This window comes from Stenotrophomonas sp. STEN225, assembly GCF_056756445.1.
In genome coordinates this window covers 57672-233278 of the sequence record NZ_JBRRBV010000006.1, presented here as the reverse complement: position 1 = coordinate 233278, position 175607 = coordinate 57672, and the positions used below count along the sequence as shown (strand labels likewise).

Sequence of the window (175607 nt, the reverse complement as noted above, 5' to 3'; positions counted from 1 at the left end):
CAGCTGGGTGACGGTGGCATTGGCATCGTCACGCATCCGTGCGAACACGCCGTTGAACTGCCCGTCCATGCGCGCGGTGAGGTCCCCGGCAGCGATCGACTGCAGCAGCTGCGAGAGCTGGCCGAGATTGCTGTCGGCGATTTCCATCATGGTGTTCAGGTGATCGATCATCACCTTGAAGTCGTGCTGGAAGCGCTGTGCGTCGCCGCGCTGGCTGAAGTCGCCCGCGGCGGCTGCGGCCGCGAGCTGCTGGATCTGCGTATTGATCGCCAGCAGGCTGGACTTGGCCGCATCCATCGACTCATGCAGGATGGCGCGGCTGCCGGGCAGGCGGCGCGCGTCCGGTGCGAGATTGCCGACGGCATACTGGTTGAGTACGTCGATCGCATCGCGGATCGCGTCCAGGTGCTCGAAAATGACCGTATTGATGCCGCTGGCGAGCTGGCCGTAGACACCCGGGAAGTCTTCCGGGATGCGATGGCTGATATCCGGTCCGGCATGCATCTGCGCCATCAGCTGTGTCTGCTCGGAGAAGCGGCGCAGCATTGCGGTCATTTCCGCGGTGGCGGACAGCATCTGGCCGGCCTCGTCGTTGCTGGTGGCGCGGGTGCTGACGCTCAAGTCACCGCGGGCGACTGCCTGGATGGCCTGCACGGCCTTGCCGAGCGGACCGGTCACGGCCCGCGAGATGACCGTGGCCAGGGCTGCGGCCAGCAACGACAGCAGTACGATGCAGCCGATGATGGCGATCATGCTGGCGCGATGGGTGGCGTTGGCATCGGCGATCCGCGCGTCCATCAGGCCGGCGATGTGGGCACCCAGTGCCTTCAGGGCGTCGAACAGTTCACGCCGTGCCGGGCGCGACTGCTCGTCGGAAATCTGCTGCGCCATGATGCCGTCGCCGGCGGCCACTGCGTCACGCATGGCCTTGTTGGCGGCGAAGTAGCGATCCACCTGCGCCGAGGCAGCGCGATACAGTTCGCGTTCCTTGTCCTGGGCCGGCAAGGCGGCATAGGCCGCCAGTTCATCGCGTACGGCTTTGGCGGTGGTGTCCATGCGCTTGTTGTAGTCGGCCACCTTGTCCGGTTGGTCCAGCATGGTCAGCTGGGCCAGCTCGTAGGTACGGAATTCACCAAGCTGCGAGCGGGCTTCGCCCAGATGCTGCACCGACGGAATATCGTTGCTGGCCATCGCCCCCAGCTGGTCGTTGGCCTGGCTCAGGCGCAACAGTGCGAACGCACCCAGCAGCAGGGTCATCAGGGTGGTGAGGGTGAACCCCACGGCCAGCTTGCGGGCGATGGGCAGATCGTGGAACCACTTCATGCAGGTGCTCCATGTGGGCAGAGTGGCGGGCGTGCGTGCCGGCCGGGGAGTGCAGCGTGAACCGGAGCCGATGCGAGTCCGGTCACGACTGTCACTGCGAGATAGCGGCGCACGGCCGGCGGACTTTATGGATGGGCGTCACATCCGGATGCGTAGGGACGGCGGCGCGGAAGCGTTGCAGGGGCCGTGTTCCGGCCTGCATGCGGGTGGTTTCCTGTGGCGCCGTGGGCCGACGGAGTTCACGAAATGGAGCGGGAGGCGCACACTCGCCTTGCTACCGGGCTGCACACAAACGAAAGCCGCCGCCCGTGTGGGGCGGCGGCCCTGGATCACCTGCGCTCGGACTCAGGCGGCCTGCGGCACGCGCAGCGAGCGCACCAGCCCACCGATGTCGACGATCAGTGCAACGCGGCCATCGCCGAGGATGGTGGCGCCGGACACGCCGCCGATACGCCGGTAGTTGTTCTCGATGTTCTTGACCACGACCTGCTGCTGACCGACCAGTTCGTCCACTTCCAGTGCGATCTTCTGCCCGTCGCCTTCCACCACCACCACCAGCGATTCGCTGCCGGGCATGCGGGCGCCGTACCCGTAGTACTCGCTGAGGGACAGGATCGGCAGGTACTCGCCACGCACGCGCAGCACGCGCCCTTCGCCGGCCATGCTGCGGATGTCCTCCGGCTGCGGCTGCAGGGCTTCCAGCACATAGGCCAGCGGCAGGATCAACGTCTCGCCCGCCACCGCCACGGTCATGCCGTCGAGGATGGCCAGGGTCAGCGGCAGCCGGATCAGGGTACGCGTTCCAGTGCCCAGGCTGCTTTCGATCTGTACTTCACCGCCCAGTGCCTGGATGTTGCGACGGACGACGTCCATGCCCACGCCGCGCCCGGAGAGATCGGTGACGGCGTCGGCGGTGGAGAAGCCCGGTTGGAAGATCAGGTCCCAGACCTGCGAGTCGGTGGGATTGTCGGGCACGCTCAGGCCGCGTTCGGCCGCCTTGGCGAGGATCCTGGCGCGATCCAGGCCGCGTCCGTCGTCGCTGACTTCGATGACGATGTGGCCTCCCTGGTGCGACGCCGCCAGGGTGATGGTGCCGGTCTCGTCCTTGCCTGCGCCCTTGCGCACGTCCGGCATTTCCAGCCCGTGGTCGATGGAGTTGCGGACCAGGTGGACGAGCGGATCGGCGATCTTCTCGATCAGGCCCTTGTCCAGTTCGGTGCCTTCACCGATGGTGCGCAGGCGGACCTGCTTGCCGAGGCGGGTGGAGAGGTCGCGGACCAGGCGCGGGAAGCGGCGGAACACGGCGTCGACCGGCAGCATGCGCACGCCGATGACGGCTTCCTGCAGGTCGCGGGTGTTGCGTTCGAGCTGATCCAGGCCGGCGAACAGGCTCTCGGCAAGCACCGGATCCAGCGCATGCGAGACCTGCTTGAGCATGGCCTGGGTGATGACCAGTTCACCGACCAGATTGATCAGCGCGTCCACCTTGTCGACACTGACGCGGATCGAGGTTTCCGCATCCTGGCTGGTGCCAGGGGTGCCACTGGCGGCAGGGGCGGCGGCAACGGGGGGTACTGCAGCAACGGGCGTGGAAGGGGCGTTGGCTGTTGTATCGGGGGCGCGGGTGGCCAGGCTTGGCGGCGCGGCCGGACGGATGTCCAGTTCGCAGTCGTCCAGCACCCACGCAAAGGTGTCTTCGATCTTGCTGCGCGGCACCTTGCCGACCAGGCCGAGGTCCCACGCAAGATGGGCTTCGAGAGGGTCAAGCTGGGCGAAGCCGGGCAGGCGTTCGAGCCGCGCAGCGACCTGCAGCGAGCCGAGATGTTCCAGTTCGCGGATGATGCGCAGCGGGTCATTGCCGCTCATGAACAGTGAGGGCGCGGGGGTGAAGCCGATCTGCCAGGCTTCGGGCGTATCGTCCACCGGTGCTGCGGCGGCAGCCGCGGCCGGGGCGCTGGCTGCCGGCTGGCCGGACAGCACTGCCTCCAGCCGCGCCTTCACCGCGGCGACGGCCGCCGGATCGGCCGCCTGGCCGTGCTCGGCCTCGCGCAGCAGGGCGCGCAGCACATCCACGGACGACAGCATCGCATCGACCGCGTGGCCTTCCAGCGCGCGCTTGCCGGCGCGCAGTTCGTCCAGCAGCGTTTCCAGTACGTGGGTGAGCGCGGCGATGGCATCGAAGCCGAACGTACCGGCACCGCCCTTGATGGAGTGGGCGGCGCGGAATACCGAGTTGATGATCTCCGCGTCCTGCTGCCCCGACTCCAGGGCCAGCAGGCCGGCCTCCATCGCGTCGAGGCCTTCGCGGCTCTCTTCGAAGAAGGTGGCGTGGAAGCGTTGCAGGTCCATGCTCATGCAGTGGTGATCCGGAAGCGAAGAAGGGGAGCGGTGCGGGGCTATCAGCCCAGCACTTTCTGCACGGTGGCGACCAGCTGTTCCGGGTTGAACGGCTTGACCAGCCAGCCGGTGGCGCCGGCGGCCTTGCCTTCGGACTTCTTGTCGGCGGCGGACTCGGTGGTCAGCATCAGCAGCGGCGTGAACTTGTAGTCCGGCAGCTGGCGCAGCTCGCGGATCAGCGCAATGCCGTCCATGTTCGGCATGTTGACGTCGGTGACCACCGCGTTGAAGCGCTGTCCCTTCGCGCGGCCGAGCGCGACCGCGCCGTCTTCAGCTTCTTCGACGGCAAAACCGGCCGAGGTGAGGGCGAAGGACACCATCTGGCGCATCGACGCCGAATCGTCCACCACCAAGATACGTGCGCTCATGCAGCGTTCTCCACAGATTTCAGGTTGTCATGGGGTACGTCCAGGCCCAGGGCCTGGGTGACGCCCAGCAGGCGCGCGGCGTCACGGAAGGTTGCAGTGCAACCGTGGAAGCCGGTGTCCAGGCCCGCCTCGCGGCGTGCCTGCACGAATGCACACAGCACCTGCACGGCGGCGGTGTGGACGCGGCCGACCTGGCTTGCATCCAGGGTCAGCTCGCCAACCTGCGCTACCAGCGGGGCGAGGCGGTTCTTGAGCTCGGTGCTGGTCTCGATGCCGAGATCCTCACCCAGTTCGACAGTGCTCATCGTTGCTCCGGACAAACGGTTCCGTCATCCATATCGGCACCCGCCAGGGGTTCTTTAGGGGGCGGTGAGGCCCTGCGTGCCCGTTCCGACGGGCCCGGGCAACGCGTGGCCCCCGCCTCAGTTGAGCAGGCGGGTGGCGTCGAGCAGGATCATCGGCCGTTGGCTGACGCGGGCCACACCACGGAAGAGGTCGTTGGAGATCTGGCAGATGCGGGCGGTATCCGGTGGCTCGATCTGCGAATCAGTGAGATTGGCGACGTCTTCCACGGCCGAGACGCGCAGGCCGATGGTCTCGCCGTCTTCCTCCAGCACCACGATGCGGGTCTGTGCGTCGTCCTCGGCCGCCGCTGCGCCCAGGTGCAGCCCAAGGTCCATCACGGGCACCACCTGGCCGCGCAGGTTCATGATCCCCAGCATCGCCGGCGCAGTGCCGCGCAGCGGCAGCAGGGGTACCGGCAGTACCACCTCCTGCACTTTCAGCAGTTCCAGTGCATAGGCCTGGCTGCCACAGCGCATCCGCAGCCAGCGCGAGGTGCGCTCGTTCGCGCGGCGGTGCTGCGGATGCGGGCTGTTGGCGGGCCGATGGGCCTGCGCCTGCAGTTCCTGCCAGCTGGCAGGGCGGCTGGCGGCGGGTGCTTCGAGGGCGACACGCGGCGGTGCAGCCGCTACCGGCGGCGCAGCGGCGGGTGCCGGGGGCACGATCCGCGCGGGCGCCACCGGATCCACCCCTTCGCCGCTGGCGGCGGCCTCGAAGGCAGCCTGCAGCGCGGGGCTGTCGGTGTGGGCCAGCAACGGGCTTTCCGCGCCGTCGGTCTCGTAGATCACCTCATCGGGCAGATCGTCCCAGGTCGGCTGGCGTTCGGCAGCGGCCGGTGCAGCGGACTGGCTGGCGGCCTCGAAGGCGGCCGCCAGAGCGGCGTCATCCATGGGCACCACGTCGCTGCTGCCGGTTTCGTAGATGACCTCTGCCGGCAGGTCGTCCCAGGTCGGCTCGCGTTCGGCGATCGCCGCCGGAAGCACCGTGTTGCCTGCATCGGGGCTGGCCGCCACCGGGGCGATCGCTTCGCCCAGCAGCTCGTCCAGATAGTCGTCCAGCACACCGGTGGTGTTCATGCGGCCTGCTCCAGCGCGCGCGCATCCTCGCCAAGGATCCAGTTCAGCGCGCGACGGTAGGCCGCGAGCCCGCGGCCGGGATAGTCCTCGCCGACGCTCGGCAGGGTCAGGCCGGCCGCGTTGCTGACCCGCGTGTCGATCGGAATCGCATCCTCCCAGACGCGTGCGCCGTGACGGTCCTGCATGCTGCGCAGTGATTCGTTGCCGGTGCGGGTGCGGCGGTCGAACAGGGTGGGCAGGATCGAGATCGGCAGCGGGCGCCGGCGCGAGCGCTCGACCATCTCACCGGTGCGCACCATGCCGTCCAGCCCGTGCAGTGCCAGCGGCTCGGCCTGCGTCGGAATGATCAGGCGGTCCGCTGCCGCGAGCGCATTGATCATCAGCAGGCCGAGTGTGGGCGCGCAGTCCAGCAGGATGTAGTCGTGCTGGCCCTGGTGCCGTGCCAGCGCGTTCTGCAGCGCCAGGCCAAGGCCCGGCTGGTTGGCGCTGCGGCGCTCCAGCGTGGCCAGTGCCGGCTGTGCACAGACGTAGTCCAGGCCGCTGACGCTGCTGGTGTGGCAAAGGCTGGACAGCTCGGCCGGAGGTGCGCCGAACAGCTCAAGTACGCCGGTCGGTGGCGGGTCCACCGGCACGCCGAAGGCGCGGCTGAGCGAGGCGTGGGGATCAAGATCGATCAGCAGCACGCGATGGCCCTGCGTGGCCAGGTTGCGACCGAGGGCCAGGGTGGTCGTCGTCTTGCCGACTCCGCCCTTCTGGTTGGCGACTGCCCAGATGCGCATGGGTTTACTCCTTCATTGCCGGGGGAGCGGCGGCGCCGACACGGCTGCCAGCCGGCACCGGTGGCAACTGCACCGGTGCGATGGGGGACGGGGAGGGCACTGTGGCGGGTGTTGCCGCAGGCCCGGCGGACGGGTCGGCCGCGCCGTTGGCGGCGTTCAGGCGCTGGCCCAGCGGGTCGACCGAGTGCGAGGTGTCGGCCAGGATGATGACCATCACCCTCCGGTTGCGGTTGCGACCCTGCGCACTGTCGTTGTCCTCGCGCGGGCGGAACTGGCCGTAGCCGACCATGGCCAGACGCGAAGGCTGCAGGCCCTGGTCGGCGAACAGGTGGACCACGCTGGCGGCCCGCGCGGCCGACAGTTCCCAATTGGAGGGGAAGGTGGCGGTGGCGATCGGCACATTGTCGGTGTGGCCTTCCACCCGCACGCTGTTGGGTACGTCGCGCAGCACACCGGCCAGGCTGGACAGCGTCCCGCGCGCGTGCACGTCCAGCGCCGCCGAGCCGGTCGGGAACAGGATGTCGCTGTTGATCTCCACTTCGATCCACAGCTCGGTGCGGCGCACGCTGATCATGCCGCGCTCGATCAGCGGCGACAGCGCGGCGGTCAACCGGTCGGCGATGCTGCTGAGCTGGCGCTCGGCACGGGCGATCTGCTGCTGGTCGTGCACCGAGACCGGCATGCGCATCTGCGAGGCCATGGCCGGCAGCAGGGTAGGGTCGTGCGAGGGTGCCGGTGCGGACGGGCCGATCTTGGTGCCGGACTTGATCACCGAAGGACTGTCCCAGCCGCCCCCCTGCACCTGCTTGTTGCCGACCTGCACCGGATTGATGGTGCGCGGCGCGCCACCAAAGGCATCGGTGAGCGCATCGGCCATGATCCGGTACTTGCCTTCGTTGATCGAGGAGATCGCATACATCACCACGAAGAAGGCCAGCAGCAGCGTCATCAGATCGGCATAGGGGATCGCCCATGCTTCATGGTTGGCGTGCTCTTCGTGGTGTCTGCGGCGGGCCATGTCAGTGCAGGAAGCCGGACAGGTTGGTTTCGATGTTCCGCGGGTTCTCGCCCTGCGCGATCGAGATCAGGCCTTCGATGACCATCTCGCGGTCGCGGCTGTTGTGGGCGATCACTCCCTTCAGCTTGGCGGCGATCGGCAGGAACAGCAGGTTGGCCGACGCGATGCCGTAGATGGTGGCGGTGAAGGCGGCGGCGATGCCATGCCCCAGCTTGCTGGGGTCGGCCAGGTTCTTCATGACGGCGATCAGGCCCAGCACCGCACCGATGATGCCCAGCGTCGGCGCATAGATGCCCATGCCCTCGAAGACCTTGGCAGCGGCCTGGTCACGGTGTTCCTGGCTGCCCAGCTCGATCTCCAGCATGTGCCGGATCGATTCGGGCTCGACGCCGTCGACCAGCAGCTGCAGGCCTTTGCGCAGGAACGGATCCTGCTGCGCTTCCACCTGCGCTTCCAGGCCCAGCAGGCCCTGGCGGCGGGCGATGTTGCTCCACTCGACGATCTGCTGGATCAGCTCGCGACGATCGCTGTGCGGCGGGCGCACGACCCAGCGCACGATCCGGAAGGCATGCCTGAATACGGCGGGTGCGGTGTGCAGCAGGATCGCGGCGATGGTGCCGACGATGACGATCACGAACGCCGCAGGCGACCACAGGGACGCCAGTCCGGCGCCCTTGAGGATGCTGCCGCCGACCAGCGAGGCCAGGGCGAGAAAGAGTCCGATGAGGCTGAGTCTATCCATGGGTCCGGTATCGGCGTGTGTGAATGGGACTTGAGACACCGGTCGATCGCGTACAGACGGTAGTCACAGTTTCTGGTTCGCCGGGCATGGCCCGGCGCTATCGCGCGAGGCCGTTTCCGGTAGCGCCGGGCCATGCCCGGCGAGCGTCATCGCAGGCCATCCACGTCGAGGATGAGGGCCATCCGGCCATCACCGATCAGCGTCGCACCGGCGTAGCCGCGCAGGCCGCGCAGGGCCTTCGGCAATGGCTTGATGACCACTTCCTCGCGCCCACGGACCTGGTCCACGACCAGGCCGAAGCGCGCCTCGCCGGCCTGCAGCACCACGATGGTGAGCAGCGCCGAGGCGGCGGGCGTCACATCCAGCCACTGGCGCAGATCGACCAGCGGCAGGGTGTGCGAGCGACGATCCAGCACCGCCCGGCCATCGAACCAGCCCAGCGAGGTGCGCGGTGCATGCAGCACTTCCATCACGCGCGCCAGCGGCAGCGCATAGACGTCCTCGCCGGCCTGCACCAGCAGGGTTGGCAGGATCGCCAGGGTCAGCGGCACGCGGATCAGGAAGCGGCTGCCCCGGCCCAGTTCCGACTGGATCTGGATCTGCCCACTGAGCTCGCGGATGCGCGACTGCACCACATCCATGCCGACGCCGCGGCCGGAGATGTCGGTCACCTGCTGCTTGGTGGAGAAGCCGGGCAGGAACACCAGGTGCAGACATTCCTCGCTGCTCAGCCGGGCCGCCGCCTCCGGGTCGATCAAGCCCTTTTCGCGTGCTTTCGCGCGCAGTTTTTCCGGATCGATGCCGGCGCCATCGTCCTGCACCTCGATGCTGACGTAGTCGCCTTCCTGCTGGGCCGACAGACGCACGTGGCCCATGCGTGGCTTGCCCTGTGCTTCGCGCAGATCGGGCATCTCCACACCATGGTCGATGGCGTTGCGGACCAGGTGCACCAGCGGGTCGGCCAGGGCCTCGACCAGGTTGCGGTCAAGCTCGGTTTCGGCGCCGACCAGCTCCAGGTCCACTTCCTTCTTCAGCGAGCGGGCGACATCGCGGGCGACCTTGGGGAAGCGCGAGAACACCTTGCCGACCGGTTGCATGCGCGTGCGCATCACTGCCGACTGCAGGCGCGCGGTGGCGATGTCCAGGGTCGACACGGCGCGGTCCAGTTCCTCGTCGCGCAGGCGCGCACGCAGGGTCTTGAGCCGGTTGCGCGACAGCACCAGCTCGCCGATCAGGTTGACGATCGCATCCAGCCGCTTGGTATCCACGCGCACGGTGTGCTCGGCCTCGGCCACCGGTTTGTTGGCGGGGGGCTTGGCCGCGGCGGCCGCCGGGCGCGGTGCGGGCAGTGCAGGCGCCGCCGCCGGGGCAGCCACGGGTTTCGCGCCGGGGGCGGCGCCGCCGTGCAGCTGGTCCAGCAGGGCTTCGAACTCATCCTCGCTGATCAGGCCATCGTCGGCGTTGGCCGGCGTCGCCACTGCGGTGGGGGCGTTGCTGCCGTGCAGCTGATCGAGCAGGGCCTCGAACTCGTCGTCGGTGATCAGGTCGCCGGCGGCGGGCGCGGCCGCTGCGGGCGCGGCGGCGGCCGGCGCAGCAGTGCCGTGCACGTCGAACTGGGCGATCAGGTCCGGCGGGGCATAGCCGGGTTCGTTGCCGGAAGACACGGCATCCAGCATCGATTGCAGGTAGTCCAGGGATTGCTGTGCGGCATCGAAGTGATGCGGCTGCAGCACCGCCTGGCCAGCGCGGGCGGCGCCCAGTGCCTCTTCGGCGGCATGGCACAGCTCGACCATGGCGGTGATGCCGAGGAAGCCGGCGCCGCCCTTGAGCGTGTGATAGCCACGGAACACGGCGTTGAGCTGGTCGGCGTCCTGCGGCGCCTGTTCCAGCGACACCAGCTGTTCGCCGAGGCGATCCAGGATCTCCTGTGCCTCGATGATGAAATCGGCGGTGATGTCGTCGGATACCGCGCTCATGCTTACAGTCCCAGGTCCGACAACAGGTCGTCGGCGTCGTTCTGAGAGACCGCGTGGCGGTCCAGTCCCTTCAGTGCCGGTCCGGCCAGCGCCGGATCGGTGCGATGCTGCTCCGGTGGCAGGCCCAGCGCGCCAAAGCCTTCGTGCACGCGGCGGACGATGCCGACCACGCGACGGATGATCTGTCCGGTCAGGTCCTGATAGCTCTGGGTCAGGGCAATCTCGGTCAGGTTGTGGCGGATGCGTTCCAGCTGCGCATCCTGCCCCGGCTGCAGGCCTTCGGCGCGCAGCTGTTCGGTGAGGCTGCGGCACTCTTCGGCCAGGTCCAGGGTGCGGTGCGTGGCCTGTTCGGTCATCGCCACCACATGGTCCAGGCGCGCGCAGGCGTCGTCCAGCTCGCCCGCCTCGCTGGGGACGGTCGGCAGTTCGCCCAGGGCCTGGCCCAGTTCGCGGGCCAGCCGTGACAGGCCGCTCATCATCGGCTGCGTGCGTGCGGCCACCAGGGCGTCGATGCGCTGGCGCCAGGCGCTCTCGTCGCCGGATTCGAGCGCGTCGAGGGCTTCCTGCAGGCGCAGGGCGAGGGCGTTCTTGTCGACCGTGGCGTCCATCAGGCGCTGGCCGCCAGGCGTTCGAAGATCTTGCCCAGTTTCTCTTCCAGCGTCTGCGCGGTGAACGGCTTGATGATGTAGCCGTTCACGCCGCTCTGCGCCGCTTCGATGATCTGCTCGCGCTTGGCCTCGGCGGTGACCATCAGGACCGGCAGGGTCTTGAGCTTGGCATCGGCGCGGATCGCCTTGAGCAGCTCGATGCCGGTCATCACCGGCATGTTCCAGTCGGTGACCACGAAGTCGAACGGCTGGCTCTGCAGCATCGACAGTGCGGCATGCCCGTCCTCGGCTTCGGCGGTGTTGGTGAAGCCCAGATCGCCCAGCAGATTCTTGACGATGCGACGCATGGTCGAGAAGTCGTCGACGATCAGGATGCGCATGTTCTTGTTCAAAGCGGAGTTCCTTTGTTGTTCAGTCGCCCGCGGTGGCCGTGGCCGCCGCAGGCATGTTCATTCTTCAAGCCCGGCATCCGCGGCCTCGAAGATCTTCAGCCGGCCGCGCAGGCGCAGCACGGCCTGGCCGTGGATCTGGCAGACGCGCGATTCGCTCACGCCGAGCACCGCGCCGATCTCCTTCAGGTTCAGCTCCTGCTCGTAGTACAGCGAGAGCACCAGCTGTTCGCGTTCGGGCAGATGGCCGATGGCCTTGCCCAGTTCGCGGCCGAATTCGCCACGTTCCAGGACCTGCTGCGGTGTCGGTCCGCCCTGGGCGACGGTGTCCAGTTCGCCCTGGTCTTCGATGCGCGATTCCAGGCTCAGCACCTGGCCGCGCGAGGCGTCCTCCATCAGCCGCAGGTATTCGGGCAGTGGCATGTCCATGGCCGCCGCCACCTCGGTGGCACTGGCTGCACGGCCCGTGGTCTGCTCCAGGCGGCGGATGGTGGCGGCCGCATCGCGGGCGCGCCGATGCACCGAGCGCGGTACCCAGTCGCCACGGCGGATCTCGTCGATCATCGAGCCGCGGATGCGGATCGAGGCATAGGTCTCGAACGAGGCACCCTGGTCGGCGTCGTAGCTGCGCGAGGCTTCGATCAGGCCCATCATGCCGGCCTGGATCAGGTCGTCCACTTCGACGCTGGCCGGCAGGCGTGCGGCCAGGTGATGGGCGATGCGCCGCACCAGGTCCGAGTGCTGGGCGATGACCTCGGTCGCCGCCGAGCGCTGGACTTCCCTGTACTGGGCCGCGCCTTTCATGCTGCCACCCCGCGTTGCTTGAGGATGCGCTCGAGGAAGAATTCAACGCCACCGCGTGGCTCGGTGGGGGCCTGCCAGCGGGCGGTGCGACGGGCGATCTCGGTGATCGCCAGCGCCGCCGGGCTGGATGGATAGGCCTTCACCACCGGCTGCTGGCGCTGCACCGACAGGCGCAGCCAGTCATCCTGCGGCACGCAGCCCAGGTAGTTCAGCGAGACATCGGCAAGGAACTTCTCGCAGACCCGGGTCAGCTTTTCATACAGCACGCGGCCCTCGTTGGGGTCGCGCACCATGTTGGCCACCACCTGGATGCGGTCCACGCCGCGCTCGCGCGACAGCACCTTGATCAGTGCGTAGGCGTCTGTGATCGAGGCCGGTTCGTCGCAGACCACGACAACCGTGTCCTGTGCGGCCTGGCAGAAGGTCAGCACGCCGTCGGTGATGCCGGCGGCGGTGTCCACCACCATGATGTCCAGCTCGCGTTCCAGTTCGGAGAACACGTTCACCAGGCCGATGTGCTCGGCCGGGGCCAGCTCGGCCATGTGCCGCCGACCGGACGCGGCCGGCACCACCAGCACACCGTTCGGACCTTCGACGATCACGTCTTCCAGCGAGCAGCGGCCGGCGACCAGATCCGCCAGGGTGTGGGTGGGATTCAGCCCCAGGATCACGTCGATGTTGGCCAGGCCCAGGTCGGCGTCGAGCAGCAGCGTGCGCTTGCCCATGCCGGCCAGCGCCACGGCCAGGTTGGCCGAGACGTTGGTCTTGCCGACGCCGCCCTTGCCGCCGGTCACGGCGATGGTGCGCACAGGGCCGAGCGGCTCGCTTCGGGTGGCCGACAGCGGGAAGGTCTTGGTCAGCTTGGCGTACTCACGCGACGGCATGGTTCAACTCCGGGTTGCAGGGCATATCGGCCGCTCGGCGCAAATCTTCAAGGCGAAGTACAAGATTGGCCGCGCTGGCCCGGTGCAGGTCGTCCGGAACGTCCTGGCCATCGGTCACCCAGGTGATCGGCAGCGCGTGGTCCACCGCCACTGACAGGGCGTTGCCGAAGCGGCCGGTCTCATCCAGCTTGCTCAGCACCAGGCCCTGCAGGTTGGCCGCGCCGAAGCGGCGCACCACCTCGTCCATGTCGCCAAAGCTGGTATTGGCCGGCAGCACCAGCAGAGTGCGGACCTGGCGGGCGGCACGCAGCCACTGCAGCTGCGCGGCCAGGGCGCGGTCACGCGGGCCCAGGCCGGCGGTATCGATCAGCACCAGCTTGTAGTCCTTCAGCCGCTCCAGCAGCTGGTCCAGGTCGGTACCGCTGTTGGCTTCATGCACCGCGATGCCGAGCTGGCGGCCATAGCCGTACAGCTGCTCGCGGGCACCGATGCGCAGCGTGTCGGTGGTGACCAGGGCCACATCGCGCGGCGCGTGCTTCTCGGCGAAGCGCGAGGCGAGCTTGGCGATGGTGGTGGTCTTGCCGGCCCCGGTTGGACCGACCAGAGCGATCACGCCGCCTTCTTCCAGCGGATCGACCGGCGCGATCGGCAGCCTGCGCGAGATCAGGCCCAGCATCAGCCCGCGGCCCCGGTGGGCTTCGGTATCCAGCGGTATCTGCATGGCCACATCGCGGGCCAGCCCGGCATCGAATCCGTACTCGTCCATCAGGTCCAGGGCGGTCGCCCGCACCGGGCAGCCGCGCAGGCGCTCGTCGGTGAAGCGGTTCATCTCGCGCTCGATGACCTGGCGCATGCCGGCCACTTCGTGGCGCAGCTGGCGGATCTCGGCATCGTCCTGTGCAACCACCGTCAGTACCGGCGCCGGGGCAAGGAGCGGCGCCGGCGCCGGCGCGGTCTCCGCTTCAGCGGCAGCGGCAGGGGCTGGCGTGGTCTCGGCAACGTCCTGCGCGTACGGCGGCTCGGGGTGCACGGACTCGGCCTGCGCAGTGGCCGCAGTGGTGATCGGCAGCGGCGGCGGCAGCACTGCCGGCGCGGGGGATTCGTGATGCTCGTCCTGCGGCGGGTCGATCAGGAAACGGGCGCGGTTGGCGGGCGCCGGTGCGGGAGCCACGACGGCGCTCGCGAACGGCGCGAAGATCTGCTCCGGCAGTGCCGGATCGTTGACGGTGGCACGCGCCAGGGTGGCAGCGAAGCCGGAACTGCCGCGGGTGGGCACGATCTCGTCCGCACTGTCCAGGGTGCGGCCGGTGGCACCGACGGCCGCGCGGGCGAGGGCGGCCACGGCCGATGTGGTGGCCGTCACCGGCTGCTGGGCAGGTGTCGCGGAGCGGCGACGGGTGACCGCGGCGATCACTGCATCCGCGGCGGTGCGCGGTTTCGGCGGCGGCGGAGCTACGTCGCGCCGCGAGGCTTCCAGCGCGCGTTGCACCGCGCTCTCGTCATAGTTGGCTGCGGCGACGATCTCGACGCCTTCCTCGATCCGGCGGTTGGACAGGATCACAGCGTCGGGACCATGTTCCTTGCGCACCAGGTTCATGGCCGAGCGCATGTCGGCGGCGACGAATCGTTTGATTTTCATGCTGTGGTCACGGGACGGGGACGGCGGGGTGGTGGTGGGAGAACGCGGGTGGTCGGTGGTCTGCACGGAACGGGTTCCCCTTGGCATCTGTCTGTTGCGGTGGTTCGAAGGTGGTGTCTGTTTTCTGACGCATCGGTGGGCGGCGTCAGCTGATCGTTCCGACCAGCTTCAGGCGCTTGTCCTCCGGCACTTCGCTGTACGCCAGTACCGACAGCGACGGAACGCTGTGACGGACCAGGCGTGCCAACGCGGCACGTACCGGGCCGGGAACCAGCACGACCGCGGGCTCGTTGCGGGCTTCCTGCTTGCTGACACATTCGGCCAGACTCTGATGCAGTCGCTCGGCAAGCCCGGGTTCCAGCGCGGCGCCGTTGCCCTGCGTGGACTCCTGCAAGACACGTTCCAATTGCGGGTTGAGGGTGAACACCGGCAGCTCCGCCGACATTCCGGCGATCTCCTGCACGATGAAGCGGCCGAGCGCGGTGCGCACTGCGGCGGTGAGCGTGGCCGGGTCCTGGCTGGACGGCGCGTGCTCCACCAGTGCTTCGGCGATCTTGCGCAGCTGGCGGATCGGAATGCGTTCCACCAGCAGGTTCTGCAGCACCCGCACCACGGCCGACAACGGCAGCGCCTTGGGCGTCAGATCTTCGACGAGCTTGGGTGCGCTCTTGGCGAGGTTGGCCAGCAGGTGCTGCACCTCTTCGTGGCCCAGCAGCTCCGGCGCATGCTCGCGGATCAGGTGGGAAAGATGGGTGGCGACCACGGTGGCCGGGTCGACCACGGTGTAGCCCATGGTTTCGGCCTGGGCGCGCTGGTGCGGCTGGATCCAGGTAGCGTCCAGGCCGAAGGCGGGATCCTTGCCGGCGATGCCGTCCAGCGGGCCGAGCGCACTGCCGGGGTCCAGCGCCAGTTCGCGGTCGGGATGGATCTCGGCGGTTGCCACCGGCACGCCATGCACCAGCACGCGGTAGCCGTTGGCCGGCAGTTCCAGGTTGTCGCGGATGTGCACGGATGGAATCAGGAATCCCACGTCCTGGGTCAGCTTGCGCCGCACACCCTTGATGCGTGCCATGAGTTCGCCGCCCTGATTGCTGTCCACCAGCGGAATCAGCCGGTAACCGACCTCCAGCCCCAGCGGGTCGACCGGGCGCAGTTCGTCCCAGCTCAGTTCCGCGGTGGGGGCCGGCGCCGCCGGTCGGCCCAGCGCACTGACCGCGCCGGGGTCGCTGCCGGCAGCGTCGCTCGGGGCCGGGGCCTGTCCCTTCCGGTACAGCTTCCAGGCGATGAAGCCGAGAATGGAGGCAAGCGTCAGGAAAGCGACGTTGGGCATGCCGGGCACCAGGCCGACCAGGCCGATGATGCCGGCCGTGATGGCCAGGGCACGGTACTGGCCGAACACCTGGCCGGTCATCGCCTGTGCCATGTCCTGCGAGCGCGAGGCACGGGTGACCAGCATCGCCACTGCGCTGGAAACCAGCAGGGCCGGCAGCTGCGCCACCAGACCGTCACCGATGGACAGCAGGGTGTAGGTCGCAGCGGCATCGCCGAACGGCATGCCATGCTGCAGCACGCCCACGGCGAGGCCACCGAGCATGTTGATGAACAGGATCAGGATGCCGGCAATCGCATCACCCCGGATGAACTTGCTGGCGCCGTCCATCGCGCCATAGAAGTCGGCTTCCTCGCGGACCTCCTCGCGGCGCAGCTTGGCTTCTTCGCGCGTCAGCAGGCCGGCGTTGAGATCGGCATCGATGGCCATCTGCTTGCCGGGCATGGCGTCGAGGATGAAGCGCGCGGTCACTTCCGAGACACGGCCGGCGCCCTTGGTGATGACCACGAAGTTGATGATGGTCAGGATGGCGAACACCACGATGCCGACCGCATAGTTGCCGCCGATCACGAATTCACCGAACGCGGCGATGACCTTGCCGGCCGCGTCGTGGCCGTTCTGGCCATTGAGCAGAATGACGCGGGTGGAGGCCACGTTCAGCGCCAGCCGCAGCATGGTGGTGACCAGCAGCACGATCGGGAAGATGGTGAAATCCAGCGGGCGCTTCACGTACACCACCGCCAGCAGCACCATCAGCGAGATGGCGATGTTGAAGGTGAACAGCGCATCGAGCACGGGCGCCGCCAGCGGCACCACCACCATCGCCAGCAGCGCCAGCACGATCAGCGGTGCGCCGAGGCCTTGGCGGATCATCTCCAGCAGCCGGCGGGTGTTGAATCCGGACGAGGCCTGCGCGCTCATGCCCGGCCTCCCTTGCCGAATTCATCCACCTCGATGTGCGGGGCGCCCGGCATCGGGCCGGTGCGCCAGGCGCGCAGCTGGTAGACGTAGGACAGGACCTGGGCCACGGCCGAATACAGTCTCACGGGGATTTCCTTTCCGAGTTGGCCTTCCCGATACAAGGCGCGTGCCAAAGGCGGGGCGGAGACGATGGCGACCTTGTTGCCATCGGCGACTTCACGGATGCGCAGGGCGGTCTCGTCCACGCCCAGCGCCACCACGGTGGGCGCGTTCATGGCGCCGCCCTCGTACTTCAGGGCCACGGCGTAGTGGGTCGGGTTGACCACCACCACGTCCGCGGTGGGCACCGCTTCCATCATCCGGCGGTTGGCCATCTGCTGCTGGAGCTGGCGGATGCGGCCCTTCACCTCCGGGCTGCCTTCGCTTTCCTTCATTTCCCGCCGCAGTTCCTCGCGGGTCATCTTCAGCTTGCGCATCCAGTTCCAGCGCTGGTACGGCGCGTCGATCGCCGCCAGCACCAGCATTGCCCCGGCGGTGGCCAGCAGCAGTCGCAGGGTGAAGCCCAGGCCATCGGTGATGGCGGTTTCCAGTGGGTGGTGGATCAACCCGCGCAGGGTGTCGAAGCCGCTCCACACCACCAGTCCGGCGGCGACGCCCACGAACGCCACGCGCAGCAGTGACTTGGTGAATTCAGCGATGGCTTCCGGCCCGTACAGACGTTTGAGGCCGGCCAGCGGGTTCAGCCGATTGATGTCGGGCATCATCGCTTTGGCCGACCAGCGCAATCCGCCCATCACCAGCGGGGCGACGAAGCTGGCCAGCAGGCAGACCAGCACCAGCGGGGTGATCACCAGCATGAACTGCAGCAGCAGGTCGCCAAAGTGGCCGAACAGTTCCTTCGGGTTCTGCCGCAGCCCCTGCTCGGGACTCAACGCCTGTTTCATCCATTGCGTGGCACCACGGCCGATCGAGCCGCCCATGGCCATCACCGCCAGCACGCCGCCACCGAACACCGCGGCGGTCCCCAGTTCGCGGGAACGCGGCAGGTTGCCCTGTTCCCGGGCCTCGCGCAGGCGTTTTTCGGTGGGTTGTTCGGTCTTTTCGCCGGCGGATTCGTTCTCGGACATCACGGGCACTGCGGCAGGGGATGCCGGGCTGCCTGCAAGAACTGTTCCGCGGCGCGTGGTTCACCGCCGGGGCAACGCCCGACGCTAGCCGGGCAGGGCCGGCCGCAGCGGGATGCTCAGCGTGCTGTCGCTGTGCCAGTCCACCTGCAGGGGCTCACCGGCATCGGCGGCTGACTCGTCGCTGACATCGCGTCCGGTGCCGTGGTTCACCTGGTGCATGGCGTCCTTGAGCACGTCCACCTTCACCAGCAGTCGGCTGCCCGCGCCCACACGGCGGGCGACCATGCGGGTGCGATCGAAGGGCAGGTCGGTCCATCGCCCCGGCACCAGCAGCTGCCGCGCGGTCGGGTCGCGTACGTGGCTGGCCCGGCCGACGTAGTAGGACAGCTGCATCCGGCGCCCATCGGGCAGCAGCTCGTACAGGGTGACCGTGAAGTCCATGTCGCGCTTGTTGATGCGGACCTTCAGATCGCCCGAGAAGCGTCCGATCAGGTCCATCGGTGCTGGGAAGGGCTCGGAGAGGAAGGTCAGTGCCGTGTCCGGCTCGTCCCCGGCGGCCACGATCGGGAACGGATAGTAGCCATGCCGGACCTCCGTGCGGTCAGCGAGGTCCACCGTCTGCCGCAGCGTTCCCGGCGTTGGCCGCTGTTCCTGCAACGGGTGATGGTCGCCCTCAGCGGATGCCGACAGGTAGTACGTGCGATGGCCGCCCGCAGCGGCATCAAGGGTGGCTGCATGCCCCCAGGTGTTGCTGCCCATCAGCTGGAAGTTGACCTGGTCGGCCAGAAGCGCCGGGCGCGGGGCACCGCGAAGTACGTGGTCCAGCCACTGGAAGGTCAGCGCAGGCGTATCGAACTGCGCGACCGGGTCCACCGTGTAGCCGCGCAGCTGCATCGGCTTGCTGGCGGCCTGCGCACCGCCGTGGTCATACGGCCCGATCAGCAGGACATGATCGGCGTCCGGCCGGTAGCGCATGTGATCGGTGAAGTACTGCAACGCGGAAATCTGGCCGTCGTCGTAGTAGCCGGTAATGGTCAGCACCGGAATGCGGATGTCCCTGAAGTCTTCGGCGTACGGCACCATGGCCTGCCAGTAACCATCATAGGCCGGGTGGGCGAGCCAGCGCTGCAGCCAGGGATTGGGGGTGCCATCGATCTGGTCGATCTGCCGGTACGGCCGGCCGGAGGCATACCAGCGGCCGGGCAGCTGTGACCACCGGTCCTGCTGCCCGTAGGTGTCGGTATCCAGCATCGGGCCATTGGCCACGTAGAAGGCCCAGCCGTAGTTGGCGCTGAGGAATACGTTGTTCTCCATCGGCAGGCCCTGGCCCGGAATGGCAGCCACGTAGGGCACGATGGTCTTCAGTGCCGGATGGTGATGGCGCGCTGCCGCCCATGCGGTGAATCCTTCATAGCTGCCGCCATACATGGCGACCCGACCGTCGCTCCAGGGCTGGCGGCTGACCCAGTCGATCGCGGCATTGGCGTCCACCCCGTCGTGTTCGTAGGGGGCGATGGTGCCGGTACCCTGACCTTTTCCGCGTGCGTCGACCACGATGCCGGCGTAGCCGTGGGCTGCGGCCAGCAGCATCTTCAGACGGTTCTTGGGCGGGTCGGTGTAGATGGTGAACAGCATGGCCGTCGGCAGCGGCGCGGACGCGCTGCGGGGCCGTGCCAGCTGTGCGGACAGCACCACCCCTTCGGCCACGGGGATACGCACTCCGCTGTCGATCACGAAGCGGCGTTGCTGTTCTGCGTCAAGCAGTGCAGGGGCGAGTGCCGCAGCCAGGGTCTGCGCGCGCAACACAGCCTGCAGGCGCACCAGCTCCAGCGCGGCTGACTGCGGCACGGTGGCGGCATCGGCCTGTGCCGCAAGCGCCTGCGTCAGCTGCGCCTGTACCGCAGCGGGAGGCAAGGCAAGCGCTGCATCGGCCTGCACGGCGGCAACATCATCCAGGCCAGCAAAGGCCGAATGGAAGGCGCGCGAATACGCTTCCGCATCCCGCGCGCCAGTGCTTGCCAGCAGCATCGGCATCCAGCGCTGGGCCGCCGCGCCATCGCCGGCAGCGGCCAGCGTCGCGCGCAGCTTCTCGATCATGGCGCGTGCCTCGGCGTAGCGACCCGTGGCCAGCAGCGCATGGCAGCGCTGTGCATCGGTCAGCGTTGCCGACTGCAACAGCTCCGTACCCAGCGCCTGCAGTGCCGTATCCACCTGTGCTGGCGGCGCATCGCGGGGCAGCGACCACCGCAGATCGCTGGCGGCCACGCGGGTGCAGGTGAGCGCCAGCAGCAGGCCAGCAAGAAGAGCGCGTAAGGTCACGGGGTGTTCCTTGCAATGGCGGGCGCGTGGCCATCATACGGTGGGTGGCCGCCCGCCGCGGAGAGTCCGACGTTACCCCGGCGGGGCCGGTGGGGGCGGGGTCTGCGCCAGCTCCACCCGTGGCCGCGGCAGGTCGTGCAGTTGCATGAAACGGCCCGCATCGACCGGGCGGCCGAGCAGGTAGCCCTGCAGGTAATCGCACCCCAGCCGCTCAAGGTAGGCACGCTGGGCAGCCGTTTCCACGCCCTCGGCAACAATGTCCATGTCCAGTGCATGGCCCAGCGCCACGATCGCCGATACGATCACCACGTCCTCCGCGCTGTGTTCGAGATCGCGCACGAAGGCGTGGTCGATCTTGATCTCGGTGGCCGGCAGGCGCTTGAGGTACAGCAGACTGGAGTAGCCGGTGCCGAAATCGTCGATGGAGATGCCGACCCCCAGCACCGACAACGCCTGCAGCAGCCGCAAACTGGTGTCGGTGTCGCGCATCACGGTGCTTTCGGTGATCTCCAGCACCAGGTTGCGCGGCGTGATGCGATGCCGCTCGATCACGTCGCGCACATCGCGCAGCAGGTGCGGCGAGCTGAACTGGACCGGCGACAGGTTGACCGATATCGACCAGCCCTCGTGGCCGGCGTCGTGCCAGTGCCGCAGTTGCAGGCACGCCTGGTCCAGCGCCCAGCGGCCGATCTCGTTGATCGCGCCGCTGCGCTCGGCCAGGCGGATGAAGCGATCCGGTGGAATCAGGCCCTGTTCCGGATGACGCCAGCGGATCAGCGCCTCGGCGCCGGCGACCTTCTGGGTGGCCACGCGGATCTTCGGCTGGTAGTGCAGGAACAGCTGTTCGCTGCCGATCGCCCTGCGCAGGTCGGCCAGCAGGCGGAACTGCTGTTCGGCGCTGTCGTTCATCCAATCCGCAAACAGGACAAAGGAGTTTCGGCCGGATTCCTTGGCCTGGTACATCGCAGCGTCGGCGAAGGCCATCAGCTGGCGTTCGCTGGCGGCGTGGTCGGGGCAGATGGCGATGCCGATGCTGGCAGTCACCTGCAGTTCGTTGTCGGGCAGCAGCGGGCCGCCTCCCACCGCCTGCAGGATGCGCCGGGCCAGGGTCGGCAGGTCCTCGTCATGGTCGATGCGCACCACCAGCACGAACTCGTCGCCGCCGAGCCGCGCCAGCAGGTCGTTCGGCCGCAGCAGCTGGCGGGTGCGCTCGGCGACGGCCACCAGCAGGGCATCGCCGGCCTGGTGGCCATAGGCATCGTTGACCTGCTTGAAGCCATCCAGGTCCATGAACATCACCGCGAAGCGGCTGCCGCCCTGTTCGGCTTCGGCCAGTGACTGCACGATGCGCCGTTGCAGCAGCAGCCTGTTCGGAAGGCGGGTCAAGGGGTCGTGCAGCGCGGCCTGGGTCAATTCCTCCTGCGCATCCGTCAGCGAGGTGCTCAGCATCGCGTTGCGAAGGCGCAGCAGCTGCGCTTCCACCCGCTGGTCCAGCCAGGACACCACCAGCACCACCGCCAGGATCGCGACGGTCAGCACCACCACCAGCATCGCCAGCCAGGTGCTCTGCAGGCCATCGCCCACTGCAGCGCCGCAGATGCTGCCCTGTGGAAAGCGTGCGGCGGCCATGCCGGTGTAGTGCATGCCCACGATGGCCAGACCGAGCAGGCCGGCGGCGGCCAGCCGGTCACCGACCCGGGTGCGCTGCGCGCGCAGGCGGAAGGCGACGTAGAGGGCGGTCCAGGATGCAGCGACCGCAACCAGCAGCGACAGCAGCAGCCAGCCCGTGTGGTAGTCGATGCCGGGTTGCATGCGCATCGCGGCCATGCCGACGTAATGCATGCCGGCGATGCCGGTGCCCATCAGCAAGGCGCCCCCTGCCAGGCGGGGATGTGGCAGGGTGGGCAGCGAGACCAGCCAGAGCGCGAACACCGACGAGGCGATGGCCAGGGCGAGCGACAGCAGGGTGATCGGCAGGTCGTAGCCCAGCGGAATGGGCAGGTCGAAGGCCAGCATGCCGATGAAGTGCATCGACCAGATTCCCAGGCCCATCGCGAAGCCGCCACCGAGCCGCCACCACCAGGTCGCGCCCCTGCCGGGTGCCGTGACCGTGCGTCCGGCCATCGCCAATGCCGTGTAGGAAGCCATCACGGCCACCAACAGCGAGACTGCCACCAGCCATGCGTTGTACGTGCCTACCAGCATTCGTCAGTCTCCCGGACCTGCCTGTCGACGGAAACTACGGTGGGGCATGCATGTGGCAGGCAGCCAGAAGCGGCCGCCAGGTGCGGCATCCCCCCGGTTGCCGCGCATTCACTCTAACGCGCGTCCCCGGGGGGACGGCAAGCAGCAAAGCGTGATGGAAGCGTCAGTGTGTGACCGCGTCCGCAGCCTGGAACGCCGCATCGAACAGTCGTTGCACCGGCGGCCCCATTTCGCCGGCCAGCAGGACCAGCAGGAACAGGCCCAGCAGCAGCGACACCGGCAGCCCGAGCTGGATCGGATTGAGCGCAGGTGCCGCACGGGCGAGCACGCCGAACGCCAGGTTCACCGCCAGCATCGCCACCGTCAACGGAATGGCCAGTGTCAACGCACCGCGCAGCACGGTCAGCAGGAACGTCGGGGCGATGCTGAAGAACGCGTGCGGATCGGGCAGCGGCGCACCGATCGGCAGTGCCCGGTAGCTGTCCACGACCAGCGAGATCAGCGCGAGGTGGCCGTTCGCGGTGAAGAACAGCAGGCCGAACAACAGGTAGAACCACTGCCCGATCACGCCGGAGGTGCCGCCGCGCAGGGGGTCGCTCATCTGCGCGAACGCCAGGCCGGTGCCCTGTGCCACCAGTTCGCCGGCCATCGCGCCAGCTTCGAACACCAGCCGCAGCAGGAAGCCGATGGCCACGCCGATGGCCAGCTCACGGGCGATGGTCAGCACGGTGGCCGCATCGAAGCCGGTCCACTCCGGCACGGGCGGCAGCAGCGGGGCGAGCGCGATGGCGAGGGTACCGGCCAGTACCACGCGGATCCGCGCCGGCACCGCACGGGTGCCGACCATGGGCATGGCCATGGCTACCGCGCCGATGCGCAGCATCGTCCACAGCACGGTGCCGATCATGCCGAAGGCCTGCAGGCCGTCGGCAGCCATCTGGGTGGCGGCATCCATCGCGGTGCGCGTCCTAGCCGATCAGGTGCGGAATGCGCTGGAACAGCAGCGTGGTGTATTCGACCAGATGGCCGATCAGCAGGCTGCCCAGGGCGAACAGCACGGCGGTCAACGCTGCCGCCTTGGCGACGAAGGCGATGGTGGGCTCATTGAGCTGGGTCGCGGCCTGCACGACACCGACCACCACACCTACCACCAGTACGGTCAGCAGCAGCGGGCCAGCCACCCACAGTACGGCAATCAGGCCGCCACGCAGTTCGGTCAGGGCAAGTTCGGGAGACATCGTCTTTCCATCGGTAGCGCCGGGTCCTGCCCGGCGGTGGTCAATGCGGCCGCCGGCAATGGCAGGCGGCCCCTGCAATCACGCCGGTCCGGGTCACGCCGGATTGAAGCTGGCCGCCAGCGTTCCCACCGTCAGCACCCAGCCGTCGACGAGCACGAACAGCAGGATCTTGAACGGTGCCGAGACCAGCATCGGCGACAGCATCATCATGCCCATCGACATCAGCACGCTGGCCACGACCAGATCGATGATCACGAACGGGATGAAGATCAGGAAACCGATCTCGAAGGCGGTCTTCAGTTCGCTGGTCACGAACGAGGCGACCAGGACCGGGAACGGGATCGCATCCGGGCTGGCGTAGGTGCCGTGCCCGGCGATGCCGGCGAAGGTCATCAGGTCGGTCTCGCGGATCTGCGCCAGCATGAAGCCGCGCAGCGGCTGGGTGGTCAGTGTCCACGCGGTCTGGAAGTCGATCTGGCCGTTGAGGTAGGGCGCCATTCCGCTGCTCCACGCCTTGTCCCAGGTCGGCATCATCACCATCGCGGTGAGGAACAGGGCCAGGCCCAGCAGCACCTGGTTGGACGGGGTCTGGCCGGTGCCCAGTGCCTGCCGCAGCAGGCCCAGCACGATGATGATGCGGGTGAACGAGGTCAGCACCAGCAGCATCGACGGGATCAGGGTGATCGCCGTCATCAGCAGCAGTGTCTGCAGCGGCAGGCTGACCGGCTGGCCACCGATCCTGCCCACGTTGACATCCGGCAGTGGCGTGGTCGGAGCAGCGCCCGGCGCGGCAAAGGCGAGCGCGGGCAGCAGGCACAGGGCAATCAGCAGCAGCCACGCGATCAGGGTAGCTGGACGGGTACGGATGACACGCATGTCAGGGGTCCTTGCGCAGCCGCTGCTGCAGCAGCTGGGCGAAATTCGGCAGGTTCTTCAGGTCCGGCACGCGCACCGGCGCGGGCGGCGGCAGCGGTTCGGAAAGGGTGTGCAGGGCGTTGATGCTGCCGGCGGTGACGCCCAGCAGCAGTTGTTGGCCGTTGACCTCCACCACCACGACGCGTTCCTTGGCGCCGACGCTGAGGCTGGCCACCAGCTTCATGCCGTCGGCCGGGCGGAAGCCGCTGCCGGGCAGGCGCTTGAGCAGCCAGCCCAGGCCGACCACCAGGGCCAGCACGGCCAGCAGCGCCAGCACCGCGCCGAACAGGCCCGGTGCCGAGGCCGCGTGCTGGCCGACCGGGGCGGCGGCCTTGCCGACGCCCAGCAGGGTGGATGCCAGCAGGCTCAACGCAGTCTCCGGATGCGTTCGCTCGGGCTGACCACATCGGTCAGGCGCACGCCGAAGCGGTCATTGATCACCACGACCTCGCCATGTGCGATCAGGGTGCCGTTGACGAATACGTCGAGCGATTCACCGGCGCCACGCTCCAGCTCCACCACCGAACCCTGGTTGAGCTGCAGCAGGTTGCGGATCGGCAGGCGGGCGCGGCCGACTTCCAGCGACAGGGTCACCGGCACGTCGAGGATCACGTCCAGATTCAGATCGACCCCGGAGGCCTCGTCGGCGTGCAGGGTGCCGAACTGGGCCGGAGTCGGTTCGAGGGCGTCGGTATCGTTCATTGCGGGTCTTCCTGGATGACGGGTACGCGCGGGCGGGTGCCCGGCGGATGGGTAGCAGTGATCTTCACGGCATTCATGCCGTTGGCGATGCCGAATTCGCCGGTGAACACCGGGATGTTCTCCACGCACAGCGGCACCTGCGGGCTCAGCTCGATCGGCAGGATGTCGCCGACCTTCAACCGGGTCAGGTCACGCAGGGTCATGCGCTTGCTGGCCAGCACGCTGGACAGGGTCACTTCGGCGATGTTGAGCTGCTCGCGCAGGGTCTGGCCCCAGCTTTCGTCGCGGTCATTGCGATCGCTCTGGATGCCGGCATCGAGCAGCTCCCGGATCGGTTCGAGCATCGAGTACGGCAGGGTGACGTGGATGTCGCCGCCGCCGCCGTCGAGCTCGACATGCAGGCGGCACACCACCACGTATTCGCGCGGGGTCACGATGTTGGCGAAGTGCGGGTTGATCTCCGAGTTGATGTACTCGAACTCCACGTCCATCACCGGTGCCCACGCTTCGCGCAGGTCGGCGAAGGTCTGCTTCAGCAGCAGATGGATCACCCGCATCTCGGTGGCGGTGAACTCGCGGCCTTCGATCCGGGTGGGGTAGCGCCCGTCGCCGCCGAAGAAGTTGTCGACGATGGCGAACACCAGGGTCGGCTCGAACACGATCAGGCCGGTGCCGCGCAGTGGCTTGAAACGGATCAGGTTCAGGTTGGTCGGCACATACAGCGAATGCATGTAGTCGTTGAACTTGATCAGCTCGATGCCGCGCACCGACAGTTCGGCCGAGCGCCGGATCAGGTTGAACAGGCCGATGCGCCACAGGCGCGCAAAGCGCTCGTGGACCATTTCCAGCGTCGGCATACGGCCGCGGATGATGCGGTCCTGGCTGGCGAAGTCGTATGAACGGGCTTCGCCGGAGGGCGGCTCCGGGTCGGTCTCGACCGCGCCGCTGTCCACGCCGTGGAGCAGGGCATCGATCTCGTCCTGGGACAGCAGATCATTCATCGGTGGGCCCTTACTGGGTCACGAAGCTGGTGAACAGCAGATCGTCGGCACCATTGCTGCCGGTCTCGGCCTTGAGCACCTTCTGCACCTCGGCCAGCGAATCGGCCTGCAGCTTCTTCTTGCCGGCGATATCGGCGATCTGTGCCGGCTCGACCTGCGAGAACAGCATCAGCAGTCGTGCACGCAGGGCCGGGGCGTGGGTCTTGATCGCCTCCAGCGCGGCCGGATCACGGGTCATCAGCTGCACTTCCAGCTGCAGGTAGCGCGGGCCGTCGATGGGACCATTGAGGTTGACCACGAACGCGGGCTCCAGCGCGAAGTACTGCGCCGGTGCCGGCGTGGCGTTCTTCTTCTTCGGCGCCTGGCTGGTCTTTTCTTCCTGCGTGGACTGGGTGAAGAACCACACGCCGCCACCGGCGGCAGCGGCAGCCAGTACGGCCACCAGCGCGGTGATCAGGATCGGACTGCGCGGCGTGCGGGCCTTGTCCTTTTCGACGTTCTTCTTGGTTTTGTCAGCGGCTGCGGCCACGAGGTGAAGCTCCTGAGGGTTGCTTCACCGGGATATGCAAGGGGTGTGCCGATGCACCGGGAGCAGGGTGCGACGGAAATCCGTCGGCAGGGCCTGCGTCGGTCGCGCACGTCAGGCGTAGGCGTCCAGCAGGCCACGCTGGCGGATCAACGGGGTGGCCGGCAGGCTGGCATCACCCCGCGTCGGTTCTCCGTCACCCCGACCTGCCTCCTGCCCGGCCTGGCCGGCAGGTGCGCCACCGCCGCCCGGCTGATGGCCGACATCGGCGTGGGCCAGCTGGAAGCCTTGTTCGCCCAGCAGTTCTCGCAGGCGTGGCAGGCTGCTTTCCAGCGCCTGGCGGACATCCACGTGCGGGCTGCTGAAACTGGCGTGGACCTTGTCACCGTTGAGCTGCAGGCGTACGTCCACCGGCCCCAGATCGTCCGGGCTCAGTCGGATGTGGGCGTGACCGATCTTCTGGTCGGCCAGCCAGCCCAGGCGGGCGCCGATGGCCTGGTCGAAACCGTCGTCGCCAAGCACCGGCTTCGGCGTCGGTTCACCGTTGAAGACCGCGTTGCTGGACAGCGCCGCCTTAAGATCCTGCAGTGCGGCGGGCAGGGGCGCCTGCAGGGGCGCAGGCGGGGCACGATCACCCTGCAACGCGCTGTCGGTGTCAGCGCTGCGCTCCAGCGCGGCGTCGCCCATCGGCAGAGCGGGCAGGGGCAGTGCGCCGTCTTCGCCATCGACGCCCGGGGCGGGTGACTGCACCACGGCGGCAGGCGACGCGGCAACCGGCGATGGGGGGGCGGTGGTCGCCGCCAGGGCCGGAGGCGCTGTGCCCGTTGCGGACGGTGGGACGCTGGCCGCAGGGTCGGCGGGCAGTGGGGTGGCCAGCACCAGCCCGGCCAGTCCAAATGGCGGCCAGGGCGCTTCGTCGGTTTCCGTCGTCGCGTCCTGGTCGGTCGCAGCCTTGCCGGCCGGTGGCGCAGCGGCCTCGCCCGTAGCCTGCTCGCTGGCGGGGGGCCGCACGCTGGCGGCGTCATCGCTGCCGGTGGCCGCAACGCCGGTCGGCGCGGGGCTGTCCGCGGGCGGGACGGGCGCACCGCCCTGCAGCAGCTGACCGAAGTCCTTGCCGCCTTCGCTGCGTGCCGTGCGCGACGGGCTGCTGCCCACGCCGGGCGGAGTGGCCGTCGTGCTGCTGCCGGAAAGCGCGGCGGGCGTCACGAACGGACTCCGGTGTCTGCGCCGTCCTGGTCCTCGGCCTGCGCCAGGCGGGAGCGGCGCGCGCCGATGTCATCCATCTCGCGCTGGTCACGGCGGTCTGTCACCACCTTTTCCTGTGCGCGATAGCTGGCGGCCAGCTGCTCCAGCACCGCCTTGTCGCGGCTGGCCAAGATCAGGCGCGCGCGTTCGGCTTCGACCTTCTCGCGGTTGCCGTCGACGGTGCGCTGCTGTTGCTCCACCGCACTGTCGAGGCGGTCAAGGAACGCACGCCGGTTCAACAGCTGGGCGGGACTGGTCGCGGCCATCTGTGCGTTGGCGTACTCCTCGGCATAACGTCGCAGTTCGTCCAGACGCGACAGGTGAGTGTCGAGAAGGCGCTGGCGCTCGGCCAGGTCGCGGGCGACCGCATCTTCATGTTCCTGTGCCCGCCTCAGCAGAGGGTCGATACGCTTGGACTGGTTCATCGCTTACACCTCGTTTTCCACCAGGCGCTGCAGCGCCGCCTGGCTGTGCGGGAGATCCGCGGCCTTGGCCACGTCCTGTCCCAGGAATTCCATGATTTCCGGCCAGCGTTCCAGGGCTTCGTCGGTGGCTGCGTCGTTGCCGCGCTGGTAGGCGCCGATGGCGATCAGGTCGCGGTTGGCCGAGTAGGCCGACACCAGCCGCTTGAGCTTGCGGATGCGCAGGCGCCACGGTTCGTCGGCGATTTCCGTGACCACGCGGCTGACGGACGATTCCACGTCGATGGCCGGATACAGGCCGCTGTCCGCGACCCGGCGCGACAGCAGGATGTGGCCGTCGAGGATCGCGCGTGCGGCGTCTGCGATCGGATCCTGCGGATCGTCGCCTTCGGTCAGTACGGTGTAGAACGCGGTGATGGAGCCGCGCCCCTTGGCGCCGTTGCCGGCGCGTTCGACCAGCGCGGGCAGCTTGGCGAACACCGACGGCGGGTAGCCGCGCGTGGTCGGCGGTTCGCCCACCGACAGGCCGATCTCGCGCTGTGCCTGCGCGAAGCGGGTCAGCGAGTCCATCAGCAGCAGGACGTTCAGGCCCTGGTCGCGGAACCATTCGGCAATGGCGGTTGCACGGTAGGCGCCATGCAGGCGCGCCAGCGGTGGCCGGTCGGCCGGGCTGGCGACCACCACCGCGCGGCGCAGGCCTTCCTCGCCCAGCGTGGTTTCGACGAAATCGCGCACTTCGCGGCCGCGTTCGCCGATCAGCCCGACCACGATGACGTCGGCAGCGGTGTAGCGGGTCATCATGCCCAGCAGTGTCGATTTGCCGACGCCGGAGCCGGCGAACAGGCCGACACGCTGGCCACGGCCGATCGGCAGCAGTGCGTTGATGGCGCGCACGCCCACATCCAGTGGCTGGGTGATCGGCTCGCGCGCGAGTGGATTGATCGACACACCGGCCATGCCGACGTGGCCTTCGGCACGGATCGGGCCCTTGCCGTCCAGCGGCACGCCATCGCTGTCGATCACCCGGCCGAGCAGGCCTTCGCCCACTTCCACGCCGCCGCGCCGTGCCGATGGCACGACCCGCGCGTTGGGCAACAGGCCATGCAGTTCGGCGCTGGGCATCAGGTAGGTGCGCTCACCGGCGAAGCCGACCACTTCGGCATCCACCCAGCCACCGTCGACCACTTCGACCTTGCAGCTGGCCCCCAGCGGTGCTTCGCAGCCGACCGCTTCCAGGGTCAGCCCGACCGCGCGGCGCAGCACGCCTTCGCGGATCAGGCCACGGCCGTGTGCGGTGTCCACGCGCAGCCCGTCCAGGCGACGGGCCAAGCGCAGATTGCGGGCCAGGGCCCAGTCTGCCGCAGGTGGCGGCAGTGGCGTTTCGGCCGTCATGCGTTCGCTCCGGTCTGGCGGATCACTGCGTCCAGCGCGCCACGCAGGCGGGCTTCGAGAGTGCCGTCGATGCGCACGGCCTCGGCATGCACGCGCAGGTCGCCGCGGCTGAGGCTGGTGTCGGCAACCAGCCGCTGCTGCGGTGGCAGGGTAAGCAAGGGGGCGAGGGCAGCGATGTCGTCCGGGTGCAGGCGCACTTCCACTTCGCGCGTGCTGCCGCCGACCGCATCGATGGCTTCGCCGACCAGCTGTGCCAGCAGCGCCGGTTCGGCCTCGTAGGCGCGACCGACCAGGGCACCGGCGATGCGGACCGCCAGCTCTCCCAGCGCACCGACCACCTCGTTCTCCAGGCGGACCAGCGGGCGGCTGAAGTTGTCCAGGATGCCCTCGATCTGCGCGGCAAGCCGGCGCACCTCGGCCTGGCCCTGGCCATAGCCCTCCGCATGGCCGTGCTGGAAGCCTTCCTTCTCGGCACTGTCCTGGATGGCCTGTATCTCTTCCAGGGTCGGCAACTGCAGCGGCGGTTCCGGCTCGTGCTCCGGGTCCGGCCCGGCATGCCCGGACGCGTCCTCCTGTTCCAGCACGGGTTCCGGCTGGGCCAGCAGGTCAGGGGCGAGCCAGCGCACGACGGTGCTCACAGCATGGCCTCCGCGCTGCCGCCGATGGTGATGGTGCCTTCATCGGCCATGCGCTTGACGATGGCCAGGATCTCGCGCTGCGCGCCTTCCACGTCGGACAGACGCACCGGCCCACGGGCCTCCATGTCCTCCAGCAGGATCTCGGCGGCACGCTGGGACATGTTGCGGGTGATCTTGTCGCGGACCTTGATGTCGGCGCCGCGCAGGGCCAGTCCCAGCCGCTCGCCGCTGACTTCGCGCAGCACCAGCTGCATCTCGCGGTCGTCCAGATCCACCAGGTCGTCGAACACGAACATCAGGTCCTGGATGCGGCCACTCAACGGCGCGTCGATGCGTGCGATCTCGCCCAGGATCGCCTGGTCCTGGCCGCTGTCCATGAAGTTGAGGATGTTGGCCGCGCACTGCACGCCGCCGATGTTGGATGACTTCAGGTTCTGGTTGCCGGCGAACTGGCGCTCCATGATCTCGTTGAGTTCATTGAGTGCGTTCGGCGGAATGCCATCGAGGGTGGCGATGCGCAGCAGCACGTCCACGCGGGTGCGGTCGGGCAGCAGTTTCAGCGCATCGGCGGCCTGGTCGGTTTCCAGGTGGGCCATGACGATGGCGATGATCTGCGGATGCTCGTTGCGGACCAGGTCGGCGACCGCACGCGGATCCATCCACTTCAGCGCATCCAGGCCGGTGGTGTTGCGGCCCAGCAGGATGCGATCGATCAGGTTGCCGGCCTTCTCGCTGCCCAGTGCCTGCACCAGCATGTTGCGGATGTAGTCGTCCGACCCCACGCCCAGCGAGGTCTTGGAGCCCAGCTCCTGGCCGAACTGGTCCATCACCCGTTCCACCTGTTCGCGGGTGATGTCGGACATGGTGGCCATCGCGATGCCGATCTTCTGGACTTCCTTGGGTTCCATGTGGCGCAGCACCTCGGCCGCGTCCAGTTCACCCAGCGACAGCAGCAGCACGGCGGCGCGCTGCACTCCGGTCAACGGTACCTCAGTCATTGGCCACCCAACCCTTGACCACCTGGGCCACGCGCTTGGAGTCGGTCTTCACGGCTTCACGGGCCATCCGCAGTCGTTCCTCGTAGGAGTCCACCGGCAGGGCCAGTGCCTCCGGTCCACCCAGGCCAGCGCGCTCGGCACCCAGGGCCGGCAGCGGGCTGCCATCGTCATCGACCAGCTGTACGTCAGCGGTATGCGGTTCCAGTGCCAGCGGGTCGTGCTTCTTCGCCTGGCCGGTGATGGCACGCAGCGCCGGACGCAGTACGCCGAACAGCAGCGCCAGCACCACAATGGCCCCCAGCAGCATGCGGCCGGCATCGTGCACCCACGGCAGCTCCCACCAGGCCGGGCCTTCCACCGGTGTGGTCTCGCGCACGAACGGGGCATTCATCACCGAGACCGTATCGCCCCGCTCGGCGCTGAAGCCGACGGCCTGCTTGACCAGCGCCTCGACGCGGGTCAGTTCGGCAGCCGACAGCGGCTGCGGGGTAAGTGCACCATTGGCGCCGGGGCGCGGCACGTTGTCCACCAGCACCGCCACCGACACGCGCTTGATGCGGCCGGCCGGCTGGCGGGTGTGCTGCAGCGTGCGGTCCAGCTCGTAGTTGCGCGTGGCGTTCTTGCTGCTTTCGCTCGGCGTCGGCGCGGTCTGTGGCGGCGCAGCCTGGCCCGGAGGCGTGTTGCTGGTTGCGCCAGGCACACCCTGCGGTCCGGGCGTGCTGGTGGTGTTCTCGCTCATCTGTTCGCTGCGCAGCTTGGCCGGCTCGCCGTTGTACAGCTCGCGCGCTTCCTCGGTGACCGAGAAGTCCATGTCCACGCTGACTTCCGGATTGACGCGGCCCGGGCCGGTCATCGGTTCCAGCAACTCGCGGATGCGCTGGTTGAAGGAGGTCTCCTGCCGGCGGACCTGCTCGAACTGGGCGGCGTTGACCGCCGCTTCGCTGTTCGGGTCGCTGATGCTGAGCATGCGCCCGCTCTGGTCGACTACGGTCACCCGTTCCGGCGACAGGTCCGGAATGCTGGCGGCGACCATGTGCACGATCGCATCCACCTGGCTGCGTTCCAGCTGCTGGCCACCGCGCAGTTCCAGGGTTACCGAAGCACTGGCGACGTCGCGCTGGCGGGTGAAGGCGCTGGGCTTGGGGATGGCCAGGTGTACGCGTGAATCACGCACCGGTCGCAGCGTGTTGATGGTGCGCGACAGTTCGGTCTCCAGCGCGTGCTGGTAGCGCGCGCTTTCCACGAACTGGCTGACACCAAAGCCCGGGTCGCGCTCCATCAGCTCGAAACCCAGCTTGCCGCTGTCGGTCAGGCCGGAGCCGGCCAGCTTCAGGCGGGCGTCATGCAGGTTCTTCTCCGGCACGGTGATGCCACCGGTTGCCGGGTCCAGGGCAAACGGGATCTGCGCTGCACGCAGCAGGTCGGTCGCTTCAGCGGTGGCCTTCTGGTCCAGGCCGGTATACAGCGGAACCATGCCGGGCTTCTGCGACCAGAAGAACACGAACAGGCCCGCCGCCACCGCCACTGCGATCATCGCCATCAGCCCCAGCCGACGGGTGATCTGCAGGCTCTGCAGGCGGTCGAACCATTGCCCCGCCTTCTCGGCGTTCAGGCTGTCCTTGGAAAGCGTCAGTGCCATGCGTCAAGTTCCTTACAGCGGCATGTTCATCACGTCCTGGTAGGCCTGGACGAGACGGTTGCGGACTTCCACGGTGGCGCGGAAGGCGATCTGGGATTGCTGCGAGGCGACCATCACCTTGGCCAGGTCGGCGCCGGGTTCGCCCATCTCGAACGCCTTGGCCAGCGCGCCGGACGTCTGCTGCGCATTGTTGACGCCGGCAATCGCACCGCGCAGGGTCTCGGTGAAGCTGGCCGGCTGCACCTGCGGCGCATCCAGCACCGCACCAGGAAGGGCATTGCTGCGCGGCGCTTCAGCCAGCGGATTGAGCACCGGCTGTCCCATCTGGGACTGGTAGGTGCGGATCTGCGAAAGGATCGAAGTGACGGAGTGGGACATCTGCAACGGTTCCAGGAACAGGGATGGGGAATCTGCAGGGATCACTGCAAGTGCCGTGCCGGAACGCCTGAGTGGTTCAGAAACGTGACGGAAGTTTGCGTTCGGCGGAGGACGGGCGAGCTGGCGTGCCGATACGCTGTCGTCATCTGCCGGTGTCAGTGAACCGGCGTCGGTTTTTTGGCCTTGCCGGCGGCCGCCGGATACACGAACGCCCGGGCAAGCCCAGGCGTCCGTGCCCCCTTCATGCTGGCGATCACGCTCAGCTGGCCAGTTCGGCCTGCTCGCGTTCGATGCCGTACTTGCGCAGTTTTTCCACCAGGGTGGTGCGGCGCAGGCCCAGCAGCTGCGCGGCGTGGGCGACCACCCCCTGCGTCCGCTCCAGCGCTTCATTGATCAGGCCCAGCTCGATGCTGGCCATGTGGTTGCGCAGGTCCAGGCCGTCGTCGGGCAGGGCCGTGGCAGCCGCAGCGCGGTTGACCGCGATGCCGTGCTCCAGCGACGGCTGGCCGCCGCTGCCGGGGGTGTGGAAGGAGAAGCTGCGCAGGTCCAATCGCTCTTCGCTGGGTGCTGCCGGTACCGCGGCCGGGGTGCTGACGGGGGCCAGCAGGGCGTCGCCCCGGTAGCGCGCGGGAAGGTCCTGCACGCGGACCGAACCACCCGGATGCAGCACCGCCAGGCGTTCGACCAGATTGGTCAGCTCGCGTACGTTGCCTGGCCATTCGTAGCCCGCCAGCGCCTGCAGGGCTTCGGCAGTGAAACGGACTTCGCCGCGGCCGGTGCGCGCCAGCTGCGCGGCAATGGTTGCCACCAGTGCCGGCAGATCCTCGCGCCGTTCGCGCAGGGCCGGCACGTCGATCGGGAACACATTGAGGCGGTAGAACAGGTCTTCGCGGAACTTGCCGTCGGCGATCCGGCTCTCCAGATCGCGGTGGGTCGCTGCGATCACCCGCACGTTGCAGCGGATGGTCTGGTTGCCGCCGACACGCTCGAAGCTGCGCTCCTGCAGCACGCGCAGCAGCTTGACCTGCATCGGCAGGCTCATGTCGCCGATCTCATCCAGCAGCAGGGTGCCGCCCTCCGCCATTTCGAAGCGGCCCTTGCGCGCGGTCAGCGCGCCGGTGAAGGCACCCTTCTCGTGGCCGAACAGTTCGCTCTCGAGCAGGTCGGCTGGAATGGCGCCACAGTTGATCGCCACGAATGGCCCGTCGCGGCGCGGCGAGCGCTGGTGGATGGCGCGCGAGACCACTTCCTTGCCGGTGCCCGACTCGCCCAGCACCAGTACGGTGGTGTCGAATGCCGCGACCTGGTCGATCATCGTGCGCAGCGCGCTCACAGCGGCACCATTGCCGGTAGGTCCCTGCTCCTGCACGGCGCCCGCCTGGTGCTCGGCATCCAGGCGCTTGAGGCTGGCACGGCGCAGCAGGGCTTCCATCTGCGCATGGCGCAGCGGCGTCTCCAGCGGCCAGATGTTGGCTTCATGCAGGCCGTGGCGGTGGGCGAAGGCACTGGCCTCGCCATCGGCCAGCAGCACCGGCGGCGGCAGGCTGCTGCCACCCAGCCATGCGTAGAGGGCGGTGCTGGCGGCGCTGTCGTCGAGGCTGCCGACGATCACCGCCATCCAGTCGCTCTGGCGCTGCCGCCCCAGGTCGAAGTCTGCCGCGTCGGAAACCCAGCGCGGATTGAAGTCCATAAATTCCAGCAGGGCAACGGTGCGTTCGGCACGCACGGCGTCGTTGTCCAGCACCAGGATGCGCGACTCGCTCACGATCGATCCTCCCTGAGGCCTTCCAGGATCGGCATCACTTCCTGGATGTAGGACAGCTTGCTGACGAAATTGTCGGCGCCGGCGCGCAGTGCATGCTCGCGGTGCTCGGCGTCATCGAAGTGGCTGGCGATGACGATGTACGGGGCGTCATCCTGCGACTTGATCAGGCGTGTCGCCTGCAGGCCGCCCATTTCCGGCATTGCCAGGTCCATCAGCACCACCTGCGGGCGCAGGGTCTCCGAGCGCTCGATCGCTTCCAGGCCGTTGCCGGCACTGCCGACGATCTGCAGCCAGTCGATCTTGCGGAAATGGCGCATCGCTGCGTTGATGAAACCTTCGTGGTCGTCGACCAGCAGGACCGTGAGCGTGTTCATGTCCAACATCCTTTTCAGCCCACCCGGGCCAGCTGCGGTTGCCTGGCGCTGAGCCGGCGCCGTTCGCGGGCCGGGGCGATATCCAGTTGTTCTCGGTATTTTGCGACGGTTCGGCGGGCAATGTTCACCCCCTGGCGCGAAAGCAGGGCGGCGATGGCCTCATCGGCCAGCGGCCGACCGGCCGGCTCGGCATCGATCAGGCGGCGCACCATGGCCTTCACCGCTTGGCCGGAGACGCTGGCGCCTTCCAGGCGCACCGCGAAGAAGTGCTTCAGCTCGAAGGTGCCACGCGGGGTCTGCAGGTACTTGCCGGTGGTGATGCGCGAGACGGTGGACTCGTGCATGCCGATCTCCTCGGCCACTTCCTTCAGGGTCAGCGGCGCCATCGCTTCCTCGCCCCGGACCAGGAACGCAGCCTGGCGCTCGACGATCACCCGCGCGGTACGCAGCAGGGTGTCATAGCGCATCGACAGGCCACGGCTGAACCAGCGCGCTTCCTGCAGCATCTCGCGCAGCGCCGGTGCAGCCTCGTTGCTGTCGGCCAGCGCCTGTTCGTACTGCGTGTTGATCGATACGCGGCGGCTGGTCGCCGGATTCAGGGCCACTTTCCACTGGCCGTCGGCGTGCCAGGCGACCACGTCCGGTACCACCACGGCATTACGTTCCGGCAGCAGGTTGTCACCCGGGCGGGGTTGCAGCGAGAGGATCAGTCGCACTGCTTCGCGCACGTCACCGATCTCGGCGTCATGCAGGCGGGCGAGGGCGGGGTAGTCGTGCGCGGCCAGCGGCTCGAGCGCGCCCGCAAGGATGCGGGTGGCCAGATGCCGCGCGGGAACCACGCCGTCCAGGCTGCGCAGCTGGGCCTGCAGGCTTTCGCGAAGGTCCCGCGCGGCCATGCCGGCGGGCTCGCCATGCAGCAGGCGCTGGCGGACCGCCTCGACACCATCGGCGGCGATGTCGAACTGGGCGCTGGCCAGCAGTTGCAGCTGTGCCAGCGGTGCCTGCAGATAGCCGGCGTCATCGCAATGCTCGAGCCAGAAGGCGGCGACCGCCAGCTCGCGGTCGTCCAGGTCCAGTGCCAGCCGCTGCAGCACGCGCAGCTGCGGATCACTCGATTCGCCCGCCGCGATGCGTGCCATCCGGTCGTCGTCGCCGTCCTGCCAGCTGGCGCCGGCAACGTCCCACATCGAGGACTCCGGCAGCTCGTCGAACGCCGCGGTTTCCAGCGTGGTGGCGCCGGCGTCGCCGGGTTCGGGTGCAGGTGCTTCGGCATCCTCGATCTCCAGCATCGGGTTGGAGTCGAGCAGGCGCTGGATTTCCTGTTCCAGATGCAGCCCGTCCAGCTGCAGCAGCCGGATCGACTGCAGCAGCTGCGGGGTGAGGTGAAGTTGTTGGCCCAGCTGGGGCGAGAGTGCAGCCTTCATCGTGGTTCCCCGGCGCCGCTCCCCGACGCCTTGTGGAACGCATCTTGCTTCTGATCCGGCAGGTGCGGAATCAGGGGGTTCCTGAGGTGGTTGGTGAATTACCCGACAGCGTGTAGGGATTTTCCCGACATCGGCGCGGGATGTTGACGTTTCCCGGTCGCAAGCCATTGATTTCCTGTTGCGCACGCGGTCGGGGCGTCGTGCCGGCGTGTACGGGATTCCGTCAGTGCCTGTGGGGGTGACGGGAATCCGTCATCCGGGTGACGCGGTCACTCCAGCTCGTGCTGGTGGCGGGCGGCGAGCAGCAGCAGGTCGTTGGCGCGGCGGCACCCCAGCGACTCCATCATGCGCGCGCGGTGGGTTTCCACGGTCTTGACGCTGATGCCGAGATCGGCGGCGATTTCCTTGTTGCTTTCGCCTTTGCCGATGCGGCGCAGGATCTCGCGCTGGCGGGGTGACAGCGCGGCGATGCCGGTGGGCTTCTCGCGGCCCAGCATGGGCGCCAGCATCTTCGCCGAGATCTGCGGGCTCAGGAACACCTGGCCTGCGTGTGCAGCGCGCAGCGCCAGTTCCAGTTCCTGCGGAGCGGCATCCTTGACCACGAAGCCGACGGCACCGCGATCCAGTGCGTCGCGCACGTGGGCGGCATCATCGTGCATGGTCATCATCACCACCCGGGTGCCGGGTGCGCGCATGCGGATGTCGCTGAGTGCTTCCAGGCCGGTGCGTCCGGGCAGGGACAGATCCATCAGCACCACGTCCGGCGCGTGCTGCAGGGCCAGTTGCAGCGCCTGCTCGGCGTTGCTGGCCTCGGCCACGAGCTGCACGTCGGCAAACCCCTGCAGCAGCCGCGCCAGGCCGGCGCGGACCAGGGTGTGATCGTCGACGATGAGAACTCGCACAGGCACGCTGGAGGTCCGGGAGGGGAGTCCACCTTAACTTAGCTGAACGGGCGAGCCAAGCGTCGTCCGTTGCGGGCGGGCGTGCCAGGGTTCAGCGCGCGCGCCTTGCTTCGGCCACCTGACGTCTGTGCAGGCGGAACAGATGCCGCTCCATGGCCATTTCCAGCCCGTCGCCGAGGCGATGGAAACGCAGCCAGAGATAGTGGCCTCCGCTGCCATCGGCGGCCTCGGCAACCACTTCCACCGGCAGATCGATATGGTCGGGCAGCCAGTCGCTGGGCTGCACACGGACCACGCCGGCCTGGCCCGGCGCCGCGCCACTGCGGGGCCCAAGCTGCAGGCGGATGCCGCGCCGCGACCAGCGCACCGGGCGCAGGGTCAATGCCGGGCCCTGCTGGCGCACGAGTCGGCCCAGCAGCACCATGGCCAGATCCAGCTTGGCTTCCAGCCGCTGCAGCGGAAGGCTGGCCTCGCTGCGCTCCTCGTGTTCATCGACACGGCTGTCTTCGACCAGCGCCAGGCTGCGCAGCAGGCCTTCGGCGCTGCTGGTACGTCCCGCCGCGTTGCCGGCCTGGAACTCGACCGGCAGCGCCAGTTCGCAGCTGAGCGTCTCGTCGAACAGCTCGCTTTCGGCCGGGTGATGCAGCGACGTGGTCGGCAGGAGGGTCATGCCAGCGATTCTGCCTGCAGGTAGGCGTGCGCGGCGCGAAGGGAGCGCCGTCCATCGTGCAGCTGCACGGCCACCGCGTCGCGGCGATGGCGCAGCAGGGTGAGCAGGCTCTGCTGGCGTTCGAACAGCGCGGTCAGGGGCGCATGGTCGGCGGCCGCCAGCGGTTGGCTCAACAGCGCGTGCAGCTTGCTGTCATGGCCTTCGAGCAGGCTGTCGGCGGTGTCGAAGGCATCTTCACCCAGCGCCTTCTCGAAAGCATCCAGCTGCGCATGCAGTGCCTGCAGGCTCATGGTGCCACCGCTGCCGTACGGCGCTGCTCGTGCGGAATTGCGTTCCAGGCGCTGTCGATCTCGCCCAGCAGCTGCAGCGATTCGTCCAGGGCGGCGCGGTCGTTGTGCAGGTTGGCCTCGGTCAGGCGCTGCAGCACGTAGTCGTAGAGGGACGAAAGATTGCCGGCAATCTCGCCGCCGGCCTCATGGTCCAGCGAGCCGTTGAGGTGGCCGACGATGGCGCAGACCTCGCCGATCGCCTTGCCCTTGCCGGCATGGTCGCCGCGCTCGAGGCTGGCCAGCGCGCGCCGCACGCGCTCCAGCGCGCCCGCCAGCAACAGGGCCACCAGCTTGTGCGGATCGGCATCGGTGACCGCACTGGTCACACCCACCTGGCGGTACTGCTCGGCGTACTGACGGCTGGAACCGTACATTCGTGATTCTCCTTGCGCTGGGTGCTGCAGCAGGATCGTGACGATCACTGCCGGCAGTACCGCGATGATTGCTGTTGCGTCCGTTATCGGTGCGTTCGGCACCAAACTTGAGTGCCGCGCGCGTCGTCCGTCAACCGTTCAACTGCGCCAGCTGCTGCTGCAGCGCCGAACTGCTCTGCTGCAGCTTGCCCATCAGGCTGTCCAGTGCGAGGAACTGCTTCTTGTACCGTGCCTCCACGCCGACCATGCGGGTATCCAGGTCCTTGCGGCGCTTGTCGATGCTGTCCAGGGTGTTGTTCAGGCCCTTGGTGCGGGCAACGAACGCACCCTCCTTGCCGACCGTCGTGCTCACGTAGCCGTCGACCAGCGAGTACAGCTGGCCCGCACCGCCGGCATCGCCGGTGATCGCCTGGCGGATCTTCTCCGGCTGGCTGGCAAGCGCGGCAGCGAACTTGGTGGTATCAAGCACCAAGCTGCCATCGGCATTGGGGTAGCCACGGGTCTGCAGGCCGATGGCTTTGGCGTCCAGGCCATCGCCGGACAGCGACTTGAGCACGCCCGACATCACCGAGCGCAGCTGGCTGGCGGCGCCGCGCATCTGCGCATCGCCGGTGAGGGCCGCCGCTTCCTTGGTCTTGGCGTCGTACTTGGTTTCGGTGTTGATGGCGGCGATGGCCGCGTTGTACGCGGTCACGAAATCCTGCATCACCTTGGTCGCCGCGGCCGTGTCGGTGCTGATCGTGACCGTGCTCTGTCCTTCCTTCTTCAGGTTCAGGGTCAGGCCCGGCACGGCGTCGGCCACGGTGTTGCTGGCGCTCACCACTTCAACGCCGTCGATGGTCAGTTTGGCATCGGCGGCCGCGGTGTTCTGCTTCAGGCTGCCGACCAGCGCTCCCAACTTCGGGTCGCTGCCGGCGTATTCGAGCTTGATCGCGTTTGCCGCGCCGGTCTTTTCCTGTGCGATCGACAGGTACTGGTTGTCGCCGGAGCTGATCAGGGTGGCCTGCACGCCTTCCTTGCGGCCGGCGGCGTCGATCTTGTTGCGGATCGTGGTCAGCGTGTCGCCTTCCTCGACCTCCACGTTCATGGTCTTGGCCTTGTCGCCGACGCCGACGGTCAACGTCAAGGTTCCGGCGGCGAACGTATCGGTCTTGGGCACGGAGGTGTCGGCGATCAGCTTGTGTGCGGTCGCCAGCGACTTGACGTCGATGATGTGCGTGCCATTGGACGCTGCCGCCTTGGTGGTGCCGACGTCATACAGCGCCACGCTGGCCGTCAGGATCTCGTCGGTACCGCCGCTGCCGCCCTTGCTGGCGGTGACCGTGCGGGTGTCGAAGGCCGTGGTGGCCTTCAGTGCAGTGAGTGCGGTCTTCAGCTTGTCGAAGGCCGCGGTGACGGTGCCGATCGACGACAGCTGCATCTTGGTCTTGGACTGCTGCAGGTTCAGCGCATTGTCGGCGGGCTTGCGGTCGGCCGCGACCAGCTGGCTGACGATGCTGGAGATGTCCAGGCCCGAGCCGATGCCACCGTATCCAAAGTCTGCCACGTCGTTTCTCCTGGTAATCCGGGCGCCGCGCTGCGGCCGCCCGTCGTCAACGAAAATAGCGGCCTGCGCCGCTGGGTCTTGAGGACTTCGTTGATGCATGCGCCGTGCCAGTGCCGGACGGCAGGTTTGGCATGCAGGTTGCAGGAGTGACGGGGCAGGGTGCGGTCGGGACGACGCAGGCTGCCGGGAGTCTGCAAAAAACCCTCCCCCAAAGCAGGGGAGGGATCAGGCTACTGACAATCGGGGGGAGACGAAGCCGCCCGGTGCGTACAGTCAAAGGTACAGCGCTGAAACAGAGGTCCGCAGGGGCGGGCGATGCCAAGCCGGTTCGGGAAGCGTCCCGGGCCGGGCATGGCCCGCGCCTGCGTGCGCCGTGGCTGTCGGGTTGCCGCTGCCGCCGGTTCGACCGGCGGCAGCGGTACCTTCTTGCCGTGGATCAGCGCAGCAGGCTGAGCACGCCCTGCGGTACCTGGTTGGCCTGGGCCAGCATGGCCGTACCGGCCTGCTGCAGGATCTGGGTACGGGTCAGTTCAGCGGTTTCCTTGGCGAAGTCGGTGTCCTTGATGCGGCTGCGCGAGGCGGACAGGTTCTCCGTCGAGGTCTGCAGGTTGGCGACCACCGAGGTGAAGCGGTTCTGGATCGCACCCAGGTCGGCGCGGGTGTTGTTGATCGAACCCAGTGCCTTGTCGACCACTTCCAGCGCCTGCTGGGCGCCGAGCACGGTGCTCACGTCCAGCTTCTGCACGCTGGCAGCGGTAGCGGTGCCCGCAGTGTAGGCGGCTGCAGCAGCGTTCGCGCTCCAGGTACCCGCGGCAGCGTCGAAATTGCTGCGCTCCAGTGCGATATCGGCAGCGACGACGTCCTTGCCTTCCTTCACCGAGCTCAGCTTCATCGTGCCGTCGCTGTTCGCTTCGGCATAGATGCCGGCTTCACCGATCTTGGCATTGATGGCGGTGGCCACGGCCTTGGCGGCCTCTTCGGCGGTGGCGCCGGCCTTGATCTCGACGGTGCCGATATCCACGTCCATCACCTTGCCGGTGATGCGTGCGCCATCGGTGCTTGCGGCCAGAATGGCCGTGCCGCCGGTGGCGAAGGTCGCGGTGCCCAGCGATTCGGTCTTGGCGTCCACCACCTTGTCGATGGCAATGGCCTGGCCGGCGTTGGCACCGACCTGGAACAGCTGGCTGGAGAACGAGCCGTCCAGCAGCTTGGTGCCGTTGAACTCGGACTGCTTGGCGACGCGGTCGATTTCGCTGACCAGCTGGGTCACTTCTGCCTGCAGCGCCTTGCGGTCGCTGGCCGAGTTGGTGGCGTTGGACGACTGCACCGACAGCTCACGGATGCGCTGCAGGTTGTTGCCGATCTCGGTCAGCGAACCTTCGGCGACCTGGGCCAGCGAGATGCCGTCGTTGGCATTGCGGATGGCGACGTCGGTGCCGCGGATCTGGGTGCCGAAGCGCTCGGAGATCGCCAGGCCGGCGGCGTCGTCCTTGGCGCTGTTGATGCGCGAGCCCGAGGACAGGCGCTGGATGGTGGTGGCCAGCGAGGCGCCGCTGGTGCTCAGATTGCGCTGAGCATTCAGCGACATCGTATTGGTGTTGATGACTTGTGCCATGGTGCATTTCCTTTGGCGGAGGTGGTACGTGGTTCAGGGTCCGGGCGCCGGCCTGGCCGGCGCCCGGGAGTCGATCACGGTGCGGATCAGCGCAGCAGGCTGAGCACGCCCTGCGGTACCTGGTTGGCCTGGGCCAGCATGGCCGTACCGGCCTGCTGCAGGATCTGGGTACGGGTCAGTTCAGCGGTTTCCTTGGCGAAGTCGGTGTCCTTGATGCGGCTGCGCGAGGCGGACAGGTTCTCCGTCGAGGTCTGCAGGTTGGCGACCACCGAGGTGAAGCGGTTCTGGATCGCACCCAGGTCGGCGCGGGTGTTGTTGATCGAACCCAGTGCCTTGTCGACCACTTCCAGCGCCTGCTGGGCACCCTTCACGGTGCTGATGTCGACGTCCTTCAGCAGCTTGCCCGGTGATGCGCCGGTGCTGGCGGTGGCGGCGGCGCTGTCGAAGCCGGTGACGCCGGCGCTGGTGCCCGCAGTGGCCGACATGGCGACGAACTTGCCGTCCTTGTCGACGCTTTCCTTCACCGAGGTCAGGTTGATCTGGCCGGCGGTGGTGCCGTCGAGTTCGGCGTAGACGCCGGTCTCACCGATCTTGGCGTTGATCGCGGTCACGGTCGCCGCGGCCAGGGCAGCCTGGTCCTTGGCGGCGTCGCCGGTGGAGGTGATCTTGACGTCGGCGATCTTGATCGCCGAGGTCAGGCCGCCGCCACCGATGGTCAGGCCGGAATAGGTGATTTCCTTGCCCGCATCGGCTGCGACGCTATCGCCTTCGTCGATGGCGATGGTGTTGGCGTCGAAGACGGCATTGCCCAGCGCGTCGGCCTTGGCATCGACCACCTTGTCGATGGCGATGGCCTGGCCGGCGTTGGCACCGACCTGGAACAGCTGGCTGGAGAACGAGCCGTCCAGCAGCTTGGTGCCGTTGAACTCGGACTGCTTGGCGACGCGGTCGATTTCGCTGACCAGCTGGGTCACTTCGGCCTGCAGCGCCTTGCGGTCACTGGCCGAGTTGGTGGCATTGGCGGCCTGCACCGACAGCTCGCGGACGCGCTGCAGGTTGTTGCCGATCTCGGTCAACGAGCCTTCGGCGACCTGGGCCAGCGAGATGCCGTCGTTGGCATTGCGGATGGCCACATCGGTGCCGCGGATCTGGGTGCCGAAGCGCTCGGAGATCGCCAGGCCAGCGGCGTCGTCCTTGGCGCTGTTGATGCGCGAACCGGAGGACAGGCGCTGGATGGTGGTGGCCAGCGAGCTGCCGCTGGTGCTCAGGTTACGCTGAGCATTCAACGACATCGTGTTGGTGTTGATGACTTGTGCCATGAGGAGAGGTCCTTGAGCGGTTGCACGTGAGTTGGGTCAGACGCCCCCGACGTGCCCCGGGAGCGGCTCATGTCAGCGCTGCAACAGGCTGAGCACGTTCTGCGGCACCTGGTTGGCCTGGGCCAGCATGGCCGTACCGGCCTGCTGCAGGATCTGGGTGCGGGTCAGTTCGGCGGTTTCCTTGGCGAAGTCGGTATCGCGGATGCGGCTGCGCGAGGCCGACAGGTTTTCGGAAGAGGTCTGCAGGTTGGCGACCACCGAGGTGAAGCGGTTCTGGATCGCGCCCAGGTCGGCGCGGACGCTGTTGACCGATTCCAGGGCCTTGTCGACGATCTCCAGGGCCTGCTGGGCGCCGGCGACGGTATCGATCTGGATGTCGGCGACGTGGGCGGCAGCAGTGCCGGCGGCGGGGGCGTTCAGATCGGTTGCAGTGGCGGTCGGCCCCATCTTCACGGTCACACCGGCCACGGTGTTGTCGGCCTTGACCGAGGTCAGGGTGACTTCGCCCGCGGTGGTGGACTGCGCGGCATGCAGGCCGGTTTCGCCGATCTTGCCGTTCAGGGCAGCAGCCAGCGCCTTGGTGGCGTTGTCCTGGTTGACCTTGCGCACCGCAGCGATCTCGGCCGCGGTGGCCGGCGCGCCTGGCGGGGTGGTGTAGTCGAACGTGACGTCGCCGATGCTGACGTCGCCCACCGTGATGTTGGCCAGCGTGCCGGCGGCGGCATCGACGGCTGCGTCATCCAGGGTGGCGCTGCCAGCGTTGACGAAGGTCGTCGCGCCCAGCGAGTTGGCCTTGGCATCGACCACGCTGTTGATGGCGATGGCCTGGCCGGCGTTGGCGCCAACCTGGAACAGCTGGCTGGTGAAGCTGCCATCGAGCAGCTTGGTGCCGTTGAAGTCGCTCTGCTTGGCGACGCGGTCGATTTCGCTGACCAGCTGGGTCACTTCGGCCTGCAGCGCCTTGCGGTCGCTGCTGGAGTTGGTGGCATTGGAGGCCTGCACGGCCAGTTCGCGGATGCGCTGCAGGTTGTTGCCGACTTCGCTCAGCGAACCTTCGGCGACCTGGGCCAGCGAGATGCCGTCGTTGGCGTTGCGGATGGCCACGTCCAGGCCGCGGATCTGGGTGCTGAAACGCTCCGAGATCGCCAGGCCGGCGGCGTCGTCCTTCGCGCTGTTGATGCGCAGGCCGGACGAGAGGCGCTGGATGGTGGTGGCCAGCGAGTTGCCGCTGGTGCTCAGGTTGCGCTGAGCGTTGAGCGACATCGTATTGGTGTTGATTACCTGTGCCATGGGGTCGTCTCCTCTTATTTGGAACCCGTAGGTGAATGGAACGAAGCGCCGCCTGTTTTTTGTTTGGCTGTGTGCTTCGCCGTTGCCAAATGAATAACGGCGCTTTGTCAACAACCTTTAGGCGTGAATTCCGATGAACCGGGAAAAGCCCGCGGGACGCTGTTCTTCCGGGGTTTCACCGGCCTGGAAGGGGGGCGGGCAGGGGGCGGGCGCCGCTGGCGGCGCCGGGTGGGGCGGACCTGGGCGCGCGGATCGTCAATGAACGCGCGCGGCGCACCCGCGGGCGAGGCAGCAGCAACGCGCTGCGGAAACGAAAAAGGCCGCGATGCAGGGCATCGCGGCCTTCATGGGCGTGTGCGGGAAACGGATCAGCCGATCTTGTTGAACAGCGACATCGACTGCATCTGCGAGAAGATCGTCTGTGCAGCCTGCAGCGCGGTGCTCTGCAACTGGTACTGGCTCAGGGCATCGGCGTAGTCCAGGTCGCGCATCTGTGACAGGGTGGTCTTCAACGTCACACTGTTGGCTTCGCGCATGTCCGCTGCATTGTCCAGCGCCTTGAGCTGCGATCCGCCGGCAGCACGCGAATCGATCATCCGCTCGGACGCGCGGCCTACGTCGCGCAATGCACTCTGCAGCTGGTTCTGCTGCGCCGCCAGCTGTGCGGTGCTGCCGGTATCGGCGTCGAGTGCGGCGATCAGCTTGTCCATCGTCGCGAAGATGTCGCGGCTGCCGGCCGGCTGCACGTTGAAGGTATCGCCGGGCTCGGCAGCGCCGGTGATCTGCAGGCGCACGCCGTTCACTTCCAGTTCGTCGCCGGGCTTCAGGGAGCCGGTACTGGTCACGTTGCCCGTTGCGTCCAGCACCTCGTACTGGTCGCTGGCGGTGAAGCGCACGCTGAAGGCCTGGCCGTTCCAGCTGTCGCTGCCGTCGCGGGTGATGTTGGTCAGCACGCCCTTGCCGGTGTTGCCTGCGGCGGCGCTGCCGTCGACGAAGCCATCGCCGGTTGGAATGCGCATGAAGATCTCGCTGCCGGGCAGGGCGTCGAGCACGTAGGTGTCCGGCCCCACTTCCACCTGGCGCTGGGTCTGGTCGCCGCGATAGACCACCTTGCCGTCGATCTTGGCGAACGGCGGATCGCCGTCATGGGTGCCACCGAATACATAGCGGCCGGTACCATCGCTGCTGTTGGCCAGCGACAGCAGGCCGTCGCGGATCTGGTTCAGCTCGGTGATCAGGGTCTTCTTGTCCGCGGCGCTCAGCGCCGGATTGCTGGCCTGCAGCGTCAGATCGCTGACGCGGCCCATCAGATCGTTGACCTGGGCCAGTGTGTTCTCCTGCACGCCGAGCCGGTTCTGCACGTTGCCGGCGTTGAGGCCCATGCGCTCGAGTGCCGCCAGGCTGCGGTCCAGGCCCACGGCGGTGCCCGCGGCCACGGGATCGTCCTTGGCGCTGACGATCTTGCTGCCGGTGGCGATCTGCTGCTCCAGGTGATTGAGCTTGGCCTGCTTGGCCAGCATCAGCGTCACCGACTGGTTGAACATCATTCCGGTGGAGATGCGGCTGCTCATCGGCGGACGGCTCCCAGGATGGTCTGGAACATGTTGTCGGCAGTGGAAATCAACTGCGAGGCGGCCTGGTAGGCCTGCTGCAGGCGGAGCATGTTCGCCGCCTCCTCATCCAGGTTGACGCCGGAGATTTCGTCGCGCGCGTCCTGGGCCTTCTCGTTGATCACCAACTGCGCTTCAAGCGAGTACTCGGCCGAGCGCGCTGCCGCGCCGACCTGGGTGGTCAGCCCGCCCAGTGCGCCGTTCAGGGTGACGGTGCCGCTGCTGAACGCCTTGGCGCTCTCCACCTTGGCCAGCCTTGCCGCGTTGCTGTTGTCCGAAGAGCCGGCCGGGGTCGGGGTGATGTTGAAGGTGTCGCCGGTACGCGGTGCACCGTCGAGAACGAAACTCCAACCGTTGGCGCTGATGGTCTGGCCGGGGGTGTAGGTCTGCGGAGGGCCACCATCGATGGTGTAGGTGGTGGCGGAGGTGAAGACGATCGCCGCAGGATTGCGCAGGTCCGCATGGCCGGCATCGGTCACGGAGACGCCGCTGAGCTTGCCCGTACCGGTATTGGCGGTGGCGGCGGCGCCCTTCACGGCAGCCGCGGCTGCGATGCGCGAGGGATCGGTGATGGCGATCTCCAGGCTGCCGGCCACGCCGGCAGTGGGCTGCAGCAGGAAGCGGTCGTTGATTGCCGGCGTGCCGCCGACCACCAGCTCGACGCCGTTGATCACCAGCGGATCGGCGGCGGTGCCGGTGCCGGTCAACGGAATGCTGGCGCCGGTGTCGGCGCGGCTCGCCTTCCACTGCGTGCCATCGAACTGCAGGACGACGTTCTGCGCGTCCAGCTTGCCGAGATCGCCGAAGCTGGCACTGATGCTGGCCGTCCCGCTGTTGCCACTGTTGGCCGTCACCCGCGGCGTGCCGATGTTGAAGAAGTCACCGCCGAGCTGGCCGTAGAGATCCACGCCCTGGTGGTGGACCTGGTTGAAGCTGTCGGCCAGGCCGATCGCCAGCTTGCCCAGTTCCGCCTGCGCCGGGGTCAGCACGGTGTCGCGGAACTCCATCAGCCCACCGATCTGGCCGCCGACGGCCTTGGGATCCAGGGTGATGGTGTTGCCCTGCGTTTCCAGTGCCAGCTGCAGGCGCTCGGGCTGGTACGGATCGGCCACGGTGGTGACCCGGGTGGCGGTGGTGCCGACCACCAGTGCGTTGCCGCCGGCGGTGTAGACGTTCATCACGCCGCCGTCCTGGATCACCGCGGTGCCACCGGTATAGCCGATCAGCTGCGAGATCAGCTGGTCGCGGCGATCGAGCAGGTCCGGGGCCGCGCTGGCGATGTTGGTGCCGATGGCGCCGTTGATCTGGGCGATTTCCTGCGCCAGCCGGTTGACCTCGGTCGCTCCGGCGAGCAGGCCGTTGTTGACCTCGCTGTTGAGGTTGTTCAGATGGGTATTGAGCTGCACGAAACGGTTGGCCAGGGCCTTGCCACCGTCCAGCATGCTCTGCCGGTCGGCCGTGCCGGAGGCATTGGAAGACAGGCCGCTGACCGAATCGAAGAAGCTGGACCAGACGCCTGCGACGTTGGTGGCGGCGTCGGAGAACAGCGCGTTGACTCGGTCGGCCATGCCGGACAACTGCTTCAGGCGTGCCAGCTCACCGCTGCTGTCGAGCAGGCGCGAGATCGCCAGCTGGTCGGCAGTGCGCCGGATGTCGGTGATGCGCGTGCCGTTGCCCACCGTGCCGTAGCCGAAGTTCTGCGGATCGGCCGTGGCGAAATTGACCTTCTGCCGGCTGTAACCCGGCGTGTTGAGGTTGGCCACGTTGTGGCTGGTGGTTGCCAGGGCGCGCTGGAAGGCGAGCAGGGCACCGGTACCGGTGGAAAGTACGCTGGACATGGGGTTCCTCAACGACGGGTGATACCCAGCGCCGCTGTTGCGGTGCTGGCGAAGGTCTGGCCAAGGCGACTGCCGGCATCGGTCACGGCGGCGACGGCACGCTCGATGGTCGGGCCGCCGGCGATCGCGGCGATCTTGGCGGCGTAGCGCGGATCGGTGGCATAGCCGGCCCGCTGCAGGCCCCGGGCGAAGCCCTGCACATCGGTGCCGGCCTGCAGGGCCTGCTGGTAGCGCGGGCTGGTCTTCAGCAGGCGCACGTAGTCGGCGAAGCTCTCGGCCGGCGAGGTGTAGGCACGGAAGCTTGCGGTTTCATTACGGCGCACGCCATCGACGTACTCATGGGTGCCGGCCACCGCACGCTGTCCGTTCCAGCCATTGGCCTTGATGCCGAACAGGTTGTGCGAGGTGCTGCCATCGGCGTGCTTGATCTGGCGCTTGCCCCAGCCGGTTTCCAGTGCGGCCTGCGCAACCAGCGCGCGGGCGTCCACGCCCAGCTCCCTGGCTGCGCTCTGCGCGTGCTGCCAGATGCTGGCGACGAAGCCTTCCGGGGTATGCGCACCCAGCTGGGCAACCGCGGTGCGGGTCGCCAGCGCATCGGTCGTAGTGCCGCTGCCACGGTTGCTGGCAGTGGCGGCCCACTGGTCGTTGCGGGCTGCCCAGTCGGGGCCGTCAAGCCCGGCGATGTACGGATCATCGGTGCCCAGCGACCGGTGCACGCTGCTGCTTTCGCGGCCGGCGATCAGGTCCAGGGCCTGTTCCATCGGCGCGATGGCGGCCGATGCATCCTGCTGTGCACCTGCAGCCATCTGCTGCAGCATGCGTACGGCCTGGCCGGCGTCCTCCAGCGGCAGCGACGGCGCCGCCTTGGCGGGCGCGTTGAGCTGATAGGCCCGGCTGGCCTTCGCAGCGCCGATGCCGGTATCCAGCGCCGGTCCTTCGGCGGTCGCTCCGGACAGCTGGCGGGTGATCATGGCCGACAGCCCGAGTCCCTTGCCACGGGTCATCGCCTCGGCGATCTTCTGGTCGTACATCTCCCGGAACATCTTGTTCTCACCGGGAAAGAGCGAGTCGCCGAAACTGGCATCGCGCATGCTCTTGACCAGCATCTGCGCGAACTGGCCTTCCAGCTGCCGCGCGACCTTGTCGATCCTGGCCGGGTCGTTCTGCTGCGCCGGATTCAGCTCGAAGGCGGGGGTGATGCGCATGTCAGATCACCTCGAGTTCGGCGCTCAGCGCGCCGGCCTGCTTCAGTGCTTCCAGGATCGCGATGAGGTCGCCCGGCGCGGCGCCGACGGCGTTCACCGCGTGCACGATCTCATCCAGTGTGGTGCCGCCATTGAACTTGAACATGCGGCTGCCATCGTTGGTGGCGGTGATGGTCGACTGCGGGCTGACCACCGTGCTGCCGCCGGCCAGTGCGTTGGGCTGGCTGACGTTGGTGTTCTCCTGGATAGTCACCGTCAACGAACCGTGCGAGATCGCCGCAGGGCCGACGCGGACCTGCTGGCCGATGACCACCGTGCCCGTACGCGAGTTGACCACGACCTTGGCCGGGGCGCTGCCCGGGGTCAGCTCCAGGTTCTCGATGCGGGCAAGCAGGCCGATGCGTGCACCCGGGTCGGTCGGCGCGGCCACCGCCACCGTCACGCCGTCGACGGCACGTGCCGCGCCTTCGCCGAAGGCGTTGTTGAGCGCGGCGACCATCCGCGAGACGGTGGTGAAGTCGTTGTTGTGCAGGTTCAGGGTGATTTCGCCGTTGGCACCGAACACATCCGGCAACGCGCGTTCGACCGTGGCACCGTTGGGAATGCGGCCGACGCTGGGCACGTTCACCGACACCCGCGAGCCATCCCTGCCCTGGGCACCGAAGCCGCCCACGATCAGGTTGCCCTGTGCGATGGCGTAGACCTGGCCATCAGCACCGCGCAGCGGCGCCATCAGCAGCGAGCCGCCACGCAGCGACACCGCGTTGCCGATCGAGGACACGGTGACATCGATGGGCTGCCCTGGCTTGGCGAACGGTGGCAGTTCGGCGTGGATCGCCACGGCGGCGACGTTCTTCAGCTGCGGATTGACGTTGGCCGGCACATTCACGCCCAGCTCGCCCAGCAGGTTCTTCAGGCTCTGCACGGTGAAGGGGGCCTGGCTGGTGCGGTCGCCACTGCCATCCAGGCCGACCACCAGGCCGTAGCCGACCAGCGCGTTGCCGCGCACGCCGCCGACCTGGGCCAGATCCTTGATGCGCTCGGCATTGGCGGGCGCAGCCACTGCCAGCAGCACCAGGCAGCACAGCGATGACAGACGGTGCCAGGAAGAGAAGAAGGTAAGCGTCATGGCCATGCTCAGAACGGCGTCAGGCCGGAGTTGAAGAAGCGGCTCAGCCAGCCCATCGCGTTGGATTGCGCGACCGGACCGCGGCCGCCGTAGACGATGCGGGCCTCGGCCACACGGCTGGAGGGAAGGGTGTTGTCCGGGCTGATGTCACCCGGGCGCACGATGCCCTGCACCTGCACCAGCTCGTCGCCCTGGTTCAGGCGCAGATTCTTCTGTCCCTGCACGACCAGGTTGCCATTGGGCAGGCGCTGGATCACGGTGACCGTGACGCTGCCCTGCAGGCGGTTGCTCTGTGCGCTGTTGCCCTTGCCGGTGAAGTCGCGCGCGCCCTTGGCGCTGGCGCTGAGGATGTCCTTGCCGCCCAGGGTGACCGGCGCACCGAAGATCGAGGGCGTCCCCAGGCTCAGATTCGATTCCTTGTTGGTGGCGGTGTTGGCGCTGGTCTGCGCGGTGGTGTTTTCCAGCAGCGTGATGGTCAGCAGGTCGCCGACATCACGCGCGCGGCGGTCCGAGTACAGCTGCAGGGTTGGCCCTGCCGCATAGATCGCACCGGCCGTCGGCTCCGCCTGGGGCGGCATGATCGGCTGCAGCGGCGCCATCGCGGGGTAGGGGCGCACGTCGCCGGCAATCACGCAGCCGCCGAGCAGGGCGGCCACCGTGCTGGCGAGGACAGTGCGGGCGAGGGTGGAAGTGGGCGACATGGCGTTATCCCGGTTGGGCCGGTCAGATCTTGTTGTTGAGGTAGGCCAGCATGGAGTCGGTGGTCGAGATCGCCTTGGCGTTCATCTCGTAGGCGCGCTGGGTTTCGATCATCGACACCAGCTCCTCCACCACGTTCACGTTGCTGCCTTCGAGCGCACCCTGGACCACGTTGCCGAGCCCGTTCAGGCCCGGATTGCCGTTCTGCGCCGGCCCCGAGGCGGTGGTTTCCAGGAACAGGTTCTCGCCGCGCGCCTGCAGGCCTGCGGGATTGACGAAGTCGGTCAGGGTCAGCGCACCGATTTCCACCGATGCGGCGTCGTCGGCCATCTTCACGCTGATGGTGCCGTCGCTGCCGATGGTCACCGACTGCGCGCCTTCGGGAATCTGGATGCCGGGCTGCACCGGGTAACCGCTGTTGGTGACCAGCTCGCTGTCCTGGTTGATCTTGAACGAGCCGTCGCGGGTGTAGGCGGAGCTGCCATCGGGCAGCTGCACCTCGAAGAAGCCCCGTCCATTGACCATCACGTCCAGCGCGCGGCCGGTCTGCTGCTGGCTGCCCTGCTCGAAGTTCTTGGCGGTGGCCACCACGCGCACGCCCGTGCCCAGCTGCAGGCCGGTCGGCAGCTGGGTCTGCGCCGACGATGCGCCGCCCGGCTGGCGGACCTGCTGGTACAACAGATCCTCGAAGCTGGCGCGGTCCTGCTTGAAGCCGGTGGTGTTGGTGTTGGCGAGGTTGTTGGAAACCACCGACATGCGCATCTGCTGCGCATCCAGTCCGGTTTTCGCGATCCACAATGCCTGGTTCATCTTCGGAGTCCTGTCTGGCTGAAACCGGCCGCGTGCTGCGGCCCATGGGGTACGGCGTGCAAGCGGTGTGCCAGTGCCGTTACGCGGCGCCGGCGGAATTCCGTCAGCTGCCCAGTCGCAGCAGGCTGTTGGCGCTGCGTGCGTTGTCATCACCGTGCTTGATCACCTGCACCTGCATTTCGTACTGGCGCTGCAGCTGGATCATCTGCACCAGTGCACCAGCGGCATCGACGTTGCTGCCTTCCAGCTGGCCGCTGTGCACGGTGGGCCCGAGGGCCTGGGCGAACGGCTGCAGCGGATCGGTGTTGCGGAACAGGCCATCAAGACCGCGCTCGAGCCGTTCGTCTGGTGCCTGCACCACCTTGATCCGGCCGATCATGGCCATGGTCTGCGGGCCTTCACCCTGCGGGATGATCGAGATCGTGCCGTCGTTGCCGATCTCCATCGCCTGGTAAGGCGGAATGGCGATCGGGTTGTTGTTGTCATCCAGTACCGCGCGCCCACCGGAAGTCACCAGCTGACCGTTCGGTGTCACCGACAGTGCCGCGCCGCGCGTGTACGCTTCGCTGCCGTCGGTGGACTGCACGGCCAGCCAGGTGCCGGTCTGCAGCGCCAGGTCCAGCGGCTTGCCGGTGATGTGCTGCGCACCGGGCCGGCGGTTGAAGCCGGCGTCGACGTGCAGCGCATCGACCCGCGAGGCAAAGCCCCGGCCCTGGATCGGGAAGGCCTCGGTGTTGGCCAGCGCTTCCTTGAAGCCGGGGGTATCGGAGTTGGCGAGGTTGTGGCTGAGCGTTCCCTGCGCCTGCAGGGAGGCGCGGGCACCGGTCATCGCCACGTAGAGGGCTTTATCCATGCGGGGAGTTCCGTGACAGGGTCAGCGGCTCATCAACGGATGTTGATGACGGTCTGGGTGATCTGGTCCTGGGTGGTGATCATCTGTGCGTTGGCCTGGAAGTTGCGCTGCGCGGTGATCATGTTGACCAGCTGCTCGGTCAGGTCGACAGTGGACGCCTCCAGCGAGCCGGCCTGGATCTTGCCGAGGTTGGAGGTATCGGGCATTCCGGTACGGGCCGTACCCGAATCGAACGTCTCCGCCCACACGTTGTTGCCCTTCTGCTCCAGGCCCTGCGGGTTGTTGAAGGTGGTCAGCGCAACCTGGCCGAGCGGCTTGTCGTCGCCATTGGAGTAGCGTGCGTAGACCACGCCGGTGTCCGACACCGTGATTTCGTTGAGCTTGCCCGCGGCGTAACCGTCCTGCTGGGTGTTGCGCAGGGCGAACTTCTCGCCGTACTGGGTCGAGCCGCTCACGTCCAGGGTCATGTTCAACTCGCCCGCGCCGGTGGTCGGGGTGAACGTGCCGAGGCTGATCCTGCCGTTGGCCGGTGCGGTCAGCTTGCCGCTGTTGTCGAAGGTGACCGGCGTCGGGGTACCTGCGGGTTCGCCGTCCACGAAGTTGTGCACGGTCCACTGGTTGACGCCGGCTTCCTTGACGAAGTACGACACCTGGATGTGGCTCACGCCCAGCGAGTCATACACGGTAATGCCGCCGCTGGAGTGGTTGTAGCTGTTGGAATTGGTGGCATCGAACGGCTGCACCGTCGGTTCCTTGGCGTTGGCCGGCAGGGTGAAACCAACCTTTACATCGCTGGTCTGCCGGGGCGGGCTGTCGGTGGTCAGCAGCTGCAGGTCGATCATGCGACCGGCGTCGAAGTTGGTGCCGTCGGCGTTGGGCGCGAACACCTGCAGGCGCGCGCCCTGCGGGTTGGTCACGTAGCCTGCGGCATCGGTCTGGAAGTTGCCGGCACGCGAGTACACCCGCTGGCCGTTCATGTTCATGGTGAAGAAGCCCTCACCGGAAATCGCCATGTCCAGGCTGCGGCCGGTCTGCTCGTTGTTGCCCTGGATGAACTGCTGGGCCACGTTGGAGACGCGCACGCCCGAGCCGACCGCGTTCTTCGACAGGCCGTAGCTGGTGGCGGCGAACAGGTCGGCGAACTCGGCGCGCGACTGCTTGAAGCCGGTGGTGTTGACGTTGGCGACGTTGTTGGCGGTGACGCTCAGGTCGGAGTTGGCGGCATTGATGCCGGACAGCGAGACATTGAAGCCCATGGGATGCTCCTGGTAGATGCGGGTAGGCGGCTCAGCTGACGCGGAGCACGTAGTCGATCGGGGCCGTGCCCAGGCCCTTGAGGTTCAGGTACAGGCCATCGGAACCGACGGTCACGCTTTCCACCGGTGCCTGCACATAGGTGGACAGCTTGGTGCTCTTGCCAGCGGTATCGACATGGTTGGCGACCACGCTGTACTTGCCCGGCTCCATGCGGTTGCCGGCGGCATCCTTGCCATCCCACTGGAATGCGGTTTCGCCCGCGGCCTTGGCCTCGACGCTGATCGAGGTGACCTTGGCGCCGTTGGCATCGGTGATGTCCACGGTGATGATGCCGGCGCCGGGCGCGGCCACCGTGCCCTCGACGCTGCCTTCGTTCTCCAGCACCAGCTTCTCGGACGGCACCAGCACCTGGTGCCCCACCAGCGCGGCGCCACGCAGCACCTGGTCGCTGGCCATCGACTGCTGGAAGCCCTGCACCGTGTTGTTCAGATCGGTGATGCCCTGCACGGTCGACATCTGCGCCATCTGCGCGACCATCTGCGTGTTGTCCATGGGCTTGAGCGGGTCCTGATGCTGCAGCTGCTCGGTCATCAGGCGCAGGAAGTCGGCCTGGTCCAGAGTGTTCTTCTTCTTGGTGGCGTTGCTGTTGGGAGCATTCAGGCCCAGTGCGGAGTAGACGTCCTGGCTGGTCTGGTTGTTGACGGCAGTGGTCATGGCGGTATCCGGTACTGCGGGCCTCAGCGGCCCATGGTCAGGGTGGCCAGGGCCAGTTCCTTGGCGGTGGTCAACATCTCCACGCCGGCCTGGTAGTTGCGTGAGGTCGAGATCAGATTGACCATCTGCGCGACAGGATCGACGTCGGGCTGGTAGATGTAACCGTCGGCGTCGGCAAGCGGGTGGCCGGGCTCGTAGCGCTTGATCGGCGCCGCCTCGCTGCGGGTGATTTCCTTCACCTGCACCGAGGTGATGTTCGGGTCGTCCTTGCTCGTGACCGCCTGGAAGATCGGCTCCAGCGGCTTGTAGACGGCCTCGGCCGAGCCGGCAACAGTGTCGGCGTTGGACAGGTTGGAGGCGATGGTGCTCATGCGCACCGACTGCGCCTGCAGCGCGGAGCCGGCGATGTCAAAGATCGGCAGGTTGCTCATGGCTTATTGCCCCGTGATCGCGGTCAGCATGGAACGGACCTTGCTCTCGACGAAGCTGAGCGATGCGCGGTACTCCAGCGCGGCGCGACCGTAGGCGGCGCGCTCTGCATCCGGATCGACGGTATTGCCGTCAAGGCTGGGCTGGACACCCTCGCGCGCGATCTGGAACGGATTCAGGCCGTTGTTGATCGCATAGTGCTGCTCGTGGGTGGTGGCCATCAGGCCGTTGCCATCCTGTCCCTGTGCGCTGCGCAGGGCGGCGTCGAAGTCCAGGTCCTGGGCCTTGTAGCCGGGGGTATCGGCATTGCCGAGATTGCTGGCGATCAGCTTCATCCGCTGTTCGCGCAACGGCATGGCCTGGGCATGTACGCCCAGGTAGTCGGTAATCAGGTTGCGCACGATGCACTCCCACGGGAACGTTGCCCGGGAAGCTGCAAGCGGTGTGCCAAAAGGTCGTGGGCGGGGCGGGGCGCCGCTACGCTCGCCGGGCACGGCCCGGCGCTACCCAAGGGGCGGCCAACATCCGGTAGCGCCGGGCCATGCCCGGCGGGGAACCCCGGCGGCCTCAGGCCGCCATCGCCACCTTGCGCAGGCGGTCCAGCACGAAATCGGCCAGCTCGTGCGGGGAGTACTTGGCGACGAAGGCATTGGCGCCCACGCGCTCGACCATCGCGTTGTTGAATACGCCCGACAGCGAGGTGTGCAGCAGCACGTACAGCCCCGCCAGCCCCGGATGGCGCCGGATTTCCGTCGTCAGCGTGTAGCCGTCCATCGCCGGCATCTCGATATCGGAGATGACCATGGCGTAGCGGTCGGCGGGATTCTCGCCCGAGGCGTGGATCTGCAGCAGGTGGTCCAGCGCCTGCCGGCCATCGGAGAGCAGGGTGGCGCCGACCCCCAGCTGGTCCAGCACGCTGCGGATCTGCTGGCGTGCCACCCGCGAGTCGTCCACCACCAGCACCTGCAGCTGCGGGCCGTCGGCGGGCATGGCCATCTGTGGATCGAGCACGGCCTCGCCCCGGATCTGCGCGATGTCGGCCAGCACGCTTTCCACGTCGATCACCTGGATCAGCTCGCCCTGGAAGCGGGTGACCGCCGTCAGATAGCTCGATTCAGCGCCCAGTTCCGGTGGCGGATGGATGTCCTCCACCGCGATGTTGACGATGCGCTCCACGCCGCTGACCAGGAAGCCCTGGATCGAGCGGTTGAATTCAGTGACGACCAGGTAGCCGGGCGAGGTATCGGCATCCGGCTCGCGCTCGGGATGACCGATCGCCAGGCCCAGGTCCAGGACCGGCACCGAGCGTCCGCGTACATCGGCCACGCCGGCGAACTGCCCGGGCAGGCCGGGCACCTGGAACAGCTCCGGGCGCCGCAGCACTTCCTGCACCTTGAATACATTGACGCCAAAAAGCTGACGTCCGCCGAGGCGGAACAGCAGCAGCGCCAGTCGGTTGTGGCCGGCCAGGCGGGTCCGCTGGTCGATCCGGTTGAGCAGGTCATGGGACATGGCTGCTGTATCGGCGTGCAGCGGCGGGAACTTGAGGGTCCGATCCAGCGGCGCCGAGTGTGGTGCCGCGCGTCGCACTGGCACGCCGCTTGCACGCGTCCGGGCCAGGTCCCATCGACAGGAGGCGCCATGCGCCCGATCTCCTCCATCCTGGCAGTCGCGCTGGCCATTGCCTCGCCCTGGGCAGTGGCCGCCGACTGGCAGCCGGTGGCCAGCATCCGTGCGGCGGCGTTGTCGAGCCTGCCCGCCGGCAGCGAAGGCGAGGCCCAGGTGGCTGACGCGCTGCGTCTTCCCCGGTGCGGGGGAGCGCTGCAGGTGCAGCCGACAGCGAACACCACGGTCGAGGTCAGCTGCCCCGATGCGGGCGGCTGGCGCCTGTTCGTACCGGTGAAGGTGCGGCGCAACCAGACGGTGCTGGTGCTTGCACGCGGCATCGCTGCTGGAGAAACGCTGACGGCTGCCGATATCAGTACCGCCCAACGCGATGCTGCACGCATTGCCGGGGCCGTGCTGGCCGATCCCAATGCAGCGATCGGCCGCATCGCCCGGCGTCCGCTGCAGGCTGGAACGCTGCTGTCGAGCAACGACCTGGTCACCCAGCGTCTCATCAAGCGCGGAGACAATGTGGCGCTGGTGTCGCGGCGCGGCTCGGTCGAGGTGCGCATCGCGGGCCGGGCGATGGGCGATGCCGGCGAGAACGAACGCATCTCGGTGGAGAACCTCTCCTCGCGGCGCATCGTGCAGGGCACGGTGGATGCCCGTGGTGACGTAATCGTGGCGCGTTGAATTCCCGCAAGATTTCCCTAAAGATCACGGCCCTGCGGCCGTTATCCCTTGTGAACGGCAACTCCAGGACACCCCATGAGCCAGAAAATCGACGGCAACCTGCAGGTCCCCCAGGCACTGCGCAGCGTGACGAGCCCGGCCAGCAAGCCCGGCGTCAGCAGCGACTCGCCGGCGCGTCCGGTGGAGGCGGCCGACAGCCTGCGCCTGACCGGCGAGGCCACCAATCTGCAGGCCATCGAACGCGAACTGACCACGGCGCCGGCGATCGACGCCCAGCGCGTGGCCGCCGTGCGCGAATCGCTGCAGAACGGCACCTATACGATCAATCCGGACGCGATCGCTTCGCGCATGCTTGAGCTGGACCAGCAGCTGCACGGATGACCGCGGCGATGAGCGAGCCGTTGCAGCGCCTGGCGCTGGCCCTGGACGTCGAACGCCAGGCCCTGGTCGAGCATGACGTGCACGCATTGATCCGCGCCACCGGCGCCAAGCTGGAGGCGCTGCGTGCGCTGGAAGGCGCACCGCCGGTGGGCGAGGGCGAACAGCTGCAGGAGCTGGCCGAGCGCAATCGCGCCAACGGCGTGCTGCTGTCGCGCAGGCGCCGCGAAGTGAACTGGGCGCTGCGCCAGCTGGGCCGCAGCGAAGAGGCCTCGGCCTACGATGCCAAGGGGCAGGCCCACGCAGTCACCGCTGGCCGTCCTCTGGCGGTGGCCTGACGCAATTTCGCGCGGACCTCCCGGCTCGCAGGCTGTCGCCTGCGGCACGACCGCGTATATTGGGCGCCTGTTCGAATGCCCCTGAGCCGCCGTGTCCGCTGCCAACGTCCTGGTTACCGCCCCCCTTCCACCACAGCCGGTGCTGCAGGCGTTGCTTGAACGCCTGCGCGAGGGCCTGCTGCTGTTCACCGAAGACGGTCAGGTCGCCTTGGCCAATCCGGCCGCGCAGAACCTGCTGGCCAGCGACGAAGGCCTGCTGCCGGCACCACAGCGCCTGCGTCAGCTGCTGCCGCCGGACGCGCTGGAGCACGCCCGCCAGAACGGTCACTGGAACGGCAGCCTGCCGCTGGGCGAGGGCGTGGTGATCGCGCATCTGTACCATCACGGTCCGCCCGGGCAGGGCCACTACCTGGCACTGTTCCGCCACATCGAGGGCCAGGAAGACTACGAGCGCGAGCTGCAGCAGCGCCATGCCGAACTGCGCCAGGCCTACCTTCGATTGAACGGCACGCAGGAAAAGCTGCTGCAGTCGGAGAAGATGGCGTCCATCGGCCAGCTTGCCGCCGGCGTCGCGCACGAGATCAACAACCCGATCGGCTACGTGCACTCCAATCTCGGCAGCCTGCAGGAGTACCTGCGCAGCCTGTTCACCGTGATCGAGGCCTACGAGCGCGCCCTGCGTGCGCCCGACCCGAAGGCGCTCATCCCGGAGATCGACGACATCCGTGACCGGCTGGACATCGACTTCATCAGCCGCGATCTGCCACAGCTGATGGCCGAGTCACGCGAGGGCATCGAGCGGGTGACGCGCATCGTGCGCGACCTCAAGGACTTCTCGTACTCCGGCCGCGATGAGTCGTGGAAGCTGGTCGACCTGCACGCCGGCCTCGAGTCCACCATCAACATCATCTGGAACGAGCTCAAGTACAAGGTCACCCTGGTGCGTGAGTTCGGCCAGCTGCCGCTGGTCGAGTGCCTGCCGTCCGAACTCAACCAGGTCTACATGAACCTGCTGCTCAACGCCGGCCATGCCATCGCCGAGCGTGGCACCATCACCGTGCGTACCGGCGTGGAGGGCGACCATGTCTGGGTCGAGTTCGAGGACACCGGTGGCGGCATCTCGCCCGAACTGCGCCAGCGCATCTTCGATCCGTTCTTCACCACCAAGCCGGTGGGCAGCGGAACCGGCCTGGGCCTGTCGATCTCCTACAGCATCATCAACAAGCACCACGGTCGCATCGATCTGGACAGCACCCCCGGCGTCGGCTCGCGCTTCCGCGTGGTGCTGCCGGTGAAGCAGCCGCGCTGAGCCGCCGCACGGCACAGGTGCACGGTAGCGCCGGGCCATGCCCGGCGGCCTCCATCACCGCAACGGCGGGCGATCCTCGCCACCGTCACCTGCGTCCATCGTCACCGGGCCGGCGTTGCTGCGGCGCTGTTCCTCGTAGGTACGGAAGGCCTGGTGGATGTGCTTGCGCAGCTCGTCGTCGTTCCATGGTTTGGTCAGGAAGCGGTAGATCGCGCCGCGGTTGATCGCGTCGGTCACCGTGTTCAGATCGGTGTAGCCGGACAGCACGAGGCGGATGGTGTCGGGGTACAGCATTTTCACCCGGCCCAGGAACTCGGTGCCGCTCATGTCGCTCATGCGCTGGTCGGACAGGATCACCTGCACATCGTTGATCGCCAGCAGATCGAAGGCGTCGCGCACGTTGCCGGCGGCAAGGATGCGGTAGCCGTCGCGACGGAACAGGCGCACCAGCGAGCGCAGCACGTTCTCTTCATCGTCCAGCAGCAGCAGGGTGCGGTCCGGTCGGGTCTCGGCGAATGCTTCCGGGCGCAGGTAGCGCCGGCGCAGGGTCATGCCCGCGGCATCGGCCGACATCGGTTCGCCGAACAGATAGCCCTGGAACACATCGCAGTCGTTGCGGCGCAGGAAGCCCAGCTGTGCCTGCGATTCCACACCGTTGGCGATCACCGTCATGCCCAGCTGGTGGCCCATGGCGATGATCGCACGGGCGATGGCGGCCTCGCGGTTGCCGGCGGGCGCGCTCTTGATGAAGCTGCGGTCGATCTTCAGCTTGTCCACCGGATAGCGCACCAGCGCGCTCAGGCTGGAGTCGCCGGTGCCGAAGTTGTCCAGGCTCAGGCTGATGCCTTCGTTGCGCAGGTTGGCCAGGGTCTCGTGCACGAAATTGACGTTGTTGGTCAGTGCGCTTTCGTTGATCTCCAGCGTCAGCATCTGCGCCGGCACGCCCGCTGCCTGCAGCAGCGACATCACTTCGGCGAAGAAATTCGGTCGCAGCAACTGCAGGGTGGAGACATTCACCGCAATGGTGAAGTCGTCGAAACCCTGGTCGCGCCACAGCCGGGCCTGCTTGAGCGCGCCCTCCAGCACCCAGGTACCGATCTGCACGATGATGCCGAGCCGCTCGGCCGTTCGCATGAAGCGCTCCGGTACCAGCATCCCCAGCGTCGGCGACTGCCAGCGCAGCAGGGCTTCCATGCCCACCACATGGCCATCGCGTGCGCTGACCAGGGGCTGGTAGCGCAGCTTCAGCTCGGCATTGGGGATGGCATCGACGATCTGGCGCGCGATGATGCTCTCGCTGTGCGCGCTGGGCGGTGTGTCCACGGCATGGATGCGCACCGCGTTGCCACCCTCGCGGGCGGCCTGGTACAGCGCATCTTCAGCATGATCGAGCAGGCGCGAGGTGCTGCTGGCATGCTCCGGGCACAGGCTGACGCCCAGCTTGCCGGTCATGAACAGGGTGTAGGGCAGCACCGACAGCGGCAGTTCCATCTGCTGGCGGATCTCTTCGGCGAAGTCCTCCGGCAGCGGCAGGTCGGCGTCGCGCGGCACGGCGATCAGGAACTCGTCGCTGCCATGGCGCCACAGCTTGCCGCGTCCGCGCAGGTAGGACTGCAGGCGTTGCGCCACCAGTACCAGCGCCTGGTCACCCACTTCCGCGCTCATGTTCTCGTTGACCGACGCGAAGTGGTCGATGTCCACATGCATCAGCATCAGCGGCGTGCCACCCGAAGCGGCTTCGGCCACCATCGCCTGCAGCTCGGGATTGCCGGCGCCAAGGCGGTCAGGGGCATCGTCGATGCTGACCAGCGGCAGATTGGGATTCCACATAGGCTCAGTAATCCGGTGTTTCGACGGCAGCCGCGCAGGCTGCCTGGTAGGGAAGATGGACATCGACCAGGGTGCCGGCGCCGTGCGCCGACTCGATCCGCACGTGGCCGCCCACGCTCTGCGCACGTTCGCGCATGACGATCAGGCCCAGGCCGCGCGGGCCGTCAGGGTCGAAACCCTCGCCGTCGTCGCGGATCTGCAGGTGCAGCCCGCGCTGGCCGACATCGCGCAGCTGCAGCTGCACCTGGCTGGCGCGGGCGTGGCGCAGTACGTTGGTCAGGCTTTCCTGGGCGATGCGGAAGCAGGCCTGCTCGATGCTGTTGTCGGGCCGATGCGGCAGGGGCTCGATTTCGGCCAGCAGTTCCACCGGTGAGGAGCGGAACAGTACCCGTGCCTGCCAGCTCAGTGCCGCCTCCAGGCCCAGCGCATCCAGCTGTGGAGGCCGCAGCAGGGTGGAGATGTCACGCAGCTTGGCCACCGTGGTGTCGGCCAGGCTGACGATCTGTGCCAGATCCTCGCTGCGGCGCTTCGGATCGTCTTCGTCCTGCGCGGCATAGGCGGAGAGCTTGATGGCGGTGATGGCCTGCCCGATGTCATCGTGCAGGTCGCGCGAGATCGCGCGGCGCTCGTCCTCCTGCAGCGAGAACAACCGGCCGGCCATCGCCTGCAGTTCGCGGTTGCTGGTCTCCAGCGCACTGCGGGTGCGCTCGGAGTCGCTCAGGTCACGCACGATCAGCAGCTTGCAGTCGCGACCGCCATACCGCACTTCGCCCACAGCCAGGCCGGCGTGGAAGCTGCGGCCATCGGCACGCTGCATCGCCACCACGCTGCTGTGGCCGGGGCCGTGCTGGGGCTGGCCGGCCCGGAGCTGCACGCGTACCCGCGCCAGATCGCTGTCGGCGACCAGAGCCGCCAGCGGCTCGCCGAGCAGGGCATGGCCGCCATAGCCGAACAGACTCGCGGCCCAGGCGTTGGCGTACAGCACGTGCTCCTCGAAGAGGATGACCACGCCGTCCGGCAGCACACGCACCAGTTCGCGGAACTGTTCCTCACGTTCGCGCAGCAGCCGCCGCGACTGCTCGCGCTCGGTCACGTCCTGCAGCGTGCCGAGCACGCGGTCGCGGCCGGCCTCGTCAACGCCGCTGGCCGCGCGCAGGTGCACCATCAACGCGCGGCCATCCATCGACAGCAGCGGCAGCAGCACGTCCACCTGCACCGGTTCGCCGGAACACAGTTCGGCCAGCAGCTGGTCCGCCTGCGCGGCAGTGGCCGGATCGGCCGCCACCAGCAGTTCGTCGAAGCGATGCCAGCGGCGCGCTTCCGGCGGGCGCCGGCCGAGCAGGCGATAGACCTGGCTGGAGTACCGGCCCAGCCCGCTGGAGGGGTCCAGTTCCCAGGCGCCGATCTTCGCCAGCTCATGCGCTTCCTCCACCCGTGCCAGTGCCTGGTCCCGGCGCAGCTGTGCAAGGTCCTCGGCGGTGCGATCGATGGCAATGAGCAGGCGTGCGTTGTGGCCGTCGTAACCGATTGCGTTCGAGCGCAGCTCCATCTGCCGCAGGCTGCCATCGCGCAGCTGCAGCTGCGCCCGCAGGATGCACAGCTGCTCGGGCGCCTCCCGGATGGCTTCGAGCTTGGTCTGCAGCGCCTGGTCCTGGCCGGGCGGCCAGAGCACGTCGATGGTGCGCTCAAGCAGTTCCTCACGCTCCCAGCCGAAGGCGCTGCAGGCCGCGGGATTGGCATCGAGAATGGCCAGGCTGTCCAGATCGTAGACCAGGATCGGCCCGGGATTGCCCTCGAACATCTGCCGCAGGCGCAGCTCGGAGGCCTGCAGGCGGGCATGGGTGAGCAGCACGTGCTCGGCCAGCGGCCGCAGCAGCAGGTACAGCAGCCCGGCGCTGGCCAGGGCGAAGAACGACCCTTTCAGGCTCTGCCACAGCGAGGCCTGGTACGGATCGGGTACCAGCAGCTGCACGGCGCTGTCGGTGGCGATCATCCAGGCCAGGGCCATCGCCAGGTAACTCAGCACGATCCGCCGACGATCGCGGCCCAGCGATTGGGCCATCCGCGGGTCGGGAACAGGGGCGGTGCCGGTCGGTTCTGCGGGCATGGACAGGGCGGCAGGTAGGGGCGCCGGCCATCTTACCGCGCAGGTGCCCCGTAGCCACTCAATTATCCGCCGCAGGCGCCGTTAACCACTGCGTGCCCCGCTGTCGGGCGTTTCATCCGGAGCAAGATCGCGTGGACCAAGGGATCATCGCCAGCCTGCTGCAGCATCCGCTCGCGTCGGCGCTGGTCATCGTCGACCGCACTGGCCGTCCGCTGGCGGCCAATCCGGCCGCGCGCGAGCATGGCCTGCCGGCGACGGTCGCGGCCTACGCGCCGATGCTGGAGGACCTGCGTCTGCTGGCGGCCGACGGTGGCATTGTTGCGTGCAGCCTGCCGGGAGGGCCGCGCGGGCATTACGACGGCCACCTGCGCGCCGTGCATGACGGCGCCGGCAATCTGCTGGCCTTCACCCTGAGCGTGCCGGAACCGGTGCCGCTTGCGGGTGGCGGACGCTGGGAACTGGCGCTGGACAGCGCTGGCCACAGCCTGTGGGACTGGGATATTCCCAGCGATCGCGTCACCCGCACCCCTGGCCTGGGCGAAGAGACCGCCAGCGGAATGCTGGCGCGCGTGCACGGCGAGGACATCGGCCACGTGCGCGCCGCGCTGGATCAGCACCTGCGTGGAACCAGCGACCAGTACAGCGCACAGTTCCGCTTCCGCCAGCCCGACGGGCAGTGGCGCTGGGTGCTTGATCGTGGCCGCGTGGTCGCGCGCACTGCCGACGGCCAGCCGCTGCGGATGGTCGGCACCCACACCGACATCGAACAGCAGAAGCAGCTGGAGGCGTTGCTGCACGAACAGCAGGTGCACCTGAGCGAGGCGCAGCGCATCGCCAGCATGGGCAGCTGGTCGTTCGATCCAGGCACGGGCTCCTTCTGGTGGTCGCCCGAACTGCGTTCGCTGCTCGCACTTGAGCCCGGCAACGTGCCCGGCCAGCGACGCTGGCTCAAGCAGCTGCATCCGCGTTCACGTGGAGCGCTGCGGGCAGCCTGGCGCCGCTTGTGGCGCGATGGCCGCTCCGCCAGCCTCGAACTGGAGCTGGCCCGCGGCAGCGGCGAACCATCGCTGCATCTGCGGCTATGGATGCAGCCGCTGCTGGACGGCGAGGGCCAGCCCAAGCGGCTGCTGGGCCAGGTGCAGAACATCACCGAACAGCACCAGACCGATGCGCTGATCCGCTGGCGTACCGAGCTGCTCAACCGCGTTTCGGCCCTGGGCCGCATCGGCGGGTGCGAGATCGAGGTGCAGACCCGGCACATGCAATGGACCGAAGAGTGCTATCGCATCCACGGACTGCGCAAGGAGCCGATCACCCTGGACCAGGCGTTGGCGCTGTACACCGAGGACTCGCGCAGTGCGTTCGAGGCGGCGCTGGGCCGGATTGCCGGTGGCGGACTGCCCGAGCAGCTGGATCTCTGCTTCTATCGTCAATCCGGCCTGCGCGTATGGGTGCAGGTGCTGATCGAGCTGGATCGACGCGATGGCCTGCCGCCACGCTTCGTGGTGCTGTTCCGTGACATCACGCGAGAGCGCGAGGCCAACGAGCGCATCGAGCTGCTGGCCCATTACGACCTGCTGACCGGCCTGCCGAACCGGGTGCTGCTGGGCGAGCAGACGGCTGAAGCAATCGAGGAAGCGCGTGATCGCGGCACCTCGCTGGCGATGCTGTTCATCGACCTGGATGGCTTCAAGACCATCAACGACAGCTTCGGCCATGCCACCGGTGATGCGCTGCTGAAGGCGGCGGCCACCCGACTGCACCAGAACCTGCGCAACAACGATCTGTTCGGCCGCTTCAGCGGTGACGAATTCATCGTGGTGCTGCGCGACCTGGCCGAACCGGAAGACGCTGGCCACGTGGCGCGCAAGCTGATCGGCTCGCTGGCCGAGCCGCTGCGCCGCGGCGATACCACGCTGAAGGTGGGGGCCAGCGTGGGCATCGCCATGCTGGGCGATACCCAGACCGATTTCGATTCACTGCTGCGCGCCGCCGATGCCGCGATGTATGCGGCCAAGGAAGCCGGTCGCAACACCTACCAGTACTACAGCCAGGATGCACTGGCCCGCATCCAGCGCCGGCTTGAGCTGGAGCATGCACTCCATGGCGCGATCGAGCGCGAGGAGTTCAGCCTGGCCTATCAGCCGCTGCTGCACGCCCACCTTGGCGAGCCACCGGCCATCGAAGCACTGCTGCGCTGGCATCGACCCGGCATCGGCTACTGCAGCCCGGCCGAGTTCATTCCCATCGCCGAGAAGTGCGGTGAAATCGTGCGCATCGGCGACTGGGTACTGAACGAAGCCTGCCGCCAGGCCACTGCCTGGGACAGAGCCGGTCTGCACTTCGACCGCATCGCGGTGAACGTCTCGGCCGTGCAGCTGCGTGATCGCGGCTTCGCCGAGCGGGTGATCGAGATCTGCCATGCCCATGGCTGGCCGCCACAGCGCCTGGAACTTGAGCTGACCGAGTCGGCGCTGATCCGTGACACCGACATCCTGCGTCATTGCTTCGACGTGCTGGAACGGCATGGTGTGCCGCTGGCGGTGGACGATTTCGGAACAGGATTCTCCAACCTCAACTACCTCAACCGGTTCCCGGTGGGCCGCCTGAAGATCGACCGCAGCTTCGTGCAGGGCATGCTGCACGACTCGGGTACGGCCGAGGTGACCCAGGCCATCGTGCACCTGGGTCACGCGCTGGGCATGAAGGTCGTGGCCGAAGGCGTGGAAACGCACCAGGAAGAAGACATGCTGCGCCGCCAGGGCTGCGACGAGATCCAGGGCTACCTGTACTCGCGGCCGCTGAGCCCGCGGGACCTGGCGCAGTGGCTGCGCCAGCAGCATCAGTCACCGTCGCGCACGGACGCCGGCAACGAAGCGCTGCTGGTGCGTTGACGATTTGTGACCGCGTACCCGCGGTCTCCAGGCCTGTCCGGTTGCGATGAACCTGCGGCGCATATGAGCCGAGCATGGGCTCGGCGGCGCTTTCTGGTCGGAGCGATGGACATCCCTGCGCCTCAGCCGAGCATGGGCCTGTTTCACCGTAGAGCCGAGCGGACGCTCGGCTCTTTCATGTTCGGGCCGCGATAGACCCGGCAGACGCCCCGGCGCTACTTCAGGGCATCTCCATCCAACCCCAGGTCCCAGGCCATGCCCAGCAGTTCGCCGGCGGTACCGGGCGAGGGCGGGCGCGCATCGGCGAGCTGCTGCAGCTCGCGGATCTCCTCATGCGCGACCTCTTCCAGCTGCTGCAGCTGTTCTCGCACGCTGGCGTTGCGCGGGCGTTCGATGTCGGTGAGGGAGGAGGGCGGGGCGCTGATCAGGGCCATGGGGCGCGTACAGGATGCTTTCGGCGGTGGATCACAGGCAAAGGCCCCGGTCGAGCCGGGGCCTTGCAGACTGCCGGAGAGGGCAGCGGACACGCGTGTCAGAACAGTTCGACGGTACCGGCGCCCATGTTCTGCTGGGCGACCGGCTTGTGCGGCGGGCGCTCCCATTCGTTGCGAAGTTCGCGCAGACGGTTGCCGGTGCGCTGCAGCGCGCTGGCGATCTCTTCGTCGAAGACGCCGCCATTGCGGTGCAGGAGTTCCTGCAGGGCCACCGCTTCGCGGTTGATCGCGGTCAGGCGGTCGAGATGGGTATGCACGCCACCCAGCGCCTGCGTGGCGATATCTTCGAACTGCAGCGCGCGCACGGCCTCGGCGACGCTGCCGTCGATGGCACGCGCGCACTCGGACACCTCGCGCATGCCTTCGCCCAGCGAAGCATTGATCTGTGCCACGTTGTCCAGCATGGCCGCTGCTTCCTGGCGTGCTTCGCGGGAGCGGTCCATGTCGCGCGAAGCCATGTGCGAGACCGTCTCGCGGACCTTGGCGATGGCGTCCTTGGAGCTGTGGGCCAGCTTTCGGATCTGTTCGTTGAAGGTGGTTGAGCGCTCGGACAGGTTGCGCACTTCGTCGGCGACCACCGCGAAGCCGCGGCCGGCCTCGCCGGCACGGGCCGCTTCGATGGCGGCATTCAGTGCCAGCAGGTTGGTCTGGTCGGCAATCGACTTGACGTCTTCCAGCAGCGCGAAGATGCCGTCCAGGTGCTGTGCCATCTGGTCGATGTGCTGCACGGTGGTCGAACTCTGCCCGCTGACCTGTTCCAGCGCTTCCACCAGCTGCTCCATGCGATGGCTGGCATGCTGGGCGAACCGCGCAACGTCGAGGCCCGCACTGCCTTCATCGCCGGCACGGTCGACGATGCGCGACAGCGCCTGGCTCTGCTGGCGCGACTTGCGGTTCATTGCATCGAAGCTGCCGCCCAGGCTCGATACCGCCTGGCGGATCAGGTCGCGGGCGCGTTCCACTTCACCACGCGAACCGTCGATTTCGTTGCCGACGAAGCTGCGCAGCTCGGTCAGCAGCTGGTCCTGCTCACGCAGGACGCGGGCCTGTTCCGGTGAGCGGTGCGCCTGGGCGCGCGCGGTCCACCACGCAAAGCCCAGCCAGCTCAGCGTCATCGTGGTCAGGATCGCCCAGCGCAGGGCGGCCGGCCATTCGAAACCGATGGCGAAGGGGAGCAGCAGGGTCAGGGCCAGGGGGGCGGCCAGACGAATGAAAATGCGTGAGTACATGGACGTTCTCGGGAGGTGCACGGAGGATGTATCGGCCGTGTGCCCTTTCTCTTTAACGTCGATGCGCTTTCTGAATGCGTCGGATTTCCGGCGCCGGACGCTCGCCGGGCATGGGCCGGCGCTACCCCGGCAGCGCTGCGCGACGGTCAGGCGATGCGGTAGCGCCGGGCCATGCCCGGCGGATGCAGCGGTCAGGCCAGCAGGCGGTCCACGGCCTCGACCATCGCCTTGCGACCAAACAGGAAGTCCCAGTAGCTGCCGCCCACCTGCCGCCACAGCACCGCGGCGCGGACGGCGGCCAGCAGCAGGGCACGGATCTCGGAGACCACACCGGCCTGGCCCAGGTAATGCGGGTTGCCCTGCACCATCACCCGCGGCTTGAGATGGCTGATGGTGTCCGCATAGACGCCGCCGAGGCTGGCCAGCACATCCGGGTGACCGCTGTCGCCCAGTTCGGCGGCCTTGCGCTGCGCCTGCTCGATGCCCGAGGCCACCTTGTTGACGGTTGCGCCGTCCTGCACGAAGCGGCGCTCCAGCTGCAGCACCGACAATGCCAGCTTGGGCAGGATCGGATCCTGGCCCTGGTTGCGGAAGTAGTTGTGCAGCAGGCGCAGGCCCGACTTCAGCGCGTGGCGGTCGCCGAACACCTCCTGCGGAGAGGACGCGTCGACGCGGAATACGCTGTCCACCGCGGTACGTACAGCGGCGGCATCGGAATGGCCGGTATCGGCGATGCGGCGCACCTGCTGCAGGGCCTGGGCAATGCCGGCCAGGGCCAGGACGCGGTCGTCGACAGTGAAACTCATGCAGCGATTACCTCAAAAGGAGAAGGGGTGGTGCGCAGGCGCTGTTCCAGCGGCGCATCGGTGGCGGCGATCACCGCACCGCCCAGGCAGATCTCGCCGTCATACAGCACCAGCGACTGGCCGGGCGTGACGGCCCGCTGCGGGCGGGCAAAGGTGACCAGCACGCTGCCATCGTCCAGCACATCGACCGTACACGGCTCGTCGGGCTGGCGGTAGCGGGTCTGGGCAGTGCATTCGAAACGCCGGGCCGGTGGTGCGCCGGCGATCCAGTGCGCGGTTTCCGAACGCAGGCGTTCGGAGAGCATCCACGGGCTGTCGCGGTCCTGATCGACATACAGCACGTTGCTGGCCACGTCCTTGCCGACCACGTACCACGGCGCGGCCGGGCGGCCACGCACGCCGCCGATGTTCAGGCCCTCGCGCTGGCCGAGCGTGAAATAGAACACGCCCGGATGCTCGGCAATCACGCTGCCGTCGGCCGGGTCGAGGATCTGTCCCGGCCGGGCCGGCAGATAGCGGCCCAGGAACTCGCGGAAGTCGCGCTCGCCGATGAAGCAGATGCCGGTGGAGTCCTTCTTGGCATGGGTCGGCAGGCTGACGTCACGGGCGATCCGGCGCAGGTCGCTCTTTTCCAGGTCGCCGATCGGGAACAGGGTGGCGGCCAGCTGCGCCTGCCCCAGCTGGTGCAGGAAATAGCTCTGGTCCTTGGAGCGGTCGGCGCCGCGCAGCAGCAGCCACTGGTGGCCGCGCTGGGTCACCCGCGCGTAATGGCCGGTGGCGATGCGCTCGGCGCCCAGTTCACGCGCCGCGTCCAGGAAGTGCTTGAACTTCACCTCGCGGTTGCACAGCACGTCCGGATTGGGGGTGCGGCCGGCGGCGTACTCGGCCAGGAAATGCTCGAACACGCCTTGCCAGTACTCGCTGGAGAAGTCGCGGAAATGGAAGGGAATGCCCAGCAGGCCGCAGACCGCCACCGCATCGCGGCGATCATCCTCGGCGCGGCAGTCGCCGCTGCCGTCGTCGGCCCAGTTCTGCATGAACAGGCCGGCCACGGCCTCGCCCTGCTGCACCAGCCGCCAGGCGGCGACCGACGAATCGACGCCACCGGAAACGCCTACCATCACGCGCGGGGTGCTCATGCGACCTCCCGGACCAGCGAAAGCGGGTGGCGCTGGCCACCCAGATAGTCCGCCACGACCTGCCATACCAGCGGGCTGCGCTGGCGCTGCCCGGCGGCCTGCAGCTCGGCCGGGGTCATCCACAGCGCGCGGTCGATGCCGGTGTCGAGCGGCTGCGCCGGATCATGCGAGACCGGGCGCGCCGCGTAGCAGAAGCGAAGGAACGTCGTACCGTCGCCCGCCGTCCATTGGTAACAGCCGATGAAGTCGGTCAGCTGAACCGTCCAGCCGGTCTCCTCGCGGGTCTCGCGCAGCGCCGCCTCGGCCAGGCTCTCGCCGGGCTCGAGGTGCCCGGCAGGCTGGTTGAGCACGGCGCGGCCATCGATGGTCTCCTCGACCAGCAGCACGCGGCCGCCGTCGACCACGATGGTGGCGACGGTGGCGTGCGGTGCCCAGCGCGGGTCCGGCGTGGCGTTCACCTCAGAGATCGTCCTTCTTGGTCAGTTCCAGTTCCATCGCGTCGGCGGTGCGGATCGCGGCATCGATGGCGTCGCTGAGCTGGTCGGCGGTGGCATCGGCGTCGATCTTCACCACGAACATCGCGGTCACCTCCTGTTTCACCCAGCCGCCCATCTTGGCGTCCTGCGAGTCCTCCAGCAGGCGGTTGGCGACCGCGACCGGGAACTGCTTGGTCTTGGACGTGTAGCCTGGCGACCAGATCTCACGGATGTTGTGGCTGCCGAAGTCTTCCACCGCCGAGCGCACGTACACCATCTGGGTGCGGTCGCCCTCGACGTCGAACACCAGGCGGTAGTCGCCATCCTCGTCGACCTCGTAGTTGTAGCCCAGCTTGTCCAGCTGGCGACCGACGGCAGCGTCGGCATCGGCTGCGCTCGCCGGACCGGCACAGGCCAGGGCGATCAACAGGGCAGGCAGAAGGGTCCTTTTCATGAAAATCCTGTGAAACCGGGGTGGGAAGGACAATTGTGACGGCGGCCGTCCGTGCCGTCCATTCCGGGAGGGCCGACGCGGGCGCGCGGCAACCTCTATAATGACCGGATGCCCCGCGAGTCTTCCCCCGATTCCCACCACGAGCACGGCATCGCCGTGGAGCCCGCGCGCCCGGAAGTGGCGCCGCCGCCGTTCTACCAGGTCATGCTGCTCAACGACGACTACACCCCGATGGATTTCGTGGTGGACGTGCTGCAGCAGTTCTTCAACATGGACCTGGACAAGGCGACGCAGGTGATGCTGCATGTCCATACCCGCGGTCGCGGCGTCTGCGGCGTGTTCACCCGCGAAGTGGCCGAGACCAAGGTCGGCCAGGTCAACGAGTATTCACGGATGAACCAGCATCCGCTGCTGTGCACGATGGAAAAGGCCTGACCGGCCTCTTGTAGAGCCGAGCCCATGCTCGGCTACAGCGGGATCACCCCTCCGCCAGCGCCTCCAGTGCCATCGCCGCCACTGTCTCGTCGATATCGGCCGGGTCGCCATCATTGCGGAACCATACGGCCGACAGCCCGGCGCTGGCAGCGATCCAGCGCAGCAGGCGCGTGCGATCCAGCTCCGCCAGGGCGCTGACCTCGGTCACCCGGGCCGCAAAGCGCTCCGGCCGGGTCGCGACGTGGATGCCGGGACCGCACAGGTCGGGATTGCTGAACAGCGTGGTGTAGTCGAACGCGCGATCACCGATCAGCCGTTTCGGGTCGATCGCCAGCCAGCCGCGCGTGCCGAAGTCGAGCACGTTGTCGTGGTGCAGGTCACCGTGCAGCGGCCGGACCTCCTGTTCGTCCTCCAGCAGCGCGACCGCCAGCGATCTGCACTGTTCCAGCAGTGGCGGCAGCGAGCCCCTTGGCTGCAGCAGGTCGGCGAACCATGTAGGCAGGCAGACCAGCTCCGCTGGCGGTGCGCTCCGTGGCCGGTGCAGCCGCTGCAGGACCTGGCACAGGATCGTGGTACAGGTGCTGTCATCGCCGCCGATCGAGCGCTCCCGCAGCGATTGGCCGCCGGCGCGCTCGATCAGGATGGCCGGCCCCTCGTGCGCCAGCAGGCGCGCGGCACCGTCGCCGTCCCACCAGCGCAGCAGGCGATGGCTGTTCTGTTCTTCGGTTTCACTGCTGATCTTCAGCATTGCCGGCTGGTCGTCGGCGGTCAGTACCGGCCAGAGCCGGGCGTGCGGTGTACGGATGGCGGGACCATCACGTCGCAATCGCCAGCGGCTCAGGTAGGGTTCGCTCATGGGTGGGCTGTCCGGGAGTGAATGAAGATCAAGCAATCCGCACTGCTAACGCCATCTGAACGCAGCAATCCGCTAGGGTGATGGAAATCGCGTAGTCAGGCCGCATATTGTCCCCATCTGCCGCCGGAGTAATCCATGTTCAGCAAAGACCTCGAACACACCATCGGCCAGTGCTACAAGCGCGCCCGTGAGGCCCGGCATGAGTTCATGACGGTCGAACACCTGCTGCTGGCACTGCTCGACAACCCGTCCGCCCAGGCCGTACTGAAGGCCTGTGGTGCCGATGCCGACCGCCTGCGCCAGGAGCTGGAGCAGGCCATCGAGGCCTCCGTGTCCCGCCTGGCGGAAGACGATGGCCGCGACACCCAGCCGACGCTGGGCTTCCAGCGCGTACTGCAGCGGGCCGTGTACCACGTGCAGTCCTCGGGCAAGAAGGAGGTCACCGGCGCCAATGTGCTGGTCGCCATCTTCGGCGAGAAGGACTCCCATGCCGTCTACTACCTCAACCAGCAGGACGTGACCCGCCTGGACGTGGTCAATTACCTGTCCCATGGCATCGCCAAGCTGGGCGAGGAGGGCGAACAGCCTTCCTCCGAAGGCGAGAGCCGGGCCGAGGGCGGGGAGGGCGAGCCGAAGGGGGATGCCCTGACCGAGTTCGCCAGCAACCTCAACGAGCAGGCCCGGGCCGGACGCATCGACCCGCTGGTCGGGCGTGCCGACGAGATCGAGCGGACCATCCAGGTCCTGTGCCGCCGTCGCAAGAACAACCCGCTCTACGTGGGCGAGGCCGGCGTCGGCAAGACCGCGATCGCCGAAGGCCTGGCCCGGCGCATCGTCGAGGGCTCGGTGCCGGAGGTGCTGGCCGATGCCGTCATCTATTCGCTCGACCTGGGCGCACTGGTGGCCGGCACCAAGTACCGTGGCGACTTCGAGAAGCGCCTGAAGAGCGTGCTGACGGCCCTGAAGAAGGTGCCCAATGCCGTGCTGTTCATCGACGAGATCCACACCATCATCGGTGCGGGTTCGGCGTCGGGCGGCACCATGGATGCGTCCAACCTGATCAAGCCGGCGCTGGCGTCGGGCGAGCTGCGCTGCATCGGCTCGACCACGTTCCAGGAGTACCGCGGCATCTTCGAGAAGGATCGTGCCCTGGCGCGCCGCTTCCAGAAGATCGACATCGTCGAGCCGACCGTGGGTGAGACCTACGAGATCCTGCAGGGCCTGAAGGGCAAGTACGAAGCCCACCACGGCGTGACGTACTCCGACGAGGCGCTGCAGGCCGCGGTGGACCTGTCGGTCAAGCATATCGGTGACCGCCTGCTGCCGGACAAGGCCATCGACGTGATCGACGAGGCAGGTGCGCGCCAGCGGCTGCTGCCGGAGGACCAGCGCAAGGAACTGATCGACGTGGAGGAGGTGGAGGCCATCATTGCCAAGATGGCGCGCATCCCGACCAAGCAGGTCAGCGCCACCGACAAGGATGTGCTGCAGCACCTGGAGCGCAACCTGAAGATGGTGATCTTCGGCCAGGACCCGGCCATCGAGACCCTGTCGTCGGCGATCAAGCTGGCGCGCTCGGGGCTGGGCAATCCGGAAAAGCCGATCGGCAACTTCCTGTTCGCCGGCCCGACCGGTGTCGGCAAGACCGAGGTGACCAAGCAGCTGGCCCTGCAGCTGGGCATCGAGCTGGTCCGCTTCGACATGTCCGAGTACATGGAGCCGCATTCGATCAGCCGTCTGATCGGTGCGCCCCCGGGATACGTCGGCTTCGACCAGGGCGGCCTGCTGACCGAGAAGATCGTCAAGACGCCGCATTGCGTGCTGCTGCTGGACGAAATCGAGAAGGCGCACCCGGACATCTTCAACATCCTGCTGCAGGTCATGGACCGGGGCGTGCTGACCGACACCAACGGACGTGAAGCGAACTTCAAGAACGTGGTGCTGGTGATGACCACCAATGCCGGCGCGGCCCAGGCCTCGCGGCGTTCGATCGGCTTCACCAAGCAGGACCACGCCACCGACGCGATGGAGACCATCCGCCGCAGCTTCACCCCGGAATTCCGCAACCGCCTCGATGCGGTGGTGCAGTTCCAGGCGCTGGGCTTCGAGCACATCCTGCGTGTGGTGGACAAGTTCCTGATCGAGCTGGAGATGTTGCTGCAGGAGAAGCATGTCAGCCTGTCGGCCACGCCGACCGCGCGCGACTGGCTGGCCCACCATGGCTTCGACCCGCTGATGGGTGCCCGTCCGATGGCGCGCGTGATCCAGGACAAGATCAAGCGTCCGCTGGCCGACGAGCTGTTGTTCGGCAAGCTGGTCAACGGCGGCAAGGTCAGCATCGATGTCCGCGACGACGAACTGGTGGTCGAGACCCAGGCCGAGCCGGAGCGGCTGCTGCCGGCCACGGTGGAGTGAGCTGACGCCACGGGCTGTGGCGTGAAGGACTGGAAAGGGCAAGGGCGGCTTCGGCCGCCCTTGTGCTGTCAGGTGTCAGCGGCTGCGACGGCGCGCTTCACGCGTGAACCGCTCGGCATCGATCGGCTCGATGCGCGCCACCTCGCAGGAGCCGCGACCGGTGTCCAGCTTGCTTCGGCCCTCGCTGCACAGCGTGTCAGCCTCCTTGCCGTCGGTCGTGAAGCCGAGGCGGGTGGCCAGCACGGCGGAAGGGCAGCTGTTGCGGAAGTGCACGACATAGTGCGCTTCGCCGGAGCGGAGCAGGATGTTCCTGTCGGCGCCGGCGCGAACGATCTGCTGTTCGCCGGACAGCGGCACGCACTGCGCCGCCGGGGTGTCGGCCGCATGGGCGGACGGGGCCAGCAGGGCGATGGCGGACAAGGCCAAGGGGGCGAGCAGGGAAGTGAGGTTCATGGCGGGGCAGGGGTGGCGATCCGGAGTGGATCGGATCCCAGAATGCTGCCGCTGTCGCAACTGCGAATCTGCCGCAAGCAGGGCTGACTGACGTCATGGTGAGATCGGTCACGATGACCTCCGGCAGGGCCGGAGAGCGGGCATGACAAAAGGCCAGCAACCCAGGCTGGCCTTGTCGAAGTGGCGCGACGCGCCGACCGCTTACTTCATGCGGTAGGTGATGCGACCCTTGGTCAGGTCGTACGGGGTCATTTCAACCTTGACCCGGTCACCGGTGAGGATGCGGATGTAGTTCTTGCGCATGCGGCCGGAGATGTGGGCGATGATCTCGTGCCCATTTTCCAGACGAACGCGGAAAGTGGTGTTCGGCAGCGTCTCGCTGACGGTGCCCTCGAACTCGATGGAATCGTCTTTCGACATGTAGTCCTGTGCGGTTCAGAAAACGGCCACGCTGGGCCTAAGGCGCAGTATTTTACGCGGGACGCGGCCGGCTTGCAAAGTTTATGTTAACCCCCCGCCAGGACGCGGGCCGGCAAGCGGCCCATGTGCCGGGTCCACGGGCCTTCACGCCCCGGGCAGCGCACGGCCTGCCGCACGTGGTCCAGAAACGCGGCGCGTGGCAGGTGCACCGCACCCATCCGCAGCAGATGCGGATTCTCCACCTGTGCATCGATCAGTTCCCAGCCCCAGCCATGCAGGGTGGCCGCCAGCGCGGCCAGCGCGATCTTGGAGCCGCCGCTGGCGCCGCTGAACATGCTTTCGCCGAAGAACACCGTACCGATGGCCACGCCATAGATGCCACCGACCAGGGTCTGCCGGTCCCAGACCTCGACGGAATGGGCGAACCCGAGGTCGTGCAGCCGGCTGTAGGCCTCGACCATTGCCGGGCTGATCCAGGTGCCGTCCTGTCCGGGGCGCGGCGCGGCAGCACAGGCGCGCATCACCTGGCTGAAGGCGGTGTCGGCAGTCACCTCCCAGTGGCTGCCGCGCAGCTGGCGGCGGAAGCGGCTGGACAGGTGTACGCCGGAGGTGCGGAACACCATGCGTGGGTCCGGTGACCACCACAGGATCGGCTCGCCGTCGCTGAACCACGGGAAGATGCCGCCGGCATAGGCATTCAACAGGCGTGCAGGATGCAGGTCGCCGCCTACGGCCAGCAGGCCGTCGGGACTGCGCAGCGCGGTTTCAGCGGGCGGGAAGGGGGCGTCCGGCGCATCGTCCAGGCGCCAGGGCAATTGACGGGTCATGCCGGGAGTGTAGCGATGCCGGCGCATCCATTCTGCGGCGGCGCTAGTCCTGCGTGCGGAACGGGCTGTGTTGCTGCAACGTCTGCTCATAGCGCCGCACGTCCCTGCGCTCCTGCCGGCACCAGTCCTGCAGAGCTTCTGCGAAATCCGCATCGGCCACCCAGTGCCGGCTGCGCACCCGCGTCGGCAGGAAGCCGCGCGCCAGCTTGTGTTCGCCCTGTGCGCCGGGCTCGAAGCGGGTCAGGCCTTCGCGCAGGCAGTACTCGATGCCCTGGTAGTAGCAGGCCTCAAAGTGCAGGCCAGGCAGGGTAGCGCCACCCCAGTAGCGGCCATACAGCGTGTCGCCCCCACGCAAGCACAGGGCGCCGGCAATCGGTTCGCCGTCCTGTTCGGCCAGGAACATCACCAGGCCGCGCCCGAGGCTGCTGGCCAGGTGGCGCAGGAAGGGCTCGGTGAGCGCCGGTGCATTGCCGTACTCGACGAAGGTCTGCAGGTAGAAACGGTACATCGCCTGCAGGTCGGCACGGCTGGCCTCATCGCCGTGCACGACGCGGAAGCCGATGCCCTGGCGGGTGACCCTGGCGCGCTCCTGGCGGATGTTCTTGCGGTGCTTGTGGTCCATGGCGCCAAGGAACTGATCGAACGTCGTCCAGTCGCCCGGGTTCTGCCACTGGAACTGGATGTCCTCGCGCAGCAGCCAGTCATCGCCGAACACCGCTTCATCCGCTGCGGTGTGGAAGTTGATATGCGCCGAGGACACGTCCAGCGCGGGCAGCGCCCCGCGCAGGGCCGACAGCACGCCCGCGCGGGCTGGATCGTCCCGGGCCAGCAGCCGCGGCCCGGTCACCGGCGAGTACGGCACGGCGCCGAGCCATTTCGGGTAGTAGTCGCGGCCATGCCGGGCATAGGCATTGGCCCAGGCGTGGTCGAACACGAATTCGCCGTGGGAGTTGGTCTTCAGGTAGCCGGGAATCGCCGCGACCAGGACGTCGCCCTCCCACAGGGTGAAATGCCGTGCCTGCCAGCCCCAGTCCCCGCGCAGGCAACCGTGGGCTTCGAGTCCGGCCAGGAACGCGTGGCTGACGAAGGGATTGCGGCCATCATGCAGCGCGTCCCAGTCGGTGGCGGTAACGGACTGCAGCGAGTCGAGGAAACGGGGGGAGGGCATGGGCCAAGGATAGGTCAGAAGAAAACAGAAAGGCCGGCGCTTCCGCGCCGGCCCCCAGGATCAGTCATGGCGTGGAGCAATCTTCAGCCGGCCTTGCCCTGTGCATCCAGATAGCGCTCGGCATCCAGTGCGGCCATGCAGCCGAAACCGGCGGAAGTGATGGCCTGCCGATAGTGCTGGTCGGCCACGTCGCCCGCGGCGAACACGCCTTCCACCGAGGTCTGGGTGGCGTTGCCGCCCAGGCCCGAGCGGATTTCCAGGTAGCCGTTGTTCATCGCCAGCTGGCCATCGAACAGGGTGGTGTTCGGGTGATGACCGATGGCCACGAAGAAGCCGTGCGCGTCGATGTCGCGGGTGCTGCCGTCCAGGGTGGACTTCACGCGCACACCGGTCACGCCGGCATCGTTGCCCAGCACTTCCTCGACCTGGTGGTGCCAGACGGTTTCGATCTTGCCGGCCGCGACCTTGGCGAACAGCTTGTCCTGCATGATCTTTTCCGCCTTGAGGGTGTCGCGGCGGTGGACCAGGTAGACCTTGCGGGCGATGTTGGACAGGTACAGGGCCTCTTCCACCGCAGTGTTGCCACCGCCGACCACGACCACGTCCTGGTCACGGTAGAAGAACCCGTCGCAGGTGGCGCAGGCGGACACGCCGCGGCCCTTGAAGGCCTCTTCGGTCGGGATGCCCAGGTACTTGGCGGTGGCGCCGGTGGCGATGATCAGGGCGTCACAGGTGTATTCGTGACTGTCGCCGATCAGCCGGAACGGACGCTGGGACAGGTCGGCGGTGTGGATGTGGTCGAAGATGACCTCGGTCTCGAAGCGCTCGGCGTGCGCCTGCATGCGCGCCATCAGGTCCGGGCCCATCAGGCCATGGGCGTCACCCGGCCAGTTGTCGACCTCGGTCGTGGTCATCAGCTGACCGCCCTGCTGCAGGCCGGTGATGACGACCGGCTTCAGGTTGGCGCGGGCGGCGTAGACCGCAGCGGTCCAGCCGGCCGGGCCGGAACCGAGGATGACAAGCCGTTGGTGGCGGGAGGGCAGGCTGGTGCTCATGTAAACTCGCGAAAAGGTAAGTGGGACAAGGCGCTGGCGATGTTTGCGCAGCATCCATGGCAGGTCATAGAGTGGCGGCTGGGGCAGGGCGATTCAAGCCGATGAACAGAACGCCGTCGCCCATCGACGGTTTCCGGCCCCGGAGGGCGCCTCGCAGCGTCGCATAACTGAAAACTGACGCCGTCTCATTTATTATCAATCACTAACAGCGCATTCCAAAGGTATGGTCTAAGGTGGCGAAGCAGGTCCCCGAACGCTCCAAGTCCGACGACAGCAAGGCGTCACGTCGCACGGCCGCGGCGGCAGCGACGACCGACAACCCCCGCCGCCAGCGCCTCTGGCGCGACCTGGGCCTGATCGCGATCGCGCCGGCCCTGCTGTACCTGGCGGCAAGTCTGTTCACCTACTCGGCGTCGGACCCCGGCTGGTCGCATACCGGCAGCGTGGTCGCGCCGGTGCACAACATGGGCGGCCGCGCCGGTGCCTGGATCGCTGACGTGCTGCTGCAGTTGTTCGGCTACATCGCGTTCCTGCTGCCGGTGGTGCTCGGCGCACTGGCCTGGATCGCCATGTTCGGCCTCAAGCGGGAAAGCAAGGGCGAGAACGACCTCGATCCGGCCCTGCGCCTGGTCGGTCTGGTCGGCTTCCTGATCGCCGGTACCGGCTTCCTGCATGTGCGCCTGTTCAATGGTGATGTGTCCAGTGCGGGCGGCATCCTTGGCAAGCTGGTGGGCAACTCGCTCACCGTCGGGTTCGGAGCGCTGGGCGCGAACCTGTTCGTGCTGGTGCTGCTGCTGGCCTCGATCACCCTGGCCACCGGCCTGTCGTGGTTCACGGTGATGGAGAAGATCGGCCGTGGGGTGATGTCGCTGGCGCCGCTGCTGGAGCGCAAGAAGGAACAGGCGACCGAGTGGAAGCAGACCCGTGCCCTGCGCGAGGAGCGCCAGGAAGTCCGCAAGGCGGACGCCGAGGTGCGCGCCAAGCGCGAGCCGGTGAAGATTGAACCGCGCCCGGAACCGGTGATCGAGAAGAGCGACCGGGCCAAGCGTGACAACCAGATACCGATGTTCCGCGGCGTCAACGGCGATGGTTCGGACCTGCCGCCGCTGGCCCTGCTGGATGATCCCAAGCCGCAGCCCAAGGGCTACGACGAGGAGACGCTGGAGACCCTGTCGCGGCAGATCGAGTTCAAACTGAAGGATTTCCGCATCGATGCGCAGGTGGTCGGCGCCTATCCGGGCCCGGTCATCACCCGCTTCGAGATCGAGCCGGCGCCGGGCATCAAGGTCAGCCAGATCAGCTCGCTGGACAAGGACATCGCCCGCGGCCTGTCGGTCAAGTCGGTGCGCGTGGTCGATGTGATTCCCGGCAAGTCGGTGATCGGCCTGGAGATTCCCAACGTCACCCGCGAGATGATCTTCCTGTCCGAGCTGCTGCGCTCGAAGGAGTACGACAAGGCCTCCAGCGTGCTGACCCTGGCGCTGGGCAAGGACATCGCCGGCCGCCCCACCGTGGCCGATCTGGCGCGCATGCCACACCTGCTGGTGGCCGGTACCACCGGCTCGGGCAAGTCCGTGGCCGTCAATGCGATGGTACTGAGCCTGCTGTACAAGGGCTCGCCGAAAGATCTGCGGATGCTGATGATCGACCCGAAGATGCTCGAACTGAGCGTCTACCAGGGCATCCCGCATCTGCTCGCGCCTGTGGTCACCGACATGAAGGAGGCCGCCAACGGCCTGCGCTGGTGCGTGGCGGAGATGGAGCGCCGCTACAAGCTGATGAGCGCGGTGGGCGTGCGCAACCTGGCCGGCTTCAACAAGAAGGTGAAGGACGCCGAGGACGCCGGCCAGCCGCTGATGGACCCGTTGTTCAAGCCGAACCCGGAGCTGGGCGAGGCGCCGCGCCCGCTGGAGACGCTGCCGTTCATCGTCATCTTCATCGACGAATTCGCCGACATGATGATGATCGTCGGCAAGAAGGTCGAAGAACTGATCGCACGTCTGGCACAGAAGGCACGTGCAGCCGGCATCCACCTGATCCTGGCCACCCAGCGTCCGTCGGTGGATGTGATCACCGGCCTGATCAAGGCCAACATTCCCACCCGCATCGCGTTCCAGGTGAGCTCGAAGATCGACTCGCGCACCATTCTCGACCAGTCCGGCGCGGAGACGCTGCTGGGTCACGGCGACATGCTGTACCTGCCTCCGGGCACCGCCATGCCCGAGCGTGTGCACGGCGCGTTCGTCTCCGACGATGAAGTGCATCGCGTGGTCGAGCATCTCAAGGCGATGGGTCCGGCCGATTACATCGAGGGCGTGCTGGACGAGGTTCAGACCCTGGGGGACGGCGTGGTGGTGGGTGCCACCGGCCTGCCGGAAACCAGTGCCGGCGGCGACGAGTCGGATCCGCTGTATGACGAGGCGCTGAGGGTGGTCACGGAGACCCGCCGCGCGTCGATTTCTGGCGTGCAGCGCCGGCTGAAGATCGGCTACAACCGTGCGGCGCGACTGATCGAGGCCATGGAAGCGGCCGGCGTTGTCAGTGCGCCCGAGCACAATGGCGACCGGACGGTGCTGGCACCGCCGCCGCCGAAGTAAGGCCCGACGTACCCCCACGACGTCCAAGGATCCGACGAATGCTTCATCCCGTACCACGCGCGCTGGCGCTGGCGCTGGCTGGCCTGATGGCCGCCAGCCCGGCCCTGGCGGAGACCGCCACCCCCGCGCCCGCTACGGCGCCGCCTTCCACCAGCGGCGATACCGAAGCCAGCAACAACTTCAGCATCGTCCGCTATCGCGCCGACTACCAGGTGCGGCCCGACGCAGGCAATGTGCAGACCGAGACCTACGAGGTCCTGCTCAAGACCAAGGCCTCGGTCGAGCAGTTCAGCCAGGTGCGGCTGAGCTACAGCGAGAAGATGGAGACGCTGGAGGTGCTCGACGCCTACACCATCACCGCCGATGGCCAGCGCCGTGACGTTCCGGCAGATCGCATCTACACCCAGGAAAGCTATTCCAGCGCCTCGGCAGCGATGTACGCCGACCGCAAGGTGCGGGTGATCGTGTTCCCGAACCTGGCGCCGGGCACGCGCCTGTATTACCAGGTGCGCCGCACCCAGGCCACGCCGTACTTCCCGGGCTACTTCGGCCTGTGGGAGACCTTCAATGTGTTCACCGAATACGAGGATGCCGAGGTGACGCTGAGCGCACCGGCCAACCTGCCGATGTTCGTCGACAGCCGCGGCGTGCAGGGCAGCGATCGCCCGGCGGTGAGGAACGGCCAGGCGCAGTGGCGCTGGCGCTACCAGCGCCGCGAGGCGATGCAGGCGCAGAACTGGTCGGCCGCCGGCTGGGAGTTCGGCCCGAACATCATGGCCAGCACCTATCGTGACTGGGCGCAGATGGGCCGGGCGTACCAGCTCAAGGCCGGTCCCGCCGCGCAGGTCACGGCGGAGATCCAGGCGCTGGCCGACCAGGTCACCGCAGGCATCGGCGACCGTCGCTCGCAGGCCGATGCGCTGTACCGCTGGGTCGCTCAGAACATCCGCTACGTCGCGGTGTACCTGGGCAATGGCGGGCTGGAGCCCAACAGCGCGCAGAGCATCCTCGACAACCACTATGGGGACTGCAAGGACCATGTGACCCTGCTGGAAGCCCTGCTGGCCGCCAAGGGAATTGCCAGTTCGCCGGTGCTGATCGGCGCCGGTGGCGGGCCGACGCTGCCGAAGATTCCGGTGCTGGGGCGCTTCAACCACGCCATCACCTACATTCCCGAGTTCGATCTGTACCTGGATTCGACCACCGCCTGGGCGCGCTTCGGCCAGTTGCCCGAGGGCGACCTGGGCGCGCCGGTGATGCGCACGGCCGACGCGAGCCTGGCACGCACGCCGGCCAATGGTCCGCAGCGCAACGCAACCTCGATGGAGGTGCGCTTCACGTTCGATGCCAACGGCAATCTGCGTGGCGAGACGATTCCGCAGCTGGGCGAGAATGCGGAGATCGGCATGCGCGCACAGTTCGCCCAGCTCAATGCGCAGAATCGGGCGCGCGCCGAGGAGTCGATCATGGCGGCGTCCGGTTTTGATGGCCGCGGCCAGCTGCAACTGCAGGGCGTCCCGGTCGATCTGACCCGGCCGTTCGGCTACCGCATGGCCTTCCAGGCGGAAGACTACGTGGACTTCAGCGTGGCCGGGGGCATGGCGGTGCCGGATCCGCCAGGCGGCGAGTCGGTGCGCGGGCTGTACGCTACCGCGTCTGCACCGGCCAACGAGACGCCGTTCTACTGCAACGCGAGCCTGCGTGAAGAAACCTATCGCCTGCAGTTCCCGGCCAACGCGCCGATCATCGCCGTTCCGGCCAGCCAGCGTTTTGCCAATGCCGCGGGCGAGTACCGGGTGGACTGGAGCCGGCAGGGCCAGGAGGTGATCGTCCACCATCGCCTGCAGCAGAATGCCGTGCGTGGACCGGAGGCACTGTGCCAGCCCCAGGACTACACCGCGTTCCGCGCGCTGTATCGCGAAGTGCGCCGCGGCTTCCGCGGACAGGTTCTGTATGGAAGGCTGCCTGCACCTGCCAACTGAATCGCCGGTGGACGTGTGGGGCGGCATAATGTCGCCCTGATCGCCCATTCATCTTTGCCCGGGCACACTGACATCCACCTTTCCTTGCGCCCGCGCCCACAGGATTCCCGCATGAACGTCCGCCTCCGCCGTATTCTTGCCGCCAGCACTCTCGCCATGGCCTGCGCCGCCGCGGGCAGCGCGTGGGCGGGTGCCCGCGATGACCTGAAGAACTTCACCAGCGGCCTGAAGGGCCTGGATGGCCAGTTCAGCCAGCAGGTGTTCGACAGCCGCGGCAAGGTCAAGGAGTCGACCAGTGGCCGCGTGGCACTCTCTGCCCCGCGCCTGTTCCGCTGGGAGTACGTGCGGCCGCACGAACAGCTGATCGTGGCCGACGGCAAGAAGGTCTGGATGTACGAGCCGGACCTGGAGCAGGCCACCGTGCGCGAGCAGGGCAAGGAAGAGCAGAACAGCCCATTGACCGCGCTGATCAACCCAGCGCTGCTGGAGCAGCAGTACGACCTCAGCGAGGAGGCGGCACAACGGGATGGCCTGCAGTGGCTGTCGCTGTCGCCGAAGCGCGATACCGAGGCCAGCTTCCAGTACGCCGCACTAGGCTTCAACGCCCAGGGGCTGGCGAGGATGGAGATCACCGACGCGGTCGGCCAGCGCACCGTGATCAATTTCAGCGGCTGGAAGCGCAACCCGACCTTCGCGGCCTCGACCTTCCGCTTCAGCCCGCCGGCCGGCACCGACGTCATCGGCAACTGATGGGTGACGCCGGGCATGGCCCGGCGCTACCGATGTGCGCATTTCGCCGATCCGCCGGGCATGGCCCGGCGCGACCGACGGGGGGCGCGGTACAATAAGCGGGTGCCAAGACAACGCTCCACTTCCTTCCCCGGCCCCGATCTGCTGAGTGTCGATCGGGATCATCTGCGCCCGCTCGCCGAGCGCATGCGTCCGCAGACGCTCGATGAAATGGTCGGGCAGAAGCGCCTGCTCGCTCCGGACAGCGCACTGCGCCGGGCGGTCGAGTCCGGTCGGGTGCATTCGATGATCCTGTGGGGCCCGCCGGGCTGTGGCAAGACCACGTTGTCGCTGCTGCTGGCCGAGTATTCCGATGCCGAGTTCCGCGCCATCTCCGCCGTGCTGTCCGGCCTGCCGGAGGTGCGCCAGGTCCTGGCAGAAGCGGCGCAGCGTTTCGCCGAAGGCCGGCGTACCGTGCTGTTCGTCGATGAGGTGCATCGCTTCAACAAGGCGCAGCAGGACGCGTTCCTGCCGCATATCGAGCGCGGCACCATCCTGTTCGTGGGTGCCACGACCGAGAACCCGTCCTTCGAGTTGAACTCGGCGTTGCTGTCACGCTGCCGTGTGCACGTGCTGGAGGCGGTCTCGCCCACCGACATCGTCGAGGCACTGCAGCGGGCGCTGGGCGATCGCGAGCGCGGCCTGGGCCAGGAGTCCATCGAGGTTGCGCCCGAGCTGCTGCTGGAGATCGCCACCGCTGCCGATGGCGACGTGCGCCGCGCATTGACCCTGCTGGAAATCGCTGCCGAACTGGCGGGGGGCGAGGGCGGGCACATCACCCCGCAGACGCTCACCCAGGTGCTGGCCGACCGTACCCGCCGTTTCGACAAGGGTGGCGAGCAGTTCTACGACCAGATCTCGGCGTTGCACAAGTCGGTGCGCAGTTCCAATCCCGATGCGGCGCTGTACTGGCTGACCCGCATGCTCGACGGCGGCTGTGATCCGTCGTACCTGGCGCGCCGGCTGACCCGCATGGCGATCGAGGACATCGGCCTGGCCGATCCGCGAGCACAGAGCATGGCGCTGGAAGCGTGGGACATCTACGAACGGCTGGGCAGCCCCGAAGGCGAGCTCGCGTTCGCCCAGCTGGTGCTGTACCTGGCCAGCACCGCCAAGTCGAATGCAGGCTACGCGGCGTTCAACCAGGCCAAGGCCGACGTGCGCCAGAGCGGTACCGAAGAGGTGCCGCTGCACCTGCGCAACGCGCCGACCAAGCTGATGAAGGAACTGGGCTACGGTGCCGAGTACCAGTATGACCACGATGCGGAAGGCGGGATCGCCCTGGATCAGACCGGCTTCCCCGATGCGATGGGCGAGCGCGTGTACTACAACCCGGTGCCGCGCGGACTGGAGATCAAGCTGAAGGAAAAGCTCGACCGGTTGCGCGCCGAGCGCGAGGCGGCGCGGGCGGCGAAGCGGCGTTGATCGCCGTTATGCAACCAATCCGATTGTCGGGTCCACGCTGATTCGAGAGAATCCCCGGTTCACTTCTCAAGGATGACGTTCATGCAGGACATGACTCTGGCGTTGAAGCGCTACGCCCAGTTCGAGGGTCGGGCCAATCGCCGCGAATACTGGATGTTCCAGCTGTTCCTGTTTCTGGTGGCCACGGCGGTGTCGCTGCTGGCCGGCGTGCTGGCGATCCTCATGCGCTCCAGTCCGGATGCACTGAGCGCCATCCTGATCGGCACGATGGTGCTGCTGGGCCTGATGTGGCTGGCGACGATCGTGCCGCTGATCGCCGTCACCGTGCGCCGTCTGCATGACTGCAACCAGTCCGGCTGGCTCTATCTTCTGGCATTGGTGCCGATGGGCGGCCTGGTGATCCTGGTGTTCGCTCTGCTGCCCGGCACGCCGCAGGAAAACCCGTACGGCCCCGTGCCTGCGGGCCCTTGACGCGGCACCCGCCGGGCAGCGCCCGGTCCTGGATCGGCCTTCCCGCCTTGGCGGGAACAATGATGATGCGTCCCATGACGCCGCGGTATCGCGCGCGTGATACACAGTGTGACGTTTGATCGTTGTGATAATCATTCGCGTTTAAGGTAGACTGCGGTCCCTTGTGAAACAGCGGCCCAGGCCGCTGACGTCGCCCGCCGATGAAGCATTTCGTCCTGCCTCCGCACCGTGGTCCGCTGGCCCGCGGCCTTGCCGTCCTGATGATGGGTCTGCTCCTGGCTACCCCGTATGCGTACGCGCAGCAGCGCAATCCGCTGCAGAAGATCGGCCACACCGTGCTGGATGAGCCGGCCGCCAGCTATCGCTTCGAGCATTTCGTGATCGACAGTGCCGACACGCAGCGCCGCTGGCGGGTGAATCTGGCGATTCCGGTCCGCGCCTCCAGTGCACCTTCGCCGGTGCTGTACGCGCTGGACGGCAATGCGGTGGCGATGGTGCTCGACCAGCCGCTGCTGGCTGAACTTGCAGCACTCAAGGCGCCTCCGGTGCTGGTGCTGATCGGCTACGACAATGATCTGCGCATCGACTCGAAGGCGCGGACCCGTGACTACACGGCATGGATCGACCGCGCCGACGATGAGAGCGGCGCAACCCAGGCGGTCGGCGGGGGCGCTGCGGCGTTCCTTGATGTGATCGAACGCCGCATCAAGCCCGAGGTGGAGCGTCGCGCCCGCGTCGACACCGGGCAGCAGGCGCTGTGGGGGCACTCGCTCGGTGGCCTGTTCGTGCTCAACGCGCTGTACACCCGGCCGGCCGCGTTCCAGGCCTATCTCGCCGCCAGTCCGTCACTGTGGTGGGCGCAGGGCGCGGCGCTGGGCGATCCCGAACAGCAGTTCGTGCAGAACGTGCACGGGCAGCCGGCCAGGGTCTGGTTGATGCTGGGAGGCGCCGAGCGCGTCGGCGACCGCGGCAAGCGTGACCTGAGCAACCCGCGGGTGGTCGCGCACCTGCGCCGCATCGGCGGCGCCACGCCTGACGCGGCGATGCAGTTGTCCGAGCGGCTGCGCCGGGTGCCGGGGCTGAGCGTGCAGTACAGCGAGTTTCCTGGCCTGGGCCATGGCCCGATGCTGCCGGCGTCCTTCCACGCGGCGCTGCATGAGCTGTACGGGGTGACCGATCGCAGTGCAGGCGATGGCGCCAGTGCAACGGATGGGCCGTCCAGCGAATGAATCCCTTCGCGCGGCGTGCCGTGCGACCCCACTACCCAGGCGAGGCTGCCCGCGTGCAGCGGCCCAGGCAACCGATGAATCCCGCGCCACGTGGCGCGGCCTACGTGTGCAAGGAGCCTGTCATGTCGTTCCGTTCCTCCCTTCGTCCTTCGCTTCGCTTCACCACTCTGGCCACCGGCCTGCTGCTGGCCGTCGCGGCCACCGCGCAGCCGGTATTCGATCAACCGGCCAACGCCAGGTTCAAGGGCCAGGTGGTCTCGCGCGGCGACAATGTGGTGCCGGGCAGCACCGCCGATGTGGTCGGTCGCGGCTTCGTGCCGGGCCAGAAGGTCAGCCTGCTGCGCGGCGACAGCGTGTTGAACGCCCAGCCGGTGGTGGTTGATGCCGATGGCAACTTCAAGACCCAGCTGGCCATTCCCGCCGATGCCGTGCCGGGCACCCATCCGGTCGTGGTGCGGGCGAGCCAGCCGGCCGCCGCGACGGTGCTGAAGCTGCGCGTCTCGCCGCAGCTGCCGCTGTCGGGCCAGGCGCAGTTCACCACCCAGTCCAACAAGCTGGTGCCGGGCCTGTACCAGTCCGCCTACAGCGCCGCCAGCAATGCGCTGTTCGTGACCTCCGCGGTCGGCCGGCCGCCGGTGACCCAGTCGCAGCTGCTGAAGATCGACCCGGCGTCGCTGAAGGTCAGCAAGGCGATCACGCCGGCGCAGGTGCCGGGCAGTACCAACGGCGCGGTCTATGCGGTGTACGGCGTGGGCGTGGATGATGCCAACGGCAACGTGTGGGTGACCAATACCCGTCAGAACAGCGTGGCCGTCTATCGCCAGAAGGATCTGTCGCTGGTGCACCAGTTCCCGGTCGATGCGGTGCCGCATGCGCGCGACGTGGTGATCGATGGTACCCGCGGCAAGGTGTTTGCCTCGGCCACCGGTGAGGATCACCTGTCGGTATTCGATGCGAAGACGTTCAAGGAGCTGCCCGCGGTGACGCTTGAATCGGGCGTGGATGACGGCAAGTTCACGCCGATGAGCCTGGTGCTGGACGAGAAGGGCGGCAAGCTGTTCACCGTCAGCATCGGCACGCCGGAGGCGGCGGTGATCGACGTGGCCAGCGGTGAGGTCGAGAAGGTGATCGATCTGGGCAACTCGATCAGCGCGTCGGGCGTGGCGTTCGACGCGGCGCGCAACCGGTTGTACGTGGCGTCGCAGGGCACCGACAACCTGCTGATCGTCGACGTCGCAGCCGGCAAGGTGCTGCACGATGTGCCGGTGGGCGCGGGTGCGCTGAACGTCGCCTTCGATGATGCATCCGGCCTGGCCTATGTCAGCAACCGTGGCGCCGGCACCGTGACCGTGGTCGACCGCGAGGGCAAGGTGGTCGCCAACCTCGACGGCGGCACTTTGCCGAACCACGTCCGTGCCGATGGCAAGGGCAACGTGTTCGCGGTGAACAAGTCGCGCGGCGCTGAAGACCCGAAGGGTGATCGCATCACCCGCATCACCCCGAAGCAGTAAGTCAGACGGCAGGGCGGCGCGCGCGTCGCCCTGCCAGCAAGGAGAACGTCCATGAACATCGTGCCCCGTCTGCGCCTGTGCGCACTTCCGTTGGCTGTTTCGCTGGCACTGGCTGCCTGTGGCGGCTCGTCGGCTCCCTCCGATGCCAAGAAGCCTTCCGAACCGCCGCCGGCGGCAATGGCGGCCGCCGCGGACACCGCGTTGCCGGCAGGCTGGAAACGCGTGGCCGGTGCCGAGATGCCGGCCGTGCATGACCAGAAGGCCGTGCTGCCGGCCAAGGTGCATTCCGATGACGGCGCCGATATCGCGGTGACCGACACCCGCCGGATCATCGCCGGTGGCGACGACGTCATCGCGGTGATCGAGGCGCTGGGGCTGGGCAAGCAGGTATTTGCCGCCCCGACCAACACCACCACCGAGGCTGGCCGGGCTGCGCCGCACCAGTTCCTGTTCAACCGCACCACGGGTGTGGAGGGTGTGCTGAGCCTGCGGGGTTCGCTGTTCCTGGGCAACAGCCTGCGCCGCCACACCGAGCTGGCGAAGAAGCTGCGCGAGGTGGGGGAGCCGGCGGTGGTCATCGACGATCTGCAGCCGGCGCCGGACAAGGTGCGCAAGGTCGCCGCCGCACTCGGGCTGGCCGAAGCAGGGCAGACGCTTGCCACGCAGGTGCAGCGTCAGCTGGATGAGGCCGCAGCGATCGGCCGGGGCCTGGGCCATGCGCCGCGTGTGATCCATGTGTCGGCCACCGGTGCCGGTGGCGCACCGACCGTTGCGGGCGCCGACAGCGCATCGGCGCAACTGATCGCGCTGGCCGGCGGCGTCAACATCGGCACCGAAGCGGGAGTGAAGAACTACTCGCAGCTGAGCAATGAGGGCGTGGTCGCCGCGGCACCGGAGGTGATTCTGGTGACCGAGCACGATCTGCAGCTGTTCGGCGGTGCCGAGGGCCTGTGGAAGTCGTACCCGACGCTGAAGCAGACACCGGCCGGGCAGGCCAACCGGGTCTGGGTGATGCCGGATGTGCAGCTCAAGTACACCAGCGTAGGTTCCGGGGCTGGCGCACTGGCGCTGGCGCGGGCGCTGGCGGCGCTGCCGAAGGCATGAGTCCGGCGGACCGGCGCCGTCGTCGCGGGCGGACGATGTTGATGGTGGCGATGCTGGCACTGCTGGCCGCCATTCTGGCCTCGTTTGCGGTCGGGCCACTGCGCTTGCCACCGCTGGAGGTGCTGCAGGCGCTGGCGGTGAAGATGGGGCTGCTCGATCCGCAGGCGGTGAGCAGCCGCGACCTGGCGGTGGTCTGGCAGCTGCGCATCCCGCGCGCCCTGTTGGGCGCGGTGGTGGGGGCATCGCTGGCGATGGCCGGTGCCAGCCTGCAGGGCCTGTTCGGCAATCCGTTGGCGGACCCGGGCATTGTCGGCGTCAGCCAGGGCGCCGCGCTGGGCGCGGTCGCCGCCATCGTGCTCGGTGCTGCAGGTGCGGCCGGCTGGTTGGTGCCGGTGGCCGCGTTTGCCGGCGGTGCGCTGGCGATCGGCCTGACCTACGCCCTTGCCCGGCCGGGCAAGGGCAGTGGCAATGCCACGCTGTTGCTGGTCGGCATCGCCATGGCGGCGTTCTGCTCGGCGCTGATCGGTTTCCTGACCTACATCGCCAGCGAGAGCGAACTGCAGTCGCTGGTGTTCTGGCAGATGGGTTCGCTGGCCCGCGCCAGCTGGAGTGATGTCGCCGCCGTGGTGCCGTTGTTCGCCATCGGCGTGTTCGCGCTGCAGCGCCTGGCAACGCCACTGGACATGCTGGCGCTGGGGGAACGCCAGGCCCAGCATCTGGGCCTGGACGTGGCACGGACCCGCCGCCGGCTGGTGGCGTTCAGTGCCCTGCTGGTGGGTGCGGCCGTCGCGTTTGCCGGTTCGATCAGCTTTGTCGGCCTGGTGGTGCCACACGTGGCGCGCATGCTGGTGGGGCCGGGGCACCGCTGGTTGCTGCCCCTTTCCGGCCTGCTGGGGGCGCTGCTGATCGTGGTGGCCGATACGGCCGCGCGCACGCTCGACCCGCCGGCGGAGATTCCACTCGGTCTGTTCTCGGCTGCACTGGGTGCACCGTTCTTCCTCTGGCTGGTGCTGCAGCAGCGCCGCAAGGCAGCCCCATGACGGCCCTGCTTCATCTGCGCGACGTCGTGGTGCGACGCGGGCAGCGCGAGATCCTGCACGGCATCAACCTGGCGTTCGAGCCGGCGACGGTCACTGCCTTGGTGGGGCCCAACGGCGCTGGCAAATCGACGCTGCTGGCTGTGGCTGCGGGCGATCTGCATGCCGATGCGGGTGAGGTGAGCCTGCTTGGCAGGCCGCTGGCCGGCTACAAGGCCGGTCCACTGGCGCGCGAGCGCGCGGTGATGCCGCAGGAGCACGGCGTGCGCTTCGCCTTCAGCGTGGAGGAGGTGGTGGCGATGGGGCGCCTGCCACACCCGCCCGATCCCGTACGCGATGACACGCAGGTGGAGGCCGCGATCGACGCAACCGAACTGCAGGCGCTGCGCCTGCGCGAGGTGCAGCACTTGTCCGGTGGCGAATCGGCCCGGACCACGTTCGCGCGCGTGCTGGCGCAGGATACGCCGCTGCTGCTGCTCGACGAGCCGACCGCTGCGCTGGATCTGCGCCACCAGGAGCGTACGCTACGCAGCGTGCGTGCCTGTGCCGAGGCCGGGGCCTGCGTGATCGTGGTGCTGCACGACCTGAATCTGGCCGCCGGCCATGCCGACCGCATCGTGCTGCTGGAACAGGGCAGGGTGGCCGCCGACGGCTCACCCGCGCAGGTGTTGACCGTGGACACGCTGCAGCGGGTCTACCAGCAGGACGTGGTCGTGCTGGAGCATCCGAAGCGGGGCGTGCCGCTGGTGGTGGTCACCTGATCCGGGCGGCGAAAGGAATCCTCATCGTTCCACTGGTGCGCGCAATCAGCACTTGCGCGCCAGATTGGCAGGTCTAGAATGCGCCCCATGAACCGGATGCCGCTCCTGAAGTTTTTCACCCTGACCCGCGCAAGCGCGGAACGGGCGTGTCTGCCTGGAGCTCGACGGGGCCGCTGAATCGGCCACCATTGGACCATCCACAGAGCGCCCTCCGGGGCGCTCTTTTCGTTTCCGCAGTCCCTCTCATCCACCCGCTGCACCGCAAGGAGAACGTGCCATGCACCAGATCGCCGAGACCGAACGCTAGCCGCGCACCCTGTCGCCAACCGGGGTGCGCGGCCCCCGAAGTTGGCTTGCAGGAACCCATCACATGAACACCCAGATCCTTTCCCGTCGTCGCAACCTCGGCATCATTGCCCACATCGACGCCGGCAAGACCACGCTCACCGAACGACTGCTGTGGAAGAGCGGCGAGATCCACCGCGTCGGTGAGGTCCATGACGGCAACGCCACCACCGATTTCTCGGCGATCGAGCGCGAGCGTGGCATCACCATCGGCGCAGCAGCCGTGCAGGCGCAGTGGGCGCCGCGCGATCTGCCGCCGCATCGGCTGACCCTGATCGACACCCCGGGCCACATCGATTTCGCCATTGAAGTCGAGCGTTCGCTGCGGGTGCTCGACGGTGCCGTCGCGGTGTTCTCTGCCGTGGATGGCGTGCAGCCGCAGTCGGAAACGGTGTGGCGCCAGGCGCGCCGGCACCGGGTGCCGTTGATCGCCTTCGTCAACAAGATGGATCGTGTCGGCGCCTCGTTCGAGCGCGTGCTGGAGCAGCTGCGGGACAAGCTGCAGGCGCGGCCGTGGGCGTTGGGTGTGCCGCTGGGCAGCGAAAGCGACTTCAGCGGCTGGGTCGATCTGGTGGATGAGCGCGTGCTGCAGTGGCGCGACGGCGGCGTGGTGACCATCACGCCGTGGGATGACGCTGCACGCAGCCAGTGGCAACCGCGGCGCGACGCGCTGGTGGAGGCCGTGGCCGACCATGACGAGGGTCTGGCCGATGCGTGGCTGGAAGGCCGGGTGATCGATGCGGAACTGCTGCGCGCGGCACTCCGGCGGGCGACGCTGGCCGGTGCGGGCGTGCCGGTGCTTGCGGGTGCGGCGTTCAAGGACAAAGGCATCGAGGCGCTGCTGGATGCGGTGGTCGATTACCTGCCTTCGCCGTTGGATCGGCCTGCCGTCACTGCCGAAGGCGAGGCCGGCGACGTGCTGCTGCCGCCGGATCCGGAGGGTCCGCTGGCGGGCCTGCTGTTCAAGATCACCCATCAGCAGCACGGTGCGCTGAGCTTCGTGAGGCTGTATTCGGGAACGCTGAAGGCAGGCGACGCTGTGGCCAGCTCGCAGCATCCGCAGGGTCGGCGCGTGAGCCGCCTGGTGCGGGTGCAGGCAGACCAGACCCATGACATCGAGCAGGCCGTGGCCGGTGACATCGTCGCGGTGCTGGGCTGGAAGGATGCAGTCAGCGGTGAAACGCTGAGCGCACGCGATCAGCCGTTGCGCCTGGAGAGCATCCAGGCACAGGCGCCGGTGCTGGCGTGGCGCCTGGAACCTGCGCGTGCAGCGGACCTGATCCGCATGGCGCAGGGGCTGGCCAGCCTCGCCCAGGAGGATCCGTCATTCCGCGTGGAGACCGATCGCGAGAGCGGCGAAACGCTGGTATGGGGCATGGGCGAACTGCACCTGGAGGTGATGGTCGAGCGCCTGCGCAGCGAATGGAAGGTCGATGTCGGCATCGGTTCGCCGCGCGTTGCCTACCAGGAAACGCCGTTGCGCGCGGTCTCCAGCGTGGTCGGCAGGGTCGTCAAGCAGAGCGGTGGCCAGGGCCAGTTCGCCCATGTGGTGCTGGACGTGGCGCCGCGCGAGGACGACCAGGTGGTGTTCAACGATCGCATCGTGGGAGGCGTGATCCCCCGTGGTTTCATCGCAGCGGTGGAGAAGGGTGCGCGTGCGGCGCTGTCGGAAGGACCGCAGGGGCATCCGGTCGTGGGCATCGAAGTGACCCTGGTGGACGGCCAGACTCATGCCAAGGATTCCTCGGACATGGCGTTCCACCGGGCCGGCAGTGAGGCCGTCAGGGCCGCGCTGGCCAGTGCCGGCACGCAGGTGCTGGAGCCGGTGATGGCGGTAACGGTGCATTCGCCCTCGGCGTCGGTGGGCGACGTGGTCGGCGACCTCAACCGTCGCCACGGTCGCGTCGCGCGCATCGAGGACCAGGAGGGCCGTGCCGAAGTGAGCGGCTTTGCACCGCTGGCGCAACTGGTGGGCTACACCACTGCGTTGCGCTCGCTCAGCCAGGGGCGCGCCAGCAGTGAAGCGCACCTGCACGGTTACGAGCCGGTACGCGCTGCCTGAAGTGTGCAAGGGGCCCGTTCGCGGGCCCCTCTTGCTGCCGGCGAGCGGCAGCAGGGCGCATTGCAGTGCAACAAAAGTGTAGAAAAAGCTGGATTAAAGTGATGCCTCACGATAAATTGCGCACCCGTCGTTGCTTGCCGCTGTCTGCCCCCACTCATGCGTGATGACAAAGACCCCGGAACCCTGGAGCTGACCCTGCCGCGCAAGCGCGGTCGTCCGCCCAAATTCGGGTACGCGATGAGCGATGCGCAGCGCGCCGCGCGTTACCGCGCACGCAGGTCGGGCCAGGCCAACCACGCCGATGTGCGCTCCTGCAGTGACATGGTCCTGCTGGACAAGATCCGCGCCGCGGTCAGTGCGCGCGACACCGAACTGGCGGGCTTCCTTGTCCACGTCCTGTGGCAGCGCTATCCGCTGCAGCTGAAATAAGTCAGTGCCGGGGTGGTGGTCGTCACCCGGCTTGTTGATAATGCGGGATTCAGGTTGTTCCCGCTGGCGCGCCCGGGATGGCAGGCGCGCATGATGAAACGGTTCCTACGATGACCACCAGCGACACCACCACCGAAGCGGCGCAGGCCGGCACCCCCCTGTTCTACACCCGTCCGGTGCCGCTGCAGGCTGATGTGCACGCCGACCTGCGCATCCTGCCGGGCAAGCTTGATTTCGCCGCCGGCAACAACGCCATTCCGCTGGTGCTCGGCGAGTTCTCGCTGGCACTGCATCATTTCCCGATCCTGTTCGCCGGCCCCGGCGCCGTTCCGATGGCTGCCGTCGGCGTGACCAACGAGAACCTGTTCATCAAGGACGGGCTGTGGGAAGACGAGGCCTACATTCCGGCCTATCTGCGTCGCCACCCCTTCATCTTCATCGACACCGGCGCGGACAACGATTTCCTGCTCGGCATCGATGAAGCGAGCCCGCGCGTGGTCAAGGGAGGCGAGGAAGGCCAGGCGCTGTTCGCCGACGGCAAGGCCACCGACATGGTGCAGCAGGCGCTGGAGTTCTGCGGGCAGTACACCCGCGAGCACGAACAGACCCAGGCCTTCTCCAAGGCGCTCATCGAAAAGGGGCTGCTGGTCGAGCGCAATGCGACCGTACGCGCTCCGAACGGTCAGGAGTTCAACCTCAACGGCTTCCAGGTGGTCGACGTCGAGAAGTTCGTCGCGCTGCCCGAGGAAACCGTGATCGAATGGCACCGCAGCGGCTGGCTGGCCCTGATCCATCAGCACCTGATGTCGCTGGGCCGCTTCAACGACCTGACCCGTCGCCAGGTCGAACGCCTGGCAGCCTGAGCGGGCTGAAGGGCCGGGCTCCCGCGCAGCGGGGCCCGGTCCGTGCGGGACGTCAGCGCAGTGACTGCGGAACGCGCCGCAGCTCGCGGGTGTCATATCCCATCGCGGCGATGCGTTTCACCGCATGCGCATAGTCCTCCGCAGAGACCTGCGGGGTGCGCGCCATGTACCACACGTAGTCGCGCTTGCTACGCGCCACGATGGTCTGCTGGTAGTCGCTATCGATCCAGGCAATGACGTACTCGGCCTGAATGGGCCATACGAACTGCATGCCCCAGATGGCGCCGTTGCCTTCCTTCTCGACCCTGCCGATCGGGTGCATCGATCGCTGTGGTGCGTCGAAACTGCCCTTGCGATACGTGAAGGTGGTCTGGATGCGGCCGTCCGGCCGCGGCGCGTAGCTTTCAATGGCGTCAAACGCTTCGCGTTCCGGCCAGGAAGGGATATGGGCGATGACGTACCAGTCGCCCATGAAGCGGGGAACGTCGACCGCCTGCGGTCGCGGCAGAGGGCGCAGGTCACTTGAACTGCAGCCGGTGCCGAACAGGGCGATCGCCAGGAACGAGAGCAGCGGAAGGGGGCGCATGGTGACCTCAACGTGGCCGGAACAGGTAATGGGCAACCAGCCACTGCTGGCCGTTGTCGTAGCCGAACAACTCGGCGCAGGCCATCCAGAACATGCGCCAGCGGTTCCACCACTGCCTTGCCGCCGACCTGCCATAGGTTGCCTCCAGGATCGGCATGATGCGTTCACGCGCGGCATCCTGGTTCGCCAGCCAGTGGTCAGCCGTACGCTGGTAATGCGTGCCATCCAGCAGCCAGCGCCGCTGCAGGCGCAGGTCCTGCTGGAAGTGCAGCAGAGTGTCGGCAGCGGGCATCAGCCCACCCGTGAAGAAGTGCCGCCCCATCCAGTTGTCGCCGCCTTCGGTTTCAAAGGGGTACATCAGGGTGCGGTGGGCGAAGATGTGCACGAACAGCGCGCCGTCGGGCTTCAGCCACTGCGCGATGCGTGACATCAGCTGCGCATGGTTGCGGACGTGCTCGAACATCTCCACCGAAACGCAGCGGTCGAAACGGCCGGCGGGCAGCTCCAGCCGGTTGACATCGCAGGTGATCACCTCGACATTGCCCAGCCCGCGCAGCCTGCACTGTTCAAGGATGTGCTGGCGCTGGCTGTGCGAATTGGACACCGCCGTGATGCGCGCGCCCGGGAAGCGCTCGGCCATCCACAGGGTCAGCGAGCCCCAGCCACACCCCAGTTCAAGGATGTGCTGCCCGTCAGCCAGGCTGGCACGCTCGCCGTAGAGCTCGAGCATGGCGACTTCGGCTTCGTCCAGGGTCTCGCGACCGCTCGGGTAGTAGCAGCTGCTGTATTTCAGGCGCTTGCCCAGGCAGGCCTGGAAGAATGCGGCGGGGACTTCATAGTGTTGCCGGTTGGCGGCATCGACATGAAGCGCGACCGGGCTGCCGGCCAACTGCTCAAGGCACTGGTTGAAGCGCGCGGACTGCGCCTCGATGCCCCCGGCACTCTCTTCCTGGAGGCGTTGGGCGCACAGCCGGCGGATACCGGAGCGCAGGGCCACATCCGGAATGAGGCCGCGCTCGGCCCAGGCGATCAGCCCGGTTTCCGGATCGGCAGGCGTTGCGAGTGATGTGGCGACAGTCATGGCAGGTGCTCCTTGGACGAACGCGGGAACCACGGGAAGAACATCGGCGTGCTGCGCTGGTAGTCGCGGTAGTCCTCACCACGGCTGCGCAACGCCTGCTTCTCGGTGAAGGGAATGCCGCTGAGATAGCGCAGGAACAGGTACATCAGCACCGGTCCTGTCCAGGCAAGCCAGCCCAATGGCGAGCCGACCGCGAGCAGGACGTAGGTGAACCAGTGCAGCCATTCGAAGAAGTAGTTGGGGTGCCGCGAGTACCGCCAGAGGCCGGTGCGGCAGGTGCGCCCCTTGTTGGCCGGGTCGGCGCGGAACCGTGCGAGCTGATGGTCGGCCAGCGCCTCGCCGCCGACGCTCAACAGCCAGACTACGGCAGCGGCGGCAACCCAGCCCGCCGCGGCGGGCGAGTCGTTGCTGGCGACGGCCACGAATGGCAGGGAGAACAGCACGATCAGCAGCGCCTGGGCGATGAAGAAGCCGAAGATCTTGCCCTGGTGGCTCTGCCAGTGATCTCGCAGGTATCGGTAACGCCCGTCCTCGGCCTCGCGCCGCACGCGGCCCCACAGGTGCAGCGCGAGTCGGCCGCCCCACAGGCCGCCCAGCACCGCAAGGGCCACACGCGGCAGCGCGGCGCCGTCACCGAGCAGGGCCAGTATCAGCGCTGACGCAGCGACGCCCTTCGCCCACAGCACATCGACGATGCCGATGTTGCGGTGACGGCGTTGCCATGCCCATCCCCAGGCCATGATGAGCAGGGCATACAGGGCAACCCAGGGCAGGGCGTTCATGGTTGGGCTCCGGCAAACGGTGGGCGGATGGCGGGCCTCGACCAGCGACGCGCAGCGATACACAGCAGCGGCAGGGCGATGCTCCAGCCGATACCGAGCGTCAGCAGGCCTTTCCAGGCCGGGGGCGAAAGCTGCACGGCGTCGAAGCCGCGGCTGGCGGACAGGTACGCCAGCGGGGCAAGCAGCAGGCCAAAGCACACGGGCAGCACCGTGTTCCGCTGCAGGAAGGCCATCGATGCATTGATCGTCATCGCGAAGGACGCCCAGAGTGCGAGGATCCAGGGCGGTGGTACCCAGCCCAGGGGCGCAGCGGCATAACGCACCACGCCCGCGGCGGCAGCGGCGCCATCGACTAGCCACGCACAGGCCAGGGCCAGGACCAGCAGGCGGAGCTCGACCCGGGGCAGGGGACTGGTGCTGAGCTGGCTGGCCACGAACAGTGTGGCGGCCAGCAGTGCTGGCCATTGCAGCCCGCGCCCGGCGCCAGCGACCGCGCACAGCCAGACCGCCTGGTTGCCGAGCAGATTGAGCCAGGTGCGGCGCATGTCAGTGTGCACCCGTGGCGTGCGCGCTGCCCCGATGGCCGGGGCGTGCCAGCAGCAGGTGTGAAACGCCGATCGAACGTTCCAGGAAGCCGCCCTCGCAGTAGGCCAGGTAGAACTCCCACAGACGGCAGAACCGCGCGTCGAACCCCTGCGCATGCACTGCGGGAAGCTGTGCGAGGAATCGCTGGCGCCACGCCCGCAGCGTGAGCGCATAGGAATGACCGAAGTCCTGCTGCGCCAGCAGCTGCAGATCGCTGGCACGGGTCTTGGCGGCCATGATCGCGTTGATGGAAGGGATGAAGCTGCCGGGGAACACGTGGCGTTTGATGTAGTCCACGCTTCGGCGCGCCTGCTCGTAGCGGTGGTCTTCAATGGTGATCGCCTGCAGCAGGGCCAGCCCGTCCGGCTTGAGCAGCCGTTGCAGGGTGGCCATGTAGGTGTCCAGATACTGGGCGCCGATCGCTTCGATCATCTCGATCGAGACCAGCTTGTCGTACTGCCCGTCGAGGTCGCGATAGTCCTTCATCAGCAGGGTGATGCGATCCTCCAGGCCCGCGGCGCGCACCCGCGCCGTGGCCAGCGCATGCTGCTCGGCGGAGATCGTGGTGGTAGTGACATGGCAGCCGTAATGCTGCGCGGCATGCAGTGCGAATCCGCCCCAGCCCGTGCCGATCTCGACCACCCGGTCTCCGGGTGCCAGGCGCAGCTGCTGGCAGATGCGATCGAGCTTGCGCCGCGAGGCGTCCTCGAGCGTGTCCTGCTCGCTGGCGAACAGCGCCGATGAATACATCAGGTCCGTTGACAGGAACAGGGCGAAGAAGTCGTTGCCGAGATCGTAGTGAGCCGCGATGTTGCGTCGGCTGCCTTCGCGGCTGTTGCGGCGCAGCCGGTTCCAGCCGCGCAGCAGCCAGCCGCCGATGCGCGCCGGGCCACGTTCCATGCCGTCCAGCAGATCGCGGTTGCGCACCAGCAGGCGTACCAGCGCAACCAGGTCGTCGCATTGCCAGTCGCCATGGATGTAGCTCTCGCCGGCGCCTACGCTGCCTTGTGCGGCGACTTTGCGGTAGAACGCCGGGTCATCGATGGTCACAGTGACATGCAGTTCCCCCGCAGCGTCGCCCAGCAGTGTTTCGCCGAGGGCATCCCGTACCCGCAGCTGGCCTTCGCGCAGCGGCGCAAGCTGGGACAGCAGGCGTTGGCGCAGGTATGCGTCGAGCGCGCCGGCCCGGGGCATGGCTGCCGATGGAGTCATCTCGTTCATCGCGGTTTTCCGGCAAGTGAGGGGTGGTCATGGACCGGGTTGCGCTTGAGCCACAACCGCAGCGCATGCCAGTGAATCGCCGCAACGACCTGCACGGTCATCAGGGGATACAGGGTGAGCACCTTCGCCAGGCCGCGCCCGTCCAGCGGTCGTCGCTGCATGTGCTGCGTGGCGTCGAACTGGCGCACGCCCTCCTGCAGAACCTGCATGTGGACCCTGAGGTCCTCGCCGGGCGTGCTGAACCGCCAGTCGTAGGTGCAGTCCATCGCCATGAAGGGCGACACATGGAAGCGCTTCTGGAACTGCCAGCGCAGTGAGCCCGGCTCGCTGGCCGCTTCTTCCACTGACAGGACGTAGGCGTGGCGCTCTTTCCAGGGCGTATTGGTGATGTCGGCCACGATGCAGTCCAGTGTGCTGCCGTCAGGCTGGTAGCAGTAATAGAAACTGACCGGGTTGAAGACGTGCCCGCCGAAGCGCAGATGGGTCAGCAGGCGGATGGGGCCCGCCGGGCGATGACCCCGCACGCCTGCGACATGGCGGCGGACCGCCTCGGGAAGCGGCATCGAGGGGTCACCGAAGTAGTCGCTGCGCCGGAACTCCGCCAGATTGCGGCGGTTCAAGGACCACAGCCATCGTCCGGCAAAGATCGTGTCCAGCTCGTCGAGATCAAGCAGCAGCTGCGCGACCGGGTAGCGGAAGGCGTGCGCGTGCGGCTGGTGCCTGCGGTGTATCACGTGGCCGAAGTAGAGGGCGCTGGCGCTCATGCGGCGGCCTCGTCCTGCGTCATGAGACGTGGCTGCGGCGAACAGGTGCGCATCGCGTCGACGACACGACGGGCACTGCGGATGCCATCTTCGTGGAAACCCCACCCCCAGTAGGCTCCGGCGAACCAGGTGTGGCGGCGGCCCTGTACGTCGGCCCAGCGCTGCTGGGCTCGGACCGCAGCATGATCGTGCACCGGGTGTGCATAGCTCATTCTACGCAGTATGCGGCGTGGGTCGATCGCCTCGGTGCGGTTGAGCGTCACGACCAGCGGGATGTCGCCGGGCAGTCCCTGCAGCAGGTTCATGCAGTAGCTCACGGTGCAGGGAGCGGCGGGATCGCGCGGCACATGCGCGTTCCATGCAGCCCATGCCTTGCGGTTACGGGGTAGCAGGGATGCATCGGTGTGCAGTACGACGTCGTTGGGCTGGTAGCGGATGGCACCGAGTACGTCACGCTCGATCGGATCGGCATCGGCCAGCAGTGCCAGCGCCTGGTTGCTGTGGCAGGCGAGGATCACTTCATCGAATCCTTCCACGCCCGCAGCGCTGTGCACGCGCGCGCCCCAGGGCATCCGCTCGACGGCGAGGACGGGACACTCCAGGCGCTCGTGCACCCGCCAGCGGCGGCGCAGGGCGTCCACGTAGCGCGCCGAACCACCTTCCACCACGCGCCACGGCGCGCGGCCGGTCATCTGCAGCATCTGGTGGTTGGCCATGAACTGGGCCAGGTAGCGTGCGGGGAAGTCCAGGACGGTCGCCGTCGGCGACGACCACAACGCCGACGCCATCGGCAGCAGATGCTCGTCGACGAAGGCCTTGCCATAGCGCTGGCTGCGCAGATAGTCGCCCAGCGTTGGGCCTTCCCGCTCGGCCAGCAGCAGCGGCGCATCGCGATAGAAGCGCCGCAGGTCGGAGAGCATTCCCCAGAAGCGCGGCGAAACGAGGTTGCGTCGCTGGCAGAACAGGCCGTCCAGCGAGGTGGCGTTGTACTCCACGCCCGAACGCTCGCTGTGCATGGAGAAACTCATGGTGGTGGGCCGCGAGGTGACGCCCAGCTCGTCGAACAGCGCGCTCAGCAGCGGATAGTGCAGCGGATTGAACACGATGAACCCGGTGTCCACAGCCATCCGCGTCCCGCCCAGCTCGATGTCGTGGGTGTGGGTGTGTCCGCCGAGATAGTCGTTGGCCTCGAACAACGTGACGTCATGTTCGCCGTCCAGCCACCATGCACTGGCCAGACCAGAGATTCCCGAGCCGATGACTGCGATGCGCATGTCAGTATCTCGCCTTGTCCAGGACCCACGCTGGGATGGGTTTGAGTCCGCTGACCAGCCGCAGGGCGGCCATTGCGCGCAGCCCGTACCAGGTCATGTCCACCTCCCACCAGCGGAAGCCCTGCCTGACCGAGCCGGGAAAGAAGTGATGATTGTTGTGCCAACCCTCGCCGAAGGTCAGCAGTGCCAGCCACAGATTGTTGCGGCTGTCGTCACGGGTATCGAAGCGGCGCCGGCCGAAGCGATGCGCCAGCGAGTTGATGGTGACCGTGGCATGGAACAGGACGACGGTGGAAACGAAGAAGCCCCAGACCAGAAGCTGTGGCCCGGACGTGTGCAGGCCGGGCGCTGCCCGTTCGAGCAGTTCGCCCAGTACATAAAGGCCTGCCGCCAGCAGTACCGGCACCGCGATGTCGAAGCGGTCCAGCCAGCGCAGTTCCGGGAACCGGGCCAGATCAGGCACCCGGGCAAGGTCGGTGGTGAACGCCTCGCGGGTCAGGAACCAGCCCATGTGACTGCGCCAGAATCCGCGCTGGCGTGGGGAATGGGGGTCCTGCGGCTGGTCGGCGTGGCGGTGGTGATGCCGGTGGTGCGCGGCCCACCACAGCGGGCCGCGCTGCACGCTGGAGGCGCCGATCACCGCGAATACGAACTGCACCCAGCGCGGCGCCTGGAAGGTTCGATGCGAGAAGTAGCGGTGATAGAACGCGGTGATCGCAAACATCCTGATCGCGTAGAGCGCAGCTGCCACGGCCACGGCGATCCAGGACACCCCCACCCAGATCACGCCGAGGCAGGCCAGGTGCATCAGTGCGAATGGCACCGCGCGCAGCCAGTCGATCCGATCCGCACGCCCACTGTCGGTGTCCATTGCAGTGCCGGCGTCGAACCAGCGCCGGATGGTGCTCAGAAGGCGTTCGCGTCGGCTGCGGAGGGGCGCTGCGGAAGCCATGGGGCGGATCTCGAGAGAGGCGTGTGTTTCTCTACGCAGCAGGGCGGGAAATGGATGCGCCTCGTTGCAGATTCTTCGTCTTCCTGTTTGTCTTCACTTCGCCGTAACGGCGCACCCGGCGACCAGAGGCCGCGCCCACGCCTGCTGCCACTGGCTGTCCGGCTGGGGCGCAGGCGGGCTGTCGAAGCGCACCACCACGGCGGGGTAAGTGCCACGTGCATCGCGCAGGTTGCTGGTGCCGCGGAACTCCAGCAGGCGACGATCGGCCTCGGCGTAGACCAGTGACAGGCGTGGGGCCACGCCGCCATACCAGGTGTCCAGCTGGACCTCGAATGACTGTGCAGCCAGCCCGCGCCAGCGGTTCGCACCACGCCAGCTGACCTTGACCGGATAGAAGCGCTGGCGCCCGGGGACGAGAAAGGGCAGGGTCACCTCGGCTCCCTGCAGCAGCGGTGTCCAGTGCTGGCGCACGGCCGCATCGAAGCCGGCATCGACGACTGCACCGGCAGGCGCTGGCAGGCGTGCCTGCCGCGATGTGGACGAGGCACTCTCCTTCCACGAGATGCGGACTGCATCGCTGGACATCTCCACGTCAGCCTGCTGACCGGAGCGCTGGTCGAGCAGCCGGTAGCCGCGCGCCAGCGGTCGATCCGTGGCCGCCATGTGTTTTCTTGCAAAGGGCTGGCCGTCCGGGCACAGGTACTGGACCCAGCGCTCGGCGCCTTCCGTGGCGCCCCGCTGCCAGTGCATCTCGCGGTAGGCCACCCGGCCATCCGGCAGGGTGGCGATGCCCTCGTTGTGCAGCAGGGTGGCCGCGAGGGCGGGGCAGGGCAGGTACAGCAGCAGGAAGGTGAGGCGCATCGAAGGCGCTCCGGCGGGATGTGTTCTGGCATACGCGGCAGGGCCGTTGCTGGATGCAGGTCGGTGCTGCATCCAAACGGGCCCATGGCCCGTACTCAGGACAGACCTTCACCAGCCCGCCGCGACCGCAGATGTACCCTGACGCCGCCAGCCCTCCCGTTCCCTTCGACACCGCCCGCCTCGTGTCCAGTTCCCAGCAGCCCAGCACTGACGCACTGAACTGGACCGGTGACATGGACGCGGTGGCGCGGTTGCGCGACCGCGACTGCTTCATGCGCATCTATGACCACTTCATGCCCAGGTTGTGCGTCTATCTGCGCGGACTCGGCGTGCCGGATGCCGTGGCTGAAGAGCTTGCGCAGGAATGCCTGTTGAAGGTGTGGCTGCGCGCTGGAGACTACGATCCGGCGCAGGCGGCACTGAGTACATGGCTCTACCGGATCGCCCGCAACCTGCATATCGACCGGGTCCGGCGCGAGCGCAGCTGGATGCAGGTCCAGGCGGCCGTCGAAGAGGCCGCTGCCGCGGACCTGGTCGAGCGCAGCAGCGCCGAGCAGTTTGCCGACCATGCACGGCTGCGCCAGCGCATCAACGAACTGCCGGCCGTGCAGGCGCGCATGGTCCGGATGTCGTACTTCGAGGCCAAGAGCCACGGTGAGATCGCCTCCATTCTGGGCATGCCGCTGGGGACCGTGAAGTCGCATCTCCGCCGCGCATTCCTGCGCCTGCAGTCGCGGATCGGAGGTGCGCAATGAGCCCGCACCACCATCTGCACGAATCGACGTTGATGAGTTATGCGGCCGGCGCACTGCCGGCGCCACTGAGTATCGTCGCCGGCACGCATCTCGAGCGCTGCCCGGTGTGCCGGCAGCGCCTGCGGGAGGCTGAGGCGATCGGTTCGGCGCTGCTGGAATACACCCAGCCTGCGCTTGCCGAAGACCGCCGGGACGCCCTGCGCGAGGCCATGCTGGCCCATCTGTCCTCGCAGGCGGTCTCAGCAGCGGCCGAGCCATCATCGCCGCGGGAGGTGCCGCATGAACGGCCTGAGGCTGATCCGGACTACCTGCCGGCATCGCTGCACCCGTATTTCGGCAGGTCACTGGCAGCGCTGCGTTGGCGCTGGATCGCGCCTGGCGTGCACTGCATCCGGGCCGAACAGATGCCATCGTTGATCATGCTGAAGATCGCCCCCGGAAAGTGCCTGCCGATGCACAGCCACGGACAGAGCGAACTGACGCAGATCCTGCGCGGTTCCTACAACGATGCGTTGGGCCTGTTCGCGCCTGGCGATGTCGCGGATCTTGACGAGGACGTTGAGCACCAGCCGGTGACGGCGCCGGGCGTGCCCTGCATCTGTGTGTCCGCGCTGGATGCCCCGCTGGTGTTCAGTGGTTGGCTGGCGCGCCGCATCCAGCGTTTCGTGAAACTCTGAGCCCCGTGGACAGTCACGCCGCCCCTGGTCGCATGAAGCTGCTCGTTGCCGGTGCAACAGGGCTGGTGGGGCAGGGCGTTGTCCTGGCCTGCCTGGAATCGCCCCGGGTGCAGCGTGTCACGGCACTGGTCCGCAGGCCGGGCAGCCGGCCGGGGCAGCAGGTCGCCGAACTGCTGCTCGCCGATTTCCGGCAGGCCGCCGGCAGTGTTGACCTGTTTTCGGGATTCGACGCCTGCCTTTACTGCGCCGGAGCGCCGCCGGTGGGAACCCGCGAAGCCGAGTACCGCGCGGTGACCTTCGATGCCACGCTTGCCGTGGCTTCGGCGTTCGCCCAGGCATGTCCGCAGGGGCGCTTTCTGTACGTGTCCGGGGCTCATGCTGATCCGCAGAGCCGCATCATGCCATTGCGGGTGAAGGGGCAGACCGAACAGGCGCTGGCCCGCTTGCCGATCCGTACGGTGATGTTGCGACCAGGCGGTGTCCAGCCTGTTGCAGGTACAGGCACGGTGCATTCGTGGATGAAGCCACTCTATGGTGTCGGCGCCCCGGTGCTGGGGCTGGTCGCACGCATGGCCCCTTCCATCGCGACCAGCAATCTGGCCCTGGGGCGGGCGATGGTTGCACTGGCCGACATGCCACAGCCGCCGGGCGTCGTTGAGTGCGCGCAGATCAACCGGCTCGGAACCAGGCAAGGCCCCTGAGCCGGCGCGCGCCCCGGTCCGTCAGCTGGAGGACGCCAGCACGCCGCGGATCGATTCGGCCAGATCGGCGCGCGTGAATGGCTTGCTCAGCAGCGCCGCAGAGCGGCCCGCGCCCCCGGGGGCGTCATGATCGCGCGGATAGCCGGATGTGAACAGAATCGCCACCTCAGGCCAGCGCTCCCGGACTTCGCGACCCAGTTCCCAGCCGGACATGCCGGGCATCACGATATCGGAGAACAGCAGATCGATGCGCGCGTCCGGGCGTTCCAGCAGGCGCAGCGCGGACGGCCCGTCATGTGCCTCCAGCACGCGGTAGCCCAGCTGGCGCAGGGCGTCGACGGTGTATGCGCGGACATCGTCATTGTCTTCAGCGACCAGGATGGTCTCGCCGCGCTGTTCATAGCCGGCCAGGCCCGCTGCCGGCGCGGGAGATTCACAGGGCAGTGGCAGCGGCGAGCGCGGGAACATCATGGTGATGCTGGTTCCTCCGCCCTCCACGGAGTCGATCAGGACGTGGCCGCCGGACTGCTTGACGAAACCATGCACCATGGAGAGCCCCAGGCCCGTGCCACGCCCCACCTGTTTCGTGGTGAAGAACGGCTCGAACACCCGCGCCAGCGTATCGGCCGGCATGCCGTGGCCGTTGTCGCGGACGCGCAGCATCACGTACTCGCCCGGAGCCGCATCGGGGAACAGGGCGGCATAGTCGCCGTCGAGATGGCTGTTGTCGATCTCGACCTTCAGCCTGCCGCCGCTGGGCATCGCATCGCGTGCATTCACCGCGAGGTTGAGCACGGAGGCCTCCAGCTGCGCGACGTCCAGTTCCACGCACCAGATGCCGGCAGCCGTGCTGATCTCCAGTCGCACCAGCTCGCCCAGCGCCCGCTGCAGCATGTCCTGCATTCCGAGCATGCAGTCGTTGAGATTGACGGCCTGGCTGCGCAGCGGCTGGCGGCGCGCGAAGGCCAGCAGCCGCTGGGTCAGGCTTGCCGCGCGCGAGACGCCCTTCAGGGCGTTGTCCAGTGCGCGTGTGGTCGCCTCGGCCGACGCTCCAGGATGGCCGCTCAACAGCATCGCGTGCTCGACGTTGCCGGAGATGACCGTCAGGATATTGTTGAAGTCATGGGCGATGCCGCCGGTCAGCTGCCCGACGGCCTCGATCTTCTGCGCCTGCCGAAGTGCATGCTCTGCCTGTAGTCGTGCGGTGGTCTCCACGGCTTCGGACACCACCGCGGTGACCTCGCCTGCGCCGTCCTGCAACGGACGGAATGAAACGTCGAAACTTCGCCGGCCGGTGGGCAGCTCCAGTTCGAGCGAGTGCAGGGAGCTGCGCCCACTTACGGCATCGGCAACCGCCTTGTCGATCACCTCGCTCATTCCGGGCGTGGTGGTGAACCAGGGCGTCTGCCAGTAGGGGGTATCCACAACCTGCGCCTTCTCGGCCAGCACCGCGGCCAGCGAGGCGACGTTGGCGTCGACGACACGCCCGGACAGGTCAAGCAGCACCTGATGCTGGAAGCTGGACTCGAAGATGGACTGCAGACGTCGCTTGCTGGCCCGGAGCTCGGCGGTGCGCGCCTGAACCTGCCGCTCCAGCGACTGGTTGTCCTCGCGCAGGGCCAGTTCGGCGCGCTTGAGCTGGGAAACGTCGCCGCCCACGCAGATGTAGCCGACCACGCGGCCATCGGCTGCGCGCTCCGGTACGCAGTCCATCTGTACGAAGCGTGTCTCACCGCTGCGATGGGCAAGACGTGCCTGGAAGTTGGCGCGCTCTCCCTGGAGGACCTGCTGCAGGCTGGGCAGCGCCTCCTCGAAGGCTGAAATCCCGCTGATCTCGCGCGCAGTCCGTCCCTGCAGCTCGGCCAGGCTTACCCCGTGCCAGTCGAGAAACGCACGGTTGGCGAAGCGGAAGCGGTGTTCGTGATCGAACTGCGCGATCAGCGCCGGAACCACGTCGGTGATCTGCTGCAACTGCGCCTGGCTGTCATTCAGTGCCGCCTGGGCCTGGGCCAGCTCGCCACGCTCGTGGGCCTCCTGCCGTGCACGCCGTATCGCGTCCGGCAGTCGTTGCAGCCGCTGCTTCACCACGTAGTCGCGCGCGCCACGGGTCAGGGCCTGCACCGCCAGTTCTTCGGTAAGCGTGCCGGAAACAAAAATGAATGGCGTATGGGGGACGCGTTCGCGCGCCAGGGCCAGGGCCGCATCGCCATCGAAGCCGGGCAATACATGATCGGCGAGGATGACGTCATGCGTGCCGCTGTCGATGGCATCGAGGAAGCCCCGACGCGTCCATACGCGCTCCGCCTCGAAATCCAGGCCGGCCCGCAGCAGCTGGGCGGAGATTAGCTCCGCATCGAGTGCGCTGTCCTCCAGCATGAGGATGCGCAGGCGCTCGCCGCGGTCGGTGATATCACCCATGGTGGTGTCCCGAGCCGTTCGGGCGATGCGGCGGTGGTTGATTGGTGATTCCCCAGAACATGCCAAGACCCTGGATCGCGTCGAAGAATTCCTTGAAATCCACGGGCTTGACCACGAACGCGTTGACCCCTAGTTCATAGCTGCGGATCAGATCCTGCTCCTCCCGCGACGAGGTCAGCATCACGATCGGGGTGCTGCTGAGAACGGGATCGCCACGAACCTGCTCGAGCACCTCCAGTCCATTGACCTTCGGCAGCTTGAGATCGAGCAGCACGACCACGGGGCCGCCATGGCGGGCACCGGAAAAGGCGCCCTCGCATCGCAGATAGTCCAGCGCCTCGGCGCCGTCACGCACATGGATGACATCATTGAGCAGCTGGCAACGCGACAGCGCGGCCAGGGTCAACTCAGCATCCTTGGGGCTGTCCTCGACAAGCAGGATCGGCCGCAGGTCCCTCATTGAACATCTCCAGAATGCAGGGGCAGGGTGAAATGGAGGGTGGCGCCTTTGCCCGGCTCGCCCTCGGCCCAGGTGCGGCCGCCATGGCGGCCGATGATGCGGCGCACGTTGGCCAGGCCGATGCCGGTACCTTCGAATTCCTCGACATGGTGCAGCCGCTGGAACACGCCGAACAGCTTGTCCACATAGCGCATGTCGAAGCCGCAGCCGTTGTCGCGCACAGTGAAGACATCCTCGCTTTCCGAGCGCTCGTGCGCCACTGCGATCACCGCGTGCGTGCGCTCGCGGGTGAACTTCACTGCATTGGACAGCAGGTTCTGCCAGACCAGGCGCATCATGGTGGGGTCGGCCTCAACCTGGGGCAGGTCCCCGATCTGCCAGTGGACGTCGCGTCCGTGGTATTCGAACTCCAGCATCTTCCGCACATCCTCCACCATGGCTGCCATGTCGATGCGTGCGCGACCCAGCGTCGAGCGGCCCATCTGGGAGAAGCTCAGAAGATCATCCACCAGCGTGCCGGCCGATTTGGCCGAATCAACGATGGTGTCGAGGAAACGCCGCTCGGTCTCGTTCAAGCGCTCGGCTGCCGAGCTGCCCAGCAGTTCGGAATAGCCCACGATATGCCGGAACGGGGCGCGCAGATCATGGCTGATGGAATACGAGAACGCTTCCAGCTCCTTGTTGCTGCGCATCAGCTGCTCGTTCAGTTCGGCCATCTCTTCCGCCTTGCGCAGCACGATGTCGACGATGGCGTTGCGCATCTCGAGCGCCGCATCGCAGTCGGCCTCGTTCCACGGCAGGCTGCGCTGCTGCACGGTCTCTTTCCATGCCTCGAATGAATGCCGTGGCGACAGGGCGTCGCTGCCGCCTGCGCTCTTGCGTGGATCGCCACCCCATCTGACCGTGCGTACCACCTCTGGGCGGAACCACATCAGGTAGCTGTCATGCAGCTGGGAGATGGATACGGCGATCACGCCGCTGGCAACATCGCTGAACTGCTCCGCAGGCGGCCAGGCCGCGGTCAGATGATCGGTGACGTACATTTCCTCGCCCACGTGCGCGGTCGCGAGCCACTGTGCCAGCGCAAGTACCTCCGGATTCCCGGGGCATTGGCCCAGGCGCACGCAGTCGTTCCTGTGCACGATGGCCGCGCCCTGCGCGCCGGTCAGTGAAAGCAGGCTGTCGGGGTCGCGGCGGAGCGCGGCCATGAAGTCCTCGTCGCCGGCCATGCGGCCCAGCAGCTTGACCAGCAAGGACCGGCGCCCGACCCGTTCCTCCACGGCGCGTGCGCGCTGCTTCAGTGCGATCTGCAGCGACAGGATCTGCCCCATGAACTCGCAGGCCGTGCGCACGTGATAGGGCAGCCGGCGCGGCTGTGCGCTGTGGCACGACACCAGCCCCCACAGCTGTCCCTCGTGGATCAGCGAGACCGACATCGATGCCGCCGTGCCCATGTTGCGCATGTACTGCAGGTGCACCGGCGAGACGCTGCGGAGCGTGGAAAGGCTCAGGTCGGTGGGCGGGGCCTGGCGATGATGCCCGGCCCGCACCAGGGGCACGGGCGTGTAATCGCAATCGGCGATCAGCCGCACCCGGTTATGCAGATACAGGGCGCGCGCCTGCGCCGGAATATCCGATTCCGGGAAGCGCAGATCAAGATACGAAGGCAGGATGCCGTTGCCATCTTCGGCCACGACGGTTCCATTCCAGCCGGCGTCGAACTGGTAGACGAGGGTACGGTCGAATCCGGCGATCCTGCGTATGTGCGCAGCCGCCAGCTGGCAGAGATCCTCGACCGTCGCGGCCCCCTCGATGGCGAGCATCAGTTCGCGGATCGCGGGGTACAGCTCCTCCAGCGAGGCGGGTTGACCGGCAACGGGGGCTTCCAGTTCGATCAGAAGATCGTCATCTGAACGATGCGCGAGCAACTGGTGGCGCCCCAGCCCATCCAGGTGGACCGCGCCCAGGTGCAGCGTGCCGCCGGGTGCGATGTGCCGCAGGCGATGTACGAAGGGGCCGATCACACCGCCCAGTGCGTTCTCGACATGCTGCATCAACGGATCACCGTACTGGCGCAGCGCGATGGGCTGGCTAACGGCACATTCCCGCACCAGCAGCGTCAGCGGATCCAGCACCAGCAGCACGCCGTAGGGCTGGATGGCGCCCGGTGTGTGGATGGGTTCCCGCGCACAGTCCGACAGTGCATCGTTCCAGGTGCGATCAGCGGAAGGCATCAAGGGCGGTACTCATGATTCGTGACGGGCCGGGCGGAATGGAATGGTGACGGAAAATGCTGCTGCCGCATACCGTCCGGACGATGTGAATGCCTGTTCACGCATTGCTGAACACTTCAGCTGCGCAACGCCGCACGAATGCAAACGCCTGTTGAGCCGCGCTGCAGGCCTGCTGGCGTTGCTGCTGCGTGAGGGGTTCCGCATCCAGATGCGCGCGGGTGATCCGCCATTGCTCGGCCACGCCTGCAGGCGAAGGTGCAAGGTGACGGGCGCCATGGCCGGCACCCAGCCCCAGCGCGGCGGCGTACTTGAGCAGGACGGCCGAACCCAGGGCAGAACCCTCGACGGTATACAGCCAACCCAATGCCGACGCACGGGATGCGTGCTGCAGCCTGGGACGCCAGGCATGCGCGCGTGGCAGCGGGGCGCCCATATCCAGCAGATCCTGTTCAACCAGCTGCAGTCGTGCCGTTGCCGGAAGCATCAGCCCGTCCATGTACAGCGGCGCGGCGGCGTGGTGGAAATGCCATTGGACCTGGAGAAAGCGCCCGTAGCGCAATGTGGATTCGAACAGGCGTTGCCCGATCAGGAACGCATCGAGGCTGCCGTGCACCGACCGCGTGGCGTCCCTCAGGTACACGCTCAACGGACTACCGGCAGACTGCTGGCAGCGGGCGGGTGGATCGGAGGACGGCAATGGACTTTGCATCTGCGGCACCCTAGCAGAATCGGTCCGCGGCCCGCACAAGATTTCGCGGTCACTGCATGTGCACTGCACACCCGCTGCACGCCGGTTTCCATAACGTACGCAGGACACTTCCACTGGCGCTCCGTCGTGAACCTGCACACACCCCCGAACACGTCCCACTCCATGCGCGCGATGCCGGACAGCTGCCAGTTCCAGCTGCTGGATGTGGATCTTCTGCAGGACCCCGGCACCCGCCGCATCGTTCACCTGTATTCCATGGTGGCACGCTGCCTGCGCTGCGAGACGGTGTTCAAGGCGGTGGAGGGGCAGGGCCTGGTCAGTATGTCGGCCATCCGCGTGCTGCGCTGCCCGACCGGCTGCGGGCAGCAGTCGCTGAAGGGCGCGACCCTGCGCAGCTGGCAGCCTGCGCCTGAAGCAACCGCCTGAAGCGCGCACCGCCTTACAGGGCCCCGGGGTTGGCCTGCCACACCGCGTAGTTGAGTACGGCGGCGAACCCTACCCACAGCAGATAGGGCAGTAGCAGGATCGCCGCCAGCGTCCGGACGCGCGCGAAGGCAATCACGGTGGCGATGATGAGCGCCAGCAGGGCCAGGATATCCACGAAGGCGAGCGCACCCTGTTTCCATCCAAAGAACAACCAGCTCCATGCGGTGTTGGCTGCCAGCTGCACGACGTAGAGCGCCAATGCCACCGTGTTGGGGCGCCGTTCCTTCTCGCGCCAGACCAGCCACGCGGCCACTGCCATCAGCGCGTACAACACCGTCCAGACCGGTCCGAACAGCCCGGCGGGAGGCGCCCACGCGGGCAGCGACAGGGTGGAGTAGAAGTCCGATGCCGAGATCGAGGCCCGTGCGCCAAGCGCCGCTGCCACGAAGGTCAGCGTAAGCCAGCCGGCCAGTCCAAGGGCCTGCGTTGTTCGTTTCATCGGGCATCCTCGCGTGGGTCTCGAACCAATACGAACGAGTGGCACGTTTGGATGCAGCGCCGGCCGTCAGTCCCCAGGCGCTTGTTGCGCAGGTGCCGCCGAGGCGGGCAGCAGGGAGGGGCGCTCATCAAACCACTCGCGGGCCTTTGCCAGGTGCCAGCGGCGCTGCTCGCCGTCGAGCTCGAGGCCGGCGCCGAGCACGCCCCAGCGCAGATAGAGATCGCCGCGCTTGTGCTGACCGGGAAGATCGAGGCGGGCGCGGACGGACCACCGGTCATTCTCCGCAGTCAGCTCGTCCAGGGTGAGATGCCCCGGCCGCCAGCGCAGTGCGGTCTGCGCATCGACCTGGCCAGCGTCGAGCAGCGACAGCACCCAGCGCGGATAGTCGCCGCGCTCGGCAAACACCGCCAGCAGGGGCGAGGCATCGCTCATTGCCACGGCGCCACGTGCGTCCACCTGGAACGGCGACTGTGCATCGATGCGCCCGGACTGGATGTCGATACGTCCGCGCCACGGCGTCTTGCGTGCGACACCGGCGATCTGGATGTTGCGCAGCTCGACGGTGCTGCCGGAGACGTCGAAATGGCGGTCAGTGAAGTTGCCGCGGCGCAGGGCTGCATCCAGCTGCACGTCGCCGGCCAGTGACAGCCCGGCGACCTGCGCACGTGCCTGCCGGCCCAGCAGGCGGGCGCTGCCCTGGCCGATGCGACCATTGGTGTCCAGCCGCATCTCGCCGCTCACCTGGCCGGTGCCGCCGAGCAGCCGTACCTGGTCCGTGCCCAGATAGCGGTTGTAGGCCGCCAGGTCCGGAATGGTGGCGTCACTGAAACGCAGGTGCGCGCGCACACCGTTGCGCAGCTCGCGGATACGGCCGTCACCGCTCAGCGTCACCTGCAGATCGCGGCCATCGAACAGCCGTGTGCGCGGCGCGTCCGTCGGGTTGGCAGTGAAGCGGGGCAGGCGTACCGACAGCTCGGCGCGGGTGGGCGATCCGTCCTTGAGCTCACCATGCGCGCTGGCCGTGCCCGCCATCGTCACGCCGGCAATACCGGCAACCGCTTTGGCGGAGGGAATGTCGACCGTGCTGCCCGCCACCAGTTCACCGTTGCGGAGCTTCAGATCCGCCTGCAGGACGCCGCCGCCATCGAGCTGCAGCCAGGGTTTGCGAACGAACAGCGCGGGGATCCAGTTGAGTGAGGTGAAGGTCCACTCGCCGCGCACCGTTCCCGAGGTCCGTTCGATCAACTGGTCGATCTGGCGGAAAGGAATCTCACGGCCAGCAATCCGCAGATCGGCGTCCAGCGCTGCGCCCGTTCCTTCCTTGGGAGGCAGCCGGGCCTGCAGCCGAATGTCGTCGGCGGTGTTGAGCTGCAGGGCCAGAACGCCACGGCCGGGAGCGCCGTCACCGAGCAGCAGGGGCACGTGCCACAGCGCGTGGCTGCCGGGCTGCAGGCGTCCATGGTCCATGCGGATGTCCATCTGCAGTCGCCCCGGCACCGGGGCACTGGCGATCCGCGGCTGCGCCAGGCCGGTATCCAGGCGCAGCCCCTGGCTTCGTGCGTTGACCTTGAGCGCAGCCCGCAACAGGCCCAGTTTGGCCAGGCCGGGCGCCTGGTCGCGGAAATGGCGGGGATAGCTGAAGCGGGACGTGAGTTCTGTGTCCCCCAGCAGCTGGACGCCGTCATAGCTGACGTCGGCGGCATCGAAGCGGACCTGGGAATCGAACAGTTCCGACGGACCGCCGCGCAGTTGCTTGAGGAAACCGACCGTTCCGGCTCCCTTGCCGATGATCAGCAGCTTGCCCAGCCGGGCACTGCGGATGCTGTCGCTATGGATGGCGTTGAAGCGCAGCGTCCACCCGCGGGTGCCGCGGGGGGGCGAGGGGACGACCTGATCGACGCGACTGACGTCGGCCGAAACACCGGTCGCCTGCAGCCGCGGCACCCGGACTTCGCGCCGGAACAGGGGGAGGAGGGCAAGGCGCGCACTGGCACGTTCCGCATGCAGCACATAGACCGTGTGGTTGACGTGGCCGCGCATGTGCACGTTCCAGGCGATCACGTGGCCCGGCACCAGTGTGATCGCCGGGCCCGTGGTCATCACGAACTTCTGCGGCTTGCGGTTGGTGACGTTGTCGAACAGCGGCGTGTTGAGGAAGACGTTGCCCGCCAACAGATAGGCTGCGTAGAGGCCGAGCAGGATGTAGAGCGCTGTGCGCCACCGGCGAGGCAAATGCTTGAGGTGCGCGCGGACTGCTGCCATGAACGCTCAACATGATGACGAACTACGGCCACTATGGCCGAGTACCGTGGTTCACCATGTGAAGTGACTGGCGGCGCTGGTGCAGCATGGCCCAGTGCGGAAACCGCATGAAGGTGGCGGCGTTCCGCTCGCGCAGGCAGCCGCACTGAACCCTGTGCCGGGCCAGCGATGGCTCAGAGCAGCAGCAATGCCCCAAGCAGCGCGGGCGGCATCACCAGTACGCCGATGCGCAGGAAGTCGAGCCCGCTGACATGTTCGCCTTCGCGACGCAGGGCCACCAACCACAGCAGGGTCGCCAGCGAACCGGTCACCGACAGGTTCGGGCCGAGGTCTACACCAATCAGCAGTGCCGCGCGCGTCTGCGCCGGCAGGTCGGCCATCTGCCCCAGTGAGCCTGCGGCCAGGCCCACCGGCAGATTGTTGGCGAGGTTGCTGAGCAGGGCTGCGGCCGAGCCGGCCAGCCACCCGGCCTGCTGCGGTGAGGTGCGGGCAAGGGACTCCAGCGCACTGGCCGCCATCTGTATCACGCCGGTCTGTGCCACGCCTTCGACCAGCACGAACAGACCTGCCACCAACGGCAGCACGCCCCAGGACACGTTGCGCAGCAGCGGCAGTGGGCTCTGGCGCTGGCGAAGGGCGACGGCGACGACGCTCGCGCTGCCTGCGCAGAAGGTCACCAGACCCAGCGGGCCGTTCAACGCCGACGTCACCAGCAGCGCTGAGCCGGTGAACAGCACGCCGTAAGCACTCAGGCGACCGCCAGCAGACAGGGGGCGATGTTCCGGCGCCGGGGCCAGTGGCTGCGCGATCTCGCGGCGGTGCACCCAGCGCAGGACCAGGTAGGTCGCACCGATCGCCGCCAGCGACGGCAACGCGAACTGCGCCAGCCACTGCTGCAGCGGTGGCATGTGCCTGCCATACACCACCAGATTGGCCGGATTGGAGATGGGCAGCACGAAGCTTGCCGCATTGGCGATGAACGCACAGACGAACAGGTAGGGCAGGGGATTGGCGCGGGCCGCCCTGCACGCGGCATAGACCGCGGGGGTCAGCACGACCGCGGTCGCGTCGTTGGAGAGGAATACCGTCACCAGCGTGCCCACCAGGAACACCAGGTCGAACAGCCGCCGCCCGGAGCCCCCCGCGTGCCGCACCGCGTACAGCGCCAGCCAGTCGAACAGGCCCTCCCGCCGCGCGAGCTCTGCCAGAACCATCATCCCAACCAGGAACAGATAGACATCACCGCCTTCGGCGACCGCGCCCAGGACCGTGCCGACCTGCATCACACCGGTCAGCGGCAGCAGCGCCGCCGCCACGACGGCCCAGACATACTCGGGCAGGCGGAAAGGACGGAACAGCAGACCCACGGTGGCGAGCGCCACCGCCGACCAGATGATGGCGGAGGAGTAGGAAGCGAGCATGGGGAGGGGGAGCAGGAAACGCGGCATCATACCGTGTGGGTCGCGCCGCGGCCGCGTGTGCGATGCGCACAAGGGGACTGCCGCGGGAATGATTTGCTGCGCTGCACGGTGACAAGCGGGAACCAGGGTGATTAGTCTGCGCCTCAACGCGATGGTAGCGCTACCAATAGATTCGGGGTTTTGGGTCCAGGGGCTGCCTTCTTTACCGCGTGTTCGTCCTGGCAGGCTTGAAAGCGAGTTTGAGTCGCGGCGCGTCCGGCGCCCGCGATGTTCGGTTTGGAATACGGGCCTCGCCCGTGCGTGCCCCTGGGAGGGGGCGGTACATCCATTCGATCGTATGTCATAGGGGACTTTCATGAGCGCTCGCAGTTTCCGTGCTACTCCAGACCCGAGGACCCGTCCATGAGCCGGACCTTGGCGAAGTTCCGCTCCAGGGCCATGTTCACGTTCGTCGGCGGCGTCCTGGTGATCAATCCCGCCTTCGCACAGGAGGCCTCCACGACCACCGCACAACCGCCTACGGCGCAGACGCAGCCCACGCAGCCTACTCAGCTGGACGCGGTGCAGGTGACCGGTATCCGCAACAGCCTCAGCCAGGCCATGGACATCAAGCGTGATTCGGCTGGCGTGGTGGACGCGATCAGTGCCGAGGATATCGGCAAGTTCCCCGATACCAACCTGGCGGAGTCGCTGCAGCGCATCACCGGCATCTCCATCGAGCGTCGTGACGGCGAAGGTGCACAGGTCACTGCACGTGGCTTCGGTCCGCAGTTCAACATGGTGACCCTCAACGGACGCCAGATGCCCGGTGCCGATGCATTCGGTGCGTCCGGGCAGGTCGCCATCGGTGGCGTCGACGGTGGCACCCGCGCCTTCAACTTCGCGCAGCTGGCCGCCGAGGCCATCAACGGCATCGAGGTCTACAAGACCAGCCAGGCGCAGGTACCCAGCGGCGGCATCGGCGCGACGATCAACATCCTGACCGCGCGGCCGCTGGATCACGAAGGGATCATCGCCAATGCCGGCGCGAAGCTCGTCTCGGACCGCAGCCAGCCGTTCGACAATGATCTGACGCCGGAGCTGTCGGGCATCTTCAGTTACAGCAACCCGGAAAAGACCTTCGGTGTGAGCCTGAGCGCGAGCCAGCAGAAGCGCAAGGGCGGCTCGGTGCAGGCCACGGAGAACTACTGGAACGTGCAGCCGTGGACGGGCTCGATGCCCGGCAACCCGACGGTGGTCAACGCGCCGGAGATCGGCCAGCTCTATGCACGCCCGAACGACCTGCGCTATGCATTCTCGGAGTTCGAGCGGGAACGCGTGAACGGCCAGGCGGTTCTGCAGTTCGCGCCCACGGACAGCCTGACCCTGACCGTGGACTACACCTACTCGACCAACGAGATCACCGAGAACCGTGGCGAGCAGGGCATGTGGCTGCAGAACAGCAACTACACCAACGTCCAGTTCGATACCAGTGGTGCAGTGGCCACCCCAGTCTACATCCGTGAGATCGCCGGCACCAAGGATTTCGGGTTGGAACAGCAGCGCAGCATGCAGGAGTACAAGCTGGGATCGCTTGGCTTCAATGCCGTGTGGAATGTCACCGACCGCTTCAAGCTGAGCTTCGACGCACACAATTCGAAGAACGAGAGTCGTCCGAATGATCCGCTCACCGGCGGCGGCTCGATCTTCATGAGCATTGCCGGCACCAACAACTGTACCCGTGGCCCCCATTGCGGTGGTTCCTGGGTGCAGGAACTGGAGTTCAACAATGGTCTGCCGGTCGGCACCCAGACCTGGTATCCCAGCACGGCAGATGCGATCGCCGGCACCAACGGCGTGGTCAACCCGGGCTTCCAGGAGGGCGAGATCGGCACCCAGGTGCTGCGTGTCAACGCACAGTCGCAGGTGAGCGAGATCAAGCAGGCCCGCGTGGACGGCGAATGGAACTTCGACCAGGGGCGGTTCCAGTTCGGCGTGGACACCAACAAGTCGACCACGCACCGCATCCAGGCAGCCGAGGCCTACTCGACCCTCGGTGACTGGGGCGTGGCCAACGTGAACCGGGATACCGATGCCGGGCTCATGGATCTGCTGCGTCCGGTCAACATCGTCGGCCTGTTCGACGACTACAGCGCCAGCAGCTGGCCCGCATGGCGCGGCAACGCCGGCCAGCTCGCACAGTGGGCGGCGGACGAATATGGCGTGGGACTGGGAGTCAGCCCGCAACGCGCGGCCGACAACTTCGTGGAAGAGAAGACCAAGGCGGCCTACTTCCAGGTGGAACTGGATGGCCAGCTGGGCAGCATGCGCACCAATACCCGGCTGGGCGTGCGCTACGAAACCACCGACGTGGTCTCGACCTCGGTCATCGCCGTTCCCGAGTCCATCGAGTGGCAGGCCAACAACGATTTCCGCATCGTGCTGTCCGACGAGCAGCAGCCCTTCACCGAGAAGGCAAGGTACAGCTACATCCTGCCCAATCTCGATTTCAGCATCGATTTCACCGATGAGCTGAAAGGCCGTGCCTCGTTCGGCAAGAGCATCGCCCGCGCGCCCTACGGCAATCTCTATGCGGGCCCGGGCGCACAGCAGCCGTTCGGATCGGTGCTGATCGATCCGTCGTCGCGCGCCAGCGGCAACGCGCAGAATCCCAGCCTGAAGCCGCTGGAATCGGACAACCTCGACCTCGGGCTGGAGTGGTATTTCGCCGACGCCAGCTATGTGTCGTTGACCTACTGGAACAAGTCGGTCGACAACTTCATCGGCAATACCGTTGTCCAGGAGAGCCTGTACGGGCTGACCGATCCCACGTCCGGCCCGGATGCGCGTGCGGCTCTGGACTTCCTCACCAGTGCAGCCTGCGTCTCCCAGGTCGGTGCCGCCAATGCGGCCGCCTGCTCGGCCAACGACACCTCGCTGTTCACCGCGCTGGCGTTGCTGCGCAACAACCCCGCCGGGCTGGCGGCCTACAACGGAACCGACGCACAGGTGCTGGCCACCGAAGCGGCCTACGATCTGTATGGCCAGGCGGACGATCCGCTTTACCAGTTCAATGTCAACCGCCCGATCAACCAGAACAAGTCCAAGCTGCACGGCTGGGAGCTCGGCGGGCAGTACTTCTTCGGCGACACCGGTTTCGGCGTGCTGGCCAACTACACGATCGTCAGCGGCGACGTCGGCTACAACAATGGCGGCGATCCGGGCATCGACCAGTTCTCGCTCACCGGTCTGAGTGATACCGCCAACGCCATGCTCATGTACGAGAAGTACGGCTGGTCGGTCCGCCTGGCGTGGAACTGGCGCGACCAGTACCTGATCCTGGCCAACCAGGGCGCCAGCCGCAATCCCTACTATGTGGAGGCTTACGAGCAGTGGGATCTGAGCGTGAACTACACGCTGGACGACCACTGGTCGTTCGGACTGGAAGCGATCAACCTGACCGGCGAGGACGTACGCTGGCGCTCGCGCACGTCGCAGATGATCGTGAAGCTGGCTGACCAGAGCCCACGCTACATGCTGGGTGTCCGTTACAAGTTCTGAGTCTGGCGACGGACCCGTCCGGCGCGGTACCGTTGTCCCGGCAACGGTACCGCACGGGCCTGTCCTGACGCAGCACCTGTCGCACGTGCCGGCGGTACCCTGCCGGCCACTGGCCCCGCACCGGACTGGACACCCTGATGGCCCGCTATGAAATGCTCAACAACATCGCCCATCGGGACCTGAGGGTCGCCACCGGCTTCGGCCCCGAGTTCGGCGACGCCGTGGGCATGGTGCCGGCCTATCCCAGCGAGTTCGCCGAACTGCAGCGGGAATATCCCATCTTCCTGCGCAAACAAGCCGGATCGGGCGAATGGCAGGCCGTCGCCCTGCTCGGGTTTGAACAGCACGAGAACCTCTTCCTGCAGGACGGCCGCTGGAACGCCTCCTATCTTCCGGGAGCCGCAGCGAAGGGGCCGTTCCTGATCGGATTCCAGGAGCATTACATCGACGGTGTGCTCACCCGGGAGGCGGTGATGCATGTCGATCTGGACCATCCCCGGGTCAACACCGACGCCGGCGAGCCGCTGTTCCTGCCGCAGGGTGGCAACACCCCCTACCTCGACCACATTGCCGGCGTGCTGCGTGGTATCCATGATGGCAGCGCGTTCGGCGCCGCGATGTTTGCAATGCTCGACGAAAGCGGACTGATCCAGCCGGTCACGCTCGATGTGCAGATCACGCAGCATCACCGGGTGAGCGTGAACGGATTGCACGGCATCGACCGTGAGCGCCTGGCGCTGCTGGACGACTCGACGCTGGCCGCGCTGAATCGCGCTGGCTGCCTTGAGGGCGCCTACCTGATGCTGGCGTCGCTGCACAACATGCGCCGCCTGATCGCCGAGAAGCAGCGGCGCCTGCGCGCGCAGGATGCAGCAGCGTCCACGGCCAGGAACTGAGGGCGGGCGATGGGGGCGGCGATGCGGATACTGGAGGGCATCGATCCTGCTGCGCTGCCCCTGGCCTCGCTGGTCGAGGCCGGAGAGCCGGTGGTGCTGCGAGGCATTGCGTCACACTGGGCGTTGGTCGAGGCTGGACAGCGCTCCACGCTGGACGCGCTGGCCTACCTGGGCGGCGTCGACGCGGGCGTGCCCATCCAGTACTCGTTCGGCGGGCCGGACATCGACGGGCGCCCGTTCTACGCCGCCGACTTCAGCCGGCTGAACTTCGAGGTCCGTCGGGCATCGCTCAGCGAGGTGCTGGACGGGATCGCCTCGACGCTGCATGAGCCAAGACCGCCCACCTACTACGTGGCGTCGCTGCCGGTGGAGCGGGCATTGCTGCCGGCATTCGCACAGGCCAACCAGGCAGGGTTGGCAGGGCAGGGCATCGACGCGTTGGCCAGCATCTGGATCGGCAACCGCGTCACCGCATCGTGCCATTTCGATACCCCCGACAACCTTGCGTGCTGCGCGGTGGGCCGGCGCGAGTTCACGCTGTTCCCGCCCGAACAGATCGACAATCTCTACCCAGGCCCGCTGGATCCCACGCCAGGCGGCCAGGTGGTGAGCGTGGTGGACTTCGAACGTCCCGACTTCGACCGGTATCCCCGCTTCAGGGAGGCCCTGGCGAGTGCACGCAGCGCAGTGCTGGAGCCAGGGGATGCCATCTTCATTCCCAGCATGTGGTGGCACCATGTGCGCAGCCTGGCGCCGTTCAATGTGCTGGTGAACTACTGGTGGCGTAGCTCGCCGGCCTTCCTCGGCTCGCCCCTGCCGGCGCTGCACCATGCGATGTGGGCCCTGCGCGATCTGCCCGCGCGTGAAAAGAAAGCGTGGGAAGCGCTCTTCCAGTATTACGTATTCGGCCCCGGCGAGCGCGCGGGGCAGCACCTGCCCGACGATGCGCGGGGGGATCTTGCACCGTTCGACGAGCAGCGCGCGCGCCGCATGCGCGCGATGCTGCTGGGCAGACTCAACCGCTGAGGGGCACCGTGATCGATACCGCGAGCACAGCAGAAGGGCGCATCCGCAAGGTGGTCATTGCCGGCGGTGGCACCGCCGGTTGGCTGGCCGGATGTGCGCTGTCCCATCAATTCCGCGACCAGCTGGACATCACCCTGGTCGAGTCCGAGCAGATCGGTACGGTCGGTGTCGGCGAGTCCACCGTACCGCCCATCCGCACTTTCCATCACTTTCTGCAGATCGACGAGCAGGAGTTCCTGCGCGCGGTGGCCGGCACGTTCAAGCTGTCGATCTCGTTCGAGAACTGGCGCCTGCCGGGCGAGCGCTTCTTCCATCCGTTCGGCACCATCGGACATGGCACCTGGGCCACGCCGTTCCACCATTTCTGGCTGGACAGCCTCCGCCGCGGGATGCCATCGGACCTGGGCGATTTCTGCCTGGAGAGCGTCGCCTCGCGCGACGACCGCTTCTCGCTGCAGACCCAGCCGCAGCCCAGCTACGCCTATCACTTCGATGCCGGTCTCTACGCCCGGTTCCTGCGCCGCAGAGCCGAGGCGCACGGCCTGCGACGGGTGGAGGGCAGGATCGCCGAGGTCAGACAGCATGCGCATGATGGTTCGGTGCAGTCGCTGGTGCTGGACGACGGGCAGGTCATCGAGGGCGATCTGTTCATCGACTGCACCGGCTTCCGTGGCCTTCTGATCGAGCAGACATTGAAGACCGGCTATGAGGACTGGCACGAATGGCTGCCGTGCGATCGTGCCGTCGCGGTACAGACCGAATCGGTCGCTCCACCGGTGCCGTACACCCGGGCCATCGCCCATGAAGCCGGATGGCGTTGGCATATCGCGCTGCAGCACCGCGTCGGATGCGGGCTGGTCTACTCCAGCCGGCACATGTCCGATGATGAGGCGAGGGCGAAGCTGCTGCGCGACGTGGGCGCACCGCCGCTGCGCGAACCCTGGCAGGTGCCCTTCCGCAGTGGACGCCGTCTGCAGGCCTGGAACAGGAACGTGGTTGCGCTGGGGCTGGCCAGTGGCTTCATCGAACCGTTGGAATCCACCAGCATCCATCTGACGATCAGCGCCGTGGTGCGGCTGATCCAGTTGTTTCCGTTCGATGGGATCGCGGCCTCACTGGTGCAGCTCTACAACGAGGTCAGTCGCCAGGAGATGGAACACGTGCGCGATTTCATCATCCTGCATTACCACGCCACCCAGCGCGAAGAGCCGTTGTGGAAGGCGTGCCGCGAGATGGCGTTGCCCGAGTCGTTGCAGCAGCGGCTGCGCGCGTGGCGTGAGCGCGCGCACGCGTGGCAGGACCCCGGCGAGCTGTTCCGGGTCGAGTCGTGGACCAGTGTGCTGCTTGGCCAGGGCATCCAACCGGGCCGCCCGCACCCGCTTGCGCGGGCACTGAGTGACGCCGACCTGCGCACGCTGCTGAAACGCATCCAGCAGCCGGTGCGGCAGGCGGCCGCGCAGATGCCGTCGCAGGCGGAATTCATCGACCGTTATTGCCGGTCGGGGCCCGAGGTATGGCACGCGAACAGGGCGGCGTCGTAACAGGTCTGCCTGCAGATGCCGCGACGGCGAGCAGGGTTTTGCGTTGCAGCACGCTTTTTCCGCCGGGGCTGGTTACAGTGCGGCATCACGGCGGGCGGCACGCACGCCGTGCAAACGAGGAGGCAGTGCAACAAGGCCTCCTTTTTTGAATGTCAGAAATGGTAGCGCTAACTTTTCGGTGTTCGGAGGCGGTTTCGATGGGTCTGGTTGCCGGTGTCGACGCAGGAACGCAGAGTTTGAAGGTGCTGGTCTACGACCCGGAGGCGCGTGCCGTTGTCGCCCGCACCAGCGCGGCGCTGGAGATGAGCAGCGCCGCCGATGGCAGCCGGGAACAAGTGCCGGCCGACTGGGTGGCAGCGCTGCGCACCTGCTTCGACGGGATTGATCCATCGCTCCGGTCACGCATTGCAGGTCTGGCCGTATCGGGCCAGCAGCACGGCTTCGTGCCGCTGGATGCGGCGGGCGACGTGCTGGCGCCGGCCAAGCTCTGGTGCGATACCAGCACGTCGGCCGAATGCACCCGGATCATGGATGCCGCCGGCGGAATTGACCGGACCATTGCACTGGCCGGCAATCCGATCCTTGCCGGCTATACGGCCTCCAAGCTGCCGTGGACGAAAACGCATCGCCCGGCAGCCTATGCGCGGCTGGCGACCATCCTGCTGCCGCACGACTATCTCAATTTCGTGTTGACCGGGCAGCGGTTCTGCGAGCACGGAGATGCCTCCGGCACGGGCTGGCTCGATGTGCGCACGCGCACGTGGTCGCAGGCGCTGCTGCGCGCCACGGATCCGGACCGCGATCTTGCTGCCTGCCTTCCGCCCATCGCCCCACCCGACGCGCTGTTCGATATCGACCCTGCGGCGGCCAGCATGCTCGGACTGCCGGTGACGGTGAAGGTGGCGGTCGGCGGTGGCGACAACATGATGGCGGCCATCGGCACCGGCTGCGTCACGGAAGGGCGACTGGCGATGAGCCTGGGAACGTCGGGCACGTTGTTTGCCTACTCCGATTCACCGGTGATCGATCCGGACGGGGCCTGGGCCGCCTTCTGCTCTTCCACCGGCGGCTGGCTGCCGCTGATCTGCACGATGAACTGCACCGTCGCGACCGAGCAGGTAGCGAGTACCTTCGGTTTCAGTACGCGTGACGGCGATGCCCACCTCGACGCGACGTCGCCCGGCGCTGGCGGATTGGTCATGCTGCCGTTCCTCAATGGCGAGCGCACTCCCGACCTGCCGCTGGGCAAGGGCGTGCTGGCCGGCCTGGACACCCACAACTTCACGCCGGCGCACATCTACCGCGCTGCCATGGAAGGGGCGACCTACAGCCTGAAGTTCGGCTACGACGCGTTCAGACGCGCCGGCATGCAGTTCGACCGCATCGTGCTTACCGGGGGTGGCAGCAACAGTGCCGCGTGGCGGCAGCTGGTGGCCGATGTGTTCGGACTGCCGGTCGACGTGCCGGTGCAGGCCGAAGGCGCGGCATTCGGTGCGGCGCTGCAGGCCCTGTGGGCCATCGGGCGGTCGCAGGGTGATGCCGCGCCGATCAGCGAGGTCACCGCGCAGCATGTCCGCGTGGACCCGACACTGTCCGCGCGTCCGGATTCCGGCCGCAGTGCGGCCTATGCCTCCGCCTACTCGCGTTTTCTCCGCCATCTCGAGGCCGTCACGCCGCTGCAGCGCGGCTGAGGTCCGCCTCCCTCCAACATCCCGCACAACGACAGGAGCACGTACCATGACCACGCAGCCCTTCATCGGCGCCAAAGAGTACTTCCCGGGCGTCGGCCGCATTCCGTTCGAGGGCAGGGACTCGGACAATCCGCTCGCCTTCAAGGTCTACGACGCGAACCGGGTCATCGGCGGCAAGACCATGCAGGAGCACCTGCGCTTCGCCGTGTGCTACTGGCACACCTTCTGCAACGCCGGCCACGATCCGTTCGGACCGGGAACCCGGCAGTTTCCGTGGGAGGCCGGTTCGCCGCTGGCCACTGCAGAGGCGAAGGTCGATGCAGCCTTCGAGTTCTTCACCAAGCTGGGCGTGCCGTACTGGTGCTTCCATGACATCGACCTGGCGCCGGATGCAGACGACATTGGCCAGTACCAGAAGAATCTCACGCACATGGTGCGCCTGGCCAAGGCCCGCCAGGACGCCACGGGGGTCAAGCTGCTGTGGGGTACGGCCAATCTGTTCTCGCACCCGCGCTACATGAACGGCGCATCGACCAATCCTGATTTCGCCGTGGTTGCCCGTGCCGCGGTGCAGGTGAAGGCCGCGCTGGATGCCACCGTCGAGCTGGGGGGCGAGCACTACGTGTTCTGGGGTGGGCGCGAAGGCTACGCGTCGCTGGCCAATACGCAGATGAAGCGCGAGATCGAACATTTCGCGCGGTTCCTGACGATGGCCCGCGACTACGGCCGCAGCATCGGCCTGAAAGGCAACTTCCTCATCGAGCCCAAGCCGATGGAGCCGATGAAGCACCAGTACGATTTCGACAGCGCGACCGTGGTGGGCTTCCTGAAGGAGCACGGGCTGGACAAGGACTTCAAGCTCAACATCGAAGCGAACCACGCCACGCTCTCGGGGCACACCTTCGAGCATGACCTGCAGGTGGCCTCCGACCATGGCCTGCTTGGCAGCATCGATGCCAACCGTGGCAATGCGCAGAACGGGTGGGACACCGATCAGTTCCCGAGCGATCTGTACGACACCGTAGGCGCGATGCTGGTCGTGCTGCGGCAGGGTGGCCTGGAGGGCGGGCTGAATTTCGACGCCAAGGTGCGCCGGGAGTCGACTGACCTGGAAGACCTGTTCATTGCCCACATCGGCGGCATGGACGCGTTCGCACGAGGTCTGGAAGTGGCACACGCACTGCTCACCGAGTCGCCGTGGGAGCAGTGGCGCAGGGAGCGCTACGCCAGCTTCGACACGGGAGCCGGCAAGGATTTCGAGCGCGGCACGCTGAGCCTTGCCGACCTGGCCACGCTGGCCGCCGATATCGGCGAGCCGCGCCAGACCAGCGGCAAGCAGGAACGCTACGAGAACCTGCTCAACCAGTATCTGCTGCGCTGAGCACGGCAGCGTCAAGGCGGCAATGGAGCGATCGAGGGGATGTCGATGAACCAGGCAGCAGATGGCGGAGAGAACACACGGCTGATCGTTCTGATCAGCGTGGTGGCAACGATTGGCGGGTTCCTGTTCGGGTTTGACAGTGGCGTCATCAACGGCACTCAGGACGGCCTGCACCAGGCGTTCCGCTCCGGGGAATGGATGCAGGGCTTCGAGATCGCCTCGATGTTGCTGGGCTGCGCCGTGGGCGCTTTCAGCGCCGGCAGGTTGGCCGACCGGCTGGGGCGGCGCAACGTGCTGATCCTGTCGGCGGTGATGTTCCTGCTGTCGGCGCTGGGGGCCGGCGCTGCGGGTTCTTCCGCGTGGTTCATCGTCGCGCGGGTGATAGGGGGATTTGCAGTCGGCGCGGCGAGCGTGATTTCACCGGCCTACATCGCCGAGGTGGCACCCGCCCGTTACCGTGGCCGACTGGCTACGGTGCAGCAGATCGCGATCATCAGCGGGCTGACCGCAGCGTTCCTGTCCAACTACCTGCTGGCCGCCGCCGCCGGGGCATCGACGGAGCCTCTGTGGGCAGGGCAGGCCGCCTGGCGCTGGATGTTCTGGATGCAGGCGGTGCCCTCGCTGATGTTCCTGCTGCTGTTGCTGACCATCCCCGAGAGCCCCCGCTACCTGGTGGTGAAGCGGCGCAAGGAGGACGCACTGCGGGTTCTCACCCGGCTGCTGGGCCGCGACAAGGCACAGCTCACGCTCGACGAGATCGAGGCCTCCCTGTCCACCGACCATCATCGTCCGCGGCTGTCCGACCTGAGGAGCAGGGCGACCGGGCGGATCCGTCCCATCGTCTGGGTGGGTGTCGGCCTGGCCTGTTTCCAGCAGCTGGTCGGCATCAACGTGGTCTTCTACTACGGCGCCGTGCTGTGGCAGGCGGTCGGGTTCTCGGAGAACGACGCGCTGCTGATCAATGTGCTGTCCGGCGCACTGAGCATCGGCGCATGCCTCGTCACCGTGCTGCTGATCGACCGTATCGGTCGCAAGCCGCTGCTGTGGATCGGCTCGGTGGGCATGTCCGTCTCCCTGGCGCTGGTGGTGGTGGCCTTCGCCAGCGGCTCGCTGGCCGACGGGCACCTGCAGCTGCCGGGCCGCATGGGCACCCTGGCGCTGGTCGCCGCCAATGCCTACGTCGTGTTCTTCAATCTGTCCTGGGGACCGGTGATGTGGGTGATGCTGGGCGAGATGTTCCCCAACCAGATCCGGGGCTCGGCACTGGCCGTCGCCGGTGCAGCGCAGTGGACGTCGAACTTCGCGGTCACGGTGACGTTTCCGATGCTGCTGGCCGCGGCCGGGCTGGCGGCAACCTACAGCATCTACCTGGTGGCCGCGGTGGTCTCGGTCGTGTTCGTGCTGCGCCATGTGCACGAGACCAAGGGCAAGGAACTGGAGCAGATGGAAGGATGAGCGCCATGACATCGCAGGATTCCATGCGCCGTGCCGGCGCGCTGATCGCCGGACTGATGCTGGCGCTGGTCGGTTGCAAGGGGGGAGACCGGCCAGCGCAGGCCACCGCTACCGAGGCTGATCCATGGCCACAGGTGGCCTGGCCCCTGGCCGAGGATGCCGCACTGGAGAAACGCATCACCGACCTGATGGCCGGCATGACCGTGGAGGAAAAGGTCGGCCAGCTGGTGCAGGGAGACATCGCCAGCATCACCCCCGACGACGTGCGCAGATACCGGCTCGGCTCGATCCTGGCCGGAGGCAACTCCGATCCTGGCGGTCGCTACGATGCATCGCCCGCCGAGTGGCTGGCGCTGGCGGACGCGTTCTACGACGCCTCCATGGACACCTCGCAGGGTGGAAAGGCAATTCCGCTGCTGTTCGGCATCGACGCGGTGCACGGGCAGAGCAACATCATCGGCGCCACGCTGTTCCCACATAACATCGGGCTCGGCGCTGCTCGCAATCCCGAGCTGCTGCGCAGGATCGGCGAGATCACCGCGCTGGAGACACGCGTCACCGGCATGGAATGGACGTTCGCGCCAACGGTCGCGGTTCCGCAGGATGACCGCTGGGGGCGCACCTACGAGGGCTATTCGGAGTCTCCCACCGTAGTGGCCAGTTATGCGGGTGCCATGGTGGAGGGCCTGCAGGGCAGGATAGGGTCGCCTGACTTTCTTGATGGCCGCCATGTGATCGCGTCGGTGAAGCACTTCCTGGGCGATGGTGGCACGACCGGCGGGAAGGACCAGGGCGACACCCGCATCAGCGAGGCCGAGCTGGTGCGCATCCATGCGGCCGGCTATCCGCCGGCGATCGCTGCCGGAGCACAGACCGCCATGGCGTCGTTCAACAGCGTCAACGGCGAGAAGATGCACGGCCACCGGCACTACCTCACCGACGTGCTGAAAGGGCGGATGAACTTCGGCGGCTTCGTGGTCGGCGACTGGAATGGCCATGGACAGATCAAGGGCTGCACGACCACCGACTGTCCCGCCACCATCAATGCGGGCCTGGACATGGCCATGGCGTCGGACAGCTGGAAGGGCTTCTACGAAACCACCCTGGCAGCCGTGAAGGACGGCAGGATCACTGCTGAGCGGCTGGATGATGCGGTGCGCAGGATCCTGCGGGTGAAGTTCCGCCTGGGCCTGTTCGAGGCGGGCAGGCCTTCCACCCGGGCGGTCGGCGGCCAGTTCGCGCTGATCGGCGCCCCTGAGCATCGCGCGGTGGCGCGGCAGGCGGTGCGCGAGTCGCTGGTGCTGCTGAAGAACCAGAACGGCATCCTGCCGCTGTCGCCAAAGCAGCGGATCCTCGTGGCCGGCGACGGTGCCGATGATGTCGGCAAGCAGGCCGGCGGCTGGACGCTGAACTGGCAGGGCACCGGCACCACCCGCAAGGACTTCCCCAATGCGGATACGATCTTCGAGGGCATTGCGCAGCAGGCCAGGGCCGCGGGTGGCGAGGCCACGCTTGCCATCGATGGCAGATACACAGTGAAGCCGGATGTGGCGGTGGTGGTGTTCGGTGAAGATCCGTATGCCGAGTTCCAGGGCGACCTGCCCACGCTGGCCTACAAGCCCGGCGATGAAACGGATCTGGGATTGATTCGCCGGCTCAAGGAAGACGGCATTCCAGTGGTGGCGGTCTTCCTGAGCGGGCGACCTCTCTGGGTGAACCGGGAAATCAATGCCGCGGACGCCTTCGTGGCGGCGTGGCTGCCGGGATCGGAAGGCGGTGGCGTTGCCGACGTACTGCTGCGTGGTCCGGATGGCCGCATGCAGCACGACTTCAAGGGCAGACTCAGCTTCAGCTGGCCACGTACGGCCACGCAGTACGCCAACAACGTCGGCCAGAAGGACTACGCCCCGCTGTTCCCGTTCGGCTTCGGTCTGAGCTATGCCGACAAGGGCGATCTGGCGGCACTGCCGGAAGTTTCGGGCGTCACCGGCAACGAGGGGGCAACCGGTGTCTTCTTTGCCCGCGGCGATGCAGGTGCCGGCATGGCGCTGCGGCTGGAGGATGGTGCCGGGCAGGGCATGACCGTGATCAGCGTGCCGGATGCACTGGCAGATGACCGTCTGAAGATCACCGGTGTGGACCATCTGGCCCAGGAGGACGGCCGACGTCTTGCCTGGTCGGGTCAGGGGGAAGCCGTGGTCGCACTGCAGTCGCACACGCCGCTGGACCTGCAGCGGGAAGCCAATGGTGATCTGATGCTGTTGACCACGCTGCGTGTCGACGTGGCACCACGTGGCGAGGCGTGGCTGTCGGTGGGCTGTGGTGCCGGGTGCTCGGCGCGCATCGCCATCGGGCCCACGCTGGCGGCGCTTCCGGTCGGCCAGTGGACGCGCGTGGGCATTCCCCTGAAATGCCTGGCTGCGGCCGGAGCGAAGGTGGGTGCGCTGGATCGGCCGTGGTCGGTGGGGACGGCTGATGCAATGACGATCTCCGTGTCCCGCGTGGCGCTGGGCGCGCTGAACGAAGCCGAGACCACCCTCGGATGCGGTGCGTGATGGCATCCTGCCTGAAGGCCAGCGCGCTGGACACAGGCACCGTGCGGGTGCCGGCATGACACGGGCCTGTGCGCTACCGGTGCGTAGGCGGGGCCGCCACCGAATCGCGTGCGATCAGGCGATGCGGCACGACATGATCCCGCAGTACGGGGGCGTTTCCGGCCGGGCGACGGATGGTGCGCAGCAGGATATCGATGGCAGCATTGGCCATCGAGGCGATCGGCTGATGGATCGTCGTCAGTTCCGGCCACACGGTGGTCGCGGCCGATGTGTCATCGAAGCCCACCACCGACAGGTCGCGGGGAACCTCCAGGCCGCGTCGGTGCGCCACGGAGATGGCGGCTGCCGCCATGTCATCGTTGCTGGCGAAGATGGCCGTCGGTGGCCGACGCTGGGACAGCAGCTTCTCGGCGGCGGCCAGTCCGGACCGGTAGGTGTAGTCGCCGTGCTGGACCAGGCCGGGTTCCACCGACAGTCCGGCTTCCTGCAACGCGGTGACGAAACCATCGTAGCGACGCGCACTCGCGCTCAGATCCCGGCGCCCGCGGATGAAGCCGATGCGGCTGTGGCCCTGCCGGATCAGGTGCTCGGTCATTTCCTTACCTGCGTTGAAGTCGTCGATGCGGACGCAGGACAGGGCCTCGCTCAGGCGCCCCGATGCGATGGCCACCACCGGGATGCCGGCCTTCACCAGTTCACTCACGGCCGCCTGCGATTCGCACAGCGGCGGCGGCAGGATCACCCCGTCGACGCGGCTGGCCAGGGCACGCGCTGCGGTGCGCTCGGACTCATCGTCAAGGTTGTCCCAGTAGTCGATGACCAGTTGGATGGCAGAGCTGGACGCGACGCGCAGCAGCCCGACCAGCAGTTCGCGCAGGTAGGCACCGCTGGGATTGGTATAGATCAACGCAATGCGCGTGTGCTGCGCAGCGGCCAGCGAACTGGCCGCCAGATTGGGCGTATAGCCCAGCTCACGCACGGCACGCATCACCCGCTCGCGGGTGACGTCCCGCACCTTGCCCTGGTTGATCACCCGCGACACGGTCATCGGCGAAACGCCGGCAAGGGCCGCAACCTCGTCGATCGTCACGCCAGCGGTTCTGCGGCGAACCGATTTCTTCGGCTTGTCCAATGCACGATCCCTTTGTTCTTGGTGGCGTTGCCGCGCAGGTGCGAGGGCAGATGATGAACCGTTCCGGCGCCGGTCGTAGTCTACAAAGTCGAATGTTAACGCCGTTGTTCCGTGCTGTCGGCGGACGGCTGTGCGCCGCCCTTGCCTTGCTGGCATGCGCCGGTGGCGCACACGCGGAGGATGGCTACGCATTGTGGATGCGCTACGTGCCGGCGGCCGTGGAGGTCGCTGCCGGCTATCGGCTGCAACTGGGCGAGGTGGTCGCCCCTGACCAGACGCCTACCCAGCGCGCCGCGCGTGATGAACTGGCGCGCGGCCTTCCCGGGTTACTGGGAACGGCACCGCCCATCCGCACGGACCTCGCCGGTGATCACGCACTGGTGCTGGGCACGCCGCAGTCCTCGATGCTGGTCGCGCCGTTCCGCGAAGACATTGCCACCTTGGGCGAGGATGGCTACCTGATCAGGAAGGTCCGCAGCGGAGGACGCGATCTTCTGCTGGTGGCGGCACGGCAGGACATCGGTGTGCTGTACGGCGTGTTCCACCTGCTGCGGCTGCTGCAGCGTGGCGCATCGCTGCAGTCGCTGGACGTGCGGGAATCGCCCCGGGTTGCGCTGCGGGTGCTCGATCACTGGGACAACCTGGATCGCTACGTCGAACGCGGCTACGCGGGCAGCTCCCTATGGGACTGGCAGACCCTGCCGCAGTGGCGTGACCCGCGCTATACCGACTACGCCCGCGCCAACGCGTCGCTGGGCATCAATGGCACCGTACTGAACAACGTCAATGCCAGCGCCCTGAGCCTGTCGCCGGCCTATCTCGCCAAGGCCGCCGCGCTGGCGGACCTGTTCCGCCCCTACGGCATCCGTGTGTACCTGAGCGCACGCTTCAGCGCGCCCATCGAGCTCGGCGGCCTGGCCACGGCCGATCCGCTGGATACGGAGGTGCAGCGATGGTGGCGGAGAAAGGTCGAAGAGATCTACGCCCTCATCCCGGATTTCGGCGGCTTCCTGGTCAAGGCGAACTCGGAGGGCCAACCGGGCCCGCAGGATTACGGCCGCTCCCATGCCGACGGTGCCAACCTGCTGGGCGATGCCCTGGCGCCGCACAACGGCGTGGTGATGTGGCGTGCCTTCGTCTACTCGCACGAGGTACCCGAAGATCGCGCCAAGCAGGCCTACGGTGAGTTCATCGGCCTGGACGGTGCCTTCCGCCGCAACGTGATCGTGCAGGTGAAGAACGGGCCGATCGATTTCCAGCCCCGCGAGCCGTTCCATCCGCTGTTCGGCGCAATGCCACGCACGCCGTTGATGATGGAGTTCCAGATCACCAAGGAGTATCTGGGCTTTGCGACGCACCTGGTGTACCTGGGCACGCTGTACGAGGAAGTGCTGCGGGCCGACACCCGGGTACGCGGACCGGGCTCCACGGTCGCGCGCGTGGTCGACGGTTCGCTGCACGGCCACGCGCTGACCGGCATCGCCGGCGTCGCCAACATCGGCGTGGACCGGACCTGGAGCGGCTCGCACTTCGATCAGGCCAACTGGTATGCCTTCGGGCGGCTGGCCTGGAATCCGCAGCAGTCTGCCCGCGCCATCGCTGAAGACTGGGCCGCGCTGACGTTCTCGCCGGACCCGCAGGTGACCGGCCCGATCGTGCGGATGATGATGGCCTCGCGCGAAGCGGCGGTGGACTACATGACCCCGCTGGGCCTGCATCACCTCATGGCCCGTGGGCATCACTACGGCCCCGGTCCCTGGGTGGATGGAGGGCCACGCGCCGACTGGACGTCCGTGTACTACCACCGCGCGGACCGGCACGGCGTGGGCTTCGACCGCACATCGGCCGGAAGCAACGCGGTGTCCCAGTACGCCCCGGCGGTCGCCGCGGAGTACGGCGACCTGGCGCGGGTGCCGGAGTCGCTGCTGCTGTGGTTCCATCATGTGCCGTGGGATCACCGCATGCGTTCGGGGCAGGTGCTGTGGGACGAACTGGTGGGACGCTACTCGCGTGGCGTGCGCCAGGTGCAGTCCCTGCAGGCTGCCTGGGTAACCCTGCAGGGCCGGATCGATCCACAACGCTATCAGCACGTGGCCGCGTTCCTGCAGATCCAGCAGGAGGAGGCGCAATGGTGGCGCGATGCCAGCGTGGCGTACTTCCAGTCGCTCAGCGGCCGGCCGTTGCCGCCCGGCGAACCGCCACCGCCGCACCCGCTGTCGTATTACCAGGCATTGCAGTTTCCTTTCGCACCGGGGGATGGACGATGAGCATGATCGGACGGGCCGGGAGGGCGGCCTTGCTGCTGGCCCTGGCTGCAATGGCCGGGTCCGTCGCGGCACGGGAGCCGGCGGCGTTGCTGCATCCGCTGTTCCAGGATCATGCCGTCCTGCAGCGTGATCGGCCGATCGCGGTCTGGGGCCAGGCGCCTGCGGGGCAGGAAGTTTCCGTGACCTTCGCCGGGCAGGCGGTGACCACGCAGGCGGATGCCACGGGCCGATGGCACGCCACGCTGCAGCCGACTCCGGCAGGCGGCCCCCACATGCTGCAGGCAACGTCCGGCAAGGACATCCAGATCGCCCGCGACATCCTGGTCGGCGATGTCTGGCTGTGCTCCGGACAGTCGAACATGGAGCTGCCCGTGTGGCGCGCGCTCAATGCAGGCAGCGAGATCGCCTCCGCCACGCTGCCGACGATCCGCCTGTTCACCGTGCCACAGGCCGCGGCGGTGCAGGCGCAGACGACATTCCAGAGCGCGGTTGCCTGGACGCCGGCATCGCCCGCCACGGTGCGTGACTTCTCCGCGACCTGCCTCTACTTCGCACGCGAGCTGCGGCGCACGGTCGCCGTGCCGATGGGATTGATCCAGGCCGCCTGGGGCGGCTCGCGGATCGAGGCATGGACCAGCGTCGAGGCGCTGCGCGCGCAGCGGGGCATGGCAGAGCCCCTGGATGTCCTCGCGCTGTATGCCGATGATCCCCTGGCGGCACGCGCACGCTGGGGGCGGTACTGGCAGCAGTGGTGGGCGACGCGCGATGAGGCTGTGCCCGGCGCAGCGCCGTGGCGCGCGGAGGCCAGCGACATCGGATGGCAACCGGCGCCGGCAGCGCTGGGCGCATGGGAGCGGTGGAACGTCCCGGCGCTTGCCGATTACAACGGCATGGTGTGGTATCGCACGCAGGTCATGCTGAGTGCGGAACAGGCGGCGCAGGGCGCGACGCTCGAACTGGCATCCGTTGACGAGACGGACATGACCTGGGTGAACGGTGTCGCCGTGGGCAGCCAGTATGGCGCCGGTGAGCGGCGCTATCCGCTGCCGAAGGGGCTGTTGAAGGCCGGGTCCAACAGTGTCGTGGTCAACGTGCTGGACACCTACGGTGAAGGTGGCCTGGCCGGCCCTGCCACCGCACATGCGGTGATCCTGGAGGACGGTCAGCGGGTGGTGCTGGATGCGTCCTGGCAGTACCGGATGGCACCTGGCGGACAAGCGCCCCCGTTCGCTCCCTGGCAGGCGGCGACGGGTCTGTCGACGTTGTACAACGGCATGATCGCGCCGCTGGGCGCGTTCGGACTGCGCGGCATGCTGTGGTACCAGGGGGAGTCGAACACCGGCGACGGCGCCGGATATGCGGCACTGCTGCGCTCGCTGCGGGATGACTGGCGACGCCAGTTCGGTGCAGGCACGCCGTTGCTGCTGGTGCAACTGGCTGGCTATGGCCAACCGCCCGTCGCCCCTGCGGACAGCGGATGGGCGCAGGTGCGCGACGCACAGCGCCGGGTCGCGGCCGAAGATCCCCGCAGTGGCCTCGCCGTGGCCATCGACATCGGCGATGCCTACGACATCCACCCACCGAACAAGCAGGAACTGGGTCGCCGTCTGGCCCGGGTCGCGCGCCACGTCATCTACGGCGAGCACACAGTGGCCCCGTCAGGGCCGGATGCGGCCAGGGCCCTGCGTGTGCCGGCAGGCGTGGCCGTCGAATTCGAGGATGTCGACGGCGCCCTGGCAGCAATCGGTTCGAAGCACCCCATCGGCTTTGAACTCTGCGATGCCGCTGCCCCGCGCTGTGAGTACAGCGACGCCGAACTGGATGGACGCCGGGTGGTGTTGCGCAGCCTGCCTTCCCTGCGCCCGACGCATGTCCGCTACTGCTGGGCCGATGGCCCGGTGTGCACGCTGCGTGACAGCAGCGGGGCGCCGGCCGGTCCGTTCGAACTTCCCATTGCCGACGCCGAGGCCCGACGATGAAGATGTTGTCCCTGCAGCACCCTTCTGCCCGGCGCGCCCGGGTGTCACTGGCGCGCCGGATGCTGGCAGCGATGTTCGCGCTGTCGGCGGCGACCGCCCATGCCGCCTCGCCAGAGGCCGCGCCGCCGGTGTACTTCGACTGGTTCGAGTACCGCGGTCATGACACCGCGTTTGAGGCGCCGCTGCCGGCGGGCCACTACCGCAACCCGATCCTGGCCGGCTTCCACGCCGATCCGAGCATCGTGGGCGCGAACGGGAAGTTCTATCTGGTCAACTCCAGCTTCACCTACTACCCGGGCATTCCGGTGTTCGAGAGCGTCGACCTGGTCCACTGGAAGCAGATCGGCAACGTGATCGACCGTCCGACACAGCTGGATTTCGACGGTCTGAGCGTCTCCCGCGGCATCTTCGCGCCCACCATAGAGTTCCACGAGGGAACCTTCTACGTCGTCACCACCGCGACCGACAGTGGTGGCAATTTCATCGCCACCGCGCGGGATCCGGCGGGACCGTGGTCCGATCCGCACTGGTTGCCCAGCATCGATGGCATCGATCCGTCACTGTTCTTCGACGAGGATGGCAAGGTCTATCTGATCAACAACGATGTGCCGCCTGGTCCGGCGCGCTACGACGGCCACCGCGCCATCTGGATGCAGCAGATCGATCTGTCGGCCTTCAAGCCGGTCGGCCCGCGCAGGGTGCTGGTCGATGGTGGCGTGGAGCCGGCGAAGAACCCCATCTGGATCGAAGGGCCGCACATCTACAAGCGTGAGGGCTGGTACTACCTGTCCGACGCCGAAGGCGGCACAGGGCCGCAGCATTCACAGGTGGTGCTGCGCAGCCGTGATGTGTGGGGGCCTTACATCCCCTATCCGGGCAATCCCATCCTGACCCAGCGCGAGCTGCCGGACGACCGGCCGCTGCCGATCACCAATGCAGGGCACGCCGATCTGATCGAGGGCCCGGACGGCTCGTGGTGGGCAGTGTTCCTTGCCAGCCGCAATTACCAGAAGCGGCACTACAACACCGGGCGCGAAACATATCTGCTGCCGGTTCGCTGGCAGGATGGCTGGCCGCAGATCCTGCCGACCGACCAGGCCATTCCCTATATGGTCAAGGCACCGTCCTGGATGCAGGGGCAGGCGTCCCAGGCGCCGCTGACCGGCAACTTCGTCGACCGCGACACCTTTGATGGGCCGACGCTTGCCGCCCACTGGCTGCGCGTTCGGGTGCCCAAACAGGCCTGGGCCGTCCTGGGTGACCGGCCGGGCATGCTGGCCGTGCACCCGCTTGCGGAGAATCTGGACACGCTGCGCAATCCGGCGTTCCTCGGTCGCCGCCAGCAGCATCTGCGCTTCGAGGCGAGTACCGAGATGTCCCGTCCGGCCATCGGTGTCGCGGCGGGCCTGGCTGCATTCCAGAGCGAGGCCTACTGGTACTTCCTTGGCGTCCGCAGCGTGCGCGGTGATCGTCTGTCGGTCTTCCTCGAGGGTCGCGACGGCAGCGGCAGCACGCGAACGCTGGCCAGCCGCGAGGTCCCCGCATCCGCGGTCCTGCGCCTGAAGATCGCCGGGGATGAGGCCGACTACGCGTTCTCGTTCGATACCGGTGACGGGCAGGGCTGGCAGACGCTGGCAGGGGATGTGGATGGCACGGTTCTGAGTACTGATCGCGCAGGCGGCTTCGTAGGCGCACTGCTGGGACCATTCGCGCGCGATGAGCGCGCCGGGAGGAGCAAGTGATGATATCGACTTCGTCCAACAACGCTGGCCACCGCAGCATGCGGCATGGCCGGCGGGTGCTTTACGCTGCGCTGCTGTGCATGGCGACCGCCGCGTCGGCCGCTGCACCGCGGCCATGGCTGGATGCGTCGGCCAGCTTCGAGCAGCGGGCCGCATCGCTGGTCGCACAGATGACGCTGGAGGAGAAAGCCGCGCAGATGCAGAATGCCGCGCCGGCGATCGAGCGCCTCGGCGTGCCGGCCTACGACTGGTGGAACGAGGGGCTGCATGGCGTGGCGCGGGCAGGGCAGGCCACTGTCTTTCCACAGGCCATCGGCTTGGCGGCAACGTTCGACGTGCCGCTGATGGGCGAGGTGGCGACGACCATCAGCGACGAGGCCCGTGCCAAGCATCACCAGTTTCTCCGCGAGGGCTCACACGGGCGTTACCAGGGGCTCACGTTCTGGTCCCCGAACGTCAACATCTTCCGTGACCCGCGCTGGGGCCGTGGCCAGGAAACCTACGGCGAGGATCCCTACCTGACTGCCCGCATGGGCGTCGCCTTCGTACGTGGCCTGCAGGGCGATGACCCGGTGTACCGCAAGCTCGATGCCACGGCCAAGCATCTGGCCGTGCACAGCGGGCCGGAGGCCGACCGTCACCACTTCGACGCGCGGCCCAGCCGGCGCGACCTGTACGACACCTACCTGCCGGCGTTCGAGGCGCTGGTGAAGGAGGGCGATGTCGATGCGGTGATGGGCGCATACAACCGGGTGTACGGTGAGTCAGCCAGTGCCAGCCGGTTCCTGCTGCGCGACGTGCTGCGGCGTGACTGGGGCTTCAAGGGCTACGTCGTCTCGGACTGCTGGGCGATCGTCGATATCTGGAAACATCACCGGATCGTTGCCACCCGTGAAGCCGCCGCAGCGCTGGCGGTCAGGAATGGCACCGAGCTGGAGTGCGGACAGGAGTACGCCACGCTGCCCGCAGCCGTGCGCCAGGGCCTGATCACCGAAGCGGAGATCGACAACGCGGTGACACGCCTGTTCGCCGCACGGATGCGCCTGGGCATGTTCGATCCACCGGAGCGGGTGCGTTGGGCGCGGATTCCCGCCTCGGTCAACCAGGCGCCCGCGCACGACACCCTGGCGCTGAAGGCCGCCCAGGAATCGCTGGTCCTGCTGAAGAACGAGGGGGTACTGCCGTTGTCGCGTGACCTCAAGCGCATTGCCGTGGTCGGTCCCACGGCTGACGACACCATGGCGCTGCTCGGCAACTACTTCGGCACACCGGCCGCGCCGGTCACGATACTGCAGGGTATCCGCGATGCGGCGAAGGGTATCGACGTGCGCTACGCCCGTGGCGTGGACTTGGTCGAGGGGCGTGATGATCCCAGCGCGACGCCGCTGATCGAGCCGACCTTCCTGCGGCCGTCGGCGGCGTCGACCGAGCGTGGCCTGCGTGGCGAGTACTTCCGCACGGCCGACCTGTCGGGCACGCCGGCACTGGTCCGCACCGACGCGCAGATCGGCTTCCGCTGGGACCGCGGCTCGCCAACCGACAATCTGCTTGCCCGTGGCGAGGCGGCGCCGGGGCAGGGCATTCCGAGCGATGGTTTCAGCATCCGCTGGACCGGACAGCTGCTGCCGCCGGTATCCGGGCGCTATCGGCTGGAGGTGGCCGGCGACGACGGCTTCCGCCTGTATCTGGACGGCAAGCGCGTGCTGGACCACTGGGTGAACACGGATCGTCTGCACGCCGAAGGTATCGACGTCGATCTGCAGGCGGGCCGCGCCTATGAGCTGAAACTGGAGTACTACGACGACGAGCGCGATGCGGGCGTGCGGCTGGGCTGGCGCATGCCGGGCGCCAAGGCACCCTTCGACGAAGCCCTTGATGCGGCCCGCGACGCCGATGTCGTGGTGTTTGTCGGCGGCCTGACCGGCGACGTCGAGGGCGAGGAGATGACCGTCAACTATCCGGGCTTCGCGGGTGGGGACCGGACCGATCTGCGGCTGCCGGCACCCCAGCGCACCCTGCTGGAGGCACTGCATGCCACCGGCAAGCCGGTGGTGATGGTGCTGACCGGCGGATCGGCAATGGCCGTTGACTGGGCCCAGGACCATCTGCCGGCGATCCTGATGAGCTGGTACCCGGGGCAGCGCGGCGGCACTGCCGTGGGCCAGGCGCTGTTCGGCGACGTCAACCCCGCGGGTCGCCTGCCGGTGACCTTGTACAAGGCCGGTGAAGCGCTGCCGGCGTTCGACGACTACAGCATGGAGGGCCGTACCTACCGGTACTTCCGCGGCACCCCCCTGTATCCGTTCGGCCACGGGCTCTCGTACACCCGCTTCGATTACGCAGCGCTGCGCGTTGATGCGGACAGGATCAATGCCGATGGCCGGCTGGGTGTGCACGTGGACGTGACCAACACCGGCACACGCAGCGGTGACGAGGTCGTGCAGCTCTATGTGCGACGCCAGCAGGCCGGCAGCGACGAGGCCGTGCAGGAACTGCGTGGCTTCCAGCGTGTCCATCTGGCCCCCGGCGAACGGCGCACCGTGACGTTCTCGCTTGAGGCACCGCGGGACCTGCGCCGTTATGACCAAGCGGGCGGTGCCTATGCGGTGCCACCCGGGGCCTACGAGGTGCGGGTCGGCGCCTCGAGTGCCGATATCCGCGCGCGGGCCGGGTTCTCGGTGGAGGCCGTGCATGGCAAGCACTGAACACACCCTCACGGTGCGCGAGAAGCTGGGCTACAGCCTGGGCGATCTCGCGGCGAACCTGATCTTCCAGACCCTGATCACCTATCTGGCGTTCTTCTACACCGATGTCTACCGGCTGCCGCCGGCAACGGCGGCTACGATCATCTTCGTGGTCGGCATGCTCGGCGCGTTCGTTTTCACCCCGCTGATCGGCATCGCCGCAGACCGCACCTCGACGCGGTGGGGGCGGTTCCGTCCGTGGATCCTGTGGACGGCGATCCCGTTCGGCGTGCTGTCGCTGCTGGCGTTCAGCACGCCAGAACTGGGCGAGCGCGGCAAGGTCATCTATGCGCTGGGCACCTACGCTCTGCTGGTCTTCGTCTATGCAGCGAACAATCTGCCGTACTCCGCACTGAGTGGTGTGCTGACCGGCAGCATGGCACAGCGCAACAGCCTGTCGGCCTACCGTTTCGTGGCCGTGATGATCGCGCAGTTCATCATCCAGGTCCTGCTGATGCCGCTGGTGCTGATCCTGGGTGACGGTGACCGCGTGCGTGGCTTCGAACAGGTGATGACCGTGTTCGCCATCGTCGGGACGGTGTTCTTCCTGATCACCTTCGCCACCACGCGCGAGCGCATCGTCCCCACCCGCGAGCAGACCGGAGGCGTGCTGCAGGATCTGTCTGACCTGCTGCACAACCGGCCGTGGCAGGTGATGCTGGCCCTGACCGTCCTGGTGTTCATCAACCTGGCGCTGAAGGGCGGCACGTACATCTACTACTTCCAGTACTACATGAGCGACGCTGCGCTGGTCGACTTTCTGGAAAACTCAGGATTCAACGGCCTGATCGGCGCGCTGAACGCAGGTCTGGGTAGTGCCGGATTCGCCGGCTTCAGCTGGCCCAAGGACGCGGCAACCTCGGCCTTCAGCCTGTTCAATGCCTGCGGAATCATCTGCATGATCCTGGGCATCGGCGTATCGCGACGGCTGGCAGACCGCTTCGGCAAGCGTGACGTCTTCGGTGGCGCACTGTTCATCTCCACCCTGTTCCTGCTGGCCTTCTACCTGTTTCCGCCGACGGCGGTCGGCGTCGCCTTTGCTGCCTTCATGCTGCATGGATTCTGCTACGGCATCACCATCCCGCTGCTGTGGGCGATGATCGCCGACGTTGCCGACTATTCGGAATGGAAGAACCATCGCCGGGCCACCGCGATCATCTTCTCGGCGATGCTGTGCGGCCTGAAGATCGGCCTCAGCGTGGGAGGCGCCCTGGTCGCCGGCATTCTTGCCCACTACGGCTACCAGGCGGGCGTGGCGACACAGCCCGAGGGCGTGGTCGAGGGCATCCGCCTGACCGTGAGCGTCTACTGCTCCCTACCTTTCCTGCTCGCCGTGGCGCTGCTGTTCGCGTACGAAATCGACAAGCGCGCGGAAGCCCGCATCGAACAGGACCTCCAACTGCGTCGCCGCACGGCCGACGCGTCCGCGTAACCCAACGATGACGACCATGATCGACCTCTCTCCAGGCGACGACGGCCGAGCCGACGACGCCCGCCTCGCGCAGCTCACCCGGCACGCCATCTCGCAGCCGCTGGTGACCCATATCTACACCGCCGATCCGTCGGCCCATGTCTTCGAGGGACGGCTCTACATCTATCCCTCGCACGACATCGACGGCGGCCAGCCGTTCGACGACGAGGGTGGGCACTTCGGCATGCAGGACTACCACGTACTGCGGATGGACACGCCCGACGGCGACGCCATCGATTGCGGCCGGGCGCTGCACCTTGACGACGTGCCGTGGGCGCACAAGCAGATGTGGGCGCCCGACGCCGCCTGCCGCGACGGGCGCTACTACTTCTATTTCCCGGCCAAGGATGCGCAGGGCCTGTTCCGCATCGGCGTGGCGGTCGGCGAACGGCCAGAGGGACCATTCATTCCCCGGCCCGAACCGATGCAGGGCGCGTACTCGATCGACCCGGCCGTATTCGAGGACGAGGACGGCAGCCACTATCTGTACTTCGGTGGGATCTGGGGCGGGCAGCTGCAGCACTATCGTGACAATCGGTACGACGCCGCGCACGAAGAGCCGACAGGCAGTGCGCCGGCGCTGGGGCCGAGGGTGGGCCGGCTCGATGCCGGCATGACCGAACTGGCCGAACCCACGCGCGAGGTGCAGATCCTGGACGAGCACGGCCAGCCGCTGCGCGCGGACGATCATGCGCGCCGCTTCTTTGAAGGGCCGTGGGTGCACAAGTATCAGGGCCGGTACTACCTGTCCTATTCCACGGGCAACACGCACCTGCTGTGCTACGCGATCGGCGACAGCCCCTATGGCCCGTTCACCTATGCCGGCGTACTGCTGACGCCCGTGGTGGGCTGGACCACGCACCACTCCATCTGCAGCTTCAAGGGACAGTGGTATCTGTTCTACCACGATGCGCTGATGTCCGGCGGCGTGACACATCTGCGCTCGGCCAAGTGCACGCCGCTGCACATGGAGGCCGATGGCCGCATCCGGACCATCGATCCCTATGGTGCATGAGCGCAGGCTGCCGGTGGACGACGCGCTCGCCCCGCTGCCGGCCGGTGAGCTGCACTGGCTTCAGGCAGGCGATCTCGAAGTGGCGCTGGCGGCCGGGGCAGGGGGGCGCCTGGCACAGATGCGTTACCGGGGCGTGGACTGGCTGGTGGACGCAGAGGAGGGCGGAGCGGCGACGATCGCCTGGGGCTGCTATCCGATGGTGCCGTGGGCTGGGCGCATCCGGCGTGGACACTTCAGCTTCGACGGTGCACCCCATGAATTGCCGGTCAACTTCGGCGGGCACGCCATTCACGGGGTCGGCTTCTCCAGGCCCTGGCAGATCGACAGCCTCGACGCGACGAGTGCCACGCTGACGCTTGATCTGCCGCGTGACAGGTACTGGCCCTTCGGTGGCGTTGCCCGACAGGTCATACGCCTGCAGGCACACTGCCTGCAGCTGCACCTCTCGGTGCAGGCTGCGCAGCAGGCCATGCCGGCAGTACTGGGCTGGCACCCGTGGTTCCGCAAGCCGGACCGGCTGCTGTTCAACCCTGGCGCGATGTACCCGCGTGACGAGGAGGGTATTGCCGTTCTGCCGTGCGTGCCGCCCACGCCAGGTCCATGGGATGACTGTTTCATCACCGACCGTGATCGTGACATCGCGCTGGTGCGCGGGGGGCAGCGCCTGCGGCTGCGATCGGACGGCGACCACTGGGTTGTCTACGACGGTGCCCCCCACGCCACCTGCGTCGAACCGCAGAGCGGGCCACCTGATGGCTTCACGCTTGCGCCGCGCCGGCTGCAGCCCGGTCAGCAGCTGGCGCAGACGTTCGAGCTGGTCTGGGAGCAGGACGCCCCCTGAACTGCGGCGCGGTTCAGCGCAGGGCGGGAACTGCGACGGAACGGGCCATCACAGGCTCCAATCGATGCGCAGGCCTGCAATCAGCGCATCCGGCAGGTCACGCTGGCGCGCAGGTTCGTTGAACTGGTCGGGATGGACGATGTAGTGCAGGTTCGGCGCAATCCGCAGCTGTGGGGTGAGCTGGATGCCGTAGCTCAGCTCCATCATCACCTGGCTGCCATGCGGGGTGCCGCTGCCACCGGCTGCGGCTCGCGCCAGGCGCAGGTTCTCCAGAGCGATGCCGCTGTACTTCTGCTGGGTCACAACGAAGGCGATGCTGTCCTGTGGACGGCGGGCGAAGGTGCCTTTCTGCACCAGGCCGGCCTGCAGAAAGTGATCCTCGATCAACTGGCCGGAGGTGCCCTTGAGCACGGCGCCGAAGACCGTCAGGCCGCGACCGCTGCCATCACCGGTCAGCTGCTGCTCGAAACGGGCAAATGCACCGGAGCGACCGTGGCGGTTCGCGTAGTCCTGGCCACTGAGCACGGCGGGCATTCCGTTGATGTCGCGCAACGGATCACGATAGGTCGAGTTGTCCTGCCAGCCACCCAGTTCATACCGGGCCCGCAATCGCGCCGAAGCCGGGCTGCGCCAGCCGATCGTGTACGGCACGATCCAGCCGGTGGCCTGGTGCGTGCTCCATTTCAGGCCATGCTGGCCGTCTTCGGCCTGACTCGGATCGACCTGGTAGGCGCCGACGCGCAGATAGACATCCGGCGTCAACCAGGTGGTGGCATCGGCCATCCAGCTCGACACCGGCCACCAGGTGAAGTTGCTGGTGCGGAACACGTAGGTCGGGTTGCCGCAGGCCGAATTGCCCTGGAAGTACTGGCACAGTTCGGAGCCGAGGAAGTGGATGTTGGCGACGCTGCGTCCGGCTTCGAGCACCAGGCGGTCGTCGAGCAGTTTCTGTTCGAGGGTCAGATTGGCCAGACGCGTCCCCTGGCCACCGTAGATTTCCTGCACCGAGGTGCTGTTGCCGGTGCTGCTGGCAGCCAGGTTGGTGCCATGGCGGTTGATGCCGTAGGCCTTGATCGTTGCCCCCTGCCACCCGAACGCGGCCTCCAGGTTCACGTCCGCGCCGAACATCAGCTGGCCGGCGTAGGCGGTACCGCTGTTCTTGCCGCCGTCGAGCGTGGCCGCGGCTTCGCCGGTGTAGGAAAGCTTGGGTGAAACGACCTCGCCCCGGTCGGCGGCCGCGGCCAGCGAGGGCAGCGTCAGCAGGAGTGCGGCCAGCAGCAGGCGGCGGGAGGAGCGGGGCATGGGCGGAAGTCCTGTAGATGGGCAACGACGCCGCCCCGGAGAGCCGGGACAGCCGAGTGATCGAGGCAGGGAGAACGGTCAGGCCGCGGCGGTGACCGGCTTCTTGAGGAGACGCAGCGCGAGCGCCGTCACGGTGACGCCGGCCAGCAGCGCCAGCAGGTAGACGCCCAGATGGGTGACCGCGTTCGGGATCGGCAGCACGAACACGCCACCATGGGGGACCTTCAGTTCGACACCGGCGGCCATCGAGATCGCGCCGGCCACGGCCGAGCCAAGGATCAGCGCCGGAATGGTGCGCAGCGGATCGCGCGCGGCGTAGGGGATCGCACCTTCAGTGACGAAACTGAGACCGAGCACGCCGGCGGCTCCGGCAGTGCCGCGTTCCTCGGCCGTGAAGCGGTTGCTGAACAACCACGTCGCCAATGCGATGCCCAATGGCGGCGTCATGCCGCCGATCATCGTCGCTGCCATCGGCGTGTAGACCTGGCTGGAGATCAATGCAGTGGAGAACGCATAGGAAGCCTTGTTGACCGGGCCGCCCATGTCCACCGCCATCATTCCGCCCAGCAGCAGACCGAGCAGGATCGCGCTGCTGCCCTGCATGCCGCGCAGCCATTCGGTCAGCCAGGCCAGCAGCCCTGCGACCGGCGTGCCGATCACGTACATCATCAACAGGCCCACCAGCAGGGTGCCCAGCACCGGCAGGATCAATACCGGCTTGAGGCCCTCCAGGCTGCGCGGCAGGCGCAGCGCTCGGTTGATCCAGTGCACGCCATAGCCGGCAATGAAGCCGGCCAGGATGCCGCCGATGAAGCCCGCGTCCATGTTGACCGCGACCAGCCCGCCGATCATGCCGGGCGCGATGCCGGGGCGGTCGGCGATGGAATAGGCGATGTAGCCGGCAAGTGCCGGCACCATCAAAGTGAAGCCGGCCTTGGCGCCGATCTGGAACAGGGACCAGGCCAGCGTGCCCTTGTGTGCATCGTCGAAGGCATAGATGCCGCCGAGGGCGAATGCCAACGCGATCAGCAGGCCACCTGCCGTCACGAACGGCAGCATGAACGATACGCCGGTCATCAGGTGCTTGTAGGGGCCGGTGCCCTTGCTCTTCTCGGGTGCGCGGCCCGGGGCAGACGCGCCGGCGTGGACATTGGCCTCGGCCAGCGCCTTGCGGAGCAGGTTCTGGCCATCGTTGATCGCGGGCTTGGTGCCACTCTTGAACAGGCGCTTGCCGGCGAAGCGTGACAGATCCACTTCACGGTCTGCGGCGATCAGCACCAGGTCGGCGGCAGCGATTTCCTCGTCGCTCAACGCATCCTGCGCACCGACCGAGCCCTGCGTTTCGACCCGGATTGCGTGACCAAGCGCCTTGCCGGCCTGCTGCAGGCCTTCGGCCGCCATGAACGTGTGGGCGATGCCGGTCGGGCAGGAGGTGACAGCGACGATGCGCTTGCGAGGGTCCGCCGCATCGGCCTTGGGCACAGCAGTTTCCAGTGATGCCAATGCAGCGAGTGGATCGTCCAGCACTTCGCCGAGGCCGGCGCGCACCACCGTCGCAGTGTCGAAGCGGGTCAGATCGGCCTCGCCGTCGCCCACCAGCAGGAGCGTCGTCGCGGTGGCGTGTGCGGCATCAAGTGCGCCGGTCACGCCCTGTTCGCTGCGGATCTCGATCACCAGTTCGAGGCCACGCTGGCGGGCGGCGCGGCGCAGCGCTTCGGCAGCGAGAACGGCCTCGATGCTGCGCGCGCCAGCGGCGATGATGACGGGGAAAGGGTGCATGGGAACTCCTGGAATTCTTCGGGTTCTGTTCTGCGTGAGGCGCTGGAGCGGGCCGTGGGGCCTGCAGCGCCGCCTGCAGGGTTTCAATCCAATCGTTCGATCAGTACATCGTCCGTCCACCCGCGGACCTGCGCCGGATCCAGCCGTCGCGCGTCGCCGCTGTGCAGGCGACTCATCGAAAAGGCCGTTGCCAGGCGCGCGCAGCTGGCCAGGTCGAAGGCCGGCTCAAGCAGTGCGGCGGCGATACCGGCCACCATGGCGTCGCCCGCACCGACCGTGCTGCCCTGCGACAGACGCGGGGGACGCGCGATCAGGGCGCCGTTGCGATCCATGAACAGCGCGCCGTCGACGCCCATCGAAATCACCACCAGCGCAACCCCGCGTTCAAGCAGGCGCAGGCCGGCAGCGCGCAGGGCGCTCCGATCCGGCAGCGGCGTTCCGGCCCACGACTCCAGTTCGTGGCGGTTGGGCTTGACCGCATAGGGCACTGACGCGTGTGCGCTGCTCAGGGCGGCGGCGAGCGCATCGCCGCTGGTGTCGAGCAGTACCCGCGCGCCCGCGCCGCCCGCCTGCGCCTGCAGTCGCGTCCATGAATCGGCCGGCAGGCCGGAGGGCAGGCTGCCGGACAACACCACCGGCAGCTGTGGCTGGAGCACGGCGGCGAGTCGTCGGCACACCGCATCCAGATCGGCGCCGTTCAAGGGCAGGCCGGGCAGGTTGATATCAGTGGTCTCGCCGTGGGTCTCATCCACAAGCTTGATGTTGGTGCGGGTCCGGCCCGGCACGCGCAGGCAGCCGTCGGTGATGCCGCGCGCCGAGAACAGCGCACTGAACACGCCCGGGTTGTCCTCGCCGATCACACCCAGTGCGGCTGTTGGCACGCCCCAGTCGGCCAGGCAGGCGGCAACATTGATGCCCTTGCCCCCCGCGTCGTCGCGGCTGCTGAAGGCGCGATGCACATGCCCCGGCTGCAGGCCCGCCAGGCGCACGGTCTGGTCGATCGCCGGGTTCAGGGTGACGGTGACGGCGCGGGGGTTCATGCGCGTGCTCCCTCAAGGGCACGCACCTGTTCGGTGGTTTCGCAGTCCAGTGCCTTGCCGGCCAGCGCCTGCAGATCGGCCAACCGGGTACTGCGCAGGCGGGCCTTCACCGCCGGAATATCGTTCGGGGTCATCGACAGCTCGTCCACGCCGAGACCGGCCAGCAGCATGGCGCCGAACGGGTCGCCCGCCAGGCCACCGCAGACGCCGACCCAGCGCCCATGCGTGCGTGCGCCGTCGACCGTGGCGCGGATCGCGCGCAGCACGGCGGGATGCAGGCTGTCGGCCTCGACGGCGAGTTCCGGATTCTGGCGATCGATCGCCAGCACGTACTGGGTCAGGTCATTGGTGCCGATCGAGAAGAAATCGGCATGGCGCGCCAGCACATCGCTCTGGGCTGCGGCTGCGGGCACTTCGATCATGATGCCGATCGGCACTTCGGGCGCCTCCAGCCCGATGCGCAACCGTTCGCAGATGGCACGCAGCGCGATCAGTTCCGGTACGGACGTGATCATCGGGAACATGATCGACAGGCGCGCACCGTCCTTCGCCGCGCGATACAGCGCCCGCAGCTGCGGCTCCAGAAGATCGGGACGGCGCAGCAGCAGGCGCGCGCCGCGCACGCCGAGGAACGGGTTGTCCTCATGCGGCAGCTCCAGGTGCGCAACCTGCTTGTCGCCGCCGATGTCGAGCGCGCGCACGATCAGCGGGCGGCCATCCAGGGCGCTGGCCATCGCCCGATAGGTGGCGTACTGCTCATCCTCGCTGGGCGTGCTGCCGCGCTCGAGGAACAGGAACTCGGTCCGCATCAGGCCAACGCCTTCGGCGCCCTGTTCCAGTGCCAACGGCACCTGTTCGGGCAGGTTGACGTTGGCACCGATGTCGATGCGGTGGCCGTCGGTCGTCTGCGCCGGCTGCGCGCGTTGCGCGGCCTCGCGTTCGCGGATGTGCTGCTGCTCGGCGATCCAGGCGCGGGCCGAAGCGAGATCGGCATCGGACGGAGACAGATAGAGCCGCCCGCTGCTGCCGTCGATGATGGCCTCCACACCCGCTTCAATCGTCAGCAGATCCGCGCCACCGGCAACCAGCGCCGGCAACCCGAGCGTGCGCGAGAGGATCGCGGTATGTGAGGTTGGCCCGCCCTGTGCGGTGGCCAGACCGAGCACGCGACGGGTGTCGAGGTTGGCGGTGTCTGACGGTGACAGGTCGGCCGCGAGCAGGATGCAGGGGTAGGCGGGCAGGTCGGCGAGACCACCGCCGGCCGCAGACGGATCAAGCTGTGCCAGCACACGCCGACCAACATCACGCAGGTCGGCTGCGCGCCCGGCGAGCACCGGATTGCCCAGCGCCGCCAGCCCGGAGGCAATCTGTTCGATGGCCTGGTGCCATGACCACGCGACGCCATGACCTTCCACCATCAGCTGACAGGTACGGGTGATCAGGTCTGTGTCGTCGAGCAGCGCGGCCTGGGCCCCGAAGATCGCCGCATCGGACGCGCCGAGCCGGCGCTGGGTGTCGTCCTGCAGCGCCGCCAGCTGCTGGCGGGTGCGGCCGAGCGCGTCCTGCAGGCGTGCACCGCCTTCCCCGAGCGGGGCGGGGTGGTCGGCGACGTTGGTCTGCCTGCTGGCGAGCACATGGATCCGGCCGATCGCCAACCCGGGGCTGGCACCAATGCCGACGATCGCTGCCTGTGCCTCCGGTGGATTCCAGCCCGCGACCGGCGCCGCCTTGCGCTGTGCTGCACGTTCGGCATCGGCCTTTTCCTGAGCCACCAACCCCTCCATGACCCTGCGCAGTGCGGCCAGCAGTGCGGGCGCATCCGCGCCTTCGGCAGACACACTCACCGGGTCGCCATGACGCAGACCCAGCTGCAGCAGCGCGACCAGGCTCTTGGCATCGGCCGCCTGGTCGCCTGCGCGCACCTGGGCACGGGCGCTGAAACTGCGGGCCGTCTCGGCCCAGCGCGTGGCAGGGCGCGCATGCAGGCCATTGGGGTAGGCGATGGTCCAGTCGAAATGCTCGGCCAGATCCTGCGCTGGGGCGTCGTTGGCCAAGGTGGTGACGTCGCCGGCCAGCGCTGTCACGATCTCGCTCGCTTCGGCGGTCGTGAACAGACGCTGCAGCGTGGCGTCATCCTGGATGAGCCGGGTGAGCCGGCGCAGCAGGGTGATATGGGTATCGGACTGGGCGGCGATGCCGACCACCAGCCGCGTCACCTGGCCCGGATTCCATTCGACACCGTCCGGCAACTGCAGCACGGCAATGCCATCGCGGCGCACCAGATGGCGGTCCTCGCCGAGCCCATGCGGGATCGCCACACCGTGGCCGAGGAAGGTGTTCGCCAGCTGCTCGCGGCGGCCCATGCTGGTTTCGTAGCCCGGCGCAACGCAGCCGGCGGCCAGCAGCATCTGTGCGGCCTGGGCGATGGCGTCTGCCTTGTCACGGGCCCGTGCGCCGAGGCGGATCAGTTCGTGGCTGACGGGAGCAGGGGCGGGGAGGGAAGACAAGGCGGGCTCCGGGAAGGGTGTGCTGGCGTATTGGGAACGTTCCCAGTCCGCATTTCAATGTGCACTGCACAAAAATCCAATAGTACTTTGGCGTTAGCATTGTCCTGAACGGCCGTCGCGCTGCGGCCAGCACAGTTGACCGGGAACGTTTCCAATCCAATGAGCATCAGCATCAACGACGTGGCGCGCGTGGCGGGCGTCTCCAAATCCACGGTGTCGCGCGTGCTGGGTGGCGGCCCGGTCAGTGGAGAGGTGCGCAGCCGGGTCGAGGCCGCCATCCGCCAGACCGGCTATCGCCCGAACCTGCAGGCCAGGCGCCTGCGCTCCCGGCATACCGGCATCATCGGGCTGGTCGTGGCGGATATCCGCAACCCCTTCTTTACCGCGCTGATCCGCGCGGTGGAGGAGGTCGCCTATCGCGAGGGCCTGCGCGTCACCCTGTGCAACACCGACGAGGACCCCGAGCGCGAGGCACTGTACCTGCAGTTGATGCACGAGGAGCGCATCAGCGGGCTGATCTTCGCGCCGACCCGGACCACGGTGGGGCGGCTGGAACGGCTCGCGCTGGACTATCCGACGGTACTGGTCGACCGCGCCGCGCCGGGCGGGGCGATCGACAGCGTGGTGCTGGACAATCCGGCGGCCATGGCCGGGCTGGTCGAGCATCTGGTTGAACGCGGCTATCGGCGCATCGGCGGCCTGTTCGGCAGCACCAGCACCACTGCGGCCGAACGTCGTGATGGCTATCTCGCGGCCATGCGCAGGCATGGGCTGAAACCGGACTACCGGGAAGTCGAACCCACGGCCGAGGCCGCCATCAGCACCGCCGGACAGTGGCTGGCTGGGCCCTCGAGGCCCGAGGCGCTGGTTACCAGCAACAGCCTGCTGCTGATGGGAGCACTGAAAGCGGCACGCAGCGCAGGACTGGCGATTCCAGGCGCGCTGGCGCTGGCGGGGTTCGACAACGAGCGCTGGACCGAGCTGGTTGAACCGGGCATCACCGTCGTCGAGCAACCGGTGGAGGAGATGGGGCGAGCCGCGATGTCGCTGCTGCTGGAGCGCCTGCGTGCACCGGACATGCCGGTGCGCCGGCTGGTGATGACTGGTCGCTGCGTGGTACGGGGATCAACCGCCTCGCGATAGTTTCCGGACGCCCGGGGCCTGCGGAACTGCCTTGCAGTCCGCCCCCAATTATCGTGACGCGTCACGCACAATGTGTAATGGGATGCCTTGCTGACGGACATGGAGGGCGAAATGGACATTCGATCAGGCCTGGTTGTGGCGCTTTTGCTGCTGGCAACGGCGTCGCACGCGCAGGCTATTCGCTCCGCGACGGGTCCGCAGCCGCTGCCCAGGCATACGCCGTCGCCGGCAAAGCCGAACAATCTCGGCGCTGAACCACTCAGATGCCAGCAGCACATCGATCCGCGCGTGCGCCGCTACTGCACGGACATCGAGCGGGCGTTGATCCAAGGTGAGGCGCGTCGCCAAGGCATACCAACACCGTCGAGCGAGATTGTGCGCATGCCGGCTTACGGCAGCGCGGAGGCAAAGCAGTTGGGCGCTGCCTGCATGGGCGGGACCGCAATGCGGCGATTGAGCAACGGCTGGGAGCAGCTGCGCAACGCCAAGGGCGAGTGGCTGCGCTGTCGTGAGTAGCAGATGCTGAGCCTGCACGGACACATGCGAAGTCCTCAGGGAGCAGTTGACGACCCTCACAGGCGTGACCAGACGGCCGTGTAGAAGCCGGGACGTGGTAAGGGGTGTGCCGAGACACTCTTGCTGGAGCGGACTGAACATAATATACATTATGCGAAAACATGGATGGGCCGCATCCGGGCGTTCGTGGCCTCTGCATGGCAATGGCTGGGCCTCTGGCTCGGCTCTTGCCTGCGCCCTCAGTCCCCGGCCAAGGATGAGATCGCGGCATGATTGAGTTCGACCCGCACCACCGTATCGACTTGACCGGCCCTTGGGCCGGTTTTTCTTTCCTCGGTGATCGCTTGATTACACCCGAAGGACGCGAACTGCTGCCGGAAGACCTGGCTTGGCTGTCGCTCACCGCGTGCCAAGCGCAGGAGTGGCGCCGGATGATGGATGAAATGCGCCGGCAGCACGCAGATCCTCGTTCGCCCGGGAAGCCTTGCGGCACAAAGGATTCCAAGCCGCCGTTGTCTGGCGGCCGTGCTGAGGTCGTTACCATCAGCACACTGATGGCCAACCGCAAGAAGCGGTCAGCATCGGCGATGGCTGGCCCTGACGCCGATCCTGATGTGGGTGTCCTGCCGGTGCCGGGGCCGAGACCTCACCAGCGCGTATGAGGCGCTTCCGTAGGGGCGCTGCCCCTACACCCCGGTCACTGCTCGCGACAGCGCTGCCAGCCGCCTGCGGGCGAAGAAACCTGTTCCCATCCGTTCGTGAGCTTTCGGAAGGCCTGGCCGCCGATACAGGCGAGTCCAGAGCGCTTGGAGGCTTCGGACCCGAGTGAAGGAAGCCCGACAACGCTATCGGATGGGCCGGGGCGACCGGCGCGGCGCGCCTCATCTGAAAGCACGCGCGCTTCGAGGTGCTCGCAGTACGTCTTCATGCCAGGATGCGGGTGGTTCGGCCAGGCCAATTCGTGACAATTAAGCGGCGTCGTGGTCTTTGACATCGAGTTGTAAGCAGGCTTCGGGGGCGCTGGGAGAGGCTTCGGCCTGGGGCCGGTAGCCGACTGCAGCTGAGCTGCGGCGGGCAGAGCGAATGCCAGCAACACGAAAAGAAGGCCTGTGCGGATATCCATACCCTACCCCTGTCAAATAGTCACCCGCCGACTATAGCCGCAAGCACAACCAAAAGCGTCAGGTGGCCTACGTAGTAGACGTAGAAGACCCTGCCCGCTCGCGGGACGCGTGCGGAGACTTCGCCCAGGGCCATAACAGGCATGGCCAGCAACGCCCAACCGTTGCCGTTGTAGAGGCAGAGCAGGCCCATGCAAGCCCATACCCAGATCGGCAGCACCAGGTAGAGACGTTGGCGACGAAAGTCCCAAGAGCCGAGCAGGAAGTGCATGCGCCTTCCATGATTCTTGAACCACGCCCAGGCCGCCAAAACAAGCCATACGCCGGGCCAAGTGTAGTCAAGGGCAACAGGTGCGGCAAAGCACAGCAGCGCGGCCAACGCCCAATGGCGGCGTTCCAGAGCCCATATGCAGCCAGCCGCGGCGGCGAACGTCAGCAGCACGTTGAACGGCAACGCCTGGCCGAATGCGAGCACAGCCGCGGGAGAGGCAACCAGGCCCCAAAGGGCCAAGCGCCTCGCTGACTTCGCCGCATCGGCGCCCGGCTGTGCAAGGTTGTAAGCCATGACCAGGGCGAATACCGGGAACGCAACGCGACCCAGCTGAGACACGCCTGGCACGTAGCCAAGGCCGAACACGGTCACGATGTGATCGCCGGTCATCAGCACCAGGGCGAGCCATTTCAGCAGTTCACGCCCGCCACTTGTCATAGCCGATTCTCCCCCGCTGGCGTGGTCAGGTAGGTCGCTGATTGCTGCTGAGGCGACTCGGGGAAAGTGCCCATGGCACGGGGCTGACGTTCAACAGCGACACCCTGCCCGCGCTGCTCGATCTGATCGAGCGCGCGATTGATCTGCGTCTGACCGTCCACAAGCCTGTTCTCACGCCGAGGCAGATAGGGCTCGTACTGGCCGCGGCGGGCGACGTAACGGCACGTCGGTTCGTCCAGGTCGTAACGATTGCCCTGCTCCGTCACGCAATTGCAGCTGGGCTCATCGTGACCACCGAGACCATTCTGGCCCCCGAGCGATGACATGCAAAAAACGCGGGGCGGCTCGCTGGGGACGCTGAGCGCGTCGTCATATACGGGCGCGCTCCAGGGCTGGGATGGGACACGCGGTAAGAACTTGTCGACGTAATCCTTTAGCGGTTGTGCCGACTTTGCCGCCACCGCTCCGCCCGCCGTCGCTGACGCTCCGTCGCGCGGAGCGCTGACGCCACTGGCACCACCTGGTGCGGGAAGGTCGCCGCCGCTCATCCGCTTATCCATTCGCCCGAACGCGACGTACAGCATCACCACCGCAGCCACAATCAAGATCGGAAGCGCGATGTAGTACCAGGGAATTTTGCGCTCGGTGGTATCAAGTTCGGTGGACTTGTACATGCCCATTGGACGCTTGGGAAGCGTCTTGCGCTTGATCGTCAGGGGCGTGGCCTTCTCAGCCCGTGCCTCGAACTTGTCGAACTCGCGGAGATGAACGAACTTGGTTCCGAAACGGCGACGCACATGGACGTGACGCTCAATCAGATCGCGTACGAACTGATCGCACTGCATGTCGGGGGATTGGCTTACAAAGATGAAGTCCAAGCCCTTATGCCGATGCTTGGCAAGTTGCTCCACGTGGTGCGGCACCTTCGCACCGGATGGCCGCTTGGGGAGCATGCCATGCTCATACGCCTCATCGACAAGGGCGACAGCGCCATCAGGAAGGAAATTCGGCCAGTCGCGGAACTGCTCCGGCGTCATCTCAAGAACGCCAGTTCTGGCGTAATCGAACTCGCGAATGTTGCACGCGTACACGATGCGGCCTTGGTCTTTGAACTCAAGCAGGCGCTCGATAGCGTGGAGCGTTTTGCCGTGCCCAGGTTGGCCGGTGTACCAGTAGATCATGAGCCCGCCCCCAGCTGGTCAGCGACAGTCTTGGGTACGATGAAGACCTTCCACGCCATGCGGACCGTCAATGCCGAAAGGATCATTGAGAATGAAATGCCGACACCGAGATAGGAGAGCATCTGCATTGCAGGCCCATCCAAACCGCCGACAAACTGCATGACAAACTCTTTGAGTTTGGGCAGCAGAGCGTTGAACGTGACCGTCGTCAGTCCGAACGTTGCGAGCCCCTTGCCAATCAGGCCGGCTGCAGCATCTTTCAGCTTGCCGACCAGCGACGTTGTCGCATCAACGATCCAGTCAGAAACCATGCCCATCAGAAGGCCGCTCCCATAAGAATGCGAATTGCGGTATATGCGCCAAAGATCAAGATCAAGGCGCGCAAGATTGCCGCGACGCGGCAGAAGTACGGAAAATCGGCGGAATTAACAGTCTTGCCCATGATCGTGATCGCGGGAGGCTCAGGACACGTGCCGCCGCCACCGAACATATTGCTCGTATCGAGATTGCTCGTTGAAAGCCCGATTCCCCACTTCTTGGCGCTGGCAACGTCAGCCGCACCGTCACCAATCGGCGTGACGTCTCCCCTGCCTTCCAGCACATCGGCCACGCCATTACCGTTGGCGTCTCCGTTTGTGCCGCCCTGCCCTGGCGCGTCGTTCTTTGACGCAAGCTTCTCCATGGCGCAAGCGGATCGCCACTGCATCAGCAACTGGGTGTACTCCATCGCGTTGCACTTCTCACCTGTGCATACGGGCATGCCCGCCTGAGTGCACTGGCCGCCGCTGATGTTGTTGTTACGTCGCGTATTGCACTCAATGCGCCATTGAATGCGTGCCTGCCCGCACATGATCGGGGAGCCGCTACAAGAAGGCGGGTTCTTACAGTTGTCGCCGCCGGAGAAGCTCTCCGGGTCATCCGGGTCATTGTCCGGTTCTCCATCGTTGTTCTTGTCACGCTTACACGTGCCATCCGCACCCCGAACCTCACCTGCCGCGCACTGCCCGTCACCGGCGATGCAGCTGCCCAGCGGGCTTCGAATCATGCCTGCTGGACATTCGTTATCTTCCTTCTTGCAAGAACCAGCAACGAGCGCCATCCCATCCGGGCAAGGCTTCTCATCGGCGCACGCATTGCCGACCTTCACCTTTCCCTTCGGGCACTCCGGCTCCACTGGCTGACAAACACCAAGCATGGCGTTCCACACCATGTTCCTACCCTGAGCCGCGCAATCAGGCTTCTTGTCACATATCTTGCCAGTGCGTGAGTACGTACTTGTATCGTCGCCATTGTCGCGATAGGTGACCTCGCAGCCGCCCATGCAACGGGTGGAGCCAGATGGCGGGAAGAATGGCGTTACCTTCCCAGGTTGAGCGCTGCAATCCTGAAGATAATCAGTACTAACGGCGGCCCCGGTCCACGGCGTAGTAGTTCCGTTATTCAGCTTGGCGATGTACTCACCCCGAAAGCGGCCAACAGTGCCGTCCGCGTTGCGCTTCTCCAGGTAACACCGACGCTCAATAATTTGAACCCAGTTGAGCCATGGAAGAGGATCGTATGCCTCACATTCCGCGCGAGCCTCTTCCATGTTGCAGGACGGCTGTTTTGTCTGATCGCACTTAATGGGACCTCGCGCCTGAGCATCGGACGCAACGACAAGACCTGCAAGGCCGGTCACCAGGGCGAGCAGAAGTAGGCATGCACGAACCATCACACGCCCTCGAACGCGATCCAGCATGCGCCGCAGAAAGCAATGATTACGAAGTACCCCATGACACTTCTCCCTAACAAAAAAGGGGGCGAGCGTTTCCGCGCACCCCCGTGAGTGAACTTGCGCCCCGATCAACCCTTGGCGGCGCGCTTGGTGAAGGCCCACACCACCAGGATGCCCAGCAGCAGAGCAATGGAGCCGATCACGATTGCCATGTCTGCGTTGCCCTTGCTGACCTCGGCAGCGATCGCTGCGCCGGGCGAGGTGCTGCCCGAGGCCAGGGCTGCACCAGATGCAACCAGTGCACCGGTACCGGCGCCGATCTTGGTGAGGGTGGAGGCGCCAAAGCGGCGCAAGGTGTTCATGTGCTTCATTGCTGTTTCCTCGTCATCAGTAGACCCCTATGCGCGCAGCGCGGAATACGAGGCGCGCCTTCAACCCAATCGCCCAGGACAGAACAATCGCTCCTGCAACGAGGGTTCCATCGGCCAAATCCAGGGGAGGCAGAATTGGCTGGTGGTATGGCATCCAGACCGGCACCGAGCACGTGCCGTCCTGCTGCACGTTCTCAGCAGCGCAACCGACCACGTAGAGGGGTGCCGGGCTGGACATGGTCAGGCCGCCTTGTTAGCCGGCTGCGGCTTCGCGCCTGCCGGATCAACCAGGGTCATGCGGCGAGCGAGTTCGACACCGAAGCGGCCCGGCACCAAGTCCGTGGTCAGGTCCCACTCCTTCACCGCGCCAACTGGATAGCCCTTGTCCAGGCCATCGACTTCAACTTCGATCTGGATGCGCATGGCTTCGGTTTCGAGCGTTGCACGCTGGCTATAGATCGGCTTCTGCATGCCCTTGCTGGTGGTCACGGTGCGGGTTTCGACTGCGGTATTGATCGTGATCTTCGGAGCGTTCATGGATTCGATTCCTTGGTCTGTTTGATTGGCTTTGTCGTTTCGTCGTTGGCAAATTTCGGGCGGTACTGTGGGGTCAAGCTAAGTCCCCCCCTACCCCCCCGCAGGGAGACGTGGTGGACCGCTTGTTGCCCCGTTGCGCGATGCTTGCATCAGTCCGCCCGGTGGCCAGATGTCGCCCTGGCCTGTCGGATCGCGTGTTGCTGTCGCCTGCGATCAAGGCGTCTTGCTCTGGGCGGCGCGTGTAGTCGATGGGCGGCGGGTTCCATGCCCCGAAGTTCCGCGAGAAATCGACCACACCGCCTTTCGTGACGTACTTGCTTACGTAGCCGGTAATGTCTGCTTGGCTGCGCGGCGCTTCGATGCGATTACGACCGAACTCCCGGTACCACCATTCGTGCCACTCGTAACGGCTGGCGAGGCGGTTGAGGTCATCGGTAGGTGCAGCTGCAACGGCGTGGAAATGGAGGCGGCCATCGCGATGGAACTCTTGTCCGCGCGCCCACTGAATGCCGCCGTGCCAGCGCGATGCCCACTTGGGGCCGTAGATGCTGCGGTTGAGACAGCTGACGAAGTAGCGGAACGCTTTATCAGCCGCTTCCTCGTGCATGCCGCCTGTTCGACTGGTCTTGCTGAGCTTGAACGTGAGCGTCCAGAACTGTTGCCAAGGAACGCGCTGGAGTAGCTCTGCGTATCCCTGCGCTTGATAATCAACGTTCCGCAACTGGTGCAGCAAGTCAGGCTCGCATCCGATGCTCGGAGGGTCTGTAGGCTGCCGCCGCACAGGTAGCACGGACTGTTGGGATAGTGAGTCATCATGGCCCATTGCCCTTCCGCCACTGCATCAAGAGGTCGAGAGAATGCAGCACGTCAACCATCATCCCGACTCCCCTTCGCATCGACCGAGGAGTCTTCGTCGAACAGCGCATCCGTGCACCACTTCCACGCTGTCGCGAATGCCCAAAGGCCGAGAACGGCGCCGACGAACCCGGCGATAGAGAGCCAGATCCAGAAAAAGCCAGTCCAGAAATCATCGCCAAGCAGCGCCCCGACGCCAGCCAATGCGCTCACGGCAATGCAAATGAGGATGAGCAGGCCCGCAGCACCAGCTGTCTTGCGCGCGGCCACATGAAAGGGAGCGCGATCAACGGCCATTGCGGATGCTCCCCAAGACGTAGTGCAAGAAGGCGACAACGACCAGCACGAGCGTTGCCGGGTTGGGAACGAGTGCAAAGAGGCCGATAGCAGGAGCGAACCAGGGAAAGGGGCCGTCACGGAACATGGCAACCCTTCTCCTGATCGGCGTAGTGGGCTGCGGCCAGCAGATCGCCGCGCTTGGTGGCCTCGATTTCGAGGCGGCGAAGATCAGCGCTTGACTGAGCAACGTAATGCCGTTCACGTGCAGTGCGACCAGCGGAATAGGCGCGCCGGTCAACACACCACGTCACGAATTTTGCGAACCCCAACGACACGGCTGCGATACACCCCAGCAGCGCGGCGAGAACAAGTGCGTCCATGTGCCCTACCCCTCCCCAAGCCCCAAGGGGCCCCCGGGCGGCCTTGGGGTGCCGACCGGGGGTATCGGCTACAGGCGTAGCCGATGGGGCGCACCATAACCGGCTACACCCGTAGCCGTCAACACCTGTAGTCTTCGCCCGTAGTCAACGGGTGGAGACGGTCATGGACTGGGTAGAGTTTTTCGAGAAGACGCGGCAAGCAGCAGGCGTTGAGAGCTTTGCGAAGCTCGCTCCGAAACTCGGGATTTCCGACGGTGCCATTTCTCACTACCGCACCGGGAAGCGTGTTCCTCAGGTGTGGGTTGTCGCGGAATGCTTGAAGATTCAAGGGCATCCGCAGCCGGAGAAAGCGGCAATCCAGATCATGAAGTCAGAGGCCCAAACCTCGCCGGAGCGACACTTCTGGAAGAGACTGGCGGCGACTGCAATGGCGCTGATGCTGGCAGTTGGCTTCGCCCTGCCCCATGACGTCCAGGCAATGCCGCAGCAAGGTAACGCCTTGCACGATATACATTATGCGAAATGTCATGTCTGGGCTGATCCGGTTTTGGGCTCCGCTTGGCAATGGCTGATTGACGGGGAGAAGTTGCCCCACCTACTACGGAAAAGCCGACCCAACTAAAGTTCTTACGCCGCTCAACGTATTAGTGCTACTTCTCTGAAGTTGGCGCCTCCATCAAGTAAGTAGCGCCATTAGTTGGCGTCCACTAGGCTCGACTGCAGGAACCGAGGCGATTCGGCTCGCCTTCTGGAGGCGAGCCTTCCAAGTAAAAGTACTACTTCAGCGCGCTCATTGCTTCGGCCGCTTGCGTTTCGGCCTAACATCAGCAGCGATGCGAACTTCTTTGGATCGCTTGAATGCAACTTCCAGCTGAGCTGGCAAATCTCGAAGCCCTGAAAGTTGTCCCTCGAGCGCGTCACATCTGCCGCGCAGGATATCGGCAGCCTGACTGGCCGTGGCGGCCGCTGCTTGGGCGGTCTGGATATCCTGGCGAAGCTGCTTCTCAAGAGCTCTGTGTTGCTCGGATGCCTTGCTTAGCTGCACCTGGAGTTCTTTCACCTCCTGTCGGGCGCGATCAACATCGCTGAGCGCCCGATTCTCGACAGATCTGGTGTACTCGGCCCAGTCTTCTCGCTCAGATTTCGCCGTTTCTAGCGCCTCATGAAGCCTGGCGTCGAGTTGCTGTCTCGATGCTTCATTTCGATCAGCTCTTCGAAGCTCGACATCCCGCTGCTCTACAAGCTCTGACATCTGCAGACGGAGCTGGTCAACCAATCGCTGTAGCTCTGCAGCTTGCGTAGCGGCAATCCTCTCTCCTGTGAGAGCATCGTCGCGCTCTGAGCGCATTTGCGTCAGCTCGTCAGCTAAACGCTAGCTCCCACTATTGTCCGGCGAGTTCTGCCAACACCGCTGGTGCATCTTCCAGGTCCGGACGCGCTGGCTGCAGGCGCGTGCCAAGTCGCTTCCGCCACGTCTCCAGCCAGCGGGTCACGGTGTTCGGCGAGCCTGTCCCCAGGTGAGTCCGGATCCGCTCGACGGTTGGGCGTTCGCCCTTGCCGACCAATTCGTCGGCGGCGCTATGGACGTCAGATTCAGTGATGCCCCGGGCCATGCGAAGTCTCCTTACTGGCGCCCTACTCTGCTGGTAGCGTACTCGCGATAAGTGATGATTATCGTCAGTAGAAGCCCCATTTCATAGCATAAATTACATACTATGAAGCGAAATTCCACATCCTCGACCTTGCCGGCGACGGCCACGCATCTGGTGTTGCCAGAGCAGCTGGCCCAGCAGGCCGCCGAAGCGGTGCGCGAGCTGCTGGCCGAAGCGGCTGCGGCCAACACCACCCGCAGCTATGCCGCTGCCCTGCGCTATTGGGCCGGCTGGCACCAGGGGCGGTACGGGATCGAACTGGCGCTGCCGGTCAGCGAGGCTGTGGTGATTCAGTTCCTGGTCGACCATATCCAGCGCAAAGGCAAGGCCGGCCTCGTCAGCGAATTGCCGCCGGCACTGGACCAGGCCTTGGTGGCGGCCGGACTCAAGGCCAAGGTCGGGCCGTTGAAGCTCTCAACCGTGGTCCAGCGCGTGGCCGTGCTCTCGACCGCCCATAAGCTCAAGCACCTGGCCAACCCCTGCGAACTGCCCAGCGTCCGCACGTTGCTCAGCCGCGCCCGGCGCGCCGCAGTCAAACGCGGCGAGCGGCCCAGCAAGAAGACCGCCATCACCCGGGCCGAGCTCGAGGCCATGCTGGCGACCTGCGATGACAGCCTGGAAGGCCTGCGCGACCGCGCCCTGCTCTGCTTCGGCTTTGCCAGCGGCGGGCGCCGGCGCAGCGAGATCGCGGCGGCGGATCTGCGGGACCTGCGCAAGGTGGGGGACGACGGCTATATCTACCGACTTGAGTACTCGAAGACCCAACAGGCCGGGGTGAAAGCGGATTCGACGCCGGACAAGCCGATCCTGGGGCGCAGCGCCGAGGCCTTGGCGGCTTGGCTGGAGGCCGCACGGATCGACGAGGGGGCGATCTTCCGGCGAATCTGGAAGGGACGGGTCGGCCCTGCCCTTCTCCCGGGCTCAATAGCTACCATAGTCAAGAGGCGGGCTCGTTTGGCGGGCTTGGAGGGGGACTTTGGGGCGCACAGCCTGCGATCGGGGTTCGTGACCGAGGCGGGCAAGCAAGGGGTTCCACTCCCAGCGGTTATGGCTATGACCGAGCACCGATCGGTGGCGAGCGTAATTGGGTACTTTCAGGCGGGTGCCGCTGAGGACAATCCAGCGGCACGCTTACTCAAGTAGTGCATCCCGCCTATTAGCACGTCGGCTAAGGCGCGTTCTGACGGATATAGGCTAGATAAACAGGAAACAGTCATGCATATCTCCAAGATCAGCCTCGTCAACTATCGCAATTTCGCCAACGCGAAGCTGATTTTCAACAAAGGCATCAACACCATCATCGGCGAGAACGGATCCGGAAAAACCAACCTATTCCGGGCGATCCGGCTCCTGCTGGACGACAATCTGCTGCGCTCAGCGCACCGCCTCAACGAGAAGGACTTCCATTGGGGTCTCAAGCGCTGGCAAGGCCACTGGATCATCATCAGCATCGAGTTCCAGGAGGTCTCGCAAGACGAGGCCATCCAGTCGCTCTTCCTGCATGGCACCGGCAACGTCGGTGCCGGCACCGTCTCCAGGGCCACGTACAACCTGATCTTCCGGCCGAAGGCCGATATCCGCCGTCGCCTGTCGGAGTTGACCGCCGGAGACCACGACGGGATGGCGGCCATACTTTCCGGGGTCTCGATCGAGGACTACGAGACCCTCTTCACCGGCAAAAGCGAGGCTGACTTCAACGATCCCGCCGTCTACGCCGAGATCGTTGGCGACTTCAAGAACACCAAGTTTGGCAAGGAACTGGACCACCCCGCGATCGGTGTGCGCGTCCCCGTCATGCTCTCTGTCTCGAAAGAAATCTCCTTCACCTTCGTGCAGGCGCTCAGAGACGTCATTGCCGAGTTCCAGAACAATCGAACCAACCCGCTGCTCAACCTGCTAAAGCGCAAGAGTGGCGAGATCGATCCCGTCACGTTCCTGCCCATCACCAAAAAGGTCAAGGATCTGAACGATGCCATCGAAGGGCTCGACGACGTCCAGACCGTGCGCTCGGACATCGTCGACACCATCAAGGAGGCCGCGGGCGAAGCCTATTCGCCTTCTTCGATGTCGATCCGCTCAGACCTCTCCGATGAGGCCGACAAGCTCTTCCAGTCGCTCAAGCTCTTCGTGGGCGAAGCGGGGAACGGCTACGAGGGCGCGGTCCACGAGCTCAGTCTCGGCGGTGCCAACCTGATCTACCTGACCCTGAAGCTGCTCGAGTTCAAGTATCAGAAAGCCAACCAATCATTCGCCAACTTCCTGCTCATCGAGGAGCCGGAAGCACACATTCACACCCATATCCAGAAAACGCTGTTCGATCGCCTGAACTTCGCCGATACCCAGATCATCTATTCGACCCACTCCACCCACATCTCCGAGGCCAGTAACGTCGAGAATATGAATATCCTCGGCAAGGTCGGCGACGGTTGTGAGACCTACCAGCCGACCACCGGCCTCGATCCCGTCGACATCGGCAACATCCAGCGGTACCTGGACGCGGTTCGCAGCAACCTGCTGTTCGCCAAAAGCGTCATGCTGGTGGAGGGCGACGCCGAGGAGATCCTGATCCCCACGCTGGTCAAGAAGGTGCTTGGAATCACGCTCGACGAACTGGGCATTAGCCTGATCAACATCCGCAGCACTGGTTTCCAGAACGTCGCTGTGCTGTTCCATGACGACCGGATCAAGAAGCGCTGCGCAATCGTCACCGACTTGGACGCGACCTTCTTCGATACCACGCCTACTGCGACAGACGATGCCGCGCTGTCTAAGTTCAAGGCCAAGTGCGCCAGTGCGCAGACCAAGGGAGTCGCACGGAAGACAGCTTTGGACGCGTTCTCGCACGACAATCCATGGGTTGAGTGCTTCTATGCCCCTCACACCTTCGAGGTCGATTTCGTCGACGCCGGCAACGCTGACCAGGTCGTTTCAGCGATCGCCAGCGTTTACAAGGATCCGGCAACGATCGCAACAGCCAAGGCCGAGCTGGAATCCAGAGACATCGCCGTTTTCGGTAAGCGTGCGTTGCTGATGGCGAACTACGAAGGGAAAGGCTGGTTCGCCATCGCGCTCGGCAACCGGATCGACCACCAGGTCATCATCCCCGACTACATCGTGGAGGCGATTCACTTCCTGCGCCCCGTACTGTCGACGGACGTCTGGTTCCACATCCTGAGCTTCCGCGTGGCGTGCATCGAGAAATCGGGCCTGTCGGCGCCGGAGGTCATCCAAAGCACCCGCGAGGCCCTGAAGTTGTTCCGGGCAGGCGACATGGACCTGGCCGCAATCAAGGCGTTGATGCTGGTGACCTTCACCGCCGATCCGATCAACCGAATCCTTGACAAGGCCAGCTGACATGACCGTTTGGGCCAACCATGATCTGAACGACCCGCAGAAGGACGCCATTCGGGAGGCCGGCAGCGTCTTCTTGGTCGCGTGTCCTGGCAGCGGCAAGACCAGGACACTGACGTTCAAGATCGCCGAAGAGCTGTCGAAGCTGGAGTCCCCACGGCAATGCCTCGTCGCCATCACATATACGCACCGGGCGGCCGACGAAATTAAGGATCGCATCGAGCGGCTCGGTGTCGATGCGTCCCGCCTCTGGATCGGAACGATCCACTCCTTCTGCCTGGAGTGGATACTGCGGCCCTACGGGATCTACCACGACGAGTTGAAACACGGGTTTGCGGTGGCCAGCAGCAACGACTCCGAGAAGCTGCTGACCGAGTTGTGCGCGCCTTATCGCTCCCCCAAGGTGACCTATTGGGACTGCGGCTTCTACTTCACCAAGGACGGATACATTCTGACCTGCCAGGATTCGCGCAAGCACGCCGCCCTCAACGGGATCCTCCAGGACTATTTTCACACACTCTCGAATGACCGGAAAATCGACTTCGAGCTGATGCTCTACTACGCCTACGAGCTGATCTCGAAAAACCCGTCGATCGCGAAGCTCCTGTCCGGCATCTTCCCCTTTATCCTCATCGACGAGTACCAAGACACCAAAGAAATCCAGTACTCGATCGTCTCCGAGATTCTGGCTGCGGGCGCGGGACAAACCCGGGCGTTCGTCGTCGGTGATCCCAATCAGGCCATCTTCCAGTCGCTTGGAGGGTTCGCGATCTCCGCCAAGGACTTCGCCGCGCTGTCGGGCGTCGCCTTCAAGGAAGCCGAGCTCACCCACAACTACCGATCCTCGGACCGCATCATCGACTACTTCGGCCATTACGACCTCTACGGGGCGTCGATCGAGGCCGCGTCCCAGCACAAGGCATATCCCAGCATCATCACCTACGATGCGACGACTAGTAAGGATGGCCTCGAGGACCAACTTGTGGCGTTAATCCGTTACAACATCGACACGCTGGGGATCGAGCCTTCGGAGATCTGCGTGCTCGCGCCGCAATGGGTGCATCTTGCGGGCATGACCCGGCGGCTGGTGAGCAGAATGCCAGACTGCGAGTTCGACGGGCCGGGAATGGTGCCTTTTGCTCGCGACATTGACAATTTCTGGTACAAGGTCGCTCGCATCGCGCTAACCAACGCATCGCCCGCGCTGTATGTCCGCAGGCTGCGCTGGGCCAAGGAGATCCTCGTCGAGCTGGAGGCTGCCGGGGTGTCGACGCCAGGTATGACGCCCAAGCGACTTCTGCGGGAGGCCAATAGCATTGTCCTAGTTGAAACCGATGGCTTGAAATACGTCGAACTGTACTTTGGCGCCCTGTTCTCCGCACTCGGCATCGATTTCACCGCCTTTCCAGCACTTCTAGACCAGTACGTTTCCTTCTTCGAGAGTTCCTCCACCCGGGTCGCGCGACTTAAAAAAGAAGGCGCCCAGTTCATCGGAGAGATCGATGCGTTCCGGCGAGTGTTCCGGGACCGTTCCGGGATCACCTTGTCAACCATCCACGGCATCAAGGGGGATGAATACGACACGGTCATTGCTTATGCGTTGCTGGAGGGCATGGTCCCGCATTTTGCGGATGCCGATGGAAGCAACAGCGCAAAACGCCTCTTGTACGTAGTCGCGTCGCGGGCAAGGAAGAACCTGCACCTGATCGCGGAACGTGGCCGCGTGAACGGACTGGGGGCCGAATACGTTCCAACGGAAGTGCTTCGCAGGTGCCGGTTCGACTACGACACTTTCGCTTAGGCGCTACGCCGGCCAGCTGATACACGAGAATGACCTGCACCAGCGGATTTGCCCAGCTAACGCCGGCGCTTCGATATCAGCTCACAACGCTGCATCCTATGAGGCAGCCAACGAGCCATCCATACAGCGAGTTATCATCCCCAGATGATGACCGGCGCGAAGAGAACGCTGACCATGCAGCAGGGGTTTTTGGTCGGTAACATCGGTCATCCCTGTCCGCCGACAAGCTATGAATAACGACACTTTGGAAATCACCTATTTCGTTAGAGGGTTCCGGCAAACCGTCTACCTGCCTGCTCCCGAATGGCCGGGTTGCACCTTTGAACAGGACGACAACTTCGACGTCACGCTCCGAATCACAGAGTCCGGGCTGACGCTCGACACGGCTCGCTGATCGAGTTCGTCGATTTGCGTGTAAGACAGTTGATCCTGGCATGGGAACTCAGATACGGGCGTAGGCTGCAACTCACCCGACGCAACACCGCGCTTCCCTCATTCCCGCAGAATGGTGGAACCGTCGAGATCTCCGATACGTTAATGCTCAGCGACCGAGCGGAAGCGGAGATCGTGTTTGCGCCCCCTCCCGATCAGATGCCGCAGGTGTCGCTCGGGGCGGGACGCTGGATCAGGACGTTCGCAGAGGCGGGTGACTTCCTGGACTATGCGGAGGAGCAGCTGCGGCGGCACTACCTGATCATCGAGGAACTCTGGCACACATATGCGTCAAAGTTCGATGCGGGCGACCAGTCAAAGCGCGAGGTCATCGGCCTGATCAGGCACTTTGTGTCGCACGTCGAATGCAACCATGAGAAGGTCGTGCAGTTCATCTCTGCTCGTCTACCCAACGCGGTCGTGGCCGGCAGAAGTCGTCCGACTGTTCGCTTCGACCGTCTAAGTGTAGAACATCGCAACTTCGTCGGGAGGTGTGTTCCTGATTCGGAACGGATAGCGAGAGAGCTGATAGAGCTTGCGATCAAGGACCTCCCGACGATTCCCTGACATTGCTCTCGCGGGCACCGCGTCCGGGATTGAATCCTGGTGGCCAGGATCCGGAGAAGCAGGGCGCGCAGCCCACCGGCCCGACAGCGGCGCGCTGGCTGCGCCAGAAAATCCCTACACGGGGCCGTGGACTTTCGCTGATTGCCCGGGCCCTCTCCCGCGGCAATCTACCATGGCCCCGGCAGCCCGACCTTTGCGCCGGACACGGACGCCGCTCGGCAACGGAAATTGTTCGCGACCTCGACCAAGTCGCCCTAGCTGGGCTGGGGCACCTTCTACGCCTTGCAATTCCAGGCAACACCTCCCGGCTACGCCGTTAGCGGTATGATGGCAAAAATTGCTGGGAATCCCCATGCCTTGGCGTATGTCTCTTTATGAAACGGCCCGTGACAGACAGGTTGCCGATCACGTCATCTCTGCGGTTAATCGCGTGCTCGATGCCGATGCCCACCTGTTCGAAGTCTGCGTAGGCGAGCGCGCAATCTCCCATCGACTGGGTACCTACCTGGAAGCCAACTTTCCCGGGTGGCATGTCGATTGCGAGTATGACCGCGATGGTGTGGACCCGAAGAGAATTGCTAGCGGCTCCGGAAACGACGCTGACGAGGGTAGTCGCGTGCTTCCAGACATCATCGTTCACCGTCGGAGACATGGCCCAAATCTTCTCGTTCTCGTGCTCAAGAAGTCATCGAATCGCGAGCCCGATGACCGCGATCTAGAGAAGTTGCGAGCGCACACGGAGGAGCTTGGATATATGCATGGCGTATTTATAAGCTTCATCGTTGGTGCCGGCGTTCCTGGCGTCCAGCGCGCCGAATTCCTATACGCAGAGTAATGCAGGGCAAGATGGAAAATTCTGTCGACATCAACGAGGCAGAGCTTGAGGGGCGCATTCGTGGTGCCATTCTCGCAGCCTTCCCATTTCTCGATCAATCCGACATCCGTCACCAACTTATGTTTCAGATACGGATGGGGCACACTCCTGTTCAGATCGATGGCAAGGAACGTTATCGGGTAGGTGGTCGAGCAGACGTACTGGTCTCTAAGGCGGAACGTCCGCTTGTAATGCTGGAGCTGAAGCGTCCCGGTATCGAGCTCACCGAGGACGACAAGGATCAGGGGCTTTCGTATGCACGACTCACCACACCGATGCCACCACTAGTCGTGGTCTCAAATGGAAATGAGACCCGATGCTACCTGACACAAACTGGCGAATCATGGGATCCGTCGAATAAAGCAGAGGCTGATCTTCTAGAAAAGATACAGCAGGTAGGTCGGGTCGCCGCTCAAGACCTGGACAAGGCTGTCGCTATTCTCATGAAGAGCGACGCGGATTGGGCCCCAGCGATAAATGAGGCATCACTGTCCGTGATAGAAGAGCGCAGTGGGACGTGGGGCGAGCCGCTCTTTCCCTTCGTGCGCGGATTTCGTATTCAGCGCCGCGCAACTTCAGAAGCATTGCAAGGCCTAGATCAGAACAAGTTTGTTCTGGTATCCGGACCACCATTGGCTGGTAAAAGTAACGTTCTCTGCCAGATAGTCGAGGTTGTTGGCTCACGGCCAGGACAAGCCGCCTTGCTCATTGAATCTGGACCGGATGGGATTTTTCAGGCGCTGTCGAACTTGCTTTCAGAGCGCCTAGGCTGGCACGTTACCGCGGATCTAGCGCGAGATTGGTTGCGTGATGTTTCCAGCCGCTCCGGTGCACTTCTGCTCTTGGCCGTCGATGGCTTCCAACCAGACCATGCAAGAACGCAGTCTGATCTGGACGAACTTGCATCCACTCGATTCGGCAATCGAATCGGAGTTGTAGTCTCGTCGGATGACATCGGCTCGCTGCCAAGACTCAAGGCAACGGGGCGGGAGTTGACCACCTTCGGGCGCCGGAGTATTGCTGTCACCGTCGGCCCTCTTGACGACGATGAGTTCAAGGATGCAGCAAAAGCGCTTGCGGCGCACCATATTTCGCTGACGCCAGGCAGCAGACACGACGAGGGCCTTCGTGAGCCTTGGGTTCTTCGGGCATTGGTACCCACTAATGCGCTCGCCGACTCGAGTCGGCCTGCCGGATCATTCGTACGTCTTCCGCCGGTGCTCGACTTGGCGAGCTTGGCAGTGGCTCGCGAGGTGATCGCGAACGATCACGAAGGCAGATCGGCGTTGGATAGGCTTGCTGATGCGCTACTTGCATACTACCTCGAACCGCGCCCTGCGAATGAGGTCCTGGCTGCCTTGGGCCGGTATCGCGTGCCGCAGGACTATCTCGCAGCGTCGATTGACACTCCGGCTCTACAGGCGTTGAGGATGCGGGGAATCATCAAGTCAGGCCTGGATGAGAACGATAAAGCAGTATGGTGGATACGGTTGCCGATTCTGACGGCAGCACTCATTGCAACAAGCCTCAGCCGCGCGCATGAACTATGGGCCGAAGACAACTTGCCCCGAGTCAAGGCACTCGGCAGCCGGCTGCCTTTTGGCCCGCTAGTCATAGCAGAGGCTCTTCGTTTGCGAATTACCAAAGGGGAGCCTGGTAGCCGCAAGGAAATTGAAAGCCTGCTCGCAGACGAGCCGACCGCCGCTTCAACCGAAGACGGAACCGAGTTCATCACCGAGTTAAATGGTCGCATTGTTCGTGTTCGGAAAATATCGAAAGACAAGATGTTAGTCAGTGTTGACGGCAACCCAGACGTGCTGATTGAAACAGATCCCGACGACGATGTGCAGGTGATCTCATGTTCGTCATGGCTGGCGCTTTCTTACCTTGCCGCACTACCGCTTGCGCTTCAGGACCGCGAGTCAGGCCTGCTAGTGCCGGTAGGGTCGGCACTCATTGAGAAGTTGGCGGCGTTTCCACAAGCCATCCCTAGCGGGGCATTTGCAGGATCACAATCAGGTCTCGTCACCCATGATCTTCCTGATGGCGGGTCAGTGGTCTGCCACCAGGAAGGCATTGTTGAACCTATCACATGGTCAATCCATTGCTTCCTGCTGCACTACCGTACGGACGCAGGCAGCTGGATTGATGAGGTCGCGACGAGTGGCAACCTCGCTCTGCAGACGCGCGTTGCGGCAGCTCTGGGGCAGATCACTTCGGCGTCAGGCGAAATTGGCACTTGGGCGAGAGAAATGCTCGAACAGCGGATCGTTCCAAACCTAAAGAACCACGTCATTGCTGGCGCCACTGAGAAGTCGACATAAGGTGAGTACCATGGACACGCCTGATTTGCTCTATAAGTACAAATCCTTCAACAACTACTTGCTTCAAGAGCTATGCGGCTCAGAGTCGTACTTCGCCAGTCCAAGCATCTTCAATGACCCGCTGGATTCGAAGCCAAGCATCAGAGACGACATCGAGATTTCTCACAAAGAACAACTCCTGAAGGTTCTCTGCAAGGAATACAGGCCCAAGAAAGATCCCGACGCGGTTCTAGGAAACTTCCGATATCTGGCGAGTGAGAACCCGCTAGAAGCACAGTTGCAATACGACATGTTTGTGACAACGGACATCTGGCGCATGCTTCTGCAAGAAATTGGAAGGCGGGGCGTCCTTTCGCTTGCCGAAAGATGGGATTGCCCGCTGATGTGGAGTCACTATGCGCAACAGCATCAAGGCCTGTGCCTTGAGTTCTCGACACAGGACAGCGTCGCCAGAAACCTCATGAGAGTGCGTTATGGCACCGACCGTGCCATCCCGCTCAGCGATCTGTATTCCTGGAAAGTCGATCGCGCAGCGGGTGCGCGGGAGCGGGTCCTGGATCTAGCGTTCCTTTCCAAGGCGAAGTCATGGGAATATGAACGGGAATGGCGAATTTTGGCCGAGAAGCCAGGTTCGCTTAGCGTTCCGCTTCGCCTCAAGGGCATCTACTTCGGAGAGCGTTGCTCTCGCGCCATCCAGACTGTCGTCGTAAAGGCTTTGCACGACGCGCATCCAACCGCGAAGTTCTATCGAGTGAGCTTCGATTGCCATGCATTCGATTTGCATCGACACGAAGTTGATGTGGATGAAGAGATTCAATGTGGCATCTGCCCGCCAGTAGCGCTGTCTTTTGCCAAGATGCTCGATCCAGTGCTGCCATCCGGTGCCATTCCCCTACCATCTCCTGAAACCGAACCCGACGAAGGTCCACCTCATTTCCAGCGCTAGGTTCCGATAGGCGGGAGATCTGAAGCCTGCCACAATGTTGCTATAGAAGCTGGCTCGTCCGCCGCTAGATCGCAAATCTTTCGCTACGGCGCGCGAACCGGTACCGGTCATCTCCGATAACCGGATGCTTCAGGAAACTCAGCGCTAGGAAGTATGGCAATTGAGGCTGGAATCCGTGCACGATGTCGCCCATTTGATTTCCGGTACCGATTTCTATGCCAGGCGCTTCGATGACGGTTCCAACGTGCGGCGCCAGTGTGGCTCGCTCCTGTCGACATAGTTCGGAGACGTAGCCTGCAAACTGGAAATCGTGAAAATATACGCAGGAAGATGCACTGTGAATCTGCAGCTTGTTTAGCGCCGCCACATCTCGAAGTTCCCGCACCTGAAGTTGATTGTCCCGGACGCGCTTCACGTCGTAGCAATAGCTGTCTGCCAGCATCAGAGCCAGGGTTGGCGACAGCGGGAAGAACACCATTAACCCAGGTGTATCGAAGCCTAAGACACCGCGGTGTCTGACGTTTCGGTAGTACCCATTGTAAAACACCACCGGCGCATCGCCAAAGATGAAGGGCCGGGCTGTCCTGTTAATCAGCATAACCGGCTTTAGATCCGCCAAGCGTTCCGCGCTCTCAAGCGCGGCTTTCATCTCGACCAACTGTGCCTGCGCTGGATTCGCCCTGACGCTGCCCAAGGACGTCAAGAGCTCCTGACGCTGTCCCTCATCCAGATCTCCGTCACTGCCTATCGCTGCTTCTAGGTACATCCGCAGCATCTTGTCGTGCATGGGCTGTCCCGTATCGCGCGCCGCTACCGTACGCGAACGTTGAAGCGCCACCCACCCCAGAACTCGATCGACGTCCTTTGGCGCCAGTGTGGCAGGGTCGCGTGCCTCAATCAGCTTTCGTAAAGACGCGCCGCTATCTCCTTCAACGACTGCCAGTGCCTTCTCGACCTCCTTTTCACCATAGAAATTTGTCTTGCTAGCTTGGCCACGAATAGATGCTTGGCGGACTGCTAAGCGCGTCAAACGGTTCACCAAACAGATGCTCTTTCCATCCGTCGAGAAGTACCGGAAATAGAACTGTGGCACATAGTGGTGGTTGCTTTGTTCGCTCATGTTGTCTTGCCAGAATGGTTATTCTTGCTCATTCTCTGGAAACTGACTGATCAGGGGCGGCGCCCTTCGCCTCAGAGCTTGAAAAGTGGCGTCGTATTGGCATCCGAGACCACCAACGTCAGCGACTCCTTCACTCGGCTGAGTGCGACGTACATCCGGCACTTGGCATAGTTCGTTGCAGAAAACTGCGCTTTGTCGCACGCCATGACCATGGCATGGTCGCACTCCAGCCCCTTGGCTTTGTGGACGCTGCCCTGACTCGCACCCGGTAAATCGGGTCGCCCGCACCTGGTGGATCCCTCTTTCCCATTCTCCGAGGATACGACAGCTAGTCCAGCCAAATGCAGTCCTCCTGGGCCCGCATTGCCCCGCTCCCCTCTCAGCAGGCCAATGTCCGCTTTGGGTCGAAAGCGGACCTCCCTACCGCCGATAAATCTTCCTAATCCCCTGCGCCGACAATGGCTGCTATTGGCTGGAGACGAGCGTAGAACGCCTGAGTTAAGCCGTGCCGCGAAGCGGCACCAGCTTGAACGAATGTTAGACCCAAGCGCAGGAAGCTCACTTGCGGTTTGGTTTCTTTGCGGCAGCGGATCTTCGGGCGGGCGCGTTTGCTTTAGGCTTGACGGCCATCGGCGGCGCAGGCTGTTTGTTGTTTGCCCAGTCTGCTCTTGGATCTTCAATGTCCAGTTTGTGGACGCGGTTATCAAAACCCTTTGATTGGAGCACGTTGTACTGCTCTCTGAGCTCAGCTATTGGGTGCTGCCAGTCATGAAGGTAGTAGATAGCCTTGATTTTTGCTTGAACCATTGCCTTCGTGCAGTCAAAGCAAGGCCGAAGAGTCGAGTAAACGGTGGCGCCTTCAACACCGTTACCGAAACGAGCAGCGGAGACGATAGCGTTCTGCTCAGCATGAACGCAGATGCACACGTCATAGCCGACGCTCGCTTGGTAGGTTTCTCGATCCCTGCACCGAACACAGCCGCCATCGCAGCAATTCTTAATTCCTTCCGGGGTGCCGTTATAGCCGGTGGACACGATTCTGTCGTCTCGGACTATTACCGCCCCGACTTTTCGTCCAAGGCAGTTAGCATTCTCACGAACTGCGATCGCGATGGTCATGTAGTACGAGTGCTTATCCACGACTCCTCCTTGTGTCTTTGGCTCTAGCTACCTAATAACCAGACCCCTGGATGCGGTTATACGATTTATCCATAGCGCACCGTACGGTGCGCTATCCCGTTGATTCGGGCCGATCTTAGGTCGACTGCGTCCTGCTGGCAAGCTGAAGTTTAACCAGGGCAACGAGACCGACACTTGCGACGTCGAAGTCCGCTTTGGGGCGAAAGCCGCCCTCTCCTACCCACGATAAACATCCCTTGTCGCGACTGCATCGGCTACGTCCCACGCCTTCTCCACCATCGGTGCAACCAAGCCATATAGCAACATGCGACGCATCGCCCCAAAGGATTCAATTCGATTAACGTGACGAATCACGACCGTTTGCTGCCCCTCATTGGCGCCCCACCCCTTACCCACTCACAAGGACGAGGTGGCACGCATGACCTATAGCGGAATCGGGGTCCACGTACAGGTGGCCATTTGCTTTGCGGTGCATGCCATTCGCGGATTCCCGGCAGGTGAGCGTGCGACTCACTCAGTATCGATCCAGCCCGCATCGCGCGCACGCGCAAGATCTTCTGGCGTGTCGATATCCAGGGCCAGTTCCGGTGCCTGTAGGACATGCACGGTATCGGCAGGAAGTTGCCGCAGGCGCGCTCCGAAGCCGCGGTCACCGGCTGCACCCACAGGGCTGAACCAGGCGCGCGGTACTACCGCGGGAACGCCAAGCGCACTCCCGTGACGCGTGCCCGCGCACGCTGATGCCGCGGCGCGGGCACCCGAAAGCAGCGCCTGCAGATGGGCGTGCTCGATTGCGGGCTGGTCGCATGCCACGACCATCACCGCGCTCACCGTCGGCAGCAAGTGTGCGCCGGCGACCTGCAGACTGCTCGCCAGGCCGCGTTCCCAGTGGTGGTTGGTTACCGGGGTGGCATCCAGCCCGGCAATGCTGGATGTCACTGCCTGTGCGTTCGCGCCTACTACGACCAGCACCTGCGCTGGCGCGAGCTCCAGCGCCAATCGGACCACGCGATGTACCAGGGTCTCGCCCTGCCGGGTTAGAAGCTGCTTGGGCTGGCCAAGTCGGGTGCTCCCGCCGGCAGCAAGCACGACGACCGCATGCGGGTCAGTCACCTGCCGTGCGCGCTTCGCCATTGCTGCAGCTGCGCGGCGATGCTGAGCGAAATCGCCTCTGGCCCTCGGCCGCCGATTTTCAGGCCAACCGGTGATCGAAGTCTCGGGGACAGGCGGTGGCGCTGATCCGGAGTCAGCAGTTTGAATAAGTCCTCGCGCCTTCGCTGCGGACCCAGCAGTCCAATGAACGCGACTTTGGTATCCGCCAGGGCCACCAGCGCCTCCCGGTCAAGTTCGAAATCGTGATGCATCACCAGTACCGCGTCGCACGGGTCGCCATGGAAGGCCTCGGCCGGGCTGGTCTGCAACTGTGCATCCGCGCCCTGCCCCGCTGAGGCCCAGCGCGCTCGCCGTTCGGCCACGCTGATCCGCCACCCCAGGCCACGCAGCAACGGAACCAGGAAGGGCGTTTCAGGACCGCCCCCCAGGATCAGGGCCCGCGGAAGCCGGGGCAGCGTCAAACACCACGCCCCCTCACCAAAGGGCTGCATACCGTCCATCGGATGCAGCTGCCACGTCCGCTCGCGATGGCCCGCGCGGAAAACAATCTGCCCCGATGCGCGAAGCTCGCGCTGTAGTGGCACACCCTCGCGCAGCCATGCCTCGATGACAACGTCGATGCCGGCCATGGCACGTAATGGCAGGAGCGCAATCCGCAGCCGACCGCGGCACCCAAGCGCGGACCCACTCAGCAGGTCCTCGTCACTGCGCGTGTCGATCTCGATCCAATCGACCTGCCCTGCCACGCTTACCTGCTCTGCACGTCGCGCGAGCTCGGGCTCCAGGCATCCGCCGCTCAGCCAGCCGACCTGGCTGCCGTTGCAGAACAGCACCATGTCGCCGGCACCGGCGTAGGTGGAGCCATCGGCTTCCAGCACCAGCGCGAGCACGGCGTGCTGCCCCGCGCGCACGCGCGTCAAGGCCGTCTCGAGCACGCTCCGCGGGCTTCCTTCGGTGAGGAAGCCCGGCGCTGCCAACAGTTGCCCGGCAGCATCCCTGGGCCCTCCTCCACCCATCGCGGAGGCCTCCAGAGTGGCTGAGGCCGCGGGTTGGTCCATGCGCAAGGGTCAGCTCACGTCGGGCAAGCCGGGCAACAGCTTGTCCAGGGTGATGGGATAGCTGCGTACGCGCACACCGGTTGCGTTGTAGACCGCATTGGCGATCGCGGCGCCGACCCCACAGATGCCCAGTTCACCCACGCCCTTGGCCTTCATCGGCGAGATCACCGGGTCCAGCGTATCGAGGAAGACCACTTCCTGGTACGGAATATCGGCGTGCACGGGAACCTCGTAGCCGGCCAGGTCGTGGTTGATGAACAAGCCAAGCCGCTTGTCGACCACCAGTTCCTCCATGAGGGTCGCACCCGCGCCCATCACCATCCCGCCGATGACCTGGCTGCGTGCGGACAGCGGATTGAGGATCCGGCCGCC

General features: G+C 66.4%; 157 protein-coding genes and 1 pseudogene (1 of these 158 only partly in view). 52 read left to right on the top strand and 106 right to left on the bottom strand.

What is annotated here, in order from left to right:
• The 55 genes from ACVOJ1_RS08690 to ACVOJ1_RS08420 form a co-directional block, all read right to left on the bottom strand.
• Positions 1 to 1323, bottom strand: a 1323-nt coding sequence (locus ACVOJ1_RS08690; RefSeq protein WP_346480331.1) for an MCP four helix bundle domain-containing protein, incomplete at its 3' end; no start/stop codon positions are given.
• A 345-nt stretch (positions 1324 to 1668) separates the two neighbouring features.
• Complete coding sequence (locus tag ACVOJ1_RS08685) at positions 1669 to 3678, bottom strand: chemotaxis protein CheA (RefSeq protein ID WP_053520424.1); 2010 nt, start codon at positions 3676 to 3678, stop codon at positions 1669 to 1671.
• A 44-nt stretch (positions 3679 to 3722) separates the two neighbouring features.
• Entirely contained in the window at positions 3723 to 4088 is a 366-nt protein-coding gene (locus ACVOJ1_RS08680; protein WP_005409521.1) for a response regulator, read from the bottom strand.
• Complete coding sequence (locus ACVOJ1_RS08675) at positions 4085 to 4393, bottom strand: STAS domain-containing protein (protein WP_053520056.1); 309 nt, start codon at positions 4391 to 4393, stop codon at positions 4085 to 4087. The genes ACVOJ1_RS08680 and ACVOJ1_RS08675 overlap by 4 nt, the downstream gene beginning before the upstream one ends.
• Before the next feature lie 117 nt (positions 4394 to 4510).
• Positions 4511 to 5506, bottom strand: coding sequence for a chemotaxis protein CheW (locus ACVOJ1_RS08670; RefSeq protein ID WP_346480330.1), 996 nt, complete (start codon positions 5504 to 5506; stop codon positions 4511 to 4513).
• Positions 5503 to 6285 carry a ParA family protein gene (locus ACVOJ1_RS08665; RefSeq protein ID WP_065176153.1) on the bottom strand — a complete coding sequence of 261 codons (783 nt, stop codon included), beginning with the start codon at positions 6283 to 6285 and terminating at the stop codon, positions 5503 to 5505. The genes ACVOJ1_RS08670 and ACVOJ1_RS08665 overlap by 4 nt, the downstream gene beginning before the upstream one ends.
• Positions 6286 to 6289: 4 nt before the next feature.
• Positions 6290 to 7303 (bottom strand): flagellar motor protein MotD, encoded by a 1014-nt coding sequence (gene motD / locus ACVOJ1_RS08660; protein ID WP_053520059.1) that lies wholly within the window; start codon positions 7301 to 7303, stop codon positions 6290 to 6292.
• A 1-nt stretch (position 7304) separates the two neighbouring features.
• Positions 7305 to 8045, bottom strand: coding sequence for a flagellar motor protein (locus tag ACVOJ1_RS08655; protein ID WP_053520060.1), 741 nt, complete (start codon positions 8043 to 8045; stop codon positions 7305 to 7307).
• Between the two features lie 146 nt (positions 8046 to 8191).
• Positions 8192 to 10021, bottom strand: a complete 1830-nt coding sequence (locus ACVOJ1_RS08650) for a chemotaxis protein CheA (RefSeq protein ID WP_346480329.1) — start codon at positions 10019 to 10021, stop codon at positions 8192 to 8194.
• Between the two features lie 2 nt (positions 10022 to 10023).
• Positions 10024 to 10629: a protein phosphatase CheZ gene (locus ACVOJ1_RS08645; RefSeq protein ID WP_053520062.1), complete on the bottom strand. Its 606-nt coding sequence runs from the start codon at positions 10627 to 10629 to the stop codon at positions 10024 to 10026.
• A complete protein-coding gene (gene cheY, locus ACVOJ1_RS08640; RefSeq protein ID WP_053520063.1) occupies positions 10629 to 11021 on the bottom strand; it encodes a chemotaxis response regulator CheY in 393 nt (130 codons plus the stop codon). The genes ACVOJ1_RS08645 and cheY overlap by 1 nt, the downstream gene beginning before the upstream one ends.
• A gap of 57 nt (positions 11022 to 11078) precedes the next feature.
• Entirely contained in the window at positions 11079 to 11822 is a 744-nt protein-coding gene (locus ACVOJ1_RS08635; protein WP_053520064.1) for an RNA polymerase sigma factor FliA, read from the bottom strand.
• Positions 11819 to 12706 (bottom strand): MinD/ParA family ATP-binding protein, encoded by an 888-nt coding sequence (locus ACVOJ1_RS08630; protein ID WP_053520065.1) that lies wholly within the window; start codon positions 12704 to 12706, stop codon positions 11819 to 11821. Before ACVOJ1_RS08630 ends, ACVOJ1_RS08635 begins: the two co-directional genes overlap by 4 nt.
• Positions 12693 to 14345, bottom strand: coding sequence for a flagellar biosynthesis GTPase FlhF (gene flhF, locus ACVOJ1_RS08625; protein WP_253118435.1), 1653 nt, complete (start codon positions 14343 to 14345; stop codon positions 12693 to 12695). Before flhF ends, ACVOJ1_RS08630 begins: the two co-directional genes overlap by 14 nt.
• Before the next feature lie 145 nt (positions 14346 to 14490).
• Positions 14491 to 16596 carry a flagellar biosynthesis protein FlhA gene (gene flhA / locus ACVOJ1_RS08620; RefSeq protein WP_065176156.1) on the bottom strand — a complete coding sequence of 702 codons (2106 nt, stop codon included), beginning with the start codon at positions 16594 to 16596 and terminating at the stop codon, positions 14491 to 14493.
• The gene (gene flhB / locus ACVOJ1_RS08615; RefSeq protein WP_277381738.1) at positions 16593 to 17723 is read right to left on the bottom strand and encodes a flagellar biosynthesis protein FlhB; all 1131 of its coding nucleotides are present in this window, start codon (positions 17721 to 17723) and stop codon (positions 16593 to 16595) included. Before flhB ends, flhA begins: the two co-directional genes overlap by 4 nt.
• An 84-nt stretch (positions 17724 to 17807) precedes the next feature.
• On the bottom strand, positions 17808 to 20042 hold the full coding sequence (locus ACVOJ1_RS08610) for a CocE/NonD family hydrolase (RefSeq protein WP_346480328.1): 2235 nt from the start codon (positions 20040 to 20042) through the stop codon (positions 17808 to 17810).
• A 72-nt stretch (positions 20043 to 20114) separates the two neighbouring features.
• Positions 20115 to 22247 (bottom strand): putative bifunctional diguanylate cyclase/phosphodiesterase, encoded by a 2133-nt coding sequence (locus tag ACVOJ1_RS08605; RefSeq protein ID WP_111186092.1) that lies wholly within the window; start codon positions 22245 to 22247, stop codon positions 20115 to 20117.
• A 163-nt stretch (positions 22248 to 22410) separates the two neighbouring features.
• Positions 22411 to 23202, bottom strand: a complete 792-nt coding sequence (gene fliR / locus ACVOJ1_RS08600) for a flagellar biosynthetic protein FliR (RefSeq protein WP_053519606.1) — start codon at positions 23200 to 23202, stop codon at positions 22411 to 22413.
• 13 nt (positions 23203 to 23215) lie between these two features.
• A complete protein-coding gene (locus ACVOJ1_RS08595; RefSeq protein ID WP_053519605.1) occupies positions 23216 to 23485 on the bottom strand; it encodes a flagellar biosynthetic protein FliQ in 270 nt (89 codons plus the stop codon).
• A gap of 93 nt (positions 23486 to 23578) precedes the next feature.
• Positions 23579 to 24361, bottom strand: coding sequence for a flagellar type III secretion system pore protein FliP (gene fliP, locus ACVOJ1_RS08590; protein WP_053519604.1), 783 nt, complete (start codon positions 24359 to 24361; stop codon positions 23579 to 23581).
• 1 nt (position 24362) lies between these two features.
• Positions 24363 to 24770 (bottom strand): flagellar biosynthetic protein FliO, encoded by a 408-nt coding sequence (fliO, locus tag ACVOJ1_RS08585; protein ID WP_053519603.1) that lies wholly within the window; start codon positions 24768 to 24770, stop codon positions 24363 to 24365.
• The gene (gene fliN, locus ACVOJ1_RS08580; protein ID WP_053519602.1) at positions 24767 to 25102 is read right to left on the bottom strand and encodes a flagellar motor switch protein FliN; all 336 of its coding nucleotides are present in this window, start codon (positions 25100 to 25102) and stop codon (positions 24767 to 24769) included. The genes fliO and fliN overlap by 4 nt, the downstream gene beginning before the upstream one ends.
• Positions 25099 to 26103: a flagellar motor switch protein FliM gene (gene fliM, locus ACVOJ1_RS08575; RefSeq protein ID WP_065176161.1), complete on the bottom strand. Its 1005-nt coding sequence runs from the start codon at positions 26101 to 26103 to the stop codon at positions 25099 to 25101. Before fliM ends, fliN begins: the two co-directional genes overlap by 4 nt.
• 10 nt (positions 26104 to 26113) lie before the next feature.
• Positions 26114 to 26632, bottom strand: a complete 519-nt coding sequence (locus tag ACVOJ1_RS08570) for a flagellar basal body-associated FliL family protein (protein ID WP_053519600.1) — start codon at positions 26630 to 26632, stop codon at positions 26114 to 26116.
• 111 nt (positions 26633 to 26743) lie between these two features.
• Positions 26744 to 27835, bottom strand: coding sequence for a flagellar hook-length control protein FliK (locus tag ACVOJ1_RS08565; protein WP_346480327.1), 1092 nt, complete (start codon positions 27833 to 27835; stop codon positions 26744 to 26746).
• A complete protein-coding gene (gene fliJ / locus ACVOJ1_RS08560) occupies positions 27832 to 28299 on the bottom strand; it encodes a flagellar export protein FliJ (protein ID WP_164153022.1) in 468 nt (155 codons plus the stop codon). The genes ACVOJ1_RS08565 and fliJ overlap by 4 nt, the downstream gene beginning before the upstream one ends.
• 3 nt (positions 28300 to 28302) lie before the next feature.
• A complete protein-coding gene (locus ACVOJ1_RS08555; RefSeq protein ID WP_053519597.1) occupies positions 28303 to 29688 on the bottom strand; it encodes a FliI/YscN family ATPase in 1386 nt (461 codons plus the stop codon).
• Entirely contained in the window at positions 29685 to 30326 is a 642-nt protein-coding gene (locus ACVOJ1_RS08550; RefSeq protein ID WP_053519596.1) for a FliH/SctL family protein, read from the bottom strand. The genes ACVOJ1_RS08555 and ACVOJ1_RS08550 overlap by 4 nt, the downstream gene beginning before the upstream one ends.
• On the bottom strand, positions 30323 to 31309 hold the full coding sequence (fliG, locus tag ACVOJ1_RS08545) for a flagellar motor switch protein FliG (protein WP_053519595.1): 987 nt from the start codon (positions 31307 to 31309) through the stop codon (positions 30323 to 30325). Before fliG ends, ACVOJ1_RS08550 begins: the two co-directional genes overlap by 4 nt.
• A 7-nt stretch (positions 31310 to 31316) precedes the next feature.
• Entirely contained in the window at positions 31317 to 32963 is a 1647-nt protein-coding gene (fliF, locus tag ACVOJ1_RS08540) for a flagellar basal-body MS-ring/collar protein FliF (RefSeq protein ID WP_346480326.1), read from the bottom strand.
• A gap of 12 nt (positions 32964 to 32975) precedes the next feature.
• Positions 32976 to 33341 (bottom strand): flagellar hook-basal body complex protein FliE, encoded by a 366-nt coding sequence (gene fliE, locus ACVOJ1_RS08535; protein WP_053519593.1) that lies wholly within the window; start codon positions 33339 to 33341, stop codon positions 32976 to 32978.
• A 259-nt stretch (positions 33342 to 33600) separates the two neighbouring features.
• Positions 33601 to 35106 carry a sigma-54 dependent transcriptional regulator gene (locus ACVOJ1_RS08530; protein ID WP_346480325.1) on the bottom strand — a complete coding sequence of 502 codons (1506 nt, stop codon included), beginning with the start codon at positions 35104 to 35106 and terminating at the stop codon, positions 33601 to 33603.
• Entirely contained in the window at positions 35103 to 35480 is a 378-nt protein-coding gene (locus ACVOJ1_RS08525; RefSeq protein ID WP_053519591.1) for a response regulator, read from the bottom strand. Before ACVOJ1_RS08525 ends, ACVOJ1_RS08530 begins: the two co-directional genes overlap by 4 nt.
• Positions 35481 to 35494: 14 nt before the next feature.
• A complete protein-coding gene (rpoN, locus tag ACVOJ1_RS08520; RefSeq protein WP_277381741.1) occupies positions 35495 to 36904 on the bottom strand; it encodes an RNA polymerase factor sigma-54 in 1410 nt (469 codons plus the stop codon).
• A 269-nt stretch (positions 36905 to 37173) separates the two neighbouring features.
• On the bottom strand, positions 37174 to 37806 hold the full coding sequence (locus tag ACVOJ1_RS08515; protein ID WP_053519589.1) for a response regulator: 633 nt from the start codon (positions 37804 to 37806) through the stop codon (positions 37174 to 37176).
• 91 nt (positions 37807 to 37897) lie between these two features.
• Entirely contained in the window at positions 37898 to 38476 is a 579-nt protein-coding gene (locus ACVOJ1_RS08510) for a PilZ domain-containing protein (protein ID WP_111186090.1), read from the bottom strand.
• The gene (locus tag ACVOJ1_RS08505) at positions 38473 to 38766 is read right to left on the bottom strand and encodes a hypothetical protein (protein ID WP_053519587.1); all 294 of its coding nucleotides are present in this window, start codon (positions 38764 to 38766) and stop codon (positions 38473 to 38475) included. Before ACVOJ1_RS08505 ends, ACVOJ1_RS08510 begins: the two co-directional genes overlap by 4 nt.
• Complete coding sequence (fliS, locus tag ACVOJ1_RS08500; protein WP_053519586.1) at positions 38763 to 39179, bottom strand: flagellar export chaperone FliS; 417 nt, start codon at positions 39177 to 39179, stop codon at positions 38763 to 38765. Before fliS ends, ACVOJ1_RS08505 begins: the two co-directional genes overlap by 4 nt.
• Positions 39180 to 39309: 130 nt before the next feature.
• Positions 39310 to 40725, bottom strand: a complete 1416-nt coding sequence (gene fliD / locus ACVOJ1_RS08495) for a flagellar filament capping protein FliD (RefSeq protein ID WP_053519585.1) — start codon at positions 40723 to 40725, stop codon at positions 39310 to 39312.
• A 436-nt stretch (positions 40726 to 41161) separates the two neighbouring features.
• A complete protein-coding gene (locus ACVOJ1_RS08490) occupies positions 41162 to 42340 on the bottom strand; it encodes a flagellin (RefSeq protein WP_312550813.1) in 1179 nt (392 codons plus the stop codon).
• 86 nt (positions 42341 to 42426) lie between these two features.
• Entirely contained in the window at positions 42427 to 43659 is a 1233-nt protein-coding gene (locus tag ACVOJ1_RS08485) for a flagellin (protein ID WP_065176170.1), read from the bottom strand.
• 72 nt (positions 43660 to 43731) lie between these two features.
• Positions 43732 to 44949 (bottom strand): flagellin, encoded by a 1218-nt coding sequence (locus ACVOJ1_RS08480; protein ID WP_053517904.1) that lies wholly within the window; start codon positions 44947 to 44949, stop codon positions 43732 to 43734.
• Between the two features lie 368 nt (positions 44950 to 45317).
• A complete protein-coding gene (flgL, locus tag ACVOJ1_RS08475) occupies positions 45318 to 46520 on the bottom strand; it encodes a flagellar hook-associated protein FlgL (RefSeq protein WP_053517905.1) in 1203 nt (400 codons plus the stop codon).
• The gene (gene flgK / locus ACVOJ1_RS08470; RefSeq protein WP_053517907.1) at positions 46517 to 48397 is read right to left on the bottom strand and encodes a flagellar hook-associated protein FlgK; all 1881 of its coding nucleotides are present in this window, start codon (positions 48395 to 48397) and stop codon (positions 46517 to 46519) included. Before flgK ends, flgL begins: the two co-directional genes overlap by 4 nt.
• An 8-nt stretch (positions 48398 to 48405) precedes the next feature.
• On the bottom strand, positions 48406 to 49602 hold the full coding sequence (gene flgJ, locus ACVOJ1_RS08465) for a flagellar assembly peptidoglycan hydrolase FlgJ (protein ID WP_197599950.1): 1197 nt from the start codon (positions 49600 to 49602) through the stop codon (positions 48406 to 48408).
• Position 49603: 1 nt separating this feature from the next.
• Positions 49604 to 50731: a flagellar basal body P-ring protein FlgI gene (locus tag ACVOJ1_RS08460; protein WP_481558704.1), complete on the bottom strand. Its 1128-nt coding sequence runs from the start codon at positions 50729 to 50731 to the stop codon at positions 49604 to 49606.
• 8 nt (positions 50732 to 50739) lie between these two features.
• Positions 50740 to 51432: a flagellar basal body L-ring protein FlgH gene (gene flgH, locus ACVOJ1_RS08455; protein WP_253118440.1), complete on the bottom strand. Its 693-nt coding sequence runs from the start codon at positions 51430 to 51432 to the stop codon at positions 50740 to 50742.
• A 22-nt stretch (positions 51433 to 51454) separates the two neighbouring features.
• A complete protein-coding gene (flgG, locus tag ACVOJ1_RS08450; protein ID WP_053517910.1) occupies positions 51455 to 52240 on the bottom strand; it encodes a flagellar basal-body rod protein FlgG in 786 nt (261 codons plus the stop codon).
• 103 nt (positions 52241 to 52343) lie between these two features.
• Positions 52344 to 53093 carry a flagellar basal body rod protein FlgF gene (locus tag ACVOJ1_RS08445; RefSeq protein ID WP_164152916.1) on the bottom strand — a complete coding sequence of 250 codons (750 nt, stop codon included), beginning with the start codon at positions 53091 to 53093 and terminating at the stop codon, positions 52344 to 52346.
• A 32-nt stretch (positions 53094 to 53125) separates the two neighbouring features.
• Complete coding sequence (flgE, locus tag ACVOJ1_RS08440; protein ID WP_053517912.1) at positions 53126 to 54349, bottom strand: flagellar hook protein FlgE; 1224 nt, start codon at positions 54347 to 54349, stop codon at positions 53126 to 53128.
• Positions 54350 to 54380: 31 nt separating this feature from the next.
• Positions 54381 to 55064, bottom strand: coding sequence for a flagellar hook assembly protein FlgD (locus tag ACVOJ1_RS08435; RefSeq protein WP_346480323.1), 684 nt, complete (start codon positions 55062 to 55064; stop codon positions 54381 to 54383).
• Positions 55065 to 55087: 23 nt separating this feature from the next.
• Positions 55088 to 55495, bottom strand: a complete 408-nt coding sequence (flgC, locus tag ACVOJ1_RS08430; protein WP_053517916.1) for a flagellar basal body rod protein FlgC — start codon at positions 55493 to 55495, stop codon at positions 55088 to 55090.
• 3 nt (positions 55496 to 55498) lie between these two features.
• On the bottom strand, positions 55499 to 55894 hold the full coding sequence (gene flgB / locus ACVOJ1_RS08425; RefSeq protein WP_053517917.1) for a flagellar basal body rod protein FlgB: 396 nt from the start codon (positions 55892 to 55894) through the stop codon (positions 55499 to 55501).
• A gap of 166 nt (positions 55895 to 56060) precedes the next feature.
• Positions 56061 to 57005 (bottom strand): chemotaxis protein, encoded by a 945-nt coding sequence (locus ACVOJ1_RS08420; protein ID WP_053517918.1) that lies wholly within the window; start codon positions 57003 to 57005, stop codon positions 56061 to 56063.
• Positions 57006 to 57134: 129 nt separating this feature from the next.
• Here ACVOJ1_RS08420 and flgA point away from each other — a divergent pair, with 129 nt between their 5' ends.
• The 4 genes from flgA (at position 57135) to ACVOJ1_RS08400 (ending at position 59816) form a co-directional block, all read left to right on the top strand.
• Positions 57135 to 57791 (top strand): flagellar basal body P-ring formation chaperone FlgA, encoded by a 657-nt coding sequence (flgA, locus tag ACVOJ1_RS08415; protein WP_053517920.1) that lies wholly within the window; start codon positions 57135 to 57137, stop codon positions 57789 to 57791.
• Between the two features lie 75 nt (positions 57792 to 57866).
• Complete coding sequence (flgM, locus tag ACVOJ1_RS08410) at positions 57867 to 58172, top strand: flagellar biosynthesis anti-sigma factor FlgM (RefSeq protein WP_346480322.1); 306 nt, start codon at positions 57867 to 57869, stop codon at positions 58170 to 58172.
• Complete coding sequence (locus ACVOJ1_RS08405; RefSeq protein WP_053517922.1) at positions 58169 to 58507, top strand: flagella protein; 339 nt, start codon at positions 58169 to 58171, stop codon at positions 58505 to 58507. Before flgM ends, ACVOJ1_RS08405 begins: the two co-directional genes overlap by 4 nt.
• Positions 58508 to 58598: 91 nt before the next feature.
• The gene (locus ACVOJ1_RS08400) at positions 58599 to 59816 is read left to right on the top strand and encodes an ATP-binding protein (protein ID WP_065175707.1); all 1218 of its coding nucleotides are present in this window, start codon (positions 58599 to 58601) and stop codon (positions 59814 to 59816) included.
• A gap of 54 nt (positions 59817 to 59870) precedes the next feature.
• Here the strand turns inward: ACVOJ1_RS08400 and ACVOJ1_RS08395 are convergent, their stop codons facing one another.
• Both ACVOJ1_RS08395 and ACVOJ1_RS08390 read right to left on the bottom strand, forming a co-directional pair.
• The gene (locus ACVOJ1_RS08395) at positions 59871 to 61646 is read right to left on the bottom strand and encodes an EAL domain-containing protein (RefSeq protein WP_065182186.1); all 1776 of its coding nucleotides are present in this window, start codon (positions 61644 to 61646) and stop codon (positions 59871 to 59873) included.
• Between the two features lie 4 nt (positions 61647 to 61650).
• Complete coding sequence (locus ACVOJ1_RS08390; RefSeq protein ID WP_111187002.1) at positions 61651 to 63753, bottom strand: sensor histidine kinase; 2103 nt, start codon at positions 63751 to 63753, stop codon at positions 61651 to 61653.
• A gap of 131 nt (positions 63754 to 63884) precedes the next feature.
• Between ACVOJ1_RS08390 and ACVOJ1_RS08385 the strand changes: the two genes are divergently transcribed.
• The gene (locus ACVOJ1_RS08385; RefSeq protein ID WP_053517927.1) at positions 63885 to 66647 is read left to right on the top strand and encodes a bifunctional diguanylate cyclase/phosphodiesterase; all 2763 of its coding nucleotides are present in this window, start codon (positions 63885 to 63887) and stop codon (positions 66645 to 66647) included.
• Between the two features lie 215 nt (positions 66648 to 66862).
• Here the strand turns inward: ACVOJ1_RS08385 and ACVOJ1_RS08380 are convergent, their stop codons facing one another.
• The 6 genes from ACVOJ1_RS08380 to ACVOJ1_RS08355 all read right to left on the bottom strand — a co-directional run bounded on the left by ACVOJ1_RS08380 (position 66863) and on the right by ACVOJ1_RS08355 (position 71245).
• Positions 66863 to 67081, bottom strand: a complete 219-nt coding sequence (locus ACVOJ1_RS08380) for a hypothetical protein (protein ID WP_346480321.1) — start codon at positions 67079 to 67081, stop codon at positions 66863 to 66865.
• A gap of 98 nt (positions 67082 to 67179) precedes the next feature.
• Positions 67180 to 68370, bottom strand: a complete 1191-nt coding sequence (locus ACVOJ1_RS08375; protein ID WP_053517932.1) for a methyl-accepting chemotaxis protein — start codon at positions 68368 to 68370, stop codon at positions 67180 to 67182.
• Positions 68371 to 68561: 191 nt separating this feature from the next.
• The gene (gene hflD, locus ACVOJ1_RS08370) at positions 68562 to 69176 is read right to left on the bottom strand and encodes a high frequency lysogenization protein HflD (protein ID WP_263178200.1); all 615 of its coding nucleotides are present in this window, start codon (positions 69174 to 69176) and stop codon (positions 68562 to 68564) included.
• Positions 69173 to 70315, bottom strand: a complete 1143-nt coding sequence (gene mnmA / locus ACVOJ1_RS08365; RefSeq protein ID WP_065175703.1) for a tRNA 2-thiouridine(34) synthase MnmA — start codon at positions 70313 to 70315, stop codon at positions 69173 to 69175. The genes hflD and mnmA overlap by 4 nt, the downstream gene beginning before the upstream one ends.
• Positions 70312 to 70773 carry an NUDIX hydrolase gene (locus ACVOJ1_RS08360; RefSeq protein WP_065182192.1) on the bottom strand — a complete coding sequence of 154 codons (462 nt, stop codon included), beginning with the start codon at positions 70771 to 70773 and terminating at the stop codon, positions 70312 to 70314. The genes mnmA and ACVOJ1_RS08360 overlap by 4 nt, the downstream gene beginning before the upstream one ends.
• 1 nt (position 70774) lies before the next feature.
• Complete coding sequence (locus ACVOJ1_RS08355) at positions 70775 to 71245, bottom strand: hypothetical protein (protein ID WP_346480320.1); 471 nt, start codon at positions 71243 to 71245, stop codon at positions 70775 to 70777.
• A 108-nt stretch (positions 71246 to 71353) separates the two neighbouring features.
• Between ACVOJ1_RS08355 and clpS the strand changes: the two genes are divergently transcribed.
• Positions 71354 to 71680 carry an ATP-dependent Clp protease adapter ClpS gene (gene clpS / locus ACVOJ1_RS08350; protein WP_053517940.1) on the top strand — a complete coding sequence of 109 codons (327 nt, stop codon included), beginning with the start codon at positions 71354 to 71356 and terminating at the stop codon, positions 71678 to 71680.
• Positions 71681 to 71723: 43 nt separating this feature from the next.
• On the opposite strand, the gene ACVOJ1_RS08345 is transcribed toward clpS, so the two are convergent.
• Positions 71724 to 72536, bottom strand: coding sequence for an APH(6) family putative aminoglycoside O-phosphotransferase (locus ACVOJ1_RS08345; RefSeq protein WP_283219726.1), 813 nt, complete (start codon positions 72534 to 72536; stop codon positions 71724 to 71726).
• Between the two features lie 135 nt (positions 72537 to 72671).
• On the opposite strand from ACVOJ1_RS08345, the gene clpA reads away from it, so the two are divergent.
• Complete coding sequence (gene clpA / locus ACVOJ1_RS08340) at positions 72672 to 74951, top strand: ATP-dependent Clp protease ATP-binding subunit ClpA (RefSeq protein ID WP_065182194.1); 2280 nt, start codon at positions 72672 to 72674, stop codon at positions 74949 to 74951.
• A 75-nt stretch (positions 74952 to 75026) separates the two neighbouring features.
• Here the strand turns inward: clpA and ACVOJ1_RS08335 are convergent, their stop codons facing one another.
• The 5 genes from ACVOJ1_RS08335 to trxB all read right to left on the bottom strand — a co-directional run bounded on the left by ACVOJ1_RS08335 (position 75027) and on the right by trxB (position 78874).
• Complete coding sequence (locus ACVOJ1_RS08335) at positions 75027 to 75404, bottom strand: hypothetical protein (RefSeq protein WP_065182195.1); 378 nt, start codon at positions 75402 to 75404, stop codon at positions 75027 to 75029.
• 201 nt (positions 75405 to 75605) lie between these two features.
• Positions 75606 to 75824, bottom strand: coding sequence for a translation initiation factor IF-1 (infA, locus tag ACVOJ1_RS08330; RefSeq protein ID WP_005409596.1), 219 nt, complete (start codon positions 75822 to 75824; stop codon positions 75606 to 75608).
• An 86-nt stretch (positions 75825 to 75910) separates the two neighbouring features.
• Entirely contained in the window at positions 75911 to 76651 is a 741-nt protein-coding gene (gene aat / locus ACVOJ1_RS08325; RefSeq protein WP_053517945.1) for a leucyl/phenylalanyl-tRNA--protein transferase, read from the bottom strand.
• 43 nt (positions 76652 to 76694) lie between these two features.
• Positions 76695 to 77819, bottom strand: coding sequence for a GNAT family N-acetyltransferase (locus ACVOJ1_RS08320; protein WP_277381757.1), 1125 nt, complete (start codon positions 77817 to 77819; stop codon positions 76695 to 76697).
• Between the two features lie 83 nt (positions 77820 to 77902).
• Entirely contained in the window at positions 77903 to 78874 is a 972-nt protein-coding gene (trxB, locus tag ACVOJ1_RS08315; protein ID WP_053517948.1) for a thioredoxin-disulfide reductase, read from the bottom strand.
• Between the two features lie 233 nt (positions 78875 to 79107).
• Between trxB and ACVOJ1_RS08310 the strand changes: the two genes are divergently transcribed.
• The 13 genes from ACVOJ1_RS08310 (at position 79108) to ACVOJ1_RS08250 (ending at position 95479) form a co-directional block, all read left to right on the top strand.
• On the top strand, positions 79108 to 81471 hold the full coding sequence (locus tag ACVOJ1_RS08310) for a DNA translocase FtsK (protein ID WP_053517949.1): 2364 nt from the start codon (positions 79108 to 79110) through the stop codon (positions 81469 to 81471).
• Between the two features lie 38 nt (positions 81472 to 81509).
• Positions 81510 to 83453, top strand: a complete 1944-nt coding sequence (locus tag ACVOJ1_RS08305; protein ID WP_340044835.1) for a DUF3857 domain-containing protein — start codon at positions 81510 to 81512, stop codon at positions 83451 to 83453.
• A 111-nt stretch (positions 83454 to 83564) separates the two neighbouring features.
• The gene (gene lolA / locus ACVOJ1_RS08300) at positions 83565 to 84203 is read left to right on the top strand and encodes an outer membrane lipoprotein periplasmic chaperone LolA (RefSeq protein ID WP_065182198.1); all 639 of its coding nucleotides are present in this window, start codon (positions 83565 to 83567) and stop codon (positions 84201 to 84203) included.
• Positions 84204 to 84389: 186 nt separating this feature from the next.
• Positions 84390 to 85667 (top strand): replication-associated recombination protein A, encoded by a 1278-nt coding sequence (locus ACVOJ1_RS08295; RefSeq protein ID WP_227255445.1) that lies wholly within the window; start codon positions 84390 to 84392, stop codon positions 85665 to 85667.
• An 81-nt stretch (positions 85668 to 85748) separates the two neighbouring features.
• Complete coding sequence (locus tag ACVOJ1_RS08290; RefSeq protein WP_065182200.1) at positions 85749 to 86138, top strand: DUF805 domain-containing protein; 390 nt, start codon at positions 85749 to 85751, stop codon at positions 86136 to 86138.
• 200 nt (positions 86139 to 86338) lie between these two features.
• A complete protein-coding gene (locus ACVOJ1_RS08285) occupies positions 86339 to 87367 on the top strand; it encodes an alpha/beta hydrolase (protein WP_346480319.1) in 1029 nt (342 codons plus the stop codon).
• Positions 87368 to 87489: 122 nt separating this feature from the next.
• Entirely contained in the window at positions 87490 to 88878 is a 1389-nt protein-coding gene (locus ACVOJ1_RS08280) for a YncE family protein (protein ID WP_346480318.1), read from the top strand.
• 51 nt (positions 88879 to 88929) lie between these two features.
• A complete protein-coding gene (locus ACVOJ1_RS08275; RefSeq protein WP_262218073.1) occupies positions 88930 to 89982 on the top strand; it encodes a heme/hemin ABC transporter substrate-binding protein in 1053 nt (350 codons plus the stop codon).
• Positions 89979 to 91022, top strand: coding sequence for a FecCD family ABC transporter permease (locus tag ACVOJ1_RS08270; protein ID WP_053518563.1), 1044 nt, complete (start codon positions 89979 to 89981; stop codon positions 91020 to 91022). The genes ACVOJ1_RS08275 and ACVOJ1_RS08270 overlap by 4 nt, the downstream gene beginning before the upstream one ends.
• Positions 91019 to 91780: a heme ABC transporter ATP-binding protein gene (locus ACVOJ1_RS08265; RefSeq protein ID WP_262100681.1), complete on the top strand. Its 762-nt coding sequence runs from the start codon at positions 91019 to 91021 to the stop codon at positions 91778 to 91780. Before ACVOJ1_RS08270 ends, ACVOJ1_RS08265 begins: the two co-directional genes overlap by 4 nt.
• A gap of 370 nt (positions 91781 to 92150) precedes the next feature.
• Positions 92151 to 94187: an elongation factor G gene (fusA, locus tag ACVOJ1_RS08260; RefSeq protein ID WP_346480317.1), complete on the top strand. Its 2037-nt coding sequence runs from the start codon at positions 92151 to 92153 to the stop codon at positions 94185 to 94187.
• A 156-nt stretch (positions 94188 to 94343) separates the two neighbouring features.
• The gene (locus ACVOJ1_RS08255; protein ID WP_019659661.1) at positions 94344 to 94616 is read left to right on the top strand and encodes a hypothetical protein; all 273 of its coding nucleotides are present in this window, start codon (positions 94344 to 94346) and stop codon (positions 94614 to 94616) included.
• A 110-nt stretch (positions 94617 to 94726) separates the two neighbouring features.
• Positions 94727 to 95479: a SapC family protein gene (locus ACVOJ1_RS08250; protein ID WP_111186989.1), complete on the top strand. Its 753-nt coding sequence runs from the start codon at positions 94727 to 94729 to the stop codon at positions 95477 to 95479.
• Positions 95480 to 95531: 52 nt separating this feature from the next.
• Here ACVOJ1_RS08250 and ACVOJ1_RS08245 read toward each other — a convergent pair whose 3' ends face one another.
• From ACVOJ1_RS08245 to ACVOJ1_RS08205, 9 genes are all read right to left on the bottom strand, one after another.
• Positions 95532 to 96065 carry a lipocalin family protein gene (locus ACVOJ1_RS08245; RefSeq protein ID WP_180875140.1) on the bottom strand — a complete coding sequence of 178 codons (534 nt, stop codon included), beginning with the start codon at positions 96063 to 96065 and terminating at the stop codon, positions 95532 to 95534.
• A gap of 7 nt (positions 96066 to 96072) precedes the next feature.
• Entirely contained in the window at positions 96073 to 97146 is a 1074-nt protein-coding gene (locus ACVOJ1_RS08240; protein WP_180875141.1) for an SAM-dependent methyltransferase, read from the bottom strand.
• A complete protein-coding gene (locus ACVOJ1_RS08235; RefSeq protein WP_346480316.1) occupies positions 97143 to 97928 on the bottom strand; it encodes a DUF1295 domain-containing protein in 786 nt (261 codons plus the stop codon). The genes ACVOJ1_RS08240 and ACVOJ1_RS08235 overlap by 4 nt, the downstream gene beginning before the upstream one ends.
• Complete coding sequence (locus ACVOJ1_RS08230) at positions 97925 to 98473, bottom strand: DUF2878 domain-containing protein (protein ID WP_346480315.1); 549 nt, start codon at positions 98471 to 98473, stop codon at positions 97925 to 97927. The genes ACVOJ1_RS08235 and ACVOJ1_RS08230 overlap by 4 nt, the downstream gene beginning before the upstream one ends.
• A gap of 1 nt (position 98474) precedes the next feature.
• Positions 98475 to 99734 carry an SAM-dependent methyltransferase gene (locus tag ACVOJ1_RS08225; protein WP_180875144.1) on the bottom strand — a complete coding sequence of 420 codons (1260 nt, stop codon included), beginning with the start codon at positions 99732 to 99734 and terminating at the stop codon, positions 98475 to 98477.
• The gene (locus ACVOJ1_RS08220) at positions 99731 to 100498 is read right to left on the bottom strand and encodes a DUF1365 domain-containing protein (protein ID WP_197599965.1); all 768 of its coding nucleotides are present in this window, start codon (positions 100496 to 100498) and stop codon (positions 99731 to 99733) included. Before ACVOJ1_RS08220 ends, ACVOJ1_RS08225 begins: the two co-directional genes overlap by 4 nt.
• The gene (locus ACVOJ1_RS08215; protein WP_346480314.1) at positions 100495 to 101772 is read right to left on the bottom strand and encodes an NAD(P)/FAD-dependent oxidoreductase; all 1278 of its coding nucleotides are present in this window, start codon (positions 101770 to 101772) and stop codon (positions 100495 to 100497) included. Before ACVOJ1_RS08215 ends, ACVOJ1_RS08220 begins: the two co-directional genes overlap by 4 nt.
• A gap of 1 nt (position 101773) precedes the next feature.
• On the bottom strand, positions 101774 to 102724 hold the full coding sequence (locus tag ACVOJ1_RS08210; protein ID WP_164152110.1) for an acyl-CoA desaturase: 951 nt from the start codon (positions 102722 to 102724) through the stop codon (positions 101774 to 101776).
• Positions 102725 to 102817: 93 nt separating this feature from the next.
• A complete protein-coding gene (locus ACVOJ1_RS08205; protein WP_346480313.1) occupies positions 102818 to 103585 on the bottom strand; it encodes a hypothetical protein in 768 nt (255 codons plus the stop codon).
• Between the two features lie 131 nt (positions 103586 to 103716).
• On the opposite strand from ACVOJ1_RS08205, the gene ACVOJ1_RS08200 reads away from it, so the two are divergent.
• Genes ACVOJ1_RS08200 through ACVOJ1_RS08190 form a run of 3 tightly spaced genes read left to right on the top strand, consistent with a single transcriptional unit; the run spans position 103717 to position 105718 of the window.
• Complete coding sequence (locus ACVOJ1_RS08200; RefSeq protein ID WP_065182216.1) at positions 103717 to 104340, top strand: sigma-70 family RNA polymerase sigma factor; 624 nt, start codon at positions 103717 to 103719, stop codon at positions 104338 to 104340.
• The gene (locus ACVOJ1_RS08195) at positions 104337 to 105017 is read left to right on the top strand and encodes a ChrR family anti-sigma-E factor (RefSeq protein WP_065175685.1); all 681 of its coding nucleotides are present in this window, start codon (positions 104337 to 104339) and stop codon (positions 105015 to 105017) included. Before ACVOJ1_RS08200 ends, ACVOJ1_RS08195 begins: the two co-directional genes overlap by 4 nt.
• Positions 105018 to 105049: 32 nt before the next feature.
• Entirely contained in the window at positions 105050 to 105718 is a 669-nt protein-coding gene (locus ACVOJ1_RS08190) for an NAD(P)H-binding protein (RefSeq protein WP_053518533.1), read from the top strand.
• Between the two features lie 21 nt (positions 105719 to 105739).
• Here ACVOJ1_RS08190 and ACVOJ1_RS08185 read toward each other — a convergent pair whose 3' ends face one another.
• The 4 genes from ACVOJ1_RS08185 to ACVOJ1_RS08170 form a co-directional block, all read right to left on the bottom strand.
• Positions 105740 to 108136 carry a response regulator gene (locus ACVOJ1_RS08185; protein ID WP_346480312.1) on the bottom strand — a complete coding sequence of 799 codons (2397 nt, stop codon included), beginning with the start codon at positions 108134 to 108136 and terminating at the stop codon, positions 105740 to 105742.
• The gene (locus tag ACVOJ1_RS08180; protein WP_053518529.1) at positions 108129 to 108596 is read right to left on the bottom strand and encodes a response regulator; all 468 of its coding nucleotides are present in this window, start codon (positions 108594 to 108596) and stop codon (positions 108129 to 108131) included. Before ACVOJ1_RS08180 ends, ACVOJ1_RS08185 begins: the two co-directional genes overlap by 8 nt.
• Positions 108593 to 110830 (bottom strand): ATP-binding protein, encoded by a 2238-nt coding sequence (locus tag ACVOJ1_RS08175; RefSeq protein ID WP_262218091.1) that lies wholly within the window; start codon positions 110828 to 110830, stop codon positions 108593 to 108595. The genes ACVOJ1_RS08180 and ACVOJ1_RS08175 overlap by 4 nt, the downstream gene beginning before the upstream one ends.
• A gap of 97 nt (positions 110831 to 110927) precedes the next feature.
• The gene (locus ACVOJ1_RS08170; protein ID WP_231107782.1) at positions 110928 to 111470 is read right to left on the bottom strand and encodes a biliverdin-producing heme oxygenase; all 543 of its coding nucleotides are present in this window, start codon (positions 111468 to 111470) and stop codon (positions 110928 to 110930) included.
• Positions 111471 to 111665: 195 nt separating this feature from the next.
• Between ACVOJ1_RS08170 and ACVOJ1_RS08165 the strand changes: the two genes are divergently transcribed.
• The gene (locus ACVOJ1_RS08165) at positions 111666 to 111965 is read left to right on the top strand and encodes a hypothetical protein (protein ID WP_065175681.1); all 300 of its coding nucleotides are present in this window, start codon (positions 111666 to 111668) and stop codon (positions 111963 to 111965) included.
• A 13-nt stretch (positions 111966 to 111978) separates the two neighbouring features.
• Here ACVOJ1_RS08165 and ACVOJ1_RS08160 read toward each other — a convergent pair whose 3' ends face one another.
• Together ACVOJ1_RS08160 and ACVOJ1_RS08155 are read right to left on the bottom strand one after the other, a co-directional pair.
• Positions 111979 to 112464 carry a TspO/MBR family protein gene (locus ACVOJ1_RS08160; RefSeq protein WP_111186977.1) on the bottom strand — a complete coding sequence of 162 codons (486 nt, stop codon included), beginning with the start codon at positions 112462 to 112464 and terminating at the stop codon, positions 111979 to 111981.
• A gap of 66 nt (positions 112465 to 112530) precedes the next feature.
• Entirely contained in the window at positions 112531 to 114726 is a 2196-nt protein-coding gene (locus ACVOJ1_RS08155; protein ID WP_263178278.1) for a translocation/assembly module TamB domain-containing protein, read from the bottom strand.
• 77 nt (positions 114727 to 114803) lie between these two features.
• Here ACVOJ1_RS08155 and ACVOJ1_RS08150 point away from each other — a divergent pair.
• Positions 114804 to 114875, top strand: a pseudogene (locus tag ACVOJ1_RS08150) (CGNR zinc finger domain-containing protein); the annotation flags it as partial.
• A gap of 24 nt (positions 114876 to 114899) precedes the next feature.
• Here ACVOJ1_RS08150 and ACVOJ1_RS08145 read toward each other — a convergent pair.
• Positions 114900 to 116147, bottom strand: coding sequence for an arsenic transporter (locus ACVOJ1_RS08145; protein ID WP_065182224.1), 1248 nt, complete (start codon positions 116145 to 116147; stop codon positions 114900 to 114902).
• Between the two features lie 402 nt (positions 116148 to 116549).
• On the opposite strand from ACVOJ1_RS08145, the gene ACVOJ1_RS08140 reads away from it, so the two are divergent.
• The 8 genes from ACVOJ1_RS08140 (at position 116550) to ACVOJ1_RS08105 (ending at position 130232) form a co-directional block, all read left to right on the top strand.
• Entirely contained in the window at positions 116550 to 119687 is a 3138-nt protein-coding gene (locus ACVOJ1_RS08140) for a TonB-dependent receptor (protein ID WP_053518517.1), read from the top strand.
• Between the two features lie 137 nt (positions 119688 to 119824).
• A complete protein-coding gene (locus tag ACVOJ1_RS08135) occupies positions 119825 to 120583 on the top strand; it encodes a SapC family protein (protein ID WP_065182226.1) in 759 nt (252 codons plus the stop codon).
• 21 nt (positions 120584 to 120604) lie between these two features.
• Positions 120605 to 121609, top strand: a complete 1005-nt coding sequence (locus tag ACVOJ1_RS08130) for a cupin-like domain-containing protein (RefSeq protein ID WP_481558703.1) — start codon at positions 120605 to 120607, stop codon at positions 121607 to 121609.
• Between the two features lie 8 nt (positions 121610 to 121617).
• Positions 121618 to 123150, top strand: a complete 1533-nt coding sequence (locus ACVOJ1_RS08125) for a tryptophan halogenase family protein (RefSeq protein ID WP_346480310.1) — start codon at positions 121618 to 121620, stop codon at positions 123148 to 123150.
• 197 nt (positions 123151 to 123347) lie between these two features.
• The gene (xylB, locus tag ACVOJ1_RS08120; RefSeq protein WP_346480309.1) at positions 123348 to 124841 is read left to right on the top strand and encodes a xylulokinase; all 1494 of its coding nucleotides are present in this window, start codon (positions 123348 to 123350) and stop codon (positions 124839 to 124841) included.
• 46 nt (positions 124842 to 124887) lie between these two features.
• The gene (xylA, locus tag ACVOJ1_RS08115) at positions 124888 to 126222 is read left to right on the top strand and encodes a xylose isomerase (RefSeq protein WP_053518508.1); all 1335 of its coding nucleotides are present in this window, start codon (positions 124888 to 124890) and stop codon (positions 126220 to 126222) included.
• A gap of 45 nt (positions 126223 to 126267) precedes the next feature.
• Complete coding sequence (locus tag ACVOJ1_RS08110; RefSeq protein ID WP_481558702.1) at positions 126268 to 127677, top strand: sugar porter family MFS transporter; 1410 nt, start codon at positions 126268 to 126270, stop codon at positions 127675 to 127677.
• The gene (locus ACVOJ1_RS08105) at positions 127674 to 130232 is read left to right on the top strand and encodes a glycoside hydrolase family 3 N-terminal domain-containing protein (protein ID WP_346480308.1); all 2559 of its coding nucleotides are present in this window, start codon (positions 127674 to 127676) and stop codon (positions 130230 to 130232) included. The genes ACVOJ1_RS08110 and ACVOJ1_RS08105 overlap by 4 nt, the downstream gene beginning before the upstream one ends.
• A gap of 73 nt (positions 130233 to 130305) precedes the next feature.
• Here ACVOJ1_RS08105 and ACVOJ1_RS08100 read toward each other — a convergent pair whose 3' ends face one another.
• Positions 130306 to 131364: a LacI family DNA-binding transcriptional regulator gene (locus tag ACVOJ1_RS08100; RefSeq protein WP_053516379.1), complete on the bottom strand. Its 1059-nt coding sequence runs from the start codon at positions 131362 to 131364 to the stop codon at positions 130306 to 130308.
• A gap of 92 nt (positions 131365 to 131456) precedes the next feature.
• Between ACVOJ1_RS08100 and ACVOJ1_RS08095 the strand changes: the two genes are divergently transcribed.
• From ACVOJ1_RS08095 to ACVOJ1_RS08065, 7 genes are read left to right on the top strand one after another with little or no spacing between them, the layout of a single operon-like run.
• Positions 131457 to 133631 (top strand): alpha-glucuronidase family glycosyl hydrolase, encoded by a 2175-nt coding sequence (locus tag ACVOJ1_RS08095; RefSeq protein WP_346480307.1) that lies wholly within the window; start codon positions 131457 to 131459, stop codon positions 133629 to 133631.
• A 2-nt stretch (positions 133632 to 133633) separates the two neighbouring features.
• Entirely contained in the window at positions 133634 to 135610 is a 1977-nt protein-coding gene (locus tag ACVOJ1_RS08090) for a sialate O-acetylesterase (RefSeq protein ID WP_481558706.1), read from the top strand.
• Between the two features lie 59 nt (positions 135611 to 135669).
• Positions 135670 to 137352 carry a glycoside hydrolase family 43 protein gene (locus tag ACVOJ1_RS08085; RefSeq protein ID WP_346480334.1) on the top strand — a complete coding sequence of 561 codons (1683 nt, stop codon included), beginning with the start codon at positions 135670 to 135672 and terminating at the stop codon, positions 137350 to 137352.
• A gap of 38 nt (positions 137353 to 137390) precedes the next feature.
• The gene (locus ACVOJ1_RS08080; protein WP_481558705.1) at positions 137391 to 140057 is read left to right on the top strand and encodes a glycoside hydrolase family 3 protein; all 2667 of its coding nucleotides are present in this window, start codon (positions 137391 to 137393) and stop codon (positions 140055 to 140057) included.
• Complete coding sequence (locus ACVOJ1_RS08075; RefSeq protein WP_346480305.1) at positions 140044 to 141528, top strand: MFS transporter; 1485 nt, start codon at positions 140044 to 140046, stop codon at positions 141526 to 141528. The genes ACVOJ1_RS08080 and ACVOJ1_RS08075 overlap by 14 nt, the downstream gene beginning before the upstream one ends.
• A gap of 16 nt (positions 141529 to 141544) precedes the next feature.
• Positions 141545 to 142582 (top strand): glycoside hydrolase family 43 protein, encoded by a 1038-nt coding sequence (locus tag ACVOJ1_RS08070; protein ID WP_262218103.1) that lies wholly within the window; start codon positions 141545 to 141547, stop codon positions 142580 to 142582.
• Positions 142572 to 143423: an aldose epimerase family protein gene (locus ACVOJ1_RS08065; RefSeq protein ID WP_111186966.1), complete on the top strand. Its 852-nt coding sequence runs from the start codon at positions 142572 to 142574 to the stop codon at positions 143421 to 143423. Before ACVOJ1_RS08070 ends, ACVOJ1_RS08065 begins: the two co-directional genes overlap by 11 nt.
• A 48-nt stretch (positions 143424 to 143471) precedes the next feature.
• On the opposite strand, the gene ACVOJ1_RS08060 is transcribed toward ACVOJ1_RS08065, so the two are convergent.
• From ACVOJ1_RS08060 to ptsP, 4 genes are all read right to left on the bottom strand, one after another.
• Entirely contained in the window at positions 143472 to 144725 is a 1254-nt protein-coding gene (locus tag ACVOJ1_RS08060) for a carbohydrate porin (RefSeq protein ID WP_346480304.1), read from the bottom strand.
• Between the two features lie 78 nt (positions 144726 to 144803).
• Complete coding sequence (locus ACVOJ1_RS08055) at positions 144804 to 146504, bottom strand: PTS fructose transporter subunit IIC (protein WP_053516393.1); 1701 nt, start codon at positions 146502 to 146504, stop codon at positions 144804 to 144806.
• A gap of 83 nt (positions 146505 to 146587) precedes the next feature.
• Positions 146588 to 147544 (bottom strand): 1-phosphofructokinase family hexose kinase, encoded by a 957-nt coding sequence (locus tag ACVOJ1_RS08050; protein WP_262218107.1) that lies wholly within the window; start codon positions 147542 to 147544, stop codon positions 146588 to 146590.
• On the bottom strand, positions 147541 to 150051 hold the full coding sequence (gene ptsP, locus ACVOJ1_RS08045; RefSeq protein WP_346480303.1) for a phosphoenolpyruvate--protein phosphotransferase: 2511 nt from the start codon (positions 150049 to 150051) through the stop codon (positions 147541 to 147543). The genes ACVOJ1_RS08050 and ptsP overlap by 4 nt, the downstream gene beginning before the upstream one ends.
• 159 nt (positions 150052 to 150210) lie before the next feature.
• Here ptsP and ACVOJ1_RS08040 point away from each other — a divergent pair, with 159 nt between their 5' ends.
• The 3 genes from ACVOJ1_RS08040 to ACVOJ1_RS08030 all read left to right on the top strand — a co-directional run bounded on the left by ACVOJ1_RS08040 (position 150211) and on the right by ACVOJ1_RS08030 (position 152372).
• Complete coding sequence (locus ACVOJ1_RS08040) at positions 150211 to 151194, top strand: LacI family DNA-binding transcriptional regulator (protein ID WP_346480302.1); 984 nt, start codon at positions 150211 to 150213, stop codon at positions 151192 to 151194.
• A gap of 111 nt (positions 151195 to 151305) precedes the next feature.
• Positions 151306 to 151710, top strand: a complete 405-nt coding sequence (locus tag ACVOJ1_RS08035) for a hypothetical protein (RefSeq protein ID WP_263178308.1) — start codon at positions 151306 to 151308, stop codon at positions 151708 to 151710.
• A gap of 269 nt (positions 151711 to 151979) precedes the next feature.
• Positions 151980 to 152372, top strand: coding sequence for a DUF3653 domain-containing protein (locus ACVOJ1_RS08030; protein WP_346480301.1), 393 nt, complete (start codon positions 151980 to 151982; stop codon positions 152370 to 152372).
• 481 nt (positions 152373 to 152853) lie between these two features.
• Here ACVOJ1_RS08030 and ACVOJ1_RS08025 read toward each other — a convergent pair whose 3' ends face one another.
• The 9 genes from ACVOJ1_RS08025 to ACVOJ1_RS07985 form a co-directional block, all read right to left on the bottom strand.
• On the bottom strand, positions 152854 to 153540 hold the full coding sequence (locus ACVOJ1_RS08025) for a TraX family protein (protein WP_346480300.1): 687 nt from the start codon (positions 153538 to 153540) through the stop codon (positions 152854 to 152856).
• Entirely contained in the window at positions 153537 to 154721 is a 1185-nt protein-coding gene (locus ACVOJ1_RS08020) for a zonular occludens toxin domain-containing protein (protein WP_346480299.1), read from the bottom strand. The genes ACVOJ1_RS08025 and ACVOJ1_RS08020 overlap by 4 nt, the downstream gene beginning before the upstream one ends.
• Positions 154718 to 155038 (bottom strand): DUF2523 family protein, encoded by a 321-nt coding sequence (locus ACVOJ1_RS08015; protein WP_346480298.1) that lies wholly within the window; start codon positions 155036 to 155038, stop codon positions 154718 to 154720. Before ACVOJ1_RS08015 ends, ACVOJ1_RS08020 begins: the two co-directional genes overlap by 4 nt.
• Complete coding sequence (locus ACVOJ1_RS08010; protein WP_346480297.1) at positions 155038 to 156459, bottom strand: hypothetical protein; 1422 nt, start codon at positions 156457 to 156459, stop codon at positions 155038 to 155040. Before ACVOJ1_RS08010 ends, ACVOJ1_RS08015 begins: the two co-directional genes overlap by 1 nt.
• A gap of 104 nt (positions 156460 to 156563) precedes the next feature.
• Positions 156564 to 156797 (bottom strand): hypothetical protein, encoded by a 234-nt coding sequence (locus ACVOJ1_RS08005; protein WP_346480296.1) that lies wholly within the window; start codon positions 156795 to 156797, stop codon positions 156564 to 156566.
• Between the two features lie 249 nt (positions 156798 to 157046).
• Positions 157047 to 157343, bottom strand: a complete 297-nt coding sequence (locus ACVOJ1_RS08000; protein WP_049447980.1) for a hypothetical protein — start codon at positions 157341 to 157343, stop codon at positions 157047 to 157049.
• Positions 157344 to 157416: 73 nt separating this feature from the next.
• Entirely contained in the window at positions 157417 to 158166 is a 750-nt protein-coding gene (locus tag ACVOJ1_RS07995; RefSeq protein WP_346480295.1) for a rolling circle replication-associated protein, read from the bottom strand.
• Positions 158167 to 158210: 44 nt separating this feature from the next.
• On the bottom strand, positions 158211 to 158495 hold the full coding sequence (locus ACVOJ1_RS07990) for a hypothetical protein (protein WP_346480294.1): 285 nt from the start codon (positions 158493 to 158495) through the stop codon (positions 158211 to 158213).
• A gap of 116 nt (positions 158496 to 158611) precedes the next feature.
• A complete protein-coding gene (locus ACVOJ1_RS07985) occupies positions 158612 to 158857 on the bottom strand; it encodes a hypothetical protein (protein WP_346480293.1) in 246 nt (81 codons plus the stop codon).
• Positions 158858 to 159020: 163 nt separating this feature from the next.
• On the opposite strand from ACVOJ1_RS07985, the gene ACVOJ1_RS07980 reads away from it, so the two are divergent.
• Entirely contained in the window at positions 159021 to 159479 is a 459-nt protein-coding gene (locus ACVOJ1_RS07980) for a DUF3693 domain-containing protein (RefSeq protein ID WP_346480292.1), read from the top strand.
• A gap of 168 nt (positions 159480 to 159647) precedes the next feature.
• Here the strand turns inward: ACVOJ1_RS07980 and ACVOJ1_RS07975 are convergent, their stop codons facing one another.
• Both ACVOJ1_RS07975 and ACVOJ1_RS07970 read right to left on the bottom strand, forming a co-directional pair.
• Complete coding sequence (locus tag ACVOJ1_RS07975) at positions 159648 to 160205, bottom strand: hypothetical protein (RefSeq protein WP_346480291.1); 558 nt, start codon at positions 160203 to 160205, stop codon at positions 159648 to 159650.
• Between the two features lie 34 nt (positions 160206 to 160239).
• Positions 160240 to 160470 (bottom strand): DNA-binding protein, encoded by a 231-nt coding sequence (locus ACVOJ1_RS07970; protein WP_346480290.1) that lies wholly within the window; start codon positions 160468 to 160470, stop codon positions 160240 to 160242.
• Between the two features lie 102 nt (positions 160471 to 160572).
• On the opposite strand from ACVOJ1_RS07970, the gene ACVOJ1_RS07965 reads away from it, so the two are divergent.
• The 8 genes from ACVOJ1_RS07965 to ACVOJ1_RS07930 all read left to right on the top strand — a co-directional run bounded on the left by ACVOJ1_RS07965 (position 160573) and on the right by ACVOJ1_RS07930 (position 170804).
• Positions 160573 to 161652 (top strand): site-specific integrase, encoded by a 1080-nt coding sequence (locus ACVOJ1_RS07965; RefSeq protein WP_346480289.1) that lies wholly within the window; start codon positions 160573 to 160575, stop codon positions 161650 to 161652.
• A gap of 72 nt (positions 161653 to 161724) precedes the next feature.
• Complete coding sequence (locus tag ACVOJ1_RS07960) at positions 161725 to 163863, top strand: ATP-dependent nuclease (RefSeq protein WP_346480288.1); 2139 nt, start codon at positions 161725 to 161727, stop codon at positions 163861 to 163863.
• Position 163864: 1 nt separating this feature from the next.
• Positions 163865 to 165661 (top strand): UvrD-helicase domain-containing protein, encoded by a 1797-nt coding sequence (locus ACVOJ1_RS07955; protein ID WP_346480287.1) that lies wholly within the window; start codon positions 163865 to 163867, stop codon positions 165659 to 165661.
• A gap of 229 nt (positions 165662 to 165890) precedes the next feature.
• Positions 165891 to 166055: a hypothetical protein gene (locus ACVOJ1_RS07950; RefSeq protein ID WP_346480286.1), complete on the top strand. Its 165-nt coding sequence runs from the start codon at positions 165891 to 165893 to the stop codon at positions 166053 to 166055.
• Between the two features lie 29 nt (positions 166056 to 166084).
• The gene (locus tag ACVOJ1_RS07945; protein ID WP_346480285.1) at positions 166085 to 166660 is read left to right on the top strand and encodes a hypothetical protein; all 576 of its coding nucleotides are present in this window, start codon (positions 166085 to 166087) and stop codon (positions 166658 to 166660) included.
• Between the two features lie 352 nt (positions 166661 to 167012).
• Positions 167013 to 167495, top strand: a complete 483-nt coding sequence (locus ACVOJ1_RS07940) for a hypothetical protein (protein WP_346480284.1) — start codon at positions 167013 to 167015, stop codon at positions 167493 to 167495.
• On the top strand, positions 167495 to 169858 hold the full coding sequence (locus ACVOJ1_RS07935) for a type I restriction enzyme HsdR N-terminal domain-containing protein (RefSeq protein WP_346480283.1): 2364 nt from the start codon (positions 167495 to 167497) through the stop codon (positions 169856 to 169858). The genes ACVOJ1_RS07940 and ACVOJ1_RS07935 overlap by 1 nt, the downstream gene beginning before the upstream one ends.
• 10 nt (positions 169859 to 169868) lie before the next feature.
• Positions 169869 to 170804, top strand: coding sequence for a DUF2971 domain-containing protein (locus ACVOJ1_RS07930; RefSeq protein WP_346480282.1), 936 nt, complete (start codon positions 169869 to 169871; stop codon positions 170802 to 170804).
• 64 nt (positions 170805 to 170868) lie between these two features.
• Here ACVOJ1_RS07930 and ACVOJ1_RS07925 read toward each other — a convergent pair whose 3' ends face one another.
• From ACVOJ1_RS07925 to paoC, 5 genes are all read right to left on the bottom strand, one after another.
• On the bottom strand, positions 170869 to 171924 hold the full coding sequence (locus ACVOJ1_RS07925; RefSeq protein ID WP_346480281.1) for a DUF4238 domain-containing protein: 1056 nt from the start codon (positions 171922 to 171924) through the stop codon (positions 170869 to 170871).
• 558 nt (positions 171925 to 172482) lie between these two features.
• Complete coding sequence (locus tag ACVOJ1_RS07920) at positions 172483 to 173064, bottom strand: deoxycytidylate deaminase (RefSeq protein ID WP_346480280.1); 582 nt, start codon at positions 173062 to 173064, stop codon at positions 172483 to 172485.
• 510 nt (positions 173065 to 173574) lie between these two features.
• Complete coding sequence (locus ACVOJ1_RS07915) at positions 173575 to 174198, bottom strand: nucleotidyltransferase family protein (RefSeq protein WP_346480279.1); 624 nt, start codon at positions 174196 to 174198, stop codon at positions 173575 to 173577.
• The gene (locus ACVOJ1_RS07910; protein ID WP_346480278.1) at positions 174174 to 175235 is read right to left on the bottom strand and encodes an XdhC family protein; all 1062 of its coding nucleotides are present in this window, start codon (positions 175233 to 175235) and stop codon (positions 174174 to 174176) included. Before ACVOJ1_RS07910 ends, ACVOJ1_RS07915 begins: the two co-directional genes overlap by 25 nt.
• Positions 175236 to 175244: 9 nt before the next feature.
• Positions 175245 to 175607: the final stretch of an aldehyde oxidoreductase molybdenum-binding subunit PaoC gene (gene paoC / locus ACVOJ1_RS07905; RefSeq protein WP_346480277.1), read on the bottom strand. It continues 1842 nt past the right edge of the window; the window shows 363 of its 2205 coding nt (coding positions 1843–2205); the start codon falls outside the window, past its right edge — the gene reads right to left on this strand; its stop codon occupies positions 175245 to 175247.

Excerpts from the sequence above, each read along its gene's own strand:
- ACVOJ1_RS08685 (WP_053520424.1), bottom strand. The coding sequence starts at position 3,678 with ATGAGCATGGACCTGCAACGCTTCCACGCCACCTTCTTCGAAGAGAGC.
- ACVOJ1_RS08680 (WP_005409521.1), bottom strand. The coding sequence starts at position 4,088 with ATGAGCGCACGTATCTTGGTGGTGGACGATTCGGCGTCGATGCGCCAG.
- ACVOJ1_RS08675 (WP_053520056.1), bottom strand. The coding sequence starts at position 4,393 with ATGAGCACTGTCGAACTGGGTGAGGATCTCGGCATCGAGACCAGCACC.
- ACVOJ1_RS08670 (WP_346480330.1), bottom strand. The coding sequence starts at position 5,506 with ATGAACACCACCGGTGTGCTGGACGACTATCTGGACGAGCTGCTGGGC.
- ACVOJ1_RS08665 (WP_065176153.1), bottom strand. The coding sequence starts at position 6,285 with ATGCGCATCTGGGCAGTCGCCAACCAGAAGGGCGGAGTCGGCAAGACG.
- motD (WP_053520059.1), bottom strand. The coding sequence starts at position 7,303 with ATGGCCCGCCGCAGACACCACGAAGAGCACGCCAACCATGAAGCATGG.
- ACVOJ1_RS08655 (WP_053520060.1), bottom strand. The coding sequence starts at position 8,045 with ATGGATAGACTCAGCCTCATCGGACTCTTTCTCGCCCTGGCCTCGCTG.
- ACVOJ1_RS08650 (WP_346480329.1), bottom strand. The coding sequence starts at position 10,021 with ATGAGCGCGGTATCCGACGACATCACCGCCGATTTCATCATCGAGGCA.
- ACVOJ1_RS08645 (WP_053520062.1), bottom strand. The coding sequence starts at position 10,629 with ATGGACGCCACGGTCGACAAGAACGCCCTCGCCCTGCGCCTGCAGGAA.
- ACVOJ1_RS08635 (WP_053520064.1), bottom strand. The coding sequence starts at position 11,822 with ATGAAAGGCGCGGCCCAGTACAGGGAAGTCCAGCGCTCGGCGGCGACC.
- ACVOJ1_RS08630 (WP_053520065.1), bottom strand. The coding sequence starts at position 12,706 with ATGCCGTCGCGTGAGTACGCCAAGCTGACCAAGACCTTCCCGCTGTCG.
- flhF (WP_253118435.1), bottom strand. The coding sequence starts at position 14,345 with ATGAAAATCAAACGATTCGTCGCCGCCGACATGCGCTCGGCCATGAAC.
- flhA (WP_065176156.1), bottom strand. The coding sequence starts at position 16,596 with ATGAGCGCGCAGGCCTCGTCCGGATTCAACACCCGCCGGCTGCTGGAG.
- flhB (WP_277381738.1), bottom strand. The coding sequence starts at position 17,723 with ATGTCCGAGAACGAATCCGCCGGCGAAAAGACCGAACAACCCACCGAA.
- ACVOJ1_RS08605 (WP_111186092.1), bottom strand. The coding sequence starts at position 22,247 with ATGCTGGTAGGCACGTACAACGCATGGCTGGTGGCAGTCTCGCTGTTG.
- fliR (WP_053519606.1), bottom strand. The coding sequence starts at position 23,202 with ATGGATGCCGCCACCCAGATGGCTGCCGACGGCCTGCAGGCCTTCGGC.
- ACVOJ1_RS08595 (WP_053519605.1), bottom strand. The coding sequence starts at position 23,485 with ATGTCTCCCGAACTTGCCCTGACCGAACTGCGTGGCGGCCTGATTGCC.
- fliP (WP_053519604.1), bottom strand. The coding sequence starts at position 24,361 with ATGCGTGTCATCCGTACCCGTCCAGCTACCCTGATCGCGTGGCTGCTG.
- fliN (WP_053519602.1), bottom strand. The coding sequence starts at position 25,102 with ATGAACGATACCGACGCCCTCGAACCGACTCCGGCCCAGTTCGGCACC.
- fliM (WP_065176161.1), bottom strand. The coding sequence starts at position 26,103 with ATGAATGATCTGCTGTCCCAGGACGAGATCGATGCCCTGCTCCACGGC.
- fliJ (WP_164153022.1), bottom strand. The coding sequence starts at position 28,299 with ATGAACCAGTCCAAGCGTATCGACCCTCTGCTGAGGCGGGCACAGGAA.
- ACVOJ1_RS08555 (WP_053519597.1), bottom strand. The coding sequence starts at position 29,688 with ATGACGGCCGAAACGCCACTGCCGCCACCTGCGGCAGACTGGGCCCTG.
- fliF (WP_346480326.1), bottom strand. The coding sequence starts at position 32,963 with ATGGCACTGACGCTTTCCAAGGACAGCCTGAACGCCGAGAAGGCGGGG.
- fliE (WP_053519593.1), bottom strand. The coding sequence starts at position 33,341 with ATGTCCCACTCCGTCACTTCGATCCTTTCGCAGATCCGCACCTACCAG.
- ACVOJ1_RS08525 (WP_053519591.1), bottom strand. The coding sequence starts at position 35,480 with ATGAACACGCTCACGGTCCTGCTGGTCGACGACCACGAAGGTTTCATC.
- rpoN (WP_277381741.1), bottom strand. The coding sequence starts at position 36,904 with ATGAAGGCTGCACTCTCGCCCCAGCTGGGCCAACAACTTCACCTCACC.
- ACVOJ1_RS08510 (WP_111186090.1), bottom strand. The coding sequence starts at position 38,476 with ATGACCCTCCTGCCGACCACGTCGCTGCATCACCCGGCCGAAAGCGAG.
- ACVOJ1_RS08505 (WP_053519587.1), bottom strand. The coding sequence starts at position 38,766 with ATGAGCCTGCAGGCACTGCATGCGCAGCTGGATGCTTTCGAGAAGGCG.
- fliS (WP_053519586.1), bottom strand. The coding sequence starts at position 39,179 with ATGTACGGTTCCAGCCGTCAGTACGCCGAGCAGTACCGCCAGGTGGGT.
- ACVOJ1_RS08490 (WP_312550813.1), bottom strand. The coding sequence starts at position 42,340 with ATGGCACAAGTCATCAACACCAATACGATGTCGCTGAATGCTCAGCGC.
- ACVOJ1_RS08485 (WP_065176170.1), bottom strand. The coding sequence starts at position 43,659 with ATGGCACAAGTCATCAACACCAACACGATGTCGTTGAATGCTCAGCGT.
- ACVOJ1_RS08480 (WP_053517904.1), bottom strand. The coding sequence starts at position 44,949 with ATGGCACAGGTAATCAACACCAATACGATGTCGCTCAACGCTCAGCGC.
- flgL (WP_053517905.1), bottom strand. The coding sequence starts at position 46,520 with ATGAGCAGCCGCATCTCCACCGGAATGATGTTCAACCAGTCGGTGACG.
- flgK (WP_053517907.1), bottom strand. The coding sequence starts at position 48,397 with ATGTCCAGCGTACTTTCCACCGGTACCGGTGCCCTGCTCGCCTTCCAG.
- flgJ (WP_197599950.1), bottom strand. The coding sequence starts at position 49,602 with ATGCGCATCACCCCCGCCTTCGAGCTGAATCCGGCGCAGCAGAACGAC.
- ACVOJ1_RS08460 (WP_481558704.1), bottom strand. The coding sequence starts at position 50,731 with ATGACGCTTACCTTCTTCTCTTCCTGGCACCGTCTGTCATCGCTGTGC.
- flgH (WP_253118440.1), bottom strand. The coding sequence starts at position 51,432 with ATGTCGCCCACTTCCACCCTCGCCCGCACTGTCCTCGCCAGCACGGTG.
- flgG (WP_053517910.1), bottom strand. The coding sequence starts at position 52,240 with ATGAACCAGGCATTGTGGATCGCGAAAACCGGACTGGATGCGCAGCAG.
- ACVOJ1_RS08445 (WP_164152916.1), bottom strand. The coding sequence starts at position 53,093 with ATGGATAAAGCCCTCTACGTGGCGATGACCGGTGCCCGCGCCTCCCTG.
- flgE (WP_053517912.1), bottom strand. The coding sequence starts at position 54,349 with ATGGGCTTCAATGTCTCGCTGTCCGGCATCAATGCCGCCAACTCCGAC.
- ACVOJ1_RS08435 (WP_346480323.1), bottom strand. The coding sequence starts at position 55,064 with ATGACCACTGCCGTCAACAACCAGACCAGCCAGGACGTCTACTCCGCA.
- flgC (WP_053517916.1), bottom strand. The coding sequence starts at position 55,495 with ATGAGCAACCTGCCGATCTTTGACATCGCCGGCTCCGCGCTGCAGGCG.
- ACVOJ1_RS08420 (WP_053517918.1), bottom strand. The coding sequence starts at position 57,005 with ATGTCCCATGACCTGCTCAACCGGATCGACCAGCGGACCCGCCTGGCC.
- flgA (WP_053517920.1), top strand. The coding sequence starts at position 57,135 with ATGCGCCCGATCTCCTCCATCCTGGCAGTCGCGCTGGCCATTGCCTCG.
- flgM (WP_346480322.1), top strand. The coding sequence starts at position 57,867 with ATGAGCCAGAAAATCGACGGCAACCTGCAGGTCCCCCAGGCACTGCGC.
- ACVOJ1_RS08405 (WP_053517922.1), top strand. The coding sequence starts at position 58,169 with ATGACCGCGGCGATGAGCGAGCCGTTGCAGCGCCTGGCGCTGGCCCTG.
- ACVOJ1_RS08395 (WP_065182186.1), bottom strand. The coding sequence starts at position 61,646 with ATGTGGAATCCCAATCTGCCGCTGGTCAGCATCGACGATGCCCCTGAC.
- ACVOJ1_RS08390 (WP_111187002.1), bottom strand. The coding sequence starts at position 63,753 with ATGCCCGCAGAACCGACCGGCACCGCCCCTGTTCCCGACCCGCGGATG.
- ACVOJ1_RS08380 (WP_346480321.1), bottom strand. The coding sequence starts at position 67,081 with ATGGCCCTGATCAGCGCCCCGCCCTCCTCCCTCACCGACATCGAACGC.
- ACVOJ1_RS08375 (WP_053517932.1), bottom strand. The coding sequence starts at position 68,370 with ATGTACTCACGCATTTTCATTCGTCTGGCCGCCCCCCTGGCCCTGACC.
- hflD (WP_263178200.1), bottom strand. The coding sequence starts at position 69,176 with ATGAGTTTCACTGTCGACGACCGCGTCCTGGCCCTGGCCGGCATTGCC.
- mnmA (WP_065175703.1), bottom strand. The coding sequence starts at position 70,315 with ATGAGCACCCCGCGCGTGATGGTAGGCGTTTCCGGTGGCGTCGATTCG.
- ACVOJ1_RS08355 (WP_346480320.1), bottom strand. The coding sequence starts at position 71,245 with ATGAAAAGGACCCTTCTGCCTGCCCTGTTGATCGCCCTGGCCTGTGCC.
- clpS (WP_053517940.1), top strand. The coding sequence starts at position 71,354 with ATGCCCCGCGAGTCTTCCCCCGATTCCCACCACGAGCACGGCATCGCC.
- ACVOJ1_RS08345 (WP_283219726.1), bottom strand. The coding sequence starts at position 72,536 with ATGAGCGAACCCTACCTGAGCCGCTGGCGATTGCGACGTGATGGTCCC.
- clpA (WP_065182194.1), top strand. The coding sequence starts at position 72,672 with ATGTTCAGCAAAGACCTCGAACACACCATCGGCCAGTGCTACAAGCGC.
- ACVOJ1_RS08335 (WP_065182195.1), bottom strand. The coding sequence starts at position 75,404 with ATGAACCTCACTTCCCTGCTCGCCCCCTTGGCCTTGTCCGCCATCGCC.
- infA (WP_005409596.1), bottom strand. The coding sequence starts at position 75,824 with ATGTCGAAAGACGATTCCATCGAGTTCGAGGGCACCGTCAGCGAGACG.
- aat (WP_053517945.1), bottom strand. The coding sequence starts at position 76,651 with ATGACCCGTCAATTGCCCTGGCGCCTGGACGATGCGCCGGACGCCCCC.
- ACVOJ1_RS08320 (WP_277381757.1), bottom strand. The coding sequence starts at position 77,819 with ATGCCCTCCCCCCGTTTCCTCGACTCGCTGCAGTCCGTTACCGCCACC.
- trxB (WP_053517948.1), bottom strand. The coding sequence starts at position 78,874 with ATGAGCACCAGCCTGCCCTCCCGCCACCAACGGCTTGTCATCCTCGGT.
- ACVOJ1_RS08305 (WP_340044835.1), top strand. The coding sequence starts at position 81,510 with ATGCTTCATCCCGTACCACGCGCGCTGGCGCTGGCGCTGGCTGGCCTG.
- lolA (WP_065182198.1), top strand. The coding sequence starts at position 83,565 with ATGAACGTCCGCCTCCGCCGTATTCTTGCCGCCAGCACTCTCGCCATG.
- ACVOJ1_RS08295 (WP_227255445.1), top strand. The coding sequence starts at position 84,390 with ATGCGTCCGCAGACGCTCGATGAAATGGTCGGGCAGAAGCGCCTGCTC.
- ACVOJ1_RS08290 (WP_065182200.1), top strand. The coding sequence starts at position 85,749 with ATGCAGGACATGACTCTGGCGTTGAAGCGCTACGCCCAGTTCGAGGGT.
- ACVOJ1_RS08285 (WP_346480319.1), top strand. The coding sequence starts at position 86,339 with ATGAAGCATTTCGTCCTGCCTCCGCACCGTGGTCCGCTGGCCCGCGGC.
- ACVOJ1_RS08280 (WP_346480318.1), top strand. The coding sequence starts at position 87,490 with ATGTCGTTCCGTTCCTCCCTTCGTCCTTCGCTTCGCTTCACCACTCTG.
- ACVOJ1_RS08275 (WP_262218073.1), top strand. The coding sequence starts at position 88,930 with ATGAACATCGTGCCCCGTCTGCGCCTGTGCGCACTTCCGTTGGCTGTT.
- ACVOJ1_RS08270 (WP_053518563.1), top strand. The coding sequence starts at position 89,979 with ATGAGTCCGGCGGACCGGCGCCGTCGTCGCGGGCGGACGATGTTGATG.
- ACVOJ1_RS08265 (WP_262100681.1), top strand. The coding sequence starts at position 91,019 with ATGACGGCCCTGCTTCATCTGCGCGACGTCGTGGTGCGACGCGGGCAG.
- fusA (WP_346480317.1), top strand. The coding sequence starts at position 92,151 with ATGAACACCCAGATCCTTTCCCGTCGTCGCAACCTCGGCATCATTGCC.
- ACVOJ1_RS08255 (WP_019659661.1), top strand. The coding sequence starts at position 94,344 with ATGCGTGATGACAAAGACCCCGGAACCCTGGAGCTGACCCTGCCGCGC.
- ACVOJ1_RS08250 (WP_111186989.1), top strand. The coding sequence starts at position 94,727 with ATGACCACCAGCGACACCACCACCGAAGCGGCGCAGGCCGGCACCCCC.
- ACVOJ1_RS08245 (WP_180875140.1), bottom strand. The coding sequence starts at position 96,065 with ATGCGCCCCCTTCCGCTGCTCTCGTTCCTGGCGATCGCCCTGTTCGGC.
- ACVOJ1_RS08240 (WP_180875141.1), bottom strand. The coding sequence starts at position 97,146 with ATGACTGTCGCCACATCACTCGCAACGCCTGCCGATCCGGAAACCGGG.
- ACVOJ1_RS08235 (WP_346480316.1), bottom strand. The coding sequence starts at position 97,928 with ATGAACGCCCTGCCCTGGGTTGCCCTGTATGCCCTGCTCATCATGGCC.
- ACVOJ1_RS08230 (WP_346480315.1), bottom strand. The coding sequence starts at position 98,473 with ATGCGCCGCACCTGGCTCAATCTGCTCGGCAACCAGGCGGTCTGGCTG.
- ACVOJ1_RS08225 (WP_180875144.1), bottom strand. The coding sequence starts at position 99,734 with ATGAACGAGATGACTCCATCGGCAGCCATGCCCCGGGCCGGCGCGCTC.
- ACVOJ1_RS08220 (WP_197599965.1), bottom strand. The coding sequence starts at position 100,498 with ATGAGCGCCAGCGCCCTCTACTTCGGCCACGTGATACACCGCAGGCAC.
- ACVOJ1_RS08215 (WP_346480314.1), bottom strand. The coding sequence starts at position 101,772 with ATGCGCATCGCAGTCATCGGCTCGGGAATCTCTGGTCTGGCCAGTGCA.
- ACVOJ1_RS08210 (WP_164152110.1), bottom strand. The coding sequence starts at position 102,724 with ATGGCTTCCGCAGCGCCCCTCCGCAGCCGACGCGAACGCCTTCTGAGC.
- ACVOJ1_RS08205 (WP_346480313.1), bottom strand. The coding sequence starts at position 103,585 with ATGCGCCTCACCTTCCTGCTGCTGTACCTGCCCTGCCCCGCCCTCGCG.
- ACVOJ1_RS08200 (WP_065182216.1), top strand. The coding sequence starts at position 103,717 with ATGTACCCTGACGCCGCCAGCCCTCCCGTTCCCTTCGACACCGCCCGC.
- ACVOJ1_RS08195 (WP_065175685.1), top strand. The coding sequence starts at position 104,337 with ATGAGCCCGCACCACCATCTGCACGAATCGACGTTGATGAGTTATGCG.
- ACVOJ1_RS08190 (WP_053518533.1), top strand. The coding sequence starts at position 105,050 with ATGAAGCTGCTCGTTGCCGGTGCAACAGGGCTGGTGGGGCAGGGCGTT.
- ACVOJ1_RS08185 (WP_346480312.1), bottom strand. The coding sequence starts at position 108,136 with ATGGGTGATATCACCGACCGCGGCGAGCGCCTGCGCATCCTCATGCTG.
- ACVOJ1_RS08180 (WP_053518529.1), bottom strand. The coding sequence starts at position 108,596 with ATGAGGGACCTGCGGCCGATCCTGCTTGTCGAGGACAGCCCCAAGGAT.
- ACVOJ1_RS08175 (WP_262218091.1), bottom strand. The coding sequence starts at position 110,830 with ATGCCTTCCGCTGATCGCACCTGGAACGATGCACTGTCGGACTGTGCG.
- ACVOJ1_RS08160 (WP_111186977.1), bottom strand. The coding sequence starts at position 112,464 with ATGAAACGAACAACGCAGGCCCTTGGACTGGCCGGCTGGCTTACGCTG.
- ACVOJ1_RS08155 (WP_263178278.1), bottom strand. The coding sequence starts at position 114,726 with ATGGCAGCAGTCCGCGCGCACCTCAAGCATTTGCCTCGCCGGTGGCGC.
- ACVOJ1_RS08145 (WP_065182224.1), bottom strand. The coding sequence starts at position 116,147 with ATGCTCGCTTCCTACTCCTCCGCCATCATCTGGTCGGCGGTGGCGCTC.
- ACVOJ1_RS08140 (WP_053518517.1), top strand. The coding sequence starts at position 116,550 with ATGAGCCGGACCTTGGCGAAGTTCCGCTCCAGGGCCATGTTCACGTTC.
- ACVOJ1_RS08135 (WP_065182226.1), top strand. The coding sequence starts at position 119,825 with ATGGCCCGCTATGAAATGCTCAACAACATCGCCCATCGGGACCTGAGG.
- ACVOJ1_RS08130 (WP_481558703.1), top strand. The coding sequence starts at position 120,605 with ATGCGGATACTGGAGGGCATCGATCCTGCTGCGCTGCCCCTGGCCTCG.
- xylB (WP_346480309.1), top strand. The coding sequence starts at position 123,348 with ATGGGTCTGGTTGCCGGTGTCGACGCAGGAACGCAGAGTTTGAAGGTG.
- xylA (WP_053518508.1), top strand. The coding sequence starts at position 124,888 with ATGACCACGCAGCCCTTCATCGGCGCCAAAGAGTACTTCCCGGGCGTC.
- ACVOJ1_RS08110 (WP_481558702.1), top strand. The coding sequence starts at position 126,268 with ATGAACCAGGCAGCAGATGGCGGAGAGAACACACGGCTGATCGTTCTG.
- ACVOJ1_RS08105 (WP_346480308.1), top strand. The coding sequence starts at position 127,674 with ATGAGCGCCATGACATCGCAGGATTCCATGCGCCGTGCCGGCGCGCTG.
- ACVOJ1_RS08095 (WP_346480307.1), top strand. The coding sequence starts at position 131,457 with ATGTTAACGCCGTTGTTCCGTGCTGTCGGCGGACGGCTGTGCGCCGCC.
- ACVOJ1_RS08090 (WP_481558706.1), top strand. The coding sequence starts at position 133,634 with ATGATCGGACGGGCCGGGAGGGCGGCCTTGCTGCTGGCCCTGGCTGCA.
- ACVOJ1_RS08085 (WP_346480334.1), top strand. The coding sequence starts at position 135,670 with ATGCTGGCAGCGATGTTCGCGCTGTCGGCGGCGACCGCCCATGCCGCC.
- ACVOJ1_RS08080 (WP_481558705.1), top strand. The coding sequence starts at position 137,391 with ATGCGGCATGGCCGGCGGGTGCTTTACGCTGCGCTGCTGTGCATGGCG.
- ACVOJ1_RS08075 (WP_346480305.1), top strand. The coding sequence starts at position 140,044 with ATGGCAAGCACTGAACACACCCTCACGGTGCGCGAGAAGCTGGGCTAC.
- ACVOJ1_RS08070 (WP_262218103.1), top strand. The coding sequence starts at position 141,545 with ATGATCGACCTCTCTCCAGGCGACGACGGCCGAGCCGACGACGCCCGC.
- ACVOJ1_RS08065 (WP_111186966.1), top strand. The coding sequence starts at position 142,572 with ATGGTGCATGAGCGCAGGCTGCCGGTGGACGACGCGCTCGCCCCGCTG.
- ACVOJ1_RS08060 (WP_346480304.1), bottom strand. The coding sequence starts at position 144,725 with ATGCCCCGCTCCTCCCGCCGCCTGCTGCTGGCCGCACTCCTGCTGACG.
- ACVOJ1_RS08055 (WP_053516393.1), bottom strand. The coding sequence starts at position 146,504 with ATGCACCCTTTCCCCGTCATCATCGCCGCTGGCGCGCGCAGCATCGAG.
- ACVOJ1_RS08050 (WP_262218107.1), bottom strand. The coding sequence starts at position 147,544 with ATGAACCCCCGCGCCGTCACCGTCACCCTGAACCCGGCGATCGACCAG.
- ACVOJ1_RS08040 (WP_346480302.1), top strand. The coding sequence starts at position 150,211 with ATGAGCATCAGCATCAACGACGTGGCGCGCGTGGCGGGCGTCTCCAAA.
- ACVOJ1_RS08035 (WP_263178308.1), top strand. The coding sequence starts at position 151,306 with ATGGACATTCGATCAGGCCTGGTTGTGGCGCTTTTGCTGCTGGCAACG.
- ACVOJ1_RS08030 (WP_346480301.1), top strand. The coding sequence starts at position 151,980 with ATGATTGAGTTCGACCCGCACCACCGTATCGACTTGACCGGCCCTTGG.
- ACVOJ1_RS08025 (WP_346480300.1), bottom strand. The coding sequence starts at position 153,540 with ATGACAAGTGGCGGGCGTGAACTGCTGAAATGGCTCGCCCTGGTGCTG.
- ACVOJ1_RS08020 (WP_346480299.1), bottom strand. The coding sequence starts at position 154,721 with ATGATCTACTGGTACACCGGCCAACCTGGGCACGGCAAAACGCTCCAC.
- ACVOJ1_RS08015 (WP_346480298.1), bottom strand. The coding sequence starts at position 155,038 with ATGGGCATGGTTTCTGACTGGATCGTTGATGCGACAACGTCGCTGGTC.
- ACVOJ1_RS08010 (WP_346480297.1), bottom strand. The coding sequence starts at position 156,459 with ATGCTGGATCGCGTTCGAGGGCGTGTGATGGTTCGTGCATGCCTACTT.
- ACVOJ1_RS08005 (WP_346480296.1), bottom strand. The coding sequence starts at position 156,797 with ATGAACACCTTGCGCCGCTTTGGCGCCTCCACCCTCACCAAGATCGGC.
- ACVOJ1_RS08000 (WP_049447980.1), bottom strand. The coding sequence starts at position 157,343 with ATGAACGCTCCGAAGATCACGATCAATACCGCAGTCGAAACCCGCACC.
- ACVOJ1_RS07995 (WP_346480295.1), bottom strand. The coding sequence starts at position 158,166 with ATGGGCCATGATGACTCACTATCCCAACAGTCCGTGCTACCTGTGCGG.
- ACVOJ1_RS07990 (WP_346480294.1), bottom strand. The coding sequence starts at position 158,495 with ATGGCCGTTGATCGCGCTCCCTTTCATGTGGCCGCGCGCAAGACAGCT.
- ACVOJ1_RS07985 (WP_346480293.1), bottom strand. The coding sequence starts at position 158,857 with ATGGACGCACTTGTTCTCGCCGCGCTGCTGGGGTGTATCGCAGCCGTG.
- ACVOJ1_RS07980 (WP_346480292.1), top strand. The coding sequence starts at position 159,021 with ATGGACTGGGTAGAGTTTTTCGAGAAGACGCGGCAAGCAGCAGGCGTT.
- ACVOJ1_RS07975 (WP_346480291.1), bottom strand. The coding sequence starts at position 160,205 with ATGCGCTCAGAGCGCGACGATGCTCTCACAGGAGAGAGGATTGCCGCT.
- ACVOJ1_RS07970 (WP_346480290.1), bottom strand. The coding sequence starts at position 160,470 with ATGGCCCGGGGCATCACTGAATCTGACGTCCATAGCGCCGCCGACGAA.
- ACVOJ1_RS07965 (WP_346480289.1), top strand. The coding sequence starts at position 160,573 with ATGAAGCGAAATTCCACATCCTCGACCTTGCCGGCGACGGCCACGCAT.
- ACVOJ1_RS07960 (WP_346480288.1), top strand. The coding sequence starts at position 161,725 with ATGCATATCTCCAAGATCAGCCTCGTCAACTATCGCAATTTCGCCAAC.
- ACVOJ1_RS07955 (WP_346480287.1), top strand. The coding sequence starts at position 163,865 with ATGACCGTTTGGGCCAACCATGATCTGAACGACCCGCAGAAGGACGCC.
- ACVOJ1_RS07950 (WP_346480286.1), top strand. The coding sequence starts at position 165,891 with ATGAATAACGACACTTTGGAAATCACCTATTTCGTTAGAGGGTTCCGG.
- ACVOJ1_RS07940 (WP_346480284.1), top strand. The coding sequence starts at position 167,013 with ATGCCTTGGCGTATGTCTCTTTATGAAACGGCCCGTGACAGACAGGTT.
- ACVOJ1_RS07935 (WP_346480283.1), top strand. The coding sequence starts at position 167,495 with ATGCAGGGCAAGATGGAAAATTCTGTCGACATCAACGAGGCAGAGCTT.
- ACVOJ1_RS07930 (WP_346480282.1), top strand. The coding sequence starts at position 169,869 with ATGGACACGCCTGATTTGCTCTATAAGTACAAATCCTTCAACAACTAC.
- ACVOJ1_RS07925 (WP_346480281.1), bottom strand. The coding sequence starts at position 171,924 with ATGAGCGAACAAAGCAACCACCACTATGTGCCACAGTTCTATTTCCGG.
- ACVOJ1_RS07915 (WP_346480279.1), bottom strand. The coding sequence starts at position 174,198 with ATGGCGAAGCGCGCACGGCAGGTGACTGACCCGCATGCGGTCGTCGTG.
- ACVOJ1_RS07910 (WP_346480278.1), bottom strand. The coding sequence starts at position 175,235 with ATGGACCAACCCGCGGCCTCAGCCACTCTGGAGGCCTCCGCGATGGGT.